The sequence below is a fragment of the Klebsiella sp. RIT-PI-d genome (assembly GCF_001187865.1).
In the GTDB taxonomy this organism is placed as follows: Bacteria; Pseudomonadota; Gammaproteobacteria; order Enterobacterales; family Enterobacteriaceae; genus Superficieibacter.
Map to the genome: position 1 here is coordinate 56,321 of NZ_LGIT01000004.1, position 230,686 is coordinate 287,006.

Consider the following 230,686-nt stretch of genomic DNA (forward strand, 5'->3'; position numbering starts at 1 on the left):
ATAGCTGCTTAAATCCGGTATTAATCCCGTCCCCGGATAAGCGCTCCTGACTCTGAATAGCGGCAGTTGTGGTACGCTGTCGCCTTTCTTTGCGCTGGAGAGTGTTATGCATCTTGATATCTGCTGGCAGGACGTCGACACGGTCCTGCTCGATATGGACGGTACCCTGCTCGACCTCGCGTTCGACAACTATTTCTGGCAAACACTGGTCCCTGAAACCTGGGGTGCTGCGCGCGGCGTAAGTGCACAGGAGGCACAAGCGCTCATGCGCCAGGAATACAGCGCCGTGCAGCATACGCTAAACTGGTATTGTCTGGATTACTGGAGCGAACGGCTGGGGCTGGATATCTGCGCCATGACTACGGCACAAGGATCGCGCGCGCTATTACGCGAGGACACAATCCCTTTTCTTGATGAGCTTAAAGCCTACGGCAAGCAGCGTATTTTGTTGACCAACGCGCATCCGCATAATCTGGCGGTGAAGCTCGAACACACAGGTCTTGGCGCGCACCTTGATTTATTACTTTCTACCCATACATTTGGTTATCCCAAAGAGGATCAGCGGCTCTGGCAGGCGGTAGCGCAAAAAACGGAGCTTGATCCGGCGAGAACGCTCTTTATTGATGACAGCGAGCCTATTCTGGATGCCGCCGCCCGCTTTGGGATCCGCTACTGCCTTGGCGTCACCAATCCGGATTCCGGCCTGGCGGACAAGCACTATTTGCGTCATCCGTCGCTGAATGACTATCGGCGGTTGATCCCCTCACTCACCGTGAAGGAATTGCCATGAAAGAAGCACCCTCTGACAGCGTCAGACTGGATAAATGGCTATGGGCGGCCCGATTTTACAAAACGCGTGCGCTGGCGCGCGAAATGGTTGAAGGCGGCAAAGTGCATTATAACGGTCAGCGCAGCAAACCGAGTAAAATCGTAGAGCTCAATGCCACCCTGACGCTGCGTCAGGGTAACGATGAGCGAACGGTTGTTATAACTGCTATTACCGCCCAGCGCCGTCCGGCGACAGAAGCCAGCGCGCTTTATGAAGAGACAGCGGAAAGCGTTATAAAGCGCGAGAAAATTACGCTGGCACGTAAGATGAACGCCCTGACCATGCCGCACCCCGACAGGCGACCGGATAAAAAAGAACGCCGCGACCTGATGAGATTTAAACACGGCGAAAACGAATAACGTTCGCCCGCAAGAGAGACCACTATGACTCAACACGATCAGCTTCACCGTTACCTGTTTGAAAACTATGCCGTCCGCGGCGAAATGGTAACCGTGTCGGAAAGCCTGCAAGAGATCCTTGCCAACCATAGCTATCCGCTGCCGGTGAAAACTATCCTTGCCGAACTGCTGGTTGCGACCAGCCTGCTGACGGCAACGCTGAAATTTGATGGTGATATTACCGTGCAGCTTCAGGGCGATGGCCCCATGAATCTGGCCGTGATTAACGGTAATAACCACCAGCAGTTACGTGGCGTGGCGCGTATTCAGGGAGAGATCCCGGAAGGTGCCGACATGAAAACGCTGATTGGTAATGGCTATCTGGTCATCACCATCACGCCAGAAGAGGGTGAGCGTTATCAGGGCGTTGTCGGGCTTGAAGGCGATACGCTGGCAGCCTGCCTGGAAGATTATTTTATGCGTTCCGAACAGCTGCCGACACGTCTGTTTATTCGTACTGGTGAAGTGGACGGTAGACCGGCGGCAGGTGGCATGCTGTTACAGGTTCTCCCGGCTCAGGAGACGCAGGTTAATGACTTCGAGCATCTGGCGACGCTGACCGAAACCATTAAAGCCGACGAACTCTTTACCTTACCTGCAACCGAGGTATTGTGGCGTCTTTATCATGAAGAAGAAGTCACCCTGTTCGATCCGCAGAACGTCGAGTTCAAGTGCACGTGCTCGCGTGAACGCTGTGCTGGCGCACTGAAAACCCTGCCGGATGAAGAGCTGGACAGCATTCTGGCGGAAGACGGTGAGATTGACATGAACTGCGATTACTGCGGCAGTCACTATGTTTTTGACGCGATGGATATTGCTGCCATCCGCAATAACGCCTCTCCGGGCGATCCGCAGGTTCATTAAGCTTTACGCTACTCAGGCAAGGGGCATTGCTGCCCCTTGCCGCCTTCTAATGCCTACTCATCCGAATAGTAATCAATTTTAATACGCTTGCCGTTAACACTCAGATCCTGCCAGACCTTAGGCACCATTTTCACCTGCCCCTGTTCCAGCGCGGTGAGTAAAGTGGCTTTGTCGATTGACGGCGGAAAATTCCAGACGCTGGCGTTCGAGCTCCACTTGTTTTCCCGGCGCGTGAAAACGATGATCCGTTTCTCATCAAGATTGAAATAAATCCATTCCGCGTTTCCGTCCTGATTTAAATCTTGCGCCAGCAGCCAGCAATTTTTCTGCGCGCTCAGACAAGCAGAAGCCTCTTGACTCCGAATAAGGATCTGCTCCCAGAGCGCGTTGTCAGGTTTAATATCCGTGGAGGCGAGTTGAATATTGCGCTGTAAAAATGCACGGTCAATAACCTCGTCAGACGAGGGTTGCTCTTTACCCAGTAAGGTGTTCAACGTGCGCACGCGCTCGCTGTCGCTGGTAAAGTTGGCATCCTGTTGCAAAGCCCGTAGTGCAGCATGGCCGCGCCGCCCGGCTTCATCCAGCATGGATAGACTGAGATCCTGCGTGGTGGTCTGGCCGCTATGATAGCGCGCCATCTGGCTATTAACGCTGATACGATAGCGGTCGAGTACCGGTGAATGTATCAGGATCAATATCACCAGCATAAATAACGCCACGCACTGATTAAAACGTCCCTGAACAGGCAGCGGATTTTGCCAGCGGCGGATAAGATTAAAAGCATAGCCGCAGGCCCAGACCAGCGAAATCACGGTAATTAGCGCGCCGTACACACGTTCCGGCGTCCAGCCATACTGGGCAATACGTACCCACATCGCCCAGCCAGCCAGCAGCGCCAGCAGGGGTGAAAGAATAAGCGCTACGCGTACCAGATAGCGCAGCCCCTGCGGATACGGCAGTTCGCGTTTCTCCGGTGCCCAGACTACGGCCACCAGCACCAGCAGCATCCAGATAAGACAGTTTAAGAGGCCGGCTGCGGAAATACGCGTGGAAATAGTCTCAAGGCCGACAAAGGGCAGCGTCACCATAAACAGCAGCACAATCAGCGCCACCAGCGGTAGCAGTCCGCGTGCAATCTGCGCCAGCAGACTTTGCACCGCCTGAATCAGACGTGATTCACTTCGCGCCAGGATAAGCACTAAGGCACAGATCAGCCCGGTTGACAGGTAAAAAAACCATTTTGTCTCTAAGAACAACCAGGAAAAGAAGCCAATATTCAGCAGCTCAAATAATTCTGCCCACAGGCAAAGTACGGTCCATACCAGGCTGAGGGTCAGGAAAATGAGCAGGAGCGACAGCCCGTTCTGCCAGAGGCACTGATAGAAAAAGGCATAGCCTGCGCGAAAATGCCCCGTTTGCAGACGCGCCTGCAGCCAGGGCAGCATTAACATCACCATAACCAGCAAGAGCAACGCATAGACGATAAGCGCGCCCTGCAATCGCCAGCTATCAATCCCTCTAAAGTTCCAGCTCACCCACCAGCCCATCGCGCAGACCACGATCAGCACCAGAGCCAGCCCGACCCACAGCGCAGGCTGACGAAAACGTTCGATCGCAAACAGTAACGTTATTGAGATCGCAACGCTACTCATCACGCCATAGACCATATAGTTATTGATGGCGGGCAGCGCGTGGGCCGTAATGATCTCTAATAAAATATAGCAAAGCAGCCCCTGTAGCAGACCTGCGGCAATCATGCCCCATCGGGTAGCGGGCGAAAGTGAATGAACTCTGTCCATAGCGGTATCCGAATTAGCTGACATACAAGGATGACGTCTCATCACCCAAAGAGACTGATTATAGATAAGAGCAAAACAGCAAAGAGCCATATGTAAATGAAACTCTTTCGTAATTAACTTACATGAATGCGATTACACTCACAAACTACCAGATTTATTCTCTGTTATTTAACGTTCTGGAAACATATTCCAAAGCGATAAGGAATTTACTGCCATAATCAGCACCGCTTTGTATCCGGAGTGGCAGCGTTTTATGTCACAAGGGTTTTGTCCGGATGCGTAAATCTATGAGCCGCGTCGCGGTTAATTAACGAAGAAAAACCCTACAATTCGAGGCAGTACATCTTGGCTAAGGAGTAGTGACATGCGCGTTAACGAATTAACCCCGCAAGATCTCAAGGCTTATGGTATCAACGACGTTCAGACTATCGTTTACAACCCTGATTATGACACGCTGTACCAGGAGGAATTAAATCCTCACCTGGAAGGATACGAGCGCGGCGTGCTAACGAACTCAGGTGCAATCGCCGTCGACACCGGTATTTTTACCGGCCGTTCGCCGAAGGATAAGTACATCGTTCGCGATGATACCACTCGCGATACCGTGTGGTGGTCAGATAAAGGCAAAGGCAAGAACGATAACAAACCGCTCACGCCACAGACCTGGCAGCATTTAAAAGGGCTCGTCACGCAGCAACTTTCAGGTAAACGCCTGTTCGTTATCGATGCATTCTGCGGTGCGAACGCAGATACCCGTTTGTCAGTGCGATTTATTACCGAGGTCGCATGGCAGGCTCACTTCGTCAAAAACATGTTTATCCGCCCGACCGAAGAGGAGCTGGCAGAGTTTACCCCAGACTTCATCGTGATGAACGGGGCGAAATGCACTAACCCACAGTGGAAAGAGCAGGGCCTGAACTCAGAGAACTTTGTGGCATTTAACCTGACCGAGCGCATCCAGCTTATTGGCGGCACGTGGTACGGCGGGGAAATGAAGAAAGGGATGTTCTCAATCATGAACTACCTGCTGCCGCTGAAAGGTATTGCCTCGATGCACTGCTCGGCTAATGTCGGCGCGGACGGTGACGTTGCCGTGTTCTTTGGCCTCTCCGGCACGGGTAAAACAACGCTGTCAACCGACCCGAAACGCCGCCTGATTGGCGATGATGAACACGGCTGGGATGATGACGGCGTATTTAACTTTGAAGGCGGCTGCTACGCCAAAACCATTAAACTGTCTGAAGAGGCGGAACCGGATATTTATCATGCGATCCGCCGCGACGCCCTGCTGGAAAACGTGACCGTGCGTGAAGACGGCTCTATTGATTATGATGACGGCTCGAAAACGGAGAATACCCGCGTTTCCTATCCGATTTATCATATCGATAATATCGTCAAACCCGTCTCTAAGGCCGGCCATGCCACAAAGGTCATTTTCCTGACCGCCGACGCGTTTGGCGTACTGCCTCCGGTGTCTCGTCTTAGCGCAAACCAAACGCAATATCACTTTTTGTCAGGCTTTACGGCTAAGCTTGCCGGTACTGAACGCGGTATTACTGAACCTACGCCGACGTTCTCAGCCTGCTTCGGCGCGGCTTTCCTGTCGCTGCATCCGACCCAGTATTCAGAAGTGCTGGTGAAACGGATGCTGGCCTCAGGCGCGCAGGCTTACCTGGTGAATACCGGCTGGAACGGGACGGGTAAGCGCATCTCCATTAAAAATACCCGCGCCATTATCGACGCCATTCTCAATGGTTCCCTCGACGATGCTGAAACGTTTACGTTGCCGATATTCAACCTTGCGGTGCCAACCAACCTGCCGGGCGTCGATACCGCTATTCTCGATCCGCGCAATACCTACGCCTCACCTGAGCAATGGCAGGAAAAAGCCCACGCGCTGGCGAAATTGTTTATCAGTAATTTTGAGAAGTATACCGATACGCCAGCAGGCGCGGCATTAGTGAGTGCGGGTCCGAAAGTGTGACCGTGGGTGTCGGGTACATCAGCCTTGTACCCGATGCGTCCTGCCCAGGCCGGGTGATCCACCCGGCACTTACGGGATCAACGTAACGTTAACTCTCTTTCTGCCCGCTACCCGCACGCGCTATCGGAACCGGTAGCCAGGCGCGGATCAACAAACCCCCACGCTCGCTGGTGTCTAATTCCAGCACGCCGTTATGGTTGTCGATGATGCGCTGCACAATCGCCAGCCCCAGTCCGGTACCGCTAATTGTCCGGGCGCTGTCGCCGCGCACAAACGGCTGAAACAGATGCTTGCGCTGCTCGGGCCTGATACCGGGGCCGTCATCCTCAACCTGGAACCAGGCACGACTGGCTTCATTACCGCTGCTGACTTTGATCCAGCCGTTACCGTATCGGGCGGCGTTGACCACCATATTGGCAACCGCACGCTTGATTGACAGCGGATGCATTCGCACCGGGATCTCGCCCGGCTGCAACGCCGTTTCGATTTCGCGCTCGTAGCCGCTTTCTGCCGCCACCACTTCGCCCAGCACACCGTTCAGGTCAGCCAGCTCCAGCGGCATTTCCTGTCCGGTACGCAGATAATCAATAAACTGCTCAATAATGGCATTGCACTCTTCAATGTCTTTATTGATTGATTCGGCCAGATAACCATCCTGCTCGCCCATCATCTCCGTCGCCAGACGAATACGGGTCAGCGGCGTACGTAAATCGTGACTCACCCCGGCCATCAGCAACGTGCGATCGTCGGCAAGCTGCTTCACACCTGCCGCCATATGATTAAAGGCGCGGGTTACGGATCGCACTTCCGACGCGCCGTATTCGCGCAGCGGCGGCGGAATAATCCCTTTCCCGACCTGAAGCGCAGCGTGCTCAAGATCGACCAGCGGTCGGTTTTGTATTCGGATAAACAGCCACGCGCCCCCTATTGCCAGCAGCATAATCGCCAGCGTATAGCGGAACAGCGGTGAGAAGTCACCCTGATGAATTTCAGTAAGAGGAACCCGGACCCAAATGTTTGGCGACAGCCAGGTCTTCAGCCATACCACCGGCGAGCTTTTGTTGACCTCAACGCGCACCTCTGTCGGGCCGCCAAGCTGCTGCGCCATCTGGTGGCTTAAAAATTCATAATGCTGCGCCCAGCGCAGGCCAGCATCTTCCGCCGCTTCATCGGAATAGAGGGAGATGCCCAGCTCGCGATAAATCTCGCGACGGAACGCGGGTGGAACCACCAGTTGCGTTCCGTCCTCCAGCTGCAGTTTGTCGGTCATCAGCATACGGACTTCGTAGGCCAGGACCTTATTAAACTGCTGGAGACTCGGCAAAATAGCGAAGTTCAGCACCACAAGGTAAGTCGTCACCAGGCTGACGAACAGCAAGGTGACGATGAGTAACAGCGTGCGGGCAAATGAACTTCGGGGCGAGAAGCGCATTCGCTTCATGCTTTAGAACCGTCCGGCACAAATACGTAGCCCAGACCCCAAACGGTCTGAATATAGCGCGGATGCGCCGGGTCCTCTTCCACCATGCGACGCAGGCGGGAGATTTGCACATCAATAGAACGCTCCATGGCCGAGTATTCGCGACCGCGGGCGAGGTTCATTAGTTTATCGCGAGACAGCGGTTCACGCGGATGGCTCACCAGCGCTTTCAGCACCGCAAACTCTCCGCTGGTCAGCGGCATCGGCTCATCTTCACGGAACATCTCGCGGGTACCGAGGTTCAGCTTGAACTTACCGAACGCAATCACCGCTTCTTCCTGGGATGGCGCACCTGGCAGTTCATTGGCCTGACGACGCAGCACGGCACGAATACGGGCCAGCAGTTCACGCGGGTTAAACGGTTTAGGAATGTAATCGTCAGCGCCGATTTCAAGGCCTACGATACGATCCACTTCTTCCCCTTTTGCCGTGACCATAATGATTGGCATCGGGTTACTTTGACTGCGCAGACGACGGCAGATGGACAGGCCGTCTTCCCCAGGCAGCATGAGATCCAGTACCATCAGATGGAAGGACTCACGGGTTAACAGGCGATCCATTTGTTCGGCGTTAGCAACGCTACGAACCTGGAAGCCCTGCTCAGTCAGATAACGCTCCAGCAGCGCACGCAGGCGCATGTCGTCATCTACAACCAGGATTTTATAATTCTCTTGCATGGTTTTAACTCCCAAAGGTTCGCAAAAGTCGTGATAACGTATTCTTAAGAAAGCCCACGCTTGCCACCAGCGAAATCTGGTATAAATTTCAGTCTAAATTGTTACAAAGCATATTTAACAGTGGCTTAAGTATACACATAAGCATAAATCATATTATTTATTCTGTCGGCAGTGTTGCGCGTTACCTATTGTGCGCAAGATCGGAAAAGAAAGGTAAACAAAATGAAGACGCCGCTGATTACGCGCGAAGGTTACGAGAAACTAAAAAAAGAGATGGATTATCTCTGGCGTGAGGAACGTCCGGAAGTCACTAAAAAAGTGACATGGGCGGCAAGCCTCGGCGATCGCAGTGAAAATGCGGATTATCAATACAATAAAAAGCGTCTGCGCGAAATTGACCGTCGGGTGCGCTATCTGACTAAGTGCCTGGAGCATCTTAAAATCGTCGATTACTCCCCACAGCAGGAAGGCAAAGTCTTTTTCGGTGCCTGGGTCGAAATCGAAAATGACGACGGTGACATTAAGCGTTTTCGCATCGTTGGTTACGATGAGATTTTTGGCCGCAATGATTACATTTCGATTGATTCACCGATGGCGCGCGGGCTGCTCAAAAAAGAAGTCGGTGATTTAGCGGTGGTACAAACGCCGGCGGGTGAAGCAAGCTGGTACGTCAATAACATTGAGTACGTGAAATAGAACTGTCCGAAGCCGCGGTCTGCGGCTGGCATTTTTGCGTGTCAGTCCGTATAACTATCCGCTGATTTTGACCCTAAGATGATACTAGCCATGATGAATGATTCGCTCTGCCGCATTATTGCGGGTGAACTTCAGGCCAGAGCTGAACAGGTAGAGTCTGCCGTTCGCCTGCTTGATGAAGGGAACACCGTGCCGTTTATTGCACGTTATCGTAAGGAAGTCACCGGCGGTCTGGATGATACCCAGCTTCGCCAACTGGAGACGCGACTGGGTTATCTGCGCGAGCTTGAAGACAGACGTCAAACCATTCTCAAATCCATCGGCGATCAGGGCAAACTGACCGATGCGTTAGCGTCAGCCATCAACGGTACGCTGAGCAAAACCGAGCTGGAAGACCTCTATCTTCCGTATAAACAAAAGCGCCGCACGCGCGGGCAAATCGCTATCGAAGCCGGGCTGGAGCCGCTGGCCGATCTGCTGTGGACCGATGCGTCTCAGACACCAGAAACGGCCGCCGCCGCGTATGTTAATCCCGACAACGGCGTGGCAGATGGTAAAGCCGCACTTGACGGCGCACGTTATATTTTAATGGAACGTTTTGCCGAAGATGCCGCCCTGCTGGCTAAAGTCCGTGAATACCTGTGGAAAAATGCGCATCTGGTTGCCACGGTCATTAGCGGCAAAGAAGATGAAGGGGCAAAATTCCGCGACTATTTTGCCCATCATGAGCCAATCTCTTCCGTACCGTCCCATCGCGCGCTGGCCATGTTTCGCGGGCGCAACGAAGGGATACTGCAACTGGCGTTAAACGCCGATCCGCAGTTCGATGAGCCACCGAAAGAGAGCTATTGCGAACAGATTATCATCAGCCATCTCGGCCTGCGCCTGAATAACGCGCCGGCGGATGCCTGGCGTCGCGCGGTGGTTAGCTGGACCTGGCGTATCAAAGTATTGATGCATCTGGAAACCGAACTGATGGGGACGGTCCGCGAGCGTGCGGAAGATGAAGCGATCAATGTCTTTGCGCGAAATCTGCATGACCTGCTGATGGCCGCGCCTGCTGGCCTGCGCGCCACAATGGGCCTCGATCCGGGCCTGCGCACCGGCGTCAAAGTGGCTGTGGTAGACGGTACGGGCAAACTGGTTGCCACGGATACGATTTATCCGCACACCGGGCAGGCAGCGAAAGCGGCCGTTGCCGTGGCGGCACTGTGTGAGAAGCATAATGTCGAGCTGGTGGCGATTGGCAACGGGACGGCATCACGTGAGACAGAACGTTTCTTCCTTGACGTGCAAAAGCAGTTCCCTGAGGTAACCGCGCAGAAAGTGATTGTCAGTGAAGCAGGTGCATCTGTGTACTCTGCCTCAGAACTGGCAGCGCTGGAATTCCCGGACCTGGATGTTTCTATTCGCGGCGCAGTGTCGATTGCCCGTCGACTTCAGGACCCGCTGGCCGAGCTGGTTAAAATCGATCCAAAATCTATCGGCGTGGGCCAGTATCAACACGACGTCAGCCAGACGCAGCTTGCCCGCAAGCTGGATGCAGTAGTGGAAGATTGCGTAAACGCCGTCGGCGTGGATTTGAATACCGCTTCCGTGCCGCTACTCACTCGCGTTGCCGGTCTGACCCGGATGATGGCGCAAAACATTGTCTCCTGGCGCGATGAAAATGGTCAGTTTCAGAATCGTCAGCAGCTGTTGAAAGTAGCGCGCCTGGGGCCGAAAGCGTTCGAGCAGTGCGCTGGCTTCTTACGTATTAATCACGGCGATAACCCGCTGGATGCCTCAACCGTTCACCCGGAAGCGTATCCCATCGTTGAACGTATTCTGGCCGCCACCGAACAGTCTCTTCGCGATCTGATGGGCAACGGCAGCGAGCTGAAAAACCTGAAACCGGCGGAATTTACCGATGACCGTTTCGGGGTGCCAACCGTGACCGACATTATCAAAGAGCTGGAGAAACCCGGCCGCGACCCGCGCCCGGAATTTAAAACGGCCACCTTTGCAGAGGGCGTGGAGACAATGAGCGATCTTCTGCCGGGGATGATCCTTGAAGGTGCGGTTACGAACGTCACTAACTTTGGCGCGTTTGTGGATATTGGCGTGCATCAGGACGGGCTGGTACACATCTCTTCGCTGTCGACAAAGTTTGTCGACGATCCGCATACCGTGGTCAAAGCGGGCGATATCGTCAAGGTGAAGGTAATGGAAGTAGATCTGCCACGCAAGCGCATCGCGCTGACCATGCGTCTTGACGAGCAGCCAGGGGAAACCAACGCGCGTCGCAGTAATGGCGGCGCACGCGAGCAACAGAACAACCGTCCGCAGGCGAAACCCCGTGCGCGTGAAGCGCAGCCAGCCGGTAACAGTGCGATGATGGATGCGCTGGCGGCGGCAATGGGTAAAAAGCGTTAATGCCCGTCGTCATAAAGCATTAATCGTATGCGAGCCGGAGAAGGCATTATTGTCCTCCGGCCGCGTTATTTGCCTATCGTTTATTTTTCGCATTAAATAATTAACAATTAATAAACAAGCAATCATTAATAGCAAAATAACTGAAACCTATATTTCACCTTTAAGAAATGCCCGTGCGACAATTCTGCGGTATAAAAATGCGCTATTTTTGCGCCATATCAAATTTCCAGTGATTTATTCTCCAGCAGAATACTTCGACACATTTTAAATATTGAAGATAAAAACTATTATCATTACCATTAGACTGTTGATTAATTAACCTCCCTGGTCAGGCTCCGCCAGGCCTCTCGTGCCTGCCTTGCATGACGTTATTTTTAGCGATAACTAAGTAGGCTCTATGCAATTTACGCCCTTAAGCGCCTGGAAGATCACTGGATTTTCCGGTGAAATCAGTCCAGCCTATCGTCAAAAACTTCTGTCGTTAGGCATGTTACCCGGCTCGTTATTTAATATTGTACGCGTTGCCCCGCTGGGCGATCCGATTCATATCGAAACACGCCGCGTTAATCTGGTATTACGCAAGAAAGATTTAGCACTATTGCAAGTGGAACAGATTTCCTCTTAATACCGTGAGTTATCTAAAATGAAAAAACTGACCATTGGCTTAATTGGCAATCCTAATTCCGGCAAAACCACCCTATTTAATCAGTTGACCGGTTCACGTCAGCGTGTGGGCAACTGGGCAGGCGTCACCGTTGAGCGCAAAGAAGGCAACTTTTCGACGACAGACGCTCAGGTAACACTGGTTGATCTGCCCGGCACGTATTCGCTGACCACCATCTCCTCACAAACATCGCTCGATGAGCAAATCGCCTGCCACTATATTTTAAGCGGCGATGCGGACATGCTGATTAACGTTGTTGATGCGTCGAATCTTGAACGTAACCTTTATCTGACGCTGCAACTGCTTGAGCTGGGAATACCCTGCGTATTAGCGCTGAATATGCTGGATATTGCTGAAAAGCAGAACGTCCGCATTGATATAGACGCCCTTTCTGCCCGTCTGGGTTGCCCGGTGGTCCCGCTGGTTTCCACGCGCGGCCGCGGGATAGACGCGTTGAAACTGGCAATTGACCGTCATCATCATAATCAGAACGTCGAGCTGGTGCATTATGCCCAGCCGCTACTGCGCGAGGCACAACATCTGGCGCAGCTGATGCCGGAAAATATGCCCCTGCAACAGCGCCGCTGGCTGGGGCTGCAAATGCTGGAAGGTGATATCTACAGCCGCGCTTATGCCCAGGATGCGGCCTATGCGCTGGACGATGTACAGGCACGCTTAAAGCACGACATTGACGATCCGGCTCTGCACATTGCCGACGCACGCTACCAGTGTATTGCCGCCATTTGCGATACGGTCAGTAACTCGCTAACCGCTGAACCAAGCCGGTTTACTGCGGCCATGGATAAAATCATTCTTAACCGCCTTCTTGGCCTGCCGATTTTTCTGCTGGTGATGTACGTAATGTTCCTTTTCGCCATCAATATCGGCGGTGCAATGGCGCCTATTTTTGATGCCGGATCGGTCGCTATTTTCATTCATGGCTTGCAGTGGCTGGGTTATACGCTGCACTTCCCGGAATGGCTGACGATTTTCCTCGCCCAGGGCATCGGCGGCGGGATCAATACCGTACTGCCGCTGGTACCGCAAATTGGCATGATGTACCTGTTCCTCTCCTTTCTGGAGGATTCCGGCTATATGGCGCGTGCCGCATTTGTTATGGACCGATTGATGCAATCGCTGGGCCTGCCGGGTAAATCATTCGTACCATTAATTGTTGGCTTTGGCTGTAATGTGCCGTCAGTCATGGGGGCACGTACTCTTGATGCCCCGCGCGAACGCCTGATGACCATTATGATGGCCCCCTTTATGTCCTGCGGCGCACGTCTGGCTATTTTTGCCGTCTTCGCCGCCGCCTTCTTTGGTCAACAGGGCGCGCTGGCCGTTTTCTCGCTCTACATTCTCGGTATTGTGATCGCCATTCTCACCGGCCTGATGCTCAAACATACAATCATGCGCGGTGAAGCGTCGCCGTTTGTGATGGAATTGCCGGTATATCATGTTCCGCTGATCAAAAGCCTGCTGATCCAGACGTGGCAGCGTCTGAAAGGCTTTATCCTGCGTGCCGGTAAAGTGATTGTTATTGTCAGTATTTTCCTCAGCGCATTAAACAGTTTTTCACTCAGCGGCAAGGCGGTGGACAATATTAACGACTCAGCGCTCGCCTCGGTAAGCCGGGTCTTTACTCCGCTGCTGGAGCCGATTGGCATTCATCACGATCACTGGCAGGCGACGGTCGGCCTGTTTACCGGCGCGATGGCCAAAGAGGTGGTGGTTGGTACGCTTAATACCCTCTATACCGCTGAAAATATCCAGGAGGAGGCATTTAATCCGGCAGAATTCAGTCTTATCGGGGAGTTGTCTGATGCGGCAGGTGAAACGTGGCAGAGCCTGAAAGATACCTTTAGCCTTAGCGTGCTGGCAAACCCGATTGAAGCCAGTAAAGGCGACGGTGAAATGGCTACCGGTACGATGGGCGTAATGAGCGAGAAGTTTGGCAGCGGTGCGGCGGCGTATAGCTACCTGATCTTTGTGCTGCTGTATGTTCCGTGCATTTCGGTGATGGGCGCAATCTCCCGCGAATCCAGCCGGGGCTGGATGGGCTTCTCCATTCTGTGGGGACTAAACATTGCTTATTCGCTGGCGACATTATTTTATCAGCTGGCCAGCTTTCAACAGCATCCGCGATACAGCCTGGTCTGTATTCTGACCGTTCTGCTGTTTAACGCGATCGTTATTGGCAGCCTGCGTCGTGCCCGTAGCCGGATTGACGTCAACCTGCTTGCTACGCGTAAAACGCCCGCAACCTGCTGCGATAGCCCGGCAGGTGAGTGCCACTGATGGCCTCCCTGATTGACGTGCGTAATATGCTTGCCTTGCATGGGCGGATGGAGACCGGCCAGCTTTGTGCTGCGCTAAATCTTTCTCGCCCTTTGCTTAAGGCGATGCTGGAGCGCATGGAAGCAATGGGCAAAGCCCGACGTATGCAGGAAGAGGCGGATGATTGCCTGAGCGGAAGTTGTAAACGTTGCCCGGAAGGTAAATCCTGTGCGCGCGAGTGGTGGACGTTAGGTTAAGCAATGTGACCTGATGGGGTTTGATTTGGCGCCAGGTAGTGCGCCACCCTATCCCTGAAGGTAAAGGGTTATAATCTACGCAAAACGTACAGAAAAACCCTCCGGCAGCAAAATACAACTCGCGGGACAAGCCCGGTAAGCGTTATGCTACCGGGCTATTTACCGATCCGCGATATTTATTTGTACACTTCAGCCGTAGTATGAATATCTTTCTCTGATTTCTTCGCGCTGGTGATCACATAATACTTCCCGCCCAGCTCATCGGCTTTTTTCGACAGTTCGCGATGCGCGTCCATTGGGGCCGTCCCTTTGTCGGTGCTGATTGCGCCTACTTTCGTCAAATTCATCTCTTTGACTTTATCTTTTTGCACCTCTTCCGCTGCCATCACGCCAAAAGAGAGCGATCCGATAACCAGAGATGCAACAATACCAGTAGTCAATTTCATAGCCTTTACTCCTTAAGGTTAAATGAGATGCCATCCTGCTTTGCCCAGAATAAAGCGCCCGATGACCGACTAAGTATTATTGCACCCTGCTACTTTTACCAGGATCAGAGACGGGCCTTAAGCGAGAGCAATGCCTGACAAAATTCCGCAGGATGAGAGATAAACGGCGCGTGTGCCGCTTTCTGAATGACTAACGATTCGCTGGCAGGCCACATTTCATCAAGCAGCGGCACAACGTTACGCGGGACGAGCCCATCCAGATAGCCATAGATACGCAGAAATGGCATGTTCAGCGCGACGAGCTGTTCGCGCAGATCGCTCTGTTTCAGGATATCCAGCCCGCCATTCAGCACGTCAACGCCGGGCATCGTCAGCGCCAGTACCGCATTCTTCAGGCTGCGCGCATCCTGACGGGCGCTCTGCGTTCCCATAGTTTGTAGCGCCAGGAAACGCTCGACGGTGCGCTGAAAATCCTCGCTCAGCTGATGCTGAAAACCAGACAGAACGTCGGGTTTAATACCGGGCCATTTATCCTCAGCGCAAAAACGGGGAGATGAAGCTACAGTGACCAGCGCCTGCACGCATTGCGGGTGGGTCAGTGCCACCTGACTTGCCACCAGTCCGCCCAGACTCCAGCCCAGCCAGATTGCTTTTTCCGGCGCGCGGGCCTGAACGTATTCCGCCATTTGTGCCAGCGACAGCGCGCCAAATCCGCTGCTGCGTCCGAAGCCCGGCAAGTCCACCAGATGCAGTGTAAAATGTGGGCTTAATTCCGGCGTAATGCAATCCCACACCTGCGCATTCAGTCCCCATCCGTGCAGCAGCACAAGATGGCAATTTCCTTCCCCTTTGGTTTGCCACCAGATCTCATTCATCAGGTACTGTTCTCACTTATTTTGTCCGAGGTGAAATATGTTAACAGCCTGTGGCTTATGCTGGCTATGTCGAATGCCCCTTGCGATGGTGTCGTGGGGAATATGCTCCCGCTGCGTCAACGCACTTGCTTGTCAGATCACCGTCTGCCCACGGTGCGGTCTGCCCGCCGGCGATCCTGATTACCTTTGTGGTCGCTGCCTGCAAAAATCACCGCCGTGGCAGCGACTGCTTGCGGTCAGTGATTATGTTATGCCCCTAAGCACATTGATCCATCGCTTCAAATTTTCCGGCAAAGCAGAGCTGGCACCGGCGCTGGCGCGCCTGATCATGCTTGAGTTTTTGCAGGCGCGGCGTACCTTCGCTCTACCGCGTCCGGACCGTATCGTCAGCATTCCGCTGTGGCAAAAAAGGCACTGGCGCAGGGGGTTTAATCAAAGCGATTTGCTCTGCCGGCCGCTGGCACAGTGGCTCGGCTGCCAGTACGATATAGATACGATTGCGCGTACTCGCGCGACGGCAACGCAACATCATCTGTCTGCCCGTCACAGAAAGCACAACTTGAAAAATGCCTTCCGGCTTGAATTTCCGGTCAACGGTCTCAATATTGTTATTGTGGATGATGTCGTCACCACGGGCAGTACCGTGGCAGAAATTACCCGGCTTCTTTTGCGCGGCGGCGCGGCGACTGTCCACGTATGGTGCCTCTGTCGGACCTTGTAGACCCTCGACGATGGGCGTATTATAACCGACTAAAATAGTCAACTATTAGGCCATTGCTATGATCCGTATTTCCGATGCTGCACAAGCGCACTTTGCCAAACTGTTGGCAAATCAGGAAGAAGGGACGCAAATCCGTGTATTTGTCATCAATCCCGGCACTCCAAACGCTGAATGTGGCGTTTCTTATTGTCCACCTGATGCGGTGGAAGCGAGCGATACTGCCCTGAAATTTGATTTGCTGACCGCCTATGTCGACGAGTTAAGCGCACCGTATCTTGAAGATGCGGATATCGATTTCGTTACCGACCAGCTGGGTTCACAGCTGACGCTGAAAGCGCCGAACGCTAAAATGCGTAAAGTTTCTGACGACGCTTCGCTGATGGAGCGTGTTGAGTATATGCTTCAGGCCCAGGTTAACCCGCAGCTTGCCGGGCACGGCGGTCGCGTTTCGCTGATGGAAATCACCGAAGAGGGCTACGCCATTCTGCAATTCGGTGGCGGCTGTAACGGCTGCTCGATGATTGATGTCACCCTGAAAGACGGTATCGAGAAACAGCTGCTGGCTGAGTTCCCGGACCTGAAAGGCGTGCGCGATCTCACCGAACACCAGCGCGGCGAGCACTCTTACTACTGATTCCTTCTTCTCAAAAAGCCCCTTTCTTCTGAAAGGGGATTTTTGCTGTGCAAATGTTACAACCCCTCCTGGAATTTGACCTGCCTCCCAATTTTTAAATTTTGCCCGCCAGGGGTGTTTTCTTTCGATCAATGTTACCCGTATCATCCTGGTTGCGCACTATTCTTCTGGAAACAGCCTGCCCTCTTCGTCGTAGGAGCAGGAGAGCGTTAGAGTGCCAGCCGCCTTTTGTTCGCAAGCACAGGACAAAGGCCCCTTTGTTGCTAAGACAACAAAGTTACCCATAACAAATTAAAGGCCAGTAAATCATGCCATTAGTCATCGTCGCTATCGGTGTTGTGTTGTTATTATTGTTAATGATCCGTTTCAAGATAAACGGGTTTATTGCCCTTGTTCTGGTGGCTCTGGCCGTCGGACTGATGCAGGGAATGCCCGTCGATAAAGTTATTACCTCGATTAAAGCAGGTGTCGGCGGAACCCTGGGAAGCCTGGCGCTGATCATGGGTTTTGGCGCAATGCTGGGCAAGCTGCTTGCTGACTGCGGGGGCGCGCAGCGTATTGCAACAACGCTTATCGCTAAGTTTGGTCAAAAATATATTCAGTGGGCAGTGGTGTTGACCGGTTTTACCGTCGGCTTCGCGCTGTTTTACGAAGTCGGTTTTGTGCTGCTCCTGCCGCTGGTCTTTACTATCGCGGCTTCTGCCCGAATTCCGCTGCTTTTTGTCGGCGTCCCTATGGCCGCTGCGCTTTCCGTAACGCACGGTTTTCTGCCGCCGCATCCCGGGCCAACTGCTATTGCCACTATCTTCCATGCTGATATGGGGAAAACCCTGCTGTACGGTACCCTGCTGGCGATCCCAACGGTTATTCTCGCCGGTCCGGTTTACGCGAAGTTTCTGAAAGGTATCGATAAACCGATCCCGGAAGGTCTGTATAACGCAAAAACATTCAGTGAAGCCGAGATGCCGGGCTTTGGCGTGAGCGTATGGACGTCGCTGGTGCCGGTGATCCTGATGGCGCTGCGCGCCGTTGCGGAAATGATCCTGCCGAAAGGCCATGCCATTCTCCCTTACGCCGAGTTCTTTGGCGATCCGGTGATGGCGACCCTGATTGCGGTGATCATCGCGATCTTTACCTTTGGTCTGAATCGCGGTCGTTCAATGGATGACATTAACGATACCCTTACCACGTCGATCAAAATCATCGCCATGATGTTGCTGATCATCGGCGGCGGCGGCGCGTTTAAGCAGGTGCTGGTCGATAGCGGCGTGGATAAATACATTGCTTCCATCATGCAGGAAAGTAATGTTTCACCTATCTTCATGGCCTGGTCTATTGCCGCTGTGCTGCGTATTGCCCTGGGTTCTGCGACCGTTGCAGCGATTACGGCCGGCGGGATTGTCGCCCCGTTAATCGCCACCACGGGCGTTAGCCCGGAACTGATGGTTATCGCCGTAGGGTCCGGTAGCGTTATTTTCTCTCACGTAAACGATCCAGGTTTCTGGCTGTTCAAAGAGTATTTCAACCTGACGATTGGGGAAACCATTAAGTCATGGTCAATGCTGGAAACAATCATTTCAGTCTGCGGCCTGGCCGGCTGTATGTTGCTGGGGATGGTGGTGTAGTAAGCGATCTTTAACATGAGTCCTGCGGCCTGGGTGCCCGGCGGCGCTGCGCTTGCACGGGCCTACAGGTCACGGCCAACAGCATTACATTTACCTTTAAACCACCGAATGTAGGCCGGGTAAGCGCAGCGCCACCCGGCATGACACGCTCCACACTCTACTCCGTTATGCGGTTCACCTTGCATCGACTCATCATTTGCCAGTTCACAGGCAACACGCAGGTGCTGCCTGTCACGTTAACCGTGGCGCTAGCCCAGATAGTCGCCGACGAACTCCCTACCATTAGCTCGAATTCACCTGGCTCCACTATCCGCTGACCATCGCGTCGGGTGAAATTAAGCATGTCGGTCGGCACGTGGAAGGTTAGCGTGGCCGATGCGCCACTCTCCAGTTCAAGGCGTTGAAACGCTTTTAGCTCTTTAACGGGCCGCACCATTGACGCTACTTTGTCATGCACATACAGTTGCACAACCTCGCTTCCCCGTTGGTTTCCGATATTGGTAACCGTTACCTGGAGGGCAATCTCGCCTCCAGCTGGAACGTCGGATGCCTGTAAAGCAATATCCTGTCCGCTGAATTCCGTCCAGCCTTTTCCATAGCCAAAGGGATAACGTGAACCGAAATGGAACGCGAAAGGCGTACCGCCGCTTTTCAGTTTGTGGTTGTAATAATAGGGCATCGCACCGGCACTTTTCGGCACGCTGACCACCAGCCGGCCCTGTGGCTCTGCACGGCCTGTCAGCACATCGGCAATAGCCCATCCACCTTCCTGGCCCGGTGCCCAGGCCATCAGCAGTGCGGCAATGTTATCTTCCAGACCCTGCAAATTGTACGGCCTGCCGCCGGTCATGACGACAATCACTGGCTTACCGGTAGCCACCAGCGCTTCCAGCAGCTGTTGCTGAACGCCAGGCAGATTGAGGCTGTCAGTATCTGAGCCTTCCCCCACCGTGCCACTCTGAAATAATCCGGCTAAATCACCTACGCAGGCAATCACAACGTCACTACGACTGGCCACGGCGACCGCATCAGGGATCAAACTTTTATCATCAGAAACCGGGGAGGATTGCATCGGCTTGCCGCTGCTATCGCCCGGGAATACCGGCGCGCCGGCCATCCGTTTTTCAATAATATGGCAACCTTTGGCATAATGAACACGATGATTGCCCAGAGCGTGACGCAGTGCGGTCAGTGGCGTGGTGACCTGCGGCGTGTTATCCAGCATATCGCTGATGATCAGATGAACCGGGAAGCTATACCCGCTGAGCAGCGCCAGAGGATCGTCCGCAGTGGGGCCAATAACCGCAACATGTGGCGTTCCCTGCAGCGGCAAAATGCCGTTGTTTTCCAGCAGCGTCATTGAGCGGGTTGCCACCTCGCGTGCGGTCTGCCGTGCGGCATCGGACTGTAAATTAATCCCGGCTTCATCAGTATAAGGATGGTCAAACAGCCCAAGGCGAAATTTCTCTGTTAGCGTACGAGAGACAATTTCATCGATCTTCTCCATCGCGATCAGTCCACGCTCAACCGCCAGGGCTAAATGACGGGCACAATCGTCTTTCGGCAGTTCGACATCCAGCCCGGCATTGAAAGACAGTGCGGCGGATTCTGTCGCATCGACACAAACGCCGTGATGCTGATGCAGTAAACTTACGCCGCCATAATCTGCCACGATGATGCCATCAAAGCCCCACTGCTCGCGCAATACCGTGGTGAGCAGGAAAGCGTCACTATGACCCGGCTGATTGTCGATATCGTGATAGGCAGGCATGACAGAGCCGGCGTTAGCCCGTTTTACCGCCATTTCAAACGGCAGCAGGAACGTATCGTTAAGCTCGCAGAACCCGAGATGTACCGGGGCATGATTGCGCGCGCCTTCGCTAAAAGAGTGGCCGGCATAGTGTTTGAGCGTGGCCAACAGATCACGGTTTTGACCCTGTAAGCCTTCAACGTAGGCGCACGCCATGACGCCAACCAGCCACGGATCTTCGCCAAACGTTTCTTCGGTTCGACCCCACCGGACATCGCGGGAGACATCCAGCACCGGCGCCAGCCCCTGCCGGCATCCGGTAGAGCGTGCTTCAATCCCGATCTGCTGCGCTGCACGCGCAACCAGAGAAGGGTCCCACGTCGACCCGTAGTTTAGCGATGAAGGAAACAGGGTGGCATCTTTACACAACAATCCCACCAGGCACTCTTCGTGAAATAATGCCGGAATACCCAGTCGGGTCTCTTCCATCAGCATTTTTTGCAAACGGTTCGCGGCGCGAACGCCCGTTATGGCTTCGACGATATGTGTGCCGAGCGGGCGCGTAATCTGTCCGACGCCCATTTTCAGCCGTTCCCTGAGTTGTACCTGCTCACCGACGCCTGCGAATTCATCGCTCATATCACTGCGTTCCCGATGATCGCCATGTTCAGATAGCACCAGCCAGTAAGCGTGCATTTGGGCGAACTTCTCTTCCGGCGTCATTCGCGCCAGCAGGTCGGCGACCCGATCGGCCACCGGGCGCGTTGCATCCTTATAAATCGGATTCATTTTTTACTCCTGTATTGCAGAATTCAGAGCGGGTTGCGGCGCGGGAGCGACCCCATGACGGTCGCGCTTTTGCGCCAGCTCGCGGACAATGCCGTCTACCGTTTTGCTATTCAGTTTGTACAGCAGCAGCAGCAGCGCCATCCCAATGAACAGTACTGATGGGATAAGAGAAAACAGTGCATTAATGGTGGTGAGCACCTTCCCGCTTTGCTGAGCGGCATTGGGGATATAATCCACAAAAGCCAGTACCCAACCGACCACTGCACCACCTAATGCCAGGCCGAATTTGATGGCAAAAAGCGCGGTAGAAAACACCAGTCCATCAAGACGACGGCCGCTACGCTGCTCTTCATAATCGACAACATCTGAGAACATGGTCCATTGCAGCGGTGTCGTCAGGTTCTGTACGAAACCAAAAATGATATTCAGTACGAAGATCGTCCAGATTTGATCGGGCGGAATAAAAAAGATCAGCGTGGCGAAGACAACAAAAGAAATAATGGTCCACTGATAAGCACGAACGCGATCAAACTTACCCAGCAGGCGCGCTGAGAGCAACGCTCCGAGTAGTGCCGCCACCATGCCTGAGACAATAAAGGTGAACAACATGTCCGGTCTTAACAGAACGTATTTAACGTAATACATTGTTGCCGAGCCGCGTGTGACAACGGCTGTCAGCAGCATAATGTTAAAGACAAAGACAATGCGCCACTGGCTGTTGCCTGCCAGCCGTTTTAAGTCTCCCCACATTGAACCAGAGCTGTCGCTACGCGGGGTAAACCGTTCTTTGGTCAGAAAGAAGCAGGCGAAAAAGAGCACAATCCCCAGCATGCCCATCAGGCTCATCGCATAAAAGTACCCTTTTTGCGCATCCCCTTTGCCCAGGGTGGCAACCAGCGGTAGCGCAATGACGGTAACAATGAGCCCGCCGATGAAAGACAGTGCGAAACGCCAGGATTGCAGCGAATGCCGCTCATGCGGGTCCATCGTTAGCGCACCCGGCATGGCACAATATGGGACGTTAATCGCGGAGTAGATGAAGCTCAGGATGCCGTAAGTCAGGCAGGCATACAGCGTTTTAACCGTCGCGCTGGCGTCAGGAACGTAAAACGTAATGATGCAGCTAACGCCAAAAGGGATGGCGAACCACAGTAGCCACGGACGGAAGCGGCCATGACGCGTGCGGGTCCGGTCAACCAGCGCACCGATACAGGGATCGACAAAGGCGTCAATGACGCGCACCAGCAGGAACATCGTGCCCATGATCGCCGCAGGCAGGCCAAAGACATCGGTATAAAAATAGGCCAGAAAAAGGGTGGCAGTTTGCCAGACCAGCGCGCTGGCCATGTCACCAAGTCCATAGCCAATTTTATCGCGGGTAGTCAGTACAGAGGTTATTATCATTGTTGTGCCTTAATATCTGGAAAAAGATCCCTTGCCGGGTAATATCACGAACACCGTCAAACACACTGCCCGGGCAAGTATTAAGAGAACAACGACGCAGAACAATTGCGGAAATAAACAGCGTAATTATGTTATTTAGTTAATGTGATCTCCCGCACCTCTTGAGATGCTTATTACGCCGTTTACATGCAGCTCCCTGAATTTACCTCGCAATACTGGAAAATAACGACGATCGCCATATTGCCAACGGCTTACACCAGATTAACAATGACAGGAGAAGAAAAGTGGCGAACTGCAAAGAGATGACATCGGTATGCGGAAAATAATTGAGTGATATTAATCGGCATCTAAAAATAGGCTTAATAAGGTTTAATGAAAAAAGCGTTTGTCCGGCGGGAATTATATTCAGGATGGATATTTTAGGCAGACAATGACTTATGATACTGCCCGGCGCATAGGCTGCCGGGCATGAAAAATAACAACGCCTACTTTTTACGCCGCTTATCTAAATCCTTAAGCAGTTTATTCACGTTGGCGTCAGCAAACATCTGCTCAAGCGTCGTGGAAAGTTTTCGTCGCCAGTTTTTATATTGATAGCTGGTTCCGGGGATGTTGACCGGTTCGAGCATCAGTAGCCAGTCTTCAGGCTGAAGGCCCAACAGCGCACTGTTGCTGTCGGCAATATAGCGCTGCATCCCGCGACTCAGCGTCGCCGTCATCGACATACGCGCGGCGTTGTGTCCGGTACTTTTCGGCAGACAGCCGTGGCGATGTAGCGCATCCAGCAGCCCCTGCTTCGCCAGCTCGCGATCCTCATACAGACCGCTCAACATCACCGCATCCGGATATAGCCCCAGCGTTTTGCCAAGCGTCAAATCGCCGCTTTCCCAGTAACCGCGCAGAGTCGGCAGGTCGTGCGTCGCCGCCACGGCCATCGACTGTGCAGGAAAAGCCTCCGGCGCCCGGACCGTTTTCTCGTGATCGCTTTCGAAATAGAGGACCTTATAGGAATAGACCCCGCTTTTACGCAGCTTCCCAACGATTTCCACCGGCACCGTACCCAGATCTTCACCAATCACCATGCACTGGTGACGCTTGCTCTCCAGCGCCAGGATCGACAGCAGATCGTCTACCGGATAATGCACGTACGCGCCATGATCGGCCGTTTCGCCGTAAGGTATCCACCACAGGCGCAGCAGCGACATAACATGATCGATACGTAATGCGCCGCAGTCACGCATATTCGCACGCAATAGCTGAATAAACGGCTCATAGGCGCGTGCAGTAATAACGTGCGGATCCATCGGCGGCAGCCCCCAGTTTTGCCCCAGTGGACCAAGAAGATCCGGCGGTGCGCCAACTGACGCTTTCAGGCAATACAGGTCGCGATCGCACCAGGTTTCGGCTCCACCCTCTGCCACACCTACCGCTAAATCACGGTACAGACCAATGGGCATCGTCATACTCTGGCTTTCTTCCCAGCAGGACGCGAATTGTGTGCAGGCCAGCCACTGTAGCCACAGATAAAACTCGACGTCATCCTGATGGGTTTTACAAAAGGCTTTCACCTCAGGCGTATCGGTAGATCGGTATCCTTCCGGCCAGACAGGCCAGCCCCAGCGCATCGGATCTTCTTTCACCTGGGCTGCGTGCAACGCGTCAAACGCCGCCTGCCAGTAAAGGCTTTCACCCTCATCGGCGACGAACTGGCGGAACGCCTGCATGGAGACATCATCGTCAGCACGTTGCATAAATTGCCGCCACGCCATGCTCAATCCGGCCAGTTTCAGGGCGGTGACCGCAGAGTAGTCAACCCAGTCATCCTGGCGCGCTTTTTTGAGTTTTTCCTGGGTGGTCGGCATACGCCACCACTCCTGAGCCTCCTGGCTATGCTGGAAATCTTCAACCGCGTTAACGTCGATGTAAATCACATTCAGCCAGCGCCGCGAAGAGGGGCTATACGGACTGGCACTTTCCGGGTTAGCCGGATAAAGCGCATGAATTGGATTGAGGCCAATAAAGGCCCCACCCCGCTGCGCGACTTCCGGCAACATGGCTTTTAAATCGCCGAAATCACCGATCCCCCAGTTGTTTTTGGAACGTAGCGTATAAAGCTGGACACAGGCCCCCCATAGTTTACGTCCGCTCAGCAGGGCTTCAGGTTCATGACAGCGCTGCGGCGCAATAATGACCTGACAGTGCCATTGCTTTTTTTTCTGTGACAGCGTCAGCGCGTGATATCCTTCCGGCAGACGCATCGGCAGACTCAGTTTCTGTCCACCTGCAAACTGGCCCTGATACTGGCGGCCTTCTTCGGTTAACAGCGTCCAGGTAAACTCGCCGCTGCCTTCCACCTCCAGCGCCATTTTTTTACCGTGGGTATAGACCTTCACGTTGGGCACCGGAGCCACGGCGACTTTTGCCGCCTTCGTATGATGCATGGCATCCAGCAAACGCCGTTTGGTTTCCTCGCCAATTGACTGCGGTTTACCGTGGGCGTTTACATAGTCAGGGTTTATCCCCGCCGTCAGGGCGGCGTTATCGAGGCGTTTGCGTTCCATAGCGGTCCTTATCGTTTAGCCTGCCAGATACGGCTCTGGTAGTCGCGAATTGAGCGATCGGAGCTGAACATGCCGCAGCGTGCGGTATTCAGGATGGCCGCTCGGGTCCATGCTTCCGGATCGCGGTAGAGCACATCAACCTGCTTCTGCGCGTCAACATAGCCGGCAAAGTCGGCCATCACCAGGTACGGATCGCCGCCCTCTTTACCGAGGCTGTGCAGCATCTGATCAAACGCATGCTTGTCACCGTCGCTGTATTTACCGCTCTCAAGCTCTTTTAATACCGCATTGAGTACCTTGTCTTTCTTACGCCATTTTAGCGGATCGTAGCCTTTTGCTTTGAGATCCTTCACCTCTTCCACTGTGTGACCAAAGATAAAGATATTTTCTTCACCCACTTGTTCGGCGATTTCAACGTTCGCCCCGTCCAGTGTTCCGACGGTCAGCGCGCCGTTCAGCGCCAGCTTCATATTGCCGGTACCGGAAGCTTCTTTGCCGGCAGTGGAAATTTGCTCTGAAATATCCGCAGCCGGGATCAGCATTTCCGCGACCGACACGCAGTAATCCGGCAGGAAAACCACTTTCAGCTTATCGCCCACCTGCGGATCGTTATTTACCGCTGCCGCCACTTTGTTAATTGCGAGGATAATATTTTTTGCCAGGTAGTATCCCGGCGCCGCTTTCGCCCCAAACAGGAACACACGTGGTACGCGATCAGCCTGCGGGTTTTCGCGGATCTCTTTATAGAGTGCCAGAATGTGCAGCAGGTTCAGATGCTGGCGTTTATATTCGTGCAGACGTTTGATCTGAACATCGAAAATCGCCTGCGGACTGATTTCAATGCCGGTACGCGCTTTCACAAATTCTGCCAGACGCACTTTATTCGCCAGTTTGATCTCACGGTACGTTTGGCGGAATTTTTTATCATCCGCGTATTTTTCCAGCGCGATTAACTGGTCAAGATCGTTAGCCCACTCTTTCTTCAGGGTTTTATCCAGCAATGCGGCAAGTGCCGGGTTGCACTGTTTGATCCAGCGGCGGGGAGTAACCCCGTTAGTCACGTTATGGAATTTGTTCGGCCACAGCTGGTGGTATTCCGGGAACAAATCTTTCACGACCAGTTCAGAGTGCAGTGCTGCCACGCCGTTAACCGCAAACCCGCTAACAACGCACATATTCGCCATTCGCACCTGTTTGTCATACACCACGGCGAGCTTCGCCCATACGGCGTTGTCGCCTGGCCAGGTTTTTTCCACCAGCACTTTAAAGCGGCGGTTAATTTCATTGATGATCTGCATATGGCGCGGCAACAGCGCTTTAATCAGTTTTTCATCCCAGCACTCCAGCGCTTCCGGCATCAGCGTATGGTTGGTATAGGCGAAGGTTTTGCTGGTAATGGCCCAGGCATCGTCCCAGCTAATCTGGTGCTCGTCGATCAACACGCGCAGCAGTTCAGGGATCGCGATAGTCGGGTGGGTATCGTTGAGCTGAATGACTTCGAAATCGGCCAGCTCATGCAGCGTACGATTAGCAAGATGATGGCGACGGAGAATATCGGTAATAGAGCAGGCGCACTGGAAGTACTGCTGCATCAGGCGCAGCTTTTTGCCTGCGGTATGGTTATCGTTCGGGTAAAGCACTTTGGTGAGTTTATCGGCATCAATACCCTGCTGCTCGGCACGCAGAAAATCACCATCGTTAAATTTGGTCAGATCGAACGGATGCGCGTGTGTCGCCTGCCACAGGCGCAGCGGCTGCGTAATACCGTTTCGATAGCCCAGCACCGGCAGATCCCACGCCTGCCCGGTAATGATAAAACCGGGCTGCCATGCGCCATTCACTACTTTGCCGCCAATACCCACTTGCACATCAAGCTGCGCATTATGGCGGAACCACGGATAGCTACCGCGGTGCCAGTCATCCGGAGCTTCCATTTGATGCCCGTCGGCAAAGGACTGACGGAACAAGCCGTACTGATAGTTCAGGCCGTATCCCGTGGCACTCTGGCCGACTGTCGCCATTGAGTCGAGGAAGCAGGCCGCCAGACGCCCAAGCCCCCCGTTACCCAGCGCCGGATCAACCTCTTCTTCCAGCAAATCGGCTAGGTGAATGTCGTGCGTGTTTAACACATCGCTGACGTCCTGATACCAGCCCAGATTCAGCAGATTATTGCCGGTCAGACGGCCAATTAAAAACTCCATAGAAATGTAGTTTACATGCCGTTGATGGTTCGCCGGCGCGCTCACCGGCTGTGCGGCCAGCAGTTCAGCCAGCGCGCCGCTTACGGCCTGCCACCACTGATGCGGCGTCATCTCTTCGGCAGAGGTTAAACCAAAGCGCTGCCACTGACGCGTCAGGGCCGCCTGAAATTGTGCTTTATCGAACGAAGGCTGTGACATAAAGGGAACGGATCCTGTTCAAATGAAAAACGTTAGCGCTAGTTTGCCTGGCTACCCGTCCGGCTTCCTCATCCCGCCGGGGATTAGGCAGGGAGGAGCATCGGGGATGAGCGAAAAATGTGATCGGCACCACTATAACGTTAGCCGCTTACGCCATCCTTGCCGACAATTTGTACATCAACGTGTACTTTTGCGCCTCTCTCAGTCTCTGCGACTGCGCCGGGTAAAACGCGGGCCAGGGTCATAAAACTGAAATGGTGTTCCACAAATAAAATATAAAATAACGAAATGCTGCCCCGTATAAAATATCTACAGCGAATTTACTCAAATACGTTACAGGTTATTTCATCACCTGATATCGCCTTAAATTTTAATTGGTTTAAGAAAATCCTTTCATTCAAACATGCATCGCCTGATGAACGGCAATTCGGCCTAAGCCAGATGTCATGGGGGCTGGCACCGGTTTCAGAGCATTTAATTATAATGAGTTATTAATTTGTGACGCAGTGCAAATTAAAAGTCTTAAGAAATCGACATAACTTGCAATACATTGCAATCTGAACGACTGTAGGACATTAATTACGAAGCGCAAAAAAAATCCGGCTCTCTTTTCCGCACAGTGAAAGTGATAACTATGTTGATTCCGTCTAAATTAAGTCGCCCGGTACGTCTTGACCATACTGTGGTCAGGGATCGCCTGTTGGCGAAACTTTCCGGCGCGAACAATTTCCGTCTGATCCTGATAACCAGTCCGGCGGGGTATGGAAAAACGACGCTCATTTCACAATGGGCCGCAGGAAAAAACGATCTGGGCTGGTTTTCAATTGATGAAGGCGATAACCAGCAGGAGCGTTTTGCCAGCTATCTGATTGCTGCTATTCAGCAGGCAACTGGCGGCCACTGCGATGCCAGTGAAGCCATGGTACAAAAGCGCCAGTACGCCAGCCTGACCTCACTTTTTGCCCAATTATTTATTGAACTTGCCGAGTGGGATCATCCGCTGTGGCTGGTCATAGATGACTATCATCTGATCACTAATCCGGTGATCCATGAAGCCATGCGTTTCTTCCTGCGCCATCAGCCAGAAAATCTGACGTTACTGGTGATGTCACGCAATCTGCCGCAGTTGGGTATTGCCAATTTACGCGTACGCGATCAGCTACTTGAAGTCGGCAGTCAACATCTGGCGTTTAATCATCAGGAGGCGCGACAGTTTTTCGAGCGACGTTTAACCTCGCCGCTGGAAGCCTCAGAGAGCAGCCGTCTGTGCGATGAAGTGGCCGGATGGGCTACCGCGCTTCAGCTTATTGCCCTGTCGACGCGGCAAAATAATAATGCACCGCATCAGTCGGCACGCCGCCTGTCGGGCATTAACGCCAGCCATCTGTCTGATTATCTGGTGGATGAAGTGCTGAATAACGTCGATTTAACGACCCGCCATTTCCTGCTTAAAAGCGCCCTGCTTCGCTCCATGAACGATGCCCTGATTACCCGGGTCACCGGGGAAGAAAACGGCCAAATGCGGCTTGAAGAAATCGAACGTCAGGGACTGTTTTTACAGCGTATGGATGATTCCGGCGAGTGGTTCAGCTATCACCCGCTGTTTGGCAACTTCCTGCGCCAGCGCTGTCAGTGGGAACTGGCCACCGAACTGCCGGATCTGCACCGTGCGGCCGCCGAAAGCTGGATGGCACAAGGATTCCCGACCGAAGCCATTCATCACGCACTGGCGGCAGGTGATGCCGAAATGCTGCGCGATATTCTGCTCAACCACGCCTGGGGACTGTTTAACCACAGCGAACTGACGCTGCTGGAGGAATCCCTGTCGTCGCTGCCGTGGGAAAGCCTGCTGGAAAACCCGCGTCTGGTATTACTTCAGGCATGGCTGATGCAAAGCCAACATCGCTATAGCGAAGTGAACACTCTGCTGGCTCGCGCCGAGCAGGAGATGCAAATAACGATAGATGCTGAAGTCAGCGGCGATTTCAACGCCCTGCGTGCCCAGGTCGCTATTAACGATGGCGATCCTGATGAGGCCGACCGTCTGGCGAAAATTGCGCTGGATATGCTGCCAATTGCCTGTTTTTATAGCCGCATCGTGGCGACCTCCGTGCACGGCGAAGTGTTGCACTGCAAGGGACTATTAACTGAGTCGCTGTCCGTCATGCAGCAGACGGAGCAGATGGCCCGCCGTCACGACGTCTGGCACTACGCGCTGTGGAGCATGATCCAGCAAAGCGAAATTCTGTTTGCCCAGGGCTTTTTACAGGCCGCATGGGAGACACAGGAAAAAGCCTTCCAGCTGATCCACGATCATCATCTTGAACAGCTGCCGATGCATGAGTTTTTGCTGCGTATTCGGGCCCAGCTATTGTGGGCGTGGGGTCGTCTCGACGAAGCCGAAAATGCGGCCCGCCGTGGCATGACCGTGCTATCAACCTATCAGCCGCAACAACAACTTCAGTGCCTGGCGCTCCTCGTCCAGTGCTCACTGGCACGCGGCGATCTGGATAACGCGCGCGGGCAGTTAAACCGTCTCGAAAATTTATTAGGCAACGGCCCGTATCACAGCGATTGGGTATCCAATGCGGATAAAGTTCGGGTTATCTACTGGCAAATGACGGGTGATAAAAAGTCTGCGACCAACTGGCTGCGTCAGACGCCAAAACCGGCATTTGCCAATAATCATTTTCTGCAAAGCCAGTGGCGCAATATTGCCCGGGTGCAGATCCTGCTCGGCGAAACTGGCTCGGCCGAGATGGTGCTGGAAGAGTTAAACGAAAATGCGCGCAGCCTGCGTCTGATGAGCGACATTAATCGTAACCTGCTGTTACTTAACCAGCTTTACTGGCAGGCGGGGCGAAAAAATGAAGCGCAAAATGCGTTGATGGAGGCACTGACCCTTGCCAATCGAACCGGGTTTATTAACCATTTTGTGATTGAAGGTGAAGCGATGGCGCAGCAGCTACGGCAGCTGATCCAGCTGAATACCCTGCCGGAACTGGAGCACCATCGGGCGCAACGTATCCTGCGCGATATTAACCAGCATCACCGGCATAAATTTGCCCATTTCGATGAGACCTTCGTCGAAAAACTGCTAAACCATCCGCACGTCCCGGAACTGATCCGGACCAGCCCGCTGACCCAGCGCGAATGGCAGGTGCTGGGCCTGATCTACTCGGGTTACAGTAACGACCAGATTGCCGGAGAGCTGGAGGTGGCGGCCACCACCATTAAAACCCATATCCGTAATCTGTATCAGAAACTTGGCGTCGCGCATCGCCAGGACGCCGTTCAACATGCGCAGAAGCTATTAAAAATGATGGGCTACGGGGTGTGACGCAATGCCGGGCGCTTATCGCGCCTGTCCGGCAGTAAACAGAGACAGTGTCAGAACAGATAGAAAATACATCACGGTAGTTGCTTACCGTGATGTATGTTGAAGAATCATGCGAAAGCGTTAACACAGCTCCAGCTGGACTTTATGCTGGGCAATCACCTGCATGACGCCAGCTGGCGGTAGTACATCGGTATAAACGGCATTCACCATGCTGATACTCCCCATATTGACCATCGCATTACGGCCAAATTTAGAATGGTCCACCACCAGTATCACATGGCGGGAGTTATCAATGATCGCGCGTTTAGTGCGTACTTCGTGATAGTCGAATTCCAGCAGGGAACCGTCACTATCAATGCCGCTGATGCCGAGAATGCCGAAGTCCAGACGAAACTGGGAGATAAAATCCAGCGTGGCTTCACCGATAATGCCGCCGTCGCGGCTGCGCAATTCGCCGCCCGCTAAAATAATACGGAAATCGTCCTTCACCCGCAGCGTATTAGCGACGTTGAGATTATTGGTCACGATGCGCAAGTTATTGTGCCCCAGCAGCGCGTGAGCCACCGCTTCCGGCGTGGTACCGATATCAATAAATAATGTTGAGCCATCCGGAATTTGCGCGGCAACTTTGCTGGCAATACGCTCCTTTTCAGCCGTTTGCGTCGCTTTACGATCGTGCCAGGAGGTGTTGACCGAACTCGACGGCAGCGCTGCGCCACCATGATGACGCAGGATCAGGTTTTGTTCTGCCAGATCGTTGAGATCGCGACGAATGGTCTGCGGACTCACGGAAAAATGCTCAACCAGTTCTTCGGTGCTGACGTATCCCTGCTTTTTAACCAGTTCAATAATCGCACTGTGGCGCTGTGTCTGTTTCATAAAATCCCTGCCAAATTATGTTCGTTTTCGCGCATTCAGCGAATCGACAAACGCCATCGCCAGCCCAACCAACAGCCCGGCCACATGCGCACCATTCGCAATCGACATACCGAAGAGATCAAACCAGCCGACCAACAGCCATAGTAAAGAAAAGATGATCAGACCGCGCGGTAAAAAGATGCCGCACTGCGGGTCGCGCTCGCCTCGTAGCCATACATAGCCCATCAGGGCATAAACGACGCCCGACAATCCACCAAACCACGGACCGCTAAACTGATACTGCACAAATCCGCTTAACAATGCGCTGATAACGGTAATGACCAGTAGTTTACCGCTGCCCAGACGGGTTTCGACTGCGCCGCCCAGATACCACCACCACAGCAGGTTAAAGAGAATATGCAGCAGGGAGAAATGCATCAGCGCGTGGGTAAAGTAGCGCCAGACCTCTATTTTCAACGAAGGATCGTAAGGCCATGCCAGCCACGCCATAACCGGCTGGTCGCCAATCACCTGCATTAACACAAATACCAGCACCGTCAGCACCAGCACGCCGGTCGTTAACGGCCCGGCATTCTCTTTGAGCGCGCTCAGAAAGGGAAAGCGACGATAGCGTAAGCCGCTGTTGGTTTGCCCGGACTGCCAGCTTGCCGCCAGATAGCGCGGGTCTGCGGGATTTTCCATAAAGCGCGCCAGTTCAGCCTGCACGCGCGCGGCCTGCTGCTCATCAGCCAGCCAGACATCCCATTGGGTATTTCGCTGTACCGTCAGCACGACACCCTGCGTCGCCATATAGTCCACAAACGCCTGCGCGATGCGGGGGTTATCAAAAGAGGTGATCATCAACATACTGACGTTCGCTTATTCCACACAAAAGGGGACAGTATAACGGTATCGCGAACCGATGCCTAAAACAGCGTGCGCTCAACCTCTGCCGGAAAATGGCGATGCCAGGCATCAAAACCCCCATCCACACTGTAGACATGATCGTATCCCTGCTGGAGGAGATACTGGGCCGCTCCTTTACTGCTGTTGCCGTGATAACACATGACCATCACCGGCGTTTCGGGATCGGTATCGCGCATAAAAGCGCCGAGGGTGTCGTTAGTCAGATGAAACGCGCCCGGCGTATGGCCCATGGCGTAACTTTGTGGGTCGCGTATATCGACCAGCACGGCGGTAGCCTGATGCAATTTCTGGTGCGCTTCTTCGACATTAATACATTCAAAATGATCCATAGCTTCTCTTTCTGACGTGGTTTGCGCCGCTCCGTTTGAGCGGCACAAATGACGGGAATTAGCGTGTAGTTTACGTCGTGAGGGGAGAGAAACGCCATTATGTTATGCATATCACTCTAAATTGTTTTTTTGATGTTACCAAAAGTACGATTCCTTGCTATTATGAGCGATATCGAACATTTATGTGCGCTTTAACGAAAGTAAGAGGTAGCAGCATGGAAACCAAAGATCTGATTGTGATAGGTGGCGGCATTAACGGTGCTGGCATCGCGGCGGACGCTGCCGGACGGGGATTGTCCGTGCTGATGCTGGAGGGACAGGATCTGGCCTGCGCCACCTCCTCTGCCAGTTCGAAACTGATCCACGGCGGCCTGCGCTACCTTGAGCACTACGAGTTCCGCCTGGTAAGTGAAGCCCTGGCCGAACGTGAAGTGCTGTTAAAAATGGCCCCGCATATTGCCTTCCCGATGCGTTTTCGTCTGCCGCACCGCCCGCATTTGCGCCCGGCGTGGATGATCCGTATTGGATTGTTTATGTACGACCATCTGGGGAAACGCACCAGTTTACCCGGTTCTACAGGTTTACGATTTGGCGCAGAGTCGGTTCTTAAACCGGAAATCGTGCGCGGATTCGAATATTCTGACTGTTGGGTCGACGATGCGCGACTGGTGCTGGCGAATGCCCAGATGGTCGAGCAGAAAGGCGGTAACGTATTGACCCGCACCCGCGCGACGGCTGCACGTCGTGAAAATGGGCTGTGGATTGTCGAGGCCGAAGATATTGATACCGGCAAGAAACATACCTGGCAGGCGCGTGGTCTGGTCAACGCTACCGGCCCATGGGTGAAAGAATTCTTCGATGACGGGATGCACCTGCCTTCGCCTTACGGTATCCGACTGATCAAGGGTAGCCACATTGTGGTGCCGCGCGTGCATACCCAGAAGCAGGCCTATATTCTGCAAAACGAAGATAAACGCATTGTGTTCGTGATCCCGTGGATGGATGAGTTCTCCATTATTGGTACTACCGACGTGGAATATCAGGGCGACCCGAAAAACGTTGCTATTGATGAAAACGAAATTAATTATTTGCTGAAAGTCTATAACGGTCACTTCCGCAAGCAGCTGACCCGCAATGACATTGTCTGGACCTACTCCGGCGTGCGTCCGCTGTGTGATGATGAATCCGATTCACCGCAGGCGATTACCCGCGACTACACGCTTGATGTGCATGACGAAAACGGCAAAGCGCCACTGCTGTCGGTCTTTGGCGGTAAGCTGACCACCTATCGTAAGCTGGCAGAACACGCGATGGAAAAACTGACGCCGTACTATAAAGGCATCGGCCAGGCGTGGACTAAAGATGCCGTGCTGCCAGGTGGCGATATTGGCGGCGATCGTGAGAGCTACGCAGCCAAACTGCGTCGCCGCTATCCGTTTATCAGCGAGTCGCTGGCGCGTCACTATGCACGCACTTATGGCAGCAATACCGAGCTTATTCTGGGAAGCGCCACCTCTCTGGCTGACCTGGGTGAAGATTTTGGCCATGCGTTTTATGAAGCTGAATTGCGCTATCTGGTGGAGCACGAATGGGTGCGCCGACTCGATGATGCTATCTGGCGTCGTACTCGCCTGGGCATGTGGCTGGATGCGGACCAGCAGGCGCGCGTATCGCAGTGGCTGCTGCAACATGCGGCGAAACGCGAACTGTCGCTGGCGTCCTGATTTTACGATACATCTCTGTACCATAAACGTCGGGCGGTTTAAAAACCGCCCGACGTTTTACGTTATGCCTGCATTCCTGCGGACTACAGCTTTATCGGCGTAATGCCCCAAATCTGCTCCGCATACTCCTGAATTGTCCGGTCCGATGAGAAGTAGCCCATATTGGCGATATTGCGCATCGCTTTAGTGGTCCACGCTTCCGGCTGGCGATAGAGTTCATCAACCCTGTCCTGACAATCAACATAGCTGCGGTAATCTGCCAGAACCTGGTAGTGATCGCCGAAGTTAATCAGGGAATCGACCAGATCGCGGTAGCGGCCCGGTTCTTCCGGATTAAATACGCCGGTGGCGATCTGGGTCAATACCTGACGCAGTTCTTCATCTTGTTCGTAATAGTCGCGCGGTTTATAGCCCTGCCTACGCAGTTCTTCGACCTCTTCTGCGGTATTGCCGAAAATAAAGATATTTTCCGCGCCGACGTGCTCCTGCATTTCGACATTTGCCCCATCCAGCGTGCCGATGGTCAGCGCACCGTTAAGGGCAAATTTCATATTGCTGGTGCCGGACGCTTCGGTGCCTGCCAGCGAGATCTGCTCAGACAGATCGGCCGCCGGAATAATGACCTGGGCCAGACTGACGCTGTAGTTAGGGATAAACACCACTTTCAGCTTATCGCCTACCTGCGGATCGTTGTTGATCACCTTCGCCACGTCGTTGATCAGATGAATAATATGTTTCGCCATGTAATAGGCCGAGGCGGCTTTACCGGCAAAAATATTTACCCTCGGCACCCACTCCGCCGACGGATCGTCTTTAATTCGGTTATAGCGCGTGATCACATGCAGGACGTTCATCAGCTGGCGTTTGTACTCGTGAATACGTTTGATCTGCACATCGAATAACGCACGTGGATTCACCACCACATTAAGCTGCTGAGCGATAAGCACCGCCAGCCGCTTTTTATTCTCCAGCTTCGCCTGATGTACCGCCTGATTCACCAGCGGATAGTCAATATGCTGCTCCAGTTCGCTCAGTTGGCTGAGATCGGTTCGCCAGTTGCGGCCGATATTGTCATCCAGAACATCAGACAGTGACGGGTTCGCCAGTGCCAGCCATCGGCGCGGGGTCACGCCATTGGTGACGTTGGTAAAGCGGGTTGGAAAAATGTGCGCAAAATCAGCGAACAGCGACTGTACCATCAGATTGGAATGCAACTCTGATACGCCGTTAACCTTGTGACTTACCACCACCGCCAGCCAGGCCATGCGCACCCGACGCCCGTCTGATTCGTCAATGATCGAGGTACGACTCAGCAACCCGATATCGTCCGGATACTGTTCCTGCACCGTTTTCAGAAAGTAATCATTAATTTCGAAGATGATTTGCAGATGGCGCGGCAAAATCTTACCGAGCATATCCACAGGCCAGGTTTCCAGCGCTTCACTCATCAGTGTATGGTTGGTGTAGGAAAAGACCTGGCAGGTCACGTCGAATGCTTCATCCCAGCTAAATTTATGCTCGTCAATCAGCAGACGCATCAGCTCCGGAATCGACAGCACCGGATGAGTGTCATTGAGATGAATGGCGATTTTATCCGCCAGATTCGCGTAGGTTCGGTGCAACTGATAATGGCGGCTCAGAATGTCCTGCACCGTTGCAGAGACGAGAAAATACTCCTGACGCAGACGCAATTCACGCCCGGAATAGGTGGAGTCGTCCGGGTAAAGTACTCTTGATACGTTCTCGGAATGGTTTTTATCTTCTACCGCAGCAAAATAGTCGCCCTGGTTAAATTTACCGAGATTGATTTCGCTACTGGCCTGAGCGTTCCATAAACGTAAGGTGTTAGTCGCGTCGGTATCAAAGCCTGGGATGATCTGGTCATAGGCCACGGCCAGGATTTCTTCGGTTTCAAGCCAGCGGCTTTTTTTGCCTTCATGCTGGATCCGCCCGCCAAAACGCACTTTATAGCGGGTGTTATGGCGCTTGAATTCCCACGGATTACCGTACTCCAGCCAGTAGTCCGGGGACTCTTTTTGCCGACCATCGACGATGTTCTGTTTAAACATACCGTAATCATAACGAATACCGTAGCCGCGCCCCGGTAAACCAAGGGTGGCGAGAGAATCAAGGAAGCAGGCAGCCAGGCGTCCAAGGCCACCGTTGCCGAGTCCCGGATCGTTCTCCTCGTCAATCAGCTCCTCGAGGTTAAGACCCATCTCATCCAGCGCCTTGCTCACATCCTCGTAAACGCCCAGTGATAACAGGGCGTTGGAGAGCGTACGGCCGATCAAGAACTCCATTGATAAGTAGTAAACCTGACGCGTTTCCTGGGAGAGCTGCGCCCGGTTTGAGCGCAGCCAGCGCTCGACCAGACGATCGCGTACCGCAAATAGCGTGGCGTTAAGCCATTCGTGTTTATTGGCTATGGACGGATCTTTGCCGACCGTAAACATGAGTTTATAAGCAATAGAATGCTTTAACGCCTCAATACTGTGGGTCGGGGAGGCATAAGTAAAAGGTGCATTCATCAACATGATTCCTGTCGTTACATCAAACGTTGATAGAGATCGCGATAGGATTGTGCGGCAACGTGCCAGCTAAAATCCATATGCATCGCCTGACGCTGGACATAACGCCACAGCGAAGGACGCGACCACAACACAAAAGCGCGCCGGATCGCCCGTAACAGGGACCAGGCATTACTGTCTTCAAATACAAAGCCGCTGGCGACGCCATCAGCCAGGTTTTCCAGTGAGCTGTCTGCGACGGTATCGGCAAGCCCGCCGGTACGACGAACCAACGGTAGCGTGCCGTATTTCAATCCGTATAGCTGAGTCAGGCCGCACGGTTCAAAGCGGCTGGGGACCAGAATGAGATCGGCACCGGCCATAATGCGGTGTGAGAAGGCTTCGTGATAGCCAATCTGCACCCCCACCTGCCCGGAATGTTCGGCCGCAGCGGCGAGGAACCCCTCCTGAAGCACAGGGTCGCCTGCGCCCAGCAGCGCCAGCTGTCCGCCCTGCTCAAGCAGGCCGGGCAGCGCTTCAAGCACCAGATCGAGACCTTTCTGACTGGTCAAACGGCTCACCACCGCAAACAGCGGTGCCTTGTCATCGACTTTCAGGCCCATCGCGATTTGCAGCTGCCGTTTGTTTTCGGCTTTCTTTTCCAGCGTATCGCGGCTATAACGCGACGTCAGCAGCAAGTCCGTTTCAGGACTCCAGATCTGCTCATCCACGCCGTTAAGAATGCCGGTCAATCGCCCTTCCATTTGCCGCTGACGTAATAAGCCTTCCATACCGTAAGCAAATTGCGGCTCGGTAATTTCCCGGGCATAGGTCGGACTAACAGCCGTAATGTGATCGGCATAGAACAGGCCCGCTTTCAGGAACGAAATCTGTCCCTCAAACTCCAGCCCGTGCATGTTATAGAACGACCATGGCAACTGGATGTCATTCATATGATGGGCGTAAAACAGCCCCTGATAGGCCAGATTATGAACGGTGAAAATAGATTTTGCCGGATGGCCACGCGCAGCAAGGTAAGCCGGAGCCAGCCCGGCGTGCCAGTCATGGGCATGAACCACCTCCGGTCGCCAGAAGGGATCAAGACCACAGGCCATTTCACAACCGACCCAGCCGAGCAGCGCAAAGCGCAGCACATTATCGGTATAAGCGAACAGGTTGGTGTCGTGGTATGGGCTACCGGGGCGGTCATACAGGTGTGGAGCATCTATCAGGTAGATGCCCACGCCATTATAATGCCCAAACAGCAGAGTGATGTGCCCGGCAAAGGTATCGCGCCGCGTGACCACTTGTGCATCGGGGATACCCCGCAGAATATCAGGAAACGCAGGAAGCAGAACCCGTGCATCATCTCCGCCCGCATTTTGTGCTGCGGGTAACGCACCAATTACGTCTGCCAGACCGCCGGTTTTTAACAGCGGGAACATCTCAGAACATACATGTAAAACCTGCATTATCGCTCCTGTCACCACCGCGAAGGCCTTTGCCGCTCGCGATAAAACAGCGCGCGGACCCCTTCCGCGCAAGGTTATTATTCGTCTTTTTGATCTTTCAATTTGTTAAGCATATCTCGTGTTACCAGCACGATCCCTTCTTCAGAGCGGTAGAAACGACGTGCATCTTCTTCAGCGTTTTCGCCGATCACCAGCCCTTCCGGGATCACGCAGGCGCGATCGATAACGCACCGGCGCAGACGGCATGAGCGGCCAATCCAGACATCGGGCAATACCACCGATGAGTCGATATTGCAGAACGAGTTAACCCGAACGCGCGGGAACAGAACGGACTGCACGACAACCGAGCCAGAGATGATACAGCCGCCCGATACGAGGGAATTCAGCGTCATGCCGTGGCTACCCGAACGGTCCTGAACAAATTTTGCCGGGGGCAGCGATTCCATATGCGTACGAATTGGCCAGTCCTGATCGTACATATCCAGGTCCGGTGTCACCGATGCCAGGTCGAGGTTGGCTTTCCAGTAAGCTTCAAGCGTACCCACGTCGCGCCAGTAGGGTTCAGACTCTGAATCCGACTGCACGCAGGATTGCGGGAACGGATGCGCGTACGCCAGCCCTGCTTTGGTGATCTGCGGAATAATGTCTTTGCCGAAATCGTGGCTGGAGTTCTCGTTTAGATCGTCCTGCTCCAGCAGTTCGTACAAATAGTCCGCGTTGAAAACATAAATGCCCATGCTGGCGAGCGATTTAGTATCGTCATTAGGCATGGTCGGCGGATTGGCCGGTTTCTCGACGAAATCAATAATTTTGTCATCTTCGTCAACGTGCATAACGCCAAACGCCGTTGCTTCTGCTTTCGGCACCGGCAGACAGGCGACGGTACAGCGTGCGCCTTTCTTCACGTGGTCGATAAGCATCCGCGAGTAATCCTGCTTGTAGATATGGTCGCCGGCGAGGATCACTACATATTCGGCTTTATAGCGGCGAATAACGTCCAGGTTCTGCGTTACCGCATCAGCCGTACCGCGATACCAGTTTTCACCGTGTACGCGCTGTTGAGCAGGTAACAAGTCAACGAACTCGTTCATCTCTTCGCTGAAGAATGACCAGCCGCGCTGGATGTGCTGTACCAGAGTATGCGACTGATACTGGGTAATTACGCCAATTCGACGAATACCGGAGTTAATACAGTTGGAGAGGGCAAAGTCGATAATACGAAACTTGCCGCCAAAGTGAACGGCGGGTTTGGCCCGGGTTACCGTCAAATCTTTCAGACGCGTTCCACGTCCTCCTGCCAGGATCAGGGCAACAGACTTCATCGGCAACTGGCGCGACAGCATCAGCAAATCATTGTTTTCAAGCTTAACCATGTCGAACTCCTTTTTTATGACCGTTCAAATACGCATACTCCGTGCGCGGGCCCGTGCCAGATAGCCATGACAACCGGATTGTCCTTTCCGGCAAACGGAGGAATGGCATGCCACTCCCCATCAGGTAAAACCATATCTACAACGTGCTGCGTCGCATTGAGCGTAATCAGCCAGCGGTCTGACAGCAGAATTTGCATCTGCCGAAGCCCGCTCTGCCATTCACGATCGCTTAACGGCAGCGCCTGCGCATTTAACCAGTGCACGTTGCCATCACCCTCCTGCCACCAGCTATCCCGGGTTAATGCCGGAATGCGCTGACGCAAGTGGATTAATGCCGCAGTAAATGTCATCAGTCCCGTATTTGCCTGAGACCAGTCAAGCCAGGTCAGAGCATTATCCTGGCAATACGCATTGTTATTTCCGTGCTGGCTGTGCCCATGTTCATCGCCGGCAAGCAGCATCGGCGTACCCTGAGCAAGCAGCAGCGACGTCATCAAAGCATGGACGCTGGACCGTCGCCGCTCAATGATATCAAGAATGCCGCCAAGTCCTTCTTTACCATGATTATTGCTGTAATTTTTACTCGTGCCATCGCGATTCTCTTCACCGTTGGCTTCGTTATGCTTCTCATTGAAACAAACACAGTCGCGCAGGGTGAATCCATCGTGCGCGGTCACCAGATTAATTGTCGCTGACGGCAGGCGACCATTGTTCTGGAAGACGTCGCTTGAGGCGGCAAAACGGCAGGCAAACTCACCCACTGTCAGATCCTGTTGCAGCCAGAAACGGCGTGTCGCATCGCGAAAATGGTCGTTCCATTCCGCAAAGAGCGGCGGAAAATTCCCGACCTGATATCCTCCATGACCGACATCCCACGGTTCCGCGATAAGCTTTAACGACGCCAGATGCGGATCGTTTTTTATCGCTTCAAACAGCGGCGCATCCTGGCGAAATTCCGGGGTTCGTCCCATCACTGTCGCCAGATCGAAACGAAAACCGTCCACATGGCATTCGTCCACCCAGAAGCGTAAACACTGGTGGGCGTACTCTACGGTGCCGGGCAAACTGAGGTTCAGCGTGTTACCACATCCGGTCCAGTTTTCGTAGTCGCCATCTTCTCTGATCCAATAATAGCTACGGTTGTCGATTCCGCGCAGAGAGAACGTCGGGCCATCGAGATCAATTTCTGCGCTGTGGTTAAGCACGATATCCAGAATCACTTCGATACCGGCTTTATGCAGCGCTTTTACCGTATCGCGAAATTCGTTCAGCGCCTTCGCCGGTTCGCTGGCGTAGCGCGGATCGACGGCGCACATCGCCAGCGGGTTATAGCCCCAGTAATTGGTTAATCCCATGCGTTGCAGGCGCGGCTCGCTGCTGAAATGCGCCACCGGCAACAACTCCAGCGCGGTAATACCCAGCGTTTTGTAATAGTTCAGCATCACCGGATGCGCCAGTGCTTTATAGGTTCCGCGAATGTCTTCCGGAATTTCCGGATGCAAATACGTCAGCCCTTTAACGTGCGCTTCGTAGATAACCGTTTTGCCCCATGGCGTGTGCGGCCGCGCGTCGTTATCCCAGTCGTAGCGCAAATCGACCACTACGCTGCGGGGAGCGACTGGCGCACTGTCATAGTGATCGGGTGTATCATGGCCGCCGTGAAATAACGCATCATCGTGCGGATGTCCGTCAACCATTCGGGCGCAAGGGTCGAGCAGCAGTTTGGCCGGATTAAAGCGGTGCCCCTGTGCAGGCTCCCACGGTCCGTGGACGCGATAACCGTAGCGCAGCCCCGGACGGGCATCCGGCAGATAGCCGTGCCAGATATCACCGCTGCGGGAAGGTAAGTCGTAGCGATGCTCGAAGCCGGATTCGTCAAATACACAGAGTTCAACCCGTTCAGCATGGACAGAGAACAGCGTGAAATTCACGCCGCTGCCGTCAAAATGTGCGCCGAGAGGCGCAGGTTGTCCCGGTGTTAAGGCGATCATTCCTCTGCCTCCCGCATTAGCCAGATCGTCGCAAGCGGCGGCAGCGTCAGACTCAGAGACTGCGGACGTCCATGACTTTCGATATCGTCGCTCTGTACCGTCCCACCGTTGCCCGCATTGCTGCCGTGATAATGCATAGAGTCGGTATTCAGCACTTCACGCCATTTGCCCGGCTGATTAATGCCGAAACGGTAATCGTGGCGCGGAACCGGAGTAAAGTTACTGGCGACAATAATCTCGTTACCCGCCTTGTCACGACGAACAAAAATCAGCACCGAGCGCGCTTTATCATCCACCACCAGCCATTCAAAGCCGTAAGGGTCAAAATCCAGCTCGTGCAGCGCTTTATGGTGACGATAGGTATGGTTGAGATCGCGGACCAGCCGTTGAACGCCGTGATGCCAGTTGTCTGCGCCTTCAAGCAAGTGCCAGTCAAGGCTGACGTCATGGTTCCACTCCCGGCCCTGGGCAAATTCGTTGCCCATAAACAGCAGTTTTTTGCCGGGGAATGCCCATAGCCAGCCGTAATAGGCACGCATATTGGCGAACTTCTGCCATGCATCGCCCGGCATCCGATCAAGGATGGATTTTTTACCGTGCACCACTTCATCATGCGATAGCGGCAGCACGAAATTTTCGGTGTAGTTATAGAACATGCCGAACGTCAGCTTTTCATGATGATGCTGGCGATAGACAGGATCAAGCTTCATGTAGTCGAGCGTGTCGTGCATCCAGCCGAGATTCCACTTGTACCAGAAGCCGAGGCCGCCGGTATTCGCCGGGCGCGAAACGCCCTCAAAGTCGGTAGATTCTTCCGCCATACTGACCGCGCCGGGGACCTGTTCACCCAGAATACGGTTGGTCGAGCGTAAAAATTCGATGGCCTCAAGATTTTCGCGTCCGCCAAATTCGTTGGGTATCCACTCACCCTGTTTACGGCTGTAATCGCGATAAATCATGGAGGCCACTGCATCGACACGCAGGGCATCGATACCAAAACGCTCGATCCAGTACAGCGCATTACCCACCAGATAATTGCGTACTTCACGGCGCCCGTAGTTGTAGATCAGCGTATTCCAGTCCTGATGATAGCCTTCACGCGGATCGCTGTGCTCATAGAGATCGGTACCATCAAACTCTGCCAGCCCGAAGTCATCGTCCGGAAAGTGGCCCGGTACCCAGTCAAGGATCACGTTTAACCCGGCGGCGTGGGCAGCGTCGATAAAATAGCGGAAGTCATCGCGCGTGCCAAAACGACGGGTCGGCGCATAAAGACCAGTAGGCTGATAGCCCCAGCTGCCGTCAAACGGATGTTCGTTAACCGGTAGCAGTTCCAGATGGGTGAATCCCATCCATTTAACATAGGGCACCAGTTGGTCAGCCAGTTCACGATAGCTGAGCCAGAAATTATCGTCGGTATGGCGACGCCATGAGCCAAGATGCACTTCATAAATGGAGATGGGCGCATCCAGTTCATTGGCTTTTTTACGTTCGTCACTCTGGACCACTTTTTCCGGCAGACCGCAGATAAGCGACGCGGTTTCCGGGCGCATCTGCGCTTCAAAAGCATAAGGGTCAGCTTTGATACGCATCAAACCGTGCGCATCGATAATCTCGTATTTATAAAGCTGACCATTGTGCGCGCCGGGGATAAACAGTTCCCAGACGCCGCTCTCTTTGCGTAAGCGCATTGGATGGCGGCGACCGTCCCAGAAGTTGAACTGGCCAACGACGGATACCCGCTGCGCATTCGGCGCCCAGACGGAAAAGCGCGTACCGGTGACGCCATCCATCGTATCGCCATGCGCGCCCAGCGTTTCATAAGGCCGCAGGTGAGTGCCCTCTGACAGCAGCCAGGCATCCAGCTCCTGCAATAAAGGGCCAAAGCGATAGGGATCGTCAATCAGATTTTGCTGGCCGTGCCAGATAACGGCAAGCTGGTAGCGAAACGCATTTTTACGGCGCGGCAGTACGCCACTAAAGAAGCCCCGGGAATCCAGACATTCAAGTTTGCCTACCTTGCGGCCCGTTTTAGGCTCAATAACCCACACTTCTGTGGCATCGGGTAACAAGGCCCGGACTTCCAGCCCGGCATCCGTTCGATGCATGCCCAGTACGGAAAAGGGATCCGCAAAGTGCCCGGCAATTAGCGCGTTAATCACGTCTCTGTCTACATGATTCGACATGGATCTCATCCTGTTATATGTAGGTCGCTTCATTCCTGCGGTATATAAACACCCGGTTGCGACTTTTTTTGACCTGAATGGCGCTGCATAATGTGCATCCATCTGCGCCATTCGACCTTCAGCCAAAATGTGTAGGCACTACGCTTAAGCATAGACAACGCCGTATTGCTCTCCCGAAAAAAAATGAAACATTGCGTGACTCCTTGTTTGACGCAAAAAAATGGGGTGTTATTACACCCCGTTGTTCATGCTGCGTCATTATGCCAGTTGGCGGAGAATACGGCGGAGCGGCTCTGCGGCCCCCCACAATAGCTGGTCACCTACGGTAAACGCCGACAAATATTCAGGCCCCATATTGAGCTTACGCAGGCGGCCTACCGGCGTTGTTAGCGTGCCGGTCACCGCAGCGGGCGTCAGTTCACGCATCGAAAGTTCACGGTCATTAGGAATGACTTTAGCCCACGGATTGTGCGCTGCCAGCAGTTCTTCGATCGTCGGAACAGAAACGTCTTTCTTCAACTTGATGGTAAAGGCCTGACTATGGCAGCGCAGCGCGCCTACACGTACGCACAGGCCGTCTACCGGAATGGTTGTAGTAGTGGCAAGAATTTTGTTGGTTTCGGCCTGGCCTTTCCACTCTTCACGGCTCTGGCCGTTATCCAGCTGTTTGTCGATCCACGGGATCAGGCTACCCGCCAGCGGCACGCCAAAGTTTTCAACAGGCAAATCGCCATTGCGGGCCAGCGCCGTGACTTTGCGTTCGATATCAAGGATTGCAGAGGCCGGGTTCGCCAGTTCATCAGAAACATGGTTATAGAGTTGGCCCATTTGCGCCAGCAGCTCGCGCATATGTCGCGCACCGCCGCCAGAGGCGGCCTGATACGTCGCCACCGATACCCAGTCCACCAGATCGTTGGCGAACAGACCGCCAAGCGACATCAGCATCAGGCTGACAGTACAGTTGCCGCCTACAAAGGTTTTTACGCCATTGTTGAGACCGTGGGTGATGACGTCCTGGTTGACCGGATCGAGAATGATGATGGCGTCATCTTTCATTCGCAGCGACGAGGCGGCATCAATCCAGTAGCCTTGCCAACCGCTTTGACGAAGCTTTGGGTAGATTTCATTGGTATAATCGCCGCCCTGGCAGGTGACGATAATATCGAGCGCCTTCAGCGCTTCAAGATCGAAAGCATCCTGAAGCGTACCGCCGTGGGTGTTACCGAACCCAGGTGCGGCTTGTCCCAGTTGAGACGTTGAGAAGAAGACGGGAAGAATGGCGTCAAAATCGCGCTCTTCTACCATGCGTTGCATGAGTACGGAGCCGACCATACCGCGCCAACCAATAAAACCAACATTTTTCATAGCGTTTTTCCTGCGAAGATGTGTGCTGTTATGCAAGCCAGTCACCTGGTGTTATATCCTTCACCATACAAAAAGCAGCCAAAGTCGCAAGTGAAATTAATCAATGATGGCCGGGCCATCAGAAGAGTGGCTTATCTTGTTGGTTAACGCACTAAAAACGAATAACAAATACACACTGATTATCAGGAAATTAGTTAATGAATGACATCATTTCTGCCGCAGTTTTATTGATCTTAATTATGGATCCGCTGGGAAATTTACCGATTTTTATGTCGGTGCTGAAGCACACGGAGCCTAAACGCCGTCGGGCTATTATGATCCGCGAATTGTTCATCGCGCTGCTGGTGATGTTTATTTTCCTGTTCGCCGGTGAAAAAATCCTCTCGGTTCTCAGCTTACGCGCCGAAACGGTGTCTATCTCGGGCGGTATCATCTTGTTCCTGATCGCGATTAAAATGATTTTTCCCAGCGCGTCAGGCAACAGTAGCGGTCTGCCCGCCGGTGAAGAGCCGTTTATCGTACCGCTGGCCATTCCGCTGGTGGCCGGTCCTACCCTGCTGGCGACGCTAATGCTGCTGTCGCATCAATATCCGAATCAGATGGGCCATCTGGTGATTGCCCTGCTGCTGGCCTGGGGCGGTACATTTGTGATCCTGCTACAGTCGTCGCTGTTTTTACGCCTGCTGGGTGAAAAAGGGGTTAATGCGCTGGAACGGTTGATGGGCCTTATTCTGGTGATGCTCGCGACCCAGATGTTCCTTGACGGCATCCGAATGTGGATGAAAGGCTGAGATCGTTAAATGTCGGCGGCGCGCTGTCTGGCGGGCGCCCACGAGTGGATGATGGATTTTATACGTTCAACAGGGATAAAGAATGCAATATCAATTTTCAAGTGAAGGGTCGTGTCCGTTGGTTCTGATCTCTCTCGGGATGGGGGAGAAAGTCAGTATTGAACACGGTTCGATGGTTTTTCATAACGGCAAAGTGAATCTTGAAGGCCGAATGAATCAGAATGGCTCAGGCCTGTTGGGAGGCATTATTAAAGCTGCCGCCCGCTCAATGGTCAGCGGCGAAAGCTTTTTTGTCACCACCGCAACGGGCACGGCAAATGACGGCCTTATTGCTATTTCGTCGGGCAGTATTGGCAATATTAAGGCGCTGGAAGTGGGTAAAAGTACCTGGCGTCTTAACGATGGTGCCTTTTTAGCCTGCGACAGCAGCGTGACCTATCAAATGAAACGCCAGTCGCTGGGCCGCGGGGTTTTCAGCGGCACAGGTGGACTGTTCGTTATGGAAACGGCCGGAACCGGGACGCTGCTGGTGAATGGATTTGGCGAAGTTGTTGAACTGGATCTGGACGGCAACGATACGCTGGTCGTCGATAACCTTCACGTGGTGGCGTGGGAAAATACGCTTTCATACAATATTAAAATGGCATCCGGCATTTTTGGGTTTAAAACCGGAGAAGGTCTGGTCAACGAGTTTTCCGGAAAAGGAAAATTGCTGGTTCAGTCGAAAAATAGTAAAGAATTTGCCGCAACGCTACAGCCTTATCTACCAAAGAAATAAAAGGATTGTTTAGCCCGGCACGCGCAGCCATTGCGCTGCCGGGCGCGTTCATTAACTCAACACACTAAATGCGATCGCACCAACCATACCGCCAACTGTGCCGAGGATGGTTTCCATCATCGTCCAGGTCTTTAGCGTTTGTGCTTCGGTGGCACCGGTAAATTTACCGAACAGCCAGAAGCCAGCGTCGTTAACGTGGCTTACCACAATTGAACCGCCCGCAATGCAGATAGACAGCGCGGCCATTTGCGCGCCGCTGTAGTGCAGTTGCTCAATGACGGGCATCACCAGGCCCACTGCGGTTAAGCAGGCTACGGTGGCTGAACCCTGGATGATTCGCACCGCAGCCGCCAGCACGAAGCAGGTTAAGGCAATCGGTAATCCCATCCCGGTCAGGGCTTCACCCAGCGCCGGACCCACTCCGGAATCAACCAGCACCTGTTTGAATACGCCGCCCGCACCAATCACCAGCAGAATAATCCCCGCCGGTTGCAGCGCGTGACCGCAGATTTCCATGACCCGATCTTTCGCCATGCCCTGACGCATTGCCAGACCATAAATCGCCACCAGGCAAGCCACCAGAATCGCCGTGAACGGGTGGCCGATAAATTCAAACCATTCGTACGCCGTGGAGCCCTGAGGCACAAAACGCGCGGCAATGGTTTTCAGACCTACCAGCACCAGAGGTAGCAGGATCAGCGACAGGCTAAAGCCAAAAGACGGCATTTTACCCTCGCCCAGATGCGGCTCGGTAATATCATCAGGCACATTCAGTTCAACGTAGCGGCTGATAAAGTTGCCCCACAGTGGGCCGGCGATAAGCATTCCCGGAATTGCAGCACACAGGCCAATGAGGATCATCCAGCCAAAGTCAGCGTGCATCTGAGAAGCCAGCAGCATCGGCGCAGGACCCGGCACCAGGAACGCGGCGGCGGCGGCAACACCGGCAAATAGCGGGATCACCAGTTTTACCAGATTGGTTTTAGTGTGCCGCGCCATTGAGAAAGCAACGCTGATGAGCAGCACAATCGCCACTTCAAAAAACAACGGCAGCGCACAAATTAGTCCCGCCAGGCCAATCGCATAATGCGCACGGCTGTGGCCAAATGATTTGAGCATCTTGACGGCAATTTGATCGACTGCGCCTGTCTCATGCAGGATCTTGCCGAACATCGCGCCGAGCGCAACAACAATGGCCAGGAATCCCAGCGTACCGCCCATGCCTTTTTCCATGGTCGCCGCGATTTTATCGAGCGGCATTCCGGAAAAAAGACCTGCACCAATAGACACCACCATCAAAGCAACGAAGGCGTGCATACGCGCCTTCATCACTAAAAACAGCAGCAGCAAAACCGAGCCGACTGCGGTTAAAACAAGCGTTAATGTACTCACTGACCGCTACCTTTATTAATCACATCAATCGTGCTGGCAACAACGCCATCAAGCGACTGATCAATATCTACAACTAATACATCATTTTCGTCTGCGCCAGGTTCCTGCAGCGTTTCAAATTGCGTTACCAGCATCTGGGTTTTAAAGAAATGGCCTTTACGTGCTTTAAGGCGGCTTTCAATCACCTCGAAATCGCCCTTCAGATAGATGAAAGAGAGATTCGGATTGCCCTCGCGCAGCTGGTCGCGGTAGTGCTTTTTCAGCGCGGAGCAGACAATCAGCGACACCTTATTGGTACGCTGCATGGCAAAAGCGGCATCGTTCAGCGCCTGAAGCCACGGTTTACGATCCTGGTCGTTCAGCGGTTCGCCAGACGCCATTTTATTAATATTGCTTCGCGGATGGAGGAAATCACCGTCCAGGAAAGCCGCGTGCAGTTGATGGGCAACTTCGCTGGCAACCGCAGATTTACCGCTGCCGGAGACGCCCATCAGGACATAGATGTGGTGATCATGATTCGTCGTGCTCAAAGCGCCCTCCCACAGGAACTGATTCTCTGATTGTTACGGGTAACAGTTATCGGTAACATTGTCCGGTCGGACAATGCCAGAAGCAATAACCATCGATCCCAGAAGTGAATAAGTGTGAGCTACGTCAAATTTGTCAGGCTTAAATAGATCCGCCTGGTGACAATGTGAAACCTAAATCTAACATTTTCGGCGTTACGGTCTCGCCACGAATGCGTGCCAGCAGACGTTCAGCGCCAATACGTCCCATGCGCTCGCGCGGCGTCAGGACGCTGGCCAGCCTCGGTTCCATCACCTGCCCAATGTCGTGGCCGTGGAAACCGGCAATCGCGATATCACCAGGGATATTGAGTCCCAGCCGCTGGCATTCAAAGGCGGCACCGACAGCAAGGTCATCATTAGTACAGAAAATACCGTCTAATTGCGGGTATTCACGACGCGCCTGACGCATTAGCTCAATGCCTGAAGAGTAGGAAGACGACTGCTCGACCATCACGCTATAAGGTATCAGTCCGGCATCCAGCATCGCCTGCTCATAACCCTTCTGTTTGATAATAGTTCGTTCATCAAGACGTGCGCCAAGATAGGCGACGTGACGATGACCACGGGCAATTATTGCGGCAGTCATCTGGCGGGCGGCTTCAAAGTTGTCGAATCCTACGGCGATATCCAGGCACGGCGATTGACTGTCCATCAGTTCCACGACCGGGATACCGGCAACTTCGATCATCTTGAGCGTGCGGGGAGTATGGGTACGTTCAGTGAGGATCAGACCATCTATATTCCATGAAAGCATTGATTCCAGACGCTCTTGCTCCATCTCCGGCTTATAGCCGTAGTGGGCCAGCATCGTTTGATAGCCATGCGCGTCTGTCACGCTCTCGATACCGCGCAACACTTCAGCAAATACCTGGTTGGTTAATGAAGGCAGCAGTACGCCCACGGCGCGGCTGGTCGCGTTGGAAAGTATATCGGGGGCGCGGTTGGGAATATAACCCAGTTCATCAAGGACGGCGGCGATTTTGCCACGCAACGCAACCGAGACTTGCTCGGGATTACGTAAAAAACGGCTGACCGTCATTTTGGTCACGCCAACGCGATCGGCCACATCCTGAAGTACGGGTCTTTTCTTTTTCATTGTCCGCAAAAAGATAAATAGGGAAACATTTCCTCAGTTTATCACGGACAACGCCCAACCTTTCCTGCCATCAGGAAAGGTTGGGCAAATTATTTATACTGCCGGTAAATCAAACAGCAAAATTTCGCTGTCGCTGTCGGCATGAACGGAGATTGCCTGCTCATCCCAAATCGCCAGACCGTCTGCGGTTGTTGCTTTGGTTCCGTTGATCGTCACGTCACCTTTTACCACCTGGATCCAGACCCGACGGTTGGCAACAATCTGATGGACCGACTGCTCGTCTTTCGCCAGCGCCCAGCGATACAGTTCCATATCCTGAAATACCTTCAGCGAGCCGTCACGGGCATCTGATGAAAGGACCAGTTGTTTACCCCGATCGGCATCGAAGCGGCGCTGTTCATAGCGTGGCGCAATGCCATTTTTTTCCGGCATGATCCAGATTTGATACAGGTGCAGACGCTCGGTTTCACTCGGGTTGTACTCCGAGTGACGCACGCCGGTTCCGGCGCTCATGATCTGGAATTCACCGGCAGGTACCTGCTCTTTATTGCCCATGCTGTCCTGATGCTCGACGACGCCTTCCAGCACGTAGGTCAGGATTTCCATATCTTTATGCGGGTGAGTGCCAAACCCTTGACCAGCGTCGATTACATCATCATTGATCACCCGCAGCGCGGAGAACCCCATAAAATTAGCATCGTAATAATTGGCAAACGAGAAAGTATGCCAGGAATCGAGCCAGCCATGATTTGCGTGACCGCGGTCGTTCGCTTTGCGTAAATAGATCATTTGTTTACTCCCGTATGCTGTTGATGGAGTAAGTCTGGACCGAAAGCAGGCAGGATCATAGAGGGTGAAAATTGACTCCTCTGTTCAAAAAATATGAACAATTGCTGAGGAGTCAATCGCGGCTATCAGGCGAGGGTTATCGTGGCAGGCGAGGCCTGCTCAAAGGCGCGTTCCAGGATTTCAAGGTTGGTCAGAACCTCAGATTGTTTAACGTAATTGTCTGCCCCACCCGTCAGAGTGGCGTACAGCGCATCATAAACCCGACCGTAATCGCCAGGCTCCGGCGCCACCTCTTCACGTACGGTCAGGCCATCTTCGTTCACATACTCCAGTTGACCGACGCTTTCGTCCGCCGCAAAACCCGCATCGCCCGGCATAATATTGGCCTTCAGGCTGGTTTCCTGCTGATCGATACCGTATTTAATAAACGAACCTCTCGTGCCGTGAACGATAAATTTCGGGTAGTCGATTTTAACCAGATGGCTGGTTTTAACGATCGCTTTCAGATCGCCATAAAAAAGCTGGGCTTCAAAGGTATCGTCCGGATTTTCTTTATTGCGCAGGCTGCGGATGTCATAGGCTACGTGATCCGGACGACCGAACAGAGAGATCACCTGATCCAGCGTATGAACGCCCAGGCCGTAAAACATGCCATCCTGCGGCAGGCCGGGTTTGGTTTCCGCCACCGGACGGTAGTAGTCAAAATGGCTTTCGATCTCAACGATGTCGCCTAACTTACCGCTCTCAATGACTTTTTTGGCGGTCAGGAAGCAGGAGTCGAAGCGACGATTTTGATACGGCGTAACCGTTAATCCTTTACTTTTTGCCAGCTCAAACAGTTTTTTCGCTTCAGCAATGGTAGGGGTAAACGGTTTTTCTACCAGCACGTTTTTTCCCGCTTCCAGCGCGCGTTTTGCGTAGTCAAAATGGCTGTCAGCATGGGTGCAAACGATGACCAGCTTCACCTTTTCATCGTTGAGGACCTCATTCAAATCGCTGGTAAAATGGATGTGTGAATACTGCGGCTGCTGCTCTTCCGGTTTAGCATGACGGCGGAAAATGTGAGCCACTCGCCAGCTCTCTTTGCGATTGAGTACATAGGGAAGATGATAACGGGTGGTGCTTTTGCCAAATCCAATGAATGCGCAATCCAGGGTCATTGTCGTTTCCTTTTTGAGATCGAATGACATTAACCTTAATGCATTTTCGCGATGGATGGCACGCCGATTGTCCGCCACAGGAGCGGAATATGTGTAAAATAATCCTGTCCGTCATGCCCCTTTAAGGAAGCCCGGTGTGAAACCCAAATCTGTAACGCTATACGATGTCGCTGATTATGCCGGCGTCTCCTATCAGACCGTTTCGCGCGTGATCAACCAGGCCAGTCACGTTTCACAGAAGACGCGTCTGAAGGTTGAAGATGCCATGCAGGCGCTGAATTACGTGCCGAACCGGGTCGCACAGCAGCTGGCTGGCAAAGTCAGCCACACCATTGGTCTGGCGACCACCAACCTTTCGCTGCATGCGCCTTCGCAAATTGCCGCTGCCATTAAGTCCCGGGCCGGAGAACAGCAATTTAATGTTGTGATGTCGATGGTTGAAAAGCCGGGGCTGGAGGCCTGCAAAGCGGCGGTAAACGCCTTGCTTTCCCAGCGTGTCGATGGTCTGATTATTAATATTCCCCTCGAACACGACGATGCGCAAACGGTACAGGCCGCATGTGGTCATGTGCCCGCGTTGTTTCTTGACGTCTCTCCCGATATCACGGCCGCACATATTATTTTTGACCCGTTCGACGGCGCACGCCTCGGCGTGGATCATCTGGTCGGGCTGGGCCACCGTGAAATTGCGTTATTAACCGGGCCGCTCTCTTCGGTGTCGGCGCGTCTGCGTTTTGAAGGCTGGCAGCAGCAGCTTGCCCATCATCGACTGCGCGCGACCACGGTACTGAACGGCGACTGGAGTTCGCGTTCAGGCTATGAGCAAACGTTACGTTTGCTCAGCGGTAAAACGCTGCCCGGCGCGCTTCTGGTGGCGAACGATCAAATGGCGTTGGGCGCGCTGCGGGCGTTTTCAGAGTCGGACCTGCGGGTTCCGGAGGAGATGTCGGTGGTCGGCTACGATGATACCGAGGACAGCGCCTGTTTTATTCCCCCGCTCACCACCATCAAGCAGGATTTCAAAATGCTGGGTCAGGCCAGCGTCACGCGCCTGATAACCTTACTCTCCGGAGATGAGGTCAACCCCATTGCACACATATTGCCGGTCACGCTGGTGGAACGTAAAACGACCGCCGCGCCTGGCGCGCCCTCTTCAACACCGCAAGCTCTGGCAGAAGCGCTGACGAAACTTGCCCAACAAGTGGCTCGCCTGAGTTAACTGGCGTCGCGATCGAGCCCCCCTGCCCGACCGCGCAGCGCTTGCGCAGGCTAATACGGTCCCGGGCGTAGCATAAGCAACATTTTTGCGATAGCCATCAACTAAATTTGCTCAGCCGCTTTACAGTCCGGCTGACAAAAATCATAGTCAGCGAAAATTGTGAGCGAATAACATAAAATCTGAGGAACGTGAATATGACGATGAATGCGGGTACATCCGGTGCCACTCTGGCTTCTGTTCTGGCCCGTCGCGACTGGGAAAACCCGGTCATTACACATATTAACTCGCTCCCCGCGCATCCACCATTTGCCAGCTGGCGTTCGTCGGATGCTGCCAGAGATGAAATCGTTTCTGACAGCGTCAAGGGGCTTAACGGCCGGTGGGCATTCAGCTATTACGCTTGTCCACAGGACGTACCGGAAAACTGGATCGAACAGGATCAGGCTGGCGCAGATGAAATAGATGTGCCATCAAACTGGCAACTGTTGGGCTACGATGCGCCCATTTATACCAATGTGACCTACCCGATCCCGGTTAATCCGCCGTATGTTCCGCAGCAAAATCCAACCGGATGTTACTCGCTCACATTTAGCGTAAAAACAGAATGGCTTAACAGTGGCCAGACGCGCATTATTTTTGATGGCGTCAACTCTGCCTTTCATCTGTGGTGTAACGGTCACTGGATTGGCTACGCGCAGGACAGTCGTCTGCCGTCCGAATTCGATTTGAGCCATGTGCTTCAGGCGGGTGAAAACCGTCTGGCGGTAATGGTCCTGCGCTGGAGCGACGGTACCTGGCTGGAAGATCAGGATATGTGGCGGATGAGCGGTATTTTCCGCGATGTTTCCCTGCTGCATAAACCGTCGACGCATTTGAATGATGTACGGATAACCACGCTATTAAATGAGGATTTTACCCGGGCCACGCTGGAAACACAGGTCATCGTTGGCGGCGCCTTTGATGTAAAAGCGCAAATTGCCCTGCAATTATGGCAAAACAACGTTCTCATCGGTGAGACGCAGCAGGCTATCGGCAGCGAGATTATTGACGAACGCGGCGCCTATCACGACCGTACTATCCTGCGCCTGCGGGTTGAAAATCCACGCCTGTGGAGCGCCGAAACGCCGAATCTTTATCGCGCCGTGGCGATCCTGAAAAACGCGCAGGGTGAGGTCGTTGAAGCTGAAGCGTACGACGTCGGTTTTCGCAGCGTGACGATTTCTCAGGGACTACTGAAGCTCAATGGCCAACCGCTGCTTATTCGCGGCACCAATCGGCACGAACATCATCCGCAACACGGTCAGGTGATGGACGAAGAGACAATGCGCCGCGATATTGTACTGATGAAACAGCATAATTTTAATGCCGTGCGCTGTTCACATTACCCTAACCACCCGTTGTGGTATCGCCTGTGCGATCGCTATGGTCTGTACGTAGTTGATGAAGCCAATATTGAAACGCATGGTATGGAGCCGATGAACCGGTTATCAGACGATCCTGTCTGGCTGGCGGCAATGAGTGAGCGCGTCACGCGAATGGTGCAGCGCGACCGCAATCATCCGTCCATTATTATCTGGTCGCTGGGCAATGAGTCAGGACACGGTGCTAACCATGATGCGCTTTACCGCTGGATCAAAACCAACGATCCGACTCGTCCGGTACAGTATGAAGGCGGCGGCGCTAACAGCGCGGCCACCGATATCCTCTGTCCGATGTATGCACGCGTGGATCAGGATCAGCCGTTCCCGCAGGTACCGAAGTGGTCAATTAAAAAGTGGATCGGTATGCCGGACGAAACCCGCCCGCTGATCCTCTGCGAATATGCTCACGCAATGGGTAATAGCCTCGGCGGATTCCATAAATACTGGGCGGCGTTTCGCCAGCATCCCCGCCTTCAGGGCGGCTTTATCTGGGACTGGGTCGATCAATCGCTGACCCAATACGACGCCGACGGACGCCCGTTCTCAGCATACGGCGGCGATTTTGGCGATACGCCAAACGATCGTCAGTTCTGTATGAATGGTCTGGTCTTTGCCGATCGTACGCCGCACCCTTCCCTTTACGAAGCCCAGCAGGCACAGCAGTTTTTCCAGTTCACTCTGCATGACAACACCCTCACTATCACCAGCGAGTACCTGTTCCGCCACAGCGATAATGAACGTCTGGTGTGGACGCTAAAGCAGGAGGGCGAAACGCTGGCGCAGGGCTGCGCGATACTGGATATTGCTCCGCAGGGCACGCAGACGCTAAGACTCGAAACACTGCCTGCCATCACCCAGCCCGGTCAGGTATGGCTGAATGTGGAAGTACAACATATCGCCGCAACCGACTGGAGCCAGGCAGGACACGTTTGCGCCTGGCAGCAGTGGCGGATGCCCGATATTCTCGTTCCTCAGCCGACGATGGAAGGCAGCGCGCCACAGCTTGAGGTAAATGAGCATAATTATCTGATTTCTCATGGCAATCAGCACTGGGAGTTTAGCCGCCAGACAGGTTTTCTCACTCAATGGTGGAACGATGGACGCGAAACGCTGCTTTCGCCCTTACAGGATCAGTTTACGCGTGCGCCGCTGGATAACGATATTGGGATCAGCGAAGTCACCCGTATCGATCCTAATGCGTGGGCAGAACGCTGGAAAGCCGCAGGCATGTACGATCTTGATGCCCGTCTGGTCAAATGCGAAGTGGTACAGTGCGATCGGGAGATCCAGTTACGTACCGCCCATCTCTGGCAGTATGATGCCAGGACGCTCTTTATCAGCAGCAAAACATACTGCGTTAACGCTCAGGGTGAGCTGCATATCAGCGTGGACGTCGATATCGCGCACGGCACTCCTGCTCCGGCGCGTATTGGACTGACCTGCCAGTTGAGCGACATTCATGCCGATGTGACCTGGCAGGGACTCGGGCCGCACGAAAATTATCCCGATCGAAAAACGTCCGCCCGCTACGACCGCTGGCAGCGCCCGTTGAACGATCTTTATACGCCTTATGTTTTCCCCGGCGAGAACGGCCTGCGCTGCGCAACGACCCGTCTGGAATACGGTGATAGCTGCTGGCAGGGCAACTTCCAGTTTAATATCAGCCGCTACGGACAGCGGCAATTAAAAGAGACATCACATCGTCACTTACTGCGCGAGGAGCAAGGCACCTGGCTGAATCTGGATGGCTTCCATATGGGCGTTGGCGGTGATGACTCCTGGAGCCCGGCAGTTGCAGCGGAGTTTTTATTACAGGAAAGTCACTATCATTATGCGTTGAGCTGGACACGTCTGGGACATGGTGTGGCGCAGAATTAAAGGCAAAAAAAAGCCAGCACGCGGCTGGCTAAGATAATACTGGAAGCAATGTGAGCAATGTCGTGCTTTCAGGTTTTCCGTAAAGGACTCCCTGACTGCATGACAATAATAATCATTATCATTCGCACTTGTCCACCCTTTTTTGGAAAATTTTGCATGTTGACAGAATTATGAAAGTCATTGATGTTAAAAGGGACTTATAACCTGTTGAGGACAAAAGGAATGAGCGAGATTGTGATCCGGCATAGTGAAGCCCGTGATGCAGAAACGTTACGTCAGATTAATGCGCATCCGGAGGTCTATCACAACACGCTACAACTTCCTCATCCCTCAATGGAAATGTGGGAAGAACGGCTAAAACCACAGCCCGGACGTCGTCATCTGGTCGCCTGTATTGATCAACGGGTGGTCGGTCATCTGGTCCTGCACATCGAACAAAATCCGCGACGCAGTCATGTGGCCACATTCGGCATTAGTACTTCGCCAGATTTCCGCCAGCGCGGCGTGGGATCGGCGCTTATACTTGAAATGGTCAATCTGTGCGATAACTGGCTCCGCATTGAACGTATTGAGCTAACCGTATTTATTGATAATCCGGGTGCCATCGCGCTATATGAGAAATTTGGTTTTGAGCAAGAAGGCACCGGTAAGAAATACGCGCTGCGTAACGGACAATACATTGATGCCTTATTTATGGCGCGAGTAAAATAATGTATTAATGTTTTTTTTAACAGAAATCGTTAATAATCCCGTTAATTAAAAAACGTGTCGAAAAAGGTCAGGGGTTACCCCCTGACCGGCTCCGGGCGTGTTGCCAGCGCGGCTTACAGCCCGTTTAACTGCCGCCGTTATTTACGGTGGCGCGCAATATAAATCAGGATCAAGCCGGATAATACCCCCGCAAGGGTGCATACCGTCAGATCCTGCAACATCACGATTAAAACGTGCTGCATGGTGTAGCCTTTTCTGGTTGCACTGACAACCGTTCGCGGCTATCCTTGAATTGCGTGGATTCAAAGAATTGCCCTCGTCAGTTGCCTTAAAAACAACGCGCGAGGGTTTTTTCTTTCCAGCAATGACGCCGCCGGGGTTAAAGCCCCCGCAACATTGCGCCTGGCCAGTAAGAATACTGGCGTGCCGCGATTGTACACTTCTGCTTTATTTAATCCCAGCAAAACGCACAACTTAAAATATATTAATCTTATTATCCACGGTTGTTGTTAATGGTTCTCGTAATATAGCTGCAGATATTTATACCGCTTCAGGTAGTCAGCTCAGTTTAACGATGATAACTGGAGGGAAAATAACGAAAATAATGGAGCAGAGCCGAAAAAGGTCAGGGGTTACCCCCTGACCGACTCCGGGCGTGTTGCCAGCGCGGCTTACAGCCCGTTTAACTGCCGCCGTTATTTACGGTGGCGCGCAATATAAATCAGGATCAAGCCGGATAATACCCCCGCAAGGGTGCATACCGTCAGATCCTGCAACATCACGATTAAAACGTGCTGCATGGTGTAGCCTTTTTTGGTTGCACTGACAACCGTTCGCGGCTATCCTTGAATTGCTTGGATTCAAAGAATTGCCCTCGTCAGTTGCCTTAAAAACAACGCGCGAGGGTTTTTTCTTTCCAGCAATGACGCCGCCGGGGTTAAAGCCCCCGCAACATTGCGCCTGGCCAGCAAAAATACTGGCGTGCCGCGATTGTACCTTCCTGAGAATTTATTCCCAACAAAAATTACATATATAAATAAAATGAAGATGGTTATTACGCGAGCAATTAAATTAATCAGATAACATAATTAAATATAATTAATAGCTTTACTTACTCTTACTATTATCAGTATCAAAATAAATAGATTGCTTTGTCTTTTCTGGTTGCACTGGCAACCGTTCGCGGCTATCCTTGAATTGCGTGGTTTCAAGAATTGCCCTCGTCAGTTGCCTTAAAAACAACGCGCGAGGGTTTTTTCTTTCCGTCTCTGCTATTTTTCAAAATGGTTACTGTAAGTAATACGCCATTAAAAAATAAAATAAGCCCTCCTCCATTGAGGGCCAGTAATATTAATATCCTGCCGTCAAATCATCCACCGACCTCGGATCGGACGCGCCGTAAAGCGTGCCATCCGGCGCAATCATAATGCTTTGCGTACTGCCCATAGCTTCTTTTACCGCCACTTTTTGCCCTTTTTGTTCCAGCAGCTTGAGGGTATCCGGGCTAAAGCCTTTTTCTACCCGAAGCTCGTCAGGTAACCACTGATGATGGAAACGCGGCGCATTAGTGGCTTCGGCGACGTTCATCCCAAAGTCGATGCTGTTAACCACCATTTGCAGGACGGTAGTGATAATGCGGCTGCCGCCGGGGCTGCCGGTCACCAGCCAGGTTTTGCCGTCTTTAACCACGATAGTGGGTGACATAGACGACAGCGGACGTTTTTTCGCCTCCACCGCGTTGGCATCGCCGCCGACAAGGCCATAGACATTCGGTACACCAGGTTTAGCAGAAAAATCATCCATTTCATTATTTAACAGGATGCCAGTATTGCCTGCCACGATCCCGGAACCAAAGATAGTATTCAGGGTATAAGTTACGGCTACAGCATTCCCGTCTTTATCTACTACGGAAAAATGGGTGGTCTGATTACTTTCATAAGGCGCAAGCTTGCCGGGACGAATTTCACTGGACGGTTTTGCCTTATTAATATTAATCTGCTGCGCCAGCGATTTAGCATAATCTTTATTCGTCAGCGCCTGCCACGGGACTTTCACAAAATCCGGATCGCCAAGGTATTCCGAGCGATCGGCGTAGGCATATTTTTCCGCTTCGGCCATAATCTGCAATGCATCGGCACTGCCGAAGCCGTATTTGCTCAGATCGAAATTTTCGAGAATATTCAGGATCTGCACAATATGAATACCGCCAGAAGACGGCGGTGGCATTGAAAAGACGTGATAGCCACGATAGTCACCGCTAATGGGCGTACGTTCGATGGCGCGGTAGGAGGCCAGATCCTCTTTGGTGATCAGCCCGCCGTTTTGACTCATTTGTTGTGCGATTTGATCGGCAATGGCGCCCTGATAAAATTCTTTTGGCCCTTTTTCAGCAATCATCTCCAGGCTGTGAGCAAGGTTCGCCTGCACCAGTTTATCGCCTTTTTTTAGCGGTTCGCCGTTTTTCCAGAAGATAGCTTTACTGTTCTCGTGATTCGGTAGCACTTCACTGCCGTAGGTTTTTAGATCGTCCGCCAGCGCGTCGTTAATCACAAATCCTTCCTTTGCCAGGGTGATGGCCGGGCGCACGACTTTATTTAATGGCAGGGTGCCGTATTTTTCCAGCGCCAGCGAGAACCCGGCGACAGTGCCCGGTGTACCTGAGGCCAGATGCGAAGTGAGCGATTTTTTACTGTCCGGATTGCCCTGCTCATCAAGGAACATATCCCGGGTTGCGCTGGCCGGAGCCATTTCGCGAAAGTCGATGGCCGTCGTATGACCGTCTTTTGTACGCAGCAGCATAAATCCGCCGCCGCCAAGATTGCCCGCCTGAGGATGCGTTACCGCCAGCGCATAGCCGACGGCGACAGCAGCATCTACCGCATTTCCCCCCTCTTTAAGGATTTGCACCCCAACTCGTGTGGCGGCCTCATCGACCGAAGCAACCATTCCCTGCTTTGCCACTACCGGATGGAAGACGTCAGCCTCAACGCCATAAGAAACCGGTGGGGCGGCCGTCGCACTCAAACATCCCCCCACCACCAGCGCAGCCGCGGCTACCCAGCGTAAAAACGTCGGTGTTAACATCGTTTTCTCCACAGTCAGGTGGGGAGAAGCCCCCGCTTAAGCCTGGTCCACAATGCTTAAAAGATCATCGTTTTGTCAGAAACCGATTACACTTAAAAAAGTCTTTATGAGGAGGAAAGCAGATGAAACGACTGTTACTTTTGTCGCTTTTTGTACCCGCGGTCGTTCTGGCACAGCCCCTGAATACGATGAATAATCCTAATCAGCCAGGCTACCAGATCCCCAGCCAGCAGCGGATGCAGACGCAAATGCAAAATCAGCAAATCCAGCAGAAGGGGATGCTTAACCAGCAATTACAAACTCAAACGCAGATGCAAAATCAGCATTTGCAAACGCAGATGAATAACAACGCTGAGCGTCTGATCCAGAGTCAGCCTCAGGGACAGCCGCTGCCAAATGCCAGTGGCGGCATGTTGAACAGCGGGCAGCAGCATATGCTGACGGAGAAAAAGAATGGTGACATGCTGAATAATACTGTTACCCCGTCGCCAGGAGTACGTTAGTCAGGCTGGAAATCAGGCCCGATCCGATCGATACGGTCGGTACAAATGCAATCTACGCCCCAGCCCAGCAGTTGTGCTGCGCGCTGGGGTGAATTCACGGTATAGACAAGAATACGCAAACCCGCCTCTTTAAGCGTTTTTATCCGGACTTCATCCAGCAATGTGTGATTAAGATGAATGGATACGCAGCCCAGCCGCGTCGTCAATTGATGCCAGTCATCACGCCACTCATCAAGTAACAGTCCACGCGGCAGCTCCGGTACCGCCTGCTGCGCGGCTTCCAGCGCATCTATCTCAAACGAGGAAAGCAGGGGAGCTGTCATTCCCTGCCACAGCGTTTGTGCTGCCAGCGCTACGGCTTTTCCCGTCTGTGGCCCCGTGCCGGTGGTCGGCTTGATTTCAATATTCGCCATCATGCCGTGCTCGCGACACCGTTCTGCAACCTGTGACAGCAGCGGTAGCGGTTCACCTTTAAATTCGCCGCTAAACCAGCCGCCCGCATCAACGTTAAGCAGTTCATTCCACGTTAAATGACCGGCGACACCCCAGCCGTTGCTGGTTCGCTCAAGATTGTCATCATGCAGCAGGAAAATATGCCCGTCCCGCGACAGCTTGACGTCAAACTCGATCATGGTATGGCCAAGTTGCGCCCCTACGTCGATTGCCGCAAGGGTATTTTCCGGCGCCAGTTTACCACCGCCGCGATGGGCGACAATGTGAGGGTAAGGCCAGTTATTCATACGCGTTGTCCCGTTTCACCATCAAAAAGATGCAGATGCGCTTCTGCCATGTGCAGCCACAAGGTGCTGCCCGCTGCCGGGCGCTCTTTGTGCGCCAGACGCACGACCAGCTTTTGCGCGCCCCAGCGTCCGTGAGCGAGATTATCCGCACCCAGCATTTCCAGATTATCCATTACCAGCGGTACGCCGCCTTGCGCCTGCGAGCTTAGCGCAATATGCTCGGGCCGGATACCCAGCGTCATTTTATGTCCGGCATAGCCACGATAATACCCGTTGACAGGTAATGCCATTCCGCTTTCCAGCTCAAAATGGCTACCGGATGCGCTAATCTGCCCGTCCAGCAGATTCATGGCCGGGCTACCGATAAAGCTCGCGACAAAGCGGCTGGCCGGTTTTTCATAGACCTCAACCGGCGTGCCGATTTGCTCGACTACGCCTTTGTTCATCACCATGACCCGCTGGGCGAGCGTCATGGCTTCCACCTGATCGTGGGTCACATATAGCGACGTGGTATTCAGCCGACGGTGCAAATGCTGAAGCTCAAGCCGCATCTGTACCCGCAGTTTGGCATCCAGGTTTGAGAGCGGTTCGTCGAACAGAAAAACCGCCGGATCGCGGACAATCGCCCGCCCCATCGCTACGCGCTGGCGCTGACCGCCGGACAGTTCGCGCGGGCGTCGCGTCAGCAGGCCGTCCAGTTCAAGTATCCGCGCCGCCTCTTTCACGCGCTCAGCAATATGCCCTTTCCCCATGCCGCGAATTTTCAGGCCCCAGGCCATATTCTCCTCGACACTCATATGCGGATACAGCGCGTAATTCTGAAAGACCATCGCGATACCGCGATCTTTAGGTTCGGTTTCCGTCACTCGCTGTCTGTCGATCCAGATATCGCCGCTGGTCACACGCTCCAGTCCGGCCACCATCCGCAGTAACGTCGATTTACCGCAGCCGGACGGACCGACCATCACAATAAATTCGCCGTCCGCAACGTCGACGGTTAACGGCTGGATCACCTGAGTTTTCCCGCCGTCCCAGCTTTTGGTTACTGCCTGTAGTTTCAAACCTGCCATCTTATTTCTCACTGTCGACGAGGCCACGCACAAACGCACGCTGCATGGCTAACACAATAATGACCGGCGGAATAAGCGTCAGCAGCATCGCCGCCATCACCTGATTCCACTGGGTCGAGCCTTCTCCGGTGGCAATCATGCCTTTAATGCCGGCCACGGCCGTGCCGAGGTTAACGTCACTGACGATCAGCAGCGGCCACAGATACTGATTCCAGCCATAGATAAAGGTGATCACAAACAGTGCTGCCAGATTGGTTCTGGAAAGCGGTAGTACGATATCGATGAAAAAGCGCATCGGTGAGGCACCGTCGATGCGCGCCGCTTCCATCAGCTCGTCCGGCAACGTCATAAAAAACTGGCGAAACAGAAAGGTGGCAGTGGCGGACGCCATTAATGGCAAAGTGAGTCCGGCGTAGCTGTCGAGCATGCTCAGATTAGCGATGACCTCTACCGTCGGGAAGATACGCACTTCCACCGGCAGCATCAGGGTGATAAAAATCATCCAGAAGAACAGATTCCGCAGCGGAAAACGGAACCAGACAATAGCAAACGCGGAGAGCATTGAGACGGCGATTTTGCCGACCGTAATGCTGAACGCCATAATGAAACTGTTAAGCATCATCCGCCAGAACGGGGCGCTATTCACCCCTACGCCGTTAACCCAGATGGTTTTCATATTTTCCAGCAGATGCGTGCCGGGGATCAGGGTCATCGGCGTGTCATACACCGCATGGTTATCCAGCGTTGCGGCAACAAACGCCACGTACAGCGGAAACAGGACGGCGACGATCCCGAGGATCAACAGGGTATGGCTGAATATCGTCAGCCCGCGACGATGTTCAATCATTGGTAGCGCACCTTACTTTCAACATAGCGGAACTGGACCACGGTCAAAATAATAACGAGGAACATCAGGATCACCGACTGGGCAGCAGAGGCGGAAAGATCCAGCCCGGCAAAACCCTCACGGTAAATTTTGTAGATCAGCGTGGTGGTCGCCTGAACCGGCCCACCCGCGGTGGCGGCGTCGATCACCGGGAAGGTGTCGAAGAAGGCATACACCAGGTTGACGACCAGCAGGAAAAAACTGACCGGCGCAATCAGCGGCAGCGACAGTTTAAAGAAGCGCCTGACCGGTCCCGCGCCGTCAATCGCGGCCGCTTCTACCAGCGAACGGGGAATAGATTGCAGCGCCGCAAAGAAGAACAGAAAGTTATAACTGATCTGCTTCCAGACGGACGCGAAAACGACGAGGAACATCGCCTGGCCGCTGTTTTGCGCGTGATTCCAGTCATAACCTACCGCAGCCAGCGCATGAGTAATGAGCCCGCGTCCGGGATTAAACAGGAAAATCCATAATACGGCAGCAACGGCCGGCGCAACGGCATAGGGCAGCAGCAGCATAGTCTGATAGAAACGGCTGCCGCGGGTCACGTAATCGACCAGCGCAGCAAAAAACAGCGAGGCGATCAGGCCACTGAAGGTGACCAGCGCGCTGAACTTTATCGTCGTCCAGAAAGAATCAAGATAGTAGCTGTCATGAAACAGGCTGACGAAGTTATCTACGCCAACAAACTGGCTGGAGAAGCCAAAAGGATCAACGCGTTGCAACGAGTACCATAGCGCTTCGCCCGCAGGCCAGATGAAGAAAATCACCGTAATGACCAGCTGCGGGGCAACCAGCAGATAAGGCAACCAGCGGGAACGAAACACCGGGCGGGATGAGGACATAAAAGACTCTTTTTCAGAAAATGCCGGGTGGCGGCTTACAGGGTTCACATCGAATGCCGGTATACAGCGCCCGTAGCGTAGGCCGGGTAAGCGCAGCGCCACCCGGCCTATCAAACATTACGATTTGGTGGATTGCTCAAAACGACGCAGCAGCTGATTACCGCGCTCAACGGTGGAGTCCAGCGCCTGCTGTGGCGTTTTCTTACCGGTCCACACGCTTTCCAGCTCTTCATCCACAATAGTGCGGATCTGCGGCATGTTGCCCAGACGCAATCCTTTAGTAAACGGTAATGGCGGCTTGTTCAGCATCTGGCGCGTGGCAATATCTGCACCCGGATTTTTGTCATAAAACCCTTGCTGACGAGTCAGGTCATAAGCGGCGGTAGTGATCGGCAGATAGCCCGTTTTCTGATGCCATTCCGCCGCATTTTCCGGCTTCGCCAGGAAATCGAGGAATTTGGCTACTCCGGTATACAGCGCTTTATCTTTACCCTGCATCACCCACAAGCTGGCTCCGCCGATAATCGCGTTCTGCGGCGCGCCTTTAATGTCGGCATCGTACGGCATCATACCCACGCCATAATTGAATTTGGCGTAGTGGCGAATATCTGCCAGCGAGCCAGAAGACGCAGTAGTGATCGCGCAATCACCGCTATAGAACTTCTCGGTAGATTCATCTTTGCGCCCGAAGTAGCTGAAATCGCCCTTCTTGTTCAAATCCGCCAGCAGGGCAATATGTTTTACCTGCTCCGGCTTGTTGAACTCCAGCACGGCATCCGTACCGTCAAAACCGTTGTTTTTGCTGGCAACCGGCAGGCCGTGCCAGGCGCTGAAGTTTTCAATCTGGATCCAGCCCTGCCAGCCGCTGGCATAGCCGCACTTCATACCTGCCGCTTTCAATTTTGCGGTATAGGCCGCCAGATCCTGCCAGGTTTTCGGCGGCTGTTCCGGATCTAAACCCGCTTTCTTAAACGCGTCTTTGTTGTAATACAGAACCGGTGTCGAGCTGTTGAACGGCTGAGAGAGCAGATGCCCGGTTTTAGAATCGGTGTAGTAACCGGCTACCGTCGGCACAAACTGCGATTCATCAAAGTTGATACCGGCATCTTTGAACACTTCATACACCGGCTTGATCGCTTTTGAGGCCATCATGGTAGCAGTGCCAACTTCGTAAACCTGAAGGATTGCCGGTGCGTTACCGGTACGAAACGCCGCAATGCCGGCGCTCAGGCTCTGCTCGTAGTTACCTTTGTAGGTCGGCACAATTTTGTAATCCGGATTGGCCTGGTTAAAACGCTGTGCCAGAGAATCTACTTCTTTACCCAGTTCACCTTCCATTGAGTGCCAGAATGGAATAGTCGTAACGGCAAGGGCGTTACCCGCAAATGCCAGACCTAACGCCATTCCCAGAGCTGTATGTCGTAACGATGTCATTCGGTTATCTCTCTTGTTGTGCCGGATGCGCGGTATCACGCGTTTCGTGTTCGCGAGTTAACATGACATGCGCGAATGACAGAAAAATAACTTTTTGATGACGAAAAAGTGACAGCCCGGCGTCGGAGAGATGATGAATTGGTGAAGGTCAGGTGGCGGAAAAAGCCGGGCGGCCGTTTTGCCTGACCCGATCTGATGCCGATAGTTGTAGGCCCGGTAAGCTTAGCGCCACCGGGCAATGTGATTTAACCGCCCAGATAGGCGCTGCGTACCGCTTCGTTCGCCAGCAGCGCGTCGCCGGTGTCGGAGAGCACGACGTGGCCGTTCTCCAGCACGTAGCCACGGTCGGCAAGCTTCAGCGCCTGGTTGGCGTTCTGTTCAACCAGGAAGATGGTCATCCCCTGCTCGCGCAGTTGTTCGATGGTATCGAAAATCTGCTGAATAATAATCGGGGCTAATCCCAGTGACGGCTCATCGAGCAGCAGCAGGCGCGGCTGACTCATTAGCGCACGTCCTATCGCCAGCATTTGCTGCTCACCGCCGGACATCGTACCCGCACGCTGAATGCGCCGTTCGTGCAGACGCGGAAACAGTTCATAAACCCACTTAATGCGCTCGTGAAACTGATCCCGCTCGGCAAAGAAGCCCCCCATCGCCAGATTCTCTTCTACCGTCATGCGCGAGAAGACGCGACGCCCTTCCGGAACGATCGCCACCGCTTCACGCATAATCTTTGCCGTTTGCCAGTCGGTAATGTCTTTGCCATCAAAGACAATACGTCCGCTGGTCGCGCGCGGATCGCCACACAGCGTACCGAGAAGCGTGGTTTTTCCCGCGCCGTTAGCGCCGATGAGGGTGACGATTTCGCCCTGGTTAATGCTCAGGCTGACGTTATGTAGCGCCTGGATCTTACCGTAGTGCGCACTAACGTTATCGAAGGATAACATTATCTTTTCCATTTTATGCCTCCCCCAAATAGGCGCGGATCACGTCCGGGTTATGACGAATCTGTTCCGGCGTTCCGCTTGCCAGCGGCGTCCCCTGGTTCACCACGTAAATACGATCGGAGATGCCCATGACCAGCTTCATATCGTGCTCAATCAGCAGAATAGTGGTGTTATGGTGCGTGCGTAACTCGACAATCAGCTCATCCAGCTCTTTAGTTTCTTTCGGGTTCAGGCCCGCTGCCGGTTCATCCAGCATCAGGATCTCCGGCTGCGTTACCATGCAGCGGGCGATCTCCAGACGACGCTGATCGCCGTACGCCAGGTTACTGGCCTGACGGTTGGCATGGGCCAGCAAACCAATACGCTCAAGCCAGGTTGCGGCGCGATCCAGGGCCTCACTCTGGGCGCGACGGAAAGCCGGCGTTTTAAGCAGGCCGGAAAATACTCCGCTTTTCAGCTGTTGATGTTGCGCCACCAGCAGGTTTTCAATCACCGTCATTTCACGGAACAGACGCACGTGCTGAAATGTCCGTACCACGCCCATGCGGGCAATTTGCTGCCCCGGCAATCCTTCGAGATGTTTGTCGCGCAGCATAATGGTGCCGCCGGTCGGTTTATAGAAACCGGTCAGGCAGTTAAACACCGTGGTTTTCCCCGCACCGTTTGGACCGATAAGTGACACAATTTCCTGAGGGTGCAGATCCAGCGCAACGTTATTGACCGCCAACAGGCCGCCAAAGCGCATCATCAGACCGTTTACTGATAATAATGGCTGACTCATGCCTGCTCTCCTTTCGCCTGTCCGCGTTTTAATTTCAGTTGCGGACGGGTCATCGGCAACAGACCTTCAGGTCGCCAGATCATCATCAGAACCATTAAGCCACCCAGCATCAACATGCTGTATTCATTGAAATCACGCATCAGTTCACGAGAAACTACCAGCAGTACGGCCGCCAGGATCACCGCAAACTGTGAGCCCATACCGCCCAGGACTACAATTGCCAGCACAAATGCCGATTCGGCAAAGGTAAAGGATTCCGGGCTGACAAAACCCTGACGAGCCGCAAACAACGTGCCCGCGAACCCGGCAAACGCGGCGCTGATGGTAAACGCAGTCAGCTTGATGCGCGTCGGGTTCAGCCCCAGTGAACGGCAGGCAATTTCATCTTCGCGCAGTGCTTCCCACGCGCGGCCCAGCGGCATGCGCAGCAGGCGATTAATCACGAACAGCGAGAATACCACCAGCAGCAAAGCTACCAGATAGAGGAAAATCACGCGGTCAGAGGGATCGTATTTCAAACCGAAGAAGTTGCTGAATGTATCCCAGCCGCCTTCGCGCGCGCTGCGGCTGAACTCCAGACCAAACAGCGTTGGTTTCGGGATCTGACTGATCCCGTTCGGCCCGCCGGTCACTTCGGTATTATTGAGCAGCAGGATACGGACAATTTCGCCAAAGCCCAGGGTCACAATCGCCAGATAATCTCCTCGCAGGCGCAAAACCGGGAAGCCCAGCAGAAAGCCGGCTGCCGCCGAGACCAGCCCTGCCAGCGGCAGGCAGGTCCAGAAGCCCAGACCGTAATAGTGATTGAGCAGTGCAAAGGTATAAGCGCCGATAGCATAAAAACCGCCATAGCCGAGCACCAGCAGACCGGAAAGCCCCACCACCACGTTCAGCCCCAGACCGAGGATGATGTAAATCATGGTCAGAGTGGCAATGTCTACCGTGCCGCGCGACACCATAAAAGGCCACGCCACCGCAATCACCAGCAGCGCAATCAGGAACAGCTTCTGTTTTACGGTTGAGCCATCAATAGCCGGCAATACAAATTTCGGTCCTGACACGTTTTTCAGCGATGTCTGGACCACCGGGCGCAGCATCTGGAAGAAGAAAACGACCGCGGTGCCAATGAAAATCCACTCCCAGCGAATATCTGCGGCCTTATCCACAACCAGTTTAGTGCCGTCAAGCTCCAGCTGAACGCCCATAAACACGCCCGCGAGGATGAAGAACATCGCGGCAGACAGCAGCGCCATAACAAAATGCATGGGTTTCATACTTTCTCTACCTCCGGGCGGCCCAGAATACCGGTCGGCATCACCAGCAGCACCAGGATTAGCAGCGCGAATGACACCACATCTTTATATTCGGTACTCAGGTACGCGGAAGAGAGCGCTTCAGCCACGCCCAAAATCAGGCCTCCAATCATCGCGCCAGGAATACTGCCGATCCCGCCAAGCACGGCGGCCGTAAACGCTTTCATTCCGGCCATAAAGCCGATGTACGGGTTAATTACGCCGTAGAACTGACCGAGCAGTACGCCTGCTACCGCTGCCATCGCCGCGCCAATCACAAAGGTCAGCGCAATCACCCGGTCGGTATTAATCCCGAGCAGACTCGCCATTTTTAGATCTTCAGCGCAGGCGCGACAGGCACGGCCCATGCGTGAGTAGCGAATAAACAGCGTCAGTGCCAGCATCGCCACAAAGGTCACAATCCAGATAACCAGCTGCATTGTGGTAATGGACGCAGAGAAGGTTTCACTGCTGCCTATCGTCCACTGACCGTTAAACAGGCTGGGTAGCGCCACATCACGAGAACCCTGCGTCAGGCTGACGTAGTTTTGCAGAAAGATGGACATTCCGATCGCGGAAATCAGCGCAATCAGACGCTTAGAGCTGCGCACCGGCCGATAGGCGACGCGTTCAATGCTCCAGCCATAGGCGCTGGCAATCACAATCGCGCCGACAAATCCCGCCGCGACCAAAAGCCAGCTGGTATCGATGCCCATCATCATCAGGGCAGCGATAATCATAAAGGAGACATAGCTGCCGATCATGTAGACCTCGCCATGGGCGAAGTTGATCATGCCGATAATGCCGTACACCATCGTATAGCCGATAGCGATCAGTGCGTAGGTGCTTCCCAGCGTGACGCCGTTAAACATCTGCTGTAAGAAATAGAGAAATTGCTCGGACATACCGTAACCTTTTTATACCCGCCCACTGTGCATGGGCGGCGGGATAATTTGTCTTCTGGCTTATTTGGCGACGGTAGACGACCCGTCGGCATGCCACTGGAAAACACCAAAATCAAATCCCTTCAAATCGCCTTTATCATCCCAGCTCAGCGGCCCAATCACGGTATCAGCCCCGTGCGATTTTAAATCTTTCACCAGATCCAGCGGTGCCTGACTGCCGCTGCGATCCATCGCGGTCGCCAGCGACTGGACGGCGGCGTAAGTGATCCAGACATAAGGTCCACTCGGATCTTTTTTATCTGCTTTCAGCGCATCCACAATGCCTTTATTGGCCGGATCCTGGTCATAGCGTTTTGGCATGGTGACCAGCATTCCTTCCGCCGCATCACCGGCAATGTTAGAGAGTGAGGCATTACCTACCCCTTCCGGGCCCATAAATTGAGTCTTAAGGCCTACGGCGCGCGCCTGGCGCAGCATTTGCCCCATCTCCGGGTAATAGCCGCCGTAATAAACAAAATCGATATTTTCTTTCTTCAGACGGGCGATCAGCGCGGAGAAATCTTTTTCCCCGGCGGTAATACCATCAAAGAACACCACGTTGGCATTGCCTTTCTTCAGGCTGTCCTGAACAGAACGCGCCAGTCCCTCGCCATACTGCTGCTTGTCGTGAATAATCGCGATACGCTGCGGCTTTAGGGTGTCGAGGATATATTTCGCGGCGGTCGGTCCCTGCGAGGAATCGAGACCGGCGGTACGCATAATGTACTGGTAGCCACGTTGGGTCAGTTCCGGATTGGTCGCCCCCGGCGTAATCATCAAAATGCCTTCGTCTTCATAAATATCGGACGCCGGCTGCGTTGATGATGAGCACAGATGCCCGATAACATACTGAATGCCGTCATTGACGATTTTATTGGCAACCGCCACCGCCTGTTTGGGATCGCAGGCGTCGTCATATTCCACGCCCACCAGTTTATTGCCCTTCATGCCGCCTTTGGCGTTGATGTCTTTAATGGCCTGACGTGCGCCGTTAAATTCCATATCGCCCCACTGTGCGACCGGGCCGGACATCGCTCCGACAACAGCGACTTTAATGTCTTCTGCCATCGCGGTATGGGTGCAAGCCAGGGCAACGATGCCCGCAATGAGCGTTTTTACATTCCTTCCCATGATGAATAAATCCCCGTTCATGATGTTTTGTGAATATTTTGTTTTTTTATGGTTAAAAAGCATTCTGTGCTTTTTATAAACAACGCTACTTTTACCTGCATCTTTAAGGGTTTAGCGCTGTTTTACGCGGTAACTCAGACTAAAATCTCTATATTTCAGTCGATTAAGCAAAGATAATATTCTGTATTACGGCGGAGATAAACAAAAAAAGTCCGCGTAACAGCATAAAATAACGGAACAAAGAGCGGAATAAAACGCTACCTCTCAGGTTAAAATTCTGCTTATTTTTCGATCCTTACTGTTTCACACTGCACTTTGTTGCCACCAGAAACTAATCACCTGATGAATGCTTTAAAAAGAGACAGCCCGGCCGCGGTGAAAACAGGTAAAATCAGGCAGGTTTTTAATTTGGATATGCCGCTAATGAAACTGACTATTGTTCGTTTGCAAACGCCGGATGCTCAGGATTATGTCGACCTGGGTAAAATCTGGCCGGAGTATTCCCCCGCATCCCTGAGCGTGGATGACACTCATCGTCTGTACGCGGCACGCTTTAATGAGCGTCTGCTGGGTGCAGTGCGCGTAACGTTAAGCGGCACTGAGGGCGCGCTGGATTCGCTGCGCGTACGTGAGGTCACCCGCCGTCGCGGCGTTGGGCAGTATCTGGTGGAGGAGCTGATCCGCGATAATCCTGAAATAACCGCGTGGTGGATGACGGATGTCGGGGTAGAAGATCGTAGTGTGATGGCCGCGTTTATGCAGGCGCTGGGCTTTACGGCTCAGGAAAAGGGTTGGGTGAGGCGGTAAAATGGCAGCGAAAACAGCTTCGCCGCTGACGGCGGCCAGAGAGCGTTAACCGTAAATCCTCTGGAGGCCTGTTTTTAAATCTGAAGGGGAGCGTCCTGCACCCGGTCCTCCCCCCTTTGCCGCACTATTACCAGGCTACTCTGGCGCTTTTGCAAAAAGCTGTTCGATAGCTTTAGTGGGATAAAAAAGCGCGTGCGCATTTTCACCTGCAAGTGGAATAAACCCCAGACTAAGATAAAACGCGCTGGCATTCTCATTCAGCGCCTCAACAAACATGCCATGAATGCCCACCGCCTGGGATGCACCTAAAATAACCTTCATCGCATGAGCAACCAGCGCGGCCCCCCATCCCTGCCCCTGGAGCGTTTTATCGACGGCAAGTCTTCCGAGCGTGATACTGGGTACATTTCGATAAGGGACTTTTTTCTGTTGTGACTTTGAGGGAAGAGAGACTTTTTCAAAACAGCTGCCGGACAGAGTGTAATATCCGAGCACTTTGGGCGCAGGCGCTGGAGTTCTTAATATATAGCCACGCAGAATTTTTCTATCATGTTGGCGCGCTAAATGCATAACTAAAAAATCGTTTAATCCTTCTTCGCCACAGTCAAAATCGTTCAAAAAATAGTTTTTCGCAGTATCGAAAAGCTCAACGATTAACTCGCTCACGCTTTACTCCATGTCCTGTAGACGTTTAGCCGCTTTTTTCAATTTCTCATTAGGCACAGGGGGATGACTAAGCGCATCCATAACGCGTTCCCACGATTCATTATTCAGGACCATGCGACGATGTTGTTCAATCACTTGTGAAGCGCGTTCAGAAGCACTGTGTAACATGAACTGTGTGATTGTCTGATTGGTAAGCACAGCAGCTTCTTCAATCATGTTTTTATCGTCATCACTGAGCCTGAGATCAATGCGCTGTTTTTTCAAAACGGGCATGTTCAACCTCTTTATGTACGGTTTTATTCCGTACATATGATAATGATAAAAAATTCTTTTTTCAATGCAGCTAACAGAGGATATGCCCGAAGTGGCACTGATGTAGCGGGTGGAGCGGATTGATACAATGCTGAACAATATACGCTTATAAAAAAATAAGCCCGAAAGCGCATGCTTCCGGGCCTGGAATTACTTCGCGTCGGTCGCCGTGCCGTTGGCATGCCAGTCAAAAACGCCAAATTCGAAGCCTTTCAGGTCGCCTTTCGCATCCCATGACAGCGGGCCCATTACCGTGTCGACTTTATTCGCCTTCAGATATTTAGCGATCTCTTCAGGCTCGTCGGACTGGTTCAAGCCGGCCTGCAAAGATTGCAGCGCTGCATAGGTGGTCCACACAAACGCCCCGCTAGGATCCTGTTTCTTCGCTTTGATCGCATCCACAATCGGTTTGTTAGCCGGGAGCTGATCGTAGTTCTTCGGCTTGGTGACCAGCAGCCCTTCCGCCGAGTCGCCCGCAATGTTAGACAGGGAGACGTTCGCAACACCTTCCGGCCCCATGAACTTCGTTTTCAGACCTGCGGCACGAGCCTGGCGCAGGATCTGGCCCATTTCCGGGTGGTAGCCGCCGTAATAAACGAAATCAATATTTTCTTTTTTCAGACGTGCGACGAGGGTAGAGAAATCTTTCTCACCGGCAGTGATCCCGTCAAAGAACACCACGTTCGCATTGCCCTTTTTCAGGTTGTCCTGAACCGCACGGGCCAGCCCTTCGCCATACTGCTGTTTATCATGCACAATCGCGATGCGCTGCGGCTTCACGGTGTCGAGAATATATTTTGCCGCTGTCGGGCCTTGATCGGAATCGAGACCGGTGGTGCGCAGGATCAGCTTATAACCGCGGGCGGTCAGCTCTGGTGCCGTTGCCGCCGGGGTGATCATCAGAATGCCTTCGTCTTCGTAGATATCTGATGCAGGCTGAGTTGATGATGAGCACAGGTGACCAATCACATATTTAATGCCGTCATTAACCACTTTGTTGGCGACCGCTACCGCCTGTTTCGGATCGCAGGCATCATCATATTTCACGATGGTCAGTTTGTTACCCTTTATACCGCCTTTCGCATTGATGTCCGCGACCGCCTGTTCAGCACCGGTGAATTCCTGGTCGCCGTACTGCGCTACCGGGCCAGACATTGCGCCCACGACGGCGATTTTAATGTCTTCAGCCAGCGCCATGTTGCTTAACGACAGCGCGATACATCCTGCCAGTAACGCTTTACCCTTTATTTTCATCCTGAGATTCCCCATTATTGCGGTGATTACGTGTGTTGTGATGTTGTTATGCGACACATTATTTTGATTGTAAGCGTGCTGAGCGCGTCTTTTCAGCATTCTATGCTAAAACATACCCCATTTTTATGATTTTGGAATAGCTAATTTGTCTGAGTGATAATAAGTGTGAGGCGGTACCACCGCCTCAAGGGGAAAACGCAGATTCACTCTGTCAGTGAACGTTCGATAATATTCAGTGCACGATGAAACTGGGCAGTGGGTATGGTGAGCGGATAGAGAAAGCGGATCACATTGCCGTACACGCCGCAGCTTAATAACAGCAAGCCGTCTGCCAGCGCCCGTTCGAGTACCCGGCGGGTAAATTCCGGCGACGGCTGTCCGCTCTGCGGATCGGCAAATTCAACGGCCACCATCGATCCCTGCGCGCGAATATCAGCAATATAAGGACACGCCGCGCGGGCCTTGTTGAGAACCTCAACCAGCTCTGCGCCGCGCTCCCGGGCGCAGGTACACAGCTGCTCCTCTTCAATAACGTCAAGTACCGCATGGGCGGCGGCGATGGCCAGCGGATTGCCGGCATAGGTGCCGCCCAGCCCACCCGGAGCAGGGGCGTCCATAACGTCTGCACGTCCGGTGACGGCAGAGAGCGGCATTCCACCCGCCAGGCTTTTAGCCATGGTCATAAGATCGGCTTTTGCCGCGTAGTGGTCCATGGCAAACATCTTACCGGTGCGGGCAAAGCCGCTCTGAACTTCGTCGGCAATCAGCAAGATGCCGTGCGCGTCGCACAGTGTGCGCACGTCCTGAATAAAGTCCGCCGGGGCAATATTAAATCCGCCTTCGCCCTGGACAGGCTCCAGAATAATGGCCGCCACCTGCCCGGGTTCAATATCGGCTTTAAAAATGCGCTCAAGGCTTTGCAGGGCGTCTGCCGTGCTAATGCCCTGTAGCGCGTTCGGATAAAGCGCATGAAAAATAGATCCCGGAAACGGGCCAAAGCCCGTTTTATAAGGCGCGACTTTGCCGGTCAGCGCGAGCGTCATGGCGGTACGACCGTGAAAACCGCCGCTAAAGGCGATAATGCCCGGACGCCGGGTATACGCCCGGGCTATTTTGACCGCGTTTTCCACCGCCTCAGCACCGGTGGTAAAGAAGGCTGTTTTTGCCGGACCGTCAATCGGTACACAGGCATTGATGCGTTCAGCCAGCGTAATATAACTTTCATAAGGAACGATTTGATACGCGGTATGGGTAAATGCCTGAAGCTGTTTTTCGATTGCCGCGATAATTCTGGGATGTCGATGTCCGGTATTCAGCACGGCAATACCGGCTGCAAAATCAATAATTTCATTGCCTTCGCAATCCCACAGCGTGGCATTTTCTGCCCGGTCAGCATAGAAATTGCACATTACGCCGATACCGCGCGGCGTCGCCTGTAAACGCCGCTGATTGAGTGATTCCTGACTCACGATAACCCCCTGCCACAAGACGTTCAAAAAGGATAAAGCGCACAGGTAATTGTTTGCCATAGCGTGTATTAACGCCAGCGGCAGTGAGTGTTCTGACAGAGGAAAGGATTATATCGGCAGGCAGAAAATAAAAACCCCCGGACAGGTCCGGGGGTTTTCAGGATAATCAGGTTTCTTACGCTTCGATGGCGGCACGCAATTTTTTCATCGCGTTTTTCTCAAGCTGACGTACACGTTCAGCGGAAACGCCGTAGCGATCGGCCAGCTCCTGCAACGTCGACTTATTGTCTTCGTCGAGCCAGCGCGCGCGAATAATCGCCTGGCTACGCTCATCCAGACCCTGCATCGCGTCAGTCAGTTTGTTAGCGGCCTGCTCTTCCCAGTTATCATCTTCGATGCCGTCAGCAAAGTTAGACGATTTATCCTGAAGATAAAGCACCGGTGCCATTGGCTGGCTGTCGGACTCGTCATCAGAAGACATGTCAAATGTCATATCCTGCGCGGCCATACGGGATTCCATCTCGCGCACGTCTTTGCTGGACACGCCCAGCTCACGCGCGACGATTTCGACTTCATCCTGGTTAAACCAGCCCAGACGCTGCTTGTTTTTACGCAGGTTGAAGAACAACTTACGCTGTGCTTTCGTGGTCGCGACTTTCACAATACGCCAGTTACGCAGAACGTATTCATGAATTTCAGCTTTGATCCAGTGGACGGCAAAGGAAACCAGTCGCACACCCACTTCCGGGTTAAAACGGCGCACGGCTTTCATCAGGCCGATGTTGCCTTCCTGAATCAGGTCAGCCTGCGGCAGGCCGTAGCCCGAGTAATTACGAGCAATATGAACAACAAAGCGCAGGTGTGACAGGATCAGCGTCTTAGCTGCTTCCAGATCGCCCTGGTAATGCAGCTTTTCAGCGAGCGCCCGCTCTTCATCGGCCGTCAACATCGGCCAGGTGTTCGCAGCCCGGATATACGACTCCAGGTTACCAACAGGGGCTAAAGCTAAAGTTTGCATTTCTTTGGTCATTCAAATCCTCTCAATTTACTGCTTACCGGCAGCGGCTTGCTCTGGGATACAGCAACAAACATGCCAGTGCGAATGAGCAACGAGAATATCAGCCACTCTTTTATCAGACCGTGATTTTACCCACAAGTTCAATGCAACATTGTGAATACGTTACGCACAAAATGTGACATATCAGCAAAAGAGTCAGGCAAGAGGAAGACGGGAATGGTGGATTACGCTTCCCCTGCACAGGGAATATTGCATTGCAGGGGAAGAGTATATCAGAAATTCATTAGTCCGGCGTAAAGTGACGTAAATGTTGTACGGTGGCAAGCCACGCGGCCACCCAGCCAATCATCGAGCAGACCAGCAGCAGCAGTAAACACTCGTCAAAAGAGAGGCCGCTAAGCGAAAACTGCGTGCCGAACACTTTTGCCACGTCCGTCACCGCGGATGAGAGCCGCATCACCAGGATCTCAGAGAGGATCAGCGACAGCAGCGCGCCGGAAAAACCCAGCACAGCGCCGCCGTAGAGGAACGGGCGCAGGATAAAACCGTCCGTTGCACCGATCAGCTTCTGCACGTTAATGCTGTCGCGGCGGGAGAAAATGCTCAGCCGCACGCTGTTACCAATAACGAGGAATACGGCGGCGATCATGAGCACGCCAATCATCGCCGACACGCGCCCCACCAGCCCGGTTAAAGACGCCAGACGGGCAAACCAGCTATCGTCCATGCGCACTTCATCCACACCTTGCACGCGACTAACACGATCGCGCAGCGTATTAAGCGAGTCGGTGCTCTGGAAATCCAGCTTCGGCACAACAACAGCCACGGCAGGAAGCGGGTTCTCTTCCAGCATGTCCAGCGCTCCGCCAAAGCCTGACCAGTTACGGAACTCGCCTAATGCTTCATCACGCGACAGATAGTTAACTTTATCCACGCCCTCTTCGGCCTGGAGTTGGCCCACTACGCGGGCTGCCGCATCGTCATCCAGCGTTTTTTCCAGATAGACGGTGATTTGTGGCGAAGGATAATACTGCGCCGCCGCCTCGCTAACGTTTTTGTACACCATATAACAGACGCTTGGCAGCGTCAGAGAAATGGCAATAACCATCACGGTGAGGAACGTCGCAAACGGCTTGATTTTAAGATCCTGGACCGCACCGTGCCACGCATAACGCACCTGCTCGTTAAAGACGTTCGTTTTACGTGACGCCGCTTTTGCCGCAGGTGGCTTATTACGCTTCGGCGTTCCACGATTGCCATCGCCAGAGGAGGATCCCGACGGCTTGCGGAAACGGTCGAACCGATTACTCAACTGCTTGATCTGATTCACAGCATCGCGTCTATTCACCGTGGCGGCCTCCATGCAAGTGCCCGTCGCTCAGGGTCAGCATCGGATAGGTACGACGCGAAATCAGTCCGATGTCGTGCGTCGCCATCAGTACCGTGACTCCCACGCGGTTAAACTCTTCAAACAGGCGTAAGATCCCTTCTGACAACGCGTCATCAAGGTTACCGGTCGGTTCATCCGCCAGCAGTACGGCAGGCTTGTTGACCACCGCACGGGCAATCCCCACGCGCTGTTGTTCACCGCCCGAAAGCTGAATCGGAAAGTTTCTTGCTTTGTCGAGCAGGCCGACTTTATCCAGCGCTGCCGACACCCGGCGACGAATATCATCCCCGCTGGCTCCGGCGATAATCAGCGGAATCGCCACGTTATCAAATACCGTACGATCCATCAGCAGATGGTGATCCTGAAAGATCATCCCAATTTGCCGACGTAAAAATGGGACTTCGCGGTTTTTAAGACGGCTGATGTCATGACCGCTGAAGTAAATTTTCCCGGCGCTGGGCCGCTCGATGCCACAGATCAGCTTAAGCAGCGTACTTTTCCCGGCCCCGGAATGCCCGGTCAGGAAGGCCATCTCGCCTTGTTGCAGGTGAAAAGTGACCCCCTGCAACGCTTGTCTCCCACCGAGATAGGCTTTGCTGACGTGTTCAAAGCGAATCATTAATTAATCCTCTCGGGCAAAAAGTGCCTCTATAAAATCGCCCGCATTAAACGGACGCAAGTCCTCTATACGCTCACCAACGCCGATATAACGAATCGGGATTTCAAACTGATCGGCAACAGAGAAGATCACGCCGCCTTTCGCGGTGCCATCCAGTTTTGTCAGGGTGATCCCGCTCAGTCCCACCGCTTCATTAAACAGTTTGGCCTGGCTTACGGCATTTTGCCCGGTGCTGGCATCAAGCGTCAGCATGACTTCATGCGGCGCGTCGACGTCCAGTTTTTTCATCACGCGGACAATTTTCTTTAACTCTTCCATCAGGTGCGATTTGTTCTGCAAACGCCCTGCAGTATCGGCAATCAGGACATCAATGTTGCGCGCTTTTGCCGCCTGAATAGCATCAAAAATGACCGAGGCAGAATCTGCACCGGTATGCTGAGCAACCACCGGAATGTTGTTACGCTGTCCCCAGACCTGAAGCTGCTCTACCGCAGCGGCACGGAAGGTGTCACCTGCGGCCAGCATGACCGATTTACCCTGCTGCTCAAACTGGCGTGCCAGCTTGCCAATGGTGGTCGTTTTACCCACCCCATTGACGCCCACCATTAAAATGACAAACGGTTTTTTGCCTTCAATATTAAGCGGCTCGTCCACTTTTGCGAGGATTTCACCCATTTCTTCTTTTAACAGGCCGTACAGCGCTTCAGCATCACGCAGCTGCTTGCGGCTTGCGCCTTCGGTCAGCCTGGCGATGATCTTACGGGTCGTCTCTACGCCAACGTCGGCAATCAGCAGCTGTTCTTCCAGCTCTTCAAACAGATCATCATCGATTTTTTTGCCGCGGAACAGACTGATAAATCCGGAACCGAGGTTTTCTTTTGTCTTGACCAGGCTACGTTTCAGGCGCGCGAAAAAACCTTCTTTGGTCGGTTTTTCCTGCTCCAGAATAACGTTATCCTGCGACTCGTCGTCAACCGGCACGACAATGACTGCGTCTTGCGCCGCACCGGCCGCCAGCGCATCCAGCTCTTCATCGCCGATCGGGGCGTCTTGTTGCGCTAACGGTTCCTGCTCGATCACCCACTCTTCCGGCTCAATCGTGGTGGGTGCCAGCGCTTCCGCCAGCGGCAATTCTTCATGTTCAACAAGAGCAACGGGTTCAGGCTCGACAACCGGCTCAGGTTCGACAACTGGCTCAGGCTCAACTACTGGTTCAGGCTCGACAACTGGCTCAGGCTCAATAACCGGCTGAGGGTCGACAACCGGCGCAGGTTCAATAACCGGCTCAGGTCTGGCGCTTTCTGCAACGTGCTCCGTAACCTCAACAACCTCAGCAGCAAATGCCTCTGACTCCGCCTCGCTATGCGGTGCTGATTCCGCTGCGGTTTCATCTGCAACCGGCAACTGTTCTTCGGGCTTCTGCTCGGCCTGTGCTGTTTGCTCGTCATCTTTTTGACCAAAGCCCAGCCAGGAAAAAAAGCCACGTTTTTTTTCTTTTGCCATTTGCGACTACACTCCCGCTATTAATTCAACGCTCAGTCCCTAAGCCATATGCCGGGCACTGAAAATTCGGATGAAATTCGTAACCTAGTCTATCACTTAACTTCACGCGCTTCACCGCTTGCGGAATAAGGTTTCACCGCAGGCATCGCATGGTTAGAATAGCAGGCTTAAACAGAGACCAGAGCAGCAAAAATGAAGAAACCTAATCATGCAGGCAGCGGTCAGATCCGCATTATCGGCGGACAATGGCGCGGTCGTAAATTACCGGTTCCGGACAGTCCCGGCCTGCGCCCCACCACCGATCGGGTCAGAGAAACCTTATTCAACTGGCTGGCCCCCTCAATGGTTGATGCCCGCTGTCTCGACTGTTTTGCCGGAAGCGGCGCGTTGGGGCTGGAGGCGCTGTCGCGTTATGCGGCCAACGCGACGCTGCTGGAAATGGAGCGTTCCGTTGCCCGGCAGCTACAGAAAAATCTCGCCACGCTTAACGCGGCGCAGGGGCGTGTCGAAATCGTTAATACGCTGGCGTTTCTTAATCAGCCTGGAACGCCTCATGATATCGTGTTTGTTGATCCCCCTTTTCGTCAGGGACTGCTGGAGCAAACATTGAATTTGCTGGAAAACAATCACTGGCTTGCCGATAACGCGCTGGTTTACGTTGAAAGTGAAGTGGAGAACGGTATGCCGCCGGTCCCGGCGCACTGGCAGCTGTACCGTGAAAAAGTCGCAGGCCAGGTCGCCTATCGTCTGTATCAGCGAGAAGCGCAAGGAGAACACCATGCTGATTAACCTCGGTCGTTTGCTTATGCTCTGCGTCTGGGCATTTTTACTGCTGAATATTGTTCATCCGTTCAAATATCCGGCCAATATTTTTATTAACGTCGCGCTGGTATTTATGATCCTGATGCACGGCCTGCAACTGGCGCTACTGAAGGCAACGCAGCCGAAAGAGGGTCCGCCGTTAACCGCAGCGCAAAAGGCCCGCATTTTCGTGTTTGGCGTTTTTGAACTGGTCGCCTGGCAGAAGAAACTTAAGCATCGGCAAAAATGAGCCGGGATCTGGCGTTGTCATCTCTCTTCGCCAGACACTACACTGATTAACAGGGCTGTGGGCATAACGCCTGCGTAGTTTTAGCGAATTCAAGGAATTATGATGCTCTGGTCATTTATCGCGGTCTGTTTTTCAGCCTGGCTGTATGTCGATGCGTCTTATCGTGGACCCACCTGGCAACGCTGGGTATTTAAGCCGGTGACGCTTCTGTTGCTGCTGTTGCTTGCCTGGCAGGCACCGATGTTTAATGCCATCAGTTATCTGGTGCTGGCAGGACTGTGCGCAACGCTGATAGGCGATGCGTTAACCCTGCTGTCGCGTCAGCGGCTACTTTACGCTATCGGCGCATTCTTTCTCTCGCACCTGCTGTATACCATCTATTTTGCCAGCCAAATGACGCTCTCGTTCTTTTGGCCGCTACCGCTGATCCTGCTGGTCGTTGGCGCATTACTGATGGCGACGATCTGGACGCGGCTTGAAGAGTTGCGCCTGCCGATTTGCACGTTCATAGCCATGACCCTGGTTATGGTGTGGCTGGCCGGCGAGCTGTGGTTCTTCCGTCCGACGGATACCGCGCTTTCCGCTTTTGTCGGTGCGGTTTTACTACTGCTGAGTAATATTGTCTGGCTGGGGAGTCATTATCGCCGCCGCTTCCGCGCCGACAGCGCCATCGCCGCGGCCTGCTACTTTGCTGGCCATTTTCTGATCGTGCGTTCACTTTATCTCTGATTCAGCTTGACTCTGGAGTCGACTCCAGAGTGTATGCTCCGGGTAATGAGAAATTTATCATTGCCCGGAGGGTACAATGTCGACATCCGATCCTGAGAGCAAAAAAGCCCCTCAGTTTTCCACCCTCAGGTTTACGCCCGCTAAATCTGAGTCTGCCCCCTGCTGCGCCGGGACATCATGTTCAGATGAAACGCCCCGCCAGACTGCGCTGCCGGATGCGCGTTATCGCTGGAAAGTTGAAGGCATGGACTGTGCCGCCTGCGCGCGTAAAGTTGAAAATGCGGTCCGCCAGGTCGCCGGGGTAACCCAGGTTCAGGTATTGTTTGCCACCGAAAAACTGCTGGTGAACGCCCCGGATAATGTGAGCCAGCAAATTGAGCAGGCGGTACAACAAGCGGGCTATACCCTGCGCAGTGAAAACGCACCGCCGCCTGACGTCTCACGCCTGCGGGAAAATCTGCCGCTAATTGTTCTGATTGTGATGATGGGCATAAGCTGGGGCCTTGAACACCTGAGCCACCCGGCGGGTCAGACCGCGTTTGTCATTACCACGCTGGTAGGGCTTTATCCTGTACTGCGTCAGGCGCTACGGCTCATCCGCAGCGGAAGCTGGTTTGCCATTGAAACGCTCATGAGCGTCGCCGCCCTCGGCGCATTGTTTATCGGCGCAACCGCAGAGGCAGCGATGGTGCTGCTGCTGTTTTTAATCGGCGAACGCCTCGAAGGTTGGGCAGCCAGCCGTGCGCGGCAGGGCGTTAGCGCATTAATGGCGTTAAAACCCGAAACGGCCGTGCGCGTACTCAATGGACAGCGTGAGACGGTTGCCCAGCGCGATTTGCGTCCGGGGGATGTTATTGAAGTCGCCGCCGGTGGACGTCTGCCTGCCGACGGTAAGCTGCTTTCCGCATTTGCCAGCTTCGACGAAAGCGCCCTGACCGGGGAATCGATCCCGGTAGAACGCGCAACGGGAGAGAGTGTTCCGGCAGGGGCCACCAGCGTCGATCGGCTTGTCACGCTGGAGGTGATTTCCGAGCCTGGCGCGAGTGCTATCGATCGTATTTTGACGCTGATTGAAGAAGCTGAAGAGCGCCGCGCGCCCATTGAACGCTTTATCGACCGCTTCAGCCGCATTTACACTCCAGCCATTATGGCGCTGGCGCTGCTGGTCGCCGTGGTGCCTCCCCTGCTTTTTGCCGCGAGCTGGGACGAGTGGATTTATAAGGGGCTGACTCTGCTGCTGATTGGCTGTCCGTGTGCGCTGGTGATCTCAACCCCGGCGGCCATTACTTCTGGCCTCGCCGCCGCCGCAAAACGGGGCGCGCTGATCAAAGGTGGCGCAGCACTGGAGCAGCTCGGGCGCATTCAGCGCATCGCTTTCGATAAAACCGGAACGTTGACCGTAGGGAAACCGCAGGTCACCGGGATTTTCCCTCTGTCAGGTGATGAAAATACGCTGCTGGCGCTGGCGGCGGCCGTTGAGCAGGGTTCAACCCATCCACTGGCGCAGGCGATTGTGCAGGAAGCACATACCCGTGAACTGACGCTGCCCCTGGCAACCGAACAGCGCGCGCTGGCAGGCCATGGAATTGAGGCCGTCGTCGCCGGAAAACCGGTTCTGATCTGCGCCGCAGATAAATTCTCCGGCGAGATGTTTAAGACGCAAATTCATGCCCTGGAGCAGGAGGGACAAACCGTGGTGATGGTGGTGCAGGATGGCACTGCATCTGGCACGATAGCGCTGCGCGATACTCTGCGAAACGATGCGCGGGAAGCCGTTACCGCACTGCATCAGCTTGGCATCCAGGGCATCATTTTGACCGGCGATAACCCCCGCGCCGCCGCTGTTATTGCCGGTGAACTGGGACTGGAATTTAAGGCCGGCCTGATGCCAGCGGATAAAGTTCAGGCGGTCAGTGAACTCAATCGTCAGATGCCGCTGGCGATGGTCGGCGACGGGATTAACGACGCCCCGGCAATGAAGGCTTCAACTATCGGCATCGCGATGGGCAGCGGAACGGATGTGGCACTGGAAGCGGCGGATGCGGCGTTAACCCATAATCGTCTGACCGGCCTTGCACAGATGATCGCTCTTGCCCGGGCGACGCACGCGAATATCCGGCAGAATATTGCCATCGCACTGGGATTGAAAGGCATTTTCCTGGTCACCACGCTGCTCGGTGTTACCGGACTCTGGCTGGCGGTGCTGGCGGATACCGGTGCTACAGTACTGGTCACCGCGAACGCCCTGCGATTACTGCGCAAAGGTCGTTAAGAGTGATGCCCTGTGCGGCAAAATCCGATCGTGATTACGGGCCGATCCAGGCTGTCGCCGGGATCGCTCCACGCGAGAGGCTGGAAGGGTCGCAGAAATCTTCAGTCGGCTAATCAGTGGCCTTTGCGCAGCAAATAGCGGTACGGCAGCGCGTCCGTCTCCTGCGCGATCAGCTCATGTTCCATAAAAGTACAAAAACCGGGAATATCGCGGGTGGTGGCCGGATCGTCAGCAACAATCGCCAGCGTCTCACCCACCTGCATATTACGCACGGTTTTACGCACCATCATTACCGGCTCAGGGCAGCGAAGGCCCTGCGCATCAAGAGTATGGTCTGCAGTCGAAAACGAATCAGTCATGGTTATCTCGCCCCTTCAAAACGGCGATAGTTTACGCCGCCTTTTTTGTGACGCAAGTCAGGTTAACGATTGCGTGAAAAACAACCGTTGCAATGTCCGGTTAAAGCAGTATCATGCGGCGGTTTTCATTGGGTTCCCTCACCCCAACCACTAAAAAGGCTACATATGATGCATTTCACCTCTACTCAGCGTATGAAAGCGCTGGTATGGCTATCGCTATTTCACCTGCTGGTGATTATCTCCAGTAACTATCTGGTCCAGTTACCGGTCGCTATTTTTGGCTTCCACACCACCTGGGGCGCGTTTAGCTTTCCGTTTATTTTTCTCGCCACCGATCTCACGGTACGCATTTTCGGCGCACCGCTGGCAAGGCGCATTATTTTTGCCGTTCTGGCTCCGGCGCTGCTGGCGTCGTATGTCATCTCTTCCCTGTTTTACATGGGCGAGTGGCAAGGATTTGGCGCGCTGGCACACTTTAACCTGTTCGTCGCCCGTATCGCAGCAGCCAGTTTTATGGCCTACGCGCTGGGACAGATTCTTGATGTGCACGTCTTTAATCGTCTGCGGCAGAATCATCGCTGGTGGATGGCTCCGGCGGCCTCAACATTATTTGGCAATATCAGCGACACGTTAGCCTTTTTCTTTATCGCTTTCTGGCGCAGTTCCGACCCCTTTATGGCATCGCACTGGGTTGAAATCGCGCTGGTGGATTACAGCTTTAAGATTATTATTAGTCTGCTTTTCTTCCTGCCCATGTACGGTATCGTGCTCAATGTGCTGTTAAAAAGGCTGACGGATAAATCTGATTTCTCGGCATTGCAGGCCCGTTAAAGGTTCAGCGTTGCGGTTGTGTTAAGATAGGGCCATGAGCCGTTTATGGCCGTGTATCGAATAAGGAAGAAGTCAATGCGCAATCTGGTTAAGTATGCTGGTATTGGCCTGCTGGTGGTGGGGCTTGCGGCATGTGATAACAACGAATCGCCGTCCTCATCTGCTCAGGCAGCCTCGACGGAAAATAACGTCACCGCACAACCTATAAGCCTGCTGGATGGGAAAGTGACGTTCTCGCTGCCGGCTGATATGTCCGATCAGAGCGGTAAACTGGGTACGCAGGCCAACAACATGCACGTTTATTCCGACCCAACCGGTCAGAAAGCGGTGATCGTTATTGTGGGTGACAGCACTGAAGAAGGGCTGGATGTGCTGGCAAAACGTCTTGAGGATCAGCAGCGCAACCGTGACCCGCAGCTTCAGGTGGTCTCCAACAAGCCGCTGAAAGTCAAAGGGCATGATATGCAGCAGCTCGACAGCATTATCTCTGCAAAAGGCCAGACCGCGTGGTCTTCCGTCGTACTGAGCAAGGTGGATAATAAACTGCTGACCCTGCAGGTTACTCTGCCGGCAGATAATCAGCAGCAAGCCCAGACCACGGCTGAAAACATTATCAATACCGTGGTGATTAAATAATTATCCGACGGCTTCCGGTGGTAACACGGGAGGCCGTTTTTTTAGCCGCCATCCCAGCAGTAGTGCAAGCGTAACCAGTCCAGCCGCCGCCAGATAAATCATCGGCACGCCGGCCCAGGTCATTAACAGCCCCGCCAGTGGCCCGGTGATCCCAAGCGACATATCCATAAATACCGTATAGGTTGCCAGCGCCGAACCCTGATTCTGCTGCGGAACCGCCTTAACCGCCACCACACCCAACGCCGGGAAAACCAGCGAGAAACCCGCACCGGTTAGCAGCGTGCCGATTTTTGCCAGCAGCGGCGTTGCCGCCATCCCCACCATCAGCAGGCCAATAATCTCAATGACGAAGCAGATCATCGCGACGTTTAGTCCGCCCAGGCGGTTAATCGCATTCGGGAACAACAGGCGCGCGCCGACAAAGGCGCAGCTAAACAGGGTTAACGCAAATGCGGCGCCATCCCAGCCTTTGGCATCATAAAACAGGGTAATGAATGTGGCGATTGCGCCAAAACCGGAAGATGCCAGCGCTAGCGCCATTCCGTAAGGCCATACCCGGCCCATTACGGCGCGAAATGACATGGCTTTTCCACGACTGGCGGTGACCGCTGCACGCGGCAGTGTGCCAAGCAGCGCCCCCAGTGCGACGGCCATAATAACCAGCGCCACCCCCTGAAGTCCGGCCCACTGATAACATAACATGCCGAGCGGTGCGCCCAGCGCCATCGCTCCGTAGGTGACAATTCCGTTCCACGAGATAACCCGGCCAATATGTCGTGACCCTACCACGCCCACGCCCCACAGCGTCGAACCTGTTCCGGCAAAACTCTGGCCGAATCCGAGTACGATGCGCCCCAGGCACAGCAGCACCAGACTGAATACCGGCCAGTGACTGCCCGATGCAGCCAGCAGATAACCGACGCCGCTCAGAAAGCAGCCGCACAGGCCGAAGACAACAATTTTCTTCGGCCCAAGCAGATCGGCATAGCGACCGGCATGTGGGCGACTGAGCAGCGTGGCAAAATATTGCAGACTAATGACAAGCCCGGCCCAGAAGGCACTAAAGCCCATTACATCATGAACATAGCCAGGAAGAACGGCCAGCGGCAGACCAATCGTCAGGTAACTGGCGAAGTTAAACATGGCGACAGAAAGTATCCGCAGGTTCAGGCGCAGGCCACCTGGCTCCGGCCCGGCGACGGGTTCAGGCATAACAATTATTTCCTTTTTACAACGGTGTTTCATTATTACACGCATTCAGGATTTTGTGTCTCTAACGAATATTCAACAAACCGCTATACTCAACAACAATCCCGTTGCGCCTGTGCATCTTCAGAAGCCTGACTCTGAGGCATACTGGCGCGGTTCGGGAAAACGTCATTCAAAGGATGAGCCAGATACGCAGTGCATTTTCAAAAAAGGAAAGATTCATGATTACCCCTGTTCCCGATAAAACCGATAAAGCGGGCCTGCATATTCTGTTAAAGATGGCCGCGCTGGTCATTATTCTGGCGGGTATTCATGCCGCAGCAGATATCATTGTTCAGCTTCTGCTGGCGCTCTTTTTTGCCATTGTATTGAATCCGCTGGTCACCTGGTTTATTCGCCGGGGTGTGAAGCGGCCAATGGCGATCACTATCGTGGTCATCGTGATGATGATTGTGTTGACTGCGCTGTTTGCGGTGCTGGCAACATCGCTCAATGATTTCATTGCCCTGCTGCCGAAATACAGTAATGAACTTACTGCCAAAGTCATCTATTTGCAGCGTCAGGTGCCTCTGCTCAACCTGCATCTTTCGCCTGAATTAATGCTCAGACGTATGGATTCAGAGAAAGTCATGACGTTTGCCACTACTCTGATGACTCAGCTTTCGGGAGCAATGGCGAGCGTGGTCCTGTTGGTCATGACCGTCGTTTTCATGCTGTTTGAGGTCCGCCACGTTCCTTATAAACTGCGTTTTGCCCTGTCCAATCCGCAAATTCATATTGCCGGGCTACACCGGGCGCTTAAAGGCGTTTCCCATTATCTGGCGCTAAAAACGCTGATCAGCTTATGGACTGGCGCCATTATCTGGCTGGGTCTGCTACTGATGGGCGTTCAGTTCGCGTTGATGTGGGGCGTGCTGGCTTTCCTGCTGAACTATATTCCCAATATCGGATCGGTACTTTCTGCCGTGCCGCCCATGTTTCAGGCACTGCTGTTTAACGGCATGTACGAATTCGTGATGGTTGGCGCGCTGTTCCTGGTGGTGCATATGGTGCTCGGTAATATGGTTGAACCGCGAATGATGGGGCATCGTCTGGGCATGTCAACGATGGTGGTATTTCTTTCATTGTTGATTTGGGGATGGCTGCTCGGCCCGGTGGGGATGCTGCTTTCGGTACCGTTGACCAGCGTGTGTAAGATCTGGATGGAAACGACCAAAGGTGGCAACAAGCTGGCCATTTTGTTGGGGCCAGGCCGACCGAAAAGCCGTTTGCCCGGTTAGCGGCATGAGGGACGTTGTACCGGGTGGCGGCTGCGCCCTACCCGGCCCATTCACCTGTAGGCCCGGTAAGCGCAGCGCCACCGGGCATTGCTTGCTGCCTTAGCGTAAGTTTTCCGGGAAACTGGCCGGTAGCTCACTGGCTGGGCAGGCAATCACCTCGTCATTGTTCGCACCGCAATCACGTACGAAGGTAATCGTGGCAAACTCATCGATTACTTCAGTCGGATAGGCCGGACCTGCGTCGCGATACGATTCCATCAGCGGAATATGCTCGTTCTGAAAACACACCGTTTTTTCTGGGTTATTGATCACCCAGCGCGGGAAGAAAATAGTCCCGTGGAACACGTTATCGCCGAGGTTCACGATCAGGCTAACGTCAGTCCCGGTAGGTTCGGTCCAGGAAATTTTATAAATACGCTCCCCGACCCGCACAATGTAAGCGTGCTGATCTTTGACCCACCGGTTGCCAACGATACCGCTGTGAATACGGTAATCGAGCGTCGTGTCGTTTTTGACATAAATCTCGTAGTTCCAGCCATTATCATAGGTATAAACCACATGTTTGCCGATAAAACCACTCAGATCGTGTTTATCAAAAGTACGCATAATCATTCTCCTCTGTATTCGATGAAGAAATCTTAACGCTTTAAAAAATAGATTAATAACGCTATATTTGCGCTATATTAATCAAAAAATCAGATGAATAATGCATAAGACAACCCTGGAGCAATGGACGTTACTGGAAAAGGTGGTTGAATCGGGCAGTTTTGCAAAAGCGGCACAAGAAACCCATCGCAGCCAGTCCTCGGTCAGTTATAACCTGTCATTGTTACAGGAGCGTCTTGGCGTTGCGCTGCTGCAACCGGAAGGCCGCCGGGCAGTCCTGACGCCCGCAGGCGAACTTTTGCTGGCTCAGGTTAAACCTCTGCTAAGAACCTTTAGCTGGCTGGAAACCCGCGCGGCAACACTGCAAGACGGCGCGCGCACGCGGCTGGACTTAATGGTCGACAGCATTTTCCCCCGTCGTCGCCTGTTTGCAATCCTTAAACAATTCCAGCAGCAATGGCCGCAAACGCAGGTACGTCTCACCGAAGTACTGGAGAACAGTAGCGATCGGCAGGCGGCCTACGCTGATGCAGACGTCATGGTCCTGACGCGCCGCCAGGATATTACCGGCGGCGGTGAGTGGCTGATGAATATCGATTTTATTGCCGTCGCTCATCGCGATCATCCGCTTTCTGCCGTGGATACTCCGCTTAACGAAGACACGCTTCGCGCCTGGCCACTGATCCGCATTGCTGAAGGTGATAGCCCGCAGCACACCGCGCGAGATGCCTGGACCTTTTCAACCATTGATGCAGCGATTGATGCCGTGATGTATCAGGTGGGCTATGGCTGGTTGCCCGAAGAGCGCATACAGACGCAGCTTGAGCAGGGTATTTTGTGCCCCCTGCCGTTAAGCCATGGCGCACGGCGCGCCACGCCGCTGCACCTGATCGTTAAAGACACCCTCGCCCCGCTGGACGATCAGGTCAAGACCCTGCTGCGTTTATTCGCTGAGCATTAACATACGATTTTCGTATACCTTCTCTTTCTTACCGCTCAACTATTGATCCAGAACACGTCAAAAGTATGATGATTCTCTAAAATCGTCATACTCACTAAGTCGTACGTCTTTTTATCATCCGGGGCTTTCATTTTGTCCAGCTTACGTCGCATCGTAGTTGCGCTTCTGGCGTGTGCGTCATTTTTCGCACATGCTGCCGCACCTGACGAGATCACTACCGCCTGGCCGGTTAATGTCGGGCCACTCAATCCTCATCTCTATACGCCGAATCAACTGTTCGCCCAGAGCATGGTGTATGAGCCGCTGGTGAAATACCAGGCGGATGGCTCCGTTACTCCGTGGCTGGCAAAAAGCTGGACCCACTCGGCAGATGGCAAAACCTGGACCTTCATCCTGCGCAATGATGTCACGTTCTCCAATGGCGAAGTGTTCGATGCCCCTGCGGCGGCAGAAAATTTCCGCGTCGTGCTGGATAACCGTCAGCGTCACGCCTGGCTGGAGCTGGTCAATCAGATCGTTGACGTCAAAGCGCTCAGTAAAACGGCGCTGCAAATTACGCTTAAAGATGCTTACTATCCTTTCCTGCAGGAGCTGGCTTTGCCGCGCCCTTTCCGCTTTATCGCCCCGTCACAGTTCAAACATAATGAGACGATGAACGGCATCAACGCGCCGATTGGTACCGGACCGTGGGTGCTGAAGGCGTCAAAGCTCAACCAGTATGATGTACTGGTGCGTAACGAGCATTACTGGGGTGAAAAACCGCAGATCAAAAAGATCACCGTTAAAGTGATCCCGGACCCTACCACGCGCGCCGTGGCCTTCGAGACAGGCGATATTGACCTGCTGTATGGCAATGAAGGCCTGCTGCCGCTGGATACCTTTGCCCGCTTCAGCCACAACCCGGATTATCACACCCAGCTTTCGGCCCCGGTTGAAACGGTGATGCTGGCGCTGAACTCCGCCAAAGCACCGACTAACGAGCTACTGGTGCGTGAAGCGCTGAACTACTCGGTGAACAAAAAATCGCTTATCGACAACGCGCTGTACGGCACTCAACAGGTTGCCGATACGCTGTTTTCCTCGACGGTACCCTACGCTGATCTTCATCTGAAACCGCGCCAGTACGATCCGCAGCAGGCCAGCGCACTGCTGGAAAAAGCGGGCTGGAAACTTCCTGCTGGAAAATCCATTCGTGAAAAAGCGGGCACGCCGCTGCACATTGAACTGGCCTATATCGGCACCGATGCGTTGAGCAAATCGATGGCTGAAATTGTGCAGGCCGATATGCGCAAAATAGGTGTTGATGTGGCGCTGACAGGTGAGGAAGAAAGCAGCATTTATGCCCGCATGCGCGATGGACGCTTTGGTATGATTTTCTCCCGCACCTGGGGTGCACCGTACGATCCGCACGCGTTTATGAGCTCAATGCGCGTACCGTCTCACGCCGATTATCAGGCGCAATTGGGCCTGCCGGATAAGGCGCAAATCGACCGGGAGATCGGCGACGTTCTCACCACGACCGATGAGGCACAGCGTAAATCACTGTATCGCGATATTCTGACCCGGCTGCATAACGAAGCGGTATATCTGCCGATTAGCTATATGTCGATGATGGTCGTGGCAAAACCAGCGTTAGGCACCCTCCCTTATCCAGCAATAACCTCCGACATCCCTTTTGAACAGATCAAGCCGGTAAATCACTGATGTTACGTTACAGTTTGCGGCGTATTCTGCTGCTTATCCCGATGGTTTTCGCTGCCTCGGTGGTGATTTTCCTGATGCTGCGTCTGGGAACGGGCGACCCGGCGCTCGACTATCTACGCCTGTCTAACCTGCCGCCAACGCCGGATATGGTCGCCAACACGCGGGTGATGCTGGGGCTGGATCAGCCGCTTATCGTCCAGTATGGCAGCTGGCTATGGAAAGCCCTGCACCTCGATTTTGGCCTCTCGTTCGCCACCCAGCGCCCGGTACTGGATGATGTTCTGACCTTTCTGCCGGCTACGCTGGAACTGGCCGGCGCGGCGCTGGTCCTGATCCTGCTGATCTCGGTGCCGCTCGGCATCTGGGCGGCACGCCATCGCGATCGTCTGCCGGATTTTATCGTGCGGGTTATCGCCTTTCTTGGCGTCTCAATGCCTAATTTTTGGCTCGCTTTTTTGCTGGTAATGTTTTTCTCGGTATACCTGAAATGGCTTCCGGCACTGGGTTATGGAGGCTGGCAGCATCTCATCCTGCCAGCGGTTTCCATCGCTTTTATGTCGCTGGCGATTAATGCACGTCTGCTGCGGGCCAGTATGCTGGAGGTTGCCGGGCAGCGCCATGTCACCTGGGCACGTCTGCGCGGGCTAAGCGATAAACAAACCGAACGCCGCCATATTTTGCGCAACGCCTCGCTGCCGGTCATTACCGCAGTGGGAATGCACATCGGTGAACTGATTGGCGGCACGATGATTATCGAGAATATTTTTGCCTGGCCAGGCGTCGGGCGCTACGCCGTCTCAGCAATATTTAATCGTGACTACCCGGTGATCCAGTGTTTTACGCTGATCATGGTGGTGGTGTTTGTAGTCTGTAACCTGATTGTCGATTTACTGAACGCGGCGCTCGATCCGCGCATTCGCCGCCACGAAGGAGCGCATTTGTGAACTTTTTCCTCTCATCGCGCTGGTCGGTACGTCTCGCACTTATCATCATCGCCCTGCTGGCGGTGATTGCTCTCACCAGCCAGTGGTGGCTGCCATACGATCCACAGGCGATTGATTTACCGTCGCGCCTGCTGTCACCGGGCAGCCAGCACTGGCTGGGCACCGACCACCTCGGACGCGACATCTTCTCCCGCCTGCTGGCAGCAACCCGCGTCTCGTTAGGTTCGGTGATGGCGTGTCTGCTGCTGGTACTAATACTGGGGCTGGTTGTCGGCGGCAGCGCCGGTCTGATTGGCGGTCGCGTCGATCAGGTCACCATGCGGGTTGCAGATATTTTTATGACCTTCCCGACCTCGATCCTCTCTTTCTTCCTGGTCGGCGTATTAGGCACCGGGCTTACCAATGTGATTATCGCTATCGCCCTGTCGCACTGGGCGTGGTATGCACGCATGGTGCGCAGTCTGGTGATCGCGCTGCGTCAGCGTGAGTTTGTTCTGGCTTCCCGTCTTTCCGGTGCGGGTCATATTCGGGTATTTGTCGATCATCTGGCAGGCGCGGCGATCCCGTCCCTGCTGGTGCTGGCGACGCTGGATATCGGCCACATGATGCTGCATGTTGCCGGAATGTCGTTCCTCGGTCTCGGCGTTACCGCGCCGACGGCGGAATGGGGCGTGATGATTAACGACGCTCGCCAGTATATCTGGACTCAGCCGTTACAAATGTTCTGGCCGGGTCTGGCGCTGTTTATCAGCGTGATGGCCTTCAACCTGGTCGGTGACGCCCTGCGCGATCATCTCGATCCGCACCTGATCATGGAGCATGCTCACTGATGCCGCAACAGATCGAATTACAACATCTTTCCCTGCTGGCGGATAAACCGCTGGTGCATGATGTATCGCTGACGCTCAAACGCGGGCGCGTGCTGGCGCTGGTCGGCGGTAGCGGCAGTGGGAAATCACTTACCTGCGCGGCTGCACTTGGCGTGTTACCCCCGGGGGTTCAGCAAACGGCGGGTACACTGCTGGCCGATGGTAAACCGGTATCCGGTGCCGTACTACGTGGACTCACTATTGCCACGATTATGCAGAATCCGCGCAGCGCCTTTAACCCGCTGCATACCATGGCCACCCACGCACGTGAAACCTGCCGCGCGCTGGGTAAACCTGCTGATGACGCCACACTTATCAGTGCATTACATGCGGTCGGTCTGGAAAACCCGGCGCGCATCCTGACCCTGTACTCATTTGAGATGAGCGGCGGCATGTTGCAGCGCATGATGATTGCGATGGCAATTCTGGCCGATGCACCGTTTATTATCGCCGACGAGCCGACTACCGACCTGGATGTCGTTGCCCAGGCGCGCATTCTGGATCTTCTGACCTCTGTCATTGAACAACGCAACCCCGGCATGTTGATTGTCACGCACGATATGGGCGTGGTTGCCCGACTGGCAGACGAGGTTGCCGTCATGAATCAAGGACGCATTGTTGAACATAACAGCGTTGACGTCATTTTTAACGCGCCGCAGCATCCCGTCACGCGCGGCCTGCTCGCGGCCCACCTGGCGCTTTACGGTATGGAGTTACCCGGATGACACTTCTTTGCGTTTCCGGGTTGAGGCACAGCTATCCTCATCAGCCCGGCGTACTTAACAATATTTCGCTCACGCTGCGGCCAGGAGAAAGCGTGGCCCTGCTGGGACGCAGCGGCTGCGGAAAAAGTACCCTGGCGCGACTGTTGGTCGGTCTTGAACAGCCTGAACTCGGCGAGATCGCCTGGCGCGGTAAACGGCTGACGAGCCTGGATCGCCCGTCCCGCAAGGCATTTCGCCGTGATATTCAACTGGTATTTCAGGACGCGATAAGCGCCGTGAATCCACGGAAAACGGTAGGTGAAATTATTGCCGAACCGATGCGGCATTTACTGACGGTCGCAAAAAAAGATCGCCCGGGCCGTATTGAGGAGATGCTTCACGCCGTTGAACTCGATGTCGATCTGATCGGCAAGCGCCCCTCCCAGCTCAGCGGCGGTCAGCTGCAGCGTGTCTGTCTGGCACGCGCGCTGATCGTCAAACCGGCGCTGCTGATCCTCGATGAGGCAGTCTCCAGCCTGGATTTAGTCCTGCAGGCCGGGATCATCCAGTTACTGAAACGTCTGCAGCAACAGTTTGGCACCGCCTGCCTGTTTATTACTCACGATCTACGGCTGGTCGAGCGCTTTTGTCAGCGAGTCATGGTTATGGATCGGGGTGAAATAATCGAAACCGCGCTCGTGCAGTCTCCTTTTCAGCTACAGACTCCGGAAGGTCGGGCGCTGCAGCAGGCGATACTCCCCGCGTTCCCTGTCCCGCGCCACACTCAATAATAAGGTTCTCCCATGCAACGAATTACCATTACGCTTGATGACGATCTTCTCACAGCGCTGGACGAACTGAGCGCTCAGCGGGGATATCATAATCGTTCCGAAGCCATTCGCGATATTCTGCGCAACACGCTGGTTCATGAGCATCCACAACACGGTGAGAAACAAGGGTATGCGGTGTTGTCCTACGTTTATGAGCACGAAAAACGCGATCTTGCCAGCCGCATTGTATCGGCCCAGCATCATCATCACGACCTGTCCGTCTCGACCCTGCACGTTCATATCAATCATGATGATTGCCTCGAAGTGTCAGTGCTGAAAGGCAACATGCATGAAATCCAGCATTTCGCTGACGATGTGATCGCCCAACGCGGCGTACGGCACGGGCATTTACACTGTTTAACGGCCAGGTAGCGAAAGGCGATACATACTCCAAATTCTCACCTGCTACGCTTAATGCTCCACACTACGTATACCAATGCGGAGCAGAGCATGAAAATTGATTTTACGGGGAAAGTGGCGCTGGTGACGGCCTCCACTGCGGGGATCGGTTTAGCCATTGCCCGGGGACTGGCGGAAAGCGGTGCCGAGGTTATTATTAACGGGCGTAGCGAAAGCAGCGTTAATCAGGGTATTCAACATCTTCAACAGGCGGTTCCCGGTGCGCAACTTCGGGCGGCCATTGCCGATCTCAGCACGCCAGAGGGCGTAGAAGCGCTGCTAAAGATTGCGCCAGAAGTCGATATTCTGGTCAACAACGCGGGTATTTTCGGCCTGGAGAATTTTTATTCTACCGACGACAGTACCTGGGATACCTACTGGCAAACAAATGTGATGTCGGGCGTGCGTTTGTCCCGGGCGCTATTGCCGGGCATGGTGCGTAAAGGCTGGGGCCGCGTAGTGTTTATTTCATCTGAATCTGCCCGCAATATTCCGGCAGATATGATCCATTATGGGGTAACCAAAACGGCGCAACTTTCACTTTCGCGCGGGCTGGCAAAATTTGTCGCAGGCAGCGGCGTGACGGTAAACAGCGTGCTGCCAGGTCCCACACTTTCAGATGGTTTTGCCGCCATGATGAAAGATGAGGTTGAGAAAACCGGTAAATCACTGGAGGCCGTGGCGAAAGATTTTGTGATGCAAAACCGCCCCAGCTCGGTGATCCAGCGTGCCGCCACAGTGGAAGAAGTGGCCAATATGGTCGTTTACGTCTGTTCAGAGCAGGCATCCGCGACGTCCGGTGCGGCGCTACGCGTAGATGGCGGTGTGGTGGACGATATTATCTGATGTACGCCGGTAAGCAGGCACCGCGTCGTGGTTGGCGAGGTGCCTGAATCGTTGATACAGACGCTACCCCCGGTGCGTATTCACCACCTGCCCGATTCCTTTTCCTTCCAGCGCTTCGTTGGGGTCGGCAAAGAAATCGATATTAAAATAGGTATCGTCGGTTAGCAGTTCAATACGGTGCCAGTACTGCGGTGGGCTGATACCAAAATGCCCTGCATTAATAACCACTTCAATCTCCGCCGTGGTGTCATCTTCGCTGGCAAAGCCAAAATATTTTACCGCACCCTGCATCACGGCTAGTCGGCCATAGACGCCTTTTTTGGTATTGTGATGTGTCAATAGCGCCTGAGGGACTGACTGCTTATCCCAGAACGGCGTCGAGCGGGTATGACGAAAATGAAAAGGGATCTGAAAAGCCATATTAACCTCCTCCGAATGCGCAGTATTACCAGCCACACACATTAGTTTCTTCATCAGACTCATAACCGCGAACAATGTTAATCAAGTCTTTAACCGCATCTGCGGCGGCGGTAGGGTCCTGTAACTCACTCAAACTGGAAAAATTTTTATCGACAGAAATACCATTATTATTGTTAGTTACCGTCAGGATAAATTCAGCGGTGTTTTCACCGTCAAGTGACAGATTCTCAACCAGTTCATTTACTGCCTGAGCGGCCCGCTCGGGCACATACAGGGACATCGGTTTCAAATACACTTTATCTTTGGTTTCATTATTGTCACGATTCGTTACTGCTAAAGAATAACCTCTATTTTCATTGGTCATCGCCAGTACCTCAGCCTTCAATTAAAATCATCGGATCAACATAAAAGTCGACGCAGAATACCGTATCGTCAGTCAACGCTTCGATGTTATGCCATTTTTCTGGCGGAAATACGCCAAATTCGCCGGCATTGATGGTCAGCGTTTCTACCGCTTCAGGGCTGGTTTCATCAGCATACCCGTAATAGCGGATAACACCACGCATTACGCTTAAGCGAGGATAAACCCCCTGCCGGGTTCCGGCATCAAGATGACGTTTCCAGATCGAGGCTGGTGCAGTCTCATTATTCCAGAACGGGGTCGAGCGGGTATGTACATAGTGAGAAGGTATAACAATACGTTTCATGTTTAACCCCTTGCCGTTCTCTGGCATTCGCGCAGAGAAAAGAGAACAATATGTTGCATATCATATACCTGTTTTAATTTAAATAAACTGTTTTTTGCTCATCCTGGCTCTCAACTTAACATTATTATGCTAATGACAACGTTAGCCTTGCTCTGTAAAAAGCTTTTATTAAAATAACTTATTCTAAATAGGTTGTTTATCGCGAACTTAATACCACCAAAGGGTTAACCCAAAAGGAAAATATCGAATTATAGCAAAATACTTCCCCCTGGAAATTATACAAGCTTTGATTCAGGTTAACGTACTAATTTCTTACATTAGATCCTAAAATAATTCGTCACCCCCAAAAATATTGTTTATTCTTTTTAATTACCCATACCTTCAAATAAGTCTTACTAATGAATAAGCTACCGCAGTGCAGGCCATCAGCCGTAATCCCCTGCAAGAGTAGTTTGATACATCTCATTTAAAATTTATATACTTCCAGTGAATTTATAACGTTGAACGCAGGAAATAAGAATTTCCTGTATTAAATAACGCGCTTAAAAACCTTTAGTTTTTCTGATTTTTGATAAATGCATTGTAATAGTATCGTTTAAGACATCCCTCCTGCTTTACTCCCTTACTATTTAGTGATTAGAATTCAATCCATTATTTTTACTACAGCAGCACCCCATTCATTCAGGAGGAAAATAAAAAATGTCTGAATCATTTCAGAACGAGATACCCCGTGCACGTGTAAATATAAAACTGGATCTGTTAACAGGGGGATCGCAAAAAAAAGTTGAGCTACCACTAAAACTGTTGAGTGTTGGTGATTTTAGTAATGGTAAAGCCGAAGGTGCGATTTCTGAGCGTAAGAAAATAGATATCAATAAAAACAATTTTAACAGCGTGCTCGCTGATTTTAACCCTGAAGTAAAACTTACTGTTAAAAACACGCTTATCAACGACGGCTCTGAAGAAAATGTCAGCCTCTCCTTTCGCAATATAAAAGACTTTGAACCCGAGGCGGTTGCACGTCAAATTCCTCAACTTCGTGCCATGCTCTCCATGCGTAATTTATTACGCGATCTGAAATCCAACCTTCTGGATAATGTTACTTTCAGGAAAGAACTGGAAAATATATTAAAAGACCCCGCACTGTCTGATGAACTGCGCAACGAGTTGAATGCGCTAGCCCCTGTCCAGGCTTAATAGCTGAACCCTCTTTTAACGGAATAATAACGAGTAAATGCTAATGTCAGTCAATCAAGAATCAATGAAGCAGTCGGGCGGTACTACTGTTGATAAAACACTGCCACAGGGTGGGGTTTACGCCTCACTATTTGACAAAATTAACTTAACGCCGGTAGCTGAACTCGGCGATTTAAACGGTTTCGATGATAATACCGTAATGGCGGAAACCTCTACTGATGCGCGTGTTACCGCCGCAGTAAAAGTATTTATGCAATGCCTGCAAAAATCTGGACAAAAAGTTGAGAAGCTGGATAAAACTATTCTTGACCACCATATTGCGGAGCTTGATTTCCAGATCAGTCGCCAGCTCGATGAAGTCATGCACCATGACGAATTTCAGCGTGTAGAGGGTGTCTGGCGAGGGCTGAAGTCTTTGGTCGATAAGACCGATTTTCGCCAGAATGTAAAACTGGAATTACTGGATTTGCCCAAAGAAGAACTGCGACAGGATTTCGAGGACTCGCCGGAAATCATTCAAAGTGGGCTGTACAAGCAAACCTATATTGCAGAATACGACACGCCGGGCGGCGAACCCATTGCCGCTGTTATTTCAGCCTATGAGTTTGATGCATCCGCTCAGGATGTTGCGTTAATGCGTAATATTTCCAAAGTATCCGCAGCAGCCCATATGCCATTTATTGGTTCTGCAGGGCCGAAGTTTTTTTTAAAAGACAACATGGAACAGGTCGCGGCCATTAAAGATATCGGTAACTATTTTGATCGGGCCGAATATATCAAATGGAAAAGTTTCCGTGATACCGATGACTCTCGCTATATCGGTCTGGTAATGCCACGCGTATTGGGGCGTTTACCGTATGGCCCGGATACGGTACCCGTGCGTAGCTTCAACTATATTGAGGAAGTAAAAGGGCCGGATCACCATAAATATCTGTGGACCAATGCTTCTTTCGCCTTTGCTGCAAATATGGTGAAAAGCTTCATTAACAACGGCTGGTGCGTGCAAATACGCGGCCCGCAGGCGGGCGGTGCTGTAAAAGATCTGCCTATTCACCTGTACGATCTCGGAACCGGTAATCAGGTAAAAATCCCGTCAGAAGTCATGATTTCGGAAACCCGTGAGTTTGAGTTTGCTAACCTCGGATTTATCCCCCTGTCTTATTATAAAAACCGGGACTACGCCTGCTTTTTCTCAGCAAACTCGACGCAGAAACCGGCCCTGTACGATACCGCAGACGCGACGGCTAACAGCCGAATTAATGCACGTTTGCCTTATATCTTCCTGCTGTCGCGCATCGCCCATTACCTGAAACTTATTCAACGTGAAAATATCGGCACTACCAAAGATCGCCGCCTGCTGGAACTGGAACTTAACACCTGGGTACGCACTCTGGTGACTGAAATGACCGATCCGGGCGATGAACTGCAAGCCTCACATCCTCTGCGCAATGCGAAGGTGGTGGTAGAAGATATCGAAGATAACCCGGGCTTTTTCCGCGTGAAGCTGTTTGCCGTGCCGCATTTTCAGGTGGAAGGTATGGATGTCAATCTGTCGCTGGTTTCTCAGATGCCGAAAGCGAAAGTGTAACGTAAGGCAGGAAGCCAATGAAAACGGAACAACCGTTATGGGGTAGAGGCATTATGGTCTCGCCCCAGCACTTCCAGCAACAGGCCGCATATGCGGCCTGGTCTGCGGAATGCATTGCCCGACTCGGGCTTAATCATCCGTGGGGGATCATCGAATCGGCTTTTGAGCCGGACACCCTGAAACTTGGTCGTCTGCAAGCCCGCAAACTGCATATCCGCTTTCAGGATGGCACGCTTATTGACACCGATAATGCAGATGTATTGCCACCCGTGCTGTCCCTGGAGGGTGAATCAAACGATACGGTCGTTGTCCTGGCACTGCCGCTGTTACGGGCAAATGGTGGAAACTGCCTGAAACCGGATGATGTTGCCGATCGTCCGGTACGTTACCGTCAGCGATGGCAGGATGTACGCAATCAGTTTGGTGAAGACACGCGCCAGATTGCCGTGATGCAGCCTGAAGTGACGCTACGCTTTGCTCATCAAAACAATAGCGATTACCTGACGTGTCCGGTAGCGCGTTTACGGCAGGATTCGCAGGGCATCTGGACGCTTGATGACAGTTTCCTTCCGCCGCTACTGACCGTACAGAGCAGCCGCTGGCTGGTTAATCAGCTTGAACACCTCATGACCCAGCTGCGCGCTCGTCTGGTCCGTCTTATGGGCATGCGTCGCGAAAGTAATGCGCGGATGGCAGATTTTGCCGTTGCTGATGTCTCGCTCTTCTGGCTGCTTAATGCGCTGAACAGTGCCGAACCTGTACTCGGCCAGTTTTTACGTTACCCACAAAGCCCGGCGGAGCGGCTGTATCCTGAACTTGCAAGACTTGCCGGCAGTTTACTCACTTTCTCCCTTGAGCATCAGGTCAGCGCTATTCCAGTCTGGCAGCACGAAAAACTGAACACGGTTTTTCCACCACTATTTGATTTGCTGAGCGATTTGCTGGAGGCAAGCCTGCCATCGCGAGTGATATCCATTGAACTCGAGCACGATAAACGCCTGCATTTCTGGCAAGCGCGTCTGCACGATCCCCGCCTGCGCGAAGGTGCTGATTATTACCTGTCTGTGCGATCTGCGGCGACGGTGGCGCAGTTGCAGGAACAGTTCCCTCGTCAGTGCAAAGTGGGCAGCCCGGATCACGTCCGAAGTATTGTTAATTCTTCACGGATCGGCGTACCGCTTATCCCGCTGCGTCATGTTCCTGCTGCCATTCCGTTACGTCTGGAGAATCAATATTTCAGCCTGGATATCTCCGATCCCGTGGCAATCGACATGCTCGAAAGCGGCAACTGCATGTTTTATGTCCCTGGAATGCTGGGTGAACCTGAACTTGAACTCTTTGCGGTGCTGAGAACATGAATGTGCATAAACGTGATACTGCCTTATCGATCGATATCGACGCACTACTGCAGGACACCTGGCTACAGGTTATCAGCCTGCACCATGGCCCGCAGTTTCAGGAGGGAGAGGGGCGAATGTTATGGGAGCGCTGTGTCGCCGATGTTGAGCGAGTCCAGCGTTTGTTAAAAGAGAGCGAACTTGACGATGCCAGCTGTCAACATATTCTCACTGCGCAATGCGCGTTGCTGGACGAAGCGGTTAAAAGCCGCGGCGTGGAGGATGATGCCTGCGTACAGTGGTATGACGTTCCTTTGCAGGGACACTTCCTGGGCACAATGGATGCGGGCGACACGTTATGTGACCGTATGCGTGATGTTCTGCGTGAACCTTCACCGGACACCGCGGTTCTTACTTGCTTTCAGCGCATCATGCTGCTGGGTTTCCTCGGTGATTTCCGCTCGCTAAATGATCCGGAACGCCAGAAGCTGATTCAGATGCTCAGCGACCATGCTTCCCCTTTTAGCTACCCACAGACCCATTCCGTACTGGCAGAAAGCCGTGCGGGCGGAAGCACAGGGCGTTGGCTGTCCTGCTGGCCTGTCCGCATTAGCCTGAGCGTCCTGATCGTTGCCGGCTTGTGGTGGGGGCTGAACGCAAAGCTCGATCGGATGCTGACAATGTTGTTGCCAGGGGTGGTGAAATGAGTTCAGCACAACAGCGCGGGCTGGCGTTGTGGAGTGCCCTGCTAAGCGCCATTGTCTGTCTGGGGTTTCTTCCCGTGTCCCGGCCGGTTTCTCTTTGCATACTTGTCGTTATATTGGGACTGATTACTGCGTTCTGGTATGCCATCAGCCGTCGCGCAGAGCAGGAAGCAACCTTATGTCTGGATAATCTTCCGGCGGCCACCTGGCGTCAGCCCGTCGTACTGGTCTGTGGCGATCTTCCGCAAGCCTGGCCAGAAAAGTCTCAGGTATTGACGGTGACGCAGGGATGTTGGATCAGAGTCGAAGAGACTCAGAGTCCCGCACAGGTGGTTCGCCAGCTGTTACGGCAACGTCCTGACTGGGGACGCCAACTCTCGGTAATGGTCAGCGTTTGTCCGCAAAAACATGCCGATAGCGATAACCTGACCAGCCGCCTGCTCGCCCTGCGCTGGCAAATCAGCCAGTTACGGCGTGAAACAGGACATCTCGTACCGTTAGTCCTGAGCGTTCAGATTGGCAGCGCCATGCTGAATGACATGCTCTGGCAAGCGGCCATTTCAGAGGAAGGCGTTCGTGTCTGGCGAGAGTCATCGGCTCCCTGCCCCGTTGCTGCATGGGTCATGGCTGGCGGTGCCCTGGCCATGCAGCAACAGGTGCTGATGAATAGCCTGATGACCTGGCTGCACAGTCATGTCAAAGCGGTATTTACCGATCTGAACCCGGATATTCCGCCAATTCCACCTGCGGCAATACTGTCGGGGATCGGCCCTCTCCTTTCCGGTAGCCTGGCGACGTCTCTCTGGACCACCTGGTTGAGCCAACATACTGCCATGCAACATGTTGCAGGCTGGCAACCGGTCGGGACGCAGAGCACGGTCATGCCTTTGCTTCCGGACTTTATCCTGCCGCTCCTGCCTGAAGGGCAAGGCCTTACGCCGCGCGATCGGGCCTGGCGCGGTGCGCTGGGGCTATTCACCCTTGCGGCGGCCATATCTCTTTGCAGCAGTGGCTGGAACAACGTCCAGTTAATGAAGCGATTGTGTTTCGACATCACCCGTTATGACCGTATTTCGATGGATGACTATGGCCCGAAAGCTGATGCCGTTGCGGTTCTGCGCCATGACGCCGTTCAGCTGGATAACTGGGCGCGCAACGGCGAACCCCTTCGTATGAGTCTTGGCTTGTATCAGGGCGGGCGATTACGGATGCCGATCCTGGATGCTATCCGATCCTACATTCCCGCCCCACCACCGTCCAAACCAAAACCGCCCAAGATACCGAAAATCGTTCGGCTCGATAGCATGTCGCTTTTTGACTCTGGAAAGTTCGCATTGAAAACCGGCTCAACCAAAATGCTGGTCAATTCACTGGTGGATATCAAGGCGAAGCCGGGCTGGCTGATTGTGGTAGCAGGACATACTGACAACACGGGTAACGCTCAACGTAATCAGACTCTCTCCTGGAAACGAGCCGAAGCGGTACGTGACTGGATGCGGGATACCGGCGACGTGCCGGAAAGCTGTTTCGCGGTACAGGGTTATGGCAAAAGCCGCCCCATCGCGACTAACGACACAGTGGAAGGCCGTGCGCTGAACCGCCGTGTCGAAATTAGTCTGGTACCTCAGGCGAATGCCTGCCAGATACCCGACACAACATCGGCGTCAACGAATGAACGTGACGTCTCTACTCATAAAATGGAGAAGTAAAACATGGCAATCCCAGTTTATCTTTGGCTGAAAGACGATGGCGGCGCAGATATTAAAGGCTCTGTGGATGTAAAGGACCGCGAAGGTAGCATCGAAGTCGTGGCGCAAGAGCACAATATCTATATTCCGACTGACAACAACACCGGCAAATTAACGGGTACCCGTATTCATACCCCGTTTATGTTCACCAAGGAAATCGATTCCTCCAGTCCCTACCTTTATAAAGCAGTAACCACGGGCCAGACCCTGAAATCTGCGGAATTCAAATGGTACAAAATCAACGACGCGGGTCAGGAAGTCGAGTACTTCAACACTAAGCTGGAAAACGTGAAAGTGGTGAAGGTCAACCCGCTGATGCATGACATCAAAGAACCGAGCAAAGAGAAGCATAACCACCTGGAAATGCTTGAACTGCGTTACGAAAAAATCACCTGGACCTATAAAGACGGCAACATCATTCATTCCGATTCCTGGAATGAGCGCGCCACTGCGTAAGCCTGATGCTGATGCGGACGGGGTGACCTGTCCGCAGTTTTGCCTGCGTATCTGCCCGGCGGGTACGCAGGCAAAATTCCCTATACCCGAGAAATCTGACCTGATGCGCTTAGGTTCCTTATAAACAGGAAAAGCGATGGGCGGTAGCGTGCCCGATGGTCCCCAGACTGTGAGTTTAAGAACATGGAAAATCCAGCAATCCTCTTGCGTCGCCTTAACCCCTACTGTGCCCGCGCCATGGAGGGCGCAGCCTCCTTATGCCAGACTCGCGCGCATGCAGAAATCCTGCCAGAGCACTGGCTGCTAAAGTTACTGGAGCAGGGTGAAGGCGACCTTACGGTGCTGGCGCGACGCTATGAGTGGGATATGGATAGCCTGTGGCAAGATTTGCTCTGCTGGCTGGATACGCTACCCCGCTCCGTACGCAGCCGCCCGCAGCTGGCTGAGAGTACGCAACTTCTGATGCAGGATGCCTGGATGCGGGCGTCGCTGGCTGGCGAACAGCATATTCGCAGCATCCATCTGCTGATAGCACTGGTTGATAAACCGAAACTGGCACGCTGCGACGGTTTATGGCCGCTGCTGACATTAGGTCAGAGCCAGTTAGAGCGCCTGCGCCCGCTGCTGGATGCGCAATCCGACGAGCGTCCTGACGTCCAGCAAACTGAGGCGCTGGCACAACGGCACGGCGGCAGTGTGGAGTTTGTTAGCGGTCCGGCTGGCGAGGAGATAAAAGCAGGCGGCCTCGATCCAGCGCTACAGAATGCGCTGGATAAATTTACGCTCGACGTTACCGCCAAAGCAAAAGACGGCAAAATTGACCCGGTATTTGGTCGCGATACCGAAATCCGCCAGATGGTGGATATCCTTTCCCGCCGGCGCAAGAACAACCCTATTCTCGTGGGTGAACCAGGCGTCGGAAAAACGGCGCTGGTGGAAGGCCTGGCGCTACGTATTGCTGAGGGAAATGTCCCGGCGTCACTCAAAACCGTTAGCCTGCGTACCCTTGATCTTGGCCTGCTGCAGGCGGGAGCTGGCGTGAAGGGCGAATTTGAGCAGCGTTTAAAAAATATCATTGATGCCGTACAGCACTCCCCCTCCCCCGTCCTGCTGTTTATCGACGAAGCGCATACCATCATCGGGGCCGGCAACCAGGCAGGTGGTGCGGATGCTGCCAACCTGCTAAAACCGGCCCTGGCGCGCGGGGAACTGCGAACCATCGCGGCCACCACCTGGAGTGAATATAAACAATATTTTGAACGCGACGCGGCGCTGGAACGTCGCTTTCAGATGGTAAAGGTTGATGAGCCGGATAACGAGACTGCCTGCCTGATGCTGCGCGGCCTTAAATCCCGCTATGCTGAACACCATAATGTCCACATTACCGACGCGGCAGTACGTGCTGCCGTAACGCTGTCCCGCCGTTATCTCACCGGACGCCAGCTACCGGATAAAGCAGTTGATCTGCTGGACACTGCGTGCGCCCGGGTTCGCATGAGCCTTGATACCGTGCCGGAGCCGTTAACGCGCATTCGCGCACAAATTACGGCGCTGGAGATGGAGAAGCAGGCATTGCTGGAAGATCTTGCCGTGGGAAACCATTCGCAGAACACGCGTCTGGCCGCGATTGAGCAGGAGGAAATCCGTTTATTTGTCGAACTGGATGAGCGTGAGACGCAATACCGGCGGGAACTGACGCTCACACAGCAACTGCTGGAAAGTCGCCAGGACATATCTCGCCAGAGTGAAGCGCGCGACCTGCAACAGCAACTCGCAGAGATGCAGCAGAGTACTCCCCTGCTTCCGGTGGACGTTGACACCCTCACTGTTGCGAACGTCATTGCTGACTGGACAGGCGTGCCGCTCTCCTCACTGATGAAAGATGAACAGACCGGGCTACTGAGCCTCGAAAGTGAGCTCGCCAGACGCGTAGTCGGGCAGGACGCGGCGCTGGGCGCTATTGCTCAGCGTCTGCGCGCAGCCAGGACCGGTTTGACCGCCGAAAACGGCCCGCAGGGTGTATTTCTGCTGGTTGGTCCGAGCGGCACCGGTAAAACGGAAACCGCCCTCACCGTGGCAGATGTATTGTATGGCGGTGAAAAATCGCTCATCACTATCAATTTATCGGAGTACCAGGAGCCGCACACCGTTTCGCAACTGAAAGGATCGCCGCCGGGTTACGTTGGCTACGGCCAGGGCGGTATTCTGACAGAGGCGGTACGTAAGCGGCCCTACAGCGTGGTTCTGCTTGATGAAGTCGAGAAAGCGCATCGTGACGTCATGAATCTGTTTTATCAGGTATTTGACCGGGGCTTTATGCGTGACGGTGAAGGACGCGAAATCGATTTTCGTCACACCGTGATCCTGATGACCTCCAATCTTGGCAGCGATCGCATTATGCAGTTACTGGATGAACAGCCCGGATCCACTGAGGTGGACTTACATGAACTGCTGCGCCCTGTCCTGCGCGATCGCTTCCAGCCCGCGCTGCTGGCCCGCTTTCAGACGGTAATATATCGTCCGCTGACAGGGGCGGCGATGCGTACGATTGTTCAGATGAAGCTGGCCCAGGTAAGCCAGCGCCTGCACCGGCATTACGGCCTCAAAACCCATATTAGCGAGAGTCTGTATGACGCACTGACGGCTGCCTGCCTGATGCCGGATACCGGCGCACGCAACGTCGATAGTCTGCTTAATCAGCAAATTCTGCCGGTACTGAGTCAGCAGTTACTTATCCATATGGCTGCAAAGCAAAAACCACACTCCCTGCGGCTTGACTGGAGTGAAGATGAAGGTATTGCAATTGAATTCAGCCTTGATCAGGCAGAGATATTATAATGGCCAGCCCCAAAATTTTATTCAGCCACAACCATCACCAGTTGTCGGTGAAGGGATGTGCCTCAGAACCCGACGTGCTGGCGTTTGACGGTCAGGAATACCTGAGCAAACCATTCAGCTACCGCATTGAATTCACCAGCCCCGATCATGCCATCACTAAAGACACCATGCTGATGAAGGCGGGCTCCCTGACGCTACAGGCCCCGGTTGACACGGGGTTTGGCATCAAAATCCGCCGGCCGGTCAGGGTCATTCAGGGCATGGTGACAGGCTTTGAACGCCTCAGCACCTCGAAAGATGAAACCCACTATGCCGTGACGCTCCGGCCACGCCTGGCGCTGCTTGACCGTTCGCATCAGAACGCCATTTATCAGGATATGTCGGTCCCGCAGATTGTGGAAAAAATCCTGCGCGAGCGTCACGGCATGCGCGGCCAGGATTTCCTGTTCTCACTCTCAAAAGCGTACCCGCGCCGCGAGCAGGTGATGCAGTACGGCGAGGACGACCTGCACTTTATTACCCGCCTGCTGGGCGAGGTGGGTATCTGGTTCCGCTTCGTCGCCGACACCCGCCTTCACATCGACGTCGTGGAGTTTTACGACAGCCAGCAGGGGTATGAGAAAGGCCTGACCCTGCCGTCGGTGCCGCCGTCAGGGCAGCATTCAAAAGGCGCTGACTCAGTCTGGGGCATGGAGAGCCATCATCACGTGGTGCAGAAGCAGGTCAGCACCCGGGACTACAACTACCGCCAGGCCACAGAGGACATGAACACCCGGGTCGATGCGACCCGCGGGGATGCGACCACCTGGGGGGAGGCTTATCACTGGGGAGATAACTACCTGACCGCGGGAAATTCCGGTGACCGTAATCCGGCCCCGGAGTCCGGGGCGTTTTATGCCCGTATTCGTCATGAGCGCTACCTGAATGGCCAGACGCAGATTCATGCCATCACCAGCTGCCCGACCCTCTCTCCGGGTCAGGTACTGAAGGTCACCGGCGGGTATGACGTGGCAGAGGTGTTTGCGCAGGGCGTGCTCATCACGACGATGCACAGCCATGCGCGCCGGGATGAAGATTTTGCCGTTAACGTCGGCGGTATCCCGGACAGCACGGATTTCAGTTTCCGTCCTGAGCCAGGTACACGCCCGGTGATGGCAGGCACATTGCCCGCCCGGGTGACCAGCACCACGCAGAACGACACCTACGGCCATATCGATAAAAGCGGCCGCTATCGCGTCAACATGCTGTTTGACCGTGATAACTGGGAGACCGGGTTCGAGAGCCTGTGGGTGCGCCAGTCCCGCCCGTATGCCGGGGACACGTACGGTCTGCACCTGCCGCTGCTGGCAGGCACCGAAGTGGCGATAGCCTTTGAGGACGGTAACCCGGACCGCCCGTATATTTCCGGGGTGCTGCATGATTCAGCCCACGGCGACCACGTCACCATTCGCAACTACAAACGTAACGTGTTGCGCACCCCGGCGAACAACAAAATCCGCCTCGATGACACCCGCAGCCAGGAGCATATCAAGGTCTCCACCGAGTACGGGGGTAAGAGCCAGCTCAATCTCGGACATTTAGTGGATGCGGAGAAGCAGCAGCGCGGTGAGGGTTTTGAGCTCAGAACCGACAGCTGGGGAGCCATCCGGGCGCAGAAAGGGATATTTATCAGCGCCGATGGTCAGGCCAGGGCACAGGGGAAAGTGCTGGAGATGGCGCCAGCACTGGATACGCTTAACCAGGCACAGGGGCTGGCAAAATCACTGAGTGAAGCCGTTGCCACTGCCCAGGCGGAACTGGCGCAGATTCAGGCGCAAAAAGCGCTGCTGGAAGCGTCACTTAAAGACCTGCAGCAGTCAGTATTGCTGTTAAGCGCTCCGGACGGTATCGCCCAGGTATCGCCGCAAAGTATTCAAATTAGCAGCGGGCAAAATTTTATCCAGACCTCAGGTGAAAACACTGATTTTAGCGTGTTCAAAAAATTTACTGTCGCGGCCGGAGAGATCATTAGCCTGTTTGCCAAAACATTAGGCATCAAGATATATGCCAATAAAGGAAAAGTAGATATTCAGGCTCAGGGAGATGCAATGGCGCTAACGTCTCTAAAAGAGATGAGGATCATCAGCACGGATGATGAAGTTCATATTCAGGCCAGTAAAAAGCTTACGCTATGTTGCGGAAAAACAGCACTGGTTATCGAACCTTCCGGCGTCACCATTTTGACACCGGGCAATATAAATGCGAAGTGCGCCAGCTTCAATCAATTACCGCCACAAATGTTTAATCCGACACAAGCAGAGTTACCACCCGAAGCAAAATGTATTGAACAGGGGCAATAATGGAAAGCCACCAGATAATTAATGAGTTAAATCAGTATCCGGATGAATACCGTTATCTTTTACTCGATCCTTTTAAAAAAGTGGCCAGTGCCAACCCGCTGATTCTGTATAACCTACAACAGAAACTGGGTAATAATACCATTTTTCCGGTTCTGCGCGCCGATTTTGCGTATTCACCGGCACACTGTCCACAGCTGATTTTACTGGCCCCACCGGGCGGATCGTGTGAGGCAGAATGGATGACTCGCGCGGAGACTTATGCCAGGGGCGAAGCGTTGCAGGAAAAGCGATATATCTGCGCATGGCTTTCCAGCGCACAAGGCCCCGAGTCACTTGCACTTTCGCTGGCAGAGCAATGTAACCACATCGGACAGGCTTTTTTGCCGCTTTTTGAACCACTGCGCTTTGAACTTCTACAGGCGATGAGTCCAGAAAATGGACTGGCCGGAACAATCTGGCCGGTAAGCCAATGGTGGTATATGACCGCAGCGGGTGAAATTGCTCGTCAGTCAGGCAGAGCGTCAGAAGAAAAATGGCGACTCAACTGGGGTATCGAATGGGTACAACAGAATATCCGGGCGATCGGCCAGATCCTGAAAGCCTGGGGAGCAGTCAATACGCTCATGCCTGCAGATGCGGCGCGACAGGCAGCAGCCATGTGGAAAAAAACGGTAGAAGCAGGCCTGACTGATACCAGGGACAGCTATTTTTTGGCCACCTACAGCCTTGGTACCGGCGTCGATATTGCGCAGCATCCCGCCGTAAAAGCGTTAATAGAACAGGTTATTGCAAACCCCGCCCTACGATTATCCCACTGCCTGCAAGCCCTGCCGGAGACGATAAAGCAGGAGCTTAATAATAACGCTGTAACCTGACAGAGCGAATACAAGGAAGCCTCTCGCCATGACCTTTGACAATAAAATTGATCGATACGCCGATGCCAGTGAACAGGCGGCATCCACACCGTCAGGCTGTAAAGCCTGCCAGCGAACCGGCTTACCCATTTTTCCCCTGCGTGTCGCGGCGGTCCCCAGAGCACTGGTTAGCTCTGCCTGGCAACCGGTTGTCCCGAAGCAGGATGCAGAGCTGACCGGGGGTGAGTTTAAATATGCACTGCGGACCCTGCGCATGGGATATGTCTACGTCCTGCTGGACAGGCGAGTCTGGCAGGGCTATCAGGTCACCGCCGAAGGCTATCTTCGCCAGTTTGATCCCATGGCGATGCCGGAAGGCGACACCGTGGAGCCCATCAGCAGAGCCTGTCGGCAGCAGGGCCACTGTATCAGCGCCAGTTTTATTAATATTGATGATGAATTATACCGCGAGGCCTGGCTGGCGTTCAGTAGCGACCCGTGGAGTAAGGAAGTACTCGACGGCTATCAGTCCGGGAAATTCCTGAACAGCCGATTTACGATAATTTCACTGGACGCCCTGAAAAAAACGCCAATCTCTATACCCGAAGCACTGGCAATGGACCCTTCCCTGACCCTGATAAAAGCCAATGTCGCAGAATTTGCAACCAATCTGTTCGCTAATACTGAAAGAATAACCGGTGAACTCCCCGGTGGCGCACATGGTTTTTACCCGCGACTGGAAAGCGAAACTGCCCTTGCGATCAGAGTTGCTCAGTTAGGCGTACAGCACAACTGTCGGATATCGGCGCTGGCGTTAAATGACAGCGTGGGCATCGTACAGGAGCTGAATAATAGCCGGCTGCAAGTTGTGGAGACGTGTCAAATTTATAATGCTCAGCCTGGCATATTACATAAATTCCTTGTTTCGCAGGCGATTCAAAGTCATCTGGCGAGTATCAAAAAAACAATAGAGGAAGAGAGTCTCCCGCGCTACGAACAGTTAAATAAATTTGATGACCTGAATGGCGGACGGATAATTTCCGCAGCCGAGGTTGCAGATAAGGCCTGGGCCACCCAATACGCTCGCCTGCTTAAAAGCTATAACGAGCCCGCCCGCGCCGAATTTGCTGATAAATATGCGGCAATACTGGCACCGTGGCAGAAAAAAATTGAGGCAATAGGTAAGGATCTCGCGGCATGGTATCAGGCTGAGCACTGGCTGCAGACTATAAAATGTGACTATGCGCCTGAAACCTGCGCAGCGGGCTGGGCTGCCCAGTTCGCCACGGTCACGTCCTGCCTCCAGGGAGGATCTCAGGACAAAGCAATGGACAACGTTATGAGGCGCTGGGTGAAGACCGCAGAGTCCCCTCTCTATATAGGTTTTATGGGTCCGACACCTTCATTGCTGGGAGCGGTCTTTGCCGGCAGTAGCGGATATGCGTATGTAAAAACGACGTTTGGCTCAGATGAGTTTTCTGATTATCTTAAAACGCCGGCGCTCCAGCAGGCATGGGCCAGTCGGGTCATCGCGATCGGCGGGTCACTAAGCCGGCTGGCGCTGGACGTGGAAGATGCTGCTTATCAGGGCTTTCGCCGCATGATGCAGCAGGGGCTGCTGACGGCCACCAGTCAGGAAGTGACCTTTGTAACGTTTACAACGACCGTTGGCAAATACCAGGACATGGTTCGTAAAGGCGGCTGGCTGGGGCCGGTGATGGCGGAGAATAGCGCTGCTTTTGGTGGAATGGCACAGCGCAGCGGCACTGCCGCAGCCGGACAAATAATGTTTATCAATGACCCGCTTCTTCAGGCGAAAGAGATAACCGTCAACGTCAGCATTCCTGAATCGCTCAACACCGTAAAAAATATACTGAATAAAAATGGAAAATTCAGCGCCGACAGCCTGGTGGGATCTCCGCTCAGGGTGTCCGGCGTATCACTGCAGGCGGAAGCAGGCACTCTGATTTCAGCCGTGAGTGATGAACAACTTCAGGCACTTTATAAAGAGCGAACCATGCGTTACGCCAGCGGTAATGGCGTGGGGATCGTTCTGTCCGCGATTATGCTGGCCCTGCAGATAACTGACTGGAATAAAAATACCGAAAACCTGAAAAATGCTATCGGAAATGATACTGACGCCAGCCTGACCTATGCCATTAACCGTCTGATGGTCTTAAGCGCAGCGACAGAAATGGCCGGTTTTGGTCGGATGTTGACCATTAAAAACAGCTGGGAAATTTTACCTAAAAATTATGTTCATCCGCTCATTCGTGCGGGTGGCGTAATTTCTGGGGTAGCAGCGATAGTGGATGGAGTGCGGATGAGATTTCTTGCATCCGAGGCCAGGAAAGCAGGCGACGAGCAAGCTTCAAGTGTTTATCTTGTTGCAAGTGCCCTAACATTACTTGGTGGAGGGATTGCCGGGGCTGGTGCATTAGCAGGTATATTTGCATTACTCGGTCCTGCAGGTATAGGAGCACTATTAATCCTTACTGGCGCAATACTTGCCCATGAAGCGGAAAAACTCAGAAGCACCCCATTCGAAATCTGGTTGCGGCGCTGCTGCTTTGGTATCCCACGTTCTCAGGACATCGTCTGGAAAGCCGAAAGCCTTGAGGATATGAAAGAATCGCTGGCGGCGTTTAATGCCATTGTAAACGGCATGGTTGCTGAAGTCGGGTTTGAAGGACTGTCGGAAATACAAGGACAACGATTAACCAGGCTGGAAATGTATCTGAGTTTACCTGGCTGCAAAGAGGCTACTTCTGCATGGGAAATCCACCTGACGGGAGGCGAAAGCAACGATATATTGCTGACAGAAACCCACAATATCATCGGTAAGTCAGATGGCAGACAGGCTCTCCCGGGATCAGATTACCATTCCGGCGGTTATAAACGCCTCATCACCGAGAAAGGTATGGATATCAGAGCCGAAATCTGGCTACAAGAAACCCGTTATACCCATACAGCGTTAAAAGTAACCTACTGGCCCAATAAATACGATCCGCAATTTCAGCTGGGGTTAATCGTGAGCACCAGTCAATAAAGGCATATTATGACCAGTAAAAAAAAGAACAGACAGTTGATAAAAAAAAGAAGTGCCACACCAAAACCTGTTTTACCTAAACGCGAATATTCAAAACTAACACCTCAGGTCAAAAATTGGGAGGATGACCTTCCTGAAAAAGACGACCTTCAGCAACCCATTCCACCCAGACTCATTCGGGTTAACGAAATTAATGATATATGGATGGAAATTCCACGATATGAAAATATATGGTGGTGGGGATTTTGGTTTTTTTCTATAGTTCCGATTTTTGCTGTTCTCGACATAGTATTTCTATTATTTGTTCCCGGTATTGGTGGTGAAGGATTCGAAATAGTTCTTTTGCTCTTCTTATTTTCATTTGCCAGTATGGGGACTTATTTGTTGCGATCCGTTTTATTTATCCCCCGGGGCACTCCAGTCCGCTTTAACCGCAGTCGCCAGAAAGTCTATGTCTATGAGCATCAGCGCAGCGTCTGGCCATGGAAGCGCTGGCCCACCGTTATCAAGGTATTCGACTGGGCCAATATTCACGGTGAAATGGTGATGCAGTCCGGCCGCTACGACTACGGGCACCGCCTCTCCTGCGCGGTCTGTAAACCCGGAACCTGTGAGGTTGTTGACCGCTTTATCCTCAGCTGGACCGAGGGCGATAACCGGGTTATCCGGGGATTATGGCATCACTGCTGCCTCTATATGCAGCATAAACCGGTGCCTGAAACGCCGCTGCTGACCCGCAAACCGCTGAGCTGGACGCCGGTTAACACCGTCCGCTGGCCTGTGGCGCTGGATAAAGAGTCCACCACGGCTCTGCACTAAAATCCGACAAACGGTCCCGCTGGCTGATGACAGAGCCCCACACTATTTCCGGTAAGTCAGACGGCAGACAGCCCCCTTTCATACCGGTCACCTGTTGGCCCAATAAATACGATCCGCAATTTCAGTGGGGTTAATCGTGAGCACCAGTCAATAAAGGCAAATTATGACCAGTAAAAAAAAGAACAGGCAGCTGATAAAAAAAAGAAGTGCCACACCAAAGCCTGTTTTACCTAAACGCGAATATTCAAAACTGACACCTCAGGTTAAAAAATGGGAGGACGACCTTCCTGAAAAAGACGATCTTCAGCAATCCATTCCACCCAGACTCATTCGGGTTAACGAAATCAATGATGTGTGGATGGAAATACCTCGGCATGAAAATATCGTTTGGTTGGGCATGTGGTTTTTTTTGTTTATCAGTATCTCACCGATACCTTTTATCTTTTTTATTTTTAACCTGCCAGGATTTAGTTCAGATACCTCATTTAGAATCGCTCTAATTTTATTTATTTTTTTCTTTACTAGCATGTCATCCTATCTACTTAGGATGGCTCTATTTGTTCCTCGTGGTGCCCCAGTCCGCTTTAACCGTAGCCGCCAGAAGGTCTATGTCTATGAGCATCAGCGCAGCATCTGGCCCTGGAAGCGCTGGCCTACTGTCATCAAGGTATTCGACTGGGCCGATATTCACGGTGAAATGGTGATGCAGTCCGGCCGCTACGACTACGGGCACCGTCTCTCCTGCGCCGTCTGTAAACCCGGAACCTGTGAGGTTGTTGACCGCTTTATCCTCAGCTGGACCGAGGGCGATAACCGGGTTATCCGGGGATTATGGCATCACTGCTGCCTCTATATGCAGCATAAACCGGTGCCTGAAACGCCGCTGCTGACCCGCAAACCGCTGAGCTGGACACCGGTTAACACTGTCCGCTGGCCGACGGCGCTGGATAAAGAGTCCACCACGCCTCTTCACTAAAATCCGACAAACGGTTCCGCCGGATGATGACAGAGCCCCACACTATTTCCGGTAAGTCAGACAGCAGATAGCCCCCTTTCATACCGGTCACCTGGCAGCCCAATAGATACGACCGGAAATTTCAGTTGGGATTAGTCGTGAGCACCGGCCATTAAAGGCATATTATGACCAGTAAAAAAAAGAACAGACAGCTGATAAAAAAAAGAAATACAGCACCAGAACCTGTTTTACCTAAACGCGAATATTCAAAACTAACACCTCAGGTTAGAAATTGGGAGGATGACCTTCCTGAAAAAGACGATCTTCAGCAACCCATTCCACCCAGACTCATTCGGGTTAACGAAATTAATGATGTGTGGATGGAAATTCCGCGATATGAAAATATATGGTGGCCTGGAATGTGGGCATCCTCTTTTACATTTTCACTTCCTATTATACTGACATTAATATTTTCATTGGCAATGGGATTTTCAAATGACTTATTTTTTAATTCCCTTGTTATTTTTGTATCTGCTTCATCCACTTTTTTTTGTCTTAGGATGGCTCTATTCGTACCCCGAGGCACTCCAGTCCGCTTTAACCGTAGCCGCCAGAAGGTCTATGTCTATGAGCATCAGCGCAGCGTCTGGCCCTGGAAGCGCTGGCCTACTGTCATCAAGGTATTCGACTGGGCCGATATTCACGGTGAAATGGTGATGCAGTCCGGCCGCTACGACTACGGGCACCGTCTCTCCTGCGCCGTCTGTAAACCCGGAACCTGTGAGGTTGTTGACCGCTTTATCCTCAGCTGGACCGAGGGCGATAACCGGGTTATCCGGGGATTATGGCATCACTGCTGCCTCTATATGCAGCATAAACCGGTGCCTGAAACGCCGCTGCTGACCCGCAAACCGCTGAGCTGGACACCGGTTAACACTGTCCGCTGGCCGGCGGCGCTGGATAAAGAGTCCACCACGGCTCTGCACTAAAATCCGACAAACGGTCCCGCTGGCTGATGACAGAGCCCCACACTATCTCCGGTAAGTCAGACAGCAGATAGCCCCCTTTCATACCGGTCACCTGGCAGTCCAATAAATACGATCCGCAATTTCAGTTGGAGTTAATCGTGAGCACCAGTCAATAAAGGCATATTATGACCAGTAAAAAAAAGAACAGACAGCTGATAAAAAAAAGAAGTGCCACACCAAAACCTGTTTTACCTAAACGCGAATATTCAAAACTGACACCTCAGGTTAAAAAATGGGAGGACGACCTTCCTGAAAAAGACGATCTTCAGCAACCCATTCCTCCCAGACTCATTCGGGTTAACGAAATTAATGATATATGGATGGAAATTCCACGATATGAAAATATCGCATGGGGAGGGTTGTATCTTTTCTCACTAATCTCATTATATCCTATTCCATTACTCCTAAAATCAGCATCCTTAACTTATTTATTCGAGGATATAGGTTTTAAATTTACTATTGGTTGTTTTATATTTATTTTTCTGAGTATTTCTTTATTATTTTCCAGAACGGCAATTTTTGTACCCCGAGGCACTCCAGTCCGCTTTAACCGTAGCCGCCAGAAGGTCTATGTCTATGAGCATCAGCGCAGCATCTGGCCCTGGAAGCGCTGGCCCACCGTTATCAAGGTATTCGACTGGGCCGATATTCACGGTGAAATGGTGATGCAGTCCGGCCGCTACGACTACGGGCACCGTCTCTCCTGCGCCGTCTGTAAACCCGGAACCTGTGAGGTTGTTGACCGCTTTATCCTCAGCTGGACCGAGGGCGATAATCGGGTTATCCGGGGATTATGGCATCACTGCTGCCTCTATATGCAGCATAAACCGGTGCCTGAAACGCCGCTGCTGACCCGCAAACCGCTGAGCTGGACGCCGGTTAACACTGTCCGCTGGCCGGCGGCGCTGGATAAAGAGTCAAGAACACCGCCGCAATAATTAAGCATATATTTTTTACTCTCTTGCGTACGTCTATTCGATTATCTGCCAGGCACAATAAAGCAGTAATTCAAAAATAACGCTGTAATTCTGCAGTTGGAAAATAAAGGAATATTCCACCATGACCTTTGACAATAAAATTGATCGGTACGCCGATGCCTGTGAACAGGCGGCATCCACACCGTCAGGCTGTAAAGCCTGCCAGCGAACCGGCTTACCCATTTTTCCCCTGCGTGTCGCGGCGGTCCCCAGAGCGCTGGTTAGCTCTGCCTGGCAACCTGCTGTACCGAAGCAGGACGCAGAGCTGACCGGGGGTGAGTTTAAATATGCACTGCGTACCCTGCGCATGGGATATGTCTACGTTCTGCTGGACAGGCGAGTCTGGCAGGGCTATCAGGTCACTGCCGAAGGCTATCTTCGCCAGTTTGACCCCATGGCGATGCCGGAAGGCGACACCGTAGAGCCCATCAGCAAAGCCTGTCGCCAGCAGGGCCACTGTATCAGCGCCAGTTTTATTAATATTGATGATGAATTATACAGCGAGGCCTGGCTGGCGTTCAGTAGCGACCCGTGGAGTAAGGACGTACTCAACAGATACCAGGCAGGAGGAAGTCTGGCCTCCCGGTTTACAATAATTTCCCTGGCCACGCTGAAAAAAACACCGTCCTGCGTCCCTGAAGCACTGATAATGGACCCTTCGCTGAGCCAGTTGAAATCCAGCGTGGCAGAGTTCGCCACCAGCCTGTTTACCAATACGGAAAAAATAGCCGGCGAACCTTCCGGTGGCGCACATGGTTTTTACCCGCGACTGGAAAGCGAAACTGCCCTTGCGATCAGAGTTGCGCAGTTGGGCATACAGCACAACTGTCGGATATCGGCGCTGGCGTTAAATGACAGCGTGGGCATCGTGCAGGAGCTGAACAACAGCCGACTGCAAATTGTGGAAGCACGTCAGTATTATAATGAAAAGCCAGAAATACGCTGTAAACACATGATTTCTGATGCAATTGAATTATACCTGGCGTCTTTAAAAGAAAAGATAAAGGAAAATAGTCAACCCAGACATGAGCCTGTACCCGGCGGATACCCCCTGTCAGGACGAACAATCCCTAAGGAAAAGGTCGCCGAAGAAACTTATGCCAGCAGTATTGCGCGTCTACAAAAATATTATTATGAGTCTAAGCGCGCTGAATTTGCCGCACAATATCAATATACATTAGACGCCTACCAGAAACGTATTGAGGCGATTGGAACAGATCTCGCTGCCTGGTATAACGTAGATAGCTGGCTGTCTACCATAACGCAAGACTACACGCCGGAAACCTGCCCCGCAGGATGGGCAGCACAGTTATCCACTATTTCCACCTGTATTCAGGGATCCAGTACAGATAAGGCCACCGAAGATGTCTGGTTAAAATGGTTAAAGGATCCGGCGAGCCCTGCCTATAACGGAATGCTGGGCAATCGTAAGTCGGTGCTGGAGGCCATTTATGCCGGCATGGCGGGATATACCAACATTAAATCGGTTCTCAGTGGTAAAGAGGTGGGGGACTGGCTTGAGTCGGAAGGCGTACAAAAAGCTATTTATCAGCGCGCGCTGGCAATGAGTGGCGCGGTAAGCCGCCTGAATGCACGACTGGACCAGGCGGTGCTGGACAGCTACAGCCGGGTTATACAGGGAAATATATATCTGACGACTGGCAAAAAAGTAACCGTATTTAACATGACCATGACCGTCAGAGAATATCAACAGTTACATCGGGATATTGCTCGCGTCCAGCTCTCAACGCAGGGAAAATACATTGAATACGGCGGCGAATTATGCAATGGAAAACGAGCGTTACGTAAGGTATCCGCAAACAGACTTCCACAAGTCACTAATCCGAGAGTATTAAATCAAAAATTAAACCTGACGATGGTTGCGGACGCAGCACCCGCCGAATTTATCTCATCGTTAAATGACGGAACGCTCGCAAATATCAAAAAGCTCAATGGATTATCAGAATTACGGATTGCCAGTGTCTCCCTCGATAATACTGTCCAGGCTCCCCTACAATTGACGCAAAGTCAGATTGATAATGTCTTTAAAGGACAGGTCCAGTTAGCCCGACGGTTAGTCAGTGGCAATGCTCTGGGTGGTATATTGGCCGGAGGGATGCTGTTTCTGCAAGTATTGGCGCTGGCAGACAACTTAAAAGCGGTGCAAGCAGCAGTTGATGATACTGACGCGCGGCTGGTATTAGCATCAAATATGACCATGATTGCCAGCTCCACGATAGAAGCCTGCGGGTTTATCCATATGTTGGTGCGGGCTCATCCATGGGACCTGGCGCCTAACGTTGTCGTCAAAGGTATACCGATGTATGTGCATCCGCTAATAAGGCTGGGCGGGGCACTGGCTGGAGTGTCGTCGATTATTGATGGTATAGGGATGTTTGTTAAATTTCATGAAGCAATAAATACTGGGGAAACGGCAATTGCAGCATGGTATTTTGCAGGGGGATTGACAACATTTACTGGCGGTGGTTTATTTATCTATTCTGCCTACGCCTGCCAATTCGCTTTACTCGGTCCAGTGGGACTGGCCACCCTGTTAGTCATAGCCGGAACAGCAATGGCTATACAGGCCGAGAATGCCATCAGAACTCCTTTTGAAGTCTGGCTCAGCGACAGCTGCTTCGGCGTCCCCAGGCAACGCGGTGATAAGGATCCGGTGTGGGATATCCATAACCCGGAAGATCTATACGCTGCGCTAATGGCCTATACCGTCATCGTTAGCGGTATGACTGCCGAAATAGATTACCAGGATCTGACAGGAGAATGGGCAAATTCCGAAGATGCCATAAAAATGCGGATCAGATTACCAGATTGTAACGTCACGGAGTCAGCGTGGGATCTTACGCTTACGGCTCAGGGCAATGGAGAAACACAGCAGTTGCTGGTTAACCGGTATGGCCTTAAAGATATCAATAATACGGATTCTACAATCAGAGAGGATGATTCATCCATTTTGCGCCACCCCCGTCATCCCAGTCTTTCGCTAAATAATACCCTGACGCAGCACTGGGATGCGAAAGCCTTAATATTAGATGGGCTGGCATGGGTAAACAGCACTCGTTATACGCAAGCCGTACTTAGTGTGAATTATTGGCCAGATAAAAATGACCCACAGAGTTTGCTCACCTTAAACCTGACGGTTGCAGATTAGGAAAGACGGCAATGAAGAAAAAAAGAAACAGAGCAAAAAAAGAAAAACCGCAGCCAGATCAGGAAAAAATGAGTACGCTACTGAACGATAATATCTCTCGTGAGCCGATTCTGACTCCGCGACTAAAAAACTGGCGAGCCGATTTACCGGCAAATACCGAGCAGCAAATCATTCTGGGAAAACTTATTTACGTTAATGAAATTAATGATATCTGGCTGGAGATCCCGCGCTATGAAAATATTATGTGGGGAGGAGCATGGGTGGGAGTTATTTCGATGGTCATCCCTATTATTATAATAATATATATGACTATTGCCACGATTTTTTCTAAGGAATTTAATATATTCGTTATAAATGAATTTATTTTTATTTCACTATTATTATTTTCAATATTCATTCTATTATCAATGATAGTATTAAACCTCAGAATGGCTTTATTTGTTCCCCGGGATCAACCCATTCGCTTTAACCGCAAGCGGCAAAAGGTTTATGTCTTTGAGCATCACCGTAAAGCCTGGAATCCGTGGGCGAAATGGCCCACCACGATAAAGGTGTTTGACTGGGCAGATGTCCACGGCGAACTCAGCCGGGAGTCCGACCGCTACGATCAGGGTTTCCGTCTGTACGGTGCCGTCTGCCAGCCCGGCACTCACACCGTGACAGAACGCTTTATTTTTTCTCATGCCACCCTGTATGCAGCCCCTCAACTTCAGCTGTGGAGCCACCTCTGCCAGTACATGCAGCACAAGCCGGTGGTGATGGACCCGATTTATCCCGGCCGGCCGCATAACTGGGCACCGCGCAAGGGCATGTTCTGGCCACCGGCGCTGGATGCAGAATCCAGAACGGCTCCGGAGTAAAAACATGATGACAACGTATATAACCGTCACGGCTCAGGAAAAACAGCAATGAAGAAAAAACGAAACAAAGCAAAAAAAGAAATAATGCAGCCAGATCAGGAAAAAATGAGTACGTTACTGAACGATAATATCTCTCGTGAGCCGATTCTGACTCCGCGACTAAAAAACTGGCGAGCCGATTTACCGGAAAATACAGAGCAGCAAACCACTCCGGGAAAACTTATTTATGTTAATGAAATCAATGATATCTGGCTGGAAATCCCGCGCTATGAAAATATTATGTGGGGAGGAGCATGGTTTAGTATTTTTACATCCATAATATCTGCCATTGCGCTCATTTGGTTTAATATAGAAATATATATTATTCGCTTCGATTTTTATATTTTCATAATGTCTTTTTTATTTATGTTTTTCATAATTTCAATGATTCGGTTAAGTCTAAGAATGGCTTTATTTGTTCCCCGGGATCAACCCATTCGCTTTAACCGCAAGCGGCAAAAGATTTATGTTTTTGAGCATCACCGTAAAGCCTGGAATCCATGGGCGAAATGGCCCACCACGATCAAGGTGTTTGACTGGGCAGATGTGCATGGCGAACTCAGCCGGGAGTCCGACCGCTACGATCAGGGGTTCCGTCTGTACGGTGCTGTCTGCCAGCCCGGCACTCACACCGTGACAGAACGCTTTATTTTTTCTCATGCCACCCTCTATGCAGCCCCTCAACTTCAGCTGTGGAGCCACCTCTGCCAGTACATGCAGCACAAGCCGGTGGTGATGGACCCGATTTATCCCGGCCGGCCGCATAACTGGGCACCGCGCAAGGGCATGTTCTGGCCACCGGCGCTGGATGCAGAATCCAGAACGGCTCCGGAGTAAAAACATGATGACAACGTATATAACCGTCACGGCTCAGGAAAAACAGCAATGAAGAAAAAAAGAAACAGAGCAAAAAAAGAAAAACCGCAGTCAGATCAGGAAAAAATGAGTACGCTTCTGGACAATAACGTCTCTAGTGAGCCGATTCTGACTCCGCGACTAAAAAACTGGCGAGCCGATTTACCGGAAAATACCGAGCAGCAAATCATTCCGGGAAAACTTATTTACGTTAATGAAATTAATGATATCTGGCTGGAAATCCCGCGCTATGAAAATATCATGTGGGGAGGAGCATGGCTGGGAGTCGTTTCAATGTTGATTCCAACAATTATTGTCACATGGATGATTATAGATTTATATCCTTTCGATTTTGGAATAAATATATTAATAATGTTTTTAATATTTTTTTTATTTTCGATATCAATGATAGTATTAAACCTCAGAATGGCTTTATTTGTTCCCCGGGATCAACCCATACGCTTTAACCGCAAGCGGCAAAAGATTTATGTCTTTGAACATCACCGTAAAGCCTGGAATCCGTGGGCGAAATGGCCCACCACGATAAAGGTGTTTGACTGGGCAGATGTGCATGGCGAACTCAGCCGGGAGTCCGACCGCTACGATCAGGGGTTCCGTCTGTACGGTGCCGTCTGCCAGCCCGGCACTCACACCGTGACAGAACGCTTTATTTTTTCTCATGCCACCCTGTATGCAGCTCCACAACTTCAGCTGTGGAGCCACCTCTGCCAGTACATGCAGCACAAGCCGGTGGTGATGGACCCGATTTATCCCGGCCGGCCGCATAACTGGGCACCGCGCAAGGGCATGTTCTGGCCACCGGCGCTGGATGCAGAATCCAGAACGGCTCCGGAGTAAAAACATGATGACAACGTATATCACCGTCATGGCTCAGGAAAGACAGCAATGAAGAAAAAAAGAAACAGAGCAAAAAAGGAAAAACCGCAGTCAGATCAGGAAAAAATGAGTACGCTCCTGGACAATAACGTCTCTCGTGAGCCGATTCTTGCTCCGCGACTGAAAAACTGGCGAGCCGATTTACCGGCAAATACCGAGCAGCAAACCATTCCGGGAAAACTTATCTATGTTAATGAAATTAATGATATCTGGCTGGAAATTCCGCGCTATGAAAATATTATGTGGGGAGGAGCATGGATAGGGGTTATTTCAACCATCATTCCTTTATTGGTGCTACTTTGGATATATATAGACTCACCTTCTTCATATTTTGATTGTGTAACTTTATTGATGCTATTCATATTTTTAGTCTTTTCATTCTCAATGCTAATATTAAACCTCAGAATGGCTTTATTTGTTCCCCGAGATCAACCCATACGCTTTAACCGCAAGCGGCAAAAGATTTATGTCTTTGAACATCACCGTAAAGCCTGGAATCCGTGGGCGAAATGGCCCACCACAATAAAGGTGTTTGACTGGGCAGATGTGCATGGCGAACTCAGCCGGGAGTCCGACCGCTACGATCAGGGGTTCCGTTTTTACGGTGCCGTCTGCCAGCCCGGCACTCACACCGTGACAGAACGCTTTATTTTTTCTCATGCCACCCTGTATGCAGCTCCACAACTTCATCTGTGGAGCCACCTCTGCCAGTACATGCAGCATAAGCCGGTGGTGATGGACCCGATTTATCCCGGCCGGCCGCATAACTGGGCACCGCGCAAGGGCATGTTCTGGCCACCGGCGCTGGATGCAGAATCCAGAACGACTCCGGAAAAGGACCATTAGTATTCTCTATTAATATGGAAAAAATATCTGTTATTGCCGATATAGAAAAAATATATATTTATAAAGAATACATACAAAAATTAAATAATTTACATGCCATTGCATTACTGCAGAAAAGTAAATATTCTTAAGTCTGTTTTTTATCAGACCCTACTTATTGTATACGCTATTATTTATTCACCTGAGTTATTCATGCCAGTAAAAATAAAAAAAATCCCCGGTCCTTCACCACGCCCGGCCCCACCAAAAAAAATTCGCTGGCTGGCTACTTTAGCCTGCATGGTGGCCACAGGAATATTATTGATGCGCCTACCGGGAAAACATGTTGAAAGTGGAATGTTCTGGTGGTTGGCCATCGGTATTCCGCTGGGAGCATGGAGCATTATCGCTTTTTTTCGTGTGTCGGTATTCGGACTTCGTCATTTACAGGCTGATGCGTACGATACACAGCGTGAAAAATATATCTTAATGCAAGTTCGCCGGGGTCGCCGGGCACTGCAAATATTGTCTGCCGAGTGTGTGACAGCGCATGCTTTTGATTTGCAATGTGCCCCAATTGCGGAGGCGTTATTGCGTAATGTTGATGTTTTATCTCCACAGACGACACGCGCCGGTGACGATAGCGTCCGTCACAGCCGCTTACCTCCAGGAGGAGGAAATACAGTTGAAGCAGAAATTACCGCTGCTTTTACCTTTTTATTACAAAAACTTGCCGTAACGTTTTCTTTGCTGCCCGTGGACAACTCTGTTGAGGTTTTACTTGAGTCATCCTCATCATTTCCCAGGTCGAGAATTAGCGCCCTGTGGTTACAGGCATGGCAGAAAAGCGGCATCGCTCAGCCTGCCATTCCTTTAACTGGACACGGGCTTAGGATGATTGATGACTGGCTTGATCATCGTATCAATGAAAAAAGCCTGTTGCTGGTCGTTGCGCTGCAAATAGCCCCTGAAGCGCCAGACATGACCGCCGAAGTGATAGTAAGCCTGTTACTGGGTAATCGATTGACTCAGAAAACGCTGACACCGCAAGCCTTCTTACATCGTCCGGAAGCCTCCGCATCAAATGCCAGTGCACTACAGGAAGGCGTGTTGCAGGCGGCAGACTGGGTTCCGCTGTCTTCTGCAAATGAAGTGGCACACCTCTGGCTATCCGGCCTTGCGCAAGCTAGTGATGCCAGGTCAGGGATAATTTCTCTACTGGGTCGTCCTCCTTTGGCATCTATTACCCAGGATGTGGGCATGCATGATTTCAATACTTATCTGGGCCATCCTGGCTGCACTGCCCCCTGGCTGGCAATCGCCGCTGCAGCACAAGCTATCTGTAGTACCCCGGGATCTCACATGATTATCAGCGGTGAACAAGATAGCGAGATTGTCTGGAGTACGGCGGTATCCCCTTCTGCTTCTCGTAAGGAGATTAATTCGTGAAGCGTATTGTTGTGCTGATGAAAAAGTCAGGACTCTGGTTCTGGAGTGTGAGCATTATTATTTTGCTGGTCTGTGCAGTAATGTGCTGGCAGATCTGGCAGCACCCAGAGCATATCGGATTATTGCCGGGTAGTCTGAAACATAAAAGCTGGCTTATTAGTTTGTGCGCCGGTACAGGCATAATGACTGCGTGTCTCTTGCTTATGTTTTTTAGTACCCGCGCATCAGGTAAAAATCATTTTACTCATGATGTAAAGCAGGCATTGGGTGACGATGCCTTCGCGCCAGTCAAATTGACCAGAACAGAAACCCTATGGCAGGCCGAATTGCTGGCTATCAAAACCCATTTACGTCGCCGCTACGCCTTTTTCTGGCGATGTAACGTTCGTCTGTTATTAGTCACCGGCGACGATACCGCCATCGCTCAGCTGGTGCCCGGCCTGAAGGAAAAGCAGTGGCTGGAGGGTAATCGTACCGTTCTGATTTATGGCGGCAGCCTGACGGCACAGCCGGATAGCGAAAAATACGCTGCGCTGCGTAAACTGCGCCGGAGCCGTCCGCTGGATGGCATTGTGCGGGTGATTGGCGAAAATCAGCACCTCACGCCGCAGATAACCGATCACGACCTGCGCGGGCTGGAGAAAATCGGTGAGCAGCTACGCTACCAGCCGCCAGTCTGGTTATGGCAACTCTGCGACAGCGCATGGTCGCAGTCCGGGAGGCTCACCCAGTCGGTGGGCATCACGCTGCCAGCCAGAGCGGTACCGGAAGATATTGTCTCTCAGCTGTCGGCACTACTTCCGCAGCTGCGGGCGCAGGGGCTGGCTCAGGTTGCCGAAAACCGGGCATATGATTTTCTGCTTCGTCTGGGACAGCAGCTGCTTCAGGGCGGGTGCGAGCGCTGGAAAACCCGGCTTTCACCCTGGTTATACGGTGCCCGGCAGCGTGTTCCACTGCGGGGGTTGATGTTCAGCCTGGCGGATCCCCCTTCCGGTCATCAGGATGGCGCAGAAAACCACGTACACGCGCTGACGTTCCCGCCTGCCTGGCAGGGCATTCTTGATGACTGTACCCGCGTGCGCGGCCGCCGGGTCGGCATGGCGTGGGCGCAGATGCTGGCCTGGTCGTTAATGGCAGTCACCGGGCTCTGGGCCGCAGGATTGCTGCTCTCCTTTGGCCTTAATTATCAGCAGATGTCGTCGGTGGCAAAAAAAGCCCGTGCGCTGGTGGAACATCCTGCCGTTTCTGATGCTCAGCTGACCGCCCTGCATGAATTACGCAACGATGCAGGCCGTCTGCAGTACCGTTATCAGCACGGTGCCCCGTGGTATCAGCGCTTCGGGCTGGACCATAATCAGGCGCTTCTGCGCGCCATGCTGCCGTGGTACGGGGTCGCCAGCAATCGTCTTATCCGCGATCCTGCCAGCGCCGCGTTGCGTCAAAAACTCAACAGGCTGGTGGACTCCGCGCCGGACAGCGAGCGCCGCGCGGCGCTTGCCGGGCCAGGTTACGACCAGTTAAAAGCCTGGCTGATGATGTCCCGCCCGGACAGGGCAGACGGCGCGTTTTATGCCCGGACGATGAAAACGGTTCAGCCCACGCTCAGGGGCGTTTCTCCCGGGCTGTGGCAGAGTCTGGCACCCGATTTATGGGCGTTTTATATCCATGCGCTTCCCCATAATCCACAGTGGAAAATCATCCCGGACAGCACCCTGGTCGCCCGGAGCAGACAAGTTTTACTCCGGCAAATCGGTCAGCGTAACGCCGAAAGTACGCTGTACCAGGAGATGCTCAACGCGGTACGCCGCAACGTTGCCGATGTCACGCTTGACGATATGACGGCCGGAACCGATGCGCGCCGGCTGTTCACCACCGACGAGGTTGTTCCCGGCATGTTTACCCGTCAGGCGTGGGAAGGCGGCATTCAGCAGGCTATTGACACCGCGGCACATTCCCGCCGGGATGAAATTGACTGGGTACTGAGCGACAGCCGAAACGCAGTTTCCTCAGACCTGTCGCCGGAAGCCCTGAAAGCGCGTCTGACACAACGTTACTTCACCGACTTTGCCGGCAGCTGGCTGAACTTTCTCAACAGCCTGCGGCTTACCCCGGCAAACACCATTGCTGACGTGACCGACCAGCTGACGCTGATGAGTGATGTCCGGCAGTCACCGCTGATTGCCCTGATGAACACCCTGGCCTGGCAGGGCCAGACGGGGCAGCAGAGCGAAGGCCTTTCGGATTCTATTATCAAATCGGCAAAAGATTTGATTGGCCGTGATGACAAACCGGTTATCGACCAGCGTGCCGCCGGTCCACAGGGGCCACTCGATGACACCTTTGGCCCGCTGCTTCAGCTTCTGGGGAAAAACCGCGCGGGTAACGTGATGTCTGCGGATGACACCCTCAGCCTGCAGACCTATCTGACCCGCATCACCCGGGTGCGTCTGCGTCTGCAGCAGGTGGCAGGCGCCTCTGACCCGCAGGAGATGATGCAGACCCTGGCGCAGACGGTGTTTCAGGGAAAAAGCGTGGACCTGACCGACACCCGGCAGTACGGCAGCCTGATGGCGGCGAGCCTCGGAGAAGAGTGGAGCGGCTTTGGCAACACGCTGTTCGTACAACCGCTGACCCGGGCCTGGGAAACGGTTCTGCAGCCATCAGCCGCCAGCCTTAACGACCGCTGGCGCCGCTCGCTGACCGCGAACTGGCACACCGCCTTTGACGGGCGCTATCCGTTTGCAGACAGCAAAAGCGATGCCTCCCTGCCGATGCTGGCCGAGTTTATTCGCAGGGACAGCGGTCGCATAGACCGCTTTCTGGCCACGGAACTGAGCGGCGTTCTGCATAAAGAGGGCAGCCAGTGGGTGCCCGACAGCGCTCACAGTCAGGGGCTGGCGTTCAGTCCGGCGTTCCTGAGGGCGGTGAACCAGCTGAGCCAGCTGTCAGATATTCTGTTTACCGACGGTAGCCAGGGCATCCGCTTTGAGCTGCAGGCCCGCCCTTCTCCTGAGGTGGTGGAAACCCGGTTGACCATCGACGGCCAGCACCTGCACTACTTCAACCAGATGGCCGACTGGCAGAGCTTCCGCTGGCCGGGTGAGACGTTTAAACCGGGCACCCTGCTGACCTGGACCTCCACCCGTGCCGGGGCGCGCCTCTTTGGTGATTATACCGGTACGTGGGGCCTTATTCGCTGGCTTGAGCAGGGTCAGCGCCGGCAGCTTGACCGCAGTCAGTGGATGATGAGCTTTACGGCGCCGGATGAGCGGACGCTGCAGTGGGTGCTGCGTTCACAGCTCGGGAAAGGGCCGCTGGCGCTGCTGGACTTACGCGGGTTTAAACTCCCGGATCGCATCTTCAACGTTGACGCGACGGCCGCCGCGCAGGCGTTCGATACAAATAGCGACATAACAGACATGGACGGAGCTGAATAATGGCAACGCTACAAAATTTACTTCACGCCTGTGCGGTTGATGAAAAGTCGCTGCTGCAACAGACCCACACGTACCGTGAGATCCCGGGGCGCTGGCTTGCACCTCTCAGTGATGACTCACCGGTGGGAATAGATCCCATTTATGACGATGATTTCCAGCGTATCCGCGATGAAGTCAATAAACTGACCGGCGTTGATACCGCGCTGATTTGCACCCTGAGCGAGAAATTACTGACGACGGTCAGTAAAGATCTGCGGGTGATAACGTTTTATACCTGGGCACGTCTGCATCAGGATGGAGAAACCGGGCTGGCAGAAGGGCTGGAACTGCTGGCCGACATGCTACAACGCTTCGGGGCGCAGTTGCACCCTCAACGCGATCGTAGCCGCAAATCTGCTCTCGAATGGCTCGGCAGCCGGCGGGTTATCGACAGTCTTTCGCTGTATCCTGAGGTCAATATTGCCGTCATGCAACGAATTGCTGCGGCACTCCTGCTTGCAGAGAAGGCAACAGGCGAGCCGGGTAACGTATCACGCCCGCAGTTTTCAACGCTGTATCAGGCGCTGGAGAATCGGCTGATACAGAACGGTGGACCTGACAGCCTGGTCCCGCAAACCAGCCGGGAAGAGACGGCGGAAAACGCGCTGTCAACGTCTACTGTGCCTGCGCTAACCACCATCACCTCCGGACGCGATTTGCTCGATCAGGCCAGGGTGCTGGCAAATTATCTGCGCGATCAGCCTGGCGGCTGGCTGGCGGCACATCATCTGATGAAAAGCATCCGCTGGGATACGTTAACCGTTCTGCCCCCGCTGGATGCCAGCGGTCAAACCCGACTTGCCCCGCCCAAACCGGATCACCGCGCTCATCTCAAACGTTTATATCTCCAGCAAAGCTGGTCAGAACTGCTGGAGCACGCTGACACGCTGCTCCAGCAGGGCGTAAACCATCTATGGCTGGATGTGCAATGGTACATATGGCAGGCGCTGAGCAGACTCGATAACGACACTGTGCGTGCAGATATCATTTGCCGTGACCTCAAAGGCCTGTTGAACCGTTTACCTGGTCTTGAATCGCTGGCGTTTAATGACGGCACACCGTTTGCCGATGAGGCGACGCTGAACTGGATTAGTGAAAAAGTCCATGACGATAGTAGCGTCTGGAATGAAGAGCCTGTCAGTACCGTCGTGTCAACAGGGGACGATATTCTTGCGCTGGAAGCGGAGGTTCTGACCCAGGCGGACAGTGAAGGTATTGAGGCGGCATTCAGCTGGCTACAACAGCGCCCTGGATTTACCTCATCCCGAAACCAGTGGCTGATGCGCCTGTTAATGGCGCGAGTCGCCGAGCAATACGGTAAAAACGAAATGGCATTACATCTGCTGAGTGAACTTGATCATCGGGCACGCTCGCTCACGTTACCGCAATGGATGCCGGAACTGATGTTTGAGGTCAACGCGCGTCGGCTGAAATTGCTGCGCGCCAGGGTGGGCCGTAACGAAATAGATAAAACCCGTCTGCAACCTGAAATGGATAACCTGCTTTCGGCACTTATCACACTCGATCCTGCCCGCGCAGCCGTGCTGTGCAACTGATTTGTCTGACGATAAGGGAACGTGAAAATGACAAAAGGCTTCTATCTGGTACTGGGCGATATGACCACATGCGGTGGAAGAATTCTTGAAGCCGATCCGACCAGTACGCTTCTGGGCATTCCCATGGCACGTGAAGGTGATGCCGTTACCTGCGGTAAATTTGCCGGAAAGTTTGTGATTGTGGGGCATATACCGCTTAACACGCTGAACGGCCGCAAATATGCAGGAACGCTAAATAGTATTAGCAGCTGTCCCTGCGGGGCCAGACTCGTCGCGTCCCGGCAACAGCGCACCTACGGTGTCTGATCTGCCCATCTTTTACCAGGCACTAACGTGCCGGGTCTCGATAAAAACAAGGTGTACGCGCTGGTAGCGTACTGCCAATAACATTTCTCAGGTTTTATATGGACGATTTAACCCTGCGTTATTACGACGCTGAAATGCGCTACCTGCTTGAAGCAGGAGAAGAATTTGCCCAGGCTCATCCGGACAGGGCGGCGATGCTTAATCTCGATAAAGCAGGCGCCAGAGATCCTTACGTCGAACGCCTGCTTGAAGGCTTTGCGTTCCTGATGGGGCGTCTGCGTGAAAAACTTGACGATGACCTGCCGGAGTTAACCGAAGGTATGGTTAGTCTGCTATGGCCGCACTATCTGCGTACTATCCCATCGATGTCGATCGTGGAGTTCTCTCCGGACTGGCGCGAAATGAAAGAGCAGATGTGCATCACTAAGGGGTTTGAAGTGAATTCCCGCCCTATCGGCGAGAAGAATACCCGCTGTCGATATACGACGACTCAGCCCATTAATCTCCAGCCGCTGTCGTTGCAAACCGCAATACTCACCACCGATCCACAAGGTCGTTCCGTCGTACAGATGCGTTTTGATTGCAGTCAACTGGCCGACTGGAGCCGGATTGACCTCAGTCATATTCCGTTCTATCTCAACGCCGATGCCCCGCTGGCCTGTGCCATGCATGAAGCATTCACCATGAAGGTCGCGCACACGTTTCTGCGCCTGCCGGGCGATATGGACAGGCGTTCATTCGACGGATATTTTACCGCCCTCGGTTTTGGCGACAATGATAGCTTGTGGCCAAAAGGAAGCAGCAGCTTCAGCGGTTATCAGCTGTTGCTGGAGTATTTTACGTTCCGTGAAAAGTTTATGTTCACCGGCTTGCGGGGTCTGGAAAAGGTGGTTTTCCCCGCAACACTTCCGTGGTTTGAAATCGAGATCGTGCTGGCTGAACGCTGGGAGCACGACTTCAGTTTTACCCAAAAGAACCTGCGGCTGAACTGTGTCCCGGTGATTAACCTTTTCCCGCTGGAGTCCGATCCGCTGACGCTCAACTCGCTGCAAACAGAATACATGCTGCGTCCGATGCGTGTGCAGGATGGGCACACTGAAATTTATGCTGTCGATTCCGTAGTATCGTCCAGCCAGCACCGCTACGTGCCATTCTCCAGCTTTCGCCACAAAGGCGGCATGATGCGTCACGACGCGCCAGAGTATTACTACCACACTCGCGTACGCCGCGGTCCCTCCGGCCTGCACAATACCTGGCTTATTCTTGGCGGCGAAGCCTTTGATAATCACACCGTCCCGCAAGATGAAAGCCTGTCATTGACGCTGACAGGTACCAATGGTCAATTACCGCGCCGGGCGCTACAGAGTACGATCCTTGATACGGTGATGAAAACCACATCGGCCAATATTGCCGTACGCAATCTCTGTGCCCCTACTCTGCCCTGCTATCCGCCTGCGCAAGATCGTTTTCACTGGCGCGTACTTAGTCATCTTGGCAGCGGCTTTCTTTCAATGATGGATAACGCTGAGGTGCTGCGCGGCACGCTGGCGCTGTACGAGTGGACAAACAGTGAAATGAACCGTCGCCGTCTGGGAGCCATTCTTGATGTGAAGCACAGCGAAATTGAGCGTTTTGAGCAGGGCTACCTGGTACGTGGTGTGCAAATAGACGTGACGCTGGACAGCCACGGTTTTGCCGGGCGCGGCGACATCTGCCTGTTTGGCGAAATGCTAAGCCGCTTCTTTGCGCTTTACACCGACATCTACCTGTTTAACCGCCTGATTATTATTCTGCAACCGACCGGAGAACGTCTGCAATGGGAAGAGAAACACAACCGCCGTATTCCCGGCTGATTCCGAGGCTGGAAGCCGATCTTCAGCGCATAAACTTCTATCGTTTTTGCCAACTGCTGGAAAAGCGCCGACCGGGTAAGCCGTTGACCGGAGCAACCAGCCATCCTTCAGACGATCCGGTACGGTTTTGTCCGCATCCCGGCATGGGATTTCCGGCCAGTGAACTGCATAGCGTTGAGTATGACGAGGACGATGACAATAAGCCGCCGGTAGTCCGCACCACATTTATGGGCCTTTATGGCATTGATTCACCGTTACCGACTGTCTATCTCGATGATATCGCTCAGCGTCGTGAAGGACATGAAGCGCTACAGGGATTCCTCGATATTTTCAGCCATCGCATCCTGACACAGTTTTACCGGATCTGGCGTAAATACTCTTATCCGGCATCATTTGAGCCAGGCGGTACAGACGGTATCTCCCGGTCACTGCTGGGACTGGTAGGGCTGGGGATCCCCGGCACGGCAAACCACATTGCTACCCCCGTATCGCGCTTTCTGGCATTACTTGAAGTACTGCGCCAGCCGGGCAAAACCCAGGAGGGGATACAGGCCCTGGTCAGTCTGCTGGCACCAGAGACAACAGTGCAGGTCAGCCCGTATTGCCTGCGCCCCGTGGACGTCAGCCAACCTGTCGGATTTTACGGTGAAGACGATTTTCTGCTGGATGGCAATATGCCTCTGGGTGACGAAGCCATGGACGCCAGCAGCCAGCTGCTGATTGCGCTTTCTACCCATAATGAACAGGAAGCGCAGGGCTGGAAACCGGATGGTCAGCTGTATCAGGATTTTTGGGTGATGCTGCGGGTCTATCTGGGCTGGCGCTTCAAGGCCAAAATTACGCTGACCACGCTTACGCGCCTGTTGACGGCTCCGCCACTGGGTGACGGCCCTTTCTGGCTCGGCATGAATGGCGTATTGGGCGCTGAGAATGACACATTATCGGATGATATCCCCCCCACGTTTACAACAGAACTGGGGTATTACCGCGGCATGAAGCCCGCCACACGACAACAAGGAAACTGCCGTGTCACATATCAATTTGACTAGAACCGTACGCGGATCGCTTGCACTACTGGCATTCAGCCTGGCAGGCTGCGGGTTGACTCAGCGCGCTATCGACAGTACTCAATCAGCCTATGACGCTGTTTTCCACAAGAAAATCAAAGTACTGCACCTGGATTTCTCTGCCCGCGAAGCGCTGAATACCGATGCAAGCGAGAGCAATTCTCTGTCAGAGCCGCTGGTAGTGCGTATCTATCAACTGAAAGATGAAAAGATCTTTAGCAAATCGGTCTATCAACAGCTATTAAAACACGGCGATACCCTCCTCGAAGCGGATCGCCTGTCAACGCGAGACGTCGTGATCAAACCTGGTGGTGATGTCAGTCTGGATATGCCAATGGAAATCGATACGAAGTTTGTCGCCGTAGTGGGCTTATTCCGCCACCCGGATGTGATGAATAACAGCTGGAAACTGCTCCTCAACCGTGAAGAGCTGGACCCGGATGAGCCGCGTATCATTGAGGCCAGAAGCAATCATCTGGTATTACAACCTGTTAAGGACGATTAATGCCGCAACAACACAGTAGTCCCTCACTGTATGAAATGCTGACCGGTAATTTTACCGGCGGCCTTGACCTGCACCAGGTTAGTGAACAAAACCAGGTGATCCTGTCGGTACTGGATAATATGCAGCGCGTTCTTAACTGCCGCGCCGGGACACTGGCGCATCTGCCAGATTACGGTTTGCCGGATATGACCCGGGTTCTACAGGGTATGCCTGGCACCGCGCATGAGCTGATGGGAATACTGTCGGCTGTTCTGCTCAAATACGAGCCGAGACTAAAAAAAATTAACGTTGTCCTGCTGGATCAAAACATCCCCGGCGAGCTGCGTTATGCCATTGACGCCGAGCTAAGGGGTATAGGCCTGGTGCGTTATGGCACTGAATTTATGCCGGAAGGGCGTGTATTAATCCGCCATCTCAAACAACAAAATTACATCGATAAAACCACCCGCCTGTAGGGATAGGCGAACAGGAAAGATATGTCAGCAAAAGCGCGATTCATGAAAAAATTACAGGAACAACAGCCATGCCATAACGGATTTGCCAACAAAGGCGAGGCCGATATTGCTGAATTCTGCCAGCGGATGGACCAGCTTCAGGCGCAAATGACAGAATGGCTTGACCAAACAAACATCCGTATCGAAAGTTCTCCGGCATTATTAAGTGAGTGCTTGATTGGTGGAAAAACATTCAACGTGCCGGCGATAAGCCTCTTTTACGAAGAGCGGAAAATCAAATTTACACCGGTATTTTTATATGCCCAGGGCGTTACTGGCGGCGTAGATGTCACCTTCTGTCCCGAAGGACGAGCGATCCCTCTACGGCGCCTGTTTATGCGTTCTGCGGAGGACAGTAAAAACTGGACCTGTAACCCGGCGGACAGACCCGCAGCTAGCAGATCTCCATTCAATGAAGATACCTTCTTTGAGACGATCGACTGCCTGCTGCCAGACGAATAACTGCCTGCATCATGGATAAATTAGTAATGGAAAAACGCGATAACGGTGGCTAGTTTTGTTGACCACTACATGACTAAGAGCACTACCAATAACTGGAGTTATTCATCGACGAGGAGCATGATGACGCTACTAACTGGCGATGTGGCTTCCAAATCATTTGGCCGCATGTATCGCCAGTTCCAGCTTTTCAGGCTTTGCACCGTCCTCGGGGTCATTTATTTTCAATCAGATACTTAACCGTCGCCACGTATTGCTGAACAAAAATATCAAGCGAGCTTGTGTCCATACCCTGCGAGTTGAGTTGATATTTACCTTTGACGAACATCGCAGGAACCCCTCTGAGTTTAACATCCATAGCCGCTTTCTCCTGCCTGGCCACTAATGCCTTCACTGCGAAGCTATTCCACGCACCATCGACGTCTTCTGCTTTGATACCGGCATCAATAAAAACTCTACGGATATCATCAATATTCTTGATGCTGAGTTCCTTTTGCACCGCTTCGAACATAGGGGAAATGATTTTGTCTTCAACGCCTAACGCGATTGCTACTGCCCAGGCTTGCGTCAGTTCTTTGCCTAACGGCGGAAGAAAGTCGACGTGATACTTAACGATCTTCGTATTTGCCGGTAGTTTTTCAGCCACGTTGTCTGAGACGTGAATGACCTGTTCAAACTGGTAGCAATGCGGACAGTTGAAGGAAAAGAACTCCAGCACCTCCGGGGCATCAGGCACCGGTTTGCTTAAAGAAATGTACTGTTTTCCTTCATTAAACTGCGCTGCATTAACGCCAGTTGTGAGAAAAATGCAGGCGAAAGCTGCTAATAAAATCTTCATGAGCCGTAACCTCATCTACTGCACTAAGCGATAAGAAAATATTTTTTCACGTAATTTCGGCTACTTAGAGATCAATTCAGAACCAGGAAACGTTAGCGCTTCATAAAACGCTTTCTTTTTTCAATCCCGTAGAATTATGATCATAATATAAAGAGGCCCACTGATGCAAACTATGTCCAGTCCTGGGTTTTCTGCCTGATCGAACATTCTGGAGATTTAAATGAAACCTGACAGTCGCGAGGCGGCCAAATTAGCCCGGCAGGAAGCGATTCTGAACGGGCCAGTCTTTAGCACAATGATGCAGCTCGCTGTTCCTACGATCCTCGTTCTGATTGCGCAAACGTTAGTCAGCGTAGCTGAAACGTATTACGTATCATTTTTAGGAACATCGGCGCTGATTGGCGTCGCACTCGTTTTCCCGGTATGGATGCTGATGACCATGATGGCTGCCGGTGGAATTGGTGGCGGTGTAGCCTCAGCTGTAGCCCGCGCAACGGGTGCCGGGAAACATGATGATGTTAATGCGCTCATCCTGCATTCGGTAGTAGTAGCCATTGTCTTTGGTCTTGCTTTTACAGCCTTCTTTATCGGGCTGGGCGAACATATTTATGCGGCAATGGGCGGGTCTGGCGAGGCACTCAGTGCCGCACATGAATATTCTGTCTATGTATTTTTTGCATCTGTGCCGATCTGGATCGTTAATCTTCTTTCTGCCGTATTACGCGGTATTGGTAACGTGAAAATACCTGCGGCCGTCACGTTGATTGGAGCCGTAGTGCTGATCCCGCTGTCACCTTTACTGATTTTTGGTCTCGGGCCGATTAAGGGCTTTGGGTTAGCGGGGGCAGGTATGGCAATCAATATTTTCTACTGGGTCGCAGCAATAGCTATGTTGCGTTACATGGCCAGTGGTCGTGCCGGTATCCGGATAACGTTGGTATGTTTACGCTGGCCTCTTTTCCGTGAAATTCTTAATGTAGGCCTGATTGCTGCGCTGGGGACTATTCAGCTCAATATAATGGTTTTACTGGTTACCGGCGCTGTGGGCGTGTTTGGTGTCGATGCAATTGGTGGATTTGGCACAGCATCCCGTCTCGACTATGTCCTGATCCCGGTGCTATTCGGGATCGGCACGGCCATTGTGACGATGGTCGGGATTAACGTAGGCGCGCGTCAGATAGACAGAGCGAAACGAATTACTTGGGTCGGTGTCGCTGTCAGCGTGGTATTCACCGAGGTCGTGGGCCTGTTAGTGGCAGTATTTCCGGGCGTCTGGCTTGGCCTGTTCACGCATGATGAAAGTGTTCTGGTTACTGGCAAACTGTACCTGCAGATTGTTGCTCCCTTCTACGCAGCCAACGGCATTTTGTTTGCACTCGGGTTTGCTGCGCAGGGCAGCGGTTATATGTGGAAAATGTTCCTGGTCGGTACCGTTCGTTTAATCCTCGCCGCCGGTGGCGGATGGATTGCAGTCGAGTACTTCAATGTGGGTCAGGCCGGACTGTTTGTTATCGTCATGGGATCTATGGTGATAGCCGCTCTTATGAGTGTAGTGATCGACCGCTCGGGGACGATGTGGCCCAAATACAATAAACAGAGCTCGTCCGCGCTCAGGACGGTCCGGTCTTAAGCGGTACTGGTTACCGGGTAAAGTTATAGATAGTAGTCTTTGCCCTGAATAGCATTATCGTCATAATGCTATTCAGATAATGCAGGATGAGGAACGTAGCATGAGATATTCCAAAGACCACAAAGAAGAAACGCATAAAAAAATCGTTGAATCTGCCTCAAAGAGGTTCCGTACGGAAGGTATCGAAAAGGTAGGTGTAGCAGGCCTCATGGCTGATGTTCATCTTACGGTGGGCGGTTTTTATAGCCACTTTAAGTCGAAGGAAGAGCTGGTCAAAGAGGCGGTTTGTCTTGCTGCAGATGAAACATTTTGCGCAGCGTTTGGCGCTCCGGAAAATAATGAAAAACTCACTATTCAGCTGATACTGGACCGCTATCTCAGTATGGGTCATCGGGACTCGCCAGAATCTGGATGCGTAATAGCGGCACTCGCGTCTGAACTGAAGAACCGACCAACAGACACGCGTGACATGATGTCAGACAAGATAACCCGGATAATTGAGCGTATATCAGAATGCCTTCCTCAGCAGACAGACTCAGCAACCCTCATGCGAGTTGCCAGTGCTATCTGGGCTGTAATGATCGGAACGCTGCAGCTGGCGCGCATTATTCCTGATAAGGAATTATCAGATCAATTACTGCTTGATGGTAAAAAAACTGCATTAATGCTTGCAGGGAAAATAGCCACAGAATAATGCACATAAGTGCATTACTATATCAACACTTCATTCGTTGGGAATTGACTAGCTGACAGCAAATAATATGAACATTCAGGGAAAGGAAATTTTAGTGACAGGTTCAGAATGCGGGCCAGACAGCGGAAATGAGTTATGCTTTCACCTGGAATGATGAGGTGAAAATTAATGTCGCCACAGGGAAATGGATAACTTACCGAAATCCACCGATAAAATGGCCGCCGTCTGAGTTAAAGTGTATCTGGCCCTCCCTTGCCGCTTACGCGAATAAAAATATATTTTTGGAGGACATTAAAATAAAAAACCACTAACAGTGGCGCTAGTGGTTAAAAGGCATTTTTGCCTATGCAGCATTAGATTTATAGTAATTTTAAACGGTGAATGACAATATACTTTACTGTTTAAGAAAAAATTATCCATTAATGCTGGTTTTCTTTGCTCTTATTCTGTACTGGTGGGGTGGAATACCGTATTTTTTCGTAAATATTCGGGTTAAGGATTGCTGCGATTCAAAACCATACTTCAATGCCAGATTTAAGATTGTTTCATCGGTCACCAGCAACTCTTCAGTCATACAGGCAAGTCTTCTATCCCGCATGAATTTCCCCAGGCTCTTACCGGTTTCTTTCAGGAAAATTCGCTGCAGGTGCCATTTCGAATATCCGGACTTTTTTGCAACATCATCAAGGCTTAGCCTGTTCTCTTTATTGGAATCAATCCACAGTATCAGATGAGATATAAAGTTCCTTTTATCAATCATTTTATCCTCCTTGCGCAGGTGTAAATGCTCTGAAAAGTAAATGAATTAGCGGTTCGTTGTCATGTGATGTTTTAGATTAATAGGGATGCTACCATCCAACTCCCAGCGCTTTGTATATTGAAACGGTAGCGAGAGTGCTCTGAAACTGTGCCCGTATCCTGCAGCGTCAGAATAAGAGACTTAACGTTGTAAAAGTTATCTTCCGCCTGACTGACATGGTAATCAGAGGCGAGTCCCTTGTCCTTAAGTAAGGATATTTTCTCCAGCAGTTCCTGCCGTGTACGACGCTGCTTTTCCGCTACCGCTATTCGCGCCTGTAGTCCACGTATTTTGATGTATGTCTCCGCAGTTCTTGAGGTAATACCCAGGCGAGTCGCTGAAGCCTGAGCCACGGTTGACGCATAGAGTGAGACGGCTGATTCACGGTTTCGCTGTAAACCGCCAAATATGTCAATCTCCCACTGAGCCGCGACATTACCGTCGTAGCTGCTACCATATCGGTCATAGTCGGGGCTGTTTACCATCAACCGGCCCTCAGGTGTCTCAGTGGACTGATAATTACGGCTGATCTGAGCAGAAGCGCTGCCCGAAGGCATCAGGGCTGCTGTGGCATAATCTGAACCTGCCTCCGCCTCACTGATACGCGCTCTGGCTTGTTCCAGCTCTAGATTTTGTGCGAGTGCGTGTTCGATGAGTTGGTTCAGTATGGGATCTTTAAAATTCATCCACCACGCTGCAAGGCTGGTAAGATCAGGATTCTGAACCGCTGAAGAGGCGGCGTCAGTGGTCACATAGCGATCGGGCAAACCTGAGGATGGTCTGGAATAGTCTGGCCCGACGGTGCAGCGAGCGATGAGCAGAGAACTCATTATTCCGGCTATGTTTCGTTTAGATACCATTTCGCACTCTTGATTTAAGAAATACACTCACTAACTTGTGACCATATTGTATAATGGTCACAAGATTGTCAATTAAGTTTACTGTTTACACAGAGAGGATGTTTTCATGCCGACACAGGACGAAACCAGAGGACCTGCAGAACACAGCGTCAGGGACCAGATTGTACAGTCTGCTACCGAATATTTCGGCCACTATGGATACGAAAAAACCACCGTTGCCGAACTGGCAAAATCAATTGGTTTTTCAAAAGCCTATATCTATAAGTTCTTTAACTCTAAACAGGCAATTGGAGAGGTCATCTGCACCAACAGACTGCGAATGATCATGGATATTGTTGAAGCCAAAATTGCAGATTCGACCTCATCGTCAGAAAAATTAAGACTGCTGTTCAAAGCGCTGATTGATGCAAACAGCGACCTGTTTTTCCATGACAGAAAACTGTATGACATTGCCGCAGCGGCAAGCGTGGAGCAGTGGTCTTCTACCGTTAACCATACGAATCACTTAAAGAAAATACTTGCAGAAATTATTAACGAAGGACGCCTGAACGGGGAATTTGAAAGGCGTTCACCACTGGATGAAACTGTTGATGCCGTCTTTCTGGTTCTTCTCCCGTATATCAATCCTGTCCAACTGCAATACAATCTGGATGTCGCCCCTCAGGCTGCACAGCAACTTCCGTCCCTCATACTCAGAAGTCTGATGCCATAATGTGACCATTGACTAAATTGGTCACTTGAACGAATATTAGGTTTTCTACCTTTCCTAAAAGGGAACCTATGTTTCGGGTAAAGTTACTTTCAGTCGCTGTGGGTCTGATGAGCCTGTTCATTACCGCCTGCGGCGATTCAGCGCAGACTGAAGATCCCAGAACACAGCCGCCATTAGTCAGAGTGGCCAGTGTCCAGAGCACCTCAAATACCTCGCTAACTTTTACGGGCACTGTCGCATCACGCGTTGAAAGTGATTTAGGCTTCCGTGTAGCCGGGAAAATTCAGGAACGTCTCGTCGATAAGGGACAAAACGTAAAAGCGGGACAACCGCTTATGCTGATTGATTCTGAAGATTTAAGTCTGCAGGCCAGGGCTCAGGAGCAGGCTGTAGCTGCTGCTAAAGCTCGAGCAAATCAAACTGCTGAAGATGAAAGACGCTACAGAGGCCTCGTGGAAACCGGCGCGATCTCGGCTTCAGCATATGACCAGGTTAAAGCTCAGGCTGCAACGGCACAGGCTGATTTAAAAGCGGCGATTGCGCAGGCTAATGTTGCCAGAAATGCCACGAACTATGCGGTACTTAAGGCTGATGCAGACGGAACAGTGATGGACACCCTGGCTGAACCCGGTCAGGTAGTATCTGCGGGGCAAACGGTCGTCAGGCTTGCCCGCGCCGGTCAGAGAGAAGCGGTAATCAATTTACCTGAAACCCTGCGCCCGAGAACTGGCAGTGAAGCAATGGCAAGTCTGTATGGTGACCCCCGTACGTCAGTAAACGCGATCCTCAGACAGTTGTCTGATTCTGCTGATCCTCTCACCCGGACTTTTGAAGCGCGTTATGTACTTGATTCTCCACTTTCACTGGCGCCTCTGGGCAGTACTGTTTCTGTCAAAATTCATGAAGAAGATTCTGTTCGGGGAATAATTGTTCCGGCCGGAGCTATTCATGATGCAGGCAAAGGGCCAGGTGTATGGCGGGTTGTGGGTAAACCAGCGAAAGTCTTATGGACCCCGGTAAAAATTATCAGTCTTGGCAGTGAGTCCGTTGTGGTAAATGGTGATGTGGGAACGAATAATCAGATAGTTGCGCTGGGCGCACATCTTTTACATGACGGTGAGCAGGTTCGCCCATTACTCATGTCAGCTCCGGGCGTGAAGGAAACGGAAAATGAGTGAAAACCGCTTCAATCTTTCCGCTCTGGCCGTTCGTGAAAAGTCAGTGACCTTGTTCCTGATCCTGCTTATTACCGTTGCTGGAATTATTGCTTTTCTCAAGCTGGGGAGAGCTGAGGATCCGCCGTTCACTGTAAAACAGTTTACGGTCATTACCGCATGGCCGGGTGCAACTGCACAGGAAATGCAGGATCTGGTTGCTGAGCCCATTGAAAAGCGTATGCAGGAGCTCAACTGGTACGATCGTACTGAAACCTATACCAGGCCAGGCCTGGCATTCAGCATGGTTTCCCTCAAGGACAACGCTCCACCTTCCGTGGTACAGGAGGAGTTTTACCAGGCACGCAAGAAAATCGGCGATGAAACAAGGAATCTTCCTGCCGGTGTAATTGGGCCGATGGTCAATGATGAATTCTCTGATGTCACGTTTGCGATCTTTGCATTTAAAGCGCGAGGGGAGCCTGAACGCTTGCTGGTCCGTGATGCAGAAAAACTACGCCAGCAGCTATTACACGTTCCAGGGGTAAAGAAAGTCAACATAATCGGGGAGCAGTCCGAGCGCATATTTGTTTCCTTCTCACATGAAAGGCTGGCCACGCTTGGCATATCCCCGGAGGCAATCTTCTCAGTACTGAACAACCAGAACGTACTAACGCCTGCCGGCTCTATTGATACATCAGGCTCGCAGGTTTTTTTGCGTCTTGAAGGAGCGTTTGACGAGCTGTCCAAAATCCGCGAAACCCCGGTTGTCGTAAAAGGTAAAACACTTCGATTAGCGGATATCGCTGAAGTTGAACGCGGATACGAAGATCCTGCTACCTTCCAGGTCCGTAATAACGGCGAACCCGCGTTACTGTTGGGTGTGATCATGAAAGATGGCTGGAACGGGCTCGATCTCGGCAAAGCGCTTGATGATGAATCCCAAAAAATTAGCGAAAAACTCCCATTAGGAATGACCTTCACCAAAGTGACGGATCAGTCGGTGAATATCAGCGCAGCTGTTAATGAATTCATGCTGAAATTTTTCGCAGCATTACTCGTCGTTATGGTTGTGTGCTTTGTCAGTATGGGATGGCGTGTCGGTATTGTCGTCGCCGCTGCAGTACCGCTGACACTTGCTATCGTTTTTATCATTATGGCTTCGACAGGGAAGAATTTTGACCGTATTACCCTGGGCTCCCTCATCCTTGCACTGGGTTTGTTGGTGGATGATGCCATCATCGCAATAGAGATTATGGTCGTAAAAATGGAGGAAGGATACAGTCGCGTAAAAGCCTCTGCCTATGCCTGGAGCCATACCGCCGCACCGATGTTATCCGGGACGTTGGTCACTGCCATCGGTTTCATGCCAAATGGTTTCGCACCTTCTACCGCGGGTGAGTACACCAGTAATATGTTCTGGATTGTCGGTATCGCCCTGATTGCATCATGGGTGGTAGCCGTAGTGTTCACGCCATACCTGGGCGTCAAACTTTTGCCGGAATTAAAAAAGGTAGAAGGGGGACATGCGGCAATCTACAACACCAAAAATTACAACCGTTTCAGAAATATTCTGAGAAACGTAATTACCAGAAAATGGGCCGTCGCCGGGGTTGTGATGGGTTCATTTGCCTTAGCTGTCGTCGGTATGGGGTTAGTTAATAAACAATTCTTCCCGATATCTGACAGACCGGAAGTCCTTGTTGAAATCCAGATGCCTTACGGAACATCTATCGAAAGTACCTCCCGGACCGCGGTTAACGTTGAAAGCTGGCTAAGGGAACAAAAAGAAAGTCGTGAAGTGACATCTTACGTCGGGCAGGGCGCAGCACGTTTTTATCTGGCGATGGCGCCAGAGTTACCCGATCCTTCCTTTGCTAAAATCGTTGTCCTGACAGCAGATCCAACAGAGCGGGAAGAGCTCAAGTTCCGTTTACGACAAGCTATCAGTGACGGTCTCGCTCCCGAAGCGCAAGTACGTGTTACGCAGTTGGTGTTTGGCCCGTATACGCCTTATCCCGTCGCTTTCAGGGTCATGGGGCCCGATCCTGCCGTTCTCCGTGATATATCAGCGAAAGTTAAGGGCATCATGGAGAAAAATCCAATGATGAGAACCGTTAATACCGACTGGGGTACCCGGGTTCCGTCATTACGATTTGTGCTCGACCAGAACCGCCTCAATGCCGTCGACTTAAGCACCGCGGCTGTTTCTCAGCAACTCCAGTTCCTGCTCTCTGGCGCACCGATTACCGATGTGCGGGAAGATATCCGTTCTGTTCAGATAACAGGCCGAGCGCTGGGTAACGTACGTACCGATCCCGCGCAGATTTCATCATTAACCCTCACCGGCGCTCAGGGGCAACGCATTCCGTTATCTCAGGTCGGAAAAGTTGAGGTTACGATGGAAGATCCTCTAATCCGGCGTCGTGACAGAACGCCGGTCATTACTGTTCGCGGTGATACTGCTGAAGGGCTTCAGCCACCGGATGTTTCTGTAGTACTCATGAAAGACCTACAGCCTGTAATTGATAAACTGCCTGCCGGGTACCGGATTGAGCTGGCGGGTTCCATTGAGGAATCCGCTAAAGCCAGCGATGCCATGTTACCGCTGTTCCCGATAATGATTGCGCTGACGCTCCTTATCATCATCCTGCAGGTCAGATCTATTGCCGCGATGATCATGGTCTTTGCTACCAGCCCACTGGGGCTTATCGGTGTGGTGCCAACGTTACTCCTGTTTAATCAGCCATTCGGTATAAATGCGCTTGTCGGTCTGGTCGCATTATCAGGAATACTGATGCGTAATACGCTGATACTGATCGGGCAAATACATCACAACGAAAAGGAAGGCCTTGATCCCTACCATGCAGTGATAGAAGCGACAGTACAGCGCTCACGTCCGGTGTTACTGACTGCACTTGCTGCCGTTCTGGCGTTCATGCCTCTTACCCATTCTGTTTTCTGGGGGACACTGGCATACACGCTTATTGGTGGAACAATAGGTGGAACAGTGATGACACTGGTCTTCTTGCCTGCAATGTACTCAATCTGGTTCAAAATCAAACCGCGTCCTGATGAAGGTAATGTCGGGCAAATGGAATAACGTTCCTGATAAAGGCGGGGCGGACTGATTCCGCCCCGCCTTAAACGAATCGCACATATCTTCATGAGGTGCACATGAAAGAAACCACACGCAAAAGAATTGTTATTACCGGTATGGGTATTGTTAGTCCGCTTGGATGCGGTGTTGATCATGTCTGGAAGGGACTCATAAACGGCTGTTCGGGTATCAGGCTTCTTCCTGAAGACATTACTGATGGTACCGGGGTCGCTATCGGTGGACTGGTACCATCGGACGAAGATGATGAAGCAGGACTCAACTCTGCAGCACTGATAACAGCTAAAGAAAGAAAAAAAATCGATCGCTTTACTGAATATGCTCTGGTAGCGGCAGAAGAAGCCCTCGCTCAGGCAAACTGGTACCCACAGGAAGAAGAACAACGTATTCGCACCGCAACTGTAATCGCAACAGGTATAGGGGGATTCAGCTCAATGGTGGATGCTGTACGGATCACGGATTCGAGAGGCCCCGGGAGATTATCGCCTTTTACCGTGCCGTCATTTTTACCCAATATGGCTGCTGGCAATATCTCCATTCATTATGGATTTAAGGGGCCGCTGGGCGCCCCCGTAACGGCCTGTGCTGCGAGTGTCCAGGCAATAGGTGATGCAGCAAGGATGATAATAAGCGATGAGGCCGATATTGCCGTATGCGGTGGGACTGAAGCAGCACTGAACAGGGTGACCCTGGGAGGGTTTGCCGCCGCCAGAGCACTTTCGACGCGCTTTAATGTAGCGCCTCATTCAGCCTCACGTCCTTTCGACGCTGACAGAGACGGATTTGTCATGGCAGACGGGGCTGGCATTCTCGTCATCGAATCTCTGGACCATGCTTTAGCAAGGGGAGCTATACCTATCGCAGAGCTGACAGGATATGGCACTAGTGCTGACGCATATCATCTGACGGCAGGCCCGGCAGATGGAAATGGTGCGAAGAGAGCAATGATAAAGGCCCTTAAACACGCTGGCCTCAGCCCTGACGATATTCAGTATATCAATGCCCACGCAACATCCACCCCAACCGGCGATCGATGTGAAATTGCGGCGATTAAAGGCCTGTTTGGCGCCAGCAATTCCGTGGCGGTCAGCTCAACGAAATCGGCCACAGGACACATGCTAGGTGCAGCCGGAGGTGTAGAGGCTATTTTCACGGTGCTCTCGCTGCTTAACCAGATAGCACCGCCAACGCTAAACCTGTTTAATCCCGATCCTGATGCTGATGGCATCGACTTTATCAGGCATTCGGCGCGGAATATGGCAATAGATAATGCCATGTCAAATGGGTTTGGATTTGGCGGGGTCAATGCGAGTGTTATTTTCAGGCGCTGGATAGAATTATGAGACATTAGAAGATCATCATTAGGTTGCTTTACCGTGCATTAACGAAGACCTGATCACTAAATCATCATCGACGGTTTGGCTCAGGTCTGAAGCGAAAATATGACGTGAATATGGGAAAAGGCTAAATTCAACCGCCATTACATGATAGTTTTCATAGATATTGCAACATTGCAAATGACTCACAAAGATCTTCTGAACGATATTTATTTCCAGAAGAGGAATTCCTTTTTTGGAATCCCATTTAATGGAAAATATTCACCAGGAGTACACAAGGTTATTACGACAATAGCGTCAATCCAATGTTCAAATACAAACAATTTGTCTCAAACTACAAGCTTTGTTGTCAGTTCACCGCATAATGCCTGCGCGCACGCCCATGCGCTTGCCCATGCCCACTGGAAGTTATAGCCTCCGAGCCAGCCGGTCACATCAACGACTTCCCCGATAAAATAGAGGCCGGGTGCGTTGCGAGCCTCCATGGTGCGTGATGACAATTCGCGGGTATCGACGCCGCCGAGGGTTACCTCTGCGGTACGGTAGCCTTCCGTGCCGTTCGGCTGAACGCGCCAGGCCGTTAACGTCTCAACCAGCGTCTGCCGATCGCGGATGTTAAGCTGTTTCAGCGTGACGTCGGGTATGTGGCCTAACTGCTGTAGACATTCAACCAGACGCCTGGGAAGCTGCATCGCCAGCGTGTTTTTCAGGCTCTGATTAGGATGTGTGGTGCGTTGTTCATTGAGGAACGTATCCAGAGAACAATCCGGCAGCAAGTTGATGCTGACAAACTCGCCCGCCTGCCAGTAGCTGGAAATTTGCAGGACTGCCGGGCCAGACAGTCCACGATGGGTAAACAGCACACTTTCGCGAAACACCGTGCCGTCTTCGGCCGTAATGACTGACGGAACAGAAACGCCAGACAGCGTTTGTAACGGTTCCAGCAGCGGTTTGTGCAGCGTAAACGGTACCAGACCTGCGCGCGTGGGCAGTACCTTTAGACCAAATTGTTCAGCAATCTTATAGCCGAAAGGTGACGCCCCAAGCCCCGGCATTGAAAGGCCGCCGCTGGCGATCACCAGTTTTTTTGCCGTAACCGTATCGCCATTAAGCTGCACAACATAGCCGTCGTCATTGCGCTCGACGCTTAAAACCTCGCTGCGTAGCCGTAGCGTGACCTGGCCTTTATCACACTCGTTGACCAGCATGTCGACGATCTGTTGCGCTGAGTCGTCGCAAAAAAGCTGGCCCAGCGCTTTTTCATGCCACGCAATGCCGTGCTTCCCGACCAGGTCGATAAAATCCCACTGGGTATAGCGAGCCAGCGCCGACTTGCAGAAATGCGGGTTCTGACTCAGATAGGCGGCCGGCTCCACGTACAGATTGGTAAAATTACAGCGCCCGCCTCCAGACATCAGGATCTTACGGCCCGGTTTTTTACCGTTATCGACTAACAGTACGCGGCATCCCGCCTGGCCTGCCGTCGCCGCACAAAACATTCCTGCGGCACCCGCGCCGATAACAATGGCATCAAACCTTTCCACAATACGTTCCTCGCTAAAATCAGGGGACAAATTGTAAAGATTACACAGTGGTCGCACCAGCAAAAAGATAGCTTAAATAAACTATCTTGTTGAAATATATAGTTTAAATAGATGACGCTGCTGAATTAAGTACGACTAATATCAAAAAAAGGCGATATTTCACTTTGCCCGCGCCGCTAAAGTCACTGATAATGCGCCGCGTTCATGTCCTCAAAATGGCGTAACGTCCTATGCTACATTTATTTGCTGGCCTCGACTTCCATACTGGCCTGTTATTATTGCTTGCTCTGGTTTTTGTGCTGTTTTACGAAGCTATTAACGGCTTCCACGACACTGCAAATGCTGTCGCAACCGTGATTTATACCCGTGCAATGCGTTCACAGCTCGCGGTTATCATGGCTGCAGTGTTTAACTTTCTTGGCGTTCTCCTTGGTGGATTGAGCGTAGCCTATGCCATTGTGCATATGTTACCGACCGATTTGCTGCTGAATGTCAGTTCCGCTCACGGTCTGGCGATGGTTTTCTCCATGCTGCTGGCGGCAATCATCTGGAACCTCGGTACCTGGTATTTCGGTTTACCAGCATCCAGTTCCCACACCCTTATTGGCGCGATCATCGGCATTGGTTTAACCAACGCATTGATGAGCGGTACGTCAGTAGTCGATGCGCTCAACATTCCAAAAGTGATCAATATTTTTGGCTCGCTGATCGTCTCTCCTATTGTCGGCCTGATCTTCGCCGGCGGGCTGGTGTTTATTTTGCGTCGCTACTGGAGCGGCACCAAAAAACGCGCCCGTATCCACCTGACGCCAGCAGAGCGTGAAAAGAAAGACGGTAAGAAAAAACCGCCGTTCTGGACGCGTATTGCGCTGATCCTGTCCGCTATTGGCGTGAGTTTTTCTCACGGCGCAAACGACGGTCAGAAAGGCATCGGTCTGATTATGCTGGTACTGATTGGCGTTGCGCCTGCGGGCTTCGTGGTAAACATGAATGCTTCTGGCTATGACATTACTCGTACTCGAGACGCGATCAATAACGTAGAAGTCTATTTCCAGCAGCATCCGGACTTCCTGCAAAAAGCGATTGCAAAAGAGCCGACAATTCCGACGCCAGAACAAACGGGTAGCAATCCGGCAGAATTTCATTGTCATCCAGGCCAGGCGATTAACGCGCTGACGCGTGCCAGAACCATGCTGGCTGATATAGACAGCTACGACAAGCTGCCGGTAGAACAGCGCAGCCAGCTACGCCGTATCATGCTCTGTATCGCCGATACCACGGACAAAGTCGCTAAGATGCCGGAAGTCAGCGCTGACGATCAGCGTCTGCTTAAAAAGCTGAAAGGCGATATGCTCAGTACCATTGAGTATGCCCCTATCTGGATCATCATGGCCGTCGCGCTGGCGCTGGGCATTGGGACCATGATCGGCTGGCGTCGTGTTGCCACCACTATCGGTGAAAAAATCGGTAAGAAAGGCATGACCTACGCACAGGGCATGGCCGCTCAGATGACAGCAGCCGTCTCTATCGGGCTTGCAAGTTATACCGGTATGCCGGTTTCAACCACTCACGTTCTCTCCTCCTCTGTGGCGGGAACCATGATTGTGGACGGCGGCGGCCTGCAACGGAAAACCGTTACCAGCATTTTAATGGCGTGGATATTTACACTTCCCGCCTCGATCTTGCTGTCAGGTGGCCTGTACTGGCTTGCACTGAAAATTATCTAACGCAGGCGGGTCAGAAGAGATAAGCGGGTCAGGAAACTGGCCCGTTTTTTTTGCCTAGTGCCAGATCATTAATGCGATCAGACTTACCACCACTAACCCGCATAAAAAGCTGGTTAAAATAAACTGCCCGCGTACGCGTTCACAGCGGCGAATAAATTCATCGTCATGATGATCCAGATAACGCTGCGCGTAGATATACCACACCAGACGCACCTGCTTGCCGGGCTGGCCGTGAGACGTAAAGAAGCCGCTTCCGTCAACGTATTGATAAAGAAGAGGATCACAGCCCCGTAATACCACTAATAGCGCACGCAGGGATGAAAAATAACGTGCCATATTAACAACACAAACAACACATAATGCCCAAAAAAGCGCGATGGTGCTGATCATACCGCCTCCCCGGCAATTACCCACCGCTATACACTGCGGGCAACTGCTCCCCGACACACGGACAAAAGAATTCATTAAAGAGTGAGAAACCGATCACATTTCTTTATCCGATCGGCTTAGTAAACAGTGTAGGAGATCAGTTAATTTTTTTACCAGAAGGTTAATCATTATCAATGCAATTATCTGAAAATTTTGTTCAACTCATTGATGAACACGTGACATTGACGAAGAACCTGGGGCGCTATAAGGTAGATGTATCCGCTATACCAGGCTTTTAAGGCAGGGCTGCTTCATCCCGCGTAAACCGTTTGTCGTACGCAGGATGCGGAAAAAGCGACAGTCGGTCAGCACAGGCTGTCAGGCCAACTGGTCATCGACAACTTATGGAAGGAGTAACACTATGGCTTATAAACATATCCTTATCGCGGTTGACTTGTCTCCGGAAAGCAAATTGCTGGTCGACAAGGCGGTATCAATGGCGCGCCCTTACAATGCGAAAATCTCAATCATTCATGTTGATGTTAACTACTCAGATCTGTACACCGGCCTGATCGACGTTAACCTCGGCGACATGCAAAAACGTATCTCTGAAGAAACGCACCACGCCCTGACTGAACTGTCTACGGGAGCCGGTTATCCGGTGACGGAAACTCTGAGCGGCAGCGGCGATCTGGGTCAGGTGCTGGTCGATGCGATTAAAAAATATGACATGGACCTGGTGGTCTGCGGCCATCATCAGGATTTCTGGAGCAAGCTGATGTCCTCTGCTCGCCAGCTGATCAACACCGTACATGTGGATATGCTGATTGTTCCGCTGCATGACGAAGAAGACCAATAACACTTTTCTTCGCGAATAAAAAAACTGCGCCAGGTGCGCAGTTTTTTTATGCCCGTTCAGGCCGTTCCGGGGTAGATATCAAATCGATGCCCTTTAGTGACAATCGCGTTTTGCGTCGCGATGCCGGCCAGCGGCGGCGCATAGTCTGGCCGTTTAACGACCACCCGTTTTGTCGCCAGCTGACAGGCGGGCTCCAGCAAACCATCGGCATCCAGATCGGGTCCCACCAGCGACTGAAATACCCGCATCTCTTTTTTGACCAGCGCGCTTTTCTGTTTATGCGGAAACATCGGATCGAGATAGACCACGTGCGGACGCGGCGTAATGTCGGCCAGCCCGGTCAGGCTGGATGCGTGGATGAGCTGTAGGCGTTCCTGCAGCCAGCCGCCGATTTCCGCATCGGCGTAGCCGCGTGCCAGTCCATCGTCCAGCAGTGCCGCGACGACCGGGTTACGCTCCAGCATCCGTACCCGGCAACCAACACAGGCCAGTACGAACGCATCACGGCCTAATCCCGCCGTAGCATCGACCACATCCGGTAGATAGCCACTTTTAATACCGACCGCTTTTGCTACCGCCTCACCGCGACCACCGCCGAATTTGCGCCGGTGCGCCATTGCGCCGCCGACGAAATCAACAAAAATGCCGCCAAGCTTTGGTTCATCACGCTTACGTAATTCCAGACGATCAGGTGTTAATACCAGCGCCATCAGATTACCGTCATCCGGTTCCAGCCCCCAGCGGGCGGCAAGAACCGATAAGGCACCGTCTCCGGTGCCTGTTTCATCGATTAAGCCAATTTTCACCGACCGATTAGTCCTTGATGCCGTAGTGATCCAGCATGGCATCAAGCTGAGGTTCACGGCCACGGAAGCGTTTAAACAGTTCCATTGGCTCCTCAGAACCGCCACGGGTCAGGATGTTATCGAGGAACGACTGACCGGTTTCACGGTTAAAAATACCCTCTTCTTCAAAGCGCGAGTAGGCATCTGCCGCCAGCACGTCAGCCCACAGATAGCTGTAATACCCGGCAGCGTATCCGCCTGCGAAGATATGGCTGAACGCGTGCGGGAAACGGCCCCAGGCCGGAGACGGTACCACGGCAACCTGTTTTTTGATTTCAGCCAGCGTTTCAAGAATTTTCGCCCCCTGCTCAGGGCTAAATTCCGCATGCAGACGGAAATCAAACAGACCAAACTCCAGCTGACGCAGGATAAACAGCGCCGCCTGATAGTTTTTTGCGGCCAGCATTTTATCCAGCAGTTCCTTCGGCAGCGGCTCGCCGGTTTCATAATGGCCGGAAATAAAGGCCAGCGCTTCCGGCTCCCAGCACCAGTTTTCCATAAACTGGCTCGGCAGTTCGACCGCATCCCACGGCACGCCGCTGATGCCGGACACCCCTGCGGTTTCGATTTGAGTCAGCATGTGATGCAGACCGTGGCCGAATTCGTGGAACAGGGTGATCACTTCATCATGGGTAAACAGCGCCGGTTTGCCGCTTACCGGGCGGTTAAAGTTGCAGGTCAGGTAAGCCACCGGTTTTTGTAGCGAACCGTCAGCCTTACGCATCTGACCAACGCAGTCATCCATCCATGCGCCGCCGCGCTTGTGTTCACGGGCGTAAAGATCGAGATAGAAGCTGCCGCGCAGTTCGTTATTGTCGTCATACAGTTCAAAGAAACGGACATCAGGATGCCAGACATCGATATCGTTGCGCTCTTTTGCCGTAATGCCGTAAATGCGTTTTACTACCTCAAACAGACCGTTAACCGCTTTTTCTTCCGGGAAGTAAGGACGCAGTTGCTCATCGCTGATGCTGTACAGATGCTGTTTTTGTTTTTCGCTGTAATAGGCGATATCCCACGGCTGTAATTCCTCTACGCCAAATTCAGTTTTGGCGAAGGCGCGCAGCTGGGCCAGCTCTTTCTCACCCTGCGGACGGGCGCGTTTCGCCAGATCGGTCAGGAAGTCCAGCACCTGCTGCGGGTTTTCCGCCATTTTGGTCGCCAGCGATTTATCCGCGTAGTTTTCAAAGCCCAGCAGTTGTGCCAGTTCGTGACGCAGCGCGAGGATCTCGGCCATAATCGGACCGTTATCCCATTTACCGGCATTCGGCCCCTGATCGGACGCGCGGGTCCCGTAAGCGCGGTACATCTCCTCACGCAGCGCCTGGTTATCGCAATAAGTCAGCACCGGCAGATAGCTCGGGATGTCCAGGGTTAACAGATATCCTTCCTGCTCTTTCGCTTCAGCCTGCGCTTTTGCTGCGGCCAGCGCGCTCTCCGGCATACCGGCAAGCTCGGATTCGTCGGTGATAAGCTTCGTCCAGCCCATCGTCGCATCCAGCACATTATTGCTGTAAATATTGCCCAGTTCGGATTTGCGCGTGGCGATTTCACCGTAGCGCTGCTGTTTCTCTTTCGGCAGACCAATACCGGAAAGCTCGAAATCGCGCAGCGCGTTATCAACCGCTTTTTTCTCCGGTGCCGTTAGCGAAGCATAATGCGCGCCTTCACGCAGATCGCGATACGCCTGATACAGGCCTTCATGCTGCCCAACCCAGGTACTGTATTCAGAGAGCAGCGGCAGCGTCTGTTCGTAAGCTTCACGCAGTTCCGGACTGTTTTTTACCGAGTTCAGGTGGCTGACCGGCGAGAAAATTCGCCCCAGTACGTCGTCCGTCTCTGCCAGCGGCTGACACAAATTCGCCCACGTATACGGTGCACCCTGCGCCACAACGCGCTCAACCGAGGCCCGGCAGTCGTCCAGTGCTTTAGTAACAGCAGGAACAACATGTTCAGGTTTGATGGCAGAAAAAGGTGGGAGGTCGAAAGGCGTCAGTAAAGGATTGGTCATAAGCGCGGTCCTGTTGGATAGGGTAAAATGAAGCGCACGTTCCGGCGCTTATCTGTTAAATCTAGGATGGGGTTAAGTGTAGAGAATTTCAATGGCGGGTGCCCCGGGGATATCATTATAATAAAACCTGCACACTAAGAGGCAGGGGTTACTGATGACCGCATTTTTACCGCTGATTGGCCTTATTGTTCTATGTTATCTGTTGGCCAAAACGTTCTCGCGCATTCGTCCGGCGGATATACCCAACGGTCCTGGCGATCGCAAACGTATCTCCTCAGATTCCTTCTTCTTGCGCACATTCGGCAGCAGTCACAGCTATAAAGCGCAGTTCTATTTCGATACCGAAAACCTCTATGAGGTCATGAATGACACGACTACCGCTATTCCGCTGGCGGATATTACCGTGGTAAAGCGAGAATCGACGAAGGTTAATAATCGATCCGTCTGGTCAATAAGCTGGACCACTCAGGGCCAGCAAAAGTACGTTCGCTTTCTGCACAACTACACGTTATTTAATCGTAGCTTTGCGGCATTTTTAACCGCTGTAAAACAGGCCAATCCGAATGCCAGCGTCGGCACCCTGACGTTATTTACCCTCTGATCGCGCGTTAGCAGAATAAAAAGCGGGAAAGCGGTAATCGGGGAGGATCTACGGTAGACTAGCGCTAATTGTATTCACTTCCCGGAATTCGTGTTTTTATGCTCAGTTATCGCCACAGCTTTCACGCAGGCAACCATGCCGACGTCCTCAAACATATTGTTCAGAGCCTGATCATCGAAGCCCTGAAAGAGAAAGATAAACCCTTTCTTTATCTGGACACGCACGCCGGCGCGGGCCGCTATCAGCTGAGCGGTGAGCACGCAGAGCGTACCGGAGAATACCTCGAAGGCATCGCGCGTATCTGGCAGCAGGACGATCTGCCTGCCGAGCTGGCACCGTATATCAACGTGGTTAAGCATTTTAATCGTACTGAACAGCTGCGCTATTATCCTGGTTCGCCGTTAATCGCCCGCCAGCTTCTGCGCGAGCAGGACAGCCTGCAAATGACTGAACTGCATCCGAGCGATTTCCCGCTGCTGCGTTCTGAATTTCAGAAAGACAGCCGCGCCCGCGTAGAGCGCGCCGACGGCTATCAGCAGTTAAAATCCAAACTGCCGCCCGCCTCTCGCCGTGGCCTGATCCTGATTGACCCACCGTATGAAATTAAATCGGATTACCAGGCGGTAGTCACCGGAATTAACGAAGCGTACAAACGTTTTGCCACCGGAACGTACGCATTGTGGTACCCGGTGGTACTGCGCCAGCAAGTCAAACGGATGCTCAAAGAACTGGAAGCCACCGGCATTCGTCGGATCCTGCAAATCGAACTGGCGGTTCGTCCGGACAGCGATCGTCACGGCATGACAGCTTCCGGCATGATCGTTATTAATCCGCCGTGGAAACTGGAGCAGCAGATGAAAAATATTCTGCCGTGGCTGCACAAGAAACTGGTGCCTACCGGGACGGGCAGTACAACCGTTAACTGGGTAGTACCGGAGTAATCACAGCCATCGGTGGACGCTGCCCTATCACACGCTACAATCCTGTTATTCGGCGGATATCTCTGCACATCCGCCCTCCCTTCAGTTTTTAAGGAACGGCCATGACAAAACATTATGATTACGTTGCTATTGGCGGCGGCAGCGGCGGTATTGCCTCTATTAATCGTGCCGCTATGTACGGCCAGAAATGCGCGCTGATTGAAGCGAAAGAACTCGGCGGCACCTGCGTAAATGTCGGCTGTGTTCCGAAGAAAGTCATGTGGCACGCGGCACAAATCCGTGAGGCCATTCACCTGTACGGCCCGGATTATGGCTTTGATACCACGCTCAACCATTTTGACTGGGACAAACTGATCGCCAGCCGCACCGCGTACATCGATCGTATTCACTCCTCTTATGACAACGTGCTGGAAAAAAATCAGGTCGATGTGATCAGAGGTTTTGCCCGCTTTATCGATGCCAATACGCTGGAAGTGAATGGCGAAACCATTACCGCCGATCACTTTCTGATCGCCACCGGCGGTCGTCCGGTACATCCGGATATTCCGGGCGCGGAATACGGAATTGATTCCGATGGTTTCTTTGAGCTGCCTGCGCTGCCTGCGCGCGTAGCGGTGGTGGGCGCAGGTTACATCGCAGTTGAACTGGCTGGCGTAATTAACGGCCTCGGTGCCGAAGCGCACCTGTTCGTGCGTAAACATGCGCCGCTGCGCAGTTTTGACACTCTGCTGTCCGAAACTCTGGTAGAGGTCATGAATGCCGAAGGCCCGTCGCTGCATACTCATGCGGTGCCGAAAGCGGTGGTAAAAAATGCCGACGATAGCCTGACGCTTGAGCTGGAAGATGGCCGCACGCAGACTGTGGACTGCCTGATTTGGGCGGTGGGCCGTGAGCCTGCGACCGACAATTTCAATCTGGCCGTTACCGGCGTACGCACCACTGAAAAAGGCTATATTGAGGTCGATAAGTATCAGAATACCAGCGTAGAAGGTATCTACGCGGTCGGTGACGTCACCGGCGCGATTGAACTGACGCCTGTTGCCGTTGCCGCGGGCCGTCGTCTCTCCGAGCGCCTGTTCAACAATAAGCCCAATGAGCATCTCGACTACAACAATGTCCCGACCGTGGTCTTTAGCCATCCTCCGATTGGCACCGTCGGCCTGAGCGAAGAAAAAGCGCGGGAAGAGTACGGCGATGCGGTAAAAGTCTATAAATCGTCGTTTACCGCCATGTACACGGCTGTAACCTCGCACCGTCAGCCGTGCCGGATGAAACTGGTGTGCGTCGGTCCGGAAGAGAAAATCGTCGGCATTCACGGCATCGGTTACGGGATGGACGAAATGCTTCAGGGCTTTGCCGTAGCGTTAAAAATGGGCGCGACGAAGAAAGACTTTGATAACACCGTTGCCATTCATCCGACCGGGGCAGAAGAGTTTGTGACCATGCGCTAAAACGCCTGTGATACGGTGTGCGTCGGTATATACGGCGCGCACCGGTTCTGGCGTAAACCCTCGCATATTGCCCCCTTCACGATGGCAAAGTAACTCAACTTTACACTCCCTTTAGCCGCCCCTGGTTTCATCCTCGCATGGCAGACGTTATAATAGCTTCTTGTCTTTTCACCCGGCCAACCGCCGTAACGTAAAAACTCTGAAAGTGAAAAGGCTCAGACAATACGGTTTCTCCTGTTTCCTGTTATTTAACAGCGCCCTGACTATTTTTCGCTCTTTACACCCTGAATCAGAAGTGTGATCTATCGCACATTTTGCCGATCAACGATCGCGGCAAATGTCTACGCTTATAGATAAACCGGGCAAAACCCGTGTATCAAGACGACGCTATCCGGAGGTTTTTATCATTATGCTCAACCAGAAAATGCGCAGTATGGAGGAAGAATTGATGATCCATAACGATCTCAATTATCAAAACGATCCATGCGAATTAAAACTGGATGAAATGATGGAAGTCGAGCCGGAGCCGGAGATGATCGAGGGGCTACCGGCCTCCGATGCCCTGACTCCTGCTGACCGCTATCTCGAATTATTTGAGCATGTGCAGTCAACGCGTATCTTTGCTGATAGCAAAACGTTTCCGGACTGCGCACCCAAAATCGATCCGCTGGATATTCTTATCCGCTATCGTCGGGTTAAACGTCGGCCGGGCTTTGACCTGCGCGAGTTTGTCCAGGCGCACTTCTGGCTACCGGAAGATTACAGTAAGGAGTATATCTCTAATCCAGATCACTCCCTTAAAGAACATATTGATAATCTCTGGCCTACGCTGACCCGTGAACCGCAGGATCATATCCCGTGGTCGTCGCTGCTCGCCCTGCCGCAGGCCTATATGGTGCCGGGCGGACGTTTTAGCGAGACGTACTACTGGGATTCCTATTTTACCATGCTGGGGCTGGCAGAAAGTGGCCGTGGCGATCTGCTGAAATGTATGGCGGACAACTTTGCCTGGATGATCGAAATTTACGGTCATATTCCTAACGGTAACCGCACGTACTACCTGAGCCGTTCTCAGCCGCCGGTATTTGCACTAATGGTTGAGCTATTTGAAGAGGATGGCGTACGCGGCGCTCGCCGTTATCTTGATCATCTGCTGATGGAATACAATTTCTGGATGGATGGTTCAGAATCGCTGATGCTTAACCAGGCCTATCGCCACGTCGTCCGAATGCCTAACGGTGCGCTGCTTAACCGCTACTGGGACGATCGCGACACGCCTCGCGATGAATCCTGGCTGGAAGATGTAGAAACCGCGAAGCACTCCAGTCGTCCGGCAAACGAAGTGTATCGTGACCTGCGGGCCGGAGCAGCGTCCGGCTGGGACTACTCGTCGCGCTGGCTACGTGATACCCATCGTCTGGCCAGTATTCGCACGACACAGTTTATCCCTATCGACCTGAATGCGTTTCTGTTCAAGCTTGAGAGCGCTATCGCCAATATTTCCGGGGTGAAAGGCGACCGGGAAACGGAAGTAAAATTCCGGCAGAAAGCCGCCGATCGTCGGGCTGCGGTGACGCACTACTTGTGGGATAACGACGATGGCTGTTTCCGCGACTATGACTGGCGACGTGAGCAGCTGGCGCGATTCTCCGCGGCCAGTATCGTCCCGCTTTATACCGGTATGGCTACGCATGAGCAGGCCGATCGGCTGGCGGCAGTGGTCAGGAAGCGCCTGCTGACGCCCGGCGGGATAATGGCCAGCGATCACGAAAGCGGTGAACAGTGGGATAAACCTAACGGCTGGGCACCTTTACAGTGGATGGCAATCCAGGGCTTCAAGCTCTACGGTAATGACGCGCTGGGTGATGAAATCGCGCACTGCTGGCTGAAAACGGTGAATCACGTTTATCAGCAGCATCATAAACTGGTGGAGAAATACCATATTGCCGACAGTACGCCACAGGAAGGTGGCGGCGGTGAGTATCCACTCCAGGACGGCTTTGGCTGGACGAACGGCGTGGTACGCCGTTTGATTGCCCTGTATGGTGAACCGCCGCGCAGCTAGCGAACTTCGTCGTAAATCGCAGTCTGGATCGCCAGCCATTTTTTAGTGTGTGGATCCGGCTGCGCCTTCGCCCGCAGCGCCGCCTGCCCGGTATCGTAGCGTTGACGCTCAACAACCGGCGGCGCGGTGCAGAAGGTACGAAGATACTCTTTGCGCAGCGACGTCAGGGCCTCTCCCTGCAACATCGCGGACCCGAGCGTGGTCATAAAACGGCGACATGGCCTTTTTTCATCCATTTGCAGACGGTAACGGAGCAACAGCGACAGTACCTTGTCATTTCCGGCAGCGTGTGCAGACTCGGTCCACGACAATTTCCAGTTCATTCCGCCGCGTAAAAAAAGCTGGGTGACCTGCGCGTCATTACGGTCGATGGCCGAGCGCAGGTTGTTAGTATCCCAGGTGATACCCATACTGGTGAGCTGTTCACGCGGCGACGCCGGCTCGCGCTCCACCTTAGCGCTGCTTGCAGGCGATGCCACACGAGTTGCAGAAGCCGTAGCCTGGCTTTGATTAATCATCCACAATCCACCGCCGCACATGCACAATATGGTGATACCCACCATTCCCCATAACATCACCGAAATGAGACGATCGCGCTCTTGTGCCGTGCGTTTTCTGCGGGTTTCAGGCCGTTCGATACTGTCGCTTATTTCCGTATTATCGCCTCCTGAGAGCCGGTCTTTTTTACGCGCGTTCTCCCAGAATGCCTCTTGTTCACTTTGCTGGCGGGTGATCAGTGCTGCCGGGTCAACCCGCGTCTTTCCATGCGCAAACGCCTGCTGGATCGGGCCAAGAATTTGCTGGCTGTAGCGCTCAAGCAGTGCACACTGCGCGAGGCTTAGCGGCTTTTCAGCAATCACCGTATTGCGGATCTGTCGACAATCTTCGAGAAAATGCTGTAGCGTTGCGCGCGGTTCAACAAATAAGTTAAGTGTGGAAGGATCGTTGAAAATCGAGGCGTAATGCCGGGCGAACTCTTTTTTATCGACCACCATCAGGGCCAGTTCACTAAAGCGCATTCCACTCAGAACATCGTTACGCTCGCCCACTTTCAACCAGTGGCGAACTTTATCGGCACCAAACTGAATTTTTAACTGATTATTGAGACGAACCGGGTCCGGCCATGCCTGACCAATCAGCGCCTTCAGCGTTAATTCCAGAATGCGTAACTGCTCCCGTGCCTGCGGTTGTGCGGCGATGGCGCTATCCTCCGGCGAGGAAAATGTCAGTAATGGCTGCTTCTGGCGCAGGTATTCCAGTTCCGTGACAAACCGCAGCGCGACAATAAGCTGATGATGACTGACATCCTGACCACTTTCGTACTGCGGCACCCACTGCTGAAGGTGGCGTAAGTGCAGGGTAAAGCGGCTCATTTGCGCATCATTCAGATTCAGTTTCTGTGCAACGTTCGCCCAGCCACCAAGGCTCAGACGCGCCTGATCCAGCAATTCGAGGAATCCACGCGGGTCCTTACCTTCTGAAATTTTAACGTTAAGCAGCAGTAAAATCTCAAGCGACGCTTGTCGAATGATCGCAAGGCAGCGTTCAAACTGCTCGCGGACCTGATGTGAAGCACTGATAGCCATACTTTCTCTCGCGCCGCGCAATGTTAGAGCACGTTATATAATTTTTTTAAAATATATAACAAATTCTGTTTCAATACAGTGATCTATGCAGCTCAAGCGCATTTCATTTTTTATCCGTGGATTTCCCCTGGGCCATCTGGCAAGTATTTCTGCTAAATGCTTTACCGTAGACTTCTTCTCCTGGAAACGAGAGGAATTGATTATGGCGCAGCAACCATTAACCATTAGCCCGGCAGGGATTGAACTGATAAAGCACTATCAGGGGCTTAATCTGGAACAGTATCAGGACGAAAGTGGACTCTGGGTGATTGGTTACGGACATATGATTGCCTGCTATGAAAATTTTGCAGGCCCGTTAACCCCGGAAACAGCCGAAGCATTATTGCTACTGGATATTCAACGTTGCCAGTGTCTGCTCCAGCAGTGCATGGAAATTAGTTTGAATCAGCCACAATACGATGCCATGGTTTCTCTGGCACTCAGCTGTGGAAATGAAGCATTTTATCAGTCAGCTATCGTTAAGCATATTAACAGGAAGGAATTTGATGAGGCGTTAGCGGAATGGAAAAACGCGATTGTGCTGAATGGGAAGACAATATCCAGCCTGACGTCTCAGCGTCAGGCTGAATGTGCTCTATTCCTTCAGGGTGGTGAAGTAGAGCAGATTTAGTGGCAGCTTGTTTCGTTGAACATCATCGCGGCCTGAGTACGATTTTTAACATCCAGGCGACGATAAATAGACTCAAGGTGCGCTTTAACCGTACCTGCACTGATATTTAGCGTACGGCTAATTTGTTTATTGGAATCACCGGCAGCCAGCAACTTGAGTATTTCACGTTGTCGGCTGCTGAGGTGCTGTAGCTCCTGCACGTTTGTACTTTCATCATGTGATATCATCCAGTCACCCGGCAGACACATCAGGCCCATCGCTACGCTACTGATCGCGATTGAGAACTTATCCGGGCTTGAATCACGCTGTACAACGGCCAGAACGTTATAGCGCAATGCATCCTGTAACCACTCTTTTGTACAATCAGAGGCGACCAGTAATACCCGGCATTGTGGGAAACGGTCGGTTTTCTCCTGAAGTATCCACTGGCAAAACTCGCTATCCATATCGCCGTCCAGGATAAGAATAGCCTCAGGGTGCATTTCAAGACGCCCCCACAGATCTTCTGCCTGACTGAGTCCCTGGATATCTATGTCCGGAATCAACTGCTGTAAACTTATCTTCATCCCATGAATAAATATTGACTGCCTGTCAAACATTATTATCTGCATTACTCTTTCTCCATCGAAAAGCTATTGACCCATAAGAACGGTGGAAGGGTATTATTAGCAAGCGAAAATAAATACTCGCTACTTAGCCTGGGGCATTTTACCGATAATGAAGAGAAGGGAAAGATAGTATTAGTGAATAATTACCAGCATATCATAATTATTACAAATTAGTGATTTACATCAAACTTTTACTCAGGATTTCCTTAAACAGTTAAGCAAAGTAAATATAAATAATATTAATTCATGAGGATATTAGCGATCCGGCGATGAAAGGGGAAGTCTAATTTTCAAAGATTTTGTTAGCAAATAATAATTAGCATTAAAGATCAAAAAATATTCTTTTAAACATTAATTAAAATTAAGCCAGATTTTACTGGCAGAAAATCAGGCTCTTATAGTATTTATATTATATTGTCAGCAGTACTCTTTGTGCCTTCAAAAACTGCTCTAACTCACTGTTGGTAAAGACCACCTGTCAGATAATGTTTCGGGAACGAGTATAATCTTACTCGCCTGGCGAGCACTTACGTCATACGCCAGAACGGTTTTGTTTAAACGCTATAGAAGCTGTTCATTAAATGAACGCGCTGTGATGTATCCTGCCATTGTCATACCGGGCCAGTGGTTTAACACTGTATTGAGGTCATTAGTATTCTCACCCGTACAGCCCGTCAGCGCCGCCATTTCCGCCTCGTTCCAGCAGACTATTGCACCCTCACGCGTATACAACCTGCAAAACCTCTACCCGTACACGGCGTCAGTAACAGCAAGTATTAGCTTCTTTTTTCCCCATGGTTGGCAATAATAACGTGTTTTTTATCACTTATTCTGTCTTTTACTAAATTCAGTGATTGAGGGAAGCCTGATTCACTGCTACAAGATCAATAATCAGCGCCATTAACGCTTTACTGTTCCAGTAAATACAACAATGGGAAGTTGTAATGGATAAAATTTATGCAATGCAATTATTCATTCAGGTAGCAGAGCGGGAAAGTTTTTCCCGGGCCGCCGATGCGCTTAACCTGCCGAAAGGAAGCGTCTCGCGACATATACAGGCGCTGGAAACGCATCTGAACACGCAGTTACTTCATCGCACTACCCGACGCGTTCAGCTCACTCAGGACGGCATGGTGTATTACGAGCGGGCTAAAGACCTGCTTAGCAATCTGGAAGAGCTGGACAGCCTGTTCCAGCGCGATACGGGAAGCCTGAGCGGAATACTGCGGATAGATATGCCGGTGACGATGGCAAAGAACCTGCTTATCCCACATCTTCCCGACTTTGTGCAACAGTATCCGGGTATTGAAATTGAACTCAGCAGCAGCGAGCGTCTGGTGGATGTGATCCGCGAAGGCTTCGACTGCGCAGTGCGGATCGGACCCTTACAGGACACTGGCCTGATTGTGCGCCCGCTCGGCAAACTGTCATTAATAAACTGCGCCAGCCCGGATTATCTGGCGCGTTTCGGCTATCCGGAGACGCCAGAAGATTTGGTCCATCACGCGTTAGTGCACTACGCAGCAAATACTGCTATACGCCCACGCGGCTTCGACATTTTCAGCGATAACACCATACGCCAGGTGAAAGCGGGCGGCATTCTGACGGTTAACAGTACCGAAACCTGGCACGCCGCCTGTCTGGCGGGGCTGGGCATTATTCAGGTGCCGAGGGCGGATGTTAAGAATGCTTTGCGCAGTAAAAAGCTAATAGACATTCTGCCTCAATACCGGGCACAACCGCTGTCGGTATCGCTGGTTTATCCGCCACGACGCAACCTTTCGCGTCGTATCTATCTGTTTATGGAGTGGTTAACCGACGTAATGAAATCCTGGGTTGATTAACCGTGACTATAATTGCCTTATACGTCACATATTCACAAAAAAGGATCGTACGCTAATGACGCTGGAAAATGATGAAAAGCGCCCCGTACCAGAACTGGATTACCAGCCGATCAAGCGGGTAATAACTGACGATTCACCTGCGGCAACGGCGGAAGCAGGGGATAAGGCGACCGGGGAAAATGCAGAGACCCCAGAGAGCGGTAAATCCGCGCCGGAAAAGAAGGACTCTGACGGCGGTGTTATCGCGACGGTGACGGAGACGGCCGAGAAAATTCAGCGCCGCCCAATGGTTGCACATATTATCCGCGCGGCTGAACGTTTTAATGATCGACTCGGCAATCAGTTTGGTGCCGCGATCACTTATTTCTCTTTCTTATCAATGATCCCTATCCTGATGGTCTGTTTTGCCGCAGCCGGGTTTATCCTCGCCTCTCATCCCACGCTCTTACAGGATATTTTCAATAAAATCCTTGATAGCGTAAATGACCCGACGACAGCCTCTACCCTGAAAAGTACGATCAGTACCGCCGTACAGCAGCGTACGACGGTCGGTATTGTTGGCCTGCTGGTAGCGCTCTATTCCGGGGTAAACTGGGTGGGCAACCTGCGCGAGGCCATCCGTGCTCAGTCGCGTGATGTCTGGGAGAGTAAAACGCAGGAAGATGAAAAATTCTGGGTAAAATACCTCCGCGACTTTATTTCGCTGATTGGTCTGCTGATTGCGCTGGTGATCACGCTGTCGATTACCTCTATTGCCGGGGCTGCGCAGGAAAAAATCATCTCCTGGCTCTATCTTGATTACATCGACTGGCTGAAACCGGTATGGCAGCTGATTGGCCTGGCAATCTCGATTTTTGCCAACTACCTGCTGTTCTTCTGGATTTTCTGGCGTCTGCCGCGTCACCGCCCGCGTCGCAAAGCATTAATGCGCGGCACCCTGATTGCAGCAATTGGCTTTGAGGTTATTAAAATCATTATGACCTGGACCCTGCCTTCACTGGCCTCCTCGCCGTCAGGTGCCGCATTTGGCTCCGTGCTGGGCGTCATGGCGTTCTTCTACTTCTTCGCCCGTCTGACCCTGTTCTGCGCGGCGTGGATCGCGACAGCAGAGTATAAAGACGACCCTCACATGCCGGGAAAATCGCATAAATAAAAGCCGCGGCGGGCTGAATTAAAAGCAAAACTTCAGCCCGCAGCGCCATTTCAGTAGATAAAACTAACCTGTAACTTTTATTTAACCAAAAACTGGTTTTAAATGCTAAGTTTCAAATTCTGTGAAGCATTTCATAGACGATTTTTTACAGTGATAAACATTATTCTCTTTTTGCCTTTTTTTTGACCTTTCTGCGCGACGTCTGCACATTGAAATGTCGCTTTTGCTGTGCGTAATATGGCCGTTCGTTCGCCATAAAATAAGAAATAATTATGCCAGCAACCGCCACAACTACGCTCGACACCGCCGCAGATATCGCACCGGTCAACTCCCGTAATAAGGTCGTCGTTGCCTCTCTCATTGGTACTGCCATTGAGTTTTTCGACTTCTATATTTACGCCACCGCTGCGGTCATTGTATTTCCGCATATCTTTTTCCCGCAGGGCGATCCGACGGCGGCGACGCTACAGTCGCTGGCAACCTTTGCTATTGCCTTTATTGCCCGTCCTATCGGTTCAGCGGTATTTGGCCACTTTGGCGATCGCGTGGGCCGTAAAGTCACGCTGGTTGCTTCATTGCTGACGATGGGGATCTCAACGGTTGCCATCGGCCTGTTACCGACCTATGAAACCATCGGCATCCTGGCACCGCTGCTGCTGGCGCTGGCGCGTTTTGGCCAGGGTCTTGGCCTGGGCGGTGAATGGGGAGGTGCGGCGCTTCTGGCGACTGAAAATGCCCCGCCGCGCAAACGTGCGCTGTATGGCTCCTTTCCGCAACTCGGTGCGCCGATTGGTTTCTTCTTCGCTAACGGCACGTTCCTGCTGCTCTCCTGGCTGCTAACCGATGAGCAGTTCATGAGCTGGGGCTGGCGTATTCCGTTTATCTTCTCGGCAGTACTGGTGCTTATCGGCCTGTACGTGCGCGTATCACTTCATGAAACGCCAGTATTTGCTAAGGTTGCCGCGGCGAAGAAGCAGGTGAAAATCCCGATGGGAACACTGCTGACTAAACATCTGCGGGTCACCGTCCTGGGCACCTTTATCATGCTGGCGACCTATACGCTGTTTTACATCATGACCGTTTATTCAATGACCTTCAGCACCGCAGCAGCACCGCAAGGGCTGGGTCTGCCGCGCAATGACGTGCTGTGGATGTTGATGATGGCGGTAATTGGCTTTGGCGTGATGGTGCCGATTGCGGGCCTGCTGGCAGACCGTTTTGGTCGCCGCGCCAGCATGATTGTCATTACCTCGCTGATTATTCTGTTCGCGCTGTTCGTCTTCCCGCCGCTGCTTGGCTCAGGTGAACCGATGCTGGTGATGGCCTATTTATTGATTGGCCTGAGTCTGATGGGGCTGACCTTTGGCCCGATGGGCGCGCTGCTGCCAGAATTATTCCCGACCGAGGTACGTTATACCGGCGCATCTTTCTCGTATAACGTTTCGTCGATCCTGGGCGCATCGGTGGCACCATACATTGCAACCTGGCTACAGGCGAATTATGGTCTGGTCTATGTCGGGATTTATCTGGCTGCCATGGCCGCTCTGACCTTGATTGCTCTGCTGTTGACCCACGAAACCCGCAATCAATTGCTGTGATGTTATGAGGCCGGACGGCGCTGCGCTTGCCCCGGCCTACCGTTGAGCGTCCAGTCTGTACATCCACAATTGAATAACAACCCAAAAAAAAGCCCGGTACGCGCAGCGTCACCGGGCTTTTCTCATACGGACTTACTTTTTCATTTGCGCCAGGATATTCCGGCACTGATTTTCATCACCTTCGGACGGCGAAATTAATGCCACCAGCGCTGCCGCCGGGGCGACCAGAGTGGCCAGCGCAGCAGCGACCGCACCACGTGCAATCAGCGGACCCGCTTTCACACCTGCCTGCGGATTTTTAAAGGTTCCACGCACGTACAGCGGCGAGCGCAGCGTAACAATGCGGATGCCTTTACTCTCCGGGTCAATCGTCAAATCCAGCTGCTCGGAGGCGAAACTGGCGGTGCCGGTAACGTTAATCAGCGCATTCTCGGTATCGAAGGCGAAGATTTGTGGCCGCGCTACGCCGTTCTTAATGTCCAGATTAGCTGCCGCGCAGTTCACCCGCACTTCTTCATCGCCAAACAGTTGCCCGACCACAAAGTTACCTACGTTAAGCCCGACAATCTCCATCAGATTACGACTGATTAGCCCGTCGTTCATCAGCAATTTGAGATTACCGTTACTGTTGCCCAGCAGTGCCGCAACCGAATTACCGGTGCCGCGGAACTCCGCATCGCCGTTCATTTCACCCAGCGTTTTTTGCATCATTTCTGAATCAGGCATCAGCTCTTTGAGCTTCAGACGGCGAGCCTGAATATCGGCCACGCCGCGCATCGGTTTTTTATCACCTTCGAGATGAATATTGGAAGAGATGGTCCCGCCCGCCATGCCAAACTTCAGCGGTTGTAAACGCAAATCGGCATTTTTCAGCGTCAGATGCGTCGTCAGATTACTGATCGGCAGGCTGCTGCCATGTTCAATACGGCGACCTTTGAAGCGAACATCCGCGTCCATTACGTCCCACTTGTCCGTCTCAAAACGGTCATAAGGCAGGACTTTATCCGCAGGCTGTACGCTTTTCTCTCCTTTCTTCTGCTCGGATTTCTTCGACTTCTCAGCCCCTTTGCCCGAATCAACGCCAATCAGCGGCCCGAGGTCTGCCAGACGTAGCTGGCGTGATTCGAGATCGCCTTCCAGCTTAGGCCGCGGCTTACCGGTGGTATAGGTTAGCGAGCCATGAATATCGCTGTCGCCGATACGCCCGTTAAAGTTACGGTAATTGAAGACCGAGGATTTCTCGCTGTCGATTTTAGCAACCAGCCGGCCGTCGGTTTCAAACGGCGGCGTATCCGGCAATAACACGCCGGTTAAATCATACAGTTCGCCCAGTGAATCGCCGGAGAACTTAAGACGCAGATCGACGCCGCCCATATTCATCGGATCGTTAACCGTACCGTCCAGGGCCACGCGAGTATTGCCCGAACGGAAATCGGCCTGTACCGGGAACGGCGTGCCTTCACTGCGCAATGCCAGCATTCCGCCGATTTTTCCGGTACCGGTCAGGGGCTGATCGTTATAACGCCCTTTTGCCTTCAGGCCGAAAACATAATCGCCAACCTTCCCGTTATCATCCTTACCTTTACTGCCGGTCACTTCACTAAAAGGCAGTGGTTTACCTAACGGATCAATCAGAATTTCGATATCAGCACGGCTGACTTTATCGTCAATCGCCACGCGCCCGCGGTCAAAAAGAATATTGTCGAGACGGAATGACCAGGCTGATGGCTGGGCGTTCTCTTTTTCTTTGTCATCGGCGGCGAGATCGAACGTCCAGTTATCGTTCTTCTCGGAAAGACGGATCAGACGAGCGTCAGGCCGCACCAGTTTGATCCACGGTAAATAAACGGTTTTACTGAGAAGCGCCAGCGGAGCCAGCGTGGCTTCTACGCGCGGCAGATGCACCATAGTGACTTCCGGGATATCCGGCGGGTTGCCGAGGATAATATCTTCCGCATGGACATGCGGCCACGGAACCCAGCTTCGCCAGCCCGTTTCCTGCTTTTGCCGTTCCCACACCACGCCCAAATCACCACGAATAGCGAACGGACGATTAAGCTCGGTAGAGACTTTCTCGTTAATGGTCGGCTTCAGGCGATTCCAGTCAAAGGTCGCAATAATAATGATGGCGACGACGATGAGCAGCACCAGCGTCCCAAAGATAATGGCAAGTATTTTACTTGTTTTAGACATGCCCTACTCCGCTTTCTGATTACTCTACTGTCCTAAAGATAGTTGAGGCTGACAGAAAAGGGAGCGGTAGATCCCTTATTTATGAAAGAGTAACCCGCAAAAACGGATTTTTAAGGCAGATCTTTCTTGATCCCATACTACGGCGCAAACTGTATTACGACATCGTCAAGCGTGGCCATCGGTACCGGCCTTGCAAGGAAATAGCCCTGTGCGGCAAAGGCCGGAGACTGCTGAACATCAAGCCACTCTTCCAGCGTCTCGACGCCTTCTACAATGACGCCCTGACAGTAGCGATTCATCAACTCGAGCAGCAGAGTGAACAAATTGCGCCCCTCCGGCGTGGTACGCAGCATGATAAACAGATCGCGTGCGACTTTAATGTAGTCGTAACGTACTTCGCTAAGCGCGGAGAAATTCGCCATGCCGGTGCCAAAATCGTCCAGCCACAGCGGGCCAAATTCGCAAAATGAGGCAAAAGATGAATCAACCGGTAGCCGCACATGCTCAACCAGCTCCAGCCGTAACCACGGCAGACTGTTGATCGTTGCCATCAACGCTTTGTCCTGACGTATCGCCAGTAGCGTTGGGCCATCAACGTTTACCGATGCCAGCACCTGATTTTGCTCAAAAAATGCCTCTCTTTGCTTGAGCGCAGCAAGTTGATCCCTCACAACATCCATCCGCTGACGTACCGCAACTTCGGCAAAATAACGATCGGGAGGAATACGCTGCCCAGGATTATCAGGATGGGTCACCATCGTCAGAACTTCGATCGCCATCAGGCGACCATCCGTTCTGTAGATCGGCTGATAGGTCCAGGCAAGCTGACACTGTAGCCAATAGCGTCGCTCCTGAAGGCTTTCAATCTCTGCCTCAGGCATATTCAGCTGCTGGATAACCTGCTTTAACTTCATCTCAGATGTCCTGTACAAAGGGGATGATCTGTCGGAACTCGTCAAAGAGTTATCGGCGCAGACGTTGAGAACTTTATGTTCAACGAAGGGCAAAATGAAAATCTGTAAGACAAAATCGACACATAACGCGCGCCAGCTCAAAAAATTAATGGAACGTTGTTTTAATATAGTTGACCGGAAAATGTCTACAGAGCAGACTACCCCTATTTCCCGCTTCAGATCAGGTTAACTGTATGTCTAAGAAAATTGCCGTTATCGGCGAATGTATGATTGAGATGTCAGAAAAAGGAGCAGAAGTGAAGCGCGGCTTCGGCGGCGATACGCTTAATACCTCCGTTTATATTGCGCGCCAGGTGCCGGCAGACCAACTGAGCGTGGAATACGTTACCGCGCTGGGTAATGATAATTTCAGCCAGCAGATGCTGGATGCATGGCAGGGTGAAAATGTCGGCACCGGGCTGATCCAACGGATGGCAGACCGTCTGCCTGGCCTGTATTACATCGAAACTGATGATACCGGCGAGCGTACTTTTCGCTACTGGCGTAATGAAGCCGCAGCAAAATTTTGGCTCGAAACGTCAGAGTCTGCGGCTATCTGCGAGAAGCTGGCGACCTTTGATTACCTTTATTTGAGCGGCATCAGCCTGGCGATCCTGAGTCCGTCCAGCCGTGAAAAACTGTTCACCCTACTGCGTGAATGCCGGGCCAACGGCGGCAAGATCATTTTCGACAACAACTACCGTCCGCGCCTGTGGGCAAGTCAGCAGGAGACGCAGCAGGTTTATCAGCAGATGCTGGCGTGTACTGATATCGCCTTCCTGACGCTGGACGATGAAGACGCATTGTGGGGCGAGAAACCGATTGATGAGGTGATCACCCGCACTCAGGCAGCTGGCGTGCAAGAAATCATTATCAAGCGCGGTGCGGACTCCTGCCTGGTCGCCGTGGATAACGAGCCGGTGATTGAGGTTGCGGCGGTAAAACTGCCGAAAGAAAGCGTCGTTGATACCACGGCCGCAGGGGATTCCTTCAGCGCCGGCTATCTGGCGGTACGTCTGGCCGGTGGCGACGCAGCGCAAGCCGCTAAACGCGGACATCTCACCGCCAGCACCGTGATTCAGTACCGCGGGGCCATTATTCCTCGTGAGGCCATGCCGGCGTAAATTCGCCCTCACCCTAACCCTCTCCCCCAGGAGAGGGAACTGTCCGGCGGGCGGGATTAAAAGCGGGTACGATTTACTCCCTCTCCCTCAGGGAGAGGGCTGGGGTGAGGGTGGAACAACGTCAGCCCAGCCCATTCACCCCTGGAAAGCATAAATATCGCGGGCTTCGCTATGCATCGCCACACAGCCCACCGCCCCCAAATCCACACTCATGATTTCATCATCTGCGGAATGCTTTTCGACCCGCACAAAATAGCCGATATCGCCATCCTGACCAATCATAAAGTAGTCCGGTGCGGCCTGGTGAATCTGGTACGTTTCGTTACGCTCATTAAGATCGAAAATATTATAAAAACAGACGTAACAATCATTTATAGCCAGGATTTCATAAAGCTCACTGTCTTTAATCTCTTCTGACAGAAACTGTCTATACCGCGGTGGAAAAGCAATTCCTCGTTCACGTTCAAGGGTTAAAATGGCATCTGCGCAACTGTTCATCGTCGTCCCACCATGACGGGCGGCCTCACGCTGAGGCCGCGACTGAAGAAAGGCTTACTGTGCCGGAGGAATATCGGATACTTCCTGATGTATGTCTTCCTGAGCGATGGCCGGTGCAACAGCTTCAGACGGCTGCATGATCTCATTCCAGCTCGCCTGTAAGGCTTTCATATCGTATTCCGGTTCGCCTTTGGGTTGCAGCAGCACCAGTGACATATCCTGAGACAGCTGCTGGCGAAGATCCTGATTGAGCATCTCCAGCGTCAGGCTATCAAGGAAGCTCTGACGCAGCTTCTGATACTGCTCAGGCGCGATATCGACTACCTGATTTTGCAGAGCGCGCATACGCTGGCTGATCAGCACGTCAGTATCCGTGCGGGCATAGGTGGCGAACAGCTTTTGCAGCTCCAGCTTCTTCTGCGCCACCAGCGCATTAAATTCCTCTTCGGTCAGCCCTTTTTCACGCAGCGTGGCCAGTTCACGAGCCACCGTCACCAGACTGGTGTTCAGCTTCTCATTAGAAGAGTCAATATTGATTCCGCACTGGGCGCGCTGATAAAGCACGCGGCAATCAAAGCTCATAGCGATATCTTTGGCGTTACTTTTGCTCAGATTCTGCTGAACGTGCCAGTACAGTGCTTCACGCGCTAAATCCGCACGCCAGTAGCGCTGAAGCAATGCCGATTCACGGATAGGTTGCCACGGGTTATCCCACATCACCGACAGACGATCCTGCTGCACCGTATCAGTCATAATGCTGACCGCATTCCGCGGCATCGGCGATAGCGTTGCCATTGGAGCAGGCGTCTCGCGTTTTCCTTTTAGCTCGCCGAAGGTTTTGCTGATTTGCTCTGAGACCGAGCGACTATCGACGTTACCGACCACAATCAGCGTCATGGCATCCGGGGTATACCATTTTTGATAGAAAGACTTCACCTGCTCAGCGTCGACCGGTTTTTTCAGCGGATCGGCGGGATCGTGGCCAAGCATGGTCGATCCTTTCAGCCGGTAGCGCCACCAGCCTTCTTTGGTATCAACAGGCCAGGTCATGATCTTGTTATCATTTTCTGGCGTGGCGTTAATAGTCTCAGGTGTTATGTTCAGCCTGCCCGAGCTGTCCGCAAGCCACGTCAGCGCTTCTTTCAGCAAGTCGTTACGGTTATTTGGCAAGCTCAGATTAAACAGCGTGTGGTCATAGGAAACAATGACTGGCGGCAGGGGGCGATCCGGGTTCGAACCCTGCTGCCATAACGATTGCGCCTGCACCGGCTGTAAGCTGCCATGCTGCGAAAGCGCAATTTGCGGAATAAAATGGCTAAAGCCGATTTGCTGCGTATTTTCAGCCAGTGAACCGGTATTGATCAGCAGGCGAAGCTCGATGCGATCGCTGGGGCGCTGCGGCGTCGATAATACCTGCCATTGAAAACCATTTGCCAGCGTCCCTTGTTGCCAGGCCGGGTCGGGCTGGAGCGCTTCTGCCTGCACATAACCAGCCGTTGCTATTAACAATAAACTACCGGCTAAGAGTCGAATTTTTGTGCCCTGCATGTAAACCCCTGATCAACATTCCTGGTAATAAAGACAAGACCATCCTGCAATGAGGACTATTTTGAGTATGGAAAATCATTTTCTAAGACCACGCAAAGCGGAAAATGTCGCGTGGATTTCAGAAAATAATCGTCAATTATGCTCAGGAGGCCGTAGCCCATCAAGGGACTACGGCAATAACGGGGGAATTAAGAGGATATTTCGTGCGATTTGCCGCCTGGCGCACGATTATTCAGCGTATCGGTGAGTTGTTTATGATCGAGTTCCTTCACGCGCTTAGCGACCACGATGGTGGCGACGCCGTTACCAATCAGATTGGTCAGCGCGCGGGCCTCTGACATAAAGCGGTCAATGCCCAGAATCAGCGCCAGCCCGGCGACAGGCAGGTGGCCGACAGCTGAAATGGTCGCTGCAAGAACGATAAATCCGCTGCCGGTGACGCCTGCCGCCCCTTTTGATGACAGCAGCAGTACCACCAGCAGCGTGATCTGGTGGAAAATATCCATGTGCGTATTGGTAGCCTGAGCAATAAACACCGCAGCCATGGTCAGATAGATAGAGGTTCCGTCCAGGTTAAAGGAGTATCCCGTCGGGATCACCAGCCCTACTACCGATTTACGGCAGCCCAGCTTCTCCATCTTATCCAGCATTCTCGGTAGCGCTGATTCTGAGGAAGATGTGCCCAGAACAATGAGTAACTCTTCACGGATGTAGCGGATAAACTTAAAGATGCTGAAGCCGTTTGCGCGGGCAATGGAGCCGAGCACCACCACCACGAAGAGAATGCAGGTGGCGTAGAAGCACAGGATCAGCTGCCCCAGTTGTACCAGCGTCCCGACGCCGTATTTACCGATGGTAAACGCCATCGCGCCAAATGCGCCGATGGGTGCCAGGCGCATGATCATATTGATGATGCCGAAAATGACCTGCGAGAAGCTTTCAATCACGTTGAAAATCAGCTGGCCTTTGCTGCCGAGACGATGCAGGGCAAAACCAAACAGTACAGCAAACATCAGGACCTGCAGGATGTTACCGCTGGCGAACGCACCGATCACGCTTGCCGGAATAATATCCATCAGGAAGGCCACAATTCCCTGGTCTTTCGCCTGTTCGGCGTAAACGGCGACGGCCTGAGCGTCCAGCGTAGCTGGATCGACATTCATTCCGGCTCCCGGCTGCACCACGTTGACGATAATCAAACCGATAATCAGCGCAATGGTACTCACGACTTCAAAATAGAGCAGTGCGACGGCTCCGGTCCGGCCAACCGCTTTCATGCTCTCCATGCCAGCGATGCCCGTGACGACGGTACAGAAAATAACCGGAGCAATAACCATTTTGATGAGCTTCACAAACGCATCGCCCAGCGGCTTCATTTGTGCGCCCAGTTCAGGGTAGAAGTGCCCCAGCAAAATACCGACGGCGATGGCCGTCAGAACCTGAAAATAGAGGCTTTTAAACAATGAGGTTTTCATTAGGATGTCCTTAAGATAAAACCACAGGGAGTGTAGGGTTAGTGCCCCTGCGGTTTTAAAATAACACTCAAGAAACATTCCAGACATGAACCAAGTTCAACTTTGAAACATTTTTGTTAAAAAATTTGAGCTGACTCGCACAAGCGCAATAAACTCACTGGCCTTCCTTAACATGCTGCGCGGTAAACCAGGTCTGCTCAAACTGTTCAGGCGACAGGGCGCTGGCGAACAGGAACCCCTGAACGTAATCGACGCCTGCCGCTTTCAGCCACTCATACTGGGCCTGTTCTTCCACCCCTTCCGCCACAATGCTCAGGTTGAGACTTTGCGCCATCTGTACAATGGCCGACACCATACTGGTATCTTCAGGAATGCCATCAACAAAAATTTTGTCGATTTTGAGCATATCTACCGGCAGCGATTTCATATGTTGCAATTGTCGCAGCCCGGCGTAGCCCATGCCAAAGTCGTCCAGGGCAATACTGACCCCCGCGTTGCGCAGCGGACGCAGAATGGCAATAGCCGCCTGCGGATCGTCAATGCGGCGGCTTTCAGTGACCTCGAGGATCAGCGAACCAGGCTCAATGCGATAACGGTTCAATAGCTCCAGCAGGTCGGGAACCATATCGTGATGTAGCAGTTGCAGCGCGGAAATATTGACGGATAGCGGCATACGCAGTCCTTTTGCGCGCCACGCGGCAAGCTGACGACAAGCTTCTTCAAGTACCCAATACCCGACGGTGACCATCAGTCCGCAGGACTCAATGGTATCAATGAGATCGTGGGGAAGTTCCCACTGTCCGTTAGGCTGAAGCTGACGCAGTAAAACTTCTGCACTACAGATTTTGCCGCTGTGCGTATCAATCTGCGGCTGGAACCAGATGGCAAACTGTTGATTATCCAGCGCATGGAGAATATCGCTCTCTTCCGTTAGCCGCCGCTGCGCTTTTTCCATCTGCTCGGGATCGAAAAATTCAATCTGATTTTTACCTTTGCGACGTGCGGTAAAAGCAGCAGAAAACGCCCGGCGATAAAGCTGCTCGGCAGAGAGATCGCGGGCAAACATGGCAATGCCGATACTGGCGCTTGGGCGAAGCTGAATGCTCTGGACCGGCAGGCGCTCATTCACAGAAGTAAGGACTTGCTGACCTAATGTAATCGCGTGCCACGGCTCTTTGACGCCGTGCGCAATGACTGCAAAGTCGTAGCCGCTGACCTGGGTCAGCACCATTTTAGGCGACAGGACGGATTTCAGCCTCTCCACCAGCGTCAGCAGCAGCATTTCACGCTGATTTTCCTGCAATACACCGGCGGTATCCTGCAACGTTTCACAGGCGATTACCATCAGCGCCGGGCCGCTACTGTGCGCGATGTTTTGATCCAACAGGGCCAGCAGGAAGCTTTTATTCGGCAGTCCGGAAACCGGGAAGCGGGTCGAATGGTTATTCAACTCTTCATAATGACGCAGCAGCACCTGCTGATGGCGATTATAACTGCGCGCCAGCATACCAATTTCATCATCGTGATGCAGAGGCGGCAAGGTGAGCTGATGTCCCGGCACTTCATGAAGCGACGTTTCATTGAGTTCCCGGGCCATCTGCCGCAGCGGGCGCACAATCAGGCGGCTGCTACACCAGGTAATCGCCACGGTCATTACCAGCACGAGAAGTAAGTAAGCAGTTACTAACGTAGAAAGCGCACTCATGACGAAACGGTACATGCGCCAGGAGTCAGCCTGTAATACGAGATAGGCCAGCGGCTGGGGATTTGCCGGCCTCTCCAGGGAATAAATCGGCAGTGAGATCTGCACCGGCAATTCGAAAATGCGCGTGATCGTAACCGGCACCGGTCTTTCGGTAATAAAGCTCATCCGTAGCGCCTGAAACTGATTAGGCAGGACGACATCAGCACGGCTGACAATTCCCGCAGGCTGAATGCGCTGCAGAATAGTTTCGGCCTCCGGAATATCGCCTTTCAAAATGGTATAAGAAAGCGGCTCGCGGACTGATCGGGCAATGCTTTCAAGCTGAGACGCGGTGTCATAGCGACTCTGTTGCACAAAGTGAAAGAGTAAAATGAAGCAAAAAATGAACAAGAAAAACATGGCAACGACACAAATCATTGCCATTTGTTTTATGGTTAGAGAACGGCTGACGCGCAAATTAACTCTCCACTAGTACAGACTCAGACATCCGCTCAGGAACATTCTCCTGAGCGGATTCCGATTATACCCGATCGTAAGGCAATGAGAGAGAGAACGCGACGAATCCGCATTTGCCGGTACGCAAATACGCTACAGTGCCCCCTTTTCAGGCAAATTAATTCCCTTTAGCAGCCATCCAGGCCAGCATTTTAAGGCTTGCGGAATAGTAATCGTCCTGGGCGGTGATCTGCGGCTCTGACTGATTCTCTCCCATCGTCAAATCACGTACGGCCAGTAATCCTTCGTTCATGTTATAGGGCGCTCGCTCACCGTTGACCACGTTGATCCACGCGGGCGTTTGCTGACGCGGGAACGTTTTCCACCACTGTCGCCACGGGGTAAGCAGCGGGCTTTGTGGATCCTGCCAGCGAATATAGAGAGGAATGCGGATCGCATCATAACTCATACGCGCTGGCCACTCTTTTGCCGGGCTGAGCGTGCCATCGGCAGCCAGCGCCACCCAGTCCGTAGGTAGCTGAGCTTCACCCCATGCCATTTTACCGACCAGCGTCTGGCCGTCACGAATCAACTCCTGCCAGACCTTAAGATAGCTGCGGCGGGCAAAATCCTGCCATGCGGGAAAAATGAAATAAGAGGGGTTCAGATTGACCCGCGTATTGAGGTTAAAGCCGTTTTGCCCCGGAAGCATGACACGATAACCGGCAAACTCGATCACCGTGTATTTGATGAGCGCCTGGGTAATAGCATCCGAGGCCGCACCATAGCGATTATCCTGCCAGCGCTGTTGCGCTTTCAACAGTGCCCAGGCAATTAATGCATCACCGTCGGTAGCATCGTTTTTATCCGCCACTGGATCGGGCGCGACCGGGTTATAACGCCAGTAAAACAGCCCGGTGTCTTTATTTTTTAAATGGCTGTCAGTCCACTGCCACAGTTTATCAAACGCCGGACGATCATTATTCGCCACCGCCATCAGCATGGCAAAGCCCTGCCCCTCGGTATGCGAGACATTACCGTTGCCGGTATCGACAATACGGCCGTCCGGCATTAAAAAGCGGCCTTTATAACTCTCCCAGGCGGTACTGGCCTGTGCCAGAGAGGTAAACAACAGCATGGTCATAACAACCGTGGCAGACAACATTCGCAAAAGCATAATTCACTCATCATTACGGATTGAAATAACGGAACTGCACGTCGTCGACGGAGAAAAGATGTTCCCGCTGGAACAGCAGGTGTTCCTCTCCGCCCTGCCCCTGAAGCCAGCGCGCATAAAGTCCTTCCAGTATTGCACAAAACGCGTTACACCAGCGGACCTGCCCCTCTTCATCACGGCTGACAGGCAGCGCCTGATGGCGGACCACCAGCCCCATTTCTCCTACACTCACGTCCACTCTGCCCCAGTTGAAGGCGGCAAGCCGATGATTAATATTCTGTTCCAGATCGCCCAGCGTTTCGGCATCCGGCAGCGGATAGAGATCGGCCAGCGTTTCCCCCATTTGTTGCAGGAACGGCTGACTGTCTCGCTCACCGGCATTGCGGATCATGCCATCCACCATAATGGTCAGAAGATCAAACCACCCGGCAGGCGTTTGCTGATGCTGGAAATAAGCCTTTAGCGCAGTAGTGTTATCCATTATTCATTCCCTAACATATAGCGGAACCACAGTCCGGCCGTGCTTTCGTTGTAATCACCAAAGGTGTCATAGCCGACCTGGCCGCCAATACTCATCTGCTTATTCACTTTATAATCTGCACCCGCGCGTACCGTATAACCCAGTCCGCTTTCCGAGGTGGATTTATACTGTGCTTCTTTGGCAAATCCATTGGCGACGGCCGTTTCAAGTTGCTGCTGCCAGCCAGCCTGGGTCGGGAAGTAGTCACTGCTGTCCTGCGTATAAGACTGATATCCCACCGAGCCGCCGACTTTCAGGGTCCAGCTATCGTATTTCTGGGTTAAATCAACCGGCAGCGACACGCTGACGTAGTTCTGCGGACTGAAATACCCGCCCTGACCAAAGGTGAACTGACTCAGGTTTTTCGAGTAGTCCATAAAACTCATGCTTAATCCGGTCTGGAGCTGACTGTAATCATCATGGAAAGGCCGCAGATAAACCCCGGCGTTAGCATTTACGCTGGTGTTACTGGCGACGTTTTCTCCGAGGTAGCTGTAGCCGCCCCCGCCAATGTAAAAACCGGCATCCCCGTCGTCATAACTGAGCTGAACCGTCCCACCATTTTTGGTCACCTGCCCCCAGCGCTTGCCGGAGTAGGAGTCGTTAATTCCGACATACGACAGCAGGCTGTCGGTCAACGCCCGCCGCTCACCGGTCAGGATCAGCGACAGATAATTGGTCAGCTTAGGCGACCATTTGACGCCGCCGACCAGGGTATTGAGATCCTGCCCCAGCGGCGTGGTGCCCACATCAAGGCGATACTGATTGCCACTGAGCGCCATACTCAGCTCAACGCCGTTAGCTTTCTGTGAATCGGTGGACGAATCTCCTGGCTCATTAACATTAGGCTTAAGGCTCGAGGAAGCAAGATAGCCCGCCACCTGGCCAGAATCGACATTACGCAACCGCGCCAGATTTTCAAGACCGGTACTGGTTGTTGGATTCAGCGTTGCGGCATCGATCGTACCGAGCGTGCTTAATGCCCGGGCGCCAGGATTACTGGCAAAATAGGTTTCACGCTGAGTCTCAGTCATGGCAGCGATAGCCTGCTGCTCGCTGGCGGCCGTAGCGGCGATGTTGGACACCGCGCTGGACAGCGGATTCGATCCGTAACGCCGCCAGGCATCGCCGGACGCGCTCCCGGCATTCAGGGTAATTGGCGTGGCGGTAAATTCAAAACGCGACTCGCCAAACGGTGAGGAAGACCAGGTCAGCGGCGCTTTTACTTCCGTCAGTTTGCTGGTGCCCGATTCACCATCGCGGCTACGCACTTCTACCCCGCCCTGTAACCAGGTTCCGGTTTTCTCTTCCAGCTGCTCCATCATGGTATCAATTTGGCGCAGGGTTCGATTCTGCGCGGTTTCAACCGGCAGGTCGGTGCGCTGACTGCCCGGCATCGCCATATCCGGTTCACCGGCAGAGACTGCACCTACCTGCCACGGCAAGGTGCGGCCATAGGTTGAGGCGGTACGCGCCTGCGGTTCAAGCCGTGACGTGCCGACAAACGGGTTATCTGCGGCCAGCAATCCTCCCACGTTCGGCGTGGCTGAATTATTGCTGGTCTGCAACCCAAGCACGCGACCGCGGGCGCTACGCAGGTAGGTGAGCGCGCGTTGATGATTGCCCTGCGCCTCTTCCACCCGTGAAAGCAGGATCAGACGGTCCGGGGTATTGTCATTACGCAGTCCACGCGCCAGTTGCGTCGCCCGCTCGGTATTGCCGTCAGACAGCGCGACATCAATAGCGCCCGCCCGCACTGCCTGATCGGGTGAATCACGGGTAATTAAATAGTCGTACACCACTCCGGCTTCTTTGTTCATTTTGCCGCTTTGATACAGCCGCGCCATCGCGAACATTAAATCGGTATTCTGCGGCTCCTGTTGCAGCGCCCGGATGAGCTTATCGTATGCCGCCGCATAATTGCCCTGCTCACGCAGCCGATCAGCATCGTTGACGATATAGCCATTTTGCAGACTGGCGAGCTGGCTCGGCGTGCTTTCCGCACGCAGGGTTGGATTCGCCAGCAGCGCCTGCGCTTCACTGGTCAATCCGGCCTGATTCAGCACCGTCACTTGATCCGCATAGTCACCGGCCCCGCCCTGAATACCCGAGCTGATATTGTTACGCACCAGCGCGACGGCAGTGGTGATATCGCCGCTTTGCGCCAGCAGACGCGCCAGTTTACCGACGTCAGCCGGATCTTTCGGCGGCTGCGACGACAGCGCCTTCAGGGTATTCATGGCCGCCACGGTGTTGCCCTGCGCCAGGTAGTTCTGCGCCATGGCAATCTGCAAGTTGTAGTTTACCCGCTGGCGAAGATCGCGCATCTGCGTATTCTGGCTGGCGGTCGGAATGCGCGAGAGTAAAGTTTGTGCCTGCTGCCAGGCCCCATTTTCGCTGGAAAACAGCGCGGCGGCGTACAGCGCATTGGCGCCGGCACCGGCACGGTAAGCCGGTGCCATCACGGCAGCCGCTTCATTTTCGCCGCCGGATTTTTGTAGCAGGCGCGCCAGATCCAGACGCAGCCAGAAATCGTCCGGATTGCGCGCTACGCCCTGGCGCAGCGTGGCGATCGCCTGCGGAACGTTACCGCTGGCCGCCTGCTGTTGCGCCTGGCGACGAATGCTGTCACCCGGCACGCCGGTCACGACGCGCGGCTGAAGCCGCGACTGTAGATTCTGCGGCAGAGTGCGCAGGACCGTTTGTGCCTCCGCGGTTTTATTTTGCTCGCGCAGCACATAGTAGAGATTTTCCCGCGCTGCCGCGTTCTGCGGCTGGTCATTCAGCACCGCCCGCAGCGTTTGCTCGGCCTGAGCGTAATCCTTGCTTTGGCGCAGGATATCGGCGCGGAACAGCTTGCCGGCAATGCCGCGATCGCCGCTCTGCTGAGCCAGTGGCGCAGAGAGCGCCAGCGCCTGGCTGATGTTACCCTGCTTATACGCCTGTTGAGCCTGGGCCAGCCGGCCATAAAATTCGGCGTCATCGGCCTGATTTTTACGCTCGTCCGCCGCCTCGCCACCCTGACTGGCGGCACGGTTGAGATACTGCGCCGCCGCCTGATAATCGCCACTGCGCTGAGCAATGTAACCCATCCCGGCCAGCGCGTCGGCATCCGCCGGGTTGGCTTGCAGAACCTGTTCAAAATCCTGCTTTGCCGCCGCGGTATCGCCGCTGTTCAGGGAGGTAAAACCTTCACCTTTAGCAATGCCGCCAATCCGCTCACGATAATATTTTTGCACCTCGGTATCCTGAGGATGCCGCTGTAGCCAGCTATCGTAATAGCGCCGATCGCCCTGCGTCACGCTTAACCACAGCAGCGACTGGCGTAGCCCGCTGTCTGCCTCTTTGTCTGTGCTGGCTAACGGCTCCAGCATCTCTATCCCTTCCCGGCGCGTATCTTCCCGCCAGGTCAGCGCTTTGCCCAGCGCCACGCGGATCGCGCTATCCTGCGGTCGTTGCGCCACATAACGGCGCAGTTCACTCACCGCCTGGGGATAGAGCGACTTATCGCTCGCCATGGTCAGATAATACTCAGCAGCAATACCTTGCGGCGGCATATCGCCGTTAAACATGCTTTTCCAGGTTGCCAGCGCAGCGGGAATATTGCCGCTGCGCGCCTGCTGACGAGCAAGATTAAGTTGCCCCTGCGGCACCGCAGACAGCTGACGCGCGTTAGATAATGCTTCCAGACCGGCGTCACCCGGCGATGCTTTTTCCAGCCGCGCCCGCCATTGAGCGGAGGCCTGAGTATCGCCATTCTGCTGCGTCCACAGCGCCATTAAATACAGCGCCTGAGGATTATTGGCATCGACCAGCAGCACTTTCCTGAGCGATTCCATCGCCAGTTCGTCGTGCGATTTCTCATGCCAGTATTTCGCCTGCTCGAACAGCGCATTCAGCGCCGCATCGTTGGGCGCAGCCAGCACATCACTCATCGTTCCCAGTGTCAGCATGCCCGTCAGGCACAGCGTAGACAAACGACGACCCGGATCATGTTTCATCATTATTATCGCTCCCTGAAGAGAGGCGCTTGCGGGCGTGCCGTCTGAACATGGCGGTGAGCGCCACACCCAGAATTGAGGCAGCAATTAATCCGACGATTGCCAGCAGCGCTGAATACTGGTTCGCATACCAGATAGCCATCATGTAGCCCGGCATCTGGCCGCTCGGGAACTGATTGCTGACCCGAAAACTGCGCACGCCATTTTCATCGGTGATAATTGATGTATCGCCCCGGATCCCGGCATTAATGCGCGAAGAACTTAAGTCGTCCGGCAGCCTGGCAAGCTGATCGTCATTGCTGCCCACGGCAGCAACCACCAGGCGTTCGGCATCCCACGGTGAGCGATAGCTGACAAAGCCACGCCACGCCTCGTTAGATGAAAAATAGCGGTCGGCGTCAATGTTGTCCGTGGACCAGTCGCCAAGCAGCCAGCGCTGTATTTTCTGCCACGGCGTCTGTGGTCGTACGCTCAGTGTGTTATCGCCGACGATGTAAGGCGATTGTGACAGCAGCCCCTGGATAAATGCTTTCTGATCCAGACCGCCTACCGCCAGCACATCGCGCTGGCGCAGATATTCCAGACTGGTCCCGCCACCGGGAATACCCAGCACGACACGGTTATTTGCCAGCGGCATTCCCGTCGCATTGCCTGAACGTGCAGCAAGATTCAGCAGCGTCGCAACCTGCGTTTCAGACGGCGTTTCCGGCAGTAACAGGACCGTCTGCGAATAGTCTGCCAGACGAGTAAACGGGAAAGAGGCACCGACAAAGTAAGAGAGATTCGGCAGCATTGAGAAATGCTGAGTATGGCTCAAATCGATCCACGAATCGTCGTTGAGACGGCTCTTAATGTTGTTATTCAGCAGTACGCTACACGGCGCGGTTTGCTTCGGTACAACGTTAAAATAGAGCGAAAGCTGGTTATCGCCGTAGATCAAATACGGCTCCAGCGGAATAGTCACTTTCTCCTGCCGCGCGTCGCCGCCCGCCTTACGCCACAGCATTTCGAGAAAGCCCTGTTTATTCATCGGCAAATTGCTGAGAAACGTGTTGTTGAGCGTAACGCTAAGGCGCGATTTCTCCTCATCAATCCAGGTTTCAGACGGAAAACGATAGCCAATGTGCAGCGGGATCGTCTCGCCATCCCACAAATAGAGATCCGGCGCGGCGCGGAAAGCCACCTGCAGCGGCGCGTGCCAGACGCCCGATACGGTGGTGCTTTGATCTTTACGAATAAGCTCCGACAATTTTACCGGGCGCGAGGTCGGGATCCAGCGCGGTGCGTCATAGGGCTTGCTGGTTGGGATCGCCTGGGCTTCAACATCGGCGCTCGCCATCTGGCCAGGGAAGTCGCCTTTCGTCAGACGCCAGGCAGCGGCCCGTAAGGCGGCATCATCTTTGCCGACGATCAGCAGCAGTTTATACACCGGGTTAACCGGGTTATTAATGATCTGCAGCAGCGGGCCGTTGCTTTGCGGCAGCGTTAATCCGCCGATGCGCTCCCCGGGATGACCGATCACAATACCGTGCTGCTCCGGCAGACGGTTGCTTAATGCGTCAAATGAAATGCCGCGGTAGTCTGCCTGCATTCCCATCCACGACGACACCAGCGCCGCCGCGCTGACGGTGTCCGCCGTGAGTTTTTCCGGGAAGCTAAACGTCAGATTAACCGGCGTCATCTGCTGACTATCGAAAAATGGCTTCGGAAAATGGCTGAGATCGGAGCCAATATCCAGCTGCTGGCCTTCAAGCTGAAAGCGCGAGGTCGGCATGATAACGACCCGGGATTTTTCGTTCTCATCGCGCAGGCACAGCAGGGCGTCGCCGTCGTTGACTCTGAAATTCAGGTTATTACTGGACACCATCAGCGCAGCCGGGATCTCCAGTTCAAAATGTGAAACGTTGTTGTCCGAGGCGCTTAGCGGCACATTGCCCAACGACTGGCCGTTAAGCTGAAGTTGCAGCGTCGTACCGCGGGCGGCCATCTCAGGCGACACTTCCACATCCAGCGCCAGCTGCGCGCTGGTGATCACCCGATCGCCCGGCAGGGTAAAATCGATGCCGCCCTGGAACTGGCCGCCGCTTAATGCTATCCCCTGCGCTGCGCCCATTTGAGCAAAACTGAGGCTGCTGTCAGCGGGCGGCATAAAACCCGACGCCGCAGGGGTTACAGGCGGCATGGCTGGGAGCGCGTCGGAAACGTCCTGCGTTTGCGGGGTGGCTGACGGCGCAGTTGTGGTGGCCGGTGCCGCCGTCTGTTGGGACGGTTGCGCGGCAGGGCTGTTTTCAGTGGCCGGAGTATCAGAGGCCGTATTGTCTGGCGTCGCCGGAGCGTCCGTTGTCGACAACGGGAACGTCAGCGGCGGCGTTGCGTCGCCTTGTGCCGTCGACTCCTCTGCGTGGAGTGCAGGCACAAATAGCGTCCCTATCAACAATGCCAGCGTGGTTAATCCCTTCATACGCGACTATCCTCCTTCGTCGCAGTTGCCGAAGCCGTCCGGGGACGCTGACGACTGCGGCGCGATTTCCATGTCAGCCAGAACAGTTCAAATACGCAGCGCAGGATGGTGACGAACGAACGGAACGGATTATCCTGCTGACGCGGCGGATTAATCCACGCATCGGCGCGGGAAAGTACCACGCGCACCAGTTCACGACGGCGTGAGAGCGGAATATCTTCATCAAACATAACCCGGATGAATTGATTATCGACTGCCACCAGTTTTGCCGGAATGGTAATGGCCCCGGACTCGAGGATTAGCTCGACTTCTTCGATTTCATCAAACGTATGCCGATCGTCAACAATTGACATCCGGCAGCCGCCCATTGAGAGATCGGCCGTCTGGCTGCGGGTAACAAACCCGCTGGCATAGTGAATTAGCACCGGGATAGTCACATCAATACGGATGGTTTTACGCGTCTGCCGCGTCTCACGTGCTACGGCAATCGCCGCCAGCAGGAAGATCAGGCTGTAAACGCCCCAGCCGATATTGAGCGCGATAACGCTGGGGTCGGCGGTAAAGAAGTCGTGGGCAAAGGCGCGCACAATACCGGCAACCACCGCGATCGCCAGCAGGGATGCCACCACCAGATGCGGTCTGACGACGCTGAAATCGAAGTACCCTACATCCAGCAGTCCGCCTTTATCGGTTACGTTAAATTTTCCGCGCTTCGGGAAGATCATGGTCACGAGCGTTGGCAGGATCAGATGGAAAGCCAGCACGATGTCGTAAATCTCGCCCCAGAAACTGTAGCGATAGCGGCCGTTCATTCGCGATCCGACATAAATGGCGAGGAACAAATGCGGCAGCGCGTAGCCGAGGATCAGGCTGGCGGAAGAGTGGATAATATTGAGGTTAAACAGCAGATACGCCAGCGGCGCGGTCACAAAGACCACGCGTGGAATAGCAAACTGATAATACAGCATGGCGCTGAGGTAGCACAGCCGTTGCTGAAAGGTCAGGCCGCGACCGAACAGCGGGTTATCAAGACGGAAAATCTGCGTCATCCCGCGCGCCCAGCGGGTACGCTGGATCACGTGCAGCACCAGACGTTCAGTGGCAAGACCGGCGGCCAGGGGAATATCGACAAACGCGGATTTCCAGCCGCGACGCTGCATCTTCAGCGCGGTATGCGCATCTTCGGTCACGGTTTCAACGGCAAAACCGCCGATTTCTTCCAGCGCACTGCGGCGGATCACCGCACATGAGCCGCAGAAAAAGGTCGCGTTCCAGTTGTCGTTACCCTGCTGGATCGGACCGTAAAACAGCATTCCCTCATTGGGAATGTTGCGTCCCACGGAGAGGTTACGCTCGAACGGATCCGGCGAGTAGAAGTAGTGCGGCGTTTGTACCAGGGCAAGCATCGGATCTTTCAGGAAACCGCCAACGGTGGCCTGCAGGAAAATACGCGTTGCGACGTGGTCACAGTCAAATACGCAAATTAGCTCACCCTGGGTGATAGTCATCGCATGATTCAGGTTGCCTGCTTTCGCATGATTATGCTCAGTACGGGTGATATAGCCGACGCCAACATCCTGAGCAAATACCGCAAACTCCCGGCGACTCCCGTCATCAAGCAGATAGATTTTTATCTTATCTCTTGGGTAATCAATACATTGTGCCGCAAGCACGGTATCACGCACCACTTCCAGCGGTTCGTTATAGGTCGGAATATAAACGTCAACTGTCGGCCACAAGGACATATCATCCGGCAGCGGAACAATTTCACGTTTAAGCGGCCAGACCGTTTGCAGATAATTCAGCAGCAGCATGACCCAGATATAGACTTCTGCCAGAAATAAGCCCATCCCGAGGATGGCTTCTATCTCAGAATTAAAATGCAGGGTTTGCGTTAAGCGGAAATACATATAGCGGGTAGACATCAGCAATGACATCACCACCATAATGACCGAAATGCTTCGCCGTTTACTGAATCCCATCAGAAAGAGGATGCCGATACTCATAAAGCCGAAAATATACTGCTTCTGGCTGTCCATAGGCGTCACGATAATCAATAACGCGATTGGCGCTAACACCAGCACCAGCATATAAAACAGGAACTTTTTCATAGGTCGTCCTGAGATAAATTAAAGCCCGGATTTACGTGACGCGTTATGTACCGTGCCATCACCCACGTTGATCCCTAATTTGGCAACAATTTTTCTGGCAATGATTTCGATATCAAATGCCGCCGCCGAGGAAGGGCTTACGTCGAAAATAGATTTTTGCGAGGCGTTAGCTTCGCAGACGCTTTCATCGCGGTGAACGATACCTAATAGCCTGTCGCCCAATCTCTCTTCAAGAAATCCCGTCACGTCGCGGCTGATCTGGCGGCGCGTATCGCTCTGGTTAACCACAAAAAAATGACCATGACGATCGTTCAGCTCACTTCCCGTTAAGCGATTATTTTCAACGTGTGGAAGCAAAGACATAGAGGCAGTATCGGCCAGCAGTGCCACCAGATGCATATCGGCAAATGGCGTAATAGCTTTAAGCGCCGCAGAAGGGCCTGGCGGAAAATCGGCCACAATGACCAGACCTGGATAATTCAACAGCGAACCCAGCCCGCGCGCCAGAAAATGCTCGTCGCTGGCAAGATTACGCTCGAAGGTCAGCCGCTGTTCTTCGCTAACATCACCATACGGCAGAACAAAAATATTGCCGCCGGCAGTCAGAACATCCTGGCCCCAGTCATAAGATTCTGCAGATTTAGCGACATAGCCACGCTCGTCGGACAACGGTACACCAAAGTGCAAACGCAGCGCGTTCTGCACATCAAAATCAATGGCCAGTACCTTGCTCCCCGAGCGCGCCAGCGCATAAGTCAGGTTCGCCGCAAGGGTTGTTTTCCCTACGCCCCCTTTGGGTGAACACACACAGATCAGCGGCATGAAGCAATCCTTTCTAACAGTGATTTGAGAGGCAACGTTTTCTCTTCATTCGTTTTTTCGTCCGGAGCAGATGGCTCAACGACTTTCGGCGCAAACAGACGGGAGTAGTTAACCGCTTCAGGCGGTGGCGTCACCACGCGCGACCGGGCAACAGGCGGTGCCTGTGGAGGTTCTTCTGCAACGGGTAATGGGTGAACCGCAGACGGCAGCGGGCTGAAAAATGTGTGCGTTGCAGACGGCGGCGTAACGGTTGTTTTCGTTATGGAAACAAACGACAACGGGGCCTCGACGCCGTGTGATTCCGGCGCGGGGGTTATATCGGGTTGAACCGGCGTCGGCGGCAGCATGGCTACACTCTGCATCAGCGGTGGAAGCGTATGTGGCGGACTGGCTGGCGCAGATACAGGCACCGACGCGGTGGACGGCTGACTAAAAATATGGGGAGCCACGGTTTTGGGCACTGGCGATGAGACGTGTCCGCCCATTGCCAGGTCAGATTCCTGACGGCCAGGCGACAACTGGTTGATGAGCGCCCAGTCTCCCCGCTCCTCGGCAGACGACTGCGCAGACAGATCTTTATAATTCTTTAATTGCGAACGGGTTTTATCCTTAAACCGCTGCAAATCATCATAATGATTCATCGCTAACACCATGACTTAAATACATTAATTTATTCCCGCTTCTTTTATGGCGCATCCATTCATTTACAGCATAGATTATTTTACTGTTTTAGGAATACTTCGCACGCTAAAATTCTTACTAACAACATAATTAATAAGCGCAATCACTTTTTAGATATCAGTAAGTTACTTGATGCATCATTAACATATTAGCCGTAACGCTGGCAAATCATTCGGTGAAAAACCGAAGAAGATATCTGATAAAAAAGGCGTATATAAAGAGGATGAGTGCGAATTTACTTAGGGCGCTATTAATAGCCAGCTGTACAGATAGTATTTCGCATCGAAGCCAGGTCGCTTCATGAGGGTTATTGTTGCGTGTTCATTTTCTGCAAGATGGGAAAAGTCATCAGGTGAAGGCTTGAGGAAAGAATGGGAACCCGCAGGTTCCCGGTAAAGATTATGCCACCGGCTTTTCGCCGTTAATATCCTGATCAACGGCGAAGCAGGCGACCAGCTGGCCGTTGTATTCCTTGAGCTGCGGCTGCAACTGCGTGCAGGGACCAAAGCGACGACGGCAGCGGGCGTTAAACGCGCATCCTGGCGGCGGGTTCAGCGGGCTGGGCAGCTCGCCGGTCAACTTAATACGCTCGCGACGGTCGTCCGGGTTCAGACGTGGCGTGGCGGAGAGCAGCGCCTGGGTATACGGATGCAGCGGGTTTGAGAAAATCTGATCTTTACTCCCCTTCTCCACACAGCGGCCCAGATACATCACCATGACTTCATCGGCAATATGCTCAACGACGGAGAGATCGTGCGAAATAAAGACGTAGGAAAGCCCTAAATCCTGTTGCAGATCCATCATCAGGTTTAGCACCTGCGCGCGAACGGACACGTCGAGAGCGGAAACCGGTTCATCGGCAATTACCACGTCGGGATCGAGCATCAGACCACGGGCGATCGCAATACGCTGGCGCTGGCCGCCGGAAAACATATGCGGATAGCGATCGTAATGCTCGGTTTTTAACCCGACTTTCGCCATCATTGCCAGCGCTTTTTCACGGCGTTCGGCTTTGCTTAACGGGCTGTTAATCATCAGCGGCTCTTCCAGAATCTGCCCCACTTTTTTGCGTGGGTTCAGTGAGCCGTACGGGTTCTGGAAAACGATCTGAATTTTCTGCCGACGCAGTTTCTGCGCCTGCGGATCGTGCTTGAGCAGATCCTGACCCTGAAAGTAAAGCTCACCGCCGGTTGGTGTTTCAATCATCGTCAGCAGGCGGCCCAGGGTGGATTTCCCGCAGCCGGATTCACCCACCACCGCCAGCGTTTTACCGCGCTCAAGGTTAAATGACACGCCGTCCAGCGCCTTGACCAGCCGCTCAGGGGCGAACAGCCCCTTTTTCACCGGATAGTGTTTCTTCAGGTCGATAGCCTGCAACAATGGCTGTTGCGGGATGGCCTCTTGCGTACTCATAGTGTGGGCCTCCCGGCATCATCAAGTGGATAGTGGCATTTCGACTGGCGACCGTTATCAACCGTATTCAGCGCAGGTTCTTCTGAACGGCAACGATCGGTCGCATACGGGCAGCGCGGGTTGAGCAGGCAGCCATTGGGACGGTCGTATTTCCCCGGCACCACGCCCGGCAGCGAGGCCAGACGCGCTTTGTCCTGTGCAAACTCCGGCAGAGCACGTAGTAAGGCCTGGGTGTAAGGATGACGCGGCGCGCGGAAAATCTCCGTCGATGCGCCCGTTTCCACCACCTGACCGGCATACATCACGATAATCTTATGCGCCGCTTCTGCCACCAGCGCCAGGTCGTGAGTGATCAGGATCAGCGCCATGTTCTCTTTCTGCTGCAGTTCCAGCAGCAGTTCGATAATCTGCGCCTGAATGGTGACATCCAGCGCCGTCGTTGGCTCATCGGCAATCAGCAATTTAGGCCGACAGGCGATCGCCATGGCAATCATGACACGCTGGCTCATCCCACCGGAAAGCTGATGTGGATAGACGTCAAGGCGCGAGGCCGGATCGGGAATACCGACCAGGTTCAGCAAATCAATAGCCCGCTGGCGACGCGTTTTCTTATTGCCGCCCTGATGCACTTTAATCGCTTCCATAATCTGGAAACCGACGGTATAGCACGGATTAAGACTGGTCATCGGGTCCTGGAAAATCATCGCCACTTCCGAGCCCACCAGATTACGTCGGGCTTTTTCGGATATGCGCTTTAAATCCTGACCGTTGAACTCCAGATTATCCGCCATTACCCGGCCGGGATAATCAATCAGCCCCATAATCGCCAGTGAACTGACGGATTTACCCGAGCCAGATTCGCCGACAATCCCGACAACTTCGCCCTGGTTTACGCTATAGCTCACGCGGTCTACCGCGCGAAACGGTGTTCCTTCGTCACCGAAGTGCACCGATAATTTATCTACATTTAATAACGCCATCTCGAACCTCTTACTGCTTGAGTTTGGGATCGAGCGCGTCACGCAGACCGTCACCCATCAGGTTAAATGCCAGCACCGTCAGCAGGATCGCCAGACCCGGGAAGGTCACGACCCACCAGGCACTTTGTGCGAACTGCAACACGTCGGAGAGCATGGTGCCCCACTCCGGTGTTGGCGGCTGCGCACCCATGCCAAGGAAGCCAAGGGCGGCCATATCGAGAATGGCGTTAGAGAAGCCGAGCGACGCCTGAACGATAAGCGGCGCAAGACAGTTGGGAAGAATATTAACGAACATTTGACGCAGTGCGCCGGCTCCCGCAACGCGCGACGCGGTAACGTAATCGCGGTTTACTTCCACCAGCACGGCAGCACGTGTCAGACGCACATAGTGCGGAAGCGCGACAAACGTCAGCGCCAGCGAGGCGTTGACTATCGACGGTCCGAATATCGCCACCAGCACCAGCGCTAACAGCAGGCTTGGCAATGCCAGCATGATGTCAACGATACGCATGATGATATTGTCGATAAACCCGCCGAAATATCCCGCCACCAGGCCCAGAACAACACCCATGATCAGTGACAGAACGACGACCAGACAGCCGACCAGCAATGACAGACGCGCGCCGTACATCAGACGCGACAGCGTATCGCGACCCACGTCGTCTGTACCGAGGATATGTGCCCAGCTGCCGCCTTCCTGCCATACTGGCGGCGCAAGTAGCGCATCGCGGAACTGCTCCGCCGGATTATGCGGCGCAACGACGTTGGCGAAGATGGCAATTAACACCACTACAACGACATAAACCAGGCCGACAACCGCGCCTTTATTGCGCTTAAAGTAGTGCCAGAACTCCTGGAACGGCGTCATCGGTACGGGTGCGACGATAACTTTATTTTCAGTAACCTGTGACATGACGGCCCCTTACTTCTTATGACGAATACGCGGGTTCACCACGCCGTACAGCAAATCGACCAGCAGGTTAACGAGGATAATCATCGTCGCCACCAGCAATACGCCACCCTGCACTACCGGATAATCACGACGCTGTAGCGCGTCGATCAGCCAGCGACCCAGGCCAGGCCAGGAGAAGATAGTTTCCGTCAGGATCGCCCCTGCCAGCATCGTACCGACCTGCAAACCGATCACCGTGACTACCGGCAGCATCGCGTTACGCAGCGCATGAACGATGATCACCCGCATCCGCGTCAGACCTTTCGCCCGCGCGGTACGAATATAATCCTCACCCAGCACTTCCAGCATGGAGGAGCGCGTCATACGCACAATCACCGCCAGTGGAATGGTACCGAGCACCATCGCAGGCAGGATCATATGCGCCAGCGCATCGATAAAGTTGCCCTCTTCGCCCCAGATCGCGGTATCAATAAGCATAAAACCGGTGAGCGGATTGGAGTCGTCAAGGAACACCATGTCGCTCACACGCCCGGACACCGGCGTCAGGTTCCACTGTACCGAAACCAGCATAATCAGCATCATGCCCCACCAGAAAATCGGCATGGAGTAGCCGGTCAGCGCAAGGCCTACGGCAGTATGATCGAAGATGGAACCGCGTTTTACTGCAGCCAGCACGCCCACGGGAATACCGACGGCGACAGCAAAAATCATCGCGCAGACGCCGAGTTCCAGCGTCGCCTGGAAGCGCGGCACGAACTCTTCCCACACCGGGAGGCGGCTTTTAAGCGAGATGCCTAAATCACCGTGCATCACGCCCCAGATATAGTTGACATACTGCTGCCACAACGGCTTATTCAGGCCGAGTTCAGCCAGCAGTTGCGCATGGCGCTCAGGGGAAATACCACGCTCGCCTGCCATGATCATCACCGGATCGCCGGGGATCATATGGACAAAGGCAAAGGTGAGAAGGGTAATACCGATAAATGTCGGGATCACAAGTCCCAGACGTCGGAGGATGAACTGCAACATAACCCGGATTCTCTCTAATGACGTCTTACCTGGAGATGAGACGTCTGTATTGCTCACAAATCTCTTTCCGCCCAATATGGCGATACGGAAAGCACTGCGCCGGATGACGCTACGTTTACCCGCCTGCATCAGCAGGGGAATAAGCGCAGCGCCGTCAGGCATGGGGACTTACGCCCCCTCACTTTTTTAATTATTCAACAGACACGTTTTCGAAGTGGTGTTTGCCCAGCGGATCGACAACATAGCCTTTCACTTCCTTACGCACTGGCTCATACACAGTAGAGTGCGCCACGATCAGTGCCGGAGCCTGTTCGTTCATCACCACCTGAGCCTGTTTGTAAAGTTCGATACGCTTGTTGTGATCTTCGGTAGCACGCGCCGGCTGGATCAGATCTTCAAACGGCTTGTAGCACCATTTGGAGTAGTTTGAACCTTGTTTTGCCGCGTCACAGCTAAACAGGGTCGCGAAGAAGTTATCCGGGTCCCCATTGTCGCCGGTCCAGCCCATCATCACGGTCTGGTGTTCGCCCGACTTCGCACGCTTCAGATACTCACCCCATTCGTAGGTGACGATCTTCGCCTGCACGCCCACTTTTGCCCAGTCAGCCTGAATCATCTCGGCCATACGGCGAGCGTTCGGGTTGTACGGACGCTGCACCGGCATTGCCCACAGATCGATGCTAAAACCATTTTCCATACCGGCTTCTTTCAGCAGCGCTTTTGCTTTTTCCGGATCGTAGGTGTAATCCTTAACGTCGTCGTTATAGCTCCACATCGTTGGCGGGATCAGGTTTTTCGCTGCCACGCCTGCGCCCTGATAAACCGCTTTGATGATTGCGTCTTTGTTGACCGCGTAGTTCAGCGCCTGACGCACTTTCACATTATCCAGCGGCTTTTTCTCAACGTTGTAAGAGAGATAGCCCACGTTCAGGCCAGCCTGCTCCATCAGGTTGATGTTTTTATCCTGTTTCATGCGCGCGATGTCTGCCGGATTAGGGAATGGCATGACCTGGCACTCATTTTTCTGCAACTTGGCGTAACGCACGGAAGCGTCAGGCGTGATGGAGAAAACCAGACGGTCGATCTGCGGTTTGGTGCCCCAGAAGCCATCGAACGCTTTATACAGAATACGGGAGTCTTTCTGATACTGCTGAAGCTGGAACGGACCGGTGCCGATAGGGTTCAGATCCACTTTATCCGGGGTGCCGGCTTTCAGCATGTTGTCCGCATATTCTTTCGACAGAATAGAGGCAAAGTCCATTGCCAGGTCGGCCAGGAACGGTGCTTCCGGACGGGTCAGGATGAACTGAATCGTATTGTCATCGACTTTTTTCACTTCGCTAATCAGCTCCGGCAGGCCCATGCCTTCGAAGTATTCATAGCTGCCGCCCGATACTTTATGGTACGGGTTGCTTTCGTTTTTCTGACGATCGAATGTGAACACGACGTCATCAGCATTGAACTCACGCGTCGGTTTGAAATCTTTGTTGTCCTGCCACTTCACGCCTTTACGCAGGTGGAAAGTGTAGGTTTTGCCGTCTTCGCTGACTTCCCATTTTTCCGCCAGACCAGGAATGACCTCGGTGGTGCCGATTTTGAATTCGACCAGACGGTTATAAATCGGTACAGAGCTGGCATCGTACGTTGTGCCAGAGGTAAACAACTGCGGGTTAAAGCCTTCAGGAGAACCTTCTGAGCAATACACCAGCGTCTTCGCCTGAACGCTTGCTGCGATAGTCATAGCCAGCAGGCTTAAACCAAGCTTCAGCATCCCTGACTTCTTCAAGGAAATACTCATTCTTCTGCTCCAATGTGATGGGTGTTGTGTTTACCCCTGCAACGGGGTCATACCGCCAGCCTTTATTTATAATTTCACCGGTCTGGTCGGTAGCAATGGGGACGGGAGAATCCGTGCAATCGATTGATTGAGTAGCAGTACAGATCGTCCGTGAAATGCCCCTCATGGCCTACAATCTGTCAACAGAATGTCAAAACGTCAATACAGGTAACCAGGTTTTACACCCGGGATGAGAATCACCAAACAAAGATTAAAAAAAGTTCAAGCCACTATTTTCAGCAGGGAAATTTATGCTAGCGGCATGCAGCCAGAGGATTATGCTGGTTATGACTTGTAAAGCAGTTGTTAACTTTTGAACATATTATGAAAAATTTCTTGCATAATGGCGATTATCTGAGCGATTAATACCGCGAACGTTAAAACGCACAGCGGAAAATGCTGGCGTATCCATAAGTAACGCGAAAAAAAGTTGATGTATATATAAAAAAATACAATGGATTATGTCACAAAATGGGCACAAGGCAGCGAGAGACTCGCCATAAGGATTGTTACTCATATCTGCATGCCACCAGGACGAAAAATCACGTTAAATGGTAGAAAGTCCCTTTGCCGGGTGAATCGAAAGATGGAAGACATCATTCTGTCCTTGTGGTTATTATGGATTTTATTATCAATACAAATCAAAAAAGAGAGGATGAGTCATCTAATATGCCAGTAATTTCCAATAACTTTATCCCTCCGCAATCTAATCGGGAACTCACCGATAATGTCAGTGAAAAAAGTCAAATATCCGGCGCCAGGGGTTCAGATTTACGTTTCGTAGATAACCCCTCTCCCCGGCATGTAAAAGATTTTGCCGCGCTAAGTGCGCTTAATATCAAGGCAAATGTCTTGTTAAATAGCGATGACCACTCAGTGCCGATCCATATGAAAGATCCCTCTGCGTTAATAGACGCTATTGATAATAATATCTCTCAGATGGCAAAGGAGTGGGGAGTTTCAATTCAGGATGTTGAAGCCGTGATAGGCACAAGTAAGGGTATAACAGAACCCGTTTGCGGGATTACGGCAAATACCATTATGAAATTGTTCCTGGACAACGATAATTTTAGCTACCGCTTTGAAAATGGACACTCGCTGTCACTTTCTCAACTTCAGGAACAACTAACGTCTTTACCATCTGATAAGAATTTTATTTTACGGGTGACTGACGGGGCACTGGGACATGCATACGTTATCGATTTGCCTGCCAGCCCCAGTCCATGCCGTGAAGTTTTCTTGTACCAGTCAGATTTAGGTGATGGTGTAACCCGGACGCTGCGGTTTAAAGACTGGATGAATCAAAAAGGTTCGCGCCCTATTTCGCTGGACGACATCAACGCGCATTTCACCGGCATGGTACAAAACCACAACGATCTGGCCCGGATCGCAACATTATTTGATGTCGATGGCGACGTCAAAATGATGCGTGCAGAACATCTTATTTCACATAAACAGGGTGAGTTTAACTTTCAGCTATTCGAATACGATCTCAAGAATCTTGAGAACAATATGTCGATTATTAAATCCCACTGTCATTAGCTGATTCAATGGCTATCCGTTCGAACCTCCCTGCCCCCGGAGGTTCTCATCCTGTTGGCTTCAGATGTAAAAAAGCCTGCTCGTGAGCAGGCTTTTCAAATTTGGTCGGTGCCAGAGGATGACTCGCCACTGCGTGGCTCGCCCTGCGGGTCGTTGCTGGCGCAACGTTCTCTCGCTGCGCTCGGGTCGAACCTCCCTGCCCCCGGAGGTTCTCATCCTGTTGGCTTCAGATGCAAAAAAGCCTGCTCGTGAGCAGGCTTTTCAAATTTGGTCGGTGATAGAGGATGACTCGCCACTGCGTGGCTCGCCCTGCGGGTCGTTGCTGTCGCAACGTTCTCTCGCTGCGCTCGGGTCGAACCTCCCTGCCCCCGGAGGTTCTCATCCTGTTGGCTTCAGATGTAAAAAAGCCTGCTCGTGAGCAGGCTTTTCAAATTTGGTCGGTGATAGAGGATTCGAACCTCCGACCCCTTCGTCCCGAACGAAGTGCGCTACCAGGCTGCGCCAATCACCGAATGCGGGCGCATCTTACTGCGCGGTCAGGCACCCGTCAATCCTTTACCTTAAAAAAGCGATTCGATCGGCGAGAAACTCACCGGACCGGTGACGTATTCGCTGTTGCAGGTAAACGACACCAGTTATTGTTCTGGTTAATCCCGCCGTCCGGAGAGGTATAGCCCAGGCACCCCATAATGGTGTCGAACAGTTCAACATGATGGCGCGGAACTTTCATCTGCGCCTGAGCCTTCATATGCGCCATCGCCTGTGCGTGATCCGGGTTCTCCAGATACTTATCAGACATCCATACCATCATCGGCACACGGAACTGTTCAGGCGGAGCCATGTTGCGCGGCGTGCCGTGCAGATGCTCTTTCTCGTTGATCGATTCTCCGTGGTCCGCAGCGTAAAATACAATCGCTTTTTTATCGCGAACCTGGTCGATAACGTTGCTGATAAAGTAATCAACATAGCTGACCGAGTTATCGAAGGAGTTGATCATCTGCGCTTTTGAACAGCCGCCGTCAACACCCATACATTCTGGCGTCCACTGGGCAAAACTACGCGGATAACGCTGCGTGTAGTTAAAGTGTGAACCCTTGGTATGCAGGATAATCAGGTGTTTGCCGTCAACATTATCCTGAAGTGAGCGCTGCATTTCATCCACCAGCAGCATATCGTCGACAGGCTTGCCGCGATTACGCGGTTCCGCGCCAATCTGTTCACGATAAGAGATGTTGTCTGCCATGGTATTACTGTAAAACCACATCTCGCTCTGCATCGCGTAAAGGTCGGAACTGAAACCAAGCTGCTTCAGGACGGCAAAAATATTCTGCTCTTTTAGCGTGCGCTGGGGATTATCTTCCGCACCGCCCGGTCTTACAAACATGCAGCGTAAAGAGAGCTTGGTCGCCGTATCGCAGGAATAGCCGCGGAAGGCCGCGAGGTTTTTCTCCTGAGACAGTCGCGGCGTGGTATTACGCTCGTAGCCGAAAATCCCCATGTGATCCCAGCGGGTGGTTTCCCCGATGATAAATACGACATACGTATCATCCAGATCTTTTGGCGCTTGCCAGGTGAATTTCTTCGCCGGATTCATCAGGGATTTATTATCCGCAGATTCATCGACCTGTGCCCAGGCATACAATCCTAATGCAGATATCCAGTTAGAAGGCAGATAAGAGTTCGCCACCACGCCGCCATAGCTGGGAAGATCGACGCCCGTCCGGTGCTCCACTTTCTTCTGCTGCATATCCAGCAGACGAATCGGTGCCCAGACCAGCACGCCGGCTATCAGCACCGCCGCAATGCTGCCAAGGCGCTGACCCGGCGTGCGTAGCTGACGCATCAGCGTATAAGGACTGCGATTACCCCAGATAAACACCAGCGGCAGGATACTGACGCCGATCATCCACAGAATAAAATGCAGGCCTACGACTTCTTTAGAGAGGTCGATATCAGTGGTCATTACCGATGCAATAATACCGTAACCGATAACGACATTAAGGAAGGTCATATAGTAGCTTGCCGCGGCAGAACAGAGCACCAGCAGGGTAACTAAAATACGCCAGACCCGGCGGCCGAGAAGTGATAAAAGTCGGAGCAGGAAAAAAGTGACCAGCACAGTCGCAATCAGTTCAACCGTCGCGGCAATGCCTTTCCAGAGGGTAAAATCTTGCGCGTAACTGTCGAACCGACGAATAAAAACAGCGCAATTCATAAAGAGACCAATATAGATGGCCAGTAGAAGACTCAGCGTCTGCTGAGACATCCCTTTAATATATTTCATGCAACAACCTGGAGAAAAGGACTTATAAATCAGCCAGCATCCGCGTGCAGGCTAAAGAAGGCGCATCATCGCTGTTTTTAGAAACGTTCAGGCGCGGATAAGTAGACCACAGGAAAAGTGAAAAGTGTCCAGGAGAAATGTGATCTGACCAATTATTTTTGTAAATAATCGGTCAGATAGAGGCAGGAAAATTAGCAGGCTAATGAAAGCGTTATATTACGACCTTTAATATGAGGCATGTGCTTCATGGTAAACCTCGCGCTGCGGCTGACGAATAGTCGTAGAAAGCGCCAGCGAAAGAATAAGCAGGGCGAATATAACGCAGAAGGTCACATAGAAACCGCCAAACAGCGAAGCGATGATAGATCCGCAGATGCTGCCGATACCGAAGCCCAGATAAATTACACCGTAGTTTTTCGCCAGGTTGTTAAGGCCGAAGAATTCGCTGACCAGTGACGGGAAGACGGTAATAGTGCCGCCGAAGTTGAACGCCACACAGGCGATAGCGGCAAAGAAAGTGACTTCGTTTAATGGCGCAAAAAGGAGCGCTGCCATCCCGACTAATGAAATGACCTGACCGATGGTGATAACACGGATTCGGGCGATTTTGTCTGACAGGATCCCAAGAACCAGACGGCCGCTCAGGTTAGCAATAGAGATAATAGTGACAGCGTTAGCGGCGGTTGCCACATCCAGATGCACCATACCCTGAGCGATATCTTTCGCCACACCAATGACATACAGACCGCTCATACAGGCCGTCAGGAACATGACGGCCAGCATCCAGTACTGCGGTTTCCGCATCGACTCTGCCAGCGTAAAGTCGCTTTCTACTGCACCGTTGACCGTTTTTACTTCCTGCTGTGGGGCATCTTTCATCAACGTCGAACCGGCAACAATCATCACCAGAACAATTGCGCCCCAGATCATAAACGTTTTCTCGAGTCCGACGGTTTCCAGAAGATGGCTGTCGATAAATTTAAAACCGAGGCTGCCAAGGCCGTAAGAACCAATCGCCAGTGCAGAGATCACGCCTTTACGTTCCGGAAACCATTTTACGCAGTTGGAGAGCGTCAGCAGATAACCAGCTCCATCTGCAAGGCCCACCAGCAGTCCGGCGCTCAGCCACAGCATCATCAGGTTATTGGCATGTGCCGTCAGAAAAAAGCCAACGCCGAGCATAATTCCCGACGCCATGGTGACGCGTTTAACGCCAAAGCGTTCCTGAAGTTTACCGGCAACAGAAGAGGAAAGTGCCAGGCCGAGACTCAGCAAACCAAACGAAAAAGCAACCTGGCTTATTGGCTCGTCCAGTTTAGTGGACAGTGCGCCGTTGAACAGGCTCCAGGTATACACTGAACCCAGCGCAAACTGAGTAATAATAGTGCCGAATAGCGTTAACCAGCGGGTACGATTGTAGGTTGATGTGTTCATGGCGGGTGTCCAGGTCATCAAAATTAAAGGATTTCACTGCCAGCAACGATAGCGAAATCCTTTAAATACCTGGGGGAAAACGGCATGAAGTGCAGCAGAGACGGAATGAACTGCATCTAATACAGAATGAATAGCATTGCATTCAGGTCATGCCGCGTCAGAATCGTGCGCTTACACCCATCGAATAAAGGTAGTTTGCCCCCACATTGGTATTTTCTGCCTGCGAGAGCGCGGCATAGGCTGCCAAATGAGGATTGAGCAGGACATCTGCGCCAATCGTGACGTCCATCCAGTTGCCTTCCTGATCGTACGCGCTCATTCGGGTAAGACCAGACTGCGATTTCCATAGATTATCGCCAAATTGCTGGTTATAACGAATTTGCGCCCACGGGCGAAGATCGCCCATACGCGAGTCCACGCGCCAGCCGAGCGAACTAACACTGGCATGCCAAAGCGGATCAAGCCCCTGATTGACTACGCTGTCGCCAAACTCGTTATAGATGGAGGCCGACGATCCATCGTAATGCCATGCGGCTACCGGCCCGGTGGTCACATTCTTGCGCAACGCAATATTCCAGCCCAGACTCATTGAGCTGGTCGCATCCAGTGGGGTACTGTCCGGCATATTCAGCGCCAGACCGGGAATGTTTTGCGCAGACCGTATCCGCTCTGCGAGGATGTCATTGTAGTCAGGTTGGTGATCGTTATCCCATGTATAACGTTCCGGCGTATTACTTTGTCGCTCATCAACGATATATTCCTGTTGCCAGGCTTGTGCGGTATTTACCCAGAGCAAACAAACGGACATCGCGGTAAGGAGCATTACGCCCCTGCGATTACTTCGCTTTTTTATGATCATCAAAGCGACTCCTGAAAAGAGCCAAATTTGGCAATTTTTTTACTTATGTTTGTGGGAAAAAGGACCTCATGTCATTCGAGTTGGACGAACGCAATCACCCGTCTACAACGTGAAGGATAATGAACTTAACCCTGTATTAAATATTGTCTTTTTAACAGACACGTCAAGCCCACTGACTGATATTTTTTAGCAAAATATACCGGGAGATGACCATGCAACGTTGCGGTTGGGTAACTCAGGAACCACTTTACATCGCCTATCATGATAAGGAATGGGGCGTACCGCAAACTGACGGTAAAAAACTGTTTGAAATGATCTGCCTTGAAGGCCAACAGGCCGGGCTGTCATGGATCACCGTGCTTAAGAAGCGGGAAAATTATCGCCAGAATTTTTATCACTTCGATCCTGAACGCGTTGCTGCGATGCAGGAAGCTGATGTCGAAAGGCTGATGCTGGATGCCGGAATTATCCGCCACCGCGGGAAGATTCAGGCCATTATTGCTAACGCCCGCGCCTATCTTGAAATGGAGAAAAAAGGAGAGCCTTTTGCGGCGTTTGTCTGGTCGTTTGTGGATAATCATCCCATCGTGCACCGGGCTGGTACTATTCCGGCGTCAACACCGATTTCCGATGCGCTGGCAAAAGCATTAAAGAAGCGCGGTTTTAAATTTGTCGGCACGACCATTTGCTATTCATTCATGCAGGCCTGCGGCCTGGTCAACGACCATGTTATTGACTGTTTTTGCCATCCAGGAGGTCAGCATGATCCGCGCCTGGCATAATAAAGACACGACTAAGCTATTAAATTTGTGGCTGGCGAGTACCCGCTACGGTCATCCGTTCATCAATGAACGTTACTGGTATGAAAGCGAAGCCATTGTCCGTGATGTCTATTTGCCCGCCGCGCAGACGTGGGTGTGGGAAGAGAAAGGCGTACCGGGCGGGTTTGTCAGCGTCATGGAACAGCGCTTTGTCGGCGCACTGTTCGTTTCTCCGGTGCTTATTGGCCGGGGGATCGGCAGGGCGCTGCTACAGCATGTGCAGCAGCGTTTTCCGTCCCTCAGCCTTGAGGTCTATCAGAAGAATATCCGGGCGGTCAATTTCTATCACTCACAGGGCTTTCGCATCGAAGACAGCGCCTGGCAGGAAGAAACTCAGCACCCAACGTGGATTATGAGCTGGGAGGCGGATCGAATGCCGTCAGCGTAAGCGCCGGGCCGGTATACTTCTCCACCCATGCCAGCGCCGTATTCCCCGCACAGCCATTCCCCAGCCGCGAGCTGGGGAGATCTTTTGTCAGCACGTTGACCGCACCATTTTTACAGATACCACCGGCGTCTGGATCGAGATCCGGCCAGCCGCCCTCATGAATGCATAACACGCCGGGTCGGATACCGTCGGTAATAACTGCGCCTGCTAAAACCTGACCGCGTTGATTCCATACGCGCACCACATCCCCCGCCATAATCCCGCGTGCGGCGGCATCCTGCGGATGCAGGGTAATTGGCTCGCGTCCGGCTACCGCATACTGTTCACGCAGATGTGAATAGCTAAGCTGGCTGTGCAAGCGGTGCGCCGGATGGGCTGACAGGACCTGAAGCTGTTCAGGTTGGGCATTGCCGTGCCATTCGTCCGGCTCCAGCCACATCGGATGCGGCGGGCAGTCCGCGTAGCCAAAGCTGGCAATGCGCGCGCAATAAATCTCAATTCTTCCACTGGCCGTTTTCAACGGGTGCGCCTGCGGATCGCGACGGAAATCGGCGAAACGAACAAATTTCGCATTTTGCTCGCTTTCCGGCATCTCAATAAGCTGGTTTGCCTGCCAGAACGACCCGAACGGTGGCAGAACGACCTGCTGGCTGGCTCCGCGCTGTGCCGCGATGTCATAAAATGTCTCCAGCCACTGGAGATCGCTTTTGCCTTCGGTAAAGCGTTCCCGACCGCCCTTTTCCCAGCGCTCGCTAAGATCGGCAAACACCGTAAAATCATCGCGGGCTTCATCGCGTGGGGTAACCACCTGTTTCATCGGCACCAGATGCTGATTGCTATAGTCGCCGGTCATGGTCAGATCGTTACGTTCAAACGATGTCGTGGCAGGCAGGACAATATCAGCGTGCTTCGCCGCCGCCGTCCAGAAGCATTCGGAAATCACCACCAGCTCCGGCTTTTGCCAGGCGCGGATCAGCCGGTTGGTATCCTGATGGTGAGTAAAGTTTGCGCCGCCCGCCCACCACACAAAACGGATATCCGGGAAATGGCGATCCATCCCATTGTGCTGATAAGGCGCACCGGGATTTTCCAGCGCCTCGACAATGCGCGCGACCGGAATTTTGTCCACCGCATCGGTTCCGCCCTGTACGCTGCCCTGCATTGACGCCAGCACCGCAGCACGCCGCGTCGGATTGCCGCCGTTGGCAAAATGGTAGGAAAGACCAAAACCGCCGCCCGGCGTGCCAATCTGCCCCAGCATGGCGGCCAGCGTTACCAGCATCCAGTGCTTTTGCTCCCCGAACTGCTGGCGCTGCATTCCCCAGCCGCCCATTATCATTGTGGTGTTATGATGGAATAATGCCGCCAGTTCACGGATTTTCGCTGCTGAAACGCCGCAGATCTCCGCAGCCCACTCAGCGGTTTTGGCGATACCATCGCTCTCACCGGTCAGATACGCGGCAAAAACCGCATAGCCTTCAGTACAACGGGTCAGAAACTCGCTATCCTGCCAGCCATTTTCCATCAGCGTGTGAGCAATACCGAGCATTAGCGCCACGTCCGTGCCCATGTGCGGTGCGATCCACTCCACGCCATCGCCGAGGAAATCCACGGTTTCAGATCGCATGGGATCAATACAGATCAGCCGTTTACCGCTCTTACGCAGCGCATCAAACCAGGGAATGCCCTGCTCGTCTGATGCATTCCAGGCAATTTTAAGCGTATTTAGCGGATTCGCGCTCCACAGCACCACCACATCACTGTGTTCAAGGATGAGCGGCCAGCTGGTTTGCTGCTGATACACTTCGTTCCCGCCCACTACGTAGGGCATAATAGCCTGCGCGGCACCGGTCGAATAATCGCCCAGATGCCCGGTATACCCCCCTGCGAGGCTCATATACCGCTGGAGTAATGTTGCGGCCTTGTGTAACACGCCGTTCGAACGCCAGCCGTAGGAGCCTGCAAAAATGGAGGCTGGCCCGTAGCGCTTGCGGATGCGCTGATGCCCGGCATGGATCAGATCCAGCGCCTCATCCCAACTTACGCGAACAAACTCGTCCTGCCCGCGCACGCCCTGTGGGCTATCCGGGGAGGCCAGAAAGCCTTTACGCACCATCGGAAAGCGTACGCGCGTTTTACTGTGCACCTGATCGCGCACGGCGGTTTGTAACGAGTTCTCAAACGGTGTGGCGAGTGCGCCTCGGGAAGAAAATACCGTGTCACCGTCGGTTTCAACAAGCATCGGGCCCCAGTGTGCCGCGGTAAGGACTGTTTTTTTCTCTGATGGGCTGGCCAAATTACGCTCCTGATGGTCAATGCAGGTGTGACGGCGTTTATCGCCGTTCAATGTTGTTTACAAAATTCGGAGTTGTCCCGGGAATTTTCTCCGCATTCTCACGTCATAATCAACTCTGATGCCTGCCGAGGCAAAGAATAAAAAGGATTAAGGAATAAGATGAAAAAACGCGTTTTAGTTATCGCTGCGCTGGTAAGCGGCACGCTGGCTGTTTCTGGCTGCACGACTAACCCGTATACCGGCGAGCGCGAAGCTGGCAAGTCCGGCGTTGGTGCAGGGGTAGGGACTCTGGTCGGGGCAGGTATTGGCGCACTCTCCTCATCGAAAAAAGATCGCGGTAAAGGCGCGCTGATTGGTGCGGCAGCTGGCGCGGCGCTGGGCGGCGGCGTGGGGTATTACATGGACGTTCAGGAAGCAAAACTGCGTGACAAAATGCAGGGAACAGGCGTAAGCGTGACGCGAAATGGCGATAACATTACGCTGAATATGCCGAGCAACGTGACGTTTGACAGCAGCAGCGCAACGCTGAAACCGGCGGGCGCAAATACCCTGACCGGGGTGGCAATGGTGCTGAAAGAGTATCCTAAGACAGCGGTTAACATTGTCGGCTATACCGACAGCACCGGCGGTCAGGATCTGAATATGCGCCTGTCAAAACAGCGTGCTGACTCGGTTGGAAGCTCACTGATTACGCAGGGTGTCGATGCCGGACGTATTCGCACGTCGGGCATGGGTCCGGCTAATCCAGTGGCCAGCAACAGTACCGAAGAAGGCAAGGCGCAAAACCGCCGCGTAGAAATTACGTTAAGCCCGCTACAGTAAACGACCTGCCCACGTTATGCCCGGTAAGCCCATTCGCGCTACCGGGCATAACGTTACTGTCTCCCGCATGAACCACTTGCCATCGCCTGTTTTCGCGTTAAGGTGTTCTCACTTCAGGCAAGGGGATCAGCTATGACTAAAGCAACGCGCCCGACAATAAGCGATGTCGCCAGGGCGGCCAAAACCGGAAAAACCAGCATTTCGCGCTACCTTAATGGTGAAAAGCATCTCCTTTCTGAAGACCTGCTGGCGCGTATTGAAACGGCCATTGCTGAACTTGACTACCGCCCCAGTCTGATGGCCCGAAGCCTGAAGCGTGGTCGCACTCGCCTGATCGGGCTGATCATTGCCGATATCACTAATCCCTACTCGGTCGATGTCCTGAGCGGTATCGAAGCGGCATGCCGTGAAAAAGGATTTACTCCGTTAGTGTGTAATACCAACAACGCGCTGGATCAGGAGTTGCACTACCTTGATTTACTGCGTAGCTATCAGGTTGAAGGCATCGTGGTTAACGCCGTCGGAATGCGGGAAGAAGGGCTTAACCGACTGCAACAGTCCGCGCTGCCGATGGTCCTTATCGACCGTAAAATTCCCGATTTTGCCTGCGATGTGGTGGGTCTTGATAATATGCAGGCCGCGACTACCGCAACCGAACATCTTATAGATCAGGGTTTTGAAGCCCTGCTCTTTCTGAGTGAACCGCTGGGCACCGTCAATACGCGGCGTGAACGATTAAGCGCATTTCGCGCTACTCTGGCCAACGTTAGCGGCGTAATAGCCGAAAATAGCGAAGTTCCGCTCATGGATACCGTGCGCATCGACGACGTGCTGCGCCAGTTTCATACCCGACATCGCGGAATGCGTAAAGCCGTAGTTTCTGCCAATGGTGCACTGACATTACAAGTGGCGCGTTCTCTGCGTCGTCTTGGACTGCACTGGGGCAGTGACATCGGCCTGTTGGGGTTCGACGAACTGGAATGGGCTGAACTGGCCGGCGTCGGAATTACCACGCTTAAACAGCCAACCTGGCAAATTGGCTTTGCTGCGGTTGAACAGGTTGTACGCCGAATTAACGGCAATAACGATCCGGTGCATGAACAGGTTTTTTCCGGCGAGTTAATTGTGCGCGGTTCTACCACCCGTTAAGTTCACTTCGTGATAGCGATCATAATTTAGTCATCACGTTCTTTTCTTTGGAACCGGTTCCATCTAGCGTAACAGATATGACGTTACTCTGGAGCACTTAATGAACCGGAAAATATTTGTGGTCACGGCCGCTTACGGGCATGACCATGTGCATAACGCAGGCGGGCAACAGGCGATGCTTCCTGTCATTGCCGCCGCCGGCGCTGACGGTGTCGAAATTCGCCGCGAAATGTGCAATGCACAAGAGCTGACGATGCTCTCCACGCTCGCGGCAACGATAGCAAAACATCGCTTACTGGCCTGTTATTCTGCTCCACAGCCGCTGTATCTGGCAGATGGCCGCCTTAATCCTCTGCTACCACAACTTCTTGATGAAGCCAGCACGCTTGATGCGCTATGGCTGAAACTTTCGCTCGGCCACTTTACCGACAGTCAAACATTATCGACATTGCGATCGTGGCTGAGCAAAACCAGCGTACGACTGGTGGTGGAAAACGATCAGACGCCGTGCGGCCAGCTTCCACCTATGCAGCGTTTTAGCGCCGCCTGCCAGGTGCAGGATCTGCCGGTCATGTTGACCTTTGATATGGCTAACTGGCTTTGGGTTGATAGCTCACCAGAAATGGCCGCCCGCCATCTGGCCCCGTTTGTCAGCTATATCCATGTGAAAGCCGCCACGCCGCATCATCATAGCTTCCGCGCCATTCCCCTGGACGAAGGCGGTTCACGCTGGCAGGAGGTGTTGCGCTCGCTGCCCGCAGATGTGCCGCGCGGTATTGAGTTTCCCCTGGAAGGCGACGATCTGACGGCGGTTACGCGCCGCTATGTCGAGCTGTTACGCGAGGAGTAAGCATGAATAACACGCTGGATGTAATTACGATCGGTGAAGCCATGGCCATGTTTGTGGCAACTGAAACCGGCGATCTGGATACGGTTGAACATTTTCTCAAACGGGTCGCCGGGGCAGAATTGAATGTGGCCACCGGACTGGCGCGTCTGGGACTGAAGGTCAGCTGGGTAAGTCGTGTGGGTAACGATAGTTTTGGCCGTTTTGTTCTCGATTGTCTGAAAAGAGAGGGGATTTCAGATCGGGGTGTCACGTGCGATGCGCGTTTTGCTACGGGGTTTCAACTGAAATCAAAAACTGAAAATGGAACCGATCCCATCGTGGAGTATTTTCGAAAAAACTCTGCTGCCAGCCATCTTTCACCGGAGGATTATCATTTTGCGCACTTTTCCACGGCGCGCCATTTACACCTGAGCGGCGTAGCTGCCGCCCTTTCCGACAGTGCCTGTGCGCTGCTCAATCATGCGGCGCACACCATGAAAGCGCAGGGTAAGACACTCTCTTTTGATCCTAATTTACGTCCGGTGTTGTGGAACAGTGAAGCAGAAATGGTGGAGAAATTAAATCATCTCGCGTTTCAGGCTGACTGGGTTCTGCCGGGGCTGAAAGAAGGCACCGTTCTGACCGGGCATACCGATCCACATGCTATTGCCGATTTTTATCTTAATCATGGGGTTAAAGCCGTGATCATTAAAACGGGCGCTGACGGTGCCTGGTATAAGTCCGCAGACGGTGATCAGGGCTGCGTCCCGCCGGTTTATGTTGAAAATGTTGTTGATACCGTGGGCGCGGGCGATGGTTTCGCCGTTGGCGTCATCAGCGCTCTGCTGGAAGGGAAAACGCTGGAACAGGCAGTACAACGCGGCAATAAAATTGGCGCGCGAGCCATCCAGGTTCAGGGCGACAGTGAAGGACTACCGACACGCGAAGAACTAAATCAGTAGTCATCAGGCCTCTGTACCCTACCGTCAGAGGCCACGGCATACTTATTATTAGAGGCTGACCTATGAAAAGCGCAACAAACGCAACAAAACGCTGGTGGTATATCATGCCCATAGTGTTTATCACCTACAGCCTGGCGTATCTCGATCGTGCAAATTTTAGTTTCGCCTCTGCGGCGGGGATTAACGACGATTTGGGGATCACCAAAGGCATTTCCTCTCTGCTCGGTGCGCTGTTTTTTCTCGGCTACTTTTTCTTTCAAATTCCCGGTGCGGTCTATGCGGAGCGCCGTAGCGTCCGCAAATTGATTTTTATCTGCCTGATCCTCTGGGGAGCCTGCGCCTCGCTGACCGGAATGGTGAATAATATTCCGATGCTGGCCGCCATTCGTTTTATTCTCGGGGTAGTCGAGGCGGCAGTCATGCCAGCCATGCTGATTTATATCAGTAACTGGTTTACCAAATCCGAACGCTCGCGGGCCAATACCTTCCTGATCCTCGGTAATCCGGTGACCGTGCTGTGGATGTCGGTGGTTTCAGGCTATTTGATTCAGGCGCTGGGCTGGCGCGAAATGTTCATCATCGAAGGTATTCCGGCCGTTATCTGGGCATTTTGCTGGTGGGTACTGGTAAAAGACAAGCCGTCGCAGGTGAACTGGCTGGCGGAAGATGAAAAAGCGGCGTTACAGGCGCAACTGGAGAAAGAGCAACAGGGCATTAAAGCGGTGCGTAATTATGGCGAAGCATTTCGGTCACGCAACGTTATTTTACTGTGCATGCAGTACTTCGCGTGGAGTATTGGCGTATATGGCTTTGTCCTGTGGCTGCCGTCGATTATTCACAGCGGCGGTGCCAACCTCGGTATGGTCGAAGTAGGCTGGCTGTCATCGGTACCCTATCTGGCGGCCACGATTGCCATGATTGTGGCGTCATGGGCTTCTGACAAGCTGCAAAACCGCAAACTGTTTGTCTGGCCGCTGCTGTTAATCGCCGCTTTTGCCTTTATTGGCTCGTGGGCCGTCGGTGCAAACCACTTCTGGATCTCGTACACCCTGCTGGTGGTTGCCGGTGCCGCGATGTATGCGCCGTACGGCCCTTTCTTTGCCATTATCCCTGAAATGCTGCCGCGTAACGTGGCGGGCGGAGCAATGGCGCTGATCAACAGTATGGGCGCGCTGGGATCGTTCTTTGGCTCGTGGTTTGTCGGCTATCTCAACGGCTCAACCGGCTCGCCTGCGGCGTCGTATATATTTATGGGGGTAGCACTTTTTGCCTCAGTGTGGCTTACTCTGATTGTTAAGCCCGCGAATAATCAACAGCTTCCGGCTGGCGCACGCCACGCCTGAACCTACTATTACGGAGATCGTATGAAGCCGTCCGTTATTCTCTACAAAGCATTGCCTGACAATTTATATCAAAAACTGGAAGACCATTTTACTGTGATTCAGGTGGCCAATCTGAAGCCGGAAACCGTCGAGCAAAATGCAGACGCTTTCGCACAGGCATCAGGATTGCTGGGTTCGAGCGAAACCGTGGATACCGCCCTACTGGAAAAAATGCCCGGGCTGCGCGCCACGTCGACCATCTCCGTCGGATACGACAATTTTGATGTTGATGCGCTCAATACCCGTAACATCGTGCTGATGCATACGCCGACCGTCCTGACGGAAACGGTGGCAGATACCATGATGGCGCTGGTGCTGAGCAGCGCCCGCCGGGTCGTTGAATCGGCAGAGCGGGTTAAGGCTGGTGAATGGACTAAAAGCATTGGTCCGGACTGGTTTGGTATCGATGTTCATCATAAAACGCTGGGTATCATCGGGATGGGGCGCATCGGTCTGGCGCTGGCGCAGCGGGCGCACTTTGGCTTTAATATGCCCATTCTGTATAACGCCCGTCGTCATCATCCTGAAGCTGAAGAACGTTTTAATGCCCGCTACTGCGAGCTGGATGACCTGCTACAGGAAGCCGATTTTGTCTGTCTGGTACTGCCGCTCACCGATGAGACACATCATATGATTGGCGCAGAACAATTTGCGAAGATGAAAAACTCCGCCATTTTCATTAACGCCGGACGTGGTCCCGTGGTTGACGAAAGCGCGCTTATTGAAGCGCTAAAAACCGGTCAAATTTACGCGGCAGGTCTGGACGTTTTTGAGCAGGAGCCGCTGGCAAAAGCGTCTCCGCTGCTGTCGCTGCCAAACGTTGTCGCCTTGCCGCACATTGGCTCTGCGACCCATGAAACGCGTTACAACATGGCAGCCTGTGCAGTAGATAACCTGATCGATGCGCTAAACGGAAAAGTGGATAAAAACTGTGTTAATCCGCAGGCGATCCGCCAGGGATAAAGTAAGAAGAGAAAAACCTCATCCTGCCCGGCAGGATGAGGTGTGGTCATTACTTTGTCGCGTCTAGCGCGGCATTCCATGCCTGGATGAAAGCCTGATGCTGCGACGCCAGCGGTCCAATCAGAGAATTATACTGACTGGCCTGCTGCGAAGTCGGGAACTGAATACCGTTCGCAGCAAAGCTGACCTGATTCTCCTGCTGCGCGATAAAATCGCCCACCTGTACCAGCTGCTGGGTGAGGATCTGCGCGGCCGGCACTAATGGCTGTAAGGTATCCGCCGGACGCGTGACAACTTTCTCATAAACCTGGTCAAAGACCGGTTTAAGATCGTCAGCCTGTTTCAGCGCCGCACGTGAAGTATCTGCCTGCATTTTGGCATTTTGCAGCTGCTGGCTCAGCACGCCCAGCGAGCCGTTAGCCTGACGCAGCGGATCGCGCTGAGTCACATAGTTCTCGGGCACACGGATGGCGTTCACACTGTCGACAACCGGACGTAAGCCCTCATCCATTGCCTGATTCACCTGCTGTGAATAGCCGTAAAGGATCGCGTAGTCGGTGACCAGTGGCCCAAATTGTTTTTTCTGATCGGCTGTCAGCATCGGCAAATGTTCACCGCTACGCATCGCCGTATTTTGCAGGAAGTCGATAAACGCCTTGCGTTGATCGCCCTCTTTATCAAAACACCCACTCAGGCTAACTACCATCAATAACGCCATCACAGACGCAAACCAGCGAGAGCAGGACTTTCCTGTCGCCATTTTCATACTCCTTTCACTCTTAAAAAGTGCATACCGACACCAGCGTGTCTGACGCTGACAAGAATAGTCCAGGACAGCTTTACAGGATACCTTTTCATGCAGCCTAAGCTGAAAAATCGCTATCGCCAGATGAAATTCGACTATGAATGCAGTTTGACCATGGATAGTGCTATCTATCAGCAGCTTGCTCCTGTCAGCCAGTAGACCTACGCCTTCAGAACAACAAATAAGCGATAAATAGTCCTGTCATTACGTATCTATCATCCAGTTAACGACTATTCTTAAGAGGCTCAACGTTAGTAGCGATCATGCTGTGTGTCTATGGGGGTACTCAATGGAAGTAAAAGATCCTATGATCGAATTGATGAACAATCTGGAACTTATTGTTTTTAAAGATGTACCGCAGAAAATTACCCTACCCCAGAAGCCGAAAGCGATTACTGAGATAGAACAATTACGCAAAGGTACAGGTCTTAAACTTGCTGATTTCGCCAGGGCCGTTGGCGTAACGGTCTCGGTAGTACAGGAATGGGAGTCTAAGCGGGTAAGACCGTCGGCTACCGAACTTAAACTTATGCGTCTGATTCAGGCTAACCCTAAGTTAAGTAAAGAATTAATGGAATAGTTTTTGGTGTTTTAATGGTCCTGAGTCAGGGCCGTTTCCGGTGTGGCATCCCAGAATTTGTATTCCGTTAAAATAAAGTTTGCTTTTAATCGTCGTAAATGCGTTAATGCATGCGTCGGTTTGATATACAGACCATAAAGCAGTTTAGTTAAGCAGTGTCCATCAAGAGTTATCTGTTGATACCCTTCGTTGAGAGCTTTTCCTTTAACGCTTCAAAATCTGTAATGCACGCCATATTGCCGAAAGGCACTCATATATCTTTTAAAGGTAATCTCTATGTCCGGTAAAATGACTGGTATCGTAAAATGGTTCAACGCTGATAAAGGCTTTGGTTTCATCACTCCTGACGATGGCTCAAAAGACGTGTTCGTACACTTCTCTGCTATCCAGAACCAGGGTTACAAATCTCTGGACGAAGGTCAGAAAGTGTCCTTCACCATCGAAAGCGGCGCTAAAGGCCCGGCAGCTGGCAACGTAACCAGCCTGTAAGCTTAAAAAGCTAAAGATTCGAATCCTCGCTCCGGCGGGGATTTTTTTTATCTGTACGTTACGTATTTTTGTCGGTAGCGCAGCTTCGGGTATAAAAAAACCCGCATCCTCAGTGAGTAGCGGGTTTTTTCATTACGACTGACTTACTGCAGTAAAGAGATGTCCGCAACCTGCAAGAACAGATCGCGCAGTTTTGACAGCAGGGTCAGACGATTGATACGCACGTCTTTGTCTTCCGCGTTAACCATCACGTTTTCGAAGAACTCATCTACCGGCTCGCGCAGCGATGCCAGCTCAATCAGCGCTTCCTGATAACGGCCTTCAGCAAAATACGGCTGTAATTTATCCCGCAAAACGACCAGGTGACCGGCCAGCTTAATTTCCGCCGCTTCTTTCAGCACCGAAGCATGAACGATGTCATTCAGCGGCTCGGTGGCTTTCGCCAGGATGTTGGATACACGCTTATTCGCAGCCGCCAGCGCCGCTGCTTCTTCCAGAGTGCGGAAGTGCGACACGGCTTTCATGCGGGCATCGAAGTCAGCCGGACGCGTTGGACGACGCGCCAGTACCGCCTGAATAGTATCAACGGTATAGCCTTCATCCTGATACCAGGCACGGAAACGCCCGAGCATGAAATCAATGACCTCATCCACAGCTTTCGCATTGGTCAGCTTATCACCGTACAGACGTACCGCTTCTTCGGTCAGCGTTTGCAGATCCAGCGGCAGATTTTTCTCGACGATAATACGCAGCACGCCGAGGGCAGCACGACGCAGTGCAAACGGATCTTTATCGCCTTTTGGATGCTGGCCAATACCAAAGATACCTGCCAGCGTGTCCATCTTATCGGCAATCGCCACCGCACAGGCTACCGGATTAGACGGAAGCGCATCACCCGCAAAACGCGGCTGATACTGTTCGTTCAGCGCGACAGCAACGTCTTCAGCTTCACCATCATGACGCGCATAATGCATCCCCATTACGCCCTGAGTGTCAGTGAACTCGAAGACCATATTGGTCATCAGGTCGCACTTGGACAGCAGGCCCGCGCGGGTTGCATGAGCCACATCAGCGCCAATTTTTTCGGCAATCCAGCCCGCAAGGGCCTGAATACGATCGGTCTTGTCGCGCAGCGTACCCAGCTGTTGCTGGAACAATACGGTTTGCAGACGCGGTAAGTGATCTTCCAGACGTTTTTTACGATCGGTATTAAAGAAGAATTCTGCATCCGCCAGACGCGGACGGACGACTTTTTCATTACCGGAAATAATTTGCGTCGGATCGCGGGATTCAATGTTGGCAACGAAGATAAAGTTCGGCAGCAGTTTGCCATCGCTCGCATAAACCGGGAAATATTTCTGGTCACCCTTCATGGTGTACACCAGTGCTTCTGCCGGTACGGCAAGGAATTTCTCTTCGAATTTCGCCGTCAGTACGACCGGCCATTCCACCAGTGACGCTACTTCTTCCAGCAGGCTCTCGCTCAAATCGGCACTTCCGCCAATTTGACGCGCTGCTTCTTCGGCATCCGCTTTGATTTTTGCTTTACGCGCGTCGTAATCTGCCACGACTTTACCGCGCTCCAGCAGCAGCTGCGGATACTGATCGGCATGGTCGATAGTGAATTCCGCCTCGCCCATGAAGCGATGACCACGGATGATCCGGTCAGACTGCACGCCCAGAATCGTTGCCGGGACGATCTTATCGTCCAGCAGCAGCGTTACGGTATGCACCGGACGGACGAAATGGACGTCAGACGCGCCCCAACGCATCAATTTTGGGATTGGCAACTTAGCCAGCGAGGTGGCGATCATGCCTGGCAGCAGCGTTTCTGCGCTTTCGCCTTTAACATGTGCGCGATACAGCAGCCACTCGCCTTTGTCAGTGGTCAGACGCTCGGCCTGGTCAACGGTGATCCCGCAGCCACGTGCCCAGCCTTCGGCTGCTTTGCTCGGTTTGCCTTCGGCGTCAAACGCCTGGGAAATCGCCGGACCGCGTTTTTCAACTTCGCGATCGGCCTGAGATGCAGCCAGTCGGGCCACTTTCACCGCCAGACGGCGCGGTGCGGCAAACCACTCAATGTTACCGTGAGCGAGGCCTGCATTGTCCAGCTCCGCCGTCACGTTCGCAGCAAAAGATTCCGCCAGGCTACGCAGGGCTTTTGGTGGCAGCTCTTCAGTGCCGATTTCCACCAGAAAAGTTTTTTCAGACATGGCCGCCTCTTATTTATTCTTGTTGCACATCGGGAAGCCCAGGGCCTCACGGGAAGCATAGTAAGCTTCAGCTACCGCTTTTGTCAGGGTGCGGATGCGCAGGATATAGCGCTGACGCTCGGTGACGGAGATGGCTTTACGCGCATCCAGCAGGTTGAAGCTATGGGCGGCCTTCAGAATACGCTCATAAGCAGGCAGCGGCAGCGGGTTTTCCAGCGCCAGAAGCTGCTGAGCTTCTTTCTCATACTGCTCGAAGCAGGTGAATAAGAAATCCACATCGGCATATTCGAAGTTATAAGTAGATTGCTCTACTTCATTCTGATGGAAAACGTCGCCGTACGTGGTTTTACCCAGCGGGCCATCGCTCCATACCAGGTCGTAAACGCTGTCTACGCCCTGAATATACATGGCCAGACGCTCCAGACCGTAGGTGATCTCACCGGTCACCGGTTTGCATTCCAGGCCACCGACCTGCTGGAAGTAAGTGAACTGCGTGACTTCCATGCCGTTCAGCCAGACTTCCCAACCCAGACCCCAGGCACCCAGCGTCGGGTTTTCCCAGTTGTCTTCCACGAAACGAATATCGTGAATGGTTGGATCGACGCCCAGCTCTTTCAGTGAACCAAGATACAGTTCCTGAATATTGTCCGGTGACGGTTTAATCACTACCTGGAACTGATAATAGTGCTGTAAGCGGTTAGGGTTTTCGCCATATCGACCATCGGTCGGACGACGGGATGGCTGCACATAGGCGGTAGCCATCGGTTCTGGTCCCAACGCACGCAGGCTGGTCATTGGATGAGAGGTACCCGCGCCGACTTCCATGTCCAATGGTTGAACAATGGTGCAGCCCTGGCGAGCCCAGTAATCCTGTAAGGTCAGGATCAAGCCCTGGAAGGTCCTGGTATCAAACTTTTGCATAGTATTTCGTGCTGGATACGTGTGGATTTATAGGAAGCGCCCAGTATACCCGCTGACTGCAAGATATACAGTACGAATGCGGGTAGATTGGGGAAAAAGGGCTGGTTAACGCATAGAAAGATGCAAAAACTGGCCATCTGCGTCGAATGAGCAGATAAAACGCTCTTTTCGCGAAGTATACCCGCGCATCTCATAACTTCCCTGAAACTGCTCAAAAGCATTAACGTTTATTTTTTGCGCGCCCGTGTTATAACGCAGGGCTGCCTGTCCTTTACATAACGTTTCCATATCAAGCGATCGTGCCGGTCCTGGCTTCGCTTTCTGCGCCTTTTGCTCGGTTTCTGGCGTGCTCTGACAGCCGACCAGCAGTACGATCAGCATCACTGGCAACCGCCTTTTTAACCTCATATCCCAGCGCATGGTTAATTACCTGTTATTTTTAATGATGCTAATTGTATAGGATATTTTGCCACGCGCCTCGGGATAAGCAAAATTCGCCGCAGATATCGCCGCTTGCAAACGCAGGATTTTCTTATCAAGATCTCACGCAAGAGACAGATAAACCCCGGATAAAAAAGGAAAGCACGAGCCTGATGCCGTCAAAAATATACTGGATAGAGAATTTGCGAGGGATTGCGTGCCTGATGGTTGTTATGATCCATACCACTACCTGGTACATCACCAACCCGACTGTGGTCAGCGCTTTCGACTGGAATATTGCTAATGCGCTGAACGCTGCCTCACGGGTCAGTGTTCCTCTCTTTTTTATGATTTCTGGCTTTCTCTTTTTTGGCGAGCGCAGCGCTCAGCCGCGCCACTTTCTGCGTATTGTGCTGTGTCTGGGTTTTTATAGCGCGATGGCCCTGCTGTACATCTGGGCTTTTACCTCTATTAACGGCGAATTATCGCTCCGTTACTTATTGCAAAAACCCGTCTTCTATCATCTGTGGTTCTTCTTCGCCATCATCGTTATTTACCTGCTCTCGCCGCTGATCCAGGTAAAAAATATCAACGGTAAAATGCTGCTGGCGCTGATGGTAGTACTTGGCATTGTTGCGAATCCAAATACCGTGTCGCAGAAGATTAGCGGCTTTGAATGGCTGCCGGTGAATCTCTATATTAGCGGCGATACATTTTATTATGTGCTGTACGGCATGTTGGGGCGTGCGATTGGCATGATGGACACCCAAAGGAAACCGCTTACGCTTCTGTGCGGTGCGTTGTTTATCGCTTCGGTGTATATCATTTCGCACGGGACATTACATGAGCTGAAATGGCGCGGCAATTTTGCAGATACCTGGTATCTTTATTGCGGACCAATGGTTTTTCTCTGCGCGGTATCACTGCTGACCGTGGTTAAAAATACGCTTAACACCCGCTCTCTTCCCGGGCTGGGGATTATTTCACGGCACTCACTGGGGATTTATGGTTTTCACGCGCTGGTGATCCATGCGCTGCGCACCAACGGTCTGCAACTGACGCACTGGCCGCTGCTGGATATTTTGTGGATCTTTAGCGCCACGGTGGCGGGCAGCCTGCTGCTGTCGATGCTGCTTCAGCGTGTGGATACGCGCAGGCTGGTCAGTTAAAAGCGGATATGCCAGGGATGGTCCTGGCATTGAATAAAAAATCTCTCTTACGTTAGTCTCCCTGAGAGCTGAGTTTAAAACGCCTTAGCCCCTGGAGATCCCGTCGCCCTCAGGCAAAAGGTCATTGCAGCTATGCTGAGAATATAGGCAAAGAAGCCGATTATTTTCTGACTGAGCATAATGGGTTCATTCCACAACCCCACCGCCAGGAGCCCCATCGAAACCAGCAGCATAAGCTGGCATCCTGTGCTCATCGACTTACTCAGGCACTGATAACGCGCCAGATGCGACCAGACCACAACAGAAAACATACCCAGCAACAGCAATGAGATGTAATACCCCTTCTCACTCAGGGTTGAGCAAACAGGCCACAATCCCACTGCATAAACCAGAATTCCTGTTGGCAGAGCAACCTTTGCTGCACGGATATATAACACTCCACTTGTCGTATCCATTTGTAGCCCCTTTTCCCACGCCGAGAAAAAAGCATTATGGAACAGAGCGGTGCCCGGATACTTCACCGGAGCGAGAATAAGTCATAATTCAGAATATATTCATATAATTAACTAATGAATCATATGAATATATTTATGGTAAGAATCCCTCTCGCCGTGCGGAGAGGGACACCAATCAGGACATGAGAGGAAGTAGCTGCTGATAGATTTGCCGGAAGGTTTCGCGTTGTTCGCTATAACGCGCATGACGAGCAGCATCAGGCACATGCGTTTGTTCAAGTGGCAGTTGCGGCAGAAAATCAGATAACGATCTTTCCGGATTCATTGCCAGCTGAGCCAGCCGGGCAGCTCCCAGCGCCGGGCCAACGTCACCGCCGGTGCGGTAATCCATTTGATGGCCTGAAATATCGGCCAGCATCTGCCGCCACCAGCTGCTCCGCGCGCCGCCGCCAATTAACGTGATACTTTCTGGCGTCACACCACAAGCATGAACGGCATCAATACCGTCTGCCAGCGCATAGCCGACGCCTTCCAGCACTGCCTGTGCCAGCTCTGCCGGACCATGTTGATGCGTCAGGCCAAAGAAGACACCTTTTGCCCGGGGATTATTATGCGGCGTCCGTTCGCCGGAAAGATATGGCAGGAACCAGATGGCACCGGCATGTTGATCGGCGCTTTGCGCCGCCTCTATCAGCGCAGGAACTGAATTGAGTCCGGTTAGTTTTGCCGCCCAATCAAGGCACGATGCCGCGCTCAGCATAACCGACATCAGGTGCCATCGTCCCGGTAGCGCATGACAAAAGCTATGTACTGCGCTTTCAGGCTTACTTAAAAATCCGTTGCTCACAGCAAAATACACGCCGGAGGTGCCAAGCGAAAGCATCGCCTGCCCGACATCAGCCATACCAACCCCAACCGCCCCGGCAGCATTGTCGCCACCGCCTGCAACAACAGGTACGGGAGACATATTCCATGCGTCGGCAACAGCAGGCAGCAACGTTCCGGTAATTTCACTGCCCTCGAAAAGCGCAGGCATCTGCGCACGGGTCAGCTGACAGGCGGCGAGCATTTCATCGCTCCAGTCACGTTTACCGGTATCCATCCACAGTGTGCCCGCAGAGTCTGACATATCGCTGGCACACTCACCCGTCATACGCAGACGTAAATAATCTTTTGGTAACAGGATCTTATCGACCAGGCGGAAAATATCAGGCTCATGACGCTGCACCCACAGCAGTTTTGGCGCGGTAAAACCCGGCATCATCAAATTGCCGGTAATCTTGCGAGAATCAGGAACCTGAGCCTCCAGCATGGCGCATTCCTCGCCGCAGCGACCATCGTTCCACAAAATCGCCGGACGTAGTACGCGCTGCTGCTTATCAAGAAGCGTGGCACCGTGCATCTGTCCGGCCAGGCCCAGCGCTTTTACGCCACGTAGCGAGTGCTGCTCTGCTAATGCTTTTATGGCGCGGTCCGTCGCCAGCCACCAGTGCTCAGGATCTTGTTCCGACCATAAGGGATGCGGACGGGAAACCGTTAGTTTCTCCGTTTGCGATGCTACAACGTTCCCCTGCTCATCTAACAGGATGGCCTTCACACCAGAGGTTCCCAGATCTATCCCGATATACATAGTGACCACTCCTTATTTGCGAAAAAGGCCCGGCTAACCGGGCCAGACAGCTTATTTATTAAAAAGATAGCCGTTAACCAGGTTTTCCAGCAGTTCCTGATGGCCGCTTTGATGCTGCGGTGCCAGGTTATGCTGCTCAGCGTATTTTGCGATATCTGTCAGGCTGAGTTGACCTTTCAGTATCTGCTGGCCCAGCTCGCCATTCCAGCCGCTGTAACGCTTCGCAACGCGTTTATCCAGTTCGCCATCCTCAACCATTTGCGCCGCAACCTTCAGCGCCATTGCCATCGTATCCATCGCGCCAATGTGACCGTAGAAAAGGTCATATTTATCGGTACTTTGGCGACGCACTTTGGCATCAAAGTTCAGACCACCGGTCGTCAAACCGCCGGCTTTGAGAATCTCGTACATCACCAGCGCATTTTCTTCGACGCTGTTAGGAAACTGGTCAGTATCCCAGCCCAGCTGCGGATCGCCACGGTTAGCATCGACGGAACCGAAAATCCCCAGCGCAATAGCCGACGCAATTTCATGATGGAAAGTATGTCCCGCCAGCGTTGCATGGTTCGCTTCAATATTCACTTTGATCTCTTTTTCCAGACCGAACTGCTTCAGGAAGCCGTAAACGGTGGCAACGTCATAGTCGTACTGATGCTTGGTCGGCTCCTGCGGTTTTGGTTCGATCAGCAGCGCGCCCTGGAAACCGATTTTGTGCTTATGCTCTACAACCATCTGCATGAAGCGGCCAATTTGCTCGCGCTCCTGGCGAAGGTCCGTGTTCAGCAGGGTTTCATAACCCTCACGCCCTCCCCACAGCACATAGTTTTCACCGCCCAGTTTGTGCGTGGCGTTCATTGCCGTGACGACTTGCGTGGCGGCCCAGCTGAAGATTTCTGGATCGGGATTCGTCGCCGCACCTGCACCATAACGTGGATGGGTAAAACAGTTCGCGGTTCCCCACAGCAGCTTCACCCCACTCTGCTGCTGTTTTTCGCCCAGGTAATCCACCATTTCAGCGAAGTTACTCAGATACTCTTTCAGCGATGCGCCTTCCGGGGAGACATCCACGTCATGGAAGCAGTAGTACGGCACATTGAGCTTGTGAAAAAATTCGAATGCTACGTCAGCTTTACGCTTTGCCAGTTCCAGCGCTTCACCCGACTTCTGCCACGGACGATCAAAAGAACCGACGCCAAACATATCTGCCCCGTTCCAGCAGAAGGTGTGCCAGTAGCAGGCGGCAAAACGCAGATGATCTTCCATGCGTTTGCCCAACACCAGCTCATCCGGGTTGTAATGGCGAAACGCCAGAGGATTTCTTGATTGTGGTCCTTCGTAACGAACGCGATCCAGTTGATCAAAATAAGCTTGCATAATGAACTCCATATTCAGAGACGCGGCGGGTAGTCATTTTGGTAGTAATACTGGAGTGTCCTTTCACCTTGCTCAATTACGTTATTTCACACTGCTATTAAGAGAATGCACAAACGTGCGCTGGCTCGCAAAAATAGCGCATTTGTTTTTTACGCAATGCATTCCTGCAAATGTTGCAAAGAAGTATCATTGAACAATAAAAGTCCGATCCCGGTCATAAATCAGGAAATAAACTAAATATCGTAACGCGAAGATAAAAATCTGTAATTGCCACTTTCTGTATACCTGTTAAAAATTTGCAACGTGTTAAGCAGTAATTTTTTCTTTTATCGTTGATATCACTCCCCTCACCCTACAAAAAGGCATCACGATTATGAAAATAAAGAACGTTTGTCTTTCCGTCTGCGCTTCACTCCTGTTGGCCAGCGGGACCCTTCACGCGAAAGAGATTAAAATCGGCATGGCTATTGACGATCTCCGGCTGGAACGCTGGCAGAAAGATCGCGACATTTTTGTAAAAAAAGCCGAATCATTAGGTGCGAAAGTATTTGTGCAGTCAGCAAATGGTAACGAAGAAACGCAGATGTCACAGATTGAAAATATGATCAACCGCGGCGTAGACGTGCTGGTCATTATTCCTTATAACGGCCAGGTACTGAGTAACGTGGTCAAAGAAGCGAAGCAAGAGGGCATTAAAGTTCTGGCCTATGACCGTATGATTAACAATGCAGACATCGATTTTTATATTTCATTTGATAACGAAAAAGTCGGTGAGATGCAGGCGCAAAGTCTGATAAATAAAACCCCTCAGGGGAATTACTTCCTGATGGGCGGTTCGCCGGTGGATAATAACGCAAAATTATTTCGCGCAGGCCAGATGAAGGTATTAAAACCCTATATTGACCAGGGAAAAATTAAAGTTGTAGGCGATCAGTGGGTTGACGGCTGGCTACCTGAAAATGCGCTGAAAATCATGGAAAACGCATTAACGGCGAATAATAACAAAATTGATGCGGTGGTAGCCTCAAACGATGCAACTGCCGGAGGCGCAATTCAGGCTCTTGATGCCCAGGGGCTGGCAGGTAAAGTCTCTATCTCAGGTCAGGACGCCGACCTCGCCGGAATCAAACGTATTATCGCCGGAACCCAGACAATGACGGTTTACAAACCGATCACGCTGCTGGCAAACACCGCGGCTGAAATCGCCGTCGAACTGGGTAACGACCAGCAGCCGAAAGCGGACTCTACTCTCAATAATGGCCTGAAGGACGTTCCGGCCCGTCTACTGACGCCAATCGAAGTGAATAAAGACAATATCGACGACACCATTATTAAAGATGGTTTCCATAAAAAAAGCGATCTGTAATGCCTGATGCCCTCCTGGTGGGGGCTTAGGTTCTCGTTTTGCCAGATAGTGTTATTTCATTGGCTACGTGGAGCACGTTATGTCCTGGTTACTGGAGATGAAAAACATTACCAAAGCCTTTGGAACCGTAAAGGCCGTTGATAATGTCAGCCTGAGAGTAAACTCAGGTGAAGTAATGTCACTGTGTGGCGAAAATGGCTCAGGGAAATCCACATTAATGAAAGTGTTATGCGGTATCTATCCGCATGACACTTTTGAGGGCAACATTATTTTTGCCGGAGAACCCTTGCAGGCCAGCCATATTCGCGACACGGAACGTCGGGGTATCGCGATCATTCATCAGGAGCTGGCGCTGGTAAAAGACCTGACGGTACTGGAAAATATTTTTCTCGGTGCAGAAATCACCCGTCACGGGGTGATGGATTATGACAGCATGACCCTGCGCTGTGAAAAGCTACTTGCTCAGGTCAGTCTGACCATTTCACCTGATACACGCACAGGAGATTTAGGCCTGGGCCAGCAGCAACTGGTCGAAATTGCCAAAGCACTTAATAAACAAGTTCGACTGCTTATTCTTGATGAACCCACAGCCTCTTTAACCGAACAGGAAACGGCGATATTGCTCGACATCATTCGTGATCTGCAACATCACGATATTGCCTGTATTTATATTTCCCACAAGCTTAACGAAGTGAAGGCGATTTCAGACACCATTTGCGTGATCCGTGACGGGCAGCATATTGGCACCCGAGATGCCGCCGGAATGCGCGAAGATGACATCATTACCATGATGGTAGGTCGTGAGCTGACCGCGCTCTATCCTAATGAACCGCATACCACCGGTGACGAGATCCTCCGTGTTGAGCATCTGACTGCCTGGCATCCGGTTAATCGTCACATCAAGCGAGTGAACGATATCTCATTCACGCTTAAACGCGGTGAAATACTCGGCATCGCCGGGCTGGTGGGCGCAGGCCGTACTGAGGCCGTCCAGTGCCTGTTCGGCGTCTGGCGAGGACGCTGGGAGGGTCAGATCTTTATTGACGGGCATCCGGTGCAAATCCGCAACTGCCAGCAGGCCATTGCACATGGCATTGCTATGGTGCCTGAAGATCGTAAAAAAGACGGCATCATACCGGTAATGGCGGTAGGCAAAAATATCACTCTGGCCGCACTGGATCAGTTTACGGGTCCCGTTAGCGCACTTAACGATGCGGCAGAGCAGCAGTGTATTTTACAGTCTATTCAGCGTCTAAAAGTGAAAACCTCTTCTCCAGAGCTGGCCATTGGTCGCCTCAGCGGCGGCAATCAGCAAAAAGCGATTCTGGCGCGCTGCCTGCTGCTCAACCCGCGCATTCTTATTCTTGACGAACCGACACGCGGTATTGATATCGGCGCCAAGTATGAGATTTACAAGTTAATCAATCAGCTTGTGCAACAGGGCATTGCCGTCATCGTTATTTCGTCAGAACTCCCTGAGGTTCTGGGTCTGAGCGACAGAGTGCTGGTAATGCACGAAGGAAAGCTGAAGGCCAGTTTGGTCAATCATAATCTGACGCAAGAACAGGTAATGGAAGCCGCATTAAGGAGTGAACATCATGTCGAAAAGCAATTCGTCTGAATTGAAACTCGCCGTTCCGGCCCCAGGCCCTTTCTCTGGCCTGAAATCATTAAACTTACAAGTTTTCGTCATGATCGCGGCAATCGTAGCCATCATGCTATTTTTTACCTGGACTACCGACGGGGCTTATCTGAGCGCACGTAATATCTCCAACCTGCTTCGCCAGACTGCGATTACCGGTATTCTGGCAGTAGGCATGGTTTTTGTGATTATCTCCGCTGAGATCGATCTTTCTGTCGGCTCAATGATGGGGCTGCTTGGCGGCGCGGCGGCCATTTTTGACGTCTGGCTTGGCTGGCCGCTCCCACTGACTATTGTGGTCACTCTGGCGCTCGGTTTGTTACTGGGAACCTGGAACGGCTGGTGGGTGGCTTACCGCAAAGTCCCGTCGTTTATTGTTACCCTTGCCGGTATGCTGGCCTTTCGCGGCATCCTGATTGGTATTACCAACGGCACTACCGTCTCGCCTACCAGTGCATCCATGTCACAAATTGGTCAAAGCTACTTGCCCGGTAGTGTCGGCTTTACTATTGGGATGTTGGGATTGATGGCATTTACAGGCTGGCAGTGGCGCGGGCGTATGCGTCGTCAATCGCTCGGCCTGAGCACGCCTGCCCCGGGCAGTACCGTGGGAAAACAGGCGATTACCGCCGTGATTATTCTCGGCGCGATCTGGCTACTCAATGATTACCGGGGCGTACCGACGCCGGTCCTGCTGCTGGCTTTTCTGCTGCTGGCAGGTATGTTTATGGCAACGCGAACGGCTTTTGGCCGTCGTATTTATGCTATTGGCGGCAATCTGGAAGCGGCCCGCTTGTCCGGTATTAACGTCGAACGAACTAAGCTTGCCGTATTCGCGATTAACGGGCTAATGGTGGCGGTTGCCGGACTTATCCTCAGTTCACGTTTAGGCGCAGGCTCGCCTTCTGCAGGTAATATCGCCGAACTGGATGCTATCGCCGCCTGCGTGATCGGCGGCACCAGCCTTGCAGGTGGTATCGGCAGCGTTGCTGGCGCAGTGATGGGAGCATTTATTATGGCTTCGCTGGACAACGGAATGAGTATGATGGACGTGCCGACGTTCTGGCAATATATCGTTAAAGGCGCGATTCTGCTGCTGGCAGTCTGGATGGACTCTGCGACAAAACGTCGCGCCTGATCCAGCAAAAAGCAAGAGAACACGATCGGCCCAGGATGCCGGTCGTGCTCTTCATCATGCGATGATAAACGGGAAATCGGTAACATGTTTGAAAAGCGTCACCGCATCACGCTGTTATTTAATGCCAATAAAGCCTACGACCGTCAGGTCGTTGAGGGCGTAGGGGAATATTTACAGGCATCCCAGTCGGAATGGGATATTTTCATTGAAGAGGACTTTCGCACCCGAATAGAAAATATCAAAGAGTGGCTGGGTGAGGGAGTCATTGCTGATTATGACGATCCCGAAATTGAGCGGCTCCTGGCCGATGTCGATGTGCCTATTATCGGCGTGGGCGGTTCGTATCATCTTCCGGAGCGCTATCCTGCCGTTCACTACATCGCAACCGATAACTATGCACTGGTCAAAAGTGCTTTTCTGCACCTTAAGGAAAAGGGAGTAAATCGCTTTGCTTTCTATGGTCTGCCGGTGTCCAGCGGTAAACGCTGGGCGGTAGAGCGGGAATATGCCTTTTGTCAGCTGGTGGCGCAGGAAAAATATCGCGGCGTTGTCTATCAGGGGCAGCAAACCGCACCAGAAAACTGGCAGCATGCGCAAAACCGACTTGCCGACTGGCTCCAGACGCTACCGCCGCAGACTGGTATTATTGCCGTCACCGATGCCAGAGCGCGGCATATTCTTCAGGCCTGTGAACACCTGCATATTCCGGTGCCGGAGAAACTGACGGTGATTGGTATCGATAACGAGGAACTCACCCGCTACCTTTCGCGCGTAGCGCTGTCGTCCGTCGCTCAGGGTACGCGCCAGATGGGTTACCAGGCTGCAAAACTGCTCCACCGGTTGCTGGATGACGAAGAATTACCCTTACAGCGTGTGCTGATCCCACCGGTGCGGGTTATTGAGCGTCGTTCAACCGACTACCGTTCGCTAAACGATCCTGCAGTCATCCAGGCGATGCACTACATTCGTAATAACGCCTGCAAAGGCATTAAAGTTGAGCAGGTGCTGGACTCAGTCGGCATCTCCCGCTCAAATCTGGAGAAACGGTTTAAAGAAGAGGTCGGCGAGACTATTCATGCGATGATCCACGCTGAAAAACTGGAAAAAGCCCGTAGCCTGTTGATCTCAACTTCTTTATCCATCAACGAGATTTCGCAAATGTGCGGTTATCCTTCCCTGCAATATTTCTATTCGGTGTTTAAGAAAGAGTATGACGCCACACCGAAAGACTATCGGGAGAGGCACAGTGAAGTGATGATGTAGCTGAGGACCTGGCTTACGCCAGTTACGCTGGCAACGGCAGATCGCGCCGATATTTTTAACAAATAATCATAAGCCTGACTAAATGTTGCAGAAAAATTAATGTATTCAGGTAATAGCAAAAGAAAACCCGAATGATAAATGTCATTCGGGTCGGGAAAGAAATAATAATCGAAATGGCTACAGCATGAGTAATTACATATGTGCTGCAATCAGCCGCTGATTATCCTGATACATTGAAAACAGGAAATTGTTGTAGCTTGAGCCTTTCGTGGAATACCCTTCCAGCTTATGGATCATTGCCGTTGCGGTCACTTCCTGATCGGCTTTGCGCAGTTGTGCACGCGACTTACGGAAAGAGGCATATGCCGGATGCGTATTCAGATTAACAACATAAGCGTTAACCGATTCTTTAACAGAACCAAATTGTGAATACCCTTTCACTTTTCCCGGTGCGTTATTACAACGCCCCTTCGCGCATTTCATGCCGAACAGGTTGTTATTATTCCGTGCAAGCTTCGATGTACCCCAGCCGCTCTCCGCTGCTGCCATTGTTGCTACCATGCTGTCCGGGATAATATCTACCCGCTCAAGTAACTTATTCCACGGAACACGGCGGGTATTGCCGGCCCAGCTGACTTTATAGCGCTGCGCGATAGATTTCAGGCGCGCGCGTTCCGCAGGCGACCATTTACCGGTATACTGTTTTGAAATCAGCCAGTTACGATCTTTGGTAATGGCTGCATTTTGACTGGTAATATAAGGCATGACCGTCCGGAGAAACGCTTTTTTCCTTGGTGTTCCGGAAGGGTATTTTCGCAAGTCAGGGAGTGTAACGCTTAAATCACTATTGCGAGAATACTCTTGTTTACTGCTAACCTTTTTATTACTTGTCGTTGTTATTCGGGCTATATCACTCGTTGTCGTATGCGTTTTTGCAAACGTCCCACCCGAAAAAGCACAGGTGAGTAACATGAGAATCATGGCCCCATATCGTCGAAGGGGAGTCGATATCATTAAGTCTCCTGGTCGGATTTAAGCATCCAAACGCCTTAGTTATGTGAGGAAAATAAGCACTGAGCCCCGCACCTTACCAAAAATATCCTTTATGAGCACGTAAAGGAATAGATAAAATCCTAATTATTGTCACGAGAAATGTGCAAAAAGCGTTCACTTATGCACCATAAGTGCTACATACATCTCACTTTTTGCTGTTTTTTTGCGCTGGCTCACTCACCCCACGCCATCCTCCCCATCAGGTGCGTTCCAGGGAGGAGCACGTCGGATAAATTTGCATGCAAAATGAACTAAACATCGTGACAGGACACCGCCATGAAATTCGCCGCACTTATCCCGCTGCTACTTCCCGGCATGACACTCGCCGCCTGGAATACGCCCGGATTCCCTACGTTTAGCGCAGAGGGCACCGGGAAATTCGTAAGTCAGGCTACACTCACCAAGGGTACACGTCCTCTGAGGTTAAATCTTGACCAGCAGTGCTGGCAACCTGTTGGCGCTATCAAGCTTAATCAAACGCTGTCACTTCAGCCCTGCGGCGGCGGTTCACCCCAGTGGCGCCTGTTTCGTGACGGTAACTATCAATTCATTATTGATACTCGCTCCGGTACGCCAACGCTGACGATTGAAGTACAAAACGACGTCCAGGAAACCCGTGCCGCCGTTATTCGTCAATGTCCGCGATGGGATGGTAAACCTTTGACGCTGGATGTCAGCCAGACTTTTCCGGAAGGCACGCGCGTACGCGACTTTTACAGTCAGCAAACCGCAACGGTCGAGCAGGGAAAAATCACTTTTTTACCGGCGGATGAAAGCCATGGTCTTTTGCTCCTGGAGCGCGCCGAAACTGCTGCTGTCGCCCCTTTTAGCTGGCATAACGCCACCGTTTATTTCGTGCTTACCGACCGTTACGTTAACGGCGATCCGACCAACGATAACAGCTATGGTCGCCATAAAGACGGTATGGAAGAGATCGGCACATTTCACGGCGGCGATCTGAAAGGGCTAACCAGTAAACTGGATTATCTTCAACAACTTGGCGTTAACGCACTCTGGATAAGCGCCCCGTTTGAGCAGATACATGGCTGGGTCGGCGGCGGGACTAAGGGCGATTTCCCGCATTACGCTTATCATGGTTACTATACCCAGGACTGGACCCGGCTGGATGCAAACATGGGTAATGAGACAGATTTGCGTCACCTGGTGGATGAAGCGCATAAGCGCGGTATTCGCCTTCTGTTTGACGTGGTCATGAATCATACCGGCTATGCAACGCTTGCCGATATGCAGGCGTATCAGTTCGGGGCGCTCTATCTCAAGGGTGATGAACTGAAAAAGATCCTCGGCAAGCGCTGGACCGACTGGAAACCTGCCGCAGGCCAGAACTGGCACAGCTTTAATGATTATATCAATTTCAGCGATAAAGCGGGCTGGGACAAATGGTGGGGCAAAAACTGGGTCCGTACCGACATTGGTGATTACGACAATCCAGGCTTTGACGACCTGACCATGTCGCTGGCCTTCCTTCCCGATTTAAAAACCGAATCCACCAGCGCCTCGGGTTTACCGGTATTTTATCAGCACAAACCCGACACCCATGCCAAAGAGATTGCAGGCTATACACCACGTGATTATCTCACGCACTGGTTAAGTCAGTGGGTGCGTGATTATGGTATTGACGGCTTTCGGGTGGATACCGCAAAACATGTCGAACTTGATGCCTGGCAGCAGCTTAAAACGCAGGCAAGCGAAGCGCTCGCCGCCTGGAAAGCAGCAAATCCGGCAAAAGCGCTGGATGACGCGCCATTCTGGATGACCGGAGAATCCTGGGGGCATGGCGTCATGCAGAGTGACTACTACCGCCACGGCTTCGATGCCATGATTAACTTTGATTACCAGGAGCAGGCAGCGGGGGCTGTTGATTGTCTGGCCAATATTGATCCAGTCTGGCAGCAGATGGCTGACAAACTCCAGACCTTTAATGTGCTGAGCTATCTCTCATCCCACGATACCCGCTTATTTCGTGAAGCCGGTGGTCGGGCGGCGGAACTGCTTCTGCTGGCGCCCGGCGCGGTACAACTATTTTACGGCGATGAATCATCGCGGCCTTTCGGTGCAACCGGATCGGACCCACTTCAGGGGACGCGTTCACAGATGAACTGGCAGGACGTTGCCAACGCCTCCTCACAAGAGGTTGCACACTGGCAAAAACTGGGGCAATTCCGCGCGCGGCATCCGGCTATCGGGGAAGGTAAACAGACCACGCTTACGCAGCCTCAGGGGTACGCTTTTGTTCGTCAAAAAGGCGATGATACCGTGATGATCGTCTGGGCCGGTAAAGCACAATAAGGAGTGGCTGGCGCGGAGGACTCCCCTTTCCGCGTCAGCATAAAAAACTGCTTTTTCTATAAATTTACGTTAAATCCATCGTTCACTTCCGCTTTCCCCGATTTGCACCGTCTCTCTGGTCGCGTTATCGTTACCCTCTTTTCATCAGGCCCGACAGATTACCCGCTATGACATTTTCCCTTTTTGGTGACAAATTTACCCGCTATTCAGGCATTACCCGCCTGATGCAGGACCTTAACGACGGTTTACGTACGCCTGGCGCAATCATGCTGGGCGGCGGTAATCCGGCACAAATCCCGGCGATGACCGACTATTTTCACCAACTGCTTGCCGACATGCTAGTTAACGGTAAAGCCACGGACGCGCTGTGTAACTACGATGGTCCGCAGGGAAAAAGTGAACTGCTGGAACTGCTGGCGGGTATGTTGCGTGAAGAACTGGGCTGGGATATCGAGCCACAAAATATTGCACTGACAAACGGCAGTCAAAGCGCATTTTTCTACTTATTTAATCTTTTCGCGGGACGACGTGCAGATGGCACCACGCGTAAAGTCCTTTTCCCCCTTGCACCGGAATATATTGGCTATGCCGACGCGGGGCTGGAAGAGGATTTATTTGTCTCTGCGCGTCCCAATATTGAACTGCTGCCGGAAGGCCAGTTCAAATACCACGTCGATTTCGAACATCTGCATATCGGCGAAGATACCGGCATGATCTGCGTTTCTCGCCCGACCAATCCGACGGGTAACGTCATCACTGATGATGAACTGATGAAACTGGATGTCCTGGCCAACCAGCATGATATACCGCTGGTTATCGATAATGCCTATGGCGTTCCCTTCCCCGGCATTATTTTTAGCGACGCTCGTCCGCTGTGGAATCCGAATATCGTACTGTGCATGAGTCTGTCAAAGCTCGGTCTGCCGGGTAGTCGATGCGGGATTATCATCGCCAGTGAAAAAATCATTTCTGCCATTACCAATATGAACGGCATTATCAGCCTGTCCCCGGGCGGCATTGGGCCGGCAATGATGAGCGAGATGATCAGGCGCAACGATTTACTGCGTCTGTCAGAAACGGTCATTAAGCCATTTTACTACCAGCGCGTGCAGGAAACAGTGGCTATCCTTCGCCGCTATCTGTCACCGGAGCGCTGTCTGATCCACAAGCCGGAAGGCGCAATTTTCCTCTGGTTATGGTTTAAAGATCTGCCTATAACCACCGAACTGCTGTACCAGCGGCTGAAAAAGCGCGGCGTGCTGATGGTGCCTGGCGACTACTTCTTCCCCGGCCTCGATAAACCCTGGCCACATACCCAACAATGTATGCGGATGAACTACGTTCCCGATCCCGATAAAATCGAAGCCGGGGTAAAAATCCTGGCCGAAGAGATAGAGCGGGCCTGGCTGGAAGGATAAACACCGCGCGGCGAATGTAGCCGCGCACGTTGCAGCTTTGCCGGATCGAGACAGGTAAGTGCATGGGTCGGACAGGCTTCCACACAGGCCGGACCGCCATCGCGATGCTGACACAAATCACATTTCAGGGCCTGCGCCTGCTGCAATATAGTAATTACCTGTATTGCACCAAACGGACAGGCCACCATACAACTTTTACAGCCGATACAGCGGCTCTGATCGACAATAATCGCGCCATTATGCTGTTGAATCGCGCTATTAGGGCAGACCCTGGCGCAAGGGGCATTTTCGCAATGATGACAGGTCACGGCCGTCGAAAACGTATCGGCCTTAATGACGCGAATGCGCGGGATGAAAGCCGCCGCCGTTAACGCGGCACAGTCCTGCTGATCCTGATGAGACACGACACAGGCCACTTCACAAGTACGGCAGCCAATGCATTTCGACGCATCGGCGCGAATAAATTGATTCATGCCTTTCTCCGGCAGTAAAAAATGCAGAGTGCCAGAGAAGCTGGCAGTAATACTTTGATCCCACGCGGGTAAGCAGAGAGATTGGTCAGATGCCAGAAATTGTCTGGCATTTTGTTTTGATCTTTAATAAGTCTGGCAATGAGGGTTAGCTAAAATTTCTACGCTGTTCAAA

Annotated in this window: 188 protein-coding genes, 1 tRNA gene, 2 other RNA genes and 1 pseudogene (1 of these 192 only partly in view); 100 read left to right on the top strand and 92 right to left on the bottom strand. The window is 52.7% G+C overall.

All coding sequences use genetic code 11. The annotated features are described in order from the left end of the window. The 4 genes in view from AC791_RS03565 to hslO are tightly spaced (at most 56 nt apart) and all read left to right on the top strand, a layout consistent with a single transcriptional unit that may run on beyond the window. Positions 1-50, top strand: partial view of an intracellular growth attenuator family protein gene (locus tag AC791_RS03565; RefSeq protein ID WP_049839117.1) — the end only. It extends 2,080 nt beyond the left edge of the window; only the last 50 of its 2,130 coding nucleotides appear in the window; the start codon falls outside the window, past its left edge; its stop codon occupies positions 48-50. 56 nt (positions 51-106) lie between these two features. Beyond that, entirely contained in the window at positions 107-790 is a 684-nt protein-coding gene (gene yrfG / locus AC791_RS03570; protein ID WP_049839118.1) for a GMP/IMP nucleotidase, read from the top strand. Next, entirely contained in the window at positions 787-1,188 is a 402-nt protein-coding gene (gene hslR / locus AC791_RS03575; protein ID WP_049839119.1) for a ribosome-associated heat shock protein Hsp15, read from the top strand. The genes yrfG and hslR overlap by 4 nt, the downstream gene beginning before the upstream one ends. 24 nt (positions 1,189-1,212) lie before the next feature. Beyond that, positions 1,213-2,091 carry an Hsp33 family molecular chaperone HslO gene (gene hslO, locus AC791_RS03580; RefSeq protein WP_049839120.1) on the top strand — a complete coding sequence of 293 codons (879 nt, stop codon included), beginning with the start codon at positions 1,213-1,215 and terminating at the stop codon, positions 2,089-2,091. A gap of 53 nt (positions 2,092-2,144) precedes the next feature. Here hslO and AC791_RS03585 read toward each other — a convergent pair whose 3' ends face one another. Continuing rightward, the gene (locus AC791_RS03585) at positions 2,145-3,890 is read right to left on the bottom strand and encodes a DUF4153 domain-containing protein (RefSeq protein ID WP_072094288.1); all 1,746 of its coding nucleotides are present in this window, start codon (positions 3,888-3,890) and stop codon (positions 2,145-2,147) included. 364 nt (positions 3,891-4,254) lie between these two features. On the opposite strand from AC791_RS03585, the gene pckA reads away from it, so the two are divergent. After that, positions 4,255-5,874, top strand: coding sequence for a phosphoenolpyruvate carboxykinase (ATP) (gene pckA, locus AC791_RS03590; protein WP_049839122.1), 1,620 nt, complete (start codon positions 4,255-4,257; stop codon positions 5,872-5,874). 88 nt (positions 5,875-5,962) lie between these two features. Here the strand turns inward: pckA and envZ are convergent, their stop codons facing one another. Then, positions 5,963-7,315: a two-component system sensor histidine kinase EnvZ gene (envZ, locus tag AC791_RS03595; RefSeq protein WP_049839123.1), complete on the bottom strand. Its 1,353-nt coding sequence runs from the start codon at positions 7,313-7,315 to the stop codon at positions 5,963-5,965. Continuing rightward, positions 7,312-8,031, bottom strand: a complete 720-nt coding sequence (ompR, locus tag AC791_RS03600) for a two-component system response regulator OmpR (protein ID WP_001157751.1) — start codon at positions 8,029-8,031, stop codon at positions 7,312-7,314. Before ompR ends, envZ begins: the two co-directional genes overlap by 4 nt. 222 nt (positions 8,032-8,253) lie before the next feature. Between ompR and greB the strand changes: the two genes are divergently transcribed. The 5 genes from greB (at position 8,254) to feoC (ending at position 14,340) form a co-directional block, all read left to right on the top strand. After that, a complete protein-coding gene (gene greB / locus AC791_RS03605) occupies positions 8,254-8,727 on the top strand; it encodes a transcription elongation factor GreB (RefSeq protein WP_049839124.1) in 474 nt (157 codons plus the stop codon). Positions 8,728-8,817: 90 nt separating this feature from the next. Continuing rightward, on the top strand, positions 8,818-11,142 hold the full coding sequence (locus AC791_RS03610) for a Tex family protein (protein WP_049839125.1): 2,325 nt from the start codon (positions 8,818-8,820) through the stop codon (positions 11,140-11,142). 397 nt (positions 11,143-11,539) lie between these two features. After that, positions 11,540-11,767 carry a ferrous iron transporter A gene (feoA, locus tag AC791_RS03615; RefSeq protein WP_049839126.1) on the top strand — a complete coding sequence of 76 codons (228 nt, stop codon included), beginning with the start codon at positions 11,540-11,542 and terminating at the stop codon, positions 11,765-11,767. An 18-nt stretch (positions 11,768-11,785) separates the two neighbouring features. Beyond that, the gene (gene feoB, locus AC791_RS03620) at positions 11,786-14,104 is read left to right on the top strand and encodes a Fe(2+) transporter permease subunit FeoB (RefSeq protein ID WP_049839127.1); all 2,319 of its coding nucleotides are present in this window, start codon (positions 11,786-11,788) and stop codon (positions 14,102-14,104) included. Continuing rightward, complete coding sequence (feoC, locus tag AC791_RS03625; RefSeq protein WP_049839128.1) at positions 14,104-14,340, top strand: [Fe-S]-dependent transcriptional repressor FeoC; 237 nt, start codon at positions 14,104-14,106, stop codon at positions 14,338-14,340. The genes feoB and feoC overlap by 1 nt, the downstream gene beginning before the upstream one ends. A gap of 176 nt (positions 14,341-14,516) precedes the next feature. Here the strand turns inward: feoC and AC791_RS03630 are convergent, their stop codons facing one another. Together AC791_RS03630 and bioH are read right to left on the bottom strand one after the other, a co-directional pair. Continuing rightward, the gene (locus AC791_RS03630) at positions 14,517-14,786 is read right to left on the bottom strand and encodes a DUF1471 domain-containing protein (protein WP_049839129.1); all 270 of its coding nucleotides are present in this window, start codon (positions 14,784-14,786) and stop codon (positions 14,517-14,519) included. Between the two features lie 104 nt (positions 14,787-14,890). Then, positions 14,891-15,661, bottom strand: coding sequence for a pimeloyl-ACP methyl ester esterase BioH (gene bioH, locus AC791_RS03635; RefSeq protein WP_049839130.1), 771 nt, complete (start codon positions 15,659-15,661; stop codon positions 14,891-14,893). Positions 15,662-15,698: 37 nt separating this feature from the next. Here bioH and gntX point away from each other — a divergent pair, with 37 nt between their 5' ends. The 3 genes from gntX (at position 15,699) to gntT (ending at position 18,641) form a co-directional block, all read left to right on the top strand. Next, positions 15,699-16,382 carry a DNA utilization protein GntX gene (gntX, locus tag AC791_RS03640; protein WP_049839131.1) on the top strand — a complete coding sequence of 228 codons (684 nt, stop codon included), beginning with the start codon at positions 15,699-15,701 and terminating at the stop codon, positions 16,380-16,382. A 58-nt stretch (positions 16,383-16,440) separates the two neighbouring features. Further along, positions 16,441-17,016 carry a Fe-S biogenesis protein NfuA gene (gene nfuA / locus AC791_RS03645; RefSeq protein ID WP_049839132.1) on the top strand — a complete coding sequence of 192 codons (576 nt, stop codon included), beginning with the start codon at positions 16,441-16,443 and terminating at the stop codon, positions 17,014-17,016. Positions 17,017-17,324: 308 nt separating this feature from the next. After that, positions 17,325-18,641 carry a gluconate transporter gene (gntT, locus tag AC791_RS03650; protein WP_049839133.1) on the top strand — a complete coding sequence of 439 codons (1,317 nt, stop codon included), beginning with the start codon at positions 17,325-17,327 and terminating at the stop codon, positions 18,639-18,641. A 157-nt stretch (positions 18,642-18,798) separates the two neighbouring features. On the opposite strand, the gene AC791_RS03655 is transcribed toward gntT, so the two are convergent. From AC791_RS03655 to malP, 4 genes are all read right to left on the bottom strand, one after another. Further along, complete coding sequence (locus AC791_RS03655) at positions 18,799-21,180, bottom strand: glycoside hydrolase family 3 N-terminal domain-containing protein (RefSeq protein WP_049839134.1); 2,382 nt, start codon at positions 21,178-21,180, stop codon at positions 18,799-18,801. A gap of 3 nt (positions 21,181-21,183) precedes the next feature. Further along, positions 21,184-22,584, bottom strand: coding sequence for an MFS transporter (locus AC791_RS03660; protein ID WP_049839135.1), 1,401 nt, complete (start codon positions 22,582-22,584; stop codon positions 21,184-21,186). 485 nt (positions 22,585-23,069) lie between these two features. Beyond that, entirely contained in the window at positions 23,070-25,145 is a 2,076-nt protein-coding gene (gene malQ, locus AC791_RS03665) for a 4-alpha-glucanotransferase (RefSeq protein WP_049839136.1), read from the bottom strand. 8 nt (positions 25,146-25,153) lie between these two features. Next, positions 25,154-27,544, bottom strand: coding sequence for a maltodextrin phosphorylase (gene malP, locus AC791_RS03670; RefSeq protein ID WP_049839137.1), 2,391 nt, complete (start codon positions 27,542-27,544; stop codon positions 25,154-25,156). Positions 27,545-28,178: 634 nt separating this feature from the next. Between malP and malT the strand changes: the two genes are divergently transcribed. After that, positions 28,179-30,884, top strand: a complete 2,706-nt coding sequence (gene malT, locus AC791_RS03675) for an HTH-type transcriptional regulator MalT (protein ID WP_049839138.1) — start codon at positions 28,179-28,181, stop codon at positions 30,882-30,884. Positions 30,885-31,004: 120 nt separating this feature from the next. Here the strand turns inward: malT and AC791_RS03680 are convergent, their stop codons facing one another. From AC791_RS03680 to glpE, 3 genes are read right to left on the bottom strand one after another with little or no spacing between them, the layout of a single operon-like run. Next, positions 31,005-31,763 (bottom strand): DeoR/GlpR family transcriptional regulator, encoded by a 759-nt coding sequence (locus AC791_RS03680; RefSeq protein ID WP_049839139.1) that lies wholly within the window; start codon positions 31,761-31,763, stop codon positions 31,005-31,007. 15 nt (positions 31,764-31,778) lie between these two features. After that, positions 31,779-32,609 carry a rhomboid family intramembrane serine protease GlpG gene (glpG, locus tag AC791_RS03685; RefSeq protein ID WP_049839140.1) on the bottom strand — a complete coding sequence of 277 codons (831 nt, stop codon included), beginning with the start codon at positions 32,607-32,609 and terminating at the stop codon, positions 31,779-31,781. 59 nt (positions 32,610-32,668) lie between these two features. Continuing rightward, positions 32,669-32,998, bottom strand: a complete 330-nt coding sequence (glpE, locus tag AC791_RS03690) for a thiosulfate sulfurtransferase GlpE (RefSeq protein ID WP_049839141.1) — start codon at positions 32,996-32,998, stop codon at positions 32,669-32,671. Positions 32,999-33,213: 215 nt separating this feature from the next. Here glpE and glpD point away from each other — a divergent pair, with 215 nt between their 5' ends. Further along, a complete protein-coding gene (gene glpD, locus AC791_RS03695) occupies positions 33,214-34,722 on the top strand; it encodes a glycerol-3-phosphate dehydrogenase (RefSeq protein ID WP_049839142.1) in 1,509 nt (502 codons plus the stop codon). An 83-nt stretch (positions 34,723-34,805) separates the two neighbouring features. Here glpD and glgP read toward each other — a convergent pair whose 3' ends face one another. The 6 genes from glgP to asd form a co-directional block, all read right to left on the bottom strand. After that, positions 34,806-37,253, bottom strand: a complete 2,448-nt coding sequence (glgP, locus tag AC791_RS03700) for a glycogen phosphorylase (RefSeq protein WP_049839143.1) — start codon at positions 37,251-37,253, stop codon at positions 34,806-34,808. 17 nt (positions 37,254-37,270) lie between these two features. Then, positions 37,271-38,704, bottom strand: a complete 1,434-nt coding sequence (gene glgA / locus AC791_RS03705) for a glycogen synthase GlgA (protein WP_049839144.1) — start codon at positions 38,702-38,704, stop codon at positions 37,271-37,273. Positions 38,705-38,781: 77 nt separating this feature from the next. Further along, positions 38,782-40,077: a glucose-1-phosphate adenylyltransferase gene (gene glgC / locus AC791_RS03710; protein ID WP_049839145.1), complete on the bottom strand. Its 1,296-nt coding sequence runs from the start codon at positions 40,075-40,077 to the stop codon at positions 38,782-38,784. A 14-nt stretch (positions 40,078-40,091) separates the two neighbouring features. Continuing rightward, positions 40,092-42,068: a glycogen debranching protein GlgX gene (gene glgX / locus AC791_RS03715; protein ID WP_049839146.1), complete on the bottom strand. Its 1,977-nt coding sequence runs from the start codon at positions 42,066-42,068 to the stop codon at positions 40,092-40,094. Continuing rightward, positions 42,065-44,254 carry a 1,4-alpha-glucan branching enzyme gene (gene glgB / locus AC791_RS03720; protein ID WP_049839147.1) on the bottom strand — a complete coding sequence of 730 codons (2,190 nt, stop codon included), beginning with the start codon at positions 44,252-44,254 and terminating at the stop codon, positions 42,065-42,067. Before glgB ends, glgX begins: the two co-directional genes overlap by 4 nt. Before the next feature lie 258 nt (positions 44,255-44,512). After that, a complete protein-coding gene (gene asd, locus AC791_RS03725; RefSeq protein ID WP_049839148.1) occupies positions 44,513-45,619 on the bottom strand; it encodes an aspartate-semialdehyde dehydrogenase in 1,107 nt (368 codons plus the stop codon). Positions 45,620-45,816: 197 nt separating this feature from the next. Between asd and yhgN the strand changes: the two genes are divergently transcribed. Both yhgN and AC791_RS03735 read left to right on the top strand, forming a co-directional pair. Then, positions 45,817-46,410 carry an NAAT family transporter YhgN gene (gene yhgN, locus AC791_RS03730; RefSeq protein ID WP_049839149.1) on the top strand — a complete coding sequence of 198 codons (594 nt, stop codon included), beginning with the start codon at positions 45,817-45,819 and terminating at the stop codon, positions 46,408-46,410. 82 nt (positions 46,411-46,492) lie between these two features. After that, positions 46,493-47,188, top strand: coding sequence for a TIGR00266 family protein (locus AC791_RS03735; protein WP_049839150.1), 696 nt, complete (start codon positions 46,493-46,495; stop codon positions 47,186-47,188). Between the two features lie 51 nt (positions 47,189-47,239). Here the strand turns inward: AC791_RS03735 and gntU are convergent, their stop codons facing one another. The 5 genes from gntU to AC791_RS03760 form a co-directional block, all read right to left on the bottom strand. Next, positions 47,240-48,580, bottom strand: a complete 1,341-nt coding sequence (gntU, locus tag AC791_RS03740; RefSeq protein WP_049839151.1) for a gluconate transporter — start codon at positions 48,578-48,580, stop codon at positions 47,240-47,242. Beyond that, positions 48,577-49,110 carry a gluconokinase gene (gntK, locus tag AC791_RS03745; protein ID WP_049839152.1) on the bottom strand — a complete coding sequence of 178 codons (534 nt, stop codon included), beginning with the start codon at positions 49,108-49,110 and terminating at the stop codon, positions 48,577-48,579. Before gntK ends, gntU begins: the two co-directional genes overlap by 4 nt. Positions 49,111-49,249: 139 nt before the next feature. Continuing rightward, positions 49,250-50,245, bottom strand: a complete 996-nt coding sequence (gene gntR / locus AC791_RS03750; protein WP_049839153.1) for a gluconate operon transcriptional repressor GntR — start codon at positions 50,243-50,245, stop codon at positions 49,250-49,252. A 93-nt stretch (positions 50,246-50,338) separates the two neighbouring features. After that, entirely contained in the window at positions 50,339-51,034 is a 696-nt protein-coding gene (locus tag AC791_RS03755) for a pirin family protein (protein WP_049839154.1), read from the bottom strand. A 125-nt stretch (positions 51,035-51,159) separates the two neighbouring features. Continuing rightward, positions 51,160-52,194 carry an oxidoreductase gene (locus tag AC791_RS03760; RefSeq protein WP_049839155.1) on the bottom strand — a complete coding sequence of 345 codons (1,035 nt, stop codon included), beginning with the start codon at positions 52,192-52,194 and terminating at the stop codon, positions 51,160-51,162. 136 nt (positions 52,195-52,330) lie between these two features. Between AC791_RS03760 and AC791_RS03765 the strand changes: the two genes are divergently transcribed. The 3 genes from AC791_RS03765 (at position 52,331) to yhhY (ending at position 57,423) form a co-directional block, all read left to right on the top strand. Then, on the top strand, positions 52,331-53,413 hold the full coding sequence (locus AC791_RS03765; RefSeq protein WP_049839156.1) for a LacI family DNA-binding transcriptional regulator: 1,083 nt from the start codon (positions 52,331-52,333) through the stop codon (positions 53,411-53,413). A 200-nt stretch (positions 53,414-53,613) separates the two neighbouring features. Continuing rightward, the gene (locus AC791_RS03770) at positions 53,614-56,712 is read left to right on the top strand and encodes a beta-galactosidase (RefSeq protein ID WP_049839470.1); all 3,099 of its coding nucleotides are present in this window, start codon (positions 53,614-53,616) and stop codon (positions 56,710-56,712) included. 222 nt (positions 56,713-56,934) lie between these two features. Beyond that, positions 56,935-57,423 carry an N-acetyltransferase gene (gene yhhY / locus AC791_RS03775; protein ID WP_049839157.1) on the top strand — a complete coding sequence of 163 codons (489 nt, stop codon included), beginning with the start codon at positions 56,935-56,937 and terminating at the stop codon, positions 57,421-57,423. Between the two features lie 1,350 nt (positions 57,424-58,773). Here yhhY and ggt read toward each other — a convergent pair. Beyond that, positions 58,774-60,507, bottom strand: a complete 1,734-nt coding sequence (gene ggt / locus AC791_RS03780) for a gamma-glutamyltransferase (protein WP_049839158.1) — start codon at positions 60,505-60,507, stop codon at positions 58,774-58,776. A 122-nt stretch (positions 60,508-60,629) separates the two neighbouring features. Here ggt and AC791_RS03785 point away from each other — a divergent pair, with 122 nt between their 5' ends. Then, positions 60,630-61,010: a DUF2756 family protein gene (locus AC791_RS03785; protein ID WP_049839159.1), complete on the top strand. Its 381-nt coding sequence runs from the start codon at positions 60,630-60,632 to the stop codon at positions 61,008-61,010. Here the strand turns inward: AC791_RS03785 and ugpQ are convergent. The 10 genes from ugpQ to livK all read right to left on the bottom strand — a co-directional run bounded on the left by ugpQ (position 61,007) and on the right by livK (position 71,080). Further along, positions 61,007-61,750: a glycerophosphodiester phosphodiesterase gene (gene ugpQ / locus AC791_RS03790; RefSeq protein ID WP_049839160.1), complete on the bottom strand. Its 744-nt coding sequence runs from the start codon at positions 61,748-61,750 to the stop codon at positions 61,007-61,009. The two genes, AC791_RS03785 and ugpQ, sit on opposite strands and share 4 nt — an antisense overlap. Continuing rightward, positions 61,747-62,820 (bottom strand): sn-glycerol-3-phosphate import ATP-binding protein UgpC, encoded by a 1,074-nt coding sequence (locus AC791_RS03795; RefSeq protein ID WP_049839161.1) that lies wholly within the window; start codon positions 62,818-62,820, stop codon positions 61,747-61,749. Before AC791_RS03795 ends, ugpQ begins: the two co-directional genes overlap by 4 nt. 1 nt (position 62,821) lies before the next feature. Continuing rightward, positions 62,822-63,667, bottom strand: coding sequence for a sn-glycerol-3-phosphate ABC transporter permease UgpE (ugpE, locus tag AC791_RS03800; RefSeq protein WP_049839162.1), 846 nt, complete (start codon positions 63,665-63,667; stop codon positions 62,822-62,824). Next, complete coding sequence (ugpA, locus tag AC791_RS03805; RefSeq protein ID WP_049839471.1) at positions 63,664-64,551, bottom strand: sn-glycerol-3-phosphate ABC transporter permease UgpA; 888 nt, start codon at positions 64,549-64,551, stop codon at positions 63,664-63,666. Before ugpA ends, ugpE begins: the two co-directional genes overlap by 4 nt. 117 nt (positions 64,552-64,668) lie before the next feature. Further along, positions 64,669-65,985, bottom strand: a complete 1,317-nt coding sequence (gene ugpB / locus AC791_RS03810; RefSeq protein ID WP_049839163.1) for a sn-glycerol-3-phosphate ABC transporter substrate-binding protein UgpB — start codon at positions 65,983-65,985, stop codon at positions 64,669-64,671. A gap of 245 nt (positions 65,986-66,230) precedes the next feature. After that, entirely contained in the window at positions 66,231-66,944 is a 714-nt protein-coding gene (gene livF / locus AC791_RS03815; protein WP_148677751.1) for a high-affinity branched-chain amino acid ABC transporter ATP-binding protein LivF, read from the bottom strand. Between the two features lies 1 nt (position 66,945). Beyond that, a complete protein-coding gene (livG, locus tag AC791_RS03820; protein WP_049839165.1) occupies positions 66,946-67,713 on the bottom strand; it encodes a high-affinity branched-chain amino acid ABC transporter ATP-binding protein LivG in 768 nt (255 codons plus the stop codon). Next, on the bottom strand, positions 67,710-68,987 hold the full coding sequence (locus AC791_RS03825) for a high-affinity branched-chain amino acid ABC transporter permease LivM (RefSeq protein ID WP_049839166.1): 1,278 nt from the start codon (positions 68,985-68,987) through the stop codon (positions 67,710-67,712). The genes livG and AC791_RS03825 overlap by 4 nt, the downstream gene beginning before the upstream one ends. Then, positions 68,984-69,910 carry a high-affinity branched-chain amino acid ABC transporter permease LivH gene (gene livH, locus AC791_RS03830; protein WP_049839167.1) on the bottom strand — a complete coding sequence of 309 codons (927 nt, stop codon included), beginning with the start codon at positions 69,908-69,910 and terminating at the stop codon, positions 68,984-68,986. Before livH ends, AC791_RS03825 begins: the two co-directional genes overlap by 4 nt. A 60-nt stretch (positions 69,911-69,970) precedes the next feature. Then, positions 69,971-71,080 carry a high-affinity branched-chain amino acid ABC transporter substrate-binding protein LivK gene (gene livK, locus AC791_RS03835; protein WP_049839472.1) on the bottom strand — a complete coding sequence of 370 codons (1,110 nt, stop codon included), beginning with the start codon at positions 71,078-71,080 and terminating at the stop codon, positions 69,971-69,973. Positions 71,081-71,503: 423 nt separating this feature from the next. On the opposite strand from livK, the gene panM reads away from it, so the two are divergent. Further along, complete coding sequence (gene panM / locus AC791_RS03840; RefSeq protein WP_049839473.1) at positions 71,504-71,887, top strand: aspartate 1-decarboxylase autocleavage activator PanM; 384 nt, start codon at positions 71,504-71,506, stop codon at positions 71,885-71,887. A 135-nt stretch (positions 71,888-72,022) separates the two neighbouring features. On the opposite strand, the gene AC791_RS03845 is transcribed toward panM, so the two are convergent. From AC791_RS03845 to ftsY, 8 genes are all read right to left on the bottom strand, one after another. Further along, positions 72,023-72,553 carry a GNAT family N-acetyltransferase gene (locus AC791_RS03845; protein WP_049839168.1) on the bottom strand — a complete coding sequence of 177 codons (531 nt, stop codon included), beginning with the start codon at positions 72,551-72,553 and terminating at the stop codon, positions 72,023-72,025. Between the two features lie 3 nt (positions 72,554-72,556). After that, complete coding sequence (locus AC791_RS03850; protein ID WP_049839169.1) at positions 72,557-72,826, bottom strand: DUF1778 domain-containing protein; 270 nt, start codon at positions 72,824-72,826, stop codon at positions 72,557-72,559. Positions 72,827-73,015: 189 nt separating this feature from the next. Beyond that, positions 73,016-74,119 (bottom strand): branched chain amino acid ABC transporter substrate-binding protein LivJ, encoded by a 1,104-nt coding sequence (livJ, locus tag AC791_RS03855; RefSeq protein ID WP_148677752.1) that lies wholly within the window; start codon positions 74,117-74,119, stop codon positions 73,016-73,018. A 203-nt stretch (positions 74,120-74,322) separates the two neighbouring features. Further along, entirely contained in the window at positions 74,323-75,591 is a 1,269-nt protein-coding gene (locus tag AC791_RS03860; RefSeq protein WP_416202290.1) for a 4-aminobutyrate--2-oxoglutarate transaminase, read from the bottom strand. A gap of 172 nt (positions 75,592-75,763) precedes the next feature. Beyond that, positions 75,764-76,618 (bottom strand): RNA polymerase sigma factor RpoH, encoded by an 855-nt coding sequence (rpoH, locus tag AC791_RS03865; RefSeq protein ID WP_049839170.1) that lies wholly within the window; start codon positions 76,616-76,618, stop codon positions 75,764-75,766. 271 nt (positions 76,619-76,889) lie between these two features. Next, on the bottom strand, positions 76,890-77,954 hold the full coding sequence (ftsX, locus tag AC791_RS03870; RefSeq protein ID WP_049839476.1) for a permease-like cell division protein FtsX: 1,065 nt from the start codon (positions 77,952-77,954) through the stop codon (positions 76,890-76,892). Continuing rightward, positions 77,947-78,615 carry a cell division ATP-binding protein FtsE gene (gene ftsE / locus AC791_RS03875; RefSeq protein WP_049839171.1) on the bottom strand — a complete coding sequence of 223 codons (669 nt, stop codon included), beginning with the start codon at positions 78,613-78,615 and terminating at the stop codon, positions 77,947-77,949. Before ftsE ends, ftsX begins: the two co-directional genes overlap by 8 nt. Positions 78,616-78,618: 3 nt before the next feature. Then, a complete protein-coding gene (gene ftsY / locus AC791_RS03880) occupies positions 78,619-80,118 on the bottom strand; it encodes a signal recognition particle-docking protein FtsY (protein ID WP_049839172.1) in 1,500 nt (499 codons plus the stop codon). A gap of 192 nt (positions 80,119-80,310) precedes the next feature. Between ftsY and rsmD the strand changes: the two genes are divergently transcribed. The 4 genes from rsmD to zntA all read left to right on the top strand — a co-directional run bounded on the left by rsmD (position 80,311) and on the right by zntA (position 84,170). Beyond that, positions 80,311-80,907, top strand: coding sequence for a 16S rRNA (guanine(966)-N(2))-methyltransferase (gene rsmD / locus AC791_RS03885; RefSeq protein ID WP_049839173.1), 597 nt, complete (start codon positions 80,311-80,313; stop codon positions 80,905-80,907). Next, the gene (locus tag AC791_RS03890) at positions 80,897-81,169 is read left to right on the top strand and encodes a DUF1145 family protein (protein ID WP_049839174.1); all 273 of its coding nucleotides are present in this window, start codon (positions 80,897-80,899) and stop codon (positions 81,167-81,169) included. Before rsmD ends, AC791_RS03890 begins: the two co-directional genes overlap by 11 nt. 102 nt (positions 81,170-81,271) lie before the next feature. Continuing rightward, positions 81,272-81,898: a lysoplasmalogenase gene (locus AC791_RS03895; RefSeq protein WP_049839175.1), complete on the top strand. Its 627-nt coding sequence runs from the start codon at positions 81,272-81,274 to the stop codon at positions 81,896-81,898. Between the two features lie 76 nt (positions 81,899-81,974). Continuing rightward, positions 81,975-84,170, top strand: coding sequence for a Zn(II)/Cd(II)/Pb(II) translocating P-type ATPase ZntA (gene zntA / locus AC791_RS03900; RefSeq protein ID WP_049839176.1), 2,196 nt, complete (start codon positions 81,975-81,977; stop codon positions 84,168-84,170). Positions 84,171-84,283: 113 nt separating this feature from the next. Here zntA and tusA read toward each other — a convergent pair whose 3' ends face one another. Then, the gene (tusA, locus tag AC791_RS03905; RefSeq protein WP_049839177.1) at positions 84,284-84,529 is read right to left on the bottom strand and encodes a sulfurtransferase TusA; all 246 of its coding nucleotides are present in this window, start codon (positions 84,527-84,529) and stop codon (positions 84,284-84,286) included. Between the two features lie 165 nt (positions 84,530-84,694). Here tusA and AC791_RS03910 point away from each other — a divergent pair, with 165 nt between their 5' ends. Together AC791_RS03910 and AC791_RS03915 are read left to right on the top strand one after the other, a co-directional pair. After that, positions 84,695-85,360: a 7-cyano-7-deazaguanine/7-aminomethyl-7-deazaguanine transporter gene (locus tag AC791_RS03910; protein WP_049839178.1), complete on the top strand. Its 666-nt coding sequence runs from the start codon at positions 84,695-84,697 to the stop codon at positions 85,358-85,360. Between the two features lie 75 nt (positions 85,361-85,435). Then, on the top strand, positions 85,436-85,996 hold the full coding sequence (locus tag AC791_RS03915; RefSeq protein ID WP_049839179.1) for a DcrB family lipoprotein: 561 nt from the start codon (positions 85,436-85,438) through the stop codon (positions 85,994-85,996). Here AC791_RS03915 and AC791_RS03920 read toward each other — a convergent pair whose 3' ends face one another. Further along, entirely contained in the window at positions 85,997-87,208 is a 1,212-nt protein-coding gene (locus AC791_RS03920; protein WP_049839180.1) for an MFS transporter, read from the bottom strand. Between the two features lie 218 nt (positions 87,209-87,426). Here AC791_RS03920 and AC791_RS03925 point away from each other — a divergent pair, with 218 nt between their 5' ends. Further along, a complete protein-coding gene (locus AC791_RS03925) occupies positions 87,427-88,485 on the top strand; it encodes an AI-2E family transporter (protein WP_049839181.1) in 1,059 nt (352 codons plus the stop codon). Between the two features lie 99 nt (positions 88,486-88,584). Here the strand turns inward: AC791_RS03925 and AC791_RS03930 are convergent, their stop codons facing one another. After that, entirely contained in the window at positions 88,585-89,094 is a 510-nt protein-coding gene (locus tag AC791_RS03930) for a phenolic acid decarboxylase (RefSeq protein WP_199485497.1), read from the bottom strand. Positions 89,095-89,191: 97 nt separating this feature from the next. Here AC791_RS03930 and AC791_RS03935 point away from each other — a divergent pair, with 97 nt between their 5' ends. From AC791_RS03935 to AC791_RS03970, 8 genes are all read left to right on the top strand, one after another. After that, on the top strand, positions 89,192-90,052 hold the full coding sequence (locus AC791_RS03935) for a LysR family transcriptional regulator (RefSeq protein WP_049839183.1): 861 nt from the start codon (positions 89,192-89,194) through the stop codon (positions 90,050-90,052). 129 nt (positions 90,053-90,181) lie between these two features. Next, positions 90,182-91,756 (top strand): nickel ABC transporter substrate-binding protein, encoded by a 1,575-nt coding sequence (gene nikA / locus AC791_RS03940; protein WP_049839184.1) that lies wholly within the window; start codon positions 90,182-90,184, stop codon positions 91,754-91,756. Beyond that, on the top strand, positions 91,756-92,700 hold the full coding sequence (gene nikB, locus AC791_RS03945) for a nickel ABC transporter permease subunit NikB (RefSeq protein WP_049839185.1): 945 nt from the start codon (positions 91,756-91,758) through the stop codon (positions 92,698-92,700). The genes nikA and nikB overlap by 1 nt, the downstream gene beginning before the upstream one ends. Further along, positions 92,697-93,530, top strand: coding sequence for a nickel ABC transporter permease subunit NikC (nikC, locus tag AC791_RS03950; RefSeq protein WP_049839186.1), 834 nt, complete (start codon positions 92,697-92,699; stop codon positions 93,528-93,530). Before nikB ends, nikC begins: the two co-directional genes overlap by 4 nt. After that, on the top strand, positions 93,530-94,294 hold the full coding sequence (nikD, locus tag AC791_RS03955) for a nickel import ATP-binding protein NikD (protein ID WP_049839187.1): 765 nt from the start codon (positions 93,530-93,532) through the stop codon (positions 94,292-94,294). Before nikC ends, nikD begins: the two co-directional genes overlap by 1 nt. Beyond that, positions 94,291-95,064 carry a nickel import ATP-binding protein NikE gene (gene nikE, locus AC791_RS03960; RefSeq protein WP_049839188.1) on the top strand — a complete coding sequence of 258 codons (774 nt, stop codon included), beginning with the start codon at positions 94,291-94,293 and terminating at the stop codon, positions 95,062-95,064. The genes nikD and nikE overlap by 4 nt, the downstream gene beginning before the upstream one ends. 12 nt (positions 95,065-95,076) lie before the next feature. Further along, the gene (gene nikR / locus AC791_RS03965; RefSeq protein WP_049839189.1) at positions 95,077-95,475 is read left to right on the top strand and encodes a nickel-responsive transcriptional regulator NikR; all 399 of its coding nucleotides are present in this window, start codon (positions 95,077-95,079) and stop codon (positions 95,473-95,475) included. A 78-nt stretch (positions 95,476-95,553) separates the two neighbouring features. Continuing rightward, complete coding sequence (locus AC791_RS03970) at positions 95,554-96,348, top strand: SDR family NAD(P)-dependent oxidoreductase (protein ID WP_049839190.1); 795 nt, start codon at positions 95,554-95,556, stop codon at positions 96,346-96,348. Positions 96,349-96,411: 63 nt separating this feature from the next. On the opposite strand, the gene AC791_RS03975 is transcribed toward AC791_RS03970, so the two are convergent. Genes AC791_RS03975 through AC791_RS03985 form a run of 3 tightly spaced genes read right to left on the bottom strand, consistent with a single transcriptional unit; the run spans position 96,412 to position 97,475 of the window. Then, positions 96,412-96,768 (bottom strand): DUF1971 domain-containing protein, encoded by a 357-nt coding sequence (locus AC791_RS03975; protein WP_049839191.1) that lies wholly within the window; start codon positions 96,766-96,768, stop codon positions 96,412-96,414. A 25-nt stretch (positions 96,769-96,793) separates the two neighbouring features. Next, on the bottom strand, positions 96,794-97,132 hold the full coding sequence (locus AC791_RS03980) for a DUF1869 domain-containing protein (protein ID WP_049839192.1): 339 nt from the start codon (positions 97,130-97,132) through the stop codon (positions 96,794-96,796). A gap of 10 nt (positions 97,133-97,142) precedes the next feature. Then, a complete protein-coding gene (locus AC791_RS03985) occupies positions 97,143-97,475 on the bottom strand; it encodes a DUF1971 domain-containing protein (RefSeq protein WP_049839193.1) in 333 nt (110 codons plus the stop codon). Positions 97,476-98,174: 699 nt separating this feature from the next. Between AC791_RS03985 and tssB the strand changes: the two genes are divergently transcribed. From tssB to AC791_RS04045, 12 genes are all read left to right on the top strand, one after another. Continuing rightward, complete coding sequence (tssB, locus tag AC791_RS03990) at positions 98,175-98,672, top strand: type VI secretion system contractile sheath small subunit (RefSeq protein WP_049839194.1); 498 nt, start codon at positions 98,175-98,177, stop codon at positions 98,670-98,672. A 43-nt stretch (positions 98,673-98,715) separates the two neighbouring features. Next, positions 98,716-100,260 carry a type VI secretion system contractile sheath large subunit gene (tssC, locus tag AC791_RS03995; RefSeq protein WP_199485495.1) on the top strand — a complete coding sequence of 515 codons (1,545 nt, stop codon included), beginning with the start codon at positions 98,716-98,718 and terminating at the stop codon, positions 100,258-100,260. A gap of 17 nt (positions 100,261-100,277) precedes the next feature. Next, the gene (tssK, locus tag AC791_RS04000; protein ID WP_049839196.1) at positions 100,278-101,618 is read left to right on the top strand and encodes a type VI secretion system baseplate subunit TssK; all 1,341 of its coding nucleotides are present in this window, start codon (positions 100,278-100,280) and stop codon (positions 101,616-101,618) included. Continuing rightward, entirely contained in the window at positions 101,615-102,304 is a 690-nt protein-coding gene (gene tssL / locus AC791_RS04005; RefSeq protein ID WP_049839197.1) for a type VI secretion system protein TssL, short form, read from the top strand. Before tssK ends, tssL begins: the two co-directional genes overlap by 4 nt. Continuing rightward, entirely contained in the window at positions 102,301-104,010 is a 1,710-nt protein-coding gene (locus tag AC791_RS04010; RefSeq protein ID WP_049839198.1) for an OmpA family protein, read from the top strand. The genes tssL and AC791_RS04010 overlap by 4 nt, the downstream gene beginning before the upstream one ends. A gap of 3 nt (positions 104,011-104,013) precedes the next feature. Then, positions 104,014-104,505 (top strand): type VI secretion system effector Hcp, encoded by a 492-nt coding sequence (gene hcp / locus AC791_RS04015; RefSeq protein ID WP_049839199.1) that lies wholly within the window; start codon positions 104,014-104,016, stop codon positions 104,503-104,505. A 183-nt stretch (positions 104,506-104,688) separates the two neighbouring features. Continuing rightward, positions 104,689-107,343 carry a type VI secretion system ATPase TssH gene (tssH, locus tag AC791_RS04020; protein WP_049839200.1) on the top strand — a complete coding sequence of 885 codons (2,655 nt, stop codon included), beginning with the start codon at positions 104,689-104,691 and terminating at the stop codon, positions 107,341-107,343. Next, entirely contained in the window at positions 107,343-109,682 is a 2,340-nt protein-coding gene (locus AC791_RS04025; protein ID WP_049839201.1) for a type VI secretion system Vgr family protein, read from the top strand. Before tssH ends, AC791_RS04025 begins: the two co-directional genes overlap by 1 nt. Continuing rightward, positions 109,682-110,557 carry a hypothetical protein gene (locus tag AC791_RS04030; protein WP_049839202.1) on the top strand — a complete coding sequence of 292 codons (876 nt, stop codon included), beginning with the start codon at positions 109,682-109,684 and terminating at the stop codon, positions 110,555-110,557. Before AC791_RS04025 ends, AC791_RS04030 begins: the two co-directional genes overlap by 1 nt. Before the next feature lie 28 nt (positions 110,558-110,585). Next, on the top strand, positions 110,586-113,585 hold the full coding sequence (locus AC791_RS04035) for a T6SS effector BTH_I2691 family protein (protein WP_049839203.1): 3,000 nt from the start codon (positions 110,586-110,588) through the stop codon (positions 113,583-113,585). Between the two features lie 369 nt (positions 113,586-113,954). Continuing rightward, the gene (locus AC791_RS20700; protein ID WP_322842781.1) at positions 113,955-114,404 is read left to right on the top strand and encodes a DUF6708 domain-containing protein; all 450 of its coding nucleotides are present in this window, start codon (positions 113,955-113,957) and stop codon (positions 114,402-114,404) included. Between the two features lie 163 nt (positions 114,405-114,567). Next, a complete protein-coding gene (locus AC791_RS04045) occupies positions 114,568-115,380 on the top strand; it encodes a DUF6708 domain-containing protein (protein WP_228136876.1) in 813 nt (270 codons plus the stop codon). A 304-nt stretch (positions 115,381-115,684) separates the two neighbouring features. On the opposite strand, the gene AC791_RS20705 is transcribed toward AC791_RS04045, so the two are convergent. Then, positions 115,685-115,903, bottom strand: coding sequence for a hypothetical protein (locus AC791_RS20705; protein WP_228136877.1), 219 nt, complete (start codon positions 115,901-115,903; stop codon positions 115,685-115,687). A gap of 16 nt (positions 115,904-115,919) precedes the next feature. Here AC791_RS20705 and AC791_RS20710 point away from each other — a divergent pair, with 16 nt between their 5' ends. The 16 genes from AC791_RS20710 to AC791_RS04125 all read left to right on the top strand — a co-directional run bounded on the left by AC791_RS20710 (position 115,920) and on the right by AC791_RS04125 (position 135,177). Then, positions 115,920-116,348: a DUF6708 domain-containing protein gene (locus AC791_RS20710; RefSeq protein ID WP_228136878.1), complete on the top strand. Its 429-nt coding sequence runs from the start codon at positions 115,920-115,922 to the stop codon at positions 116,346-116,348. 359 nt (positions 116,349-116,707) lie between these two features. After that, positions 116,708-117,325, top strand: coding sequence for a DUF6708 domain-containing protein (locus AC791_RS20895; RefSeq protein WP_322842779.1), 618 nt, complete (start codon positions 116,708-116,710; stop codon positions 117,323-117,325). Between the two features lie 121 nt (positions 117,326-117,446). Continuing rightward, positions 117,447-120,533: a T6SS effector BTH_I2691 family protein gene (locus tag AC791_RS04060; RefSeq protein ID WP_049839204.1), complete on the top strand. Its 3,087-nt coding sequence runs from the start codon at positions 117,447-117,449 to the stop codon at positions 120,531-120,533. 68 nt (positions 120,534-120,601) lie between these two features. Continuing rightward, the gene (locus tag AC791_RS04065; RefSeq protein ID WP_072094289.1) at positions 120,602-121,393 is read left to right on the top strand and encodes a DUF6708 domain-containing protein; all 792 of its coding nucleotides are present in this window, start codon (positions 120,602-120,604) and stop codon (positions 121,391-121,393) included. Positions 121,394-121,498: 105 nt separating this feature from the next. Next, positions 121,499-122,269, top strand: a complete 771-nt coding sequence (locus AC791_RS04070; protein WP_072094290.1) for a DUF6708 domain-containing protein — start codon at positions 121,499-121,501, stop codon at positions 122,267-122,269. A gap of 105 nt (positions 122,270-122,374) precedes the next feature. Further along, positions 122,375-123,145 (top strand): DUF6708 domain-containing protein, encoded by a 771-nt coding sequence (locus AC791_RS04075; RefSeq protein ID WP_072094291.1) that lies wholly within the window; start codon positions 122,375-122,377, stop codon positions 123,143-123,145. 105 nt (positions 123,146-123,250) lie between these two features. Next, on the top strand, positions 123,251-124,030 hold the full coding sequence (locus AC791_RS04080) for a DUF6708 domain-containing protein (protein ID WP_148677754.1): 780 nt from the start codon (positions 123,251-123,253) through the stop codon (positions 124,028-124,030). A 93-nt stretch (positions 124,031-124,123) separates the two neighbouring features. Further along, complete coding sequence (locus tag AC791_RS04085; protein WP_228136880.1) at positions 124,124-125,458, top strand: hypothetical protein; 1,335 nt, start codon at positions 124,124-124,126, stop codon at positions 125,456-125,458. After that, positions 125,455-128,895 (top strand): ImcF-related family protein, encoded by a 3,441-nt coding sequence (locus AC791_RS04090; protein WP_049839207.1) that lies wholly within the window; start codon positions 125,455-125,457, stop codon positions 128,893-128,895. The genes AC791_RS04085 and AC791_RS04090 overlap by 4 nt, the downstream gene beginning before the upstream one ends. Continuing rightward, on the top strand, positions 128,895-130,490 hold the full coding sequence (tssA, locus tag AC791_RS04095) for a type VI secretion system protein TssA (protein ID WP_049839208.1): 1,596 nt from the start codon (positions 128,895-128,897) through the stop codon (positions 130,488-130,490). The genes AC791_RS04090 and tssA overlap by 1 nt, the downstream gene beginning before the upstream one ends. 27 nt (positions 130,491-130,517) lie before the next feature. Further along, the gene (locus AC791_RS04100) at positions 130,518-130,796 is read left to right on the top strand and encodes a PAAR domain-containing protein (protein ID WP_049839209.1); all 279 of its coding nucleotides are present in this window, start codon (positions 130,518-130,520) and stop codon (positions 130,794-130,796) included. 98 nt (positions 130,797-130,894) lie between these two features. Continuing rightward, entirely contained in the window at positions 130,895-132,649 is a 1,755-nt protein-coding gene (tssF, locus tag AC791_RS04105; RefSeq protein ID WP_049839210.1) for a type VI secretion system baseplate subunit TssF, read from the top strand. Beyond that, positions 132,613-133,698 carry a type VI secretion system baseplate subunit TssG gene (gene tssG, locus AC791_RS04110; RefSeq protein WP_049839211.1) on the top strand — a complete coding sequence of 362 codons (1,086 nt, stop codon included), beginning with the start codon at positions 132,613-132,615 and terminating at the stop codon, positions 133,696-133,698. The genes tssF and tssG overlap by 37 nt, the downstream gene beginning before the upstream one ends. Further along, positions 133,676-134,221 (top strand): type VI secretion system lipoprotein TssJ, encoded by a 546-nt coding sequence (gene tssJ / locus AC791_RS04115; protein ID WP_049839212.1) that lies wholly within the window; start codon positions 133,676-133,678, stop codon positions 134,219-134,221. The genes tssG and tssJ overlap by 23 nt, the downstream gene beginning before the upstream one ends. Next, positions 134,221-134,676, top strand: coding sequence for a type VI secretion system baseplate subunit TssE (tssE, locus tag AC791_RS04120; protein ID WP_049839213.1), 456 nt, complete (start codon positions 134,221-134,223; stop codon positions 134,674-134,676). Before tssJ ends, tssE begins: the two co-directional genes overlap by 1 nt. Positions 134,677-134,697: 21 nt before the next feature. Further along, positions 134,698-135,177 (top strand): hypothetical protein, encoded by a 480-nt coding sequence (locus tag AC791_RS04125; RefSeq protein WP_049839214.1) that lies wholly within the window; start codon positions 134,698-134,700, stop codon positions 135,175-135,177. Between the two features lie 211 nt (positions 135,178-135,388). Here the strand turns inward: AC791_RS04125 and dsbA are convergent, their stop codons facing one another. Further along, positions 135,389-136,012: a thiol:disulfide interchange protein DsbA gene (dsbA, locus tag AC791_RS04130; RefSeq protein WP_049839215.1), complete on the bottom strand. Its 624-nt coding sequence runs from the start codon at positions 136,010-136,012 to the stop codon at positions 135,389-135,391. A 220-nt stretch (positions 136,013-136,232) separates the two neighbouring features. On the opposite strand from dsbA, the gene AC791_RS04135 reads away from it, so the two are divergent. Further along, complete coding sequence (locus AC791_RS04135) at positions 136,233-137,642, top strand: MATE family efflux transporter (protein ID WP_049839216.1); 1,410 nt, start codon at positions 136,233-136,235, stop codon at positions 137,640-137,642. 100 nt (positions 137,643-137,742) lie between these two features. Continuing rightward, complete coding sequence (locus AC791_RS04140) at positions 137,743-138,336, top strand: TetR/AcrR family transcriptional regulator (protein WP_049839217.1); 594 nt, start codon at positions 137,743-137,745, stop codon at positions 138,334-138,336. A 412-nt stretch (positions 138,337-138,748) separates the two neighbouring features. Here AC791_RS04140 and AC791_RS04150 read toward each other — a convergent pair whose 3' ends face one another. Together AC791_RS04150 and AC791_RS04155 are read right to left on the bottom strand one after the other, a co-directional pair. Continuing rightward, positions 138,749-139,096 carry a helix-turn-helix domain-containing protein gene (locus AC791_RS04150; RefSeq protein ID WP_049839219.1) on the bottom strand — a complete coding sequence of 116 codons (348 nt, stop codon included), beginning with the start codon at positions 139,094-139,096 and terminating at the stop codon, positions 138,749-138,751. A 71-nt stretch (positions 139,097-139,167) separates the two neighbouring features. Continuing rightward, positions 139,168-139,995, bottom strand: a complete 828-nt coding sequence (locus AC791_RS04155; protein WP_077264598.1) for a TolC family protein — start codon at positions 139,993-139,995, stop codon at positions 139,168-139,170. Between the two features lie 106 nt (positions 139,996-140,101). Between AC791_RS04155 and AC791_RS04160 the strand changes: the two genes are divergently transcribed. The 4 genes from AC791_RS04160 (at position 140,102) to fabF (ending at position 146,322) form a co-directional block, all read left to right on the top strand. Continuing rightward, positions 140,102-140,707 (top strand): TetR/AcrR family transcriptional regulator, encoded by a 606-nt coding sequence (locus AC791_RS04160; RefSeq protein WP_049839221.1) that lies wholly within the window; start codon positions 140,102-140,104, stop codon positions 140,705-140,707. Positions 140,708-140,775: 68 nt separating this feature from the next. Further along, positions 140,776-141,885: an efflux RND transporter periplasmic adaptor subunit gene (locus AC791_RS04165; protein WP_049839222.1), complete on the top strand. Its 1,110-nt coding sequence runs from the start codon at positions 140,776-140,778 to the stop codon at positions 141,883-141,885. After that, positions 141,878-144,964: an efflux RND transporter permease subunit gene (locus AC791_RS04170; protein ID WP_049839223.1), complete on the top strand. Its 3,087-nt coding sequence runs from the start codon at positions 141,878-141,880 to the stop codon at positions 144,962-144,964. Before AC791_RS04165 ends, AC791_RS04170 begins: the two co-directional genes overlap by 8 nt. A gap of 74 nt (positions 144,965-145,038) precedes the next feature. Next, entirely contained in the window at positions 145,039-146,322 is a 1,284-nt protein-coding gene (fabF, locus tag AC791_RS04175) for a beta-ketoacyl-ACP synthase II (protein ID WP_049839224.1), read from the top strand. 323 nt (positions 146,323-146,645) lie between these two features. Here fabF and AC791_RS04180 read toward each other — a convergent pair whose 3' ends face one another. Next, positions 146,646-147,860 carry an NAD(P)/FAD-dependent oxidoreductase gene (locus AC791_RS04180; protein ID WP_049839225.1) on the bottom strand — a complete coding sequence of 405 codons (1,215 nt, stop codon included), beginning with the start codon at positions 147,858-147,860 and terminating at the stop codon, positions 146,646-146,648. Between the two features lie 230 nt (positions 147,861-148,090). On the opposite strand from AC791_RS04180, the gene pitA reads away from it, so the two are divergent. Beyond that, positions 148,091-149,587: an inorganic phosphate transporter PitA gene (gene pitA, locus AC791_RS04185; protein WP_049839226.1), complete on the top strand. Its 1,497-nt coding sequence runs from the start codon at positions 148,091-148,093 to the stop codon at positions 149,585-149,587. 54 nt (positions 149,588-149,641) lie between these two features. Here pitA and uspB read toward each other — a convergent pair whose 3' ends face one another. After that, positions 149,642-149,977: a universal stress protein UspB gene (uspB, locus tag AC791_RS04190; RefSeq protein WP_049839227.1), complete on the bottom strand. Its 336-nt coding sequence runs from the start codon at positions 149,975-149,977 to the stop codon at positions 149,642-149,644. A gap of 400 nt (positions 149,978-150,377) precedes the next feature. On the opposite strand from uspB, the gene uspA reads away from it, so the two are divergent. Then, complete coding sequence (gene uspA / locus AC791_RS04195; protein ID WP_049839228.1) at positions 150,378-150,815, top strand: universal stress protein UspA; 438 nt, start codon at positions 150,378-150,380, stop codon at positions 150,813-150,815. 56 nt (positions 150,816-150,871) lie between these two features. Here the strand turns inward: uspA and rsmJ are convergent, their stop codons facing one another. Next, entirely contained in the window at positions 150,872-151,621 is a 750-nt protein-coding gene (rsmJ, locus tag AC791_RS04200) for a 16S rRNA (guanine(1516)-N(2))-methyltransferase RsmJ (protein ID WP_049839229.1), read from the bottom strand. Positions 151,622-151,628: 7 nt separating this feature from the next. Continuing rightward, positions 151,629-153,671 (bottom strand): oligopeptidase A, encoded by a 2,043-nt coding sequence (prlC, locus tag AC791_RS04205; protein ID WP_049839230.1) that lies wholly within the window; start codon positions 153,669-153,671, stop codon positions 151,629-151,631. 154 nt (positions 153,672-153,825) lie between these two features. On the opposite strand from prlC, the gene AC791_RS04210 reads away from it, so the two are divergent. The 4 genes from AC791_RS04210 to AC791_RS04225 all read left to right on the top strand — a co-directional run bounded on the left by AC791_RS04210 (position 153,826) and on the right by AC791_RS04225 (position 158,729). After that, complete coding sequence (locus AC791_RS04210) at positions 153,826-154,272, top strand: hypothetical protein (protein ID WP_049839231.1); 447 nt, start codon at positions 153,826-153,828, stop codon at positions 154,270-154,272. 98 nt (positions 154,273-154,370) lie between these two features. Continuing rightward, positions 154,371-155,213 carry a 23S rRNA (adenine(2030)-N(6))-methyltransferase RlmJ gene (locus AC791_RS04215; RefSeq protein ID WP_049839232.1) on the top strand — a complete coding sequence of 281 codons (843 nt, stop codon included), beginning with the start codon at positions 154,371-154,373 and terminating at the stop codon, positions 155,211-155,213. A gap of 101 nt (positions 155,214-155,314) precedes the next feature. Next, entirely contained in the window at positions 155,315-156,664 is a 1,350-nt protein-coding gene (gene gorA, locus AC791_RS04220; RefSeq protein ID WP_049839233.1) for a glutathione-disulfide reductase, read from the top strand. A gap of 409 nt (positions 156,665-157,073) precedes the next feature. Continuing rightward, on the top strand, positions 157,074-158,729 hold the full coding sequence (locus AC791_RS04225; protein WP_049839484.1) for an alpha,alpha-trehalase: 1,656 nt from the start codon (positions 157,074-157,076) through the stop codon (positions 158,727-158,729). Here the strand turns inward: AC791_RS04225 and AC791_RS04230 are convergent. Next, positions 158,726-160,315 carry an STY4199 family HEPN domain-containing protein gene (locus tag AC791_RS04230; protein ID WP_049839234.1) on the bottom strand — a complete coding sequence of 530 codons (1,590 nt, stop codon included), beginning with the start codon at positions 160,313-160,315 and terminating at the stop codon, positions 158,726-158,728. The genes AC791_RS04225 and AC791_RS04230 overlap by 4 nt on opposite strands. Positions 160,316-160,517: 202 nt before the next feature. On the opposite strand from AC791_RS04230, the gene AC791_RS04235 reads away from it, so the two are divergent. Next, positions 160,518-160,985: a lysozyme gene (locus tag AC791_RS04235; protein WP_049839235.1), complete on the top strand. Its 468-nt coding sequence runs from the start codon at positions 160,518-160,520 to the stop codon at positions 160,983-160,985. On the opposite strand, the gene AC791_RS04240 is transcribed toward AC791_RS04235, so the two are convergent. After that, entirely contained in the window at positions 160,982-161,596 is a 615-nt protein-coding gene (locus tag AC791_RS04240) for a response regulator transcription factor (RefSeq protein WP_049839236.1), read from the bottom strand. The genes AC791_RS04235 and AC791_RS04240 overlap by 4 nt on opposite strands. Positions 161,597-162,537: 941 nt before the next feature. On the opposite strand from AC791_RS04240, the gene AC791_RS04245 reads away from it, so the two are divergent. From AC791_RS04245 to AC791_RS04255, 3 genes are all read left to right on the top strand, one after another. Continuing rightward, complete coding sequence (locus AC791_RS04245) at positions 162,538-163,437, top strand: LysR family transcriptional regulator (RefSeq protein WP_049839237.1); 900 nt, start codon at positions 162,538-162,540, stop codon at positions 163,435-163,437. A 55-nt stretch (positions 163,438-163,492) separates the two neighbouring features. Continuing rightward, positions 163,493-164,590: an inner membrane protein YhjD gene (gene yhjD, locus AC791_RS04250; RefSeq protein WP_049839238.1), complete on the top strand. Its 1,098-nt coding sequence runs from the start codon at positions 163,493-163,495 to the stop codon at positions 164,588-164,590. Between the two features lie 272 nt (positions 164,591-164,862). Beyond that, the gene (locus tag AC791_RS04255) at positions 164,863-166,188 is read left to right on the top strand and encodes an MFS transporter (protein WP_049839239.1); all 1,326 of its coding nucleotides are present in this window, start codon (positions 164,863-164,865) and stop codon (positions 166,186-166,188) included. Positions 166,189-166,320: 132 nt separating this feature from the next. Here the strand turns inward: AC791_RS04255 and AC791_RS04260 are convergent, their stop codons facing one another. Both AC791_RS04260 and pdeH read right to left on the bottom strand, forming a co-directional pair. Continuing rightward, positions 166,321-168,381 carry an AsmA family protein gene (locus AC791_RS04260; protein ID WP_049839240.1) on the bottom strand — a complete coding sequence of 687 codons (2,061 nt, stop codon included), beginning with the start codon at positions 168,379-168,381 and terminating at the stop codon, positions 166,321-166,323. Positions 168,382-168,518: 137 nt separating this feature from the next. Next, a complete protein-coding gene (pdeH, locus tag AC791_RS04265; protein WP_049839241.1) occupies positions 168,519-169,295 on the bottom strand; it encodes a cyclic-guanylate-specific phosphodiesterase in 777 nt (258 codons plus the stop codon). A gap of 233 nt (positions 169,296-169,528) precedes the next feature. On the opposite strand from pdeH, the gene AC791_RS04270 reads away from it, so the two are divergent. After that, a complete protein-coding gene (locus tag AC791_RS04270) occupies positions 169,529-170,458 on the top strand; it encodes a sugar kinase (RefSeq protein WP_049839242.1) in 930 nt (309 codons plus the stop codon). A 135-nt stretch (positions 170,459-170,593) separates the two neighbouring features. Here the strand turns inward: AC791_RS04270 and AC791_RS04275 are convergent, their stop codons facing one another. The 16 genes from AC791_RS04275 to dppA form a co-directional block, all read right to left on the bottom strand. Further along, entirely contained in the window at positions 170,594-170,956 is a 363-nt protein-coding gene (locus AC791_RS04275; protein WP_049839243.1) for an SMI1/KNR4 family protein, read from the bottom strand. A gap of 54 nt (positions 170,957-171,010) precedes the next feature. Next, positions 171,011-172,504 carry a M16 family metallopeptidase gene (locus AC791_RS04280; protein WP_049839244.1) on the bottom strand — a complete coding sequence of 498 codons (1,494 nt, stop codon included), beginning with the start codon at positions 172,502-172,504 and terminating at the stop codon, positions 171,011-171,013. A 188-nt stretch (positions 172,505-172,692) separates the two neighbouring features. Further along, positions 172,693-173,979 (bottom strand): dicarboxylate/amino acid:cation symporter, encoded by a 1,287-nt coding sequence (locus AC791_RS04285; protein ID WP_049839245.1) that lies wholly within the window; start codon positions 173,977-173,979, stop codon positions 172,693-172,695. Between the two features lie 154 nt (positions 173,980-174,133). Continuing rightward, complete coding sequence (gene hmsP, locus AC791_RS04290; RefSeq protein WP_049839246.1) at positions 174,134-176,140, bottom strand: biofilm formation regulator HmsP; 2,007 nt, start codon at positions 176,138-176,140, stop codon at positions 174,134-174,136. 157 nt (positions 176,141-176,297) lie between these two features. Then, positions 176,298-177,296, bottom strand: a complete 999-nt coding sequence (locus AC791_RS04295; RefSeq protein ID WP_049839247.1) for a glycosyl hydrolase family 8 — start codon at positions 177,294-177,296, stop codon at positions 176,298-176,300. A 13-nt stretch (positions 177,297-177,309) separates the two neighbouring features. After that, the gene (bcsD, locus tag AC791_RS04300; protein WP_148677755.1) at positions 177,310-177,777 is read right to left on the bottom strand and encodes a cellulose biosynthesis protein BcsD; all 468 of its coding nucleotides are present in this window, start codon (positions 177,775-177,777) and stop codon (positions 177,310-177,312) included. Continuing rightward, complete coding sequence (locus tag AC791_RS04305) at positions 177,777-181,820, bottom strand: cellulose synthase subunit BcsC-related outer membrane protein (RefSeq protein WP_416202288.1); 4,044 nt, start codon at positions 181,818-181,820, stop codon at positions 177,777-177,779. The genes bcsD and AC791_RS04305 overlap by 1 nt, the downstream gene beginning before the upstream one ends. Beyond that, a complete protein-coding gene (gene bcsB / locus AC791_RS04310) occupies positions 181,807-184,278 on the bottom strand; it encodes a cellulose biosynthesis cyclic di-GMP-binding regulatory protein BcsB (protein WP_049839249.1) in 2,472 nt (823 codons plus the stop codon). The genes AC791_RS04305 and bcsB overlap by 14 nt, the downstream gene beginning before the upstream one ends. Further along, positions 184,275-186,389: a UDP-forming cellulose synthase catalytic subunit gene (gene bcsA / locus AC791_RS04315; protein WP_049839250.1), complete on the bottom strand. Its 2,115-nt coding sequence runs from the start codon at positions 186,387-186,389 to the stop codon at positions 184,275-184,277. Before bcsA ends, bcsB begins: the two co-directional genes overlap by 4 nt. Before the next feature lie 18 nt (positions 186,390-186,407). Continuing rightward, positions 186,408-187,211, bottom strand: a complete 804-nt coding sequence (gene bcsQ / locus AC791_RS04320) for a cellulose biosynthesis protein BcsQ (RefSeq protein WP_049839251.1) — start codon at positions 187,209-187,211, stop codon at positions 186,408-186,410. Next, positions 187,202-187,852 carry a cellulose biosynthesis protein BcsO gene (locus AC791_RS04325; RefSeq protein ID WP_049839252.1) on the bottom strand — a complete coding sequence of 217 codons (651 nt, stop codon included), beginning with the start codon at positions 187,850-187,852 and terminating at the stop codon, positions 187,202-187,204. Before AC791_RS04325 ends, bcsQ begins: the two co-directional genes overlap by 10 nt. Positions 187,853-188,291: 439 nt before the next feature. Beyond that, on the bottom strand, positions 188,292-189,305 hold the full coding sequence (dppF, locus tag AC791_RS04330; RefSeq protein WP_049839253.1) for a dipeptide ABC transporter ATP-binding subunit DppF: 1,014 nt from the start codon (positions 189,303-189,305) through the stop codon (positions 188,292-188,294). Beyond that, positions 189,302-190,285: a dipeptide ABC transporter ATP-binding protein gene (dppD, locus tag AC791_RS04335; RefSeq protein ID WP_049839254.1), complete on the bottom strand. Its 984-nt coding sequence runs from the start codon at positions 190,283-190,285 to the stop codon at positions 189,302-189,304. The genes dppF and dppD overlap by 4 nt, the downstream gene beginning before the upstream one ends. A 10-nt stretch (positions 190,286-190,295) precedes the next feature. Next, complete coding sequence (dppC, locus tag AC791_RS04340; RefSeq protein WP_049839255.1) at positions 190,296-191,198, bottom strand: dipeptide ABC transporter permease DppC; 903 nt, start codon at positions 191,196-191,198, stop codon at positions 190,296-190,298. Positions 191,199-191,207: 9 nt separating this feature from the next. Continuing rightward, a complete protein-coding gene (gene dppB / locus AC791_RS04345; protein WP_049839256.1) occupies positions 191,208-192,227 on the bottom strand; it encodes a dipeptide ABC transporter permease DppB in 1,020 nt (339 codons plus the stop codon). A 190-nt stretch (positions 192,228-192,417) separates the two neighbouring features. Then, a complete protein-coding gene (gene dppA, locus AC791_RS04350; RefSeq protein ID WP_049839257.1) occupies positions 192,418-194,025 on the bottom strand; it encodes a dipeptide ABC transporter periplasmic-binding protein DppA in 1,608 nt (535 codons plus the stop codon). 708 nt (positions 194,026-194,733) lie between these two features. Here dppA and AC791_RS04355 point away from each other — a divergent pair. Beyond that, a complete protein-coding gene (locus AC791_RS04355; RefSeq protein WP_049839486.1) occupies positions 194,734-195,606 on the top strand; it encodes a cycle-inhibiting factor in 873 nt (290 codons plus the stop codon). Between the two features lie 102 nt (positions 195,607-195,708). Here AC791_RS04355 and AC791_RS19540 read toward each other — a convergent pair. The 6 genes from AC791_RS19540 to AC791_RS04375 all read right to left on the bottom strand — a co-directional run bounded on the left by AC791_RS19540 (position 195,709) and on the right by AC791_RS04375 (position 200,183). Then, positions 195,709-195,843, bottom strand: a non-coding RNA gene (locus AC791_RS19540) — RtT sRNA. Positions 195,844-195,874: 31 nt separating this feature from the next. Beyond that, positions 195,875-196,009, bottom strand: a non-coding RNA gene (locus tag AC791_RS19545) — RtT sRNA. A gap of 31 nt (positions 196,010-196,040) precedes the next feature. Then, positions 196,041-196,117: transfer RNA gene (locus tag AC791_RS04360), tRNA-Pro, on the bottom strand. Between the two features lie 78 nt (positions 196,118-196,195). Next, positions 196,196-197,890, bottom strand: coding sequence for a kdo(2)-lipid A phosphoethanolamine 7''-transferase (eptB, locus tag AC791_RS04365; protein ID WP_049839258.1), 1,695 nt, complete (start codon positions 197,888-197,890; stop codon positions 196,196-196,198). Between the two features lie 225 nt (positions 197,891-198,115). Next, positions 198,116-199,324 carry an MFS transporter gene (locus AC791_RS04370; protein WP_049839259.1) on the bottom strand — a complete coding sequence of 403 codons (1,209 nt, stop codon included), beginning with the start codon at positions 199,322-199,324 and terminating at the stop codon, positions 198,116-198,118. Between the two features lie 157 nt (positions 199,325-199,481). Further along, entirely contained in the window at positions 199,482-200,183 is a 702-nt protein-coding gene (locus AC791_RS04375) for an autotransporter domain-containing protein (protein WP_049839260.1), read from the bottom strand. 212 nt (positions 200,184-200,395) lie between these two features. Between AC791_RS04375 and tag the strand changes: the two genes are divergently transcribed. Together tag and AC791_RS04385 are read left to right on the top strand one after the other, a co-directional pair. Next, positions 200,396-200,965, top strand: coding sequence for a DNA-3-methyladenine glycosylase I (gene tag, locus AC791_RS04380; RefSeq protein WP_049839261.1), 570 nt, complete (start codon positions 200,396-200,398; stop codon positions 200,963-200,965). Then, the gene (locus AC791_RS04385; RefSeq protein WP_049839262.1) at positions 200,946-201,392 is read left to right on the top strand and encodes an N-acetyltransferase; all 447 of its coding nucleotides are present in this window, start codon (positions 200,946-200,948) and stop codon (positions 201,390-201,392) included. Before tag ends, AC791_RS04385 begins: the two co-directional genes overlap by 20 nt. Here AC791_RS04385 and AC791_RS04390 read toward each other — a convergent pair. After that, positions 201,355-203,688 carry a molybdopterin guanine dinucleotide-containing S/N-oxide reductase gene (locus AC791_RS04390; protein WP_049839263.1) on the bottom strand — a complete coding sequence of 778 codons (2,334 nt, stop codon included), beginning with the start codon at positions 203,686-203,688 and terminating at the stop codon, positions 201,355-201,357. The genes AC791_RS04385 and AC791_RS04390 overlap by 38 nt on opposite strands. Before the next feature lie 159 nt (positions 203,689-203,847). Between AC791_RS04390 and AC791_RS04395 the strand changes: the two genes are divergently transcribed. The 6 genes from AC791_RS04395 to ghrB all read left to right on the top strand — a co-directional run bounded on the left by AC791_RS04395 (position 203,848) and on the right by ghrB (position 209,795). After that, positions 203,848-204,510 carry an OmpA family lipoprotein gene (locus AC791_RS04395; protein ID WP_049839264.1) on the top strand — a complete coding sequence of 221 codons (663 nt, stop codon included), beginning with the start codon at positions 203,848-203,850 and terminating at the stop codon, positions 204,508-204,510. A gap of 132 nt (positions 204,511-204,642) precedes the next feature. Further along, on the top strand, positions 204,643-205,659 hold the full coding sequence (locus AC791_RS04400) for a LacI family DNA-binding transcriptional regulator (protein WP_049839265.1): 1,017 nt from the start codon (positions 204,643-204,645) through the stop codon (positions 205,657-205,659). Between the two features lie 100 nt (positions 205,660-205,759). Further along, entirely contained in the window at positions 205,760-206,509 is a 750-nt protein-coding gene (locus tag AC791_RS04405) for a sugar phosphate isomerase/epimerase family protein (RefSeq protein WP_049839266.1), read from the top strand. Positions 206,510-206,511: 2 nt separating this feature from the next. Beyond that, positions 206,512-207,450: a sugar kinase gene (locus AC791_RS04410; RefSeq protein ID WP_049839267.1), complete on the top strand. Its 939-nt coding sequence runs from the start codon at positions 206,512-206,514 to the stop codon at positions 207,448-207,450. 62 nt (positions 207,451-207,512) lie between these two features. Then, positions 207,513-208,793 carry an MFS transporter gene (locus AC791_RS04415; RefSeq protein ID WP_049839268.1) on the top strand — a complete coding sequence of 427 codons (1,281 nt, stop codon included), beginning with the start codon at positions 207,513-207,515 and terminating at the stop codon, positions 208,791-208,793. Positions 208,794-208,814: 21 nt separating this feature from the next. Then, positions 208,815-209,795, top strand: coding sequence for a glyoxylate/hydroxypyruvate reductase GhrB (ghrB, locus tag AC791_RS04420; protein ID WP_049839269.1), 981 nt, complete (start codon positions 208,815-208,817; stop codon positions 209,793-209,795). Positions 209,796-209,844: 49 nt separating this feature from the next. Here the strand turns inward: ghrB and AC791_RS04425 are convergent, their stop codons facing one another. Then, the gene (locus AC791_RS04425) at positions 209,845-210,555 is read right to left on the bottom strand and encodes a DUF3053 domain-containing protein (protein ID WP_049839270.1); all 711 of its coding nucleotides are present in this window, start codon (positions 210,553-210,555) and stop codon (positions 209,845-209,847) included. Positions 210,556-210,889: 334 nt separating this feature from the next. Here AC791_RS04425 and AC791_RS04430 point away from each other — a divergent pair, with 334 nt between their 5' ends. After that, positions 210,890-211,180 carry an HTH-type transcriptional regulator gene (locus tag AC791_RS04430; RefSeq protein WP_049839271.1) on the top strand — a complete coding sequence of 97 codons (291 nt, stop codon included), beginning with the start codon at positions 210,890-210,892 and terminating at the stop codon, positions 211,178-211,180. 276 nt (positions 211,181-211,456) lie between these two features. Then, the gene (cspA, locus tag AC791_RS04435; RefSeq protein WP_049839272.1) at positions 211,457-211,669 is read left to right on the top strand and encodes an RNA chaperone/antiterminator CspA; all 213 of its coding nucleotides are present in this window, start codon (positions 211,457-211,459) and stop codon (positions 211,667-211,669) included. Positions 211,670-211,812: 143 nt separating this feature from the next. Here the strand turns inward: cspA and glyS are convergent, their stop codons facing one another. The 3 genes from glyS to AC791_RS04450 form a co-directional block, all read right to left on the bottom strand. Beyond that, on the bottom strand, positions 211,813-213,882 hold the full coding sequence (glyS, locus tag AC791_RS04440; RefSeq protein ID WP_049839273.1) for a glycine--tRNA ligase subunit beta: 2,070 nt from the start codon (positions 213,880-213,882) through the stop codon (positions 211,813-211,815). Positions 213,883-213,891: 9 nt separating this feature from the next. Continuing rightward, entirely contained in the window at positions 213,892-214,803 is a 912-nt protein-coding gene (gene glyQ / locus AC791_RS04445) for a glycine--tRNA ligase subunit alpha (RefSeq protein ID WP_049839274.1), read from the bottom strand. Between the two features lie 105 nt (positions 214,804-214,908). After that, entirely contained in the window at positions 214,909-215,211 is a 303-nt protein-coding gene (locus AC791_RS04450) for a YsaB family lipoprotein (protein WP_049839487.1), read from the bottom strand. 185 nt (positions 215,212-215,396) lie between these two features. Between AC791_RS04450 and AC791_RS04455 the strand changes: the two genes are divergently transcribed. Beyond that, on the top strand, positions 215,397-216,392 hold the full coding sequence (locus AC791_RS04455; protein ID WP_049839275.1) for an acyltransferase: 996 nt from the start codon (positions 215,397-215,399) through the stop codon (positions 216,390-216,392). Between the two features lie 74 nt (positions 216,393-216,466). Here AC791_RS04455 and AC791_RS04460 read toward each other — a convergent pair whose 3' ends face one another. The 3 genes from AC791_RS04460 to xylA form a co-directional block, all read right to left on the bottom strand. Further along, positions 216,467-216,847: a YiaA/YiaB family inner membrane protein gene (locus AC791_RS04460; RefSeq protein ID WP_049839276.1), complete on the bottom strand. Its 381-nt coding sequence runs from the start codon at positions 216,845-216,847 to the stop codon at positions 216,467-216,469. Positions 216,848-217,022: 175 nt separating this feature from the next. Next, positions 217,023-218,477 (bottom strand): xylulokinase, encoded by a 1,455-nt coding sequence (gene xylB, locus AC791_RS04465; RefSeq protein WP_049839277.1) that lies wholly within the window; start codon positions 218,475-218,477, stop codon positions 217,023-217,025. A gap of 51 nt (positions 218,478-218,528) precedes the next feature. Next, positions 218,529-219,851 carry a xylose isomerase gene (gene xylA / locus AC791_RS04470; protein ID WP_148677757.1) on the bottom strand — a complete coding sequence of 441 codons (1,323 nt, stop codon included), beginning with the start codon at positions 219,849-219,851 and terminating at the stop codon, positions 218,529-218,531. Between the two features lie 373 nt (positions 219,852-220,224). Here xylA and xylF point away from each other — a divergent pair, with 373 nt between their 5' ends. The 4 genes from xylF to xylR all read left to right on the top strand — a co-directional run bounded on the left by xylF (position 220,225) and on the right by xylR (position 225,260). After that, positions 220,225-221,217: a D-xylose ABC transporter substrate-binding protein gene (xylF, locus tag AC791_RS04475; RefSeq protein WP_049839279.1), complete on the top strand. Its 993-nt coding sequence runs from the start codon at positions 220,225-220,227 to the stop codon at positions 221,215-221,217. A gap of 79 nt (positions 221,218-221,296) precedes the next feature. Continuing rightward, positions 221,297-222,838 (top strand): xylose ABC transporter ATP-binding protein, encoded by a 1,542-nt coding sequence (locus AC791_RS04480; protein WP_049839280.1) that lies wholly within the window; start codon positions 221,297-221,299, stop codon positions 222,836-222,838. Beyond that, positions 222,816-223,997 (top strand): xylose ABC transporter permease XylH, encoded by a 1,182-nt coding sequence (xylH, locus tag AC791_RS04485; RefSeq protein ID WP_049839281.1) that lies wholly within the window; start codon positions 222,816-222,818, stop codon positions 223,995-223,997. Before AC791_RS04480 ends, xylH begins: the two co-directional genes overlap by 23 nt. 84 nt (positions 223,998-224,081) lie before the next feature. After that, a complete protein-coding gene (gene xylR / locus AC791_RS04490) occupies positions 224,082-225,260 on the top strand; it encodes a D-xylose utilization transcriptional activator XylR (RefSeq protein ID WP_049839282.1) in 1,179 nt (392 codons plus the stop codon). 192 nt (positions 225,261-225,452) lie between these two features. Here the strand turns inward: xylR and AC791_RS04495 are convergent, their stop codons facing one another. Then, positions 225,453-226,274, bottom strand: coding sequence for a protein bax (locus AC791_RS04495; RefSeq protein ID WP_049839283.1), 822 nt, complete (start codon positions 226,272-226,274; stop codon positions 225,453-225,455). A 315-nt stretch (positions 226,275-226,589) separates the two neighbouring features. On the opposite strand from AC791_RS04495, the gene AC791_RS04500 reads away from it, so the two are divergent. Then, positions 226,590-228,623, top strand: a complete 2,034-nt coding sequence (locus AC791_RS04500) for an alpha-amylase (RefSeq protein ID WP_049839284.1) — start codon at positions 226,590-226,592, stop codon at positions 228,621-228,623. A gap of 167 nt (positions 228,624-228,790) precedes the next feature. Then, complete coding sequence (gene avtA / locus AC791_RS04505; protein ID WP_049839285.1) at positions 228,791-230,041, top strand: valine--pyruvate transaminase; 1,251 nt, start codon at positions 228,791-228,793, stop codon at positions 230,039-230,041. Positions 230,042-230,052: 11 nt separating this feature from the next. Here avtA and AC791_RS19555 read toward each other — a convergent pair. Continuing rightward, positions 230,053-230,514: pseudogene (locus tag AC791_RS19555) on the bottom strand (4Fe-4S dicluster domain-containing protein); the annotation flags it as partial. Positions 230,515-230,686: the final 172 nt, after the last annotated feature.

Bases quoted from the DNA above. Each gene is read 5' to 3' on its own strand.
- AC791_RS04030 (WP_049839202.1), top strand. From the start codon at position 109,682: ATGGAAAGCCACCAGATAATTAATGAGTTAAATCAGTATCCGGATGAA.
- AC791_RS04075 (WP_072094291.1), top strand. From the start codon at position 122,375: ATGAGTACGCTTCTGGACAATAACGTCTCTAGTGAGCCGATTCTGACT.
- yhhY (WP_049839157.1), top strand. From the start codon at position 56,935: ATGAGCGAGATTGTGATCCGGCATAGTGAAGCCCGTGATGCAGAAACG.
- glyQ (WP_049839274.1), bottom strand. From the start codon at position 214,803: ATGCAAAAGTTTGATACCAGGACCTTCCAGGGCTTGATCCTGACCTTA.
- glpD (WP_049839142.1), top strand. From the start codon at position 33,214: ATGGAAACCAAAGATCTGATTGTGATAGGTGGCGGCATTAACGGTGCT.
- AC791_RS03610 (WP_049839125.1), top strand. From the start codon at position 8,818: ATGATGAATGATTCGCTCTGCCGCATTATTGCGGGTGAACTTCAGGCC.
- AC791_RS03850 (WP_049839169.1), bottom strand. From the start codon at position 72,826: ATGCCCGTTTTGAAAAAACAGCGCATTGATCTCAGGCTCAGTGATGAC.
- AC791_RS04035 (WP_049839203.1), top strand. From the start codon at position 110,586: ATGACCTTTGACAATAAAATTGATCGATACGCCGATGCCAGTGAACAG.
- AC791_RS04375 (WP_049839260.1), bottom strand. From the start codon at position 200,183: ATGATCATAAAAAAGCGAAGTAATCGCAGGGGCGTAATGCTCCTTACC.
- ugpB (WP_049839163.1), bottom strand. From the start codon at position 65,985: ATGACATCGTTACGACATACAGCTCTGGGAATGGCGTTAGGTCTGGCA.
- AC791_RS04450 (WP_049839487.1), bottom strand. From the start codon at position 215,211: ATGAGGTTAAAAAGGCGGTTGCCAGTGATGCTGATCGTACTGCTGGTC.
- tssC (WP_199485495.1), top strand. From the start codon at position 98,716: ATGTCAGTCAATCAAGAATCAATGAAGCAGTCGGGCGGTACTACTGTT.
- nikB (WP_049839185.1), top strand. From the start codon at position 91,756: ATGTTACGTTACAGTTTGCGGCGTATTCTGCTGCTTATCCCGATGGTT.
- AC791_RS03680 (WP_049839139.1), bottom strand. From the start codon at position 31,763: ATGAAACAGACACAGCGCCACAGTGCGATTATTGAACTGGTTAAAAAG.
- prlC (WP_049839230.1), bottom strand. From the start codon at position 153,671: ATGACCAATCCTTTACTGACGCCTTTCGACCTCCCACCTTTTTCTGCC.
- AC791_RS04085 (WP_228136880.1), top strand. From the start codon at position 124,124: ATGCCATTGCATTACTGCAGAAAAGTAAATATTCTTAAGTCTGTTTTT.
- AC791_RS04260 (WP_049839240.1), bottom strand. From the start codon at position 168,381: ATGTCTAAAACAAGTAAAATACTTGCCATTATCTTTGGGACGCTGGTG.
- eptB (WP_049839258.1), bottom strand. From the start codon at position 197,890: ATGAAATATATTAAAGGGATGTCTCAGCAGACGCTGAGTCTTCTACTG.
- AC791_RS04480 (WP_049839280.1), top strand. From the start codon at position 221,297: ATGTCCTGGTTACTGGAGATGAAAAACATTACCAAAGCCTTTGGAACC.
- bcsA (WP_049839250.1), bottom strand. From the start codon at position 186,389: ATGAAAAAGTTCCTGTTTTATATGCTGGTGCTGGTGTTAGCGCCAATC.
- cspA (WP_049839272.1), top strand. From the start codon at position 211,457: ATGTCCGGTAAAATGACTGGTATCGTAAAATGGTTCAACGCTGATAAA.
- AC791_RS04305 (WP_416202288.1), bottom strand. From the start codon at position 181,820: ATGATGAAACATGATCCGGGTCGTCGTTTGTCTACGCTGTGCCTGACG.
- xylA (WP_148677757.1), bottom strand. From the start codon at position 219,851: ATGCAAGCTTATTTTGATCAACTGGATCGCGTTCGTTACGAAGGACCA.
- feoB (WP_049839127.1), top strand. From the start codon at position 11,786: ATGAAAAAACTGACCATTGGCTTAATTGGCAATCCTAATTCCGGCAAA.
- rsmD (WP_049839173.1), top strand. From the start codon at position 80,311: ATGAAGAAACCTAATCATGCAGGCAGCGGTCAGATCCGCATTATCGGC.
- envZ (WP_049839123.1), bottom strand. From the start codon at position 7,315: ATGAAGCGAATGCGCTTCTCGCCCCGAAGTTCATTTGCCCGCACGCTG.
- dppD (WP_049839254.1), bottom strand. From the start codon at position 190,285: ATGGCGTTATTAAATGTAGATAAATTATCGGTGCACTTCGGTGACGAA.
- xylF (WP_049839279.1), top strand. From the start codon at position 220,225: ATGAAAATAAAGAACGTTTGTCTTTCCGTCTGCGCTTCACTCCTGTTG.
- AC791_RS03735 (WP_049839150.1), top strand. From the start codon at position 46,493: ATGCAATATCAATTTTCAAGTGAAGGGTCGTGTCCGTTGGTTCTGATC.
- AC791_RS03585 (WP_072094288.1), bottom strand. From the start codon at position 3,890: ATGGACAGAGTTCATTCACTTTCGCCCGCTACCCGATGGGGCATGATT.
- dsbA (WP_049839215.1), bottom strand. From the start codon at position 136,012: ATGAAGATTTTATTAGCAGCTTTCGCCTGCATTTTTCTCACAACTGGC.
- ggt (WP_049839158.1), bottom strand. From the start codon at position 60,507: ATGTTAACACCGACGTTTTTACGCTGGGTAGCCGCGGCTGCGCTGGTG.
- AC791_RS04165 (WP_049839222.1), top strand. From the start codon at position 140,776: ATGTTTCGGGTAAAGTTACTTTCAGTCGCTGTGGGTCTGATGAGCCTG.
- AC791_RS04245 (WP_049839237.1), top strand. From the start codon at position 162,538: ATGGATAAAATTTATGCAATGCAATTATTCATTCAGGTAGCAGAGCGG.
- AC791_RS03935 (WP_049839183.1), top strand. From the start codon at position 89,192: ATGCATAAGACAACCCTGGAGCAATGGACGTTACTGGAAAAGGTGGTT.
- AC791_RS03785 (WP_049839159.1), top strand. From the start codon at position 60,630: ATGAAACGACTGTTACTTTTGTCGCTTTTTGTACCCGCGGTCGTTCTG.
- yhjD (WP_049839238.1), top strand. From the start codon at position 163,493: ATGACGCTGGAAAATGATGAAAAGCGCCCCGTACCAGAACTGGATTAC.
- malP (WP_049839137.1), bottom strand. From the start codon at position 27,544: ATGTCACAGCCTTCGTTCGATAAAGCACAATTTCAGGCGGCCCTGACG.
- AC791_RS03980 (WP_049839192.1), bottom strand. From the start codon at position 97,132: ATGACCAATGAAAATAGAGGTTATTCTTTAGCAGTAACGAATCGTGAC.
- gntR (WP_049839153.1), bottom strand. From the start codon at position 50,245: ATGAAAAAGAAAAGACCCGTACTTCAGGATGTGGCCGATCGCGTTGGC.
- glgA (WP_049839144.1), bottom strand. From the start codon at position 38,704: ATGCAGGTTTTACATGTATGTTCTGAGATGTTCCCGCTGTTAAAAACC.
- AC791_RS04215 (WP_049839232.1), top strand. From the start codon at position 154,371: ATGCTCAGTTATCGCCACAGCTTTCACGCAGGCAACCATGCCGACGTC.
- AC791_RS04230 (WP_049839234.1), bottom strand. From the start codon at position 160,315: ATGGCTATCAGTGCTTCACATCAGGTCCGCGAGCAGTTTGAACGCTGC.
- panM (WP_049839473.1), top strand. From the start codon at position 71,504: ATGAAACTGACTATTGTTCGTTTGCAAACGCCGGATGCTCAGGATTAT.
- xylR (WP_049839282.1), top strand. From the start codon at position 224,082: ATGTTTGAAAAGCGTCACCGCATCACGCTGTTATTTAATGCCAATAAA.
- AC791_RS04395 (WP_049839264.1), top strand. From the start codon at position 203,848: ATGAAAAAACGCGTTTTAGTTATCGCTGCGCTGGTAAGCGGCACGCTG.
- AC791_RS04280 (WP_049839244.1), bottom strand. From the start codon at position 172,504: ATGCAGGGCACAAAAATTCGACTCTTAGCCGGTAGTTTATTGTTAATA.
- AC791_RS03795 (WP_049839161.1), bottom strand. From the start codon at position 62,820: ATGGCAGGTTTGAAACTACAGGCAGTAACCAAAAGCTGGGACGGCGGG.
- AC791_RS04285 (WP_049839245.1), bottom strand. From the start codon at position 173,979: ATGAAAACCTCATTGTTTAAAAGCCTCTATTTTCAGGTTCTGACGGCC.
- livH (WP_049839167.1), bottom strand. From the start codon at position 69,910: ATGTCCGAGCAATTTCTCTATTTCTTACAGCAGATGTTTAACGGCGTC.
- rpoH (WP_049839170.1), bottom strand. From the start codon at position 76,618: ATGACCAAAGAAATGCAAACTTTAGCTTTAGCCCCTGTTGGTAACCTG.
- asd (WP_049839148.1), bottom strand. From the start codon at position 45,619: ATGAAAAATGTTGGTTTTATTGGTTGGCGCGGTATGGTCGGCTCCGTA.
- bcsQ (WP_049839251.1), bottom strand. From the start codon at position 187,211: ATGCCGCTGATCTGTGTGTGTTCACCCAAAGGGGGCGTAGGGAAAACA.
- AC791_RS03920 (WP_049839180.1), bottom strand. From the start codon at position 87,208: ATGCCTGAACCCGTCGCCGGGCCGGAGCCAGGTGGCCTGCGCCTGAAC.
- glpE (WP_049839141.1), bottom strand. From the start codon at position 32,998: ATGGATCATTTTGAATGTATTAATGTCGAAGAAGCGCACCAGAAATTG.
- AC791_RS04100 (WP_049839209.1), top strand. From the start codon at position 130,518: ATGACAAAAGGCTTCTATCTGGTACTGGGCGATATGACCACATGCGGT.
- AC791_RS20895 (WP_322842779.1), top strand. From the start codon at position 116,708: ATGGAAATTCCACGATATGAAAATATCGCATGGGGAGGGTTGTATCTT.
- bioH (WP_049839130.1), bottom strand. From the start codon at position 15,661: ATGAATGAGATCTGGTGGCAAACCAAAGGGGAAGGAAATTGCCATCTT.
- yhgN (WP_049839149.1), top strand. From the start codon at position 45,817: ATGAATGACATCATTTCTGCCGCAGTTTTATTGATCTTAATTATGGAT.
- AC791_RS03915 (WP_049839179.1), top strand. From the start codon at position 85,436: ATGCGCAATCTGGTTAAGTATGCTGGTATTGGCCTGCTGGTGGTGGGG.
- uspA (WP_049839228.1), top strand. From the start codon at position 150,378: ATGGCTTATAAACATATCCTTATCGCGGTTGACTTGTCTCCGGAAAGC.
- pdeH (WP_049839241.1), bottom strand. From the start codon at position 169,295: ATGAAGTTAAAGCAGGTTATCCAGCAGCTGAATATGCCTGAGGCAGAG.
- tssG (WP_049839211.1), top strand. From the start codon at position 132,613: ATGGGAAGAGAAACACAACCGCCGTATTCCCGGCTGATTCCGAGGCTG.
- AC791_RS04425 (WP_049839270.1), bottom strand. From the start codon at position 210,555: ATGGCGACAGGAAAGTCCTGCTCTCGCTGGTTTGCGTCTGTGATGGCG.
- AC791_RS04045 (WP_228136876.1), top strand. From the start codon at position 114,568: ATGACCAGTAAAAAAAAGAACAGGCAGCTGATAAAAAAAAGAAGTGCC.
- glgB (WP_049839147.1), bottom strand. From the start codon at position 44,254: ATGTCGAATCATGTAGACAGAGACGTGATTAACGCGCTAATTGCCGGG.
- livK (WP_049839472.1), bottom strand. From the start codon at position 71,080: ATGGGAAGGAATGTAAAAACGCTCATTGCGGGCATCGTTGCCCTGGCT.
- gorA (WP_049839233.1), top strand. From the start codon at position 155,315: ATGACAAAACATTATGATTACGTTGCTATTGGCGGCGGCAGCGGCGGT.
- AC791_RS03760 (WP_049839155.1), bottom strand. From the start codon at position 52,194: ATGACCCTGGATTGCGCATTCATTGGATTTGGCAAAAGCACCACCCGT.
- fabF (WP_049839224.1), top strand. From the start codon at position 145,039: ATGAAAGAAACCACACGCAAAAGAATTGTTATTACCGGTATGGGTATT.
- AC791_RS03890 (WP_049839174.1), top strand. From the start codon at position 80,897: ATGCTGATTAACCTCGGTCGTTTGCTTATGCTCTGCGTCTGGGCATTT.
- dppB (WP_049839256.1), bottom strand. From the start codon at position 192,227: ATGTTGCAGTTCATCCTCCGACGTCTGGGACTTGTGATCCCGACATTT.
- AC791_RS03910 (WP_049839178.1), top strand. From the start codon at position 84,695: ATGATGCATTTCACCTCTACTCAGCGTATGAAAGCGCTGGTATGGCTA.
- tssA (WP_049839208.1), top strand. From the start codon at position 128,895: ATGGCAACGCTACAAAATTTACTTCACGCCTGTGCGGTTGATGAAAAG.
- AC791_RS04225 (WP_049839484.1), top strand. From the start codon at position 157,074: ATGCTCAACCAGAAAATGCGCAGTATGGAGGAAGAATTGATGATCCAT.
- AC791_RS04080 (WP_148677754.1), top strand. From the start codon at position 123,251: ATGAGTACGCTCCTGGACAATAACGTCTCTCGTGAGCCGATTCTTGCT.
- AC791_RS04240 (WP_049839236.1), bottom strand. From the start codon at position 161,596: ATGCAGATAATAATGTTTGACAGGCAGTCAATATTTATTCATGGGATG.
- AC791_RS03825 (WP_049839166.1), bottom strand. From the start codon at position 68,987: ATGAAACCCATGCATTTTGTTATGGCGCTGCTGTCTGCCGCGATGTTC.
- ugpQ (WP_049839160.1), bottom strand. From the start codon at position 61,750: ATGAATAACTGGCCTTACCCTCACATTGTCGCCCATCGCGGCGGTGGT.
- AC791_RS04025 (WP_049839201.1), top strand. From the start codon at position 107,343: ATGGCCAGCCCCAAAATTTTATTCAGCCACAACCATCACCAGTTGTCG.
- pckA (WP_049839122.1), top strand. From the start codon at position 4,255: ATGCGCGTTAACGAATTAACCCCGCAAGATCTCAAGGCTTATGGTATC.
- AC791_RS20710 (WP_228136878.1), top strand. From the start codon at position 115,920: ATGGCTCTATTCGTACCCCGAGGCACTCCAGTCCGCTTTAACCGTAGC.
- AC791_RS04210 (WP_049839231.1), top strand. From the start codon at position 153,826: ATGACCGCATTTTTACCGCTGATTGGCCTTATTGTTCTATGTTATCTG.
- livF (WP_148677751.1), bottom strand. From the start codon at position 66,944: ATGGAAAAGATAATGTTATCCTTCGATAACGTTAGTGCGCACTACGGT.
- AC791_RS03660 (WP_049839135.1), bottom strand. From the start codon at position 22,584: ATGATAATAACCTCTGTACTGACTACCCGCGATAAAATTGGCTATGGA.
- nikE (WP_049839188.1), top strand. From the start codon at position 94,291: ATGACACTTCTTTGCGTTTCCGGGTTGAGGCACAGCTATCCTCATCAG.
- AC791_RS04060 (WP_049839204.1), top strand. From the start codon at position 117,447: ATGACCTTTGACAATAAAATTGATCGGTACGCCGATGCCTGTGAACAG.
- AC791_RS20700 (WP_322842781.1), top strand. From the start codon at position 113,955: ATGGGGACTTATTTGTTGCGATCCGTTTTATTTATCCCCCGGGGCACT.
- xylB (WP_049839277.1), bottom strand. From the start codon at position 218,477: ATGTATATCGGGATAGATCTGGGAACCTCTGGTGTGAAGGCCATCCTG.
- avtA (WP_049839285.1), top strand. From the start codon at position 228,791: ATGACATTTTCCCTTTTTGGTGACAAATTTACCCGCTATTCAGGCATT.
- AC791_RS04235 (WP_049839235.1), top strand. From the start codon at position 160,518: ATGGCGCAGCAACCATTAACCATTAGCCCGGCAGGGATTGAACTGATA.
- tusA (WP_049839177.1), bottom strand. From the start codon at position 84,529: ATGACTGATTCGTTTTCGACTGCAGACCATACTCTTGATGCGCAGGGC.
- ugpA (WP_049839471.1), bottom strand. From the start codon at position 64,551: ATGTCCTCATCCCGCCCGGTGTTTCGTTCCCGCTGGTTGCCTTATCTG.
- ftsY (WP_049839172.1), bottom strand. From the start codon at position 80,118: ATGGCAAAAGAAAAAAAACGTGGCTTTTTTTCCTGGCTGGGCTTTGGT.
- AC791_RS04150 (WP_049839219.1), bottom strand. From the start codon at position 139,096: ATGATTGATAAAAGGAACTTTATATCTCATCTGATACTGTGGATTGAT.
- tssK (WP_049839196.1), top strand. From the start codon at position 100,278: ATGAAAACGGAACAACCGTTATGGGGTAGAGGCATTATGGTCTCGCCC.
- yrfG (WP_049839118.1), top strand. From the start codon at position 107: ATGCATCTTGATATCTGCTGGCAGGACGTCGACACGGTCCTGCTCGAT.
- glpG (WP_049839140.1), bottom strand. From the start codon at position 32,609: ATGTTGATGATCACCTCTTTTGATAACCCCCGCATCGCGCAGGCGTTT.
- tag (WP_049839261.1), top strand. From the start codon at position 200,396: ATGCAACGTTGCGGTTGGGTAACTCAGGAACCACTTTACATCGCCTAT.
- hslR (WP_049839119.1), top strand. From the start codon at position 787: ATGAAAGAAGCACCCTCTGACAGCGTCAGACTGGATAAATGGCTATGG.
- AC791_RS04400 (WP_049839265.1), top strand. From the start codon at position 204,643: ATGACTAAAGCAACGCGCCCGACAATAAGCGATGTCGCCAGGGCGGCC.
- AC791_RS03895 (WP_049839175.1), top strand. From the start codon at position 81,272: ATGCTCTGGTCATTTATCGCGGTCTGTTTTTCAGCCTGGCTGTATGTC.
- AC791_RS04065 (WP_072094289.1), top strand. From the start codon at position 120,602: ATGAGTACGCTACTGAACGATAATATCTCTCGTGAGCCGATTCTGACT.
- ompR (WP_001157751.1), bottom strand. From the start codon at position 8,031: ATGCAAGAGAATTATAAAATCCTGGTTGTAGATGACGACATGCGCCTG.
- AC791_RS04455 (WP_049839275.1), top strand. From the start codon at position 215,397: ATGCCGTCAAAAATATACTGGATAGAGAATTTGCGAGGGATTGCGTGC.
- tssF (WP_049839210.1), top strand. From the start codon at position 130,895: ATGGACGATTTAACCCTGCGTTATTACGACGCTGAAATGCGCTACCTG.
- glyS (WP_049839273.1), bottom strand. From the start codon at position 213,882: ATGTCTGAAAAAACTTTTCTGGTGGAAATCGGCACTGAAGAGCTGCCA.
- AC791_RS04405 (WP_049839266.1), top strand. From the start codon at position 205,760: ATGAACCGGAAAATATTTGTGGTCACGGCCGCTTACGGGCATGACCAT.
- AC791_RS03630 (WP_049839129.1), bottom strand. From the start codon at position 14,786: ATGAAATTGACTACTGGTATTGTTGCATCTCTGGTTATCGGATCGCTC.
- gntT (WP_049839133.1), top strand. From the start codon at position 17,325: ATGCCATTAGTCATCGTCGCTATCGGTGTTGTGTTGTTATTATTGTTA.
- nfuA (WP_049839132.1), top strand. From the start codon at position 16,441: ATGATCCGTATTTCCGATGCTGCACAAGCGCACTTTGCCAAACTGTTG.
- AC791_RS04160 (WP_049839221.1), top strand. From the start codon at position 140,102: ATGCCGACACAGGACGAAACCAGAGGACCTGCAGAACACAGCGTCAGG.
- xylH (WP_049839281.1), top strand. From the start codon at position 222,816: ATGTCGAAAAGCAATTCGTCTGAATTGAAACTCGCCGTTCCGGCCCCA.
- AC791_RS03655 (WP_049839134.1), bottom strand. From the start codon at position 21,180: ATGAATCCGATTTATAAGGATGCAACGCGCCCGGTGGCCGATCGGGTC.
- AC791_RS04125 (WP_049839214.1), top strand. From the start codon at position 134,698: ATGTCAGCAAAAGCGCGATTCATGAAAAAATTACAGGAACAACAGCCA.
- zntA (WP_049839176.1), top strand. From the start codon at position 81,975: ATGTCGACATCCGATCCTGAGAGCAAAAAAGCCCCTCAGTTTTCCACC.
- dppA (WP_049839257.1), bottom strand. From the start codon at position 194,025: ATGAGTATTTCCTTGAAGAAGTCAGGGATGCTGAAGCTTGGTTTAAGC.
- AC791_RS04140 (WP_049839217.1), top strand. From the start codon at position 137,743: ATGAGATATTCCAAAGACCACAAAGAAGAAACGCATAAAAAAATCGTT.
- AC791_RS04010 (WP_049839198.1), top strand. From the start codon at position 102,301: ATGAGTTCAGCACAACAGCGCGGGCTGGCGTTGTGGAGTGCCCTGCTA.
- AC791_RS04415 (WP_049839268.1), top strand. From the start codon at position 207,513: ATGAAAAGCGCAACAAACGCAACAAAACGCTGGTGGTATATCATGCCC.
- nikD (WP_049839187.1), top strand. From the start codon at position 93,530: ATGCCGCAACAGATCGAATTACAACATCTTTCCCTGCTGGCGGATAAA.
- bcsD (WP_148677755.1), bottom strand. From the start codon at position 177,777: ATGGATAACACTACTGCGCTAAAGGCTTATTTCCAGCATCAGCAAACG.
- glgP (WP_049839143.1), bottom strand. From the start codon at position 37,253: ATGAATGCACCTTTTACTTATGCCTCCCCGACCCACAGTATTGAGGCG.
- AC791_RS04370 (WP_049839259.1), bottom strand. From the start codon at position 199,324: ATGAACACATCAACCTACAATCGTACCCGCTGGTTAACGCTATTCGGC.
- AC791_RS04170 (WP_049839223.1), top strand. From the start codon at position 141,878: ATGAGTGAAAACCGCTTCAATCTTTCCGCTCTGGCCGTTCGTGAAAAG.
- AC791_RS04295 (WP_049839247.1), bottom strand. From the start codon at position 177,296: ATGCTTTTGCGAATGTTGTCTGCCACGGTTGTTATGACCATGCTGTTG.
- feoA (WP_049839126.1), top strand. From the start codon at position 11,540: ATGCAATTTACGCCCTTAAGCGCCTGGAAGATCACTGGATTTTCCGGT.
- AC791_RS04460 (WP_049839276.1), bottom strand. From the start codon at position 216,847: ATGGATACGACAAGTGGAGTGTTATATATCCGTGCAGCAAAGGTTGCT.
- AC791_RS04155 (WP_077264598.1), bottom strand. From the start codon at position 139,995: ATGGTATCTAAACGAAACATAGCCGGAATAATGAGTTCTCTGCTCATC.
- tssB (WP_049839194.1), top strand. From the start codon at position 98,175: ATGTCTGAATCATTTCAGAACGAGATACCCCGTGCACGTGTAAATATA.
- AC791_RS04270 (WP_049839242.1), top strand. From the start codon at position 169,529: ATGTCTAAGAAAATTGCCGTTATCGGCGAATGTATGATTGAGATGTCA.
- uspB (WP_049839227.1), bottom strand. From the start codon at position 149,977: ATGATCAGCACCATCGCGCTTTTTTGGGCATTATGTGTTGTTTGTGTT.
- livG (WP_049839165.1), bottom strand. From the start codon at position 67,713: ATGAGTCAGCCATTATTATCAGTAAACGGTCTGATGATGCGCTTTGGC.
- AC791_RS04355 (WP_049839486.1), top strand. From the start codon at position 194,734: ATGCCAGTAATTTCCAATAACTTTATCCCTCCGCAATCTAATCGGGAA.
- livJ (WP_148677752.1), bottom strand. From the start codon at position 74,119: ATGAAAATAAAGGGTAAAGCGTTACTGGCAGGATGTATCGCGCTGTCG.
- bcsB (WP_049839249.1), bottom strand. From the start codon at position 184,278: ATGAAGGGATTAACCACGCTGGCATTGTTGATAGGGACGCTATTTGTG.
- AC791_RS04410 (WP_049839267.1), top strand. From the start codon at position 206,512: ATGAATAACACGCTGGATGTAATTACGATCGGTGAAGCCATGGCCATG.
- malQ (WP_049839136.1), bottom strand. From the start codon at position 25,145: ATGGAACGCAAACGCCTCGATAACGCCGCCCTGACGGCGGGGATAAAC.
- glgC (WP_049839145.1), bottom strand. From the start codon at position 40,077: ATGGTTAAGCTTGAAAACAATGATTTGCTGATGCTGTCGCGCCAGTTG.
- tssE (WP_049839213.1), top strand. From the start codon at position 134,221: ATGCCGCAACAACACAGTAGTCCCTCACTGTATGAAATGCTGACCGGT.
- AC791_RS04135 (WP_049839216.1), top strand. From the start codon at position 136,233: ATGAAACCTGACAGTCGCGAGGCGGCCAAATTAGCCCGGCAGGAAGCG.
- dppC (WP_049839255.1), bottom strand. From the start codon at position 191,198: ATGTCACAGGTTACTGAAAATAAAGTTATCGTCGCACCCGTACCGATG.
- ugpE (WP_049839162.1), bottom strand. From the start codon at position 63,667: ATGATTGAACATCGTCGCGGGCTGACGATATTCAGCCATACCCTGTTG.
- AC791_RS04500 (WP_049839284.1), top strand. From the start codon at position 226,590: ATGAAATTCGCCGCACTTATCCCGCTGCTACTTCCCGGCATGACACTC.
- nikR (WP_049839189.1), top strand. From the start codon at position 95,077: ATGCAACGAATTACCATTACGCTTGATGACGATCTTCTCACAGCGCTG.
- AC791_RS04325 (WP_049839252.1), bottom strand. From the start codon at position 187,852: ATGAATCATTATGATGATTTGCAGCGGTTTAAGGATAAAACCCGTTCG.
- feoC (WP_049839128.1), top strand. From the start codon at position 14,104: ATGGCCTCCCTGATTGACGTGCGTAATATGCTTGCCTTGCATGGGCGG.
- AC791_RS04275 (WP_049839243.1), bottom strand. From the start codon at position 170,956: ATGAACAGTTGCGCAGATGCCATTTTAACCCTTGAACGTGAACGAGGA.
- AC791_RS04430 (WP_049839271.1), top strand. From the start codon at position 210,890: ATGGAAGTAAAAGATCCTATGATCGAATTGATGAACAATCTGGAACTT.
- AC791_RS03985 (WP_049839193.1), bottom strand. From the start codon at position 97,475: ATGAAACGTATTGTTATACCTTCTCACTATGTACATACCCGCTCGACC.
- ftsE (WP_049839171.1), bottom strand. From the start codon at position 78,615: ATGATTCGCTTTGAACACGTCAGCAAAGCCTATCTCGGTGGGAGACAA.
- AC791_RS04385 (WP_049839262.1), top strand. From the start codon at position 200,946: ATGATCCGCGCCTGGCATAATAAAGACACGACTAAGCTATTAAATTTG.
- pitA (WP_049839226.1), top strand. From the start codon at position 148,091: ATGCTACATTTATTTGCTGGCCTCGACTTCCATACTGGCCTGTTATTA.
- ghrB (WP_049839269.1), top strand. From the start codon at position 208,815: ATGAAGCCGTCCGTTATTCTCTACAAAGCATTGCCTGACAATTTATAT.
- dppF (WP_049839253.1), bottom strand. From the start codon at position 189,305: ATGAGTACGCAAGAGGCCATCCCGCAACAGCCATTGTTGCAGGCTATC.
- tssH (WP_049839200.1), top strand. From the start codon at position 104,689: ATGGAAAATCCAGCAATCCTCTTGCGTCGCCTTAACCCCTACTGTGCC.
- greB (WP_049839124.1), top strand. From the start codon at position 8,254: ATGAAGACGCCGCTGATTACGCGCGAAGGTTACGAGAAACTAAAAAAA.
- hcp (WP_049839199.1), top strand. From the start codon at position 104,014: ATGGCAATCCCAGTTTATCTTTGGCTGAAAGACGATGGCGGCGCAGAT.
- AC791_RS04255 (WP_049839239.1), top strand. From the start codon at position 164,863: ATGCCAGCAACCGCCACAACTACGCTCGACACCGCCGCAGATATCGCA.
- AC791_RS04070 (WP_072094290.1), top strand. From the start codon at position 121,499: ATGAGTACGTTACTGAACGATAATATCTCTCGTGAGCCGATTCTGACT.
- AC791_RS03755 (WP_049839154.1), bottom strand. From the start codon at position 51,034: ATGATCTATTTACGCAAAGCGAACGACCGCGGTCACGCAAATCATGGC.
- AC791_RS03970 (WP_049839190.1), top strand. From the start codon at position 95,554: ATGAAAATTGATTTTACGGGGAAAGTGGCGCTGGTGACGGCCTCCACT.
- AC791_RS03975 (WP_049839191.1), bottom strand. From the start codon at position 96,768: ATGGCTTTTCAGATCCCTTTTCATTTTCGTCATACCCGCTCGACGCCG.
- gntX (WP_049839131.1), top strand. From the start codon at position 15,699: ATGTTAACAGCCTGTGGCTTATGCTGGCTATGTCGAATGCCCCTTGCG.
- malT (WP_049839138.1), top strand. From the start codon at position 28,179: ATGTTGATTCCGTCTAAATTAAGTCGCCCGGTACGTCTTGACCATACT.
- AC791_RS03925 (WP_049839181.1), top strand. From the start codon at position 87,427: ATGATTACCCCTGTTCCCGATAAAACCGATAAAGCGGGCCTGCATATT.
- AC791_RS04495 (WP_049839283.1), bottom strand. From the start codon at position 226,274: ATGATATCGACTCCCCTTCGACGATATGGGGCCATGATTCTCATGTTA.
- AC791_RS03770 (WP_049839470.1), top strand. From the start codon at position 53,614: ATGAATGCGGGTACATCCGGTGCCACTCTGGCTTCTGTTCTGGCCCGT.
- tssL (WP_049839197.1), top strand. From the start codon at position 101,615: ATGAATGTGCATAAACGTGATACTGCCTTATCGATCGATATCGACGCA.
- hslO (WP_049839120.1), top strand. From the start codon at position 1,213: ATGACTCAACACGATCAGCTTCACCGTTACCTGTTTGAAAACTATGCC.
- glgX (WP_049839146.1), bottom strand. From the start codon at position 42,068: ATGATCGCCTTAACACCGGGACAACCTGCGCCTCTCGGCGCACATTTT.